231 protein-coding genes, 4 tRNA genes, 3 rRNA genes and 2 pseudogenes (1 of these 240 running past the window's edge) are annotated in these 230,686 nt (G+C 48.4%); 92 read left to right on the top strand and 148 right to left on the bottom strand.

What is annotated here, in order from left to right:
- Together RBH92_RS01465 and RBH92_RS01460 are read right to left on the bottom strand one after the other, a co-directional pair.
- Window positions 1-492, bottom strand: partial view of an ABC transporter permease gene (locus RBH92_RS01465; RefSeq protein ID WP_307932956.1) — the 5' portion only. It extends 486 nt beyond the left edge of the window; the window shows 492 of its 978 coding nt (coding positions 1-492); the start codon lies at window positions 490-492; its stop codon lies beyond the left edge, outside the window.
- 26 nt (window positions 493-518) lie between these two features.
- Complete coding sequence (locus RBH92_RS01460; RefSeq protein WP_307933908.1) at window positions 519-2,711, bottom strand: ABC transporter substrate-binding protein; 2,193 nt, start codon at window positions 2,709-2,711, stop codon at window positions 519-521.
- Between the two features lie 137 nt (window positions 2,712-2,848).
- On the opposite strand from RBH92_RS01460, the gene fabI reads away from it, so the two are divergent.
- Window positions 2,849-3,637: an enoyl-ACP reductase FabI gene (fabI, locus tag RBH92_RS01455; protein WP_307932955.1), complete on the top strand. Its 789-nt coding sequence runs from the start codon at window positions 2,849-2,851 to the stop codon at window positions 3,635-3,637.
- 30 nt (window positions 3,638-3,667) lie between these two features.
- Here fabI and RBH92_RS01450 read toward each other — a convergent pair whose 3' ends face one another.
- The 9 genes from RBH92_RS01450 to RBH92_RS01410 form a co-directional block, all read right to left on the bottom strand.
- Window positions 3,668-5,554 carry a SurA N-terminal domain-containing protein gene (locus tag RBH92_RS01450; RefSeq protein ID WP_307932954.1) on the bottom strand — a complete coding sequence of 629 codons (1,887 nt, stop codon included), beginning with the start codon at window positions 5,552-5,554 and terminating at the stop codon, window positions 3,668-3,670.
- A 59-nt stretch (window positions 5,555-5,613) separates the two neighbouring features.
- A tRNA-Asp gene (locus RBH92_RS01445) sits at window positions 5,614-5,690 on the bottom strand.
- An 18-nt stretch (window positions 5,691-5,708) separates the two neighbouring features.
- Window positions 5,709-5,784, bottom strand: a tRNA-Val gene (locus RBH92_RS01440).
- 14 nt (window positions 5,785-5,798) lie between these two features.
- Window positions 5,799-6,071: an HU family DNA-binding protein gene (locus tag RBH92_RS01435; protein ID WP_013648000.1), complete on the bottom strand. Its 273-nt coding sequence runs from the start codon at window positions 6,069-6,071 to the stop codon at window positions 5,799-5,801.
- A 228-nt stretch (window positions 6,072-6,299) separates the two neighbouring features.
- Complete coding sequence (locus RBH92_RS01430; RefSeq protein ID WP_307933907.1) at window positions 6,300-7,289, bottom strand: NAD(P)H-dependent glycerol-3-phosphate dehydrogenase; 990 nt, start codon at window positions 7,287-7,289, stop codon at window positions 6,300-6,302.
- On the bottom strand, window positions 7,286-7,735 hold the full coding sequence (locus RBH92_RS01425; protein WP_307932953.1) for an SH3 domain-containing protein: 450 nt from the start codon (window positions 7,733-7,735) through the stop codon (window positions 7,286-7,288). Before RBH92_RS01425 ends, RBH92_RS01430 begins: the two co-directional genes overlap by 4 nt.
- Window positions 7,736-7,788: 53 nt before the next feature.
- Window positions 7,789-8,232, bottom strand: a complete 444-nt coding sequence (gene secB / locus RBH92_RS01420; protein WP_292925555.1) for a protein-export chaperone SecB — start codon at window positions 8,230-8,232, stop codon at window positions 7,789-7,791.
- A 76-nt stretch (window positions 8,233-8,308) separates the two neighbouring features.
- The gene (gene grxC / locus RBH92_RS01415; RefSeq protein ID WP_292925556.1) at window positions 8,309-8,566 is read right to left on the bottom strand and encodes a glutaredoxin 3; all 258 of its coding nucleotides are present in this window, start codon (window positions 8,564-8,566) and stop codon (window positions 8,309-8,311) included.
- A gap of 8 nt (window positions 8,567-8,574) precedes the next feature.
- Window positions 8,575-9,009, bottom strand: a complete 435-nt coding sequence (locus RBH92_RS01410; RefSeq protein WP_307932952.1) for a rhodanese-like domain-containing protein — start codon at window positions 9,007-9,009, stop codon at window positions 8,575-8,577.
- A gap of 307 nt (window positions 9,010-9,316) precedes the next feature.
- On the opposite strand from RBH92_RS01410, the gene gpmA reads away from it, so the two are divergent.
- From gpmA to RBH92_RS01390, 4 genes are read left to right on the top strand one after another with little or no spacing between them, the layout of a single operon-like run.
- The gene (gene gpmA, locus RBH92_RS01405) at window positions 9,317-10,066 is read left to right on the top strand and encodes a 2,3-diphosphoglycerate-dependent phosphoglycerate mutase (RefSeq protein ID WP_307932951.1); all 750 of its coding nucleotides are present in this window, start codon (window positions 9,317-9,319) and stop codon (window positions 10,064-10,066) included.
- A gap of 19 nt (window positions 10,067-10,085) precedes the next feature.
- Window positions 10,086-11,327 (top strand): murein hydrolase activator EnvC family protein, encoded by a 1,242-nt coding sequence (locus RBH92_RS01400; protein WP_307932950.1) that lies wholly within the window; start codon window positions 10,086-10,088, stop codon window positions 11,325-11,327.
- A gap of 47 nt (window positions 11,328-11,374) precedes the next feature.
- The gene (locus RBH92_RS01395) at window positions 11,375-12,805 is read left to right on the top strand and encodes a S41 family peptidase (protein WP_307932949.1); all 1,431 of its coding nucleotides are present in this window, start codon (window positions 11,375-11,377) and stop codon (window positions 12,803-12,805) included.
- A gap of 11 nt (window positions 12,806-12,816) precedes the next feature.
- On the top strand, window positions 12,817-13,563 hold the full coding sequence (locus RBH92_RS01390; protein ID WP_307932948.1) for a HesA/MoeB/ThiF family protein: 747 nt from the start codon (window positions 12,817-12,819) through the stop codon (window positions 13,561-13,563).
- Between the two features lie 45 nt (window positions 13,564-13,608).
- Here RBH92_RS01390 and slmA read toward each other — a convergent pair whose 3' ends face one another.
- Window positions 13,609-14,223, bottom strand: coding sequence for a nucleoid occlusion factor SlmA (gene slmA / locus RBH92_RS01385; protein ID WP_307932947.1), 615 nt, complete (start codon window positions 14,221-14,223; stop codon window positions 13,609-13,611).
- A 117-nt stretch (window positions 14,224-14,340) separates the two neighbouring features.
- Between slmA and RBH92_RS01380 the strand changes: the two genes are divergently transcribed.
- From RBH92_RS01380 to lspA, 3 genes are read left to right on the top strand one after another with little or no spacing between them, the layout of a single operon-like run.
- Window positions 14,341-15,318, top strand: coding sequence for a bifunctional riboflavin kinase/FAD synthetase (locus RBH92_RS01380; protein WP_307932946.1), 978 nt, complete (start codon window positions 14,341-14,343; stop codon window positions 15,316-15,318).
- A gap of 20 nt (window positions 15,319-15,338) precedes the next feature.
- Window positions 15,339-18,140, top strand: a complete 2,802-nt coding sequence (ileS, locus tag RBH92_RS01375) for an isoleucine--tRNA ligase (protein ID WP_307932945.1) — start codon at window positions 15,339-15,341, stop codon at window positions 18,138-18,140.
- Window positions 18,141-18,173: 33 nt separating this feature from the next.
- Window positions 18,174-18,665, top strand: coding sequence for a signal peptidase II (gene lspA, locus RBH92_RS01370; RefSeq protein ID WP_307932944.1), 492 nt, complete (start codon window positions 18,174-18,176; stop codon window positions 18,663-18,665).
- Window positions 18,666-18,698: 33 nt separating this feature from the next.
- Here lspA and RBH92_RS01365 read toward each other — a convergent pair whose 3' ends face one another.
- Window positions 18,699-18,872: a hypothetical protein gene (locus RBH92_RS01365; RefSeq protein WP_292925566.1), complete on the bottom strand. Its 174-nt coding sequence runs from the start codon at window positions 18,870-18,872 to the stop codon at window positions 18,699-18,701.
- Window positions 18,873-19,226: 354 nt separating this feature from the next.
- Between RBH92_RS01365 and RBH92_RS01360 the strand changes: the two genes are divergently transcribed.
- A complete protein-coding gene (locus RBH92_RS01360; protein WP_307932943.1) occupies window positions 19,227-19,703 on the top strand; it encodes a hypothetical protein in 477 nt (158 codons plus the stop codon).
- 177 nt (window positions 19,704-19,880) lie between these two features.
- Here the strand turns inward: RBH92_RS01360 and RBH92_RS01355 are convergent, their stop codons facing one another.
- Both RBH92_RS01355 and RBH92_RS01350 read right to left on the bottom strand, forming a co-directional pair.
- Complete coding sequence (locus RBH92_RS01355; RefSeq protein ID WP_292925568.1) at window positions 19,881-20,060, bottom strand: hypothetical protein; 180 nt, start codon at window positions 20,058-20,060, stop codon at window positions 19,881-19,883.
- A gap of 86 nt (window positions 20,061-20,146) precedes the next feature.
- Window positions 20,147-21,295, bottom strand: coding sequence for a hypothetical protein (locus tag RBH92_RS01350; RefSeq protein WP_307932942.1), 1,149 nt, complete (start codon window positions 21,293-21,295; stop codon window positions 20,147-20,149).
- A gap of 419 nt (window positions 21,296-21,714) precedes the next feature.
- On the opposite strand from RBH92_RS01350, the gene glmS reads away from it, so the two are divergent.
- The gene (gene glmS, locus RBH92_RS01345; protein WP_307932941.1) at window positions 21,715-23,562 is read left to right on the top strand and encodes a glutamine--fructose-6-phosphate transaminase (isomerizing); all 1,848 of its coding nucleotides are present in this window, start codon (window positions 21,715-21,717) and stop codon (window positions 23,560-23,562) included.
- 17 nt (window positions 23,563-23,579) lie between these two features.
- On the opposite strand, the gene RBH92_RS01340 is transcribed toward glmS, so the two are convergent.
- Window positions 23,580-25,073 (bottom strand): bifunctional metallophosphatase/5'-nucleotidase, encoded by a 1,494-nt coding sequence (locus tag RBH92_RS01340; RefSeq protein ID WP_307932940.1) that lies wholly within the window; start codon window positions 25,071-25,073, stop codon window positions 23,580-23,582.
- Window positions 25,074-25,453: 380 nt separating this feature from the next.
- Between RBH92_RS01340 and RBH92_RS01335 the strand changes: the two genes are divergently transcribed.
- Together RBH92_RS01335 and RBH92_RS01330 are read left to right on the top strand one after the other, a co-directional pair.
- Window positions 25,454-27,505, top strand: coding sequence for a di-heme-cytochrome C peroxidase (locus RBH92_RS01335; protein ID WP_307932939.1), 2,052 nt, complete (start codon window positions 25,454-25,456; stop codon window positions 27,503-27,505).
- A 39-nt stretch (window positions 27,506-27,544) separates the two neighbouring features.
- Complete coding sequence (locus RBH92_RS01330; RefSeq protein ID WP_307932938.1) at window positions 27,545-28,819, top strand: cytochrome P450; 1,275 nt, start codon at window positions 27,545-27,547, stop codon at window positions 28,817-28,819.
- A gap of 159 nt (window positions 28,820-28,978) precedes the next feature.
- On the opposite strand, the gene RBH92_RS01325 is transcribed toward RBH92_RS01330, so the two are convergent.
- The gene (locus RBH92_RS01325; protein WP_292925574.1) at window positions 28,979-29,170 is read right to left on the bottom strand and encodes a hypothetical protein; all 192 of its coding nucleotides are present in this window, start codon (window positions 29,168-29,170) and stop codon (window positions 28,979-28,981) included.
- 164 nt (window positions 29,171-29,334) lie between these two features.
- Here RBH92_RS01325 and RBH92_RS01320 point away from each other — a divergent pair, with 164 nt between their 5' ends.
- Window positions 29,335-30,078 carry a Mut7-C RNAse domain-containing protein gene (locus tag RBH92_RS01320; RefSeq protein WP_307932937.1) on the top strand — a complete coding sequence of 248 codons (744 nt, stop codon included), beginning with the start codon at window positions 29,335-29,337 and terminating at the stop codon, window positions 30,076-30,078.
- 55 nt (window positions 30,079-30,133) lie between these two features.
- Here RBH92_RS01320 and RBH92_RS01315 read toward each other — a convergent pair whose 3' ends face one another.
- On the bottom strand, window positions 30,134-30,499 hold the full coding sequence (locus tag RBH92_RS01315) for a surface-adhesin E family protein (RefSeq protein WP_307932936.1): 366 nt from the start codon (window positions 30,497-30,499) through the stop codon (window positions 30,134-30,136).
- Window positions 30,500-30,888: 389 nt separating this feature from the next.
- On the opposite strand from RBH92_RS01315, the gene RBH92_RS01310 reads away from it, so the two are divergent.
- The 5 genes from RBH92_RS01310 (at window position 30,889) to RBH92_RS01290 (ending at window position 35,561) form a co-directional block, all read left to right on the top strand.
- The gene (locus RBH92_RS01310) at window positions 30,889-31,539 is read left to right on the top strand and encodes a MotA/TolQ/ExbB proton channel family protein (protein ID WP_307932935.1); all 651 of its coding nucleotides are present in this window, start codon (window positions 30,889-30,891) and stop codon (window positions 31,537-31,539) included.
- Window positions 31,526-31,927: an ExbD/TolR family protein gene (locus tag RBH92_RS01305; protein ID WP_292925578.1), complete on the top strand. Its 402-nt coding sequence runs from the start codon at window positions 31,526-31,528 to the stop codon at window positions 31,925-31,927. Before RBH92_RS01310 ends, RBH92_RS01305 begins: the two co-directional genes overlap by 14 nt.
- A gap of 9 nt (window positions 31,928-31,936) precedes the next feature.
- Window positions 31,937-32,803, top strand: a complete 867-nt coding sequence (locus RBH92_RS01300) for a hypothetical protein (protein WP_292925579.1) — start codon at window positions 31,937-31,939, stop codon at window positions 32,801-32,803.
- A gap of 131 nt (window positions 32,804-32,934) precedes the next feature.
- Complete coding sequence (locus RBH92_RS01295; protein WP_307932934.1) at window positions 32,935-34,215, top strand: cyclic di-GMP phosphodiesterase; 1,281 nt, start codon at window positions 32,935-32,937, stop codon at window positions 34,213-34,215.
- A gap of 11 nt (window positions 34,216-34,226) precedes the next feature.
- On the top strand, window positions 34,227-35,561 hold the full coding sequence (locus RBH92_RS01290; protein ID WP_307932933.1) for a putative bifunctional diguanylate cyclase/phosphodiesterase: 1,335 nt from the start codon (window positions 34,227-34,229) through the stop codon (window positions 35,559-35,561).
- Here RBH92_RS01290 and RBH92_RS01285 read toward each other — a convergent pair.
- Together RBH92_RS01285 and RBH92_RS01280 are read right to left on the bottom strand one after the other, a co-directional pair.
- Entirely contained in the window at window positions 35,528-36,037 is a 510-nt protein-coding gene (locus RBH92_RS01285; protein ID WP_307932932.1) for a hypothetical protein, read from the bottom strand. The two genes, RBH92_RS01290 and RBH92_RS01285, sit on opposite strands and share 34 nt — an antisense overlap.
- On the bottom strand, window positions 36,034-36,633 hold the full coding sequence (locus tag RBH92_RS01280; protein ID WP_307932931.1) for a glycoside hydrolase family 19 protein: 600 nt from the start codon (window positions 36,631-36,633) through the stop codon (window positions 36,034-36,036). The genes RBH92_RS01285 and RBH92_RS01280 overlap by 4 nt, the downstream gene beginning before the upstream one ends.
- A gap of 100 nt (window positions 36,634-36,733) precedes the next feature.
- Between RBH92_RS01280 and mutL the strand changes: the two genes are divergently transcribed.
- Window positions 36,734-38,527, top strand: coding sequence for a DNA mismatch repair endonuclease MutL (gene mutL / locus RBH92_RS01275; protein WP_307932930.1), 1,794 nt, complete (start codon window positions 36,734-36,736; stop codon window positions 38,525-38,527).
- A 35-nt stretch (window positions 38,528-38,562) separates the two neighbouring features.
- Here the strand turns inward: mutL and RBH92_RS01270 are convergent, their stop codons facing one another.
- Complete coding sequence (locus RBH92_RS01270; protein WP_307932929.1) at window positions 38,563-39,357, bottom strand: bestrophin-like domain; 795 nt, start codon at window positions 39,355-39,357, stop codon at window positions 38,563-38,565.
- A 200-nt stretch (window positions 39,358-39,557) separates the two neighbouring features.
- Here RBH92_RS01270 and RBH92_RS01265 point away from each other — a divergent pair, with 200 nt between their 5' ends.
- The 4 genes from RBH92_RS01265 (at window position 39,558) to RBH92_RS01250 (ending at window position 42,883) form a co-directional block, all read left to right on the top strand.
- Window positions 39,558-40,721, top strand: coding sequence for a hypothetical protein (locus RBH92_RS01265; protein ID WP_307932928.1), 1,164 nt, complete (start codon window positions 39,558-39,560; stop codon window positions 40,719-40,721).
- Between the two features lie 149 nt (window positions 40,722-40,870).
- Window positions 40,871-41,704 carry a TIGR04255 family protein gene (locus RBH92_RS01260; RefSeq protein ID WP_307932927.1) on the top strand — a complete coding sequence of 278 codons (834 nt, stop codon included), beginning with the start codon at window positions 40,871-40,873 and terminating at the stop codon, window positions 41,702-41,704.
- Entirely contained in the window at window positions 41,704-42,276 is a 573-nt protein-coding gene (locus tag RBH92_RS01255) for a hypothetical protein (protein WP_307932926.1), read from the top strand. The genes RBH92_RS01260 and RBH92_RS01255 overlap by 1 nt, the downstream gene beginning before the upstream one ends.
- The gene (locus RBH92_RS01250; RefSeq protein ID WP_307932925.1) at window positions 42,269-42,883 is read left to right on the top strand and encodes a hypothetical protein; all 615 of its coding nucleotides are present in this window, start codon (window positions 42,269-42,271) and stop codon (window positions 42,881-42,883) included. The genes RBH92_RS01255 and RBH92_RS01250 overlap by 8 nt, the downstream gene beginning before the upstream one ends.
- Window positions 42,884-43,026: 143 nt before the next feature.
- Here the strand turns inward: RBH92_RS01250 and ppsR are convergent, their stop codons facing one another.
- The 3 genes from ppsR to RBH92_RS01235 form a co-directional block, all read right to left on the bottom strand.
- Complete coding sequence (gene ppsR / locus RBH92_RS01245) at window positions 43,027-43,854, bottom strand: posphoenolpyruvate synthetase regulatory kinase/phosphorylase PpsR (RefSeq protein ID WP_307932924.1); 828 nt, start codon at window positions 43,852-43,854, stop codon at window positions 43,027-43,029.
- Entirely contained in the window at window positions 43,854-46,229 is a 2,376-nt protein-coding gene (gene ppsA, locus RBH92_RS01240) for a phosphoenolpyruvate synthase (RefSeq protein ID WP_307932923.1), read from the bottom strand. The genes ppsR and ppsA overlap by 1 nt, the downstream gene beginning before the upstream one ends.
- Window positions 46,230-46,292: 63 nt before the next feature.
- Window positions 46,293-47,246, bottom strand: coding sequence for a LysR family transcriptional regulator (locus RBH92_RS01235; protein ID WP_307932922.1), 954 nt, complete (start codon window positions 47,244-47,246; stop codon window positions 46,293-46,295).
- A gap of 170 nt (window positions 47,247-47,416) precedes the next feature.
- Between RBH92_RS01235 and RBH92_RS01230 the strand changes: the two genes are divergently transcribed.
- The 4 genes from RBH92_RS01230 to RBH92_RS01215 all read left to right on the top strand — a co-directional run bounded on the left by RBH92_RS01230 (window position 47,417) and on the right by RBH92_RS01215 (window position 51,030).
- A complete protein-coding gene (locus RBH92_RS01230; RefSeq protein WP_307932921.1) occupies window positions 47,417-48,892 on the top strand; it encodes a ribulose-bisphosphate carboxylase large subunit in 1,476 nt (491 codons plus the stop codon).
- A 20-nt stretch (window positions 48,893-48,912) separates the two neighbouring features.
- Window positions 48,913-49,347, top strand: a complete 435-nt coding sequence (locus RBH92_RS01225) for a ribulose bisphosphate carboxylase small subunit (RefSeq protein WP_307932920.1) — start codon at window positions 48,913-48,915, stop codon at window positions 49,345-49,347.
- Window positions 49,348-49,723: 376 nt separating this feature from the next.
- On the top strand, window positions 49,724-50,665 hold the full coding sequence (gene cbbX, locus RBH92_RS01220; RefSeq protein ID WP_307932919.1) for a CbbX protein: 942 nt from the start codon (window positions 49,724-49,726) through the stop codon (window positions 50,663-50,665).
- Between the two features lie 14 nt (window positions 50,666-50,679).
- A complete protein-coding gene (locus tag RBH92_RS01215) occupies window positions 50,680-51,030 on the top strand; it encodes a hypothetical protein (protein ID WP_307932918.1) in 351 nt (116 codons plus the stop codon).
- Between the two features lie 97 nt (window positions 51,031-51,127).
- Here the strand turns inward: RBH92_RS01215 and RBH92_RS01210 are convergent, their stop codons facing one another.
- The 6 genes from RBH92_RS01210 to RBH92_RS01185 form a co-directional block, all read right to left on the bottom strand.
- Window positions 51,128-52,975, bottom strand: coding sequence for a GGDEF domain-containing protein (locus tag RBH92_RS01210; protein ID WP_307932917.1), 1,848 nt, complete (start codon window positions 52,973-52,975; stop codon window positions 51,128-51,130).
- Between the two features lie 376 nt (window positions 52,976-53,351).
- Window positions 53,352-54,107, bottom strand: coding sequence for a cell division protein ZapD (zapD, locus tag RBH92_RS01205; RefSeq protein WP_307932916.1), 756 nt, complete (start codon window positions 54,105-54,107; stop codon window positions 53,352-53,354).
- A gap of 121 nt (window positions 54,108-54,228) precedes the next feature.
- Window positions 54,229-54,834: a dephospho-CoA kinase gene (gene coaE / locus RBH92_RS01200; protein ID WP_307932915.1), complete on the bottom strand. Its 606-nt coding sequence runs from the start codon at window positions 54,832-54,834 to the stop codon at window positions 54,229-54,231.
- Between the two features lie 3 nt (window positions 54,835-54,837).
- A complete protein-coding gene (locus RBH92_RS01195; RefSeq protein WP_307933906.1) occupies window positions 54,838-55,698 on the bottom strand; it encodes a prepilin peptidase in 861 nt (286 codons plus the stop codon).
- Window positions 55,699-55,743: 45 nt separating this feature from the next.
- Window positions 55,744-56,967, bottom strand: coding sequence for a type II secretion system F family protein (locus RBH92_RS01190; RefSeq protein WP_307932914.1), 1,224 nt, complete (start codon window positions 56,965-56,967; stop codon window positions 55,744-55,746).
- Between the two features lie 184 nt (window positions 56,968-57,151).
- Entirely contained in the window at window positions 57,152-58,045 is an 894-nt protein-coding gene (locus tag RBH92_RS01185) for an SDR family oxidoreductase (protein ID WP_307932913.1), read from the bottom strand.
- 44 nt (window positions 58,046-58,089) lie between these two features.
- Here RBH92_RS01185 and RBH92_RS01180 point away from each other — a divergent pair, with 44 nt between their 5' ends.
- On the top strand, window positions 58,090-59,148 hold the full coding sequence (locus RBH92_RS01180) for a CDP-6-deoxy-delta-3,4-glucoseen reductase (protein ID WP_307932912.1): 1,059 nt from the start codon (window positions 58,090-58,092) through the stop codon (window positions 59,146-59,148).
- Here RBH92_RS01180 and RBH92_RS01175 read toward each other — a convergent pair.
- The 3 genes from RBH92_RS01175 to hemC all read right to left on the bottom strand — a co-directional run bounded on the left by RBH92_RS01175 (window position 59,145) and on the right by hemC (window position 62,222).
- Complete coding sequence (locus RBH92_RS01175; protein WP_307932911.1) at window positions 59,145-60,320, bottom strand: heme biosynthesis HemY N-terminal domain-containing protein; 1,176 nt, start codon at window positions 60,318-60,320, stop codon at window positions 59,145-59,147. The two genes, RBH92_RS01180 and RBH92_RS01175, sit on opposite strands and share 4 nt — an antisense overlap.
- A 148-nt stretch (window positions 60,321-60,468) precedes the next feature.
- Window positions 60,469-61,269, bottom strand: a complete 801-nt coding sequence (locus RBH92_RS01170) for a uroporphyrinogen-III synthase (protein ID WP_307932910.1) — start codon at window positions 61,267-61,269, stop codon at window positions 60,469-60,471.
- Window positions 61,269-62,222 carry a hydroxymethylbilane synthase gene (gene hemC, locus RBH92_RS01165; protein ID WP_307932909.1) on the bottom strand — a complete coding sequence of 318 codons (954 nt, stop codon included), beginning with the start codon at window positions 62,220-62,222 and terminating at the stop codon, window positions 61,269-61,271. The genes RBH92_RS01170 and hemC overlap by 1 nt, the downstream gene beginning before the upstream one ends.
- Before the next feature lie 123 nt (window positions 62,223-62,345).
- On the opposite strand from hemC, the gene ppc reads away from it, so the two are divergent.
- The 11 genes from ppc to RBH92_RS01110 all read left to right on the top strand — a co-directional run bounded on the left by ppc (window position 62,346) and on the right by RBH92_RS01110 (window position 73,146).
- A complete protein-coding gene (gene ppc, locus RBH92_RS01160) occupies window positions 62,346-65,150 on the top strand; it encodes a phosphoenolpyruvate carboxylase (protein WP_307932908.1) in 2,805 nt (934 codons plus the stop codon).
- 57 nt (window positions 65,151-65,207) lie between these two features.
- Window positions 65,208-66,512, top strand: a complete 1,305-nt coding sequence (locus RBH92_RS01155) for a M16 family metallopeptidase (protein ID WP_307932907.1) — start codon at window positions 65,208-65,210, stop codon at window positions 66,510-66,512.
- A 10-nt stretch (window positions 66,513-66,522) separates the two neighbouring features.
- The gene (gene rsmD, locus RBH92_RS01150) at window positions 66,523-67,077 is read left to right on the top strand and encodes a 16S rRNA (guanine(966)-N(2))-methyltransferase RsmD (RefSeq protein WP_307932906.1); all 555 of its coding nucleotides are present in this window, start codon (window positions 66,523-66,525) and stop codon (window positions 67,075-67,077) included.
- Window positions 67,070-67,555 (top strand): pantetheine-phosphate adenylyltransferase, encoded by a 486-nt coding sequence (gene coaD / locus RBH92_RS01145; RefSeq protein ID WP_307932905.1) that lies wholly within the window; start codon window positions 67,070-67,072, stop codon window positions 67,553-67,555. The genes rsmD and coaD overlap by 8 nt, the downstream gene beginning before the upstream one ends.
- An 8-nt stretch (window positions 67,556-67,563) precedes the next feature.
- Window positions 67,564-67,836 (top strand): YfhL family 4Fe-4S dicluster ferredoxin, encoded by a 273-nt coding sequence (locus RBH92_RS01140; RefSeq protein WP_292925599.1) that lies wholly within the window; start codon window positions 67,564-67,566, stop codon window positions 67,834-67,836.
- A gap of 230 nt (window positions 67,837-68,066) precedes the next feature.
- Window positions 68,067-68,909, top strand: coding sequence for an HDOD domain-containing protein (locus RBH92_RS01135; RefSeq protein ID WP_307932904.1), 843 nt, complete (start codon window positions 68,067-68,069; stop codon window positions 68,907-68,909).
- Window positions 68,910-68,948: 39 nt separating this feature from the next.
- Window positions 68,949-70,199: an EAL and HDOD domain-containing protein gene (locus RBH92_RS01130; RefSeq protein ID WP_307932903.1), complete on the top strand. Its 1,251-nt coding sequence runs from the start codon at window positions 68,949-68,951 to the stop codon at window positions 70,197-70,199.
- 138 nt (window positions 70,200-70,337) lie between these two features.
- Window positions 70,338-71,381, top strand: a complete 1,044-nt coding sequence (locus RBH92_RS01125; RefSeq protein WP_307932902.1) for a type IV pilus twitching motility protein PilT — start codon at window positions 70,338-70,340, stop codon at window positions 71,379-71,381.
- Between the two features lie 38 nt (window positions 71,382-71,419).
- A complete protein-coding gene (locus tag RBH92_RS01120) occupies window positions 71,420-72,556 on the top strand; it encodes a PilT/PilU family type 4a pilus ATPase (RefSeq protein WP_307932901.1) in 1,137 nt (378 codons plus the stop codon).
- A gap of 185 nt (window positions 72,557-72,741) precedes the next feature.
- Entirely contained in the window at window positions 72,742-72,930 is a 189-nt protein-coding gene (locus RBH92_RS01115; protein ID WP_307932900.1) for a type II toxin-antitoxin system HicA family toxin, read from the top strand.
- Window positions 72,931-72,933: 3 nt separating this feature from the next.
- Window positions 72,934-73,146 (top strand): type II toxin-antitoxin system HicB family antitoxin, encoded by a 213-nt coding sequence (locus RBH92_RS01110; RefSeq protein WP_307932899.1) that lies wholly within the window; start codon window positions 72,934-72,936, stop codon window positions 73,144-73,146.
- 113 nt (window positions 73,147-73,259) lie between these two features.
- On the opposite strand, the gene RBH92_RS01105 is transcribed toward RBH92_RS01110, so the two are convergent.
- Window positions 73,260-73,715 carry a hypothetical protein gene (locus RBH92_RS01105; RefSeq protein WP_307932898.1) on the bottom strand — a complete coding sequence of 152 codons (456 nt, stop codon included), beginning with the start codon at window positions 73,713-73,715 and terminating at the stop codon, window positions 73,260-73,262.
- 80 nt (window positions 73,716-73,795) lie between these two features.
- Window positions 73,796-74,086, bottom strand: coding sequence for a nucleotidyltransferase family protein (locus RBH92_RS01100; RefSeq protein ID WP_307933905.1), 291 nt, complete (start codon window positions 74,084-74,086; stop codon window positions 73,796-73,798).
- 113 nt (window positions 74,087-74,199) lie between these two features.
- Between RBH92_RS01100 and RBH92_RS01095 the strand changes: the two genes are divergently transcribed.
- Complete coding sequence (locus RBH92_RS01095) at window positions 74,200-74,436, top strand: type II toxin-antitoxin system HicB family antitoxin (RefSeq protein ID WP_307932897.1); 237 nt, start codon at window positions 74,200-74,202, stop codon at window positions 74,434-74,436.
- Here the strand turns inward: RBH92_RS01095 and RBH92_RS01090 are convergent.
- The 8 genes from RBH92_RS01090 to recA form a co-directional block, all read right to left on the bottom strand.
- Window positions 74,417-75,436: a ParA family protein gene (locus RBH92_RS01090; RefSeq protein ID WP_307932896.1), complete on the bottom strand. Its 1,020-nt coding sequence runs from the start codon at window positions 75,434-75,436 to the stop codon at window positions 74,417-74,419. The two genes, RBH92_RS01095 and RBH92_RS01090, sit on opposite strands and share 20 nt — an antisense overlap.
- 189 nt (window positions 75,437-75,625) lie before the next feature.
- Window positions 75,626-75,799: a hypothetical protein gene (locus tag RBH92_RS01085; protein ID WP_307932895.1), complete on the bottom strand. Its 174-nt coding sequence runs from the start codon at window positions 75,797-75,799 to the stop codon at window positions 75,626-75,628.
- On the bottom strand, window positions 75,796-76,005 hold the full coding sequence (locus RBH92_RS01080; RefSeq protein WP_307932894.1) for a type II toxin-antitoxin system HicB family antitoxin: 210 nt from the start codon (window positions 76,003-76,005) through the stop codon (window positions 75,796-75,798). Before RBH92_RS01080 ends, RBH92_RS01085 begins: the two co-directional genes overlap by 4 nt.
- Window positions 75,998-76,258: a type II toxin-antitoxin system HicA family toxin gene (locus RBH92_RS01075; protein WP_307932893.1), complete on the bottom strand. Its 261-nt coding sequence runs from the start codon at window positions 76,256-76,258 to the stop codon at window positions 75,998-76,000. Before RBH92_RS01075 ends, RBH92_RS01080 begins: the two co-directional genes overlap by 8 nt.
- Window positions 76,259-76,344: 86 nt before the next feature.
- Window positions 76,345-78,942, bottom strand: a complete 2,598-nt coding sequence (alaS, locus tag RBH92_RS01070; protein WP_307932892.1) for an alanine--tRNA ligase — start codon at window positions 78,940-78,942, stop codon at window positions 76,345-76,347.
- Window positions 78,939-79,304: a hypothetical protein gene (locus tag RBH92_RS01065; RefSeq protein WP_307932891.1), complete on the bottom strand. Its 366-nt coding sequence runs from the start codon at window positions 79,302-79,304 to the stop codon at window positions 78,939-78,941. The genes alaS and RBH92_RS01065 overlap by 4 nt, the downstream gene beginning before the upstream one ends.
- Window positions 79,301-79,759, bottom strand: coding sequence for a recombination regulator RecX (gene recX / locus RBH92_RS01060; RefSeq protein WP_307932890.1), 459 nt, complete (start codon window positions 79,757-79,759; stop codon window positions 79,301-79,303). The genes RBH92_RS01065 and recX overlap by 4 nt, the downstream gene beginning before the upstream one ends.
- A gap of 5 nt (window positions 79,760-79,764) precedes the next feature.
- On the bottom strand, window positions 79,765-80,814 hold the full coding sequence (gene recA / locus RBH92_RS01055; protein WP_307932889.1) for a recombinase RecA: 1,050 nt from the start codon (window positions 80,812-80,814) through the stop codon (window positions 79,765-79,767).
- 224 nt (window positions 80,815-81,038) lie between these two features.
- On the opposite strand from recA, the gene adk reads away from it, so the two are divergent.
- The 3 genes from adk (at window position 81,039) to RBH92_RS01040 (ending at window position 85,374) form a co-directional block, all read left to right on the top strand.
- Complete coding sequence (adk, locus tag RBH92_RS01050; RefSeq protein ID WP_307933904.1) at window positions 81,039-81,692, top strand: adenylate kinase; 654 nt, start codon at window positions 81,039-81,041, stop codon at window positions 81,690-81,692.
- Between the two features lie 139 nt (window positions 81,693-81,831).
- Window positions 81,832-83,091, top strand: coding sequence for a 6-phosphofructokinase (locus tag RBH92_RS01045; RefSeq protein WP_307932888.1), 1,260 nt, complete (start codon window positions 81,832-81,834; stop codon window positions 83,089-83,091).
- A 225-nt stretch (window positions 83,092-83,316) separates the two neighbouring features.
- Complete coding sequence (locus RBH92_RS01040) at window positions 83,317-85,374, top strand: sodium-translocating pyrophosphatase (RefSeq protein ID WP_307932887.1); 2,058 nt, start codon at window positions 83,317-83,319, stop codon at window positions 85,372-85,374.
- A 155-nt stretch (window positions 85,375-85,529) separates the two neighbouring features.
- Here RBH92_RS01040 and RBH92_RS01035 read toward each other — a convergent pair whose 3' ends face one another.
- From RBH92_RS01035 to RBH92_RS01025, 3 genes are all read right to left on the bottom strand, one after another.
- Window positions 85,530-85,865: a hypothetical protein gene (locus RBH92_RS01035; protein ID WP_307932886.1), complete on the bottom strand. Its 336-nt coding sequence runs from the start codon at window positions 85,863-85,865 to the stop codon at window positions 85,530-85,532.
- Window positions 85,866-85,880: 15 nt separating this feature from the next.
- On the bottom strand, window positions 85,881-89,300 hold the full coding sequence (locus tag RBH92_RS01030; RefSeq protein ID WP_307932885.1) for a tetratricopeptide repeat protein: 3,420 nt from the start codon (window positions 89,298-89,300) through the stop codon (window positions 85,881-85,883).
- A 238-nt stretch (window positions 89,301-89,538) separates the two neighbouring features.
- Window positions 89,539-91,791 carry a CHASE2 domain-containing protein gene (locus RBH92_RS01025; RefSeq protein ID WP_307932884.1) on the bottom strand — a complete coding sequence of 751 codons (2,253 nt, stop codon included), beginning with the start codon at window positions 91,789-91,791 and terminating at the stop codon, window positions 89,539-89,541.
- Window positions 91,792-91,973: 182 nt separating this feature from the next.
- Between RBH92_RS01025 and RBH92_RS01020 the strand changes: the two genes are divergently transcribed.
- From RBH92_RS01020 to RBH92_RS00985, 8 genes are all read left to right on the top strand, one after another.
- Entirely contained in the window at window positions 91,974-92,435 is a 462-nt protein-coding gene (locus RBH92_RS01020) for a DUF4396 domain-containing protein (protein ID WP_307932883.1), read from the top strand.
- Window positions 92,436-92,444: 9 nt separating this feature from the next.
- Window positions 92,445-92,846 carry a Cu(I)-responsive transcriptional regulator gene (gene cueR / locus RBH92_RS01015; RefSeq protein ID WP_307932882.1) on the top strand — a complete coding sequence of 134 codons (402 nt, stop codon included), beginning with the start codon at window positions 92,445-92,447 and terminating at the stop codon, window positions 92,844-92,846.
- A gap of 23 nt (window positions 92,847-92,869) precedes the next feature.
- Window positions 92,870-94,474, top strand: coding sequence for a tetratricopeptide repeat protein (locus RBH92_RS01010; protein WP_307932881.1), 1,605 nt, complete (start codon window positions 92,870-92,872; stop codon window positions 94,472-94,474).
- Window positions 94,475-94,671: 197 nt separating this feature from the next.
- Complete coding sequence (gene hyoA, locus RBH92_RS01005; protein ID WP_307932880.1) at window positions 94,672-99,000, top strand: NACHT domain-containing antiphage protein HyoA; 4,329 nt, start codon at window positions 94,672-94,674, stop codon at window positions 98,998-99,000.
- Between the two features lie 118 nt (window positions 99,001-99,118).
- Entirely contained in the window at window positions 99,119-99,490 is a 372-nt protein-coding gene (locus RBH92_RS01000; protein ID WP_307932879.1) for a hypothetical protein, read from the top strand.
- A 209-nt stretch (window positions 99,491-99,699) separates the two neighbouring features.
- On the top strand, window positions 99,700-101,064 hold the full coding sequence (locus tag RBH92_RS00995) for a TolC family protein (RefSeq protein WP_307932878.1): 1,365 nt from the start codon (window positions 99,700-99,702) through the stop codon (window positions 101,062-101,064).
- Window positions 101,065-101,075: 11 nt separating this feature from the next.
- On the top strand, window positions 101,076-102,656 hold the full coding sequence (locus RBH92_RS00990) for an efflux RND transporter periplasmic adaptor subunit (RefSeq protein ID WP_307932877.1): 1,581 nt from the start codon (window positions 101,076-101,078) through the stop codon (window positions 102,654-102,656).
- A gap of 11 nt (window positions 102,657-102,667) precedes the next feature.
- The gene (locus RBH92_RS00985; RefSeq protein ID WP_307932876.1) at window positions 102,668-105,790 is read left to right on the top strand and encodes an efflux RND transporter permease subunit; all 3,123 of its coding nucleotides are present in this window, start codon (window positions 102,668-102,670) and stop codon (window positions 105,788-105,790) included.
- 69 nt (window positions 105,791-105,859) lie between these two features.
- On the opposite strand, the gene RBH92_RS00980 is transcribed toward RBH92_RS00985, so the two are convergent.
- The 4 genes and pseudogenes from RBH92_RS00980 to RBH92_RS00970 all read right to left on the bottom strand — a co-directional run bounded on the left by RBH92_RS00980 (window position 105,860) and on the right by RBH92_RS00970 (window position 107,519).
- On the bottom strand, window positions 105,860-106,477 hold the full coding sequence (locus RBH92_RS00980; protein WP_307932875.1) for a PEP-CTERM sorting domain-containing protein: 618 nt from the start codon (window positions 106,475-106,477) through the stop codon (window positions 105,860-105,862).
- Between the two features lie 15 nt (window positions 106,478-106,492).
- Window positions 106,493-106,669 (bottom strand): annotated as a pseudogene (locus RBH92_RS15010) (IS30 family transposase); the annotation flags it as partial.
- A gap of 219 nt (window positions 106,670-106,888) precedes the next feature.
- A complete protein-coding gene (locus RBH92_RS00975) occupies window positions 106,889-107,290 on the bottom strand; it encodes a type II toxin-antitoxin system VapC family toxin (RefSeq protein ID WP_307932874.1) in 402 nt (133 codons plus the stop codon).
- On the bottom strand, window positions 107,274-107,519 hold the full coding sequence (locus RBH92_RS00970; RefSeq protein WP_307932873.1) for a type II toxin-antitoxin system Phd/YefM family antitoxin: 246 nt from the start codon (window positions 107,517-107,519) through the stop codon (window positions 107,274-107,276). The genes RBH92_RS00975 and RBH92_RS00970 overlap by 17 nt, the downstream gene beginning before the upstream one ends.
- Before the next feature lie 207 nt (window positions 107,520-107,726).
- Here RBH92_RS00970 and RBH92_RS00965 point away from each other — a divergent pair, with 207 nt between their 5' ends.
- The 4 genes and pseudogenes from RBH92_RS00965 (at window position 107,727) to RBH92_RS00955 (ending at window position 110,250) form a co-directional block, all read left to right on the top strand.
- On the top strand, window positions 107,727-108,341 hold the full coding sequence (locus RBH92_RS00965) for an EamA family transporter (protein WP_307932872.1): 615 nt from the start codon (window positions 107,727-107,729) through the stop codon (window positions 108,339-108,341).
- Window positions 108,342-108,386: 45 nt separating this feature from the next.
- Window positions 108,387-108,506, top strand: a pseudogene (locus RBH92_RS14940) (hypothetical protein); the annotation flags it as partial.
- Window positions 108,507-108,966: 460 nt separating this feature from the next.
- The gene (locus tag RBH92_RS00960; RefSeq protein ID WP_307932871.1) at window positions 108,967-109,521 is read left to right on the top strand and encodes an FxDxF family PEP-CTERM protein; all 555 of its coding nucleotides are present in this window, start codon (window positions 108,967-108,969) and stop codon (window positions 109,519-109,521) included.
- Window positions 109,522-109,596: 75 nt separating this feature from the next.
- The gene (locus RBH92_RS00955; RefSeq protein ID WP_307932870.1) at window positions 109,597-110,250 is read left to right on the top strand and encodes a class I SAM-dependent methyltransferase; all 654 of its coding nucleotides are present in this window, start codon (window positions 109,597-109,599) and stop codon (window positions 110,248-110,250) included.
- Between the two features lie 75 nt (window positions 110,251-110,325).
- On the opposite strand, the gene RBH92_RS00950 is transcribed toward RBH92_RS00955, so the two are convergent.
- Window positions 110,326-111,054 carry a hypothetical protein gene (locus RBH92_RS00950; RefSeq protein ID WP_307932869.1) on the bottom strand — a complete coding sequence of 243 codons (729 nt, stop codon included), beginning with the start codon at window positions 111,052-111,054 and terminating at the stop codon, window positions 110,326-110,328.
- A gap of 342 nt (window positions 111,055-111,396) precedes the next feature.
- On the opposite strand from RBH92_RS00950, the gene RBH92_RS00945 reads away from it, so the two are divergent.
- From RBH92_RS00945 to RBH92_RS00930, 5 genes are all read left to right on the top strand, one after another.
- On the top strand, window positions 111,397-111,777 hold the full coding sequence (locus RBH92_RS00945; protein ID WP_307932868.1) for an exosortase system-associated protein, TIGR04073 family: 381 nt from the start codon (window positions 111,397-111,399) through the stop codon (window positions 111,775-111,777).
- 76 nt (window positions 111,778-111,853) lie between these two features.
- Window positions 111,854-112,960 (top strand): SMP-30/gluconolactonase/LRE family protein, encoded by a 1,107-nt coding sequence (locus tag RBH92_RS00940; RefSeq protein WP_307932867.1) that lies wholly within the window; start codon window positions 111,854-111,856, stop codon window positions 112,958-112,960.
- A 398-nt stretch (window positions 112,961-113,358) separates the two neighbouring features.
- Window positions 113,359-113,475 carry an IS66 family insertion sequence element accessory protein TnpB gene (gene tnpB / locus RBH92_RS14935; protein ID WP_374049952.1) on the top strand — a complete coding sequence of 39 codons (117 nt, stop codon included), beginning with the start codon at window positions 113,359-113,361 and terminating at the stop codon, window positions 113,473-113,475.
- 85 nt (window positions 113,476-113,560) lie between these two features.
- Window positions 113,561-113,656, top strand: a complete 96-nt coding sequence (locus RBH92_RS14930) for an IS66 family transposase (RefSeq protein WP_374049942.1) — start codon at window positions 113,561-113,563, stop codon at window positions 113,654-113,656.
- A 39-nt stretch (window positions 113,657-113,695) separates the two neighbouring features.
- Window positions 113,696-113,857: a hypothetical protein gene (locus tag RBH92_RS00930; protein ID WP_307932865.1), complete on the top strand. Its 162-nt coding sequence runs from the start codon at window positions 113,696-113,698 to the stop codon at window positions 113,855-113,857.
- A 353-nt stretch (window positions 113,858-114,210) separates the two neighbouring features.
- On the opposite strand, the gene rrf is transcribed toward RBH92_RS00930, so the two are convergent.
- The 6 genes from rrf to RBH92_RS00900 all read right to left on the bottom strand — a co-directional run bounded on the left by rrf (window position 114,211) and on the right by RBH92_RS00900 (window position 119,966).
- Window positions 114,211-114,323: ribosomal RNA gene (gene rrf, locus RBH92_RS00925) — 5S ribosomal RNA — on the bottom strand.
- A gap of 68 nt (window positions 114,324-114,391) precedes the next feature.
- Window positions 114,392-117,314: ribosomal RNA gene (locus RBH92_RS00920) — 23S ribosomal RNA — on the bottom strand.
- A 224-nt stretch (window positions 117,315-117,538) separates the two neighbouring features.
- Window positions 117,539-117,614 (bottom strand) — tRNA-Ala (locus tag RBH92_RS00915).
- An 11-nt stretch (window positions 117,615-117,625) separates the two neighbouring features.
- Window positions 117,626-117,702: transfer RNA gene (locus tag RBH92_RS00910), tRNA-Ile, on the bottom strand.
- 110 nt (window positions 117,703-117,812) lie between these two features.
- A 16S ribosomal RNA gene (locus tag RBH92_RS00905) occupies window positions 117,813-119,348 on the bottom strand.
- Together the 16S, 23S and 5S rRNA genes with 2 tRNA genes alongside form the textbook arrangement of a ribosomal RNA operon.
- Before the next feature lie 414 nt (window positions 119,349-119,762).
- The gene (locus RBH92_RS00900) at window positions 119,763-119,966 is read right to left on the bottom strand and encodes a cold-shock protein (RefSeq protein ID WP_292922015.1); all 204 of its coding nucleotides are present in this window, start codon (window positions 119,964-119,966) and stop codon (window positions 119,763-119,765) included.
- A 410-nt stretch (window positions 119,967-120,376) separates the two neighbouring features.
- On the opposite strand from RBH92_RS00900, the gene RBH92_RS00895 reads away from it, so the two are divergent.
- Window positions 120,377-121,072 (top strand): response regulator transcription factor, encoded by a 696-nt coding sequence (locus RBH92_RS00895; RefSeq protein ID WP_307932864.1) that lies wholly within the window; start codon window positions 120,377-120,379, stop codon window positions 121,070-121,072.
- A 66-nt stretch (window positions 121,073-121,138) separates the two neighbouring features.
- On the opposite strand, the gene RBH92_RS00890 is transcribed toward RBH92_RS00895, so the two are convergent.
- The 7 genes from RBH92_RS00890 to RBH92_RS00860 all read right to left on the bottom strand — a co-directional run bounded on the left by RBH92_RS00890 (window position 121,139) and on the right by RBH92_RS00860 (window position 126,485).
- A complete protein-coding gene (locus RBH92_RS00890; RefSeq protein ID WP_307932863.1) occupies window positions 121,139-121,780 on the bottom strand; it encodes an FxDxF family PEP-CTERM protein in 642 nt (213 codons plus the stop codon).
- Window positions 121,781-121,821: 41 nt separating this feature from the next.
- The gene (locus RBH92_RS00885) at window positions 121,822-122,415 is read right to left on the bottom strand and encodes a PEP-CTERM sorting domain-containing protein (RefSeq protein WP_307932862.1); all 594 of its coding nucleotides are present in this window, start codon (window positions 122,413-122,415) and stop codon (window positions 121,822-121,824) included.
- A 100-nt stretch (window positions 122,416-122,515) separates the two neighbouring features.
- Window positions 122,516-123,187, bottom strand: a complete 672-nt coding sequence (locus RBH92_RS00880) for a hypothetical protein (RefSeq protein ID WP_307932861.1) — start codon at window positions 123,185-123,187, stop codon at window positions 122,516-122,518.
- Between the two features lie 96 nt (window positions 123,188-123,283).
- A complete protein-coding gene (locus RBH92_RS00875; RefSeq protein WP_307932860.1) occupies window positions 123,284-124,792 on the bottom strand; it encodes a retron St85 family RNA-directed DNA polymerase in 1,509 nt (502 codons plus the stop codon).
- Window positions 124,789-125,358, bottom strand: coding sequence for a hypothetical protein (locus RBH92_RS00870; RefSeq protein WP_307932859.1), 570 nt, complete (start codon window positions 125,356-125,358; stop codon window positions 124,789-124,791). Before RBH92_RS00870 ends, RBH92_RS00875 begins: the two co-directional genes overlap by 4 nt.
- Window positions 125,359-125,479: 121 nt before the next feature.
- On the bottom strand, window positions 125,480-125,860 hold the full coding sequence (locus RBH92_RS00865; RefSeq protein WP_307932858.1) for a hypothetical protein: 381 nt from the start codon (window positions 125,858-125,860) through the stop codon (window positions 125,480-125,482).
- Window positions 125,861-125,918: 58 nt separating this feature from the next.
- Window positions 125,919-126,485 carry a plasmid pRiA4b ORF-3 family protein gene (locus tag RBH92_RS00860; protein ID WP_307932857.1) on the bottom strand — a complete coding sequence of 189 codons (567 nt, stop codon included), beginning with the start codon at window positions 126,483-126,485 and terminating at the stop codon, window positions 125,919-125,921.
- A 192-nt stretch (window positions 126,486-126,677) separates the two neighbouring features.
- On the opposite strand from RBH92_RS00860, the gene RBH92_RS00855 reads away from it, so the two are divergent.
- Window positions 126,678-127,403, top strand: coding sequence for an RNA methyltransferase (locus RBH92_RS00855; RefSeq protein ID WP_307932856.1), 726 nt, complete (start codon window positions 126,678-126,680; stop codon window positions 127,401-127,403).
- A gap of 11 nt (window positions 127,404-127,414) precedes the next feature.
- Here RBH92_RS00855 and argB read toward each other — a convergent pair whose 3' ends face one another.
- Window positions 127,415-128,302, bottom strand: coding sequence for an acetylglutamate kinase (argB, locus tag RBH92_RS00850; RefSeq protein WP_307932855.1), 888 nt, complete (start codon window positions 128,300-128,302; stop codon window positions 127,415-127,417).
- Window positions 128,303-128,354: 52 nt separating this feature from the next.
- A complete protein-coding gene (locus RBH92_RS00845; RefSeq protein WP_307932854.1) occupies window positions 128,355-128,858 on the bottom strand; it encodes a chemotaxis protein CheW in 504 nt (167 codons plus the stop codon).
- Window positions 128,859-128,957: 99 nt separating this feature from the next.
- On the opposite strand from RBH92_RS00845, the gene RBH92_RS00840 reads away from it, so the two are divergent.
- Together RBH92_RS00840 and RBH92_RS00835 are read left to right on the top strand one after the other, a co-directional pair.
- A complete protein-coding gene (locus tag RBH92_RS00840) occupies window positions 128,958-129,533 on the top strand; it encodes a BON domain-containing protein (protein ID WP_307932853.1) in 576 nt (191 codons plus the stop codon).
- Window positions 129,534-129,550: 17 nt separating this feature from the next.
- Window positions 129,551-130,927, top strand: a complete 1,377-nt coding sequence (locus RBH92_RS00835; RefSeq protein WP_307932852.1) for an FAD-binding oxidoreductase — start codon at window positions 129,551-129,553, stop codon at window positions 130,925-130,927.
- A gap of 67 nt (window positions 130,928-130,994) precedes the next feature.
- On the opposite strand, the gene cyoE is transcribed toward RBH92_RS00835, so the two are convergent.
- The 28 genes from cyoE to RBH92_RS00695 all read right to left on the bottom strand — a co-directional run bounded on the left by cyoE (window position 130,995) and on the right by RBH92_RS00695 (window position 153,774).
- Window positions 130,995-131,888 carry a heme o synthase gene (gene cyoE / locus RBH92_RS00830; protein ID WP_307932851.1) on the bottom strand — a complete coding sequence of 298 codons (894 nt, stop codon included), beginning with the start codon at window positions 131,886-131,888 and terminating at the stop codon, window positions 130,995-130,997.
- 57 nt (window positions 131,889-131,945) lie between these two features.
- On the bottom strand, window positions 131,946-132,431 hold the full coding sequence (locus RBH92_RS00825) for an SCO family protein (RefSeq protein ID WP_307932850.1): 486 nt from the start codon (window positions 132,429-132,431) through the stop codon (window positions 131,946-131,948).
- 61 nt (window positions 132,432-132,492) lie between these two features.
- Window positions 132,493-133,221: an SURF1 family protein gene (locus RBH92_RS00820; RefSeq protein ID WP_307932849.1), complete on the bottom strand. Its 729-nt coding sequence runs from the start codon at window positions 133,219-133,221 to the stop codon at window positions 132,493-132,495.
- Between the two features lie 96 nt (window positions 133,222-133,317).
- A complete protein-coding gene (locus RBH92_RS00815) occupies window positions 133,318-134,175 on the bottom strand; it encodes a cytochrome c oxidase subunit 3 (RefSeq protein WP_307932848.1) in 858 nt (285 codons plus the stop codon).
- A 32-nt stretch (window positions 134,176-134,207) separates the two neighbouring features.
- Window positions 134,208-134,417, bottom strand: a complete 210-nt coding sequence (locus RBH92_RS00810; RefSeq protein ID WP_292922034.1) for a DUF2970 domain-containing protein — start codon at window positions 134,415-134,417, stop codon at window positions 134,208-134,210.
- 9 nt (window positions 134,418-134,426) lie between these two features.
- On the bottom strand, window positions 134,427-134,972 hold the full coding sequence (locus RBH92_RS00805) for a cytochrome c oxidase assembly protein (protein WP_292922571.1): 546 nt from the start codon (window positions 134,970-134,972) through the stop codon (window positions 134,427-134,429).
- A 126-nt stretch (window positions 134,973-135,098) separates the two neighbouring features.
- Window positions 135,099-136,685 (bottom strand): cytochrome c oxidase subunit I, encoded by a 1,587-nt coding sequence (ctaD, locus tag RBH92_RS00800; protein WP_292922035.1) that lies wholly within the window; start codon window positions 136,683-136,685, stop codon window positions 135,099-135,101.
- A 12-nt stretch (window positions 136,686-136,697) separates the two neighbouring features.
- Complete coding sequence (gene coxB, locus RBH92_RS00795) at window positions 136,698-137,513, bottom strand: cytochrome c oxidase subunit II (protein ID WP_307932847.1); 816 nt, start codon at window positions 137,511-137,513, stop codon at window positions 136,698-136,700.
- A 647-nt stretch (window positions 137,514-138,160) separates the two neighbouring features.
- Entirely contained in the window at window positions 138,161-138,832 is a 672-nt protein-coding gene (locus RBH92_RS00790) for a Bax inhibitor-1/YccA family protein (RefSeq protein WP_307932846.1), read from the bottom strand.
- A 116-nt stretch (window positions 138,833-138,948) separates the two neighbouring features.
- The gene (locus RBH92_RS00785) at window positions 138,949-139,386 is read right to left on the bottom strand and encodes a hypothetical protein (RefSeq protein ID WP_307932845.1); all 438 of its coding nucleotides are present in this window, start codon (window positions 139,384-139,386) and stop codon (window positions 138,949-138,951) included.
- 25 nt (window positions 139,387-139,411) lie between these two features.
- Window positions 139,412-140,458, bottom strand: coding sequence for a Holliday junction branch migration DNA helicase RuvB (gene ruvB, locus RBH92_RS00780; RefSeq protein WP_307932844.1), 1,047 nt, complete (start codon window positions 140,456-140,458; stop codon window positions 139,412-139,414).
- Between the two features lie 24 nt (window positions 140,459-140,482).
- The gene (gene ruvA, locus RBH92_RS00775; RefSeq protein ID WP_307932843.1) at window positions 140,483-141,067 is read right to left on the bottom strand and encodes a Holliday junction branch migration protein RuvA; all 585 of its coding nucleotides are present in this window, start codon (window positions 141,065-141,067) and stop codon (window positions 140,483-140,485) included.
- Window positions 141,064-141,582: a crossover junction endodeoxyribonuclease RuvC gene (gene ruvC, locus RBH92_RS00770; protein ID WP_307933985.1), complete on the bottom strand. Its 519-nt coding sequence runs from the start codon at window positions 141,580-141,582 to the stop codon at window positions 141,064-141,066. Before ruvC ends, ruvA begins: the two co-directional genes overlap by 4 nt.
- 23 nt (window positions 141,583-141,605) lie before the next feature.
- Complete coding sequence (locus RBH92_RS00765; RefSeq protein ID WP_307932842.1) at window positions 141,606-142,334, bottom strand: YebC/PmpR family DNA-binding transcriptional regulator; 729 nt, start codon at window positions 142,332-142,334, stop codon at window positions 141,606-141,608.
- A 248-nt stretch (window positions 142,335-142,582) separates the two neighbouring features.
- Window positions 142,583-143,974, bottom strand: coding sequence for a bifunctional UDP-N-acetylglucosamine diphosphorylase/glucosamine-1-phosphate N-acetyltransferase GlmU (gene glmU, locus RBH92_RS00760; protein WP_307932841.1), 1,392 nt, complete (start codon window positions 143,972-143,974; stop codon window positions 142,583-142,585).
- Window positions 143,975-144,078: 104 nt separating this feature from the next.
- Entirely contained in the window at window positions 144,079-144,501 is a 423-nt protein-coding gene (locus tag RBH92_RS00755) for a F0F1 ATP synthase subunit epsilon (RefSeq protein ID WP_292922043.1), read from the bottom strand.
- Window positions 144,502-144,516: 15 nt separating this feature from the next.
- Window positions 144,517-145,896, bottom strand: coding sequence for a F0F1 ATP synthase subunit beta (gene atpD, locus RBH92_RS00750; RefSeq protein ID WP_307932840.1), 1,380 nt, complete (start codon window positions 145,894-145,896; stop codon window positions 144,517-144,519).
- A gap of 29 nt (window positions 145,897-145,925) precedes the next feature.
- Window positions 145,926-146,810: a F0F1 ATP synthase subunit gamma gene (gene atpG / locus RBH92_RS00745; protein WP_307932839.1), complete on the bottom strand. Its 885-nt coding sequence runs from the start codon at window positions 146,808-146,810 to the stop codon at window positions 145,926-145,928.
- A 2-nt stretch (window positions 146,811-146,812) separates the two neighbouring features.
- Window positions 146,813-148,354 (bottom strand): F0F1 ATP synthase subunit alpha, encoded by a 1,542-nt coding sequence (atpA, locus tag RBH92_RS00740; RefSeq protein WP_292922047.1) that lies wholly within the window; start codon window positions 148,352-148,354, stop codon window positions 146,813-146,815.
- Window positions 148,355-148,365: 11 nt separating this feature from the next.
- A complete protein-coding gene (locus RBH92_RS00735) occupies window positions 148,366-148,902 on the bottom strand; it encodes a F0F1 ATP synthase subunit delta (RefSeq protein ID WP_307932838.1) in 537 nt (178 codons plus the stop codon).
- Window positions 148,902-149,375, bottom strand: a complete 474-nt coding sequence (locus RBH92_RS00730) for a F0F1 ATP synthase subunit B (protein WP_292922049.1) — start codon at window positions 149,373-149,375, stop codon at window positions 148,902-148,904. Before RBH92_RS00730 ends, RBH92_RS00735 begins: the two co-directional genes overlap by 1 nt.
- A gap of 37 nt (window positions 149,376-149,412) precedes the next feature.
- Window positions 149,413-149,685, bottom strand: a complete 273-nt coding sequence (atpE, locus tag RBH92_RS00725) for a F0F1 ATP synthase subunit C (RefSeq protein WP_046848906.1) — start codon at window positions 149,683-149,685, stop codon at window positions 149,413-149,415.
- Between the two features lie 52 nt (window positions 149,686-149,737).
- Entirely contained in the window at window positions 149,738-150,547 is an 810-nt protein-coding gene (gene atpB / locus RBH92_RS00720; RefSeq protein ID WP_307932837.1) for a F0F1 ATP synthase subunit A, read from the bottom strand.
- 26 nt (window positions 150,548-150,573) lie between these two features.
- Entirely contained in the window at window positions 150,574-150,960 is a 387-nt protein-coding gene (locus RBH92_RS00715) for an ATP synthase subunit I (protein WP_307932836.1), read from the bottom strand.
- Window positions 150,961-151,082: 122 nt separating this feature from the next.
- Window positions 151,083-152,267, bottom strand: coding sequence for an acetyl-CoA C-acyltransferase family protein (locus tag RBH92_RS00710; protein ID WP_307932835.1), 1,185 nt, complete (start codon window positions 152,265-152,267; stop codon window positions 151,083-151,085).
- Between the two features lie 57 nt (window positions 152,268-152,324).
- Window positions 152,325-152,711: an Hpt domain-containing protein gene (locus RBH92_RS00705; RefSeq protein ID WP_307932834.1), complete on the bottom strand. Its 387-nt coding sequence runs from the start codon at window positions 152,709-152,711 to the stop codon at window positions 152,325-152,327.
- 72 nt (window positions 152,712-152,783) lie between these two features.
- Window positions 152,784-153,305, bottom strand: a complete 522-nt coding sequence (locus RBH92_RS00700) for a cytochrome P460 family protein (RefSeq protein WP_307932833.1) — start codon at window positions 153,303-153,305, stop codon at window positions 152,784-152,786.
- Window positions 153,306-153,408: 103 nt separating this feature from the next.
- Complete coding sequence (locus RBH92_RS00695) at window positions 153,409-153,774, bottom strand: DUF6164 family protein (protein WP_307932832.1); 366 nt, start codon at window positions 153,772-153,774, stop codon at window positions 153,409-153,411.
- 134 nt (window positions 153,775-153,908) lie between these two features.
- Here RBH92_RS00695 and RBH92_RS00690 point away from each other — a divergent pair, with 134 nt between their 5' ends.
- A complete protein-coding gene (locus tag RBH92_RS00690; RefSeq protein ID WP_307932831.1) occupies window positions 153,909-154,745 on the top strand; it encodes an SDR family oxidoreductase in 837 nt (278 codons plus the stop codon).
- 143 nt (window positions 154,746-154,888) lie between these two features.
- On the opposite strand, the gene RBH92_RS00685 is transcribed toward RBH92_RS00690, so the two are convergent.
- Window positions 154,889-155,380 (bottom strand): hypothetical protein, encoded by a 492-nt coding sequence (locus tag RBH92_RS00685; protein ID WP_307932830.1) that lies wholly within the window; start codon window positions 155,378-155,380, stop codon window positions 154,889-154,891.
- 33 nt (window positions 155,381-155,413) lie between these two features.
- A complete protein-coding gene (locus RBH92_RS00680; protein WP_307932829.1) occupies window positions 155,414-155,617 on the bottom strand; it encodes a DUF3460 family protein in 204 nt (67 codons plus the stop codon).
- A gap of 258 nt (window positions 155,618-155,875) precedes the next feature.
- On the opposite strand from RBH92_RS00680, the gene tsaD reads away from it, so the two are divergent.
- On the top strand, window positions 155,876-156,910 hold the full coding sequence (gene tsaD / locus RBH92_RS00675; RefSeq protein ID WP_307932828.1) for a tRNA (adenosine(37)-N6)-threonylcarbamoyltransferase complex transferase subunit TsaD: 1,035 nt from the start codon (window positions 155,876-155,878) through the stop codon (window positions 156,908-156,910).
- A gap of 2 nt (window positions 156,911-156,912) precedes the next feature.
- Here the strand turns inward: tsaD and plsY are convergent, their stop codons facing one another.
- Window positions 156,913-157,524, bottom strand: a complete 612-nt coding sequence (plsY, locus tag RBH92_RS00670) for a glycerol-3-phosphate 1-O-acyltransferase PlsY (RefSeq protein WP_307933984.1) — start codon at window positions 157,522-157,524, stop codon at window positions 156,913-156,915.
- Window positions 157,525-157,605: 81 nt separating this feature from the next.
- On the opposite strand from plsY, the gene RBH92_RS00665 reads away from it, so the two are divergent.
- From RBH92_RS00665 to RBH92_RS00650, 4 genes are all read left to right on the top strand, one after another.
- Window positions 157,606-157,968: a dihydroneopterin aldolase gene (locus RBH92_RS00665; protein WP_307932827.1), complete on the top strand. Its 363-nt coding sequence runs from the start codon at window positions 157,606-157,608 to the stop codon at window positions 157,966-157,968.
- A gap of 245 nt (window positions 157,969-158,213) precedes the next feature.
- Window positions 158,214-158,570 carry a hypothetical protein gene (locus RBH92_RS00660; RefSeq protein ID WP_307932826.1) on the top strand — a complete coding sequence of 119 codons (357 nt, stop codon included), beginning with the start codon at window positions 158,214-158,216 and terminating at the stop codon, window positions 158,568-158,570.
- A gap of 98 nt (window positions 158,571-158,668) precedes the next feature.
- Complete coding sequence (locus RBH92_RS00655; RefSeq protein ID WP_307932825.1) at window positions 158,669-159,442, top strand: complement resistance protein TraT; 774 nt, start codon at window positions 158,669-158,671, stop codon at window positions 159,440-159,442.
- A 105-nt stretch (window positions 159,443-159,547) separates the two neighbouring features.
- A complete protein-coding gene (locus RBH92_RS00650) occupies window positions 159,548-159,886 on the top strand; it encodes a hypothetical protein (protein ID WP_307932824.1) in 339 nt (112 codons plus the stop codon).
- Between the two features lie 12 nt (window positions 159,887-159,898).
- Here the strand turns inward: RBH92_RS00650 and RBH92_RS00645 are convergent, their stop codons facing one another.
- From RBH92_RS00645 to RBH92_RS00500, 30 genes are all read right to left on the bottom strand, one after another.
- Window positions 159,899-160,894, bottom strand: coding sequence for an IS30 family transposase (locus RBH92_RS00645; RefSeq protein ID WP_307932823.1), 996 nt, complete (start codon window positions 160,892-160,894; stop codon window positions 159,899-159,901).
- A gap of 210 nt (window positions 160,895-161,104) precedes the next feature.
- Window positions 161,105-162,886 (bottom strand): DUF7453 family protein, encoded by a 1,782-nt coding sequence (locus RBH92_RS00640; protein ID WP_307932822.1) that lies wholly within the window; start codon window positions 162,884-162,886, stop codon window positions 161,105-161,107.
- A gap of 45 nt (window positions 162,887-162,931) precedes the next feature.
- Window positions 162,932-163,606 carry a 7-cyano-7-deazaguanine synthase QueC gene (queC, locus tag RBH92_RS00635; protein ID WP_307932821.1) on the bottom strand — a complete coding sequence of 225 codons (675 nt, stop codon included), beginning with the start codon at window positions 163,604-163,606 and terminating at the stop codon, window positions 162,932-162,934.
- Entirely contained in the window at window positions 163,603-164,259 is a 657-nt protein-coding gene (queE, locus tag RBH92_RS00630; protein ID WP_307932820.1) for a 7-carboxy-7-deazaguanine synthase QueE, read from the bottom strand. Before queE ends, queC begins: the two co-directional genes overlap by 4 nt.
- 95 nt (window positions 164,260-164,354) lie before the next feature.
- Window positions 164,355-165,257, bottom strand: coding sequence for a tol-pal system protein YbgF (gene ybgF / locus RBH92_RS00625; RefSeq protein WP_307932819.1), 903 nt, complete (start codon window positions 165,255-165,257; stop codon window positions 164,355-164,357).
- On the bottom strand, window positions 165,257-165,778 hold the full coding sequence (gene pal, locus RBH92_RS00620) for a peptidoglycan-associated lipoprotein Pal (RefSeq protein WP_307932818.1): 522 nt from the start codon (window positions 165,776-165,778) through the stop codon (window positions 165,257-165,259). Before pal ends, ybgF begins: the two co-directional genes overlap by 1 nt.
- 27 nt (window positions 165,779-165,805) lie before the next feature.
- The gene (gene tolB / locus RBH92_RS00615; RefSeq protein WP_307932817.1) at window positions 165,806-167,104 is read right to left on the bottom strand and encodes a Tol-Pal system beta propeller repeat protein TolB; all 1,299 of its coding nucleotides are present in this window, start codon (window positions 167,102-167,104) and stop codon (window positions 165,806-165,808) included.
- 48 nt (window positions 167,105-167,152) lie between these two features.
- Complete coding sequence (tolA, locus tag RBH92_RS00610) at window positions 167,153-168,214, bottom strand: cell envelope integrity protein TolA (RefSeq protein WP_307932816.1); 1,062 nt, start codon at window positions 168,212-168,214, stop codon at window positions 167,153-167,155.
- 10 nt (window positions 168,215-168,224) lie between these two features.
- Complete coding sequence (gene tolR / locus RBH92_RS00605) at window positions 168,225-168,638, bottom strand: protein TolR (protein ID WP_307932815.1); 414 nt, start codon at window positions 168,636-168,638, stop codon at window positions 168,225-168,227.
- 18 nt (window positions 168,639-168,656) lie between these two features.
- Window positions 168,657-169,337 (bottom strand): protein TolQ, encoded by a 681-nt coding sequence (tolQ, locus tag RBH92_RS00600; protein WP_307932814.1) that lies wholly within the window; start codon window positions 169,335-169,337, stop codon window positions 168,657-168,659.
- Complete coding sequence (gene ybgC, locus RBH92_RS00595) at window positions 169,334-169,756, bottom strand: tol-pal system-associated acyl-CoA thioesterase (RefSeq protein ID WP_307932813.1); 423 nt, start codon at window positions 169,754-169,756, stop codon at window positions 169,334-169,336. Before ybgC ends, tolQ begins: the two co-directional genes overlap by 4 nt.
- Window positions 169,757-169,777: 21 nt before the next feature.
- A complete protein-coding gene (gene cysM / locus RBH92_RS00590; RefSeq protein WP_307933983.1) occupies window positions 169,778-170,668 on the bottom strand; it encodes a cysteine synthase CysM in 891 nt (296 codons plus the stop codon).
- Between the two features lie 100 nt (window positions 170,669-170,768).
- Window positions 170,769-171,059: a ComEA family DNA-binding protein gene (locus RBH92_RS00585; protein WP_307932812.1), complete on the bottom strand. Its 291-nt coding sequence runs from the start codon at window positions 171,057-171,059 to the stop codon at window positions 170,769-170,771.
- A gap of 233 nt (window positions 171,060-171,292) precedes the next feature.
- The gene (gene ftsZ, locus RBH92_RS00580) at window positions 171,293-172,450 is read right to left on the bottom strand and encodes a cell division protein FtsZ (RefSeq protein ID WP_307932811.1); all 1,158 of its coding nucleotides are present in this window, start codon (window positions 172,448-172,450) and stop codon (window positions 171,293-171,295) included.
- 77 nt (window positions 172,451-172,527) lie between these two features.
- Window positions 172,528-173,766: a cell division protein FtsA gene (gene ftsA, locus RBH92_RS00575; protein ID WP_307932810.1), complete on the bottom strand. Its 1,239-nt coding sequence runs from the start codon at window positions 173,764-173,766 to the stop codon at window positions 172,528-172,530.
- A 20-nt stretch (window positions 173,767-173,786) separates the two neighbouring features.
- Window positions 173,787-174,560, bottom strand: coding sequence for a cell division protein FtsQ/DivIB (locus tag RBH92_RS00570; RefSeq protein ID WP_307932809.1), 774 nt, complete (start codon window positions 174,558-174,560; stop codon window positions 173,787-173,789).
- Complete coding sequence (locus tag RBH92_RS00565; protein WP_307932808.1) at window positions 174,550-175,467, bottom strand: D-alanine--D-alanine ligase; 918 nt, start codon at window positions 175,465-175,467, stop codon at window positions 174,550-174,552. The genes RBH92_RS00570 and RBH92_RS00565 overlap by 11 nt, the downstream gene beginning before the upstream one ends.
- Window positions 175,467-176,417, bottom strand: a complete 951-nt coding sequence (gene murB, locus RBH92_RS00560) for a UDP-N-acetylmuramate dehydrogenase (RefSeq protein ID WP_307933982.1) — start codon at window positions 176,415-176,417, stop codon at window positions 175,467-175,469. Before murB ends, RBH92_RS00565 begins: the two co-directional genes overlap by 1 nt.
- 54 nt (window positions 176,418-176,471) lie before the next feature.
- On the bottom strand, window positions 176,472-177,893 hold the full coding sequence (gene murC, locus RBH92_RS00555; protein ID WP_307932807.1) for a UDP-N-acetylmuramate--L-alanine ligase: 1,422 nt from the start codon (window positions 177,891-177,893) through the stop codon (window positions 176,472-176,474).
- Window positions 177,883-178,974, bottom strand: coding sequence for an undecaprenyldiphospho-muramoylpentapeptide beta-N-acetylglucosaminyltransferase (gene murG / locus RBH92_RS00550; RefSeq protein WP_307932806.1), 1,092 nt, complete (start codon window positions 178,972-178,974; stop codon window positions 177,883-177,885). Before murG ends, murC begins: the two co-directional genes overlap by 11 nt.
- On the bottom strand, window positions 178,971-180,131 hold the full coding sequence (gene ftsW / locus RBH92_RS00545; protein ID WP_292922105.1) for a putative lipid II flippase FtsW: 1,161 nt from the start codon (window positions 180,129-180,131) through the stop codon (window positions 178,971-178,973). The genes murG and ftsW overlap by 4 nt, the downstream gene beginning before the upstream one ends.
- A gap of 3 nt (window positions 180,132-180,134) precedes the next feature.
- Entirely contained in the window at window positions 180,135-181,550 is a 1,416-nt protein-coding gene (gene murD / locus RBH92_RS00540; protein ID WP_307932805.1) for a UDP-N-acetylmuramoyl-L-alanine--D-glutamate ligase, read from the bottom strand.
- Between the two features lie 4 nt (window positions 181,551-181,554).
- The gene (gene mraY, locus RBH92_RS00535; protein WP_292922109.1) at window positions 181,555-182,640 is read right to left on the bottom strand and encodes a phospho-N-acetylmuramoyl-pentapeptide-transferase; all 1,086 of its coding nucleotides are present in this window, start codon (window positions 182,638-182,640) and stop codon (window positions 181,555-181,557) included.
- Complete coding sequence (locus RBH92_RS00530) at window positions 182,631-184,037, bottom strand: UDP-N-acetylmuramoyl-tripeptide--D-alanyl-D-alanine ligase (protein ID WP_307932804.1); 1,407 nt, start codon at window positions 184,035-184,037, stop codon at window positions 182,631-182,633. The genes mraY and RBH92_RS00530 overlap by 10 nt, the downstream gene beginning before the upstream one ends.
- Entirely contained in the window at window positions 184,034-185,578 is a 1,545-nt protein-coding gene (locus tag RBH92_RS00525) for a UDP-N-acetylmuramoyl-L-alanyl-D-glutamate--2,6-diaminopimelate ligase (protein ID WP_307932803.1), read from the bottom strand. The genes RBH92_RS00530 and RBH92_RS00525 overlap by 4 nt, the downstream gene beginning before the upstream one ends.
- 5 nt (window positions 185,579-185,583) lie before the next feature.
- The gene (locus RBH92_RS00520) at window positions 185,584-187,314 is read right to left on the bottom strand and encodes a peptidoglycan D,D-transpeptidase FtsI family protein (protein ID WP_307932802.1); all 1,731 of its coding nucleotides are present in this window, start codon (window positions 187,312-187,314) and stop codon (window positions 185,584-185,586) included.
- The gene (ftsL, locus tag RBH92_RS00515; RefSeq protein WP_307932801.1) at window positions 187,307-187,609 is read right to left on the bottom strand and encodes a cell division protein FtsL; all 303 of its coding nucleotides are present in this window, start codon (window positions 187,607-187,609) and stop codon (window positions 187,307-187,309) included. The genes RBH92_RS00520 and ftsL overlap by 8 nt, the downstream gene beginning before the upstream one ends.
- A 5-nt stretch (window positions 187,610-187,614) precedes the next feature.
- Window positions 187,615-188,559, bottom strand: a complete 945-nt coding sequence (gene rsmH, locus RBH92_RS00510; RefSeq protein ID WP_307932800.1) for a 16S rRNA (cytosine(1402)-N(4))-methyltransferase RsmH — start codon at window positions 188,557-188,559, stop codon at window positions 187,615-187,617.
- Window positions 188,560-188,580: 21 nt separating this feature from the next.
- Window positions 188,581-189,027 carry a division/cell wall cluster transcriptional repressor MraZ gene (gene mraZ / locus RBH92_RS00505; protein ID WP_292922120.1) on the bottom strand — a complete coding sequence of 149 codons (447 nt, stop codon included), beginning with the start codon at window positions 189,025-189,027 and terminating at the stop codon, window positions 188,581-188,583.
- Between the two features lie 9 nt (window positions 189,028-189,036).
- Window positions 189,037-189,321 (bottom strand): hypothetical protein, encoded by a 285-nt coding sequence (locus tag RBH92_RS00500; RefSeq protein ID WP_307932799.1) that lies wholly within the window; start codon window positions 189,319-189,321, stop codon window positions 189,037-189,039.
- Window positions 189,322-189,340: 19 nt separating this feature from the next.
- Between RBH92_RS00500 and RBH92_RS00495 the strand changes: the two genes are divergently transcribed.
- The 13 genes from RBH92_RS00495 (at window position 189,341) to RBH92_RS00435 (ending at window position 198,876) form a co-directional block, all read left to right on the top strand.
- The gene (locus tag RBH92_RS00495; protein ID WP_307932798.1) at window positions 189,341-189,958 is read left to right on the top strand and encodes a DNA-3-methyladenine glycosylase family protein; all 618 of its coding nucleotides are present in this window, start codon (window positions 189,341-189,343) and stop codon (window positions 189,956-189,958) included.
- A gap of 105 nt (window positions 189,959-190,063) precedes the next feature.
- Complete coding sequence (locus tag RBH92_RS00490) at window positions 190,064-190,411, top strand: addiction module antidote protein (protein WP_307932797.1); 348 nt, start codon at window positions 190,064-190,066, stop codon at window positions 190,409-190,411.
- A 143-nt stretch (window positions 190,412-190,554) separates the two neighbouring features.
- Window positions 190,555-191,199, top strand: a complete 645-nt coding sequence (locus tag RBH92_RS00485; RefSeq protein ID WP_307932796.1) for a hypothetical protein — start codon at window positions 190,555-190,557, stop codon at window positions 191,197-191,199.
- Window positions 191,192-191,671: a hypothetical protein gene (locus RBH92_RS00480; protein WP_307932795.1), complete on the top strand. Its 480-nt coding sequence runs from the start codon at window positions 191,192-191,194 to the stop codon at window positions 191,669-191,671. The genes RBH92_RS00485 and RBH92_RS00480 overlap by 8 nt, the downstream gene beginning before the upstream one ends.
- Before the next feature lie 80 nt (window positions 191,672-191,751).
- Complete coding sequence (locus tag RBH92_RS00475; protein WP_307932794.1) at window positions 191,752-192,108, top strand: Rap1a/Tai family immunity protein; 357 nt, start codon at window positions 191,752-191,754, stop codon at window positions 192,106-192,108.
- Between the two features lie 136 nt (window positions 192,109-192,244).
- Window positions 192,245-192,556: a nucleotidyltransferase family protein gene (locus RBH92_RS00470; protein ID WP_307932793.1), complete on the top strand. Its 312-nt coding sequence runs from the start codon at window positions 192,245-192,247 to the stop codon at window positions 192,554-192,556.
- A gap of 48 nt (window positions 192,557-192,604) precedes the next feature.
- Entirely contained in the window at window positions 192,605-193,762 is a 1,158-nt protein-coding gene (locus RBH92_RS00465; RefSeq protein ID WP_307932792.1) for a cysteine desulfurase family protein, read from the top strand.
- Window positions 193,763-193,834: 72 nt separating this feature from the next.
- Window positions 193,835-194,584 (top strand): phosphocholine cytidylyltransferase family protein, encoded by a 750-nt coding sequence (locus RBH92_RS00460; protein ID WP_307932791.1) that lies wholly within the window; start codon window positions 193,835-193,837, stop codon window positions 194,582-194,584.
- Window positions 194,585-194,590: 6 nt separating this feature from the next.
- On the top strand, window positions 194,591-195,046 hold the full coding sequence (locus RBH92_RS00455; RefSeq protein ID WP_307932790.1) for an HIT family protein: 456 nt from the start codon (window positions 194,591-194,593) through the stop codon (window positions 195,044-195,046).
- Window positions 195,043-196,140, top strand: coding sequence for a fatty acid desaturase family protein (locus tag RBH92_RS00450; RefSeq protein WP_307932789.1), 1,098 nt, complete (start codon window positions 195,043-195,045; stop codon window positions 196,138-196,140). Before RBH92_RS00455 ends, RBH92_RS00450 begins: the two co-directional genes overlap by 4 nt.
- Window positions 196,140-196,877: a 2,3-bisphosphoglycerate-dependent phosphoglycerate mutase gene (locus RBH92_RS00445; protein WP_307932788.1), complete on the top strand. Its 738-nt coding sequence runs from the start codon at window positions 196,140-196,142 to the stop codon at window positions 196,875-196,877. Before RBH92_RS00450 ends, RBH92_RS00445 begins: the two co-directional genes overlap by 1 nt.
- Window positions 196,878-196,893: 16 nt before the next feature.
- On the top strand, window positions 196,894-197,442 hold the full coding sequence (locus tag RBH92_RS00440; protein WP_307932787.1) for a DNA-deoxyinosine glycosylase: 549 nt from the start codon (window positions 196,894-196,896) through the stop codon (window positions 197,440-197,442).
- A gap of 402 nt (window positions 197,443-197,844) precedes the next feature.
- Complete coding sequence (locus RBH92_RS00435) at window positions 197,845-198,876, top strand: VanZ family protein (RefSeq protein ID WP_307932786.1); 1,032 nt, start codon at window positions 197,845-197,847, stop codon at window positions 198,874-198,876.
- A gap of 47 nt (window positions 198,877-198,923) precedes the next feature.
- On the opposite strand, the gene RBH92_RS00430 is transcribed toward RBH92_RS00435, so the two are convergent.
- The 4 genes from RBH92_RS00430 to RBH92_RS00415 all read right to left on the bottom strand — a co-directional run bounded on the left by RBH92_RS00430 (window position 198,924) and on the right by RBH92_RS00415 (window position 203,213).
- Entirely contained in the window at window positions 198,924-200,300 is a 1,377-nt protein-coding gene (locus tag RBH92_RS00430; protein ID WP_307933981.1) for a DUF4139 domain-containing protein, read from the bottom strand.
- A 103-nt stretch (window positions 200,301-200,403) separates the two neighbouring features.
- Window positions 200,404-200,760: a DUF3135 domain-containing protein gene (locus RBH92_RS00425; RefSeq protein WP_307932785.1), complete on the bottom strand. Its 357-nt coding sequence runs from the start codon at window positions 200,758-200,760 to the stop codon at window positions 200,404-200,406.
- 233 nt (window positions 200,761-200,993) lie between these two features.
- Complete coding sequence (locus RBH92_RS00420) at window positions 200,994-202,511, bottom strand: methyl-accepting chemotaxis protein (protein WP_307932784.1); 1,518 nt, start codon at window positions 202,509-202,511, stop codon at window positions 200,994-200,996.
- Between the two features lie 246 nt (window positions 202,512-202,757).
- Complete coding sequence (locus RBH92_RS00415) at window positions 202,758-203,213, bottom strand: YbaN family protein (protein WP_307932783.1); 456 nt, start codon at window positions 203,211-203,213, stop codon at window positions 202,758-202,760.
- 201 nt (window positions 203,214-203,414) lie between these two features.
- On the opposite strand from RBH92_RS00415, the gene RBH92_RS00410 reads away from it, so the two are divergent.
- From RBH92_RS00410 to RBH92_RS00395, 4 genes are all read left to right on the top strand, one after another.
- Window positions 203,415-203,882 (top strand): FKBP-type peptidyl-prolyl cis-trans isomerase, encoded by a 468-nt coding sequence (locus RBH92_RS00410; RefSeq protein WP_307932782.1) that lies wholly within the window; start codon window positions 203,415-203,417, stop codon window positions 203,880-203,882.
- Between the two features lie 161 nt (window positions 203,883-204,043).
- Window positions 204,044-207,241, top strand: coding sequence for a DUF748 domain-containing protein (locus RBH92_RS00405; RefSeq protein WP_307932781.1), 3,198 nt, complete (start codon window positions 204,044-204,046; stop codon window positions 207,239-207,241).
- A 50-nt stretch (window positions 207,242-207,291) separates the two neighbouring features.
- Complete coding sequence (locus RBH92_RS00400; protein ID WP_307932780.1) at window positions 207,292-207,804, top strand: DUF2141 domain-containing protein; 513 nt, start codon at window positions 207,292-207,294, stop codon at window positions 207,802-207,804.
- Between the two features lie 4 nt (window positions 207,805-207,808).
- Window positions 207,809-208,648 carry an alpha/beta hydrolase gene (locus RBH92_RS00395; protein ID WP_307932779.1) on the top strand — a complete coding sequence of 280 codons (840 nt, stop codon included), beginning with the start codon at window positions 207,809-207,811 and terminating at the stop codon, window positions 208,646-208,648.
- Between the two features lie 21 nt (window positions 208,649-208,669).
- On the opposite strand, the gene RBH92_RS00390 is transcribed toward RBH92_RS00395, so the two are convergent.
- On the bottom strand, window positions 208,670-209,224 hold the full coding sequence (locus RBH92_RS00390; protein WP_307932778.1) for a hypothetical protein: 555 nt from the start codon (window positions 209,222-209,224) through the stop codon (window positions 208,670-208,672).
- A gap of 162 nt (window positions 209,225-209,386) precedes the next feature.
- On the opposite strand from RBH92_RS00390, the gene RBH92_RS00385 reads away from it, so the two are divergent.
- From RBH92_RS00385 to RBH92_RS00370, 4 genes are all read left to right on the top strand, one after another.
- The gene (locus tag RBH92_RS00385; protein ID WP_307932777.1) at window positions 209,387-209,938 is read left to right on the top strand and encodes a CinA family protein; all 552 of its coding nucleotides are present in this window, start codon (window positions 209,387-209,389) and stop codon (window positions 209,936-209,938) included.
- 19 nt (window positions 209,939-209,957) lie between these two features.
- The gene (locus tag RBH92_RS00380) at window positions 209,958-212,774 is read left to right on the top strand and encodes a PAS domain S-box protein (protein ID WP_307932776.1); all 2,817 of its coding nucleotides are present in this window, start codon (window positions 209,958-209,960) and stop codon (window positions 212,772-212,774) included.
- Window positions 212,775-212,953: 179 nt separating this feature from the next.
- Window positions 212,954-213,403, top strand: a complete 450-nt coding sequence (locus RBH92_RS00375) for a hypothetical protein (RefSeq protein WP_307932775.1) — start codon at window positions 212,954-212,956, stop codon at window positions 213,401-213,403.
- Window positions 213,404-213,703: 300 nt separating this feature from the next.
- Window positions 213,704-215,203, top strand: a complete 1,500-nt coding sequence (locus RBH92_RS00370) for a porin (RefSeq protein WP_307932774.1) — start codon at window positions 213,704-213,706, stop codon at window positions 215,201-215,203.
- 68 nt (window positions 215,204-215,271) lie between these two features.
- On the opposite strand, the gene RBH92_RS00365 is transcribed toward RBH92_RS00370, so the two are convergent.
- The 12 genes from RBH92_RS00365 to RBH92_RS00310 all read right to left on the bottom strand — a co-directional run bounded on the left by RBH92_RS00365 (window position 215,272) and on the right by RBH92_RS00310 (window position 223,382).
- A complete protein-coding gene (locus tag RBH92_RS00365) occupies window positions 215,272-215,880 on the bottom strand; it encodes a TIGR00645 family protein (RefSeq protein ID WP_307932773.1) in 609 nt (202 codons plus the stop codon).
- A 109-nt stretch (window positions 215,881-215,989) separates the two neighbouring features.
- On the bottom strand, window positions 215,990-216,250 hold the full coding sequence (locus tag RBH92_RS00360; protein ID WP_307932772.1) for a hypothetical protein: 261 nt from the start codon (window positions 216,248-216,250) through the stop codon (window positions 215,990-215,992).
- Between the two features lie 79 nt (window positions 216,251-216,329).
- A complete protein-coding gene (locus tag RBH92_RS00355; RefSeq protein WP_307932771.1) occupies window positions 216,330-216,611 on the bottom strand; it encodes a DUF2442 domain-containing protein in 282 nt (93 codons plus the stop codon).
- A 5-nt stretch (window positions 216,612-216,616) separates the two neighbouring features.
- Window positions 216,617-216,877 (bottom strand): DUF4160 domain-containing protein, encoded by a 261-nt coding sequence (locus RBH92_RS00350; protein WP_307932770.1) that lies wholly within the window; start codon window positions 216,875-216,877, stop codon window positions 216,617-216,619.
- 91 nt (window positions 216,878-216,968) lie between these two features.
- Window positions 216,969-217,259: a HigA family addiction module antitoxin gene (locus RBH92_RS00345; RefSeq protein WP_374049941.1), complete on the bottom strand. Its 291-nt coding sequence runs from the start codon at window positions 217,257-217,259 to the stop codon at window positions 216,969-216,971.
- Window positions 217,260-217,267: 8 nt separating this feature from the next.
- Entirely contained in the window at window positions 217,268-217,546 is a 279-nt protein-coding gene (locus RBH92_RS00340; protein ID WP_307932769.1) for a type II toxin-antitoxin system RelE/ParE family toxin, read from the bottom strand.
- Window positions 217,547-217,568: 22 nt separating this feature from the next.
- The gene (locus tag RBH92_RS00335) at window positions 217,569-217,862 is read right to left on the bottom strand and encodes an REP-associated tyrosine transposase (protein ID WP_307932768.1); all 294 of its coding nucleotides are present in this window, start codon (window positions 217,860-217,862) and stop codon (window positions 217,569-217,571) included.
- A gap of 97 nt (window positions 217,863-217,959) precedes the next feature.
- Window positions 217,960-218,946: an IS110 family RNA-guided transposase gene (locus tag RBH92_RS00330; protein ID WP_307932767.1), complete on the bottom strand. Its 987-nt coding sequence runs from the start codon at window positions 218,944-218,946 to the stop codon at window positions 217,960-217,962.
- Between the two features lie 271 nt (window positions 218,947-219,217).
- Window positions 219,218-220,054, bottom strand: coding sequence for a DUF2971 domain-containing protein (locus RBH92_RS00325; RefSeq protein ID WP_307932766.1), 837 nt, complete (start codon window positions 220,052-220,054; stop codon window positions 219,218-219,220).
- 199 nt (window positions 220,055-220,253) lie between these two features.
- Window positions 220,254-221,141 (bottom strand): succinate--CoA ligase subunit alpha, encoded by an 888-nt coding sequence (gene sucD / locus RBH92_RS00320; protein WP_307932765.1) that lies wholly within the window; start codon window positions 221,139-221,141, stop codon window positions 220,254-220,256.
- Window positions 221,142-221,150: 9 nt separating this feature from the next.
- Complete coding sequence (locus tag RBH92_RS00315) at window positions 221,151-222,329, bottom strand: malate--CoA ligase subunit beta (protein ID WP_307932764.1); 1,179 nt, start codon at window positions 222,327-222,329, stop codon at window positions 221,151-221,153.
- Window positions 222,330-222,431: 102 nt separating this feature from the next.
- Window positions 222,432-223,382 carry an HpcH/HpaI aldolase/citrate lyase family protein gene (locus RBH92_RS00310; RefSeq protein ID WP_307932763.1) on the bottom strand — a complete coding sequence of 317 codons (951 nt, stop codon included), beginning with the start codon at window positions 223,380-223,382 and terminating at the stop codon, window positions 222,432-222,434.
- 131 nt (window positions 223,383-223,513) lie between these two features.
- Between RBH92_RS00310 and RBH92_RS00305 the strand changes: the two genes are divergently transcribed.
- Window positions 223,514-223,681 (top strand): hypothetical protein, encoded by a 168-nt coding sequence (locus RBH92_RS00305; RefSeq protein WP_307932762.1) that lies wholly within the window; start codon window positions 223,514-223,516, stop codon window positions 223,679-223,681.
- Window positions 223,682-224,145: 464 nt separating this feature from the next.
- Here the strand turns inward: RBH92_RS00305 and RBH92_RS00300 are convergent, their stop codons facing one another.
- The 4 genes from RBH92_RS00300 to RBH92_RS00285 form a co-directional block, all read right to left on the bottom strand.
- Window positions 224,146-224,787 (bottom strand): hypothetical protein, encoded by a 642-nt coding sequence (locus RBH92_RS00300; RefSeq protein ID WP_307932761.1) that lies wholly within the window; start codon window positions 224,785-224,787, stop codon window positions 224,146-224,148.
- Window positions 224,759-225,670 carry an RHS repeat-associated core domain-containing protein gene (locus tag RBH92_RS00295; RefSeq protein ID WP_307932760.1) on the bottom strand — a complete coding sequence of 304 codons (912 nt, stop codon included), beginning with the start codon at window positions 225,668-225,670 and terminating at the stop codon, window positions 224,759-224,761. The genes RBH92_RS00300 and RBH92_RS00295 overlap by 29 nt, the downstream gene beginning before the upstream one ends.
- Window positions 225,671-225,749: 79 nt before the next feature.
- Window positions 225,750-226,106 (bottom strand): hypothetical protein, encoded by a 357-nt coding sequence (locus RBH92_RS00290; RefSeq protein ID WP_307932759.1) that lies wholly within the window; start codon window positions 226,104-226,106, stop codon window positions 225,750-225,752.
- Window position 226,107: 1 nt separating this feature from the next.
- Window positions 226,108-229,857 carry an RHS repeat domain-containing protein gene (locus RBH92_RS00285; RefSeq protein ID WP_307932758.1) on the bottom strand — a complete coding sequence of 1,250 codons (3,750 nt, stop codon included), beginning with the start codon at window positions 229,855-229,857 and terminating at the stop codon, window positions 226,108-226,110.
- Between the last annotated feature and the right edge of the window lie 829 nt (window positions 229,858-230,686).

Here is a 230,686-nt window from a genome sequence, read left to right as displayed (position 1 = left end):
GATGATGTAAAAAAGACTGGAAATAGACATCAATGCTACACACAATATTACTCCCCAGAAATCGATATTCGTTGCACGAAAAAAGACCATGATTAGCGCAGTAGAGATGTAAACAAATAATCCAAGAATAAATACGGGTAACGCAATAGCAAGACTAGGAATCATCCGCGACTTGATCTCGCGCGCGATATCCCTTCCATCATCGGCTCTTCCAAAATCAAAAACAAACATTGCAAGTGATTTCTCGAAAAAAATTGTCTGTGTAAATTTCTGCAATCCCGCTTCGTCACTATTCAGAAGCAACGGCTTATCATAGCCCCGCTCTTTTTTCCATTTCTCAATTGCTTCGGGCGTAACATATTTAATACCCAATTGCATGCGTGCCATATCATCAGGCGTATTGACTACAAAAAAAAGGGAAAAGGTAATCAGATTGACGCCAATGAGAATCGGAACAGCATAGATGATGCGACGAATGATGTAATTAAACATTGTTAAAGAGGGCTAATCATTAACAACTAAGATGATAGCGAACGGACACCAATACTACGCTCCCGGTGCCGGAATGCTGTCACCGCCGGAAAAAGACCAATAACAATTACCGCAAAAACAAGCACTATTGGCCACAATACAGGATCATTCCATTCACTTTGCTTCTGTACTCTTTGTTTTGCATCAATTTTAAAATACTTATAATTATTATTAGATAATCTGTTGGGCTTAACATTCTGATACCAAGAATGATATAAGCCATAATCTTTAGGGTGATAGCCCCACAGCCAAGGCGCATCATAACGTAATATCTCAACCATTCGATCAATTATTTGCTGCCGATGAATCCCATTCTCTAAATTTTTCATCCGCTCAAATAAAAAATCATACTCAGAGTTACTATAGTTGGCAGCGTTCTCTCCGCTATTCGCCACTTTGCTTTGGGGGCCGTATAACAAAAACAAAAAATTCTCGGGATCCGGATAATCGGCATTCCATCCCCATTCAAAAATCTGCGCATTCCCCTTGCGGATTTTGTCTTGGAAACGATTGTAGTCAGTACTTCTAATAACCAATTGAATGTTTAATTTTTGGAATTGCTTACGCATCCAATCGAGCTTTGATCGGTCTTCAGAACTCCTCGCGGTTACATCAAAATACAGAATTAGCGGCGCGCCAGTTTTTTGATCGATTCCGTTCGGATAGCCGGCTTCAGCAAGCAATGTTTTCGCGACTTCTATTGATTTACGCCGCGGCTGATCTCTCATCCAATCATAAACGATGGTATTTATCCCTTCTTTTCCTTCGCGATACCCAGCAATGCCAGGTGATATCGGACTGTGCGCAGGGATACCACGACCATTCGCAAAAATTGAAATAAATTCTTCATAATCAACTGCGATCGAAATCGCTTGCCGAAGCTTCCTCGCGTTTTCACTTCCTTCTTTACCTTTACCTCCCACTATCGGGTCAAGCATATTAAACCCCATATAGTAGGTCGACACTGCAACTGTCGTTTCCAGCCGGATCCCTTGTTCCGTCATTGCGTCCGTAACGGTCGCTTCACCCTGGCTAACCAATTGAACAGCTTGATCAAAACTATCAGAGCCAATCCCGCTCGCATCATAATATCCTTGTAAGAATTTATTCCATCGGGGAATATTTTCTCTTTCTCGAGTGAAAACAATTTTATCGATAAAAGGCAATTTCTTACCCGCATCCGCTAACAATCCCTGTTCCTCATCTTCGGGCATTCCTTCCGTTGGATAGTATTCATCTCGAAAATTTGGATTCCTTTCCAGCACCATTCTCAGATTAGGATTGTTTTCGGTGAGCATATAAGGCCCGGTTCCGATCGGATACCAATCCAGTGTAATGTTTTTCTGAATCAGACCGCTTTGCGAAAAAAACTGATCGGCTTCCCAAGGAATTGGTGCAAAAAACGGCATCGCTAACCAATAGATAAATTGCGGATATTGGCCTTTAATTTTTACTCGATAAGTATACTTGTCAACTATCTGCACACCCCCCAATGGATATTCTTTAAGATCCAGAAATGTATCCTTTGATGGGTGATTTTGAACCACTTGCTTTAATTCTTCAGCATAATTTCTTAATTCTGCGATGTAATCCGCCATCAGCTCATAGATGGGTGAGTGCAATTTCGGATGGGCCAACCGCTTGATCTGATAAACATAATCTTCTGCTATCAATTCCCGTGTGCTGGTCTGCGGAAAATCGGATAGCTTGAATATCGAAGCCAACTCTTTCTGATTCAATCTGTGATATAAAAAATCTCCACTCGAGCTTCTTGCAAAAGCAGGATGTGGTTGATAATAAATTCCCGGCTTGATCGATATCTCATAAATGCTGTAAGCAATTTTATCAGCAGATACATCTGCCGATAAAAGCTGCCCTGTTTCATCATAGAATGTTACGATCGGCATTTCAGCAGCTGTTGCAGTGATCAGCTCGAAAGGCCTCTTCAAATAATGGTACTGTAAAGGCGGTTCGTAAATCTGCGCAGTAAATTGAATTTCATTAGAACTGTAGGATTGCACCGGATCCAGATGTTTAGGGCGTTCGGTAAAAACAGTATAAAGTATGTTTTTATCAGCATCCTCTGCTGCATAAGGGTTATTCCAATTTTGTTCACCGCAAGCAGTTAAAAGAGATGACAACACAACCAACCAACAGATCGGAATAAGTGCCTTCGTCATTGTTAAATGCTTCAAATTGTAAAAACTTTTCAATAGCATCGCATTCAAGATCTATGACTCTCCTACCCGGCGGAATTCCCCCATAACTACCCTTACGCTATAATTGATCAACTTAATCCATTTTACAAGGAAAACTCATGGGATTTCTCACGAATAAACGTGTCCTCATCACCGGACTTCTCAGTAACCGATCGATCGCCTACGGCATTGCAAAAGCCATGAAGCGCGAGGGTGCGGTGCTTGCTTTCACGTACCAAGGCGAAGAGATTCGTGACAGAGTCGAGAAATTAGCCGGTGAATTTGATAGCGATTTATTATTTCCTTGTAATGTCACCAGTGATGCGGAAATCACTGATTGTTTTAAAAGTCTTAATAAACACTGGGACAGTCTGGATTGCATTATCCACTCGATCGCCTTTGCACCGCGCGAAGCTTTAACCGGAGACTTTCTCGAGAGCATTAACCGGGAAGCTTTTCAGATCGCTCATGATATCAGCGCCTACAGCTTTTCCGCGCTTGCCAAAGCCGCCTTGCCTTTAATGCAAGGGCGGAATGGTGCGCTTTTGACATTGAGTTACCTGGGCGCTGTCCGGGTTATGCCGAACTATAACGTAATGGGTTTAGCCAAAGCGAGCCTGGAAGCCAATGTGCGCTTTATGGCTTCGAGCTTGGGTCCCAAAGGAATACGAGTCAATGCAATTTCTGCCGGACCGATCAAAACCCTGGCGGCAGCCGGTATCGGAAACTTCGGCAAGCTGTTGGGTTACACGGAAAAGGTTTCGCCGCTTCGCCGTAATGTAACCACTGATGAAGTCGGAAATGTAGCCGCTTTCTTATGCAGTGATTTAGCGAGTGGTATTACGGGTGAGATAACTTACGTTGATGCTGGTTTTAACACAGTCGCCTTCAATCTGTTCGACGAGTAGAGTCTGCGCAAAAAAAATCATAAGAAATGACTAGAAGCTATCTTGCTTGATTTTCACATCGTATCGCTTCCTGATTGCTGTTAGATAAGACGCCATTTCTTCTTGCGCAATCATTTGCTGTAGCTGTTTTGTGAAAATCTCGGACTTATCTTTATCTTTTTCTTCTAGATCGGGTACTACGACTTTGCTAATTCGTATTAAATTAAAACCGCCTTTTGGATCAATTGCTCCGGTATATGCAGGAAAATCTCTGGTCTCCGTCCGAGAAATTACCCGCATCGTTTCAACATCCAATCCGCGTGATTGCATATAAGAAATTAACTGTGGCTCGGTCCAAGTTACATCGCCCTGACCTTCCCCGCGTTGTAAACGCGCAAGCATGGCCTGACCTTCTTCAATCGCTTTTTTTTCCGCCATTTGTTTCTTGAGTTTCTCAACGATCTGGTCTTTAACTAACTCCAGCGATTGTTTCGTTGCAGGCTTATATTCAACTATCCGAGCAGCCACAAAAGTATCCGGTTGAACTTCAATCGCTTCGGTATTACGATGATTGGCAACACTATCTTCAGAGAACACGGCTGATAGTAATCTCTCATTCGAGAGAATTGACGGTTGAGCCGAATTTCTTGTGATCCAATCGCTTTGCTGAATAGTTAATTCAAATTTCTCTGCTGCAAGTTGCAGACTTTCGCCTTGCTCGTACACCATATTGCTGAAATCTTCCGCGATCTCTCCAAACACATTACTGACTGCTTCGAGCTTCAGTTTCTTTTCAATCTGTTCTCGCACATCCGCGAGACTGGGGCGAATTTCTTGCTTGATATCGGTCAGCTTAATTATGTGAAAACCGAAATCGGTTTCCACCAGATCGCTGATTTCATTGGGTTGCATCGAAAAAATCTTGTCTTCGAAAGATTTCACCATCACGCCTCGGCCAAAATATCCAAGATCCCCGCCTTGTGTTGCGGAGCCAGGGTCATCCGAATGTTCCTTTGCGATTTCTGCAAATTGATCAGGATCCTGTTTCACTTGTTCTAGAACTTTTTCGGCTTTCGCAATTACCGCTTGCCTTTCATCATCAGGCACATCTGCAGCAACACTGATCAAAATGTGACTTGCTTTCCGTTCTTCTGGCTGAATGAATTCTTCCTGATGCTCCTGAAAGAAATTGTAAATCGCATCTTCACTCACAGTTTCGTTTTTTGCCACTGCGTCCAACGACAATACCAAGTATTCGATCTTTGCGCGCTCAGGCAAAGTGAAATCAGCTTGATGCTGCTCATAGTAATTATCTACTTCCGTATCTTCCGGGGTCATAGCCGGTAAAAACTGTTCTGGTGCAATTCTTGATTGGCTGATTTCCCGTTGCACTTCGCTTAAATAGCGAACTTTTTCAACCACCGTTTTGGGTGCAAATACAATTTCGCTATAACCATCCAACAATTGTTGCAACAACAATTCTTGACGTACACGCGATTCGAATATTACCGGCGTTAGTCCTTGAGCACGCAGCAGATCTTCATATTGTTGCTTCGAAAATTTATTATCCCGTTGAAAAGCAGGTACTTCACGAATTGTTTTGACAAGCTGAGAATCAAGAACGGTAAAACCATTGTTCATTGCTTCATGTTGAAGTAGGCGCTGTTGAATCAGTCTCTCCAACACTGAGTTTTTAACTTCAAAAGTATCGAGCATCGCGCTATCAAAATTCGCGCCAAGCATAGCTCTCATTCTTTCATGATGATCGCGCAATGCTTGCTCATATTCACGCCGAGAAATCTCTTCTCCTTCTACTGTCGCGACAAAACCTTCACTTCCGTCCCGGTAAGATTCCACTCCCCAAAACAAAAAGGGCAACACTGCCAAGCCTAAAATAACTTGCACAACCCGCTTTTTACGGTTAACTAAGTCAAACACAATTAAAACCTGTGAGAGTGTAAAATACGAAAGAAGATATCAAAACCCGGAAAAAGATTTGGCGGAGTGGACGGGGCTCGAACCCGCGACCCCCGGCGTGACAGGCCGGTATTCTAACCAACTGAACTACCACTCCTCAAACCAGTAAATGGGCTGGTGGGTGCTGACGGGATCGAACCGCCGACATTCGCCTTGTAAGGGCGACGCTCTACCAGCTGAGCTAAGCACCCGATCAGAAAGTCCGCTAGTTTACTGCATCTTTGAGTGCTTTGCCAGCACTGAATTTAGGAACTTTTGCAGCTTTAATTTTTATAGCAGCGCCTGTGCGTGGATTACGGCCTGTACGAGCGGCCCTAGTACCTACTTTAAAAGTCCCAAATCCGACCAATGTGACACTTTCGTTCTTTTTGAGCGCGCCCTTTATTGCAGTTAATGCCCCATCCAATGCGCTGCCTGCGGAGGCTTTGGATATTTTAGCCGATTTTGCGATAGCTTCAATGAGTTCGGATTTGTTCATATAATTCCCCTTCTAAGTTAATGGTAATTAATTCACAAGCAAGTACTGCAGTCGCTCTTATATCAAGCTGTTAGCCCCTGGTCAAGCAAATTGAGGTTTTCCATAAGTGTTTTGCCAGTTCATACAACAAACCCAAATGCAGCCATCTTTCCAAAAAAACATTAAAGTCCTGCCAGAACATATAATTATAGAAAATAACTGAACAAGAGCCTTAAAATTTCATCAGAGTTAATAAACTTCTGATTTTTGTTCTCGATTTAGCAATACTTCAACCGCAGCGCGAGCCGAGAGACGGCCTTGCAATATGCCGCACACCGCATCGGTGATCGGCATTTCAATACCCAATCGATTACCAAGTTCCAATACCGACTGCGCCGTATGCACCCCTTCAGCAACATGTCCCAATTCATTCAGAATATCCTGCAGCGTTTTTCCTGATGCAAGCAACAACCCTACTTGCCGGTTCCGAGACAAATCACCCGTACTTGTGAGTATCAAATCGCCAACACCGGCCAATCCCATGAAGGTTTCGGCCTTCCCTCCCAGACTCAATCCCAATCGAGTCATTTCCATCAACCCACGCGTAATCAATGCAGCGCGCGCATTATGTCCAAATCCTATGCCATCAGAAATCCCGACAGCTATTGTAATTACATTCTTGACCGCCCCCCCTGTTTCAACGCCAACTACATCTTGACTTGTATAGATGCGCAATCTCGAGCTGTGCAGCTCAGCGGCAACCTTGCTAGAAAAATCACTATCATTGGAAGCCAGAGTCAAAGCGGTAGGAAGACCTTGTGCCACTTCTTCAGCAAAACTTGGCCCTGATAAAACACCGCAATTAGGCCACAATGTGGTTTCTTCCTTTACTATTTGATGAGGCAAGTAACAAGTTTCTGACTCAAATCCTTTACACCCCCAAACAACCGGCATACTGACATTATTAGCCGCAATAGCTCGTAAAGTCTCGCGTAAGCCTGCAACTGGCACAACAATTATAGTAAGGTGCGCGCAATCCAGTGCTTCGCTGAGTACTGATGTTATTTCTATTGTTTCGGGAAATGAATAACCGGGAAAGAATCTTTGATTAATGCGTTGCGTTTTCATCTCAAACGCATGAGTCGGATCTTTAGTCCACATACAAATGGAATGGCGGTTTGAGAGACAGATGGCAAGTGCAGATCCCCATGCACCCGCACCCAATACCGCTATTCTCATGAACCCCAAACCTGAGTAACTTTTACATAACCAGTTTGACCATCGATATGACGCACTTTTACCCACCCCAGCGCATCAGATTCCAACCATTCCATGACCATGTTTTCCTCCGCCTGGAATAGCAACTCAGAATTTGCATCAGCTAAGCGATGAACATTTGCAAGAGGAACCGTAACAATCACATAACGCTGTTGATTTAAGAACTTCTTTTCAATCCACGCGAGACTTCCGCTACTGTCACGGACTTTCGCCCAGCCTTCAACATCAACAACCACCTCGACCGGTAGATATCGGTCTGCTACATAGAGTTTGTCGGCTTTCAGTGAAGGAGCATCATACATTACAGCGGATTTCTCCGCGATTGAGAAAAATGCCATTTCAGCTTCGGCTGCAATTGGCAAAAATAACAAACCACAAAACAACGATGCTGCTACTTTATCTCTCATCTAGTAATAATCTTTACTGATTTAATTGACATTTAACCTATTGCAATTCCGCACTAATTTGAACTTGCTTTTGCTTCGGTTTTCTTTTGCTGATAGATTGCTTCAAAATTGACCGGATTTAAAATCACAGGGGGAAATCCAGCGCGAGTTACGATGTCCGATACCACTTCACGTAAATACGGAAAAAGAATATTCGGACATCCAATTCCCAACACAGGATCTATTTCATCATTTGGAATATTGCGAATCCTGAAAATCCCGGATTGCTGTGCTTCCACCAGAAACATTATCTTGTCTTTGATTTTAGCGGTCACCGTTACTGTCAACAACACTTCATAGAGCCCTACATCAATACCTTGGCTTTTGGTGCCAAGCTGCAAATTAATTTCAGGCGTTTCTCTTTCCAGAAATATATTGGGTGCATTGGGAATCTCTAAAGACAGATCTTTCACATAAATCTTTTCTATAACAAAAACCGGTTGCTGTTGCTCACTCATCTTCAAAATATCCTAAAGTCAAAAATTAATAGAAGTTATTCGCAATTTGCTAATACGAATAAATGCAAAACAATTTTCATGTTGCCAGCAACCCAGCCAATTCACCTTTCCGGTCAAGTTGTGTCAAATCGTCATAACCGCCCACGTGAATATCACCGATATAGATCTGTGGAACTGTACGGCGACCGGTTTTATTCATCATCTCACCGCGTTGATCGGGCTCAAGATCAATGCGAATTTTCTCAATTTCTTGCACGCCTCTCGAACGCAACAAGTTTTCTGCCATTTTGCAATAAGGGCAAAACCCAGTGGTGTACATAATTATTTTAGGCATAAATCCACTTACCTTTTAACCATCGGCAACCCTGCACGCTTCCACGCATCAATACCACCCATTAAATTAACAATCTGAGTAAAACCATTCTTTTTCAGAACAAGACTGGGGTTATTAGACCGAACGCCACCAGGGTAAATTACAACAATGGGCTTATCTTTATACTTTTCCAATTCGATCCAGCGCTCAGCCATCTTCTGCGATGGTACATGTTTTGCATGCGGTATATGACCTGCCAGATATTCACTATCATCCCGAACATCTAGTATCAGTGCATCTTTATAATTGATCAACCGTACGGCCTCACGTGCATCAATTTCCTTAATTCCGCCCTGCGTGATCATCGGAATAAGTAACAATATAGCACTGACAACCGCAGCTATTACAAAAAACAAATTTTCCAATCTTAATAAAAAATGGTCTTGAAATATTGATAATTCCATATAGCCTGCTATAACTCATTAAATTGACGATTTTAACAGAAACAGGACCGATTCGTACCCCTCTTCTTTTTACGAATTGCACCGCAAAAACGAATAACATTTTTTCTCTTCCATATACTTATTTATACAAGATTTGATATCAATCTGAGATTCCCGGCGATCAGGTACGCAACGAATCTTGTTTACCGAAAAAAATTTTCACACAAAAGAATCAGTCGGATACTGTGTTTACAGCCGAAAATATAATAAAATACTATTGCTTTTATATCTCGCAACAGTCACGCACCCCCTATTAATAAAGATCAATATGAAAAAAATCGTTCTCCTGAGGCATGGAGAAAGCACCTGGAATAAAGAAAATCGTTTCACTGGCTGGACAGATGTCGATCTAACATCACAAGGCATGAAAGAAGCTCAAGAAGCCGGGCGGCTTCTGCGTGAGCAAGGCTTCATATTCGACCTTGCTTATACATCCGTTCTTAAACGCGCCATCCGTACCTTATGGATTGTATTGGATGAAATGGATCAGATGTGGACCCCGATCCAGCATACTTGGCGATTGAACGAACGCCATTACGGCGCACTTCAAGGTCTCAACAAGGCCGAAACTGCGGCAGAATATGGCGATGAGCAGGTTCTGATCTGGCGAAGGAGTTACGATGTTAGACCACCAGCTTTGAGTGTTGATGATGAGCGCTACGCGGGTAACGATCCTCGATATAAAGGTTTAGCACCAGAGGATATTCCGTTGACGGAATGCCTCAGCGACACAGTCGCAAGATTCTTGCCTTACTGGAACTCCATTATCGCGCCACAAGTTCAATCCGGAAAAAGCATTATCATTGCAGCACATGGAAATTCACTTAGGGCATTGGTGAAATATCTGGACAATATCTCGGACGAAGAAATTCTTAATTGCAATATTCCTACGGGCATCCCATTGGTTTACGAACTGGATGACGATTTAAAACCAATCAGGAACTATTATTTGGGAGATTTGACAGCTGTTAACGAAGCAATGCAAACCGTTGCCAACCAGGGAAGATCAACCGTATAAAGCGCAGATCGGATTCCCGATGACGAATGGAAATCTTCTATATAGCAGCTTCTCATCGAGAATCAATGCGGATCGCAAATTTAGCATTCAACGGCAACAATTCTTGCAATTTCTTTTAGTACTCATATTATCTTATCCGACATCCATTTTTCCCGAAAACCATGAAAACCTGAAACTGTTGCGAGAACGCATTCAAACATTACAAAAAGAATTAAACAAGAAGGAAACCATCCGGCAAGGCGCATCGAATGCTCTGCAAGAAACCGAGCGTGCCATCAGAAATATCACACAGAGATTGCAAAAACTACTTGAAGAAGACCGGCAAGCCACCGATAGCTACAAACAATTACAATCACAGTACAAGCTTATCAAAAACGATATCGATACCGAACAGGATCAGTTAGAGAAACTGCTTTACCAACAATATATTAGTGGACATCAAACTTATCTCAAGCTGGCTCTGTACCAGCAAGATCCCAATCAATTTGCACGAAATTTATATTACTACAATCAAGTATCACAAGCTCGCTCAGAAATCCTGAATAATCTTCAAATCAATCAAGAAAAAATTGAAACTCTAATTCATATTAGCCGTCAAAAGAAAGACGAAATTACAGCCATTCAAACAGAGTACTTCAGTCAAAGAAAAAAGCTTGAACAAGAAAAAAATAAGCATCAAGTCTTAGTTGCGCAGTTAACAGATCAAATTTCGAAACAGCAGCAAGAAATAAATAAACTGAGTAATGATGAAAAACGCCTTAGTCGTTTAGTTAAAGAAATCAACAAACTAATTGTCCAGAAACAACCTGAAAATAAATTAATTAATAATAAATTACCCGATGCTGTCACAACCAATAATGTGCTTTTCTCAGCACTTAAAGGTAAATTAAATTTACCGGTACGAGGGACGATACAAAATACTTTTGGCAGTCAGCGCGCAAACAAGCAATTAACTTGGAAAGGTTTATTTATCCGATCACCGGATGGCAGTGATGTCAAAGCGATCTCAGAAGGAAAGGTTGTTTTCGCGGACTGGCTTCGAGGCTTCGGTCATTTGATCATTTTGGATCATGGCAACGGCTATATGAGTCTTTATGGCAATAATGCAACACTCCAAAAAAGAATCGGTGATACGATTCGGGGCGGAGATACGATAGCAACTGTTGGAAATAGCGGTGGTAATCCAGATTCAGGTCTATATTTTGAACTTCGTCATAAAGGTAAGCCGTTTGACCCATTGACGTGGATCAAAATAGAATGAGTTCGATGTTTTTTTTACATAAATTTGATCAGTGCGGAGATAGCATAATGAGTAACATAATCAAAAAAACTAGTTTAATTCTGATCGGCGTAATCGCTGGAATGATGCTAAGTTTGAATTTTTCCGCTATCGCCAAGAAAGATAATTTCGAAGCAATTCACCCGTTGCCGATCGAGGAGCTACGAACATTCGCTCAAGTATTTGGACGAATAAAGAGCGACTATGTAGAAACTGTCGAAGACAAAAAACTGATCACCGAAGCCATTAACGGCATGCTGGTTGGACTTGACCCTCATTCTTCTTATCTCGATAAAGACGAATACAAGGAACTGCAAATCGGCACTCAAGGCGAGTTTGGTGGTTTGGGCATCCAAGTTACGATGGAAGACGGGGTCGTCAAGGTTATCTCTCCCATTGAAGACACACCAGCATTCCGGGCTGGTATTAAGACCGGAGATTTAATCGTAAAGCTTGACGATACTGTCGTGAAAGGCATGTCTCTCAATGAAGCGATCAAGTTGATGCGAGGCAAACCCAAAACATCCATCAAAATTACGATTGTTCGTGAAGGCGAATCAGAGCCGCTGGTCTTTAATCTGGTTCGGGACATCATCAAGATACAGAGTGTCAAATCAAAAATGATTGAACCAGGGTATGCTTATATCCGCATCACACAGTTTCAAGAACAAACCGGTGAAAATCTTGCTACAGCCATCAAAACGCTTTTTGCTGAGAACAGTGGCAGTATGAAAGGATTAATACTCGATCTTCGTAACGACCCTGGAGGATTATTGAATGGCGCTGTCGCTGTCTCCGCGGCTTTCCTGCCGGAAAACTCCCTAGTTGTATATACGGAAGGACGCAGTGCCGATGCAAAAATGAAATTGCATGCTAACCCTGAGTACTATTTGCGAGGACCTGACGAAGATTACTTAAAAGGACTCCCGGCAGAAGTAAAAACGGTTCCGATGATTACTCTTGTAAATGGCGGATCCGCATCGGCCTCAGAAATCGTTGCTGGCGCCTTGCAAGATCATAAAAGATCCATTGTTATGGGTTCGCAAACTTTTGGTAAAGGATCCGTCCAAACCATATTGCCGCTTGGGAACAATACGGCAATAAAACTTACAACAGCCAGATACTACACACCTAACGGACAATCCATTCAGGCACAAGGCATCACGCCTGACATTCTCGATGAAACGGGAAATAACGATGAGCAACGGCTCCGCGAAGCGGATTTGAACCGCCATCTCTCCAATGGCAAAAAAACAGAGAAAAAATCGGCTCTGGAATCCAATAAAGCAGAACCAAAACCTGCTAGCGAGAAAAAAGAGAAAAAGAATAAAGACAAGAAAAATAAAGCGCCTATCGAGTTTGGCTCTGAAGATGATCTCTTGCTGAAACAAGCCATGAATTACTTTAAAGGCATTGTGATACCCCCTGGAAAAACGAGTAATACCAAAACAGAAAGCTGATTTCCTGGATTGTGAATGATCATCAGCTGCTTCGCTATAGCCGTCACATCCTGCTCCCCGAGATTGATATCGAGGGGCAGGAAAAACTTTGTCAATCACGAGTCTTGATTATTGGCGCAGGTGGGCTAGGTTCCCCTGCGCTCATGTACCTAGCTGCTAGCGGTGTTGGTAATTTAATAATTTGTGATGGCGATCAAGTAGATTTAACCAATCTGCAACGCCAAATTATTCATGATAATCATTCGATCGGCTTAGCCAAAACGCTATCAGCGAAAAAAGCACTCGCCAAAATTAATCCGGAAATTAATATCACGGCTATTCAGGAAAAAGCCGATGCCACAAAATTGCTGCATTTAACCGCAGAAGCCGATGTAGTTCTTGATGCATCCGATAACTTCGCGACACGCTCTCTTATTAATCAGGCATGTGTTGCTCATAAAAAACCTTTGATTTCTGGTGCAGTTGTGCGTTTTGAAGGTCAAGTGAGCGTTTTTGATTTAAGCCAAACCGATAGTCCTTGTTATCATTGCTTATATCCAATGGAGGGAGAGCAAGAAGACATGCCATGTGCAATTATGGGGGTATTTTCTCCCATTACCGGCATTATCGGCTGCGTTCAGGCTGCCGAAACAATAAAAACTTTGTTGAATATCGGCGATAGTCTTAACGGACGGCTGTTGTTACTTGACGGCCTGACGATGAATTGGCGTGAAGCAAAAGTAAACAAAGATCCAGAATGCCCGGTATGCCAAATGTAGCCTTCAACAACAGCCACCTCCCATAAGCCATCGATCCAAATCATATCATTCGATACTGGCCGGTAACAAAACCAAACGCTGAATTTCCCAACCGGCTAAAGGGCTACGATTGAATTCGCTTTTAACAAACTGATGCCAGCAACCAACCACGAAACACATAAGCAAATTAGCATAGGCTGCTGCATCAATCCGCTCGCTTATTTTCCCTTCACTGATGGCAAATCGCAATGCCTGCTTAAGCGTTGCTTCCAAACGATCATGTAATTGATTAATTCGTATTTGCAAATGTTCATTCTCGTTAACCAATACATCACCGATCAAAATACGCGTCATTCCTGGATTCTTCTGCGAAAAACCCATTAACAACAGTAATAAATTTTCAATTTGCTTAACACCAGAGCTTTCCTCCTGCTGGATTTTGTTAACCAATACAAACAGAGTCTTTTCGATAAACTCGATCAACGCTCCGAACATTTCCGATTTACTCGGGAAACAACGATAAACCGAAGACTCCGATATCTCCAGCCGCTCCGCTAATGCGGCAACTGTAATTTTCATTCTATGGGGGTATTCCAACATTTCTGCCAGAGTTTGCAAGATCTGATCTTTTCTATCAGACGATTTTTGTAAATGATTGGAACGCTGCGATTTATTAACCATACGAAATAAAGAACATCAATCAATTATAAAGCTTAATGTAGCACACAATAACCCTGCGTGAACCTAGACCTATTCGCATTAATCAAGATAAAATCAACATTTTTGGGATCCTTGTTCATGCATATATGGCGAAAAACGTCGTCACGTGTTAAAACGCCTGTCGCGCTGACAATTGGTAATTTTGATGGTGTGCATAAGGGGCATCAAGCAATGCTCAAACGCTTACAAGAAAGCGCCAAAATGCTCGGACTGCCTGCTTGCGTAATGACCTTCGAACCCCACCCTCGCGAGTTTTTCTCCCCCGATCAAGCGCCAACTCGCTTAACGGGTGTCCGGGAAAAATTACAATGCCTTATTCAAGCAAATGTCGATCGTGTATACATTTGCCGCTTCGATTACGAGTTTGCAAAAATACCCCCGGAACAATTTATCACGCGGATCCTCAACAAAGAGCTAAATGTGCGCTGGTTACTTGTTGGCGATGATTTTCGTTTTGGTGCACGCCGGGCCGGTGATATAACCATGCTGCAAACTCATTCGGCTGCAAACGGCTATACAGTCGAAATAATGCCAAATATAACTGTCGATGATACTCGTGTTTCCAGCACAGTTATCCGCCAAGCATTGGCAAATGGAGATTTGGCAGCAGCGGGTAATTTTTTGGGCCGGCCTTTTAGCATGAGCGGACGGATTATCGATGGTGATAAACTCGGTAAGAAAATCGGTTTTCCGACTGCCAATATTCAATTAAAACATAACCGTCCAGTATTATCGGGTATCTTTGCTGTTTCAGCCCGGGGTGCCATTCCATCATCTCCCATGACACCACTACCCGGGGTTGCCAGTCTCGGTGTACGGCCAACCACCCATCAGAATGGCAGCTATGTCTTGGAAGTACATTTGTTTGATTTTAACCAGGAAATATACGGACAACGGCTGCAAGTTGATTTCTTGCACAAACTGCGCGATGAACAAAAATTTTCCGATATCAACGCGCTTATTCTGCAAATCGAGAAAGATATTGTGCAAACAAAAAATTATTTCATGACAAAAACCAATGCGCACAATTACAGTAGTATCTGCATTGCACACTAACCCATTAATCTTAAAATTCCATGACCGATTATAAGAATACGTTGAATTTACTCGACACCCCATTTCCGATGCGGGGCAATCTCGCCAGCCGGGAACCCGCGATGCTGAAGGCCTGGCAAGAAAAAAATCTTTACCAAAAGATCCGTACCGCATGCAAATCCCGTCCAAAATTCATCTTGCATGACGGACCTCCCTACGCTAACGGAGACATCCATATCGGTCATGCCGTTAACAAAATCCTTAAAGACATTATCATTAAAAGCAAAACATTGTCGGGATACGACGCACCTTATATCCCAGGTTGGGATTGCCATGGATTACCGATTGAGCATCAGATTGAAAAAAAACACGGCAAGAATCTGCCTGCTGACAAAGTTCGTGAACTATGCCGCGCCTTCGCACTTCAACAAGTTGAACGCCAGAAAGCCGACTTTATACGGTTGGGCGTACTAGGAGATTGGGAGAATCCCTATCTCACCATGAATTTCAAAACAGAGGCCGGTATCATTCGGGCCCTTGGAAAAATTTATCAAAACGGCTTTTTATATCAAGGACAAAAACCGGTCAATTGGTGTATTGACTGCGGTTCCGCACTGGCAGAGGCGGAAGTCGAGTATGAAAATAAAACTTCACCAGCCATTGATGTTGGCTTTACCGTACAAGCGGAATTCCACGAATTACTCAGCAATGCTTTTGGCATCAACATTCCTGCCGAAACTCAAACTTTTGCCATCATCTGGACCACTACGCCGTGGACTCTTCCAGCAAACCAAGCAGTCTGTGTTCATCCGGAATTCGATTACGTATTGGTGCAAACATCTCGCGGCTTGCTGGTACTTGCCAGCGAACTGCTTCAGGCTTGCCTGGAACGTTACGACCTCGCTGGCGTCGCATTGGCTAGCTGCAAAGGTCAAGCCTTAGAACATTTACCTCTGCAGCACCCATTTGAAGCGCGTACTGTAAAAATTATCTGTGGCAAACATGTGACGCTGGACGCCGGCACCGGTCTAGTCCATACAGCACCCGCGCATGGCTTGGACGACTATTTTGTCGGTCAACATTATGGTTTACCGAGTGAGAGCCCAGTCGACGGCAGCGGCAAATTTATTGCCGATACACCTTTGGTAGGCGGTCTCTCGGTATGGAAAGCAAACGACGTCGTCATTGATACCCTCACTACCAGTTCTCACTTATTTTGTCATAAAAAAATCGATCACAGCTACCCTCATTGCTGGCGTCACAAAACCCCCATTATTTTTCGTGCAACACCGCAATGGTTTATAGGCATGAATCTCCACAAATTACCCGATTCTTCCGATCGGAAAAAAAGCTTGCGCGAATTGGCAATGCAAGCAGTCAATAACACCGATTTCTATCCCAGTTGGGGAAGATCTCGCTTGGAAGCAATGATCAAGAACCGCCCGGATTGGTGCATTTCGCGGCAGCGGAATTGGGGGGTTCCAATGACTTTTTTTGTGCATAAAGAAACCCATGCACCCCACCCGCGTTCCTATGAATTGTTGGAATTGGTTGCGCAAAAAGTCGAACAACAGGGCATAGAAGCTTGGTTCTCATTGGATGTTGGAGAGTTGCTCGGAGAGGAAGTCAAGAATTACATGAAATCAACCGACACCTTGGATGTCTGGTTCGACTCCGGTACTACGCACGACACCGTCGTTAAGACAAGCGAGCAGCTTGATTTTCCAGCAGACCTTTACCTGGAAGGCTCCGATCAACATCGCGGCTGGTTCCAGTCTTCACTATTAACCAGTTGCTCGATTGACGGCCTAGCACCCTACCGCGCATTACTTACGCACGGTTTTGTAGTAGATGGGCAAGGCCATAAAATGAGCAAGTCAAAGGGAAATGTCATCTCGCCACAGAGAATAATGGATACTTCCGGTGCCGATATTTTGCGATTATGGGTAGCTTCAACTGACTATTCTGGCGAGCTTTCGATTTCAGAAGAAATTCTGAAACGGGTCGTTGAAAGCTACCGGCGTATCCGCAATACATTACGCTTCTTACTCGCTAACTTGGCCGATTTCGATCCGAAAATTGACTCAGTCGCCGTTACTGATTGTTTGGAAATCGATCGCTATATGCTATCGTTTACCGAAACATTTCAAAAAGAACTGATCGAAGCCTATGAACGTTACGAGTTTCATCAAGTTGTTCACCAGCTGCACAATTTTTGCTCGGAAGATTTAGGCGGTTTCTATTTGGATATTCTTAAAGACCGTCTTTATACATCAGCAACCAAAGGCCTCCCGCGCCGTTCCGCACAAACCGTGCTGCACCATATCGCCCACAGTCTGGTACGGTTATTTGCGCCGATTCTGAGTTTCACTTCCGAAGAAGTGTGGGAATATCTGGCTAAAGATCCCAGTGATAGCGTTTTATTGCACCAGTGGCATACTTTTCCTGATCAACCGGAAACGGAAATATTGCAACAGCGCTGGGCAAAAATACGGATGTTACGCTCGCAAGTTCTAAAAAAACTGGAAGAATCCCGTGCACAAGGTGAAATCGGATCATCGCTCGCTGCGACAGTCGAAATACGGGCCAACCGCGAAGATTTTCTCTTACTTAGCGAACTGGAAGAGGATTTACGCTTTGTATTGATCGTTTCCGAAGTCAATCTGAAACAGGTTGATAACCCACTCCAGGAAGGCATCACGATAACATCCAATATCCATAAAAAATGCGAGCGTTGCTGGCATTATCGCGAGGATGTGGGACAACATGCAGAACATCCTACTTTGTGCACACGTTGTGTCACCAATCTTTATGGCACTGGTGAACAGCGCCATTATGCGTAACGCCAACCACAGATTAATAATGGAATTTTTCCTATGAAGCTATACATTAGTTTAAGTATTGCAGCGCTCATTCTAACTCTGGATCTTGCCAGTAAATACTGGGTTGAGTCTGCACTAGAATTCGGACAAATAATCCCGGTTACCGGTTTTTTCAACTTGGTATTGACCTACAATCCGGGTGCGGCATTCAGCTTCCTGAGCGATCAATCAGGATGGCAACGTTGGTTTCTGAGCGGTATTGCTGGAACAGCTGTTCTACTAATCGTTTTTTTTCTTAATAAATACAAGCATGAGCAGTTATTTTGCTTATCATTAAGCTTAGTTCTTGGAGGAGCATCTGGAAATTTATACGATCGCATTACACTGGGACACGTCGTCGATTTTCTGGATTTCTACATTGGCAGTTATCACTGGCCAGCTTTTAATATTGCCGACTCAGCCATTTTTGTCGGCGCTGTCCTTATGATTTATGAAAGTTTCCGTAATAAAAAAGAGCCAGAAAGCGCTACAGGAAAACCTGAATAATGCTGTTAAATCCGAATATTATCATCCAGATCCTCATTTCTTCGATTTCTTTTCCTTAGTAATCGGGTTTTGTAACGTATAACCATGCTCTTTCATTTTATAACCGCCATAAGCGCCTGCACCCACTGCCACCAAAGTCCAGCAGCCCGATAACAGCGGCAGTATCATCACGAAAGCAATCGCGCTTACTATCTGTTTTCTTTTCATTCCAGTTCCCATTAAAAATTAAGAAAGTGCTGAATCATTCGCCGGGCAAGATAAAGCGCAAGACATGTAATGCACAAAAAATTAGACACATCAAGGTGATAAGTTAATTTTCGAACACCAACTACCATAGCGGATCGCAAAAAAACCAGATCGCTTTCATTCGTCTCTGCGCCAACGCAATTGCATTCCGCTCGACTGCAAAATGCGTTAGAAAACCTCGCTACCGGCACGCCCATCTCAAAGAAAGCAGCATTATATCAATCCCATTCAATTGGATAATGATTCCCTTGTATATTGACTCGGTAAATCTAATAAATAAAAATGCTGTTTTTCTAATTTTAGTTAAACCGTAACATGGAACCATCACTCCAAGCCGTTGCTTTTCAAGCCGCAATCGGCTTCGTAATTGCGGCGGCAACTTCTTGGTTCACGATAAGGCTATCTCTCTCCAAGTTCCGCAAAGAACAGCTCTGGGAAAAGAAGGCGTTGGCTTATGAACGAGTGATCGACGCCATCCACAAGGCAAAAAAGTTTTCTTCAGAACATCTCGATGCGCAATATAGCGGGCGCGACCTACCCGATGAGCATAGCGAAGAACCGCACAAACTGGCAAATGAAGCTAAAGACGAGATCAGCCGCGCTGCGGATATTGGAGGTTTTATCCTTTCGGCTCAAGCGCTAGAGATCATCAGAGAGTACGAACGGCAAAGCAGAGACACAAAACACATTGGATCTTGGTACGAGGCCCTCGAATATGACTACGGAATCACCGATCATTGCCTCAAGTCATTCATTGCCGAAGCAAAACGCGACATCAGCGAAGTGACCTAACCGCCGCTTGAGGTGATCTGTATCGGTAAGGTACGAACTGCGTCTTGAACTTCCCGTCACAATTATTAGAGCAAATACAGTCTCTGCTCAAACAAAAATCCATCACACGACCGTTGGCAGAATCATTAAAGGAAGCGGCAGGACAGCGATATCAAAATGCCCCACCTTCTACTGCTGTTACTTGGCTGATTTCTTTTCCTTCTCCTTAGTAACCGGGTTCTGCAAGGTATAACCTTCTTCTTTCATTTTATAACCACCGTAGGCGCCTGCGCCTGCTGCCGCAATCGTCCAGCACCCCGATAGCAATGGTAATACCACAACAAAAGTAGCTGCAATTAACAGTCGTCTGGTTCCCATGATTACCCCCTCACAAAAACGATTAATAATCTTACCCGTTTTTTAAGACTGCAAATCATCGTATAAAGTTACAAACAATCGCGATATCAGGAAGGCCGGGGGGGTACCTTAATCCATTCTCCCGAGCATTGTTTCACATAGGGATAATAGCCCTCCGGATTCCGGCAATAATACCAATAGGCTTGTTTCTGAACCGGGGCCGGGACAGGTCTCAAATTATCGTTGCGCTGTACGAAAGTCGGCGCCCTTACAGGTGAAGCAACCAGTGGCCCTGAAATAACTGGAGAAGCGGCAAGCAATGCAGGATAACCCCCTAACGGATAGTAAGGTTCGAAATAACGGCTTGGACCAAAACCTACGTAGTTGCTATACATTCCTACTCCGCGCCAGCCACTGTAAAAACCAAAACCAGGAAAAGGTACGCCGAATCCATAATATCCAAAAGGCGCAAAGGGACTGTAATAACCAAATGGCCCAAATCCCAAACCCAGACCTAACCCTAAGCCGAATCCTAAACCAAATCCATCATGATGGTGATGTCCCCAACCATGATGATGCCCATGTCCATCCTGATTATCCTGCACATTATTTTGATCAACATTGACATTATTATTTATGACAGTCCCATCTGGAGATACGCTTTGATCGTTAGTACTATCTTGGGTAGGTTGTTCTTCGGTATTTGCAGATGCAGCATCCCCCGCGACTGTCGATTCATCAGTTACAGCCGATTCACTTGCTGGTGCAATATCTGCCGTAGGCTCGGCAAGCTCTTTCTGGAGCGGCTCTTGAGCAGATTCATCACTTCCCGATATCGAATTATCACCCTGAGCCGGATCACTTTCCGTAGAAAGATCATTGGATTGGTCAATTCCATCAACCTGCTCGAACTCATTAAACTGTGATGGATCATCGGCCGCTCCGAAATCATCCGGTTGTTCAAAATCGTTATCCTGATAAAAAGCATCGCCTTGGTCATAACCACTCTGGTCAGAGTAATCATAATCAGAATACCCTCCCCCATCGTAACTATCGCCATAATCACCGTTAAAGTCGGATTCATAGCCACCAAAATCTCCGCCGAAGTCTCCAGCATCGAATCCACCACCATCAAAACCGCCTCCATCAAAACCACCGCCGTCAAAACCTCCACCGTCACCTTCCGCCACTGCGTGGTTTGTCAAAAATAACCCGCAGAGCACAGCGGCCAAACATGCTAACTTGAACTTTTTCATGTCAACCTCAGTATAAAAATTGCAGTCCCCAATCATCCGGATTTCTATTGACAGCTACAGTTGCCACATAATCGTCTCTCAATAAGAACCACGCCATCTTTGCGATAATGTTAAGAAAAAAACTCTGAACGAATACTGAATAATATACTGCGATTGATTTGGTAAAATAGGATTCAGTATTCGTTTCTCAATATTGTTTTCTGCAATCTTTTCCGGAATTCATCTTGTTTACTGCTCAATACCCAAAATATTTCCTAACTATTCAAAGCACATGTGTGATTTCTTTCAATTTAATAATTTCCCTCAGTCTTTTTCAATGAAACTGAATGATACATGCAACATTGATCGGATAATTAAGCAGCGTATTGAAATATAATGGTTATTGTGACTATTGATCGAACTAAGGAGAAAATTCTTATATGTGTGGAATTATTGGCGCAATCGCTAAAGCAAATGTAGTTCCGGTTCTGCTGGAAGGCTTGCAACGTCTCGAATACCGGGGCTACGATTCCGCCGGGCTTGTATTTACCGATTACGGTTTAAAAAGATTACGCACCGCTGGTCGGGTCAATCAACTCTGTAAGCTAGTGGAACAGGAGAAAGCACAAGGATTTTCTGGTATTGCCCACACACGATGGGCTACGCACGGAAAACCCTCTGAGCAAAACGCGCACCCACATTTTTCAGGGGGTGAATCTCGTATAGCTGTTGTGCATAATGGGATCATAGAGAATCATGAAAGCATTCGCACTTTCCTTAAGAATCATGGTTATCATTTTTCGTCAGAAACCGATTCCGAAGTAATCGCACATCTTATTGCTTTTAAGCTGATAGAAATACACGATTTCTTTAAAGCAGTCTGCTTATCGGTTGCGGAATTGCAAGGGGCTTATGCCATCGCAGTTATGGAGGAAGCATATCCAGAACGCATCATCGTTGCACGCCATGGCGCGCCATTAATCCTTGGAATCGGAAAAAACGGCAATTATGTCGCGTCGGACGTATCTGCGTTGCTGCAAGTAACACGCAATGTAATTTATCTTGAAGAAGGCGATATCGCCGAAATCAGCAATCACAGTTTCCATATTGTAAATTGCCTGAACAATCAATTTGGAGAGCCGGTGAACCGCGCCGTCCATGAGTCGCGCCTATCCAAGGAAGAATTCGGGTTAGGCTCATACGCGCACTACATGCAAAAAGAAATTTTTGAGCAACCTAGCGCGGTCGCAAATACCTTGGAAATGGTATCGAGCACCCGGTCCATCACACCGAATTTATTCGGCAGCGACGCGGAAACAATTTTTCATAATACCCGGCAAATTTTGATATTAGCGTGCGGCACCAGTTATCACGCCGGATTAGTCGCTCGATATTGGCTGGAAAAAGTCGCCGGGATGCCCTGCACTGTAGAAATCGCCAGCGAATATCGCTACCGCAATCCGGTTGCGGATCCAGCAACGCTGGTCGTTGCCATCTCGCAATCCGGTGAAACCGCCGACACATTGGCTGCCCTCGACTATGCCAAAAAACTCGGTCACACCTATAGCCTGGCAATATGCAACGTACCGGAAAGCGCATTGATCCGCCAAGCCGACTTACGTTTCCTGACCCGGGCCGGGCCGGAAATCGGTGTGGCATCGACCAAAGCATTTACTACCCAACTTGCCTCGCTATTGTTGCTCACCGTTACGCTGGCAAAAATGCGGCATAAACTGTCCGCTGCCGAAGAACACCAATTAATCATGACCATGCGGCATTTACCCAAAGCTCTGCAGCAAGCACTAAAAGTAGAACCGGAAGTCAAGCATTGGGCACAGAGCTTTGCGCAGAAACGTCACGCGCTTTTTCTAGGGCGCGGCGTGCATTATCCGATCGCAATGGAAGGCGCGCTCAAGCTCAAAGAGATTTCGTATATCCATGCCGAAGCTTATGCAGCCGGGGAACTCAAACACGGACCGCTCGCATTGGTCGACAATGAGATACCGGTGGTCGCCATCGCGCCGAATAATCAATTGCTCGGCAAACTAAAATCGAACTTGCAGGAAGTACAGGCACGCGGCGGCGAATTGTATGTATTTGCAGATGCGGATTCGCAAATTACACCCAGCGATCATCTTCATGTCATCCGTTTGACCGAATATGCCGGGCTGCTGAGCCCGATTCTGCATACCATCCCGTTACAATTACTGGCGTACCATGTTGCCCTCGTAAAAGGCACGGATGTCGATAAACCCAGAAATCTGGCCAAAGCGGTGACAGTTGAATAAATGAATCGCGAAAAATTTCAATGACTTTTAAGCTGTTCAATCACCAACTGGCGAATATCGGTATTGTTCCCGGCATTTACAATTACAAAATCTGGTGTTCCCGGTTTCAGGTAATCCAGTCCGTGTTCTCTCCCGGAAGCAAGAAAATCGTTAATGGCGAGCCGGTAAGTTTTCTTCGGATCCAGTGCAGTATCATTGATTTCCCATGCGCCACCCACCCGCCGGGTATTGGCGGACTGCAGAAAATCGCCGGAGCCGGTATTGGCAATACCCTGATTCAATACCTTCAGCAGTAACTCACCTTTAATCTCGGCCAGTTGGACTTTTCCGCCGAACGGCAGCACGCGGATGATATCGTAGACGGTGATTTGTCCTGGAGGCAACACGTCATCGATGCGGATCGAACCGCTGTTATAGAGTGACAGATCGGCTTCCGGATATGGTCGCAGCAAGCTTTTTGCGATCAATTCGGTCAGGTTGGTTTTGCGGGTACGCACGTTCGATTCCAGTCCATCCAAGGCTTCCGAAGTATTCGTGATCACAGCCTCGGGTTCAAAACCTTGTTGCCGGAATGCATCAAAAGCGATAGCCATCCATTTATCGACTACAATCTTCACAGCAACATCTTCCGCCAAACTGCCGCTGATCGGCACAAACGTGGGTTTGACTTCGGTTTTGCCGGTTTGTGGATCAAAGTGAAGATCGACGACGTAAACGGAACGAACGTTGGCGTCCCCCTTCAACAATGGCGTGAAATTACCGCGCCAGTTTTGATAATTGACGTGTTCATGTCCGCCAAGCAGCAACCCGATTTGTGGAAATTTCTCCAGCAATTCAACGTCATCGTCGATGGCTTGGTGCGTTAACGCAATAATGAAATCCGTCTGACCGCCGAGTTGCGCAATCTGTTCGTTAGCCGCTGTCAGCGGATCGGAATAACGGACATATCCCGATTGATTAGCTGGCAGTGTCAATCCAAACATGCCAATTCTGAAAGTTTTCCCGCTTTTTTTATCGACGACAGGAATCACCAGATGTTGTTTCACACTCGTATAAGGCTGGCCATCGGCAGCAAACACATTGCTGGAAATCCATGTAAATTGGGTCTCTAGCAAACGCTGGTTGAATTGCTGTTCTTTGAGATCGAATTCATGATTGCCAAAAGTCGCGTAATCGAGCGCAAAGTGATTCAGCACATCGACCATCTGCCGTCCAGCCAACTGCTCGCCTTGATACTGCGCCGTACCGATCGCCGAGGGACTGAACAGATCGCCGCCCAATGTCGTGATGGTATTCGGATTCCGCGCCAGTAATTGCTTGCGTAGTGTCGCAACCCGGGCGATACCGCCTTCCTTGCCGCCGCTGACCGGTGTAATCTCGTAAATATCGTTAAAATGCAAAATGGTGACATGGATCCTGCCATCATCAATATGCGCCGGAGATGTCGCAACGCAGGCTGTCAATACAGCAACAAGAATTACAGATAACCAGCCGGCAAAAATTTTTCTCATGGCAATTTTCAATCCCTATTGAATTTTGAGTATCCATCAATCACTGAACTATTATTGAATGATCCGGATTTTTATTCCAGTGATCGTTCTATATAACTGTCACTTTCTATGGCGGCATCCGGTCTATTTCGCCGGGTATGCGAGTTTTGCTGTCATCCATAGCGATTTCTGAATATAATCCAAGGCTGATGCTGCTTATAGAGGATAATACATTCCATCAAAATTATAAGTTACAGGCGGGTCTCAAGTAAGGATAATCCAGAAGCAAGTAATGATTGGAACTGAAAAATAGCCTCAGGCAAAACTTCTTCACTGTCATGCCTCTATTTCAGGTTCCGGCCATACCAGTTCAACAAATTCTAGTTAAAAGGGGAATCAACGTGGAACAGTCATTTGTATCGTCATATCAGCGGTTTCTATCTTTTATTTCAGCTTTGCTTCTATTATTCGGAATATCTTCCTGTTCACTTATTCCGGAAACCGACCCTGATCGTGGCGCAACCACGGTCCAACAAGATCCGTTCGGCGACAGTTATACAACTGTCAAATATCTGGATCAAGGCTGGGATATTTCTGACAGTCTATGGTTTTATACCACAACCCAAGGATCCAACCTGATGCCTTATGATTTCTTCATGGTATTGGAAAAACCGGGAGAATCCGAGCTGTTCCGTTCCAACGAGAACATGAATGCCTATCGCTACCTGCCGCAAAAAGCCACATCCTACAATCCGGATGCATTACCGGTCGGTTGGGTCAAGGACGATTATAAAGGACAGCAATACGTAGGCCTCACCTGCGCAGCTTGCCATACCGGCCAGGTAAACTATAACGGTGTCGGTATCCGGATCGATGGCGGCCCAGCCAACGCCGATATGGAAGAAATCATGATCGGTCTCTCAAAAGCGCTGAAATACACACGCGAAAATGAGGAAGCGAAAGCCCGGTTTGTCAAAAATGTGCTGGCGCGCGGTAATTACAAGTCCGAGACCGAAGTGCTCGGTGATCTGGCGAAATACGAACAGCGTCTCACCAACTACACCATCATCAACCGCAGCCCAACCCCTTATGGCTATGCCCGGTTGGATGCATTTGGACGCATTTACAACCGGGTTCTTGAGCATCTCATCAACGAAAGAGAGTTGCGAGAGCTGCTGCGCGATCGCAAGATCATGCGCGACAAAGGCATGAGCGACGAAGAACTCGATCAAATCATGGCCGATCTGGACAAGATTCCTACCGGTGATCAACGCGACCGGATGGTGGAACGCTTGACTCAAAATCTTACAAAATGGCAGCTGGGAAGGTTACGGAAAGCAATCTATAACCCAGCCGATGCGCCTGTCAGCTATCCGTTCTTATGGGATATTCCGCAACACGATTATGTACAATGGAACGGTCTGGCAGCCAACGCCGGACTAGGTCCGGTCGGACGGAATACCGGTGAGGTAATCGGTGTGTTCGGCACGTTGGATTGGAATGAAGAGAAGGGAATGACGATTTCCACTTTGATCGGCGGACAAAATACCCGCACTAAGATCAGTTTCGATTCTTCCGTGAACGTCCACAATCTGCGCGAGATCGAATCGCACTTGCAAAAACTGCAATCCCCTAAATGGCCGGAAGATATTCTCGGCCCGATTGACCATCAACGCGCGTCGCGCGGTCAATCGTTATTCAACGAATACTGCGCCAGCTGCCACGCCAACATCGTGCGTGATGACCCGGATCGCCGGGTAATTGCCATCATGTCCAGAGTCAGCGATATCGGGACGGATCCGGTCATGGCCGAGAACAGTTTCAACCGTACCGGTTATTCCGGCATCTTGCGCAACCAATATGTCGATGTCGGTGTGGGCAGCATTTTATTGGATCAAAAAGCGCCGGTTGCAGCGTTGTTGACTAAAGCAACGTTGAATGTGGTCGCCACACCGGACCCCGACAAATTGTTCTTCCAGCGCTGGGGGGATTGGATTGTGGATATTGGAAAGGCATTCTTTCACAATGAAATCAAGTCATCGATCAAGCATGGCAACTACGATCCGGATACCACGGCAAAACCGCTGGCTTCGCTGAATGCTTATAAAGCACGGTCATTGAACGGCATTTGGGCAACGGCGCCTTATCTTCATAACGGTTCCGTCCCGACTCTGTATGATCTGTTATTACCCAAAAAACAAGAAGGCGATCCGGAAGACGGCGAATACCGCCCGGATCAATTTGAAGTGGGTTCGAGAGAATTCGATCCCGGCAAAGTAGGCCTTAAAAGCAGCGGATACGAAGGCTTCACTTTCGATACCAGTTTGAAAGGCAATAGTAACGCAGGTCACGAATATACCACCGGCAAAACGGCGCAACTCAACGGAAAAATTCTGAAACCGCTCTCCAAGGAAGAGCGGCTGGATTTACTGGAATATCTGAAGACTCTTTAATTGCAATGATTGGTCATGAATTAAACAGGGAGGAATAAAATGAGTACAAGTTATCTTGAACGGTATGACGCAGCCCCCGATACAGAGAAATTTCCATTGGTGCGCCGATGGATGGATACCGAACCGTTACCTTTCTTCAAAGAATTGCGCGAAAAACGTCCGATTTTAGTAACACCGGATTGCACGCTGGTGACCCGGTTTGACGATGTCAGGGAAATTTTGAAAATGTATAAGGTTTTTACCGTCAAACCTTATGTTCCAAAAATGGATAACTACTTAATGGCGCATGATGACGATGCATTGCATACGCGGGAAAAGTCACTCATGCAATTCATGCTCAATCGAGATGACCTGCCGAAAGTACGCAACATGGTTGCGGATATCGCCCGTGGCATTCTCGGTAAAGCCAACGGCCAAATCGAGATCGTGAACAGCTTTTGCCGCATGGTTCCAGCCACGCTGGTACAGGACTATTTCGGTCTAACCGGCGCTAACCGGGAAGACCTGATCGAGTGGTCCTACTGGAACCAATACGATACCTTTCACAACCATCCGTTCGATTTGGTGCCTCCGGAATTGTCACAGCGTATCATTGATCGCCATAACGAAACCTCCAAAAAACTGGGTGAGTACATCACCATGCTGATTGCAAAACGTTTTCTTGCAGTCAAGGCGGAAAAACTCACTTTTTCGACTATCATACGGTTACGGGACGACATCGTAACCAGAATGTTACGGACCAGCTTCGCCAAAGAATTGGATTTTGACATCAAGCGCTTGGGTGTCAATGCCGGCGGTCTGCTGATCGGTGCGATTGAAACCACTTCGCAAGCAGTTGCCCAAATATTGCAGTATCTGTTTCAACATCCGCAATGGCTGGAAGCCGCAAAAACAGCGGCACAAAAAGAAGATACGGCGGATTTCGATGGTATCGTTTGGGAAGCGCTGCGGTTCTCACCGATCACCCCTTATTTATTCCGCACGACCGCAAGCGACTATACCGCGGCTAAAGGAACAAATTATGAAACAGTGCTGCGTACCGGAACCTATGTGTTGCCGGTGACATTATCGGCAATGTTCGACGAACGGGCATTTGAGTCACCGGATGAATTCATCCCGCAACGCAATTGGTACAACTATTTCCATTTTGGATTCGGAAACCACGAATGCTTGGGACGTTATGTCGGGATGGTGATGATTCCCGAAATGGTTCGCCAAGTATTGTTACAGAAAAATATCGAAGCGAAAGGGAATATTGATTATAAGGCCGGCCCCTTCCCGGAAGCCTATCAATTATCCTGGACAACACAATAACGCTTATTCGGGAAACCGGGGTTCTAAAATACAGAAGCCTTGAAGTTGCTGCTTTCTTTTGATCAGCTGCTTAACTGCGGATAGTAATAAAATTCAGTGTTCCATAGAAAAAATTGTATGCAATTTAAACTATCGAACACTGATTATTTCTTCTAACGATCAGTAGTTAGATTTGTCCTCGGTCGAACGAGCTTTTCCGCCACCTTCCTGATCACCCGCAGGAATTTGGTGGAATGGTTGAATAGTTTTACCATACGCATCCGGATCAGGGGATTCAGGCGCTGTTGGCTTACCACCGCACGCAACTAAAACCAAAACTGCTGATACTGCCAATAGATATGTAATTTTCATTTCAAAACCTTCTCTTTTTGTTAATCATTTAATTCACTGCTACGACAGTAGGGAGATTACCGGGTAAGACAGGTTGAAACTTTGATCTTAATCAAATTACCCCAACCTCGGCTTTAAATACAGCCGCTATTGTCTATACCACTTTTTCATGGACATGGTATTCGGTGGCTCAGATCGGAATACATTTTCATCAATCATTAAATGATTTCCTTGTTCCGGAACTTCGTGACAAGGAAATCCATCAGCGTTTTTCTCGCAAAGCTTCGATCAAGGATATGATTGAATCCTTTAACGTGCCGCATACCGAAGTTGCGTTGATTCTGGTTAATGGACAGGCTGTGGATTTTGACTATCTTGTGCACGATACCGATCATATCGAGGTTTATCCAACCCTTGAAAAGTGCCCGGTTTCAACGCGGTTACGCCTTCGCCCCGAATTACCGCATCCGCTTACATTTGTGGCCGACACCAATCTCGGCAAGCTGGCGCGTTATCTTAGATTGCTAGGTTTTGACTGTCTCTACCGGAATGATTTTGACGACAACGCGATCGCTGAAATCTCACATGACCAACAGCGCATGCTGCTGACGCGGGATCGATTGCTATTACAACGCAAGATCATCATTTTCGGTTATTTTGTTAGAGCGGATATCCCGAAGATACAGATACACGAAGTTTTGAAAAAATTTGATCTGTATCCGGCGATCAAACCTCTGACACGCTGCACCCGTTGCAATGGTCATTTAGCAAAAATCGCCAAACAACAAATTGACCACCGTTTGCAGCCACTCACGAAAAAATACTACGATAAATTCTTAACTTGTCAGGACTGCGGACAAATTTACTGGCAGGGAAGCCACCACTCGCGCATACAAGTGATGATTAATGAATTCATCAAAACTGATTAGTCATTATCTTCATAGCAATAAATGATTGCTCCCCGCCGGTGGCAGGAAAGGGCTTTCAATCATCACAAACGGTCTCTTCGATATGCCGGAACATTGAACTGGCAGAGAAACTAAACCAATTACCCGAATCAGTGCGGTGCGCACCGATCACATCACCGGTCGCATCCCGGTCGGGATAAAGCAACATCGTGATCGAGCGGGCCTGGTGGCGCTGACAGTCAAATTCATACTGTGTTTTGACCGCACGGAAACCACCCTTTTGCATTTCTTCATAACTGGATAATACCCAGATTTTCCGGAGCGGTCCGTCCTTAAATATCGTGCCCGGATCAAAATAATGTGTCTCGCTATTTTTTGCCGCAATATCCACTTTGATCCATTCCGCGTGCACAGGACTGACAATCAATAGCAGTATTAACATTGATAAGCAATTCTTCATTTTTGACAAATAATCTGGTTGTTTTAATTGTTTCATCCGCCCGCACTCTCAAGTAAGAAGTCATTCAGGCGCGCTTCGTGTCTTTCTGCAACAATGCCATAATAGTGCGCCATTTTGCCATTAAATAGTTTTAACTGCAGGCGTTTTTCCACTATTCTTATCATCCGTTCGATTAGATCCAACCAGTGACTTAATGCGAAAAATTCTCTCGAATTATCACGGTCATAGATCTGTTATGAATTTTAAAATTTCTGATATAACAATTTTTGTGAAAAATACTGCACTGCATTGGGTTTGCGGTGCTCTTCTCATGAATTCTCAAAGGTACTGGTTACATAAAAATTATGGATAGTCTTAATCTGGAGTTGAACATGATGGAAGAACTAAATCAGGCCTGGATAATGTTGAAGCTTGGCGGAATCATCATCATTCCGCTGGTTTTATTGGGCATAATCGCAGTAGCGATTATGCTTGAAAAGGCATTTATCTATTGGCGGTATGCCCGGCTTTCCAGCGATTTGCTCAATCTGGTGGAAACCTATGGCTTCAAATGGAACGACCTGGAAAAAATTCTTTCCGGACTAGATAGCCGTCATTATTACAAGCGGTTCTTTGAAGTTGTCATTTCCAATCGCCACCAACCCGCTTGGTGGACGGAATCGCGCGCCGCCGATGAAGCGCAAATTATTGAAGAATCGCTTGCGCGCCGGCTCTGGGCGCTGGAAACCATCGTCACTGCCGCACCGCTGTTGGGTCTGGTGGGAACCGTGATCGGCATGATGCGGGCATTCCAGGTAATCGGCAGCGAAGGCCTGGTCAATCCGACGGCGGTTACTGGCGGCGTTGCGGAAGCATTGATTGCAACCGTCGTCGGACTGGCCATTGCGCTGGTAGCATTGTTCGGTTTCAATTATTTTTCCCGTTTGCAGTCGCTGACCATGGATGAAATGGAACGATTAGGCACTCGGCTGATCGACAACATCCGTCTGGATCAACAGGACAATCTCGATGAAACTGCGTAAAACCCGATCGGTCCAGAAAGGCAAGATCGAGATCATCCCGATGATCGACGTAATGTTTTTCTTGCTGGCGACATTCATGCTGGCTTCGTTATCGATGCAAAACCTGGATTCATTGCAAGTTGATCTGCCTGAAGGACAAGCGGAAAAACTGAGCGCGGAAAAGCCGGTCACGCTGACATTAACCAAAGACAGCAAAATCTTTATCAATCAGACGGCCGTCACACTCGATACGCTCGCCAGCACGCTAAAACCACTGCTTGCGGACTCCAAGCAAAAATTGATCGTCTCCGCGGATACCGAAGCGCCACAAGGAATCGTGGTACAAGCCATGCTGCGTGCCCGCACTGCCGGCGCGCAGCATTTCTTGATCGCCGTTAGGCACAAATAGCGGAAATACATGGCAAGCTCACGATCGAGAGAAATTCGCCTGTGGTGGCCATTGCCGCTGGCTGCGCTCATCTGGCTGCTGATCGTCTGGGCTTTGGGTTTCTTTTTATCGCTGCCGGAAGTTGACATTGAGACACCGCCGCCCATCGCGGCAAGTTTCATCGATTTGCACGAAGATGAAAACGCCTCCAGTTCCATGCCGGCTGCCGCCCCCAGTCCGCCACCGCCGCAACCGGAAAAACCCAAAGCTGTGGAAGAACCCAAGCCAGCAACAAAACCGCTACCCCAGCCCGCGCCAGCGCCGTCTTCGCGGCCGCAGCCAAAACCCAAAGCCGCCGAGCAGCCTAAACTCAAGACACCCATACCGGCAAAAGAAGTTGCCAAATCCGCTCCCTCCACACAAGCGCCAGCCGATGCGCCGGCTGATCTATCCGAATATATTAAATCCCGCCGCCAAGCGGCAGGAATTTTCGACAACCCGGAAACAGCCGCCGCTAGTAGCGCCGCAAAACAACCTTCTGCGGACGAAATCCGCATGGCCAATATCCGGCGGAATCTGCAAACCTCCGGTACCAGCGGCATCTTTCAGATCCTGCGCATAGGCCCCCGCACCGCCGAATTCTCGTTCCGCGCCTGGACAACGGGACAAAGCAACCCGCGCTTACAAATGATTCAAGTCACCGCCGGGCCGGAGGGCGATATCGAACGCGCCATCATCCGCCGCATGATCCAATTGATCCGGGAATATTACAAGGAAGATTTCAACTGGGAATCGCACCGTTTGCATCGCGTGGTTGTGCTTTCGGCACGAGAAAAAGATACCGCGGCACTGGAAGATTTTTTGATGCGTGAGTTCTTTATCAACCCCGTGCGATAAAAATCTTTTAAGGTTCTTTTCTACGCGTCGTATTTATAGCTATATTTTGTTTTAACAGTCCTTTGGACTCGTCTGAAAAACAACGGTTTGTTTATAACTTATTCATTCCAACTATCATTCAACGGCCTGCAATGATCAACAATTCAAGCATAGAAATCCCTATCCTGGATTTAAAAGTGGGCATGTATGTCAGCCAATTGGATCGCCCTTGGCTGGATACACCTTTCCCGCTGCAGGGTGTGCTGATGCGGACAGAGAAAGATATTGCAGCCCTAAAGAAAATTTGCCAGTTTGTCTTTGTCGATATTGAGCGCAGCGAACCTTTCGTAGTACAAAAGCATTTGCCTTTCGCCGTCTTTAACCAAGCCACATCATCGGCAAACCAGAATAAATCCAGTAATAGCGAGAAACTATTGCAACTGGATCCATTGCTGCAACGCGTGAAGACATACGACGATTTCCGCACTGCTGAACAGGAAATACCTGCTGCCACGAAAGCATACGATTTCACGCTCGCTTTGCTGAATGACATTACAAACAATATCGAGCGCGGCATTAAATTTGATATACACGCCGCGCATGAAGTCGTGGATACACTATGCGAAAGCGTTATCCGGAATCCTGATGCAGCACTCCTGCTTGCTCAGCTAAAATCAACCGGGAAGGAACTATACGACAGCGCAGTCAAAACTTCGGTGCATATGCTCGCATTCGGCCGGCACTTGGGCCTTCCACGCCGGGAATTGTCAGTGCTTGGGTTAGGCGGATTACTGATGGATATCGGCAAGCAACGCTTACCTAAGGAAATTCAAACCAAAAGAAGCATGTATCTTAAACCCGAGGAACGAAAATTGATGAAACAGCACATCGCGTACAGTCAAGAAATCGTGACTCAGTTATGCAATGTCTCGGATGAAGTCATCAAGATCGTTACCCAGCATCACGAACGGGAAAATGGTAATGGTTATCCGCTGAACTTATACGCCAATCAGATTCATCCCTATGGCCGTATGGCCGCAGTCGTTGATAGTTATGAAGAATTGATCTGGGGCCAGTCCGGCATGCCTGGCTTGAGACCATTCGAGGCGATCAAGGAACTCAAGGGAAATGCGCAAAATGGCCTCAATTTTGCATTGGTAGAACAATTCGCCCATTGCATCAGTATTTTTCCGGTTGGCTGCTTAGTCGAACTCAACACCGGAGAAGTTGCGATTGTACTCTCGCAAAACCGGACTCAACGTTTCTTGCCGCGCATTATGGTCATTTGCGATGCAAAGAAAAAACCTTATGATAATCCCGCTACGGTTGACTTAAAAAAATTCGACCTAAGTCCGGTGGGAGTTCCCTATAAAATTATCAACGACTTACCCCAAGGCGCTTATGGGATCGATCCGAAGAGATTCTATCTGTAGCCCCTTTCATCATGCCAATTCTAAGTTATCCAAATTTTTTACAAGCGGCTGAGCGCAAGTTATCGGATTCCGGCAACACCTGCGGAAATCATGCCGTTCTGACCATTAATCTCGGACGGCTTGCCGAACTGGACGGAATACTGGGCTATGCAGCCGTCGATCAAATCATACAGACAATCGCCACGCAGCTTGCAGACGCGCTTAATCCGGAAGATCTGACCGGTATCACCGGACGTCATCAAGTCAGTTGCTTATTGGTCAATTTACTGGCCCATGCCCATGCCGTATTGGCCGCTCATAAGATTACCAGAATTCTAAACTCGCCGTTTCCGCTTGGAAGGCAAAATATCCTGTTGAACCCGTGCATCGGGGTGGCATATGGTTGTGATAAAAATAGCACAATTGATCTCATGATGCGCAACGCCAGCCTTGCCATGCAACAAGCATTGCAAGAAAAAGAATTGATTAAGCTTTTTGTGGAGAACCCGGAAGATGCCTATCTGACCCAGCTCCATCTCTGGTCTGACTTGAACGAAGCAATCGAAACAAGCGCCCTGCATTTACAATTTCAACCGCAATTCTCCGTTGCCAGCGGCAAAATCGAATCGACGGAAGCGCTGTTGCGTTGGACGCATCCACACCATGGACCGATTAGGCCGGATAAACTGATTCAGGTCGCGGAAGGCTCGATACTGATGCCCAAGCTCACGCAATGGGTTTTACATACCGCATTACGCGAGTGTTCAACTTACCGCAAAGCAGGGATTGATGCGGGAGTGTCCATCAATTTTTCCGCTGACGATCTGCGCGAACCGGACATCATCGACTTGACCGCGCAAGCGCTCAATATCTGGAATATTCCTTCCGATCGCATTACCGTTGAAGTCACGGAGACCGCTGTGATGGATACCAACCGGAATATTCTTGACACGCTCAACCATCTGAAAGACATGGGGTTAAAACTTTCCATGGATGATTTCGGCACCGGTTATTCCTCGATGTCGCGCATGCTGGAGCTGCCGCTGGACGAGGTTAAAATCGATATGATTTTCGTGAGGCAAATGACAACGCACCCCAAGCACGAAAGAATTGTCGATTCCATCATTAACCTCGCACATCAGTTGAACTTAACCGTCGTTGCGGAAGGCGTGGAAGATATCGATACCTTCAGGCGATTGACCGAACTCGGCTGCGATGTGATTCAAGGATACTTGATCGGCAAGCCGATGCCGCTCACAGACTTCATCAAAACCGTCAGCCAGCAATCCTTCGAATTTCTTCAACCGGCATTGTCTGAAGCCGGAGATAGCGATCAGTCGATACCGGGAATCATGAATTCACGCTGATCGGGCAACAAGCCAGCATCAGAAAAGAGAGCATCGCTTAATTTTGAAACCGGAATATCCCGGCATTCGTGATAGGCCATCAATCGGCCGCTTTTTTCCACCGCCACCCCGTCTTTCGGCCCCCAGCCCTTGCCAATCGCGGAGTAGACAATGTAGTGATATGGTTCGCTGATAAATCTCAGATAACCGCCACCACCGCCGGAAAACATCAATGACCGGGCTTGCACGAATTGGTTTACTGGCGCCGATTGCGGCAATGCTGGCAGGTTTAACTCAATTCTGCCTGGTTGTCCGAATCGATATTGCAAATAGCCATTATCCGCAGAAAGATCTTTCGACGCGCAGACCGAAACCGTTTTCTTACCCAATGAGCACGAAAAAATGATTTGCTCGTGCGGCTGGCAATGCGACCCCGCCGCCCATCCATGAATGGGGATCAAACCCAGCAACCCGGCGGCATACGCGAATGCTTTCAAGCCAATAACGCGTAATACTTTTTGAAATGGCTGATCCGGTCATCCAACCCCAGCGTGCCGCCATTCACTTTCTTGGTGATTTTTGTCACGACATCATCGCTCGCGCCTTGATCGGCCAATTCATTGAGTGCGCGAGTGTTCCAAAACCATGCGGCGGACAACAGCGGGTATTTGGTTTTGACCCAATCCGGGTTAGTCACCACATCATCGCCAATCGCTTTGGCAAACGCATCGTAGTTATCTTTTCCGGTCAGTTGAATGTAACCCCGTCCGCGGTATTTATAGCCTTCTTTGCTGGCTTCGTCACCGTTACCCATGCGATTGGCGTATACCCGCGAAGCGATCTTTTCCGGTTGACGGGCATAACCATTCGCCAGATCACCGGGAAAATATTTGGAAAATACCTTCTTCAATCCATCAGCGGAATAATTCAGATTTTCTTCCAAGGCTTTGAACTCCGCGCTTTCATGCGCGCATTGCGCGAGAAAGTGGGCCAGGCGCAGCGGTGAATCGATGCCGAATTTGGCGGCACAATCGGGAATTTGAGCCAGCACGGCATCGGGAACCTGCGATTTCAGCTTATCAATCGATAACATTTTCACTCCCCAGATTGTTGACAGTTGAATGATCGTCCAACGTACAATGAACGCGTTGTCCTTCCGCATTATAATCACAAATTTTAAGTCACAGTTTTTTATGCCGCCGATCAAACCGCTTCCCGAATTACTGATCAACCAAATCGCTGCCGGTGAGGTGGTCGAACGTCCTGCGGCGGCACTCAAGGAAATTCTGGAAAACAGCATCGACGCTGGCGCCAAAAAAATCACCGTGCAACTGCAACAAGGCGGGATCAAGCAAATTCGCGTCGCGGATGACGGCGCGGGTATCGCCAAGGACGAATTGCTGCTGGCGCTAACGCGTCATAGCACCAGCAAAATCAGCACGCTGGAAGACCTGCACAAAATCACCAGCCTGGGCTTTCGCGGCGAAGCGCTGGCCAGCATTGCCGCCGTAGCCCGATTGACGCTCACCAGTCAGCAGCAGGAACAAGAACACGCCTGGCAAATCCACGCCGAAGGTTCTACTGCCTCCCAGCCCGCTCCGGCAGCATTGACGCAAGGCACGATTGTGGACGTCAACGACTTGTACTTCAATATTCCGGCCCGGCGCAAATTCCTGAAATCCGAAACCACCGAATTTGCGCATTGCGACGAAACTTTCAAGCGCATCGCGCTCTCGCAAGGCGGCATTGAATTCATGTTGCAGCACAACGGCAAGATACGCCGCCACCTCCGTGCCGCCAGCATGCCGCAACGGATCGCCGCGATTCTGGGAGACGATTTCGGCCAAGCAGGCACGCTGGTGGATGAACAATCTACCGGCATGCGTCTGACCGGCATGGTCGCGCTGCCAGCTTTTGCCAGATCTTCACGCGACATGCAGTATTTTTTTGTCAACAACCGTTTCGTCAGCGACAAGCTGATTTCGCATGCGCTGCGCGAAGCTTATCGCGATGTGCTGCATCTGGAACGGCATCCGGCGTTTGTGTTGTTTCTTGAGATTGATCCGGAAAGCGTCGATGTCAACGTGCACCCGAGCAAAACCGAAGTCCGTTTCCGCGAAGCGCGCGCATTGCATCAGTTCATTTTTCATGCCATCCATAAAGCGTTGGCAGCGCCTCACCGAGAGCAACCGGTTCAAACTAATGAACCTGCACTCACCGCGCGGCCATTTTCCAAGTACCCGCAAGCCAGCGTTGCAGATACCGGCAAGGTGTCACAACCGGCCAGTTTTTACGGCACTTTGTTCGGTACAGCGCCGCCTCTCCCCGCAGCGCCAAGAAATCCGCCAATTGCCGCAGCAACCGTAACAGCCGCTCAACCAGTCTCAAACGAAGAAAAAGACGACTACCCGCTTGGTTTTGCCCTGGGGCAATTACATGGCATCTATATCCTGGCGCAAAATGCCCGCGGGCTGGTGGTGGTCGACATGCATGCCGCGCACGAACGCATTCTGTACGAGCAATTGAAACAAGCGCTCGACCGGCACGAAATTGCAATGCAGCCGCTGCTGATTCCGGCAGTATTTCATGCCGACAATTTGGAAGTTGCCGTAACCGAAGAAAATCAAAACACGTTAACACAACTCGGATTCGACATTGCTATCCTGTCACCCAACACGCTAGCGGTCCGCGCCGTGCCAGCAACCTTGAAAAATGCCGATATTGCCCAGCTCGCGCGCGATCTGCTACAAGAAATCCGTGAATTCGGCGCCAGCCAGATCCTCACAGCCAAACGCAACGAAATCCTCGCCACCATGGCATGCCACGGTGCAGTACGCGCTAACCGTCAGTTAACACTCGAAGAAATGAACGCGTTGCTGCGCGACATGGAACAAACCGAACGCGCCGGTCAATGCAATCACGGACGGCCAACTTGGTTTGAAACCAGCCTGGCCGAGCTGGATAAATTGTTCATGCGCGGGAAATAGCCGGTTTCGCTGATAGAATTCCGGCAAATCCGGAATCATTCGGCTTTCCGGTTCATGCTCTCACGCAGTTCGATCAGAATCTGATCCGCCGCATCCACGCGGATCACGCCAAACCGTGGATACTCGATGTCGACGATGACATACACCGCAATCGCCGTCATTGTGGCAAACACCATCGGATGCACCCAGCGGTGCGACGGATTCCTGGCTGTGCCATAACCGGCAATGAATGAACAGCCGTAGGCAAACACAAACAGCAGCACAAAAATGATTTTGGGCGGGTGCATCATCATTGCCATCTTGCGCGTCGTGGTAATGTCGATCATCGCGTTCAGCGCCGGAAGCACCACCACGCAAGCAGATGGAACGGTTTGCGTGCGACACGCTGCCACTGCCTGCGTCCAGATCGTATTCTGCAGCACCATGCTGTTATTCCATTCGTGCTGTGCCGCTTCAACGTCCGGAAGTCTTTTGTAGTATTTCAAACGAGAATCGGTATAACGGCGGAACAATGCCTGCAGCTCGGCGCGTGCATCCGCATCGACGATATCCAAACGCAAATATGCGGTACCAATGGCGTTGGTCTCTTCGGCGATCAAATGACGACGGTCGTCAAATCTTGACGCAGCACCGGAGAACGTAAACGCGATTAACAATCCGAACAGCGCAAAAATAGCGGCTTCAATCGTACCGGCACTCGGCTTGCCGTCTGTTTCCGCATCTTTGTTAAAGTGCTTGAATCCGAGTCTCCTGCCCATTACATAAAACAGCAACATGCCGAGAAACAGACTGATTCCGACGACGATGGGAATAAACGTAAAATTCATCATGCATGCTTCCTGTATGAAAATGAACGGTTCCGGAGAATTCCCGGCAATGCGGTTTACGGAATTTTACAAAATTTATCCGTTGCTTATTGCCAATTCTACGAAGATACGATAAAAACCTTGGCAAGCCCGTTGAAATTGGACGGCTAATCGCTTCACCGGATTGTTTGACTCACCGTGGACAATAAGAAAGGATCAAGACGATGAATGACCATAAAACGCCCGACAAGACCAAGCAGCCCAATCCAGCCGGTAACCTGTTCGACCCCCTGATAACGCTTTTACCGAAAATCGTCCGCCAGCAATGGTTTTGGTTTCTGGCGTATGGCTTTAATCTGGTGTACTTTGCCATCGCCCTGTTTCGCGCCAACCAGGAATCGGATGCATTCACCATTCCGATTTTGCCGGGTGTCATTTTCACCTGCATCATTTTCGTGCAAATTTTCGCTGATCCCATCGCTTATATCCCGGCTGAAGGAATTACACCGGAGGAAAAGGAAACACTGGAAAAGCAACGGTCGCATCAGCGTTATAAATGGATGATCTTTGCTTATAGCTTCATGCTGCTGTCGCTGCTGCTGACTTTTTATCCATTTATCAATGAATTCAAAAATAAACCCATAGAAACGCTGCGTGATCAACCGATCGCCGTTTTCATCGGCTGTTCGCTCGACAATAAAGACAAGCATTTAAGCTGTTTCAAACCCAGGCTCAATACAAAGGGCGAGCAACAACCGCCGGAAAAAGTGGTCGGCACCTGGGTGATCAACATCGGCGGTTATATTAACCATTGCGACGAAGAAGAAGAGCAAGGAAAGAAAAAAGCAACGGCCTGCCAGGTCAGCGATGAACATATCGCCACCAAACATCAACCGCGCCTGACGCAATACGAATTCCGCGAGCACCTGATTTTTCAGATCGTGCAATTCATCTCCGCTCCTTTCCTGGCGATTCTGGCCTATTACTTGATCGAACCGAGCAATCTGACCAACTCGGTGGCGCTGGCATTCGTCGCCGGATTCGCCTCGGAAACCATCTTGCTGATGGTACGCTCGGTCGCCAATAAAATTTCTCCCGCAAGCGCCGAAGGACCCCAATACGGTGCGATTGCCGGGGTAATAGCATTCAAGAACTTCACTCCGCTGAAAACCGAGGTTTTCCTATCCGAATCGCCGCAAATTCATACGATAGCCGACGATCAAGGATTCTTCATGCTCAGCAACGTCCCGGTCGGCGAACACAGCATCAGCATCAAATACACCACCCAGGCGGACGGTAAAACCCTTGAACAGATCAAAAAAGACACAGTGAAAATCGAACGGTCGCAGGCGATTGTTAAGAAGAATGTGGTGGTTGAAGAAAAGTAAACATTCAAAGGCTCTAAACTAGCAAAAACAATCTGTTAGTCTAGAGCCATATAAATTATCTCAATACATGGGTTCTGTTTCAATTTTAGTAATTGATACTTTCAATATAGAATTAGTACATTATCAAATTTTGATATTCAATATTACTTATGAATGAACAAGGCTTTGAACCTATTCATGACGCCCATGCAATTGAACAGGTCGCTATTATCGTAGAATTTAATCGTTTGCTTGATGATTTATCACTAATGGAAGCTTATAAACTTTCAGAAAAATTTAAAGATGATTTGCCAGGAAAAGTAGAAATGGCAAAGCAGGGATTGAGCATTCCTATTGAAAAACAAGGCGCCGTAACACATCATCCCCCTATTAGTATGGGAATTGGCTTAAGAAGGGTAGCGCCTGATGGAACTGTCGTAGATGAACTACGTATAGAAAGATCATCAATAACTTTTATAACAACCAGTTATACAAGGTGGGAGAAAATTTGGGGAAAAGCCAGTTTATATTTTAAGGAATTATTACCAACATACCTATCTAATGACGGTAACCTGATCGCAATAGGTTTGAATTATTCTGATAAATTTGTCTGGAAAGGCATTCCTGATGAATGCAATCCTAAATTTTTAATTCGAGAGGATTCAAAATATATCTGTAATCATATTTTCGGAACAAAAGAACTATGGCACAGCCATACAGGGGTATTTATCCGAGCTGATGATCATACAAAAAGATTATTAAATGTTAATATTGATTATATTGATGATATAAAACCTGAAGGACAAAAAAAAATCGTATCAATTGCTATCACTGTTACCGATCAATTCAATCAACCATCTTATATACCGTTAGATAACACTGAAAATCCATTTTCAATAATCGAAAACCATCTGAATGATATCCATGATTTTAGTAAATCTGTACTAAGTGAGTTGATTGTTGAAAAAATGTGCCGACGAATTGCTTTAAACGAAGAAATATAATGGCTATTACAAGTACAGCAAAAACTACTCATTTTGTTTGGGGACTATTGACGACTTCAATAGCAATTCCAACTATGAACAGCTTGCCGTCATCATCAGAACAATTTGCTTCATATTCGATAAGAACATACACTGATCGTGCATTTACTACCGAAATAAGGCCTAAAACGTCTGGTGTAACTACGCAAAGCCATGATTTAAATTTAAATGAATACACAAGATCAACCACTGATTATGAAAAAATTATTGGTGAAATCAGATCTTGGATATTATTTGAAAACGGCTGGGATGGTGAAGGAGCTCGCCAACCATCAGAAAATTCAATCAAAGATGCCGTTAGTTTTATGCATCTAATTAGAGAATCAGTCGAGCTTCCAGAACCAATGCTTCATGCTAATGGAAATGTTTCGCTTTACTGGAACGACAAAGGTTTTTATGCAGACCTAGAATTTCTTGGCAATGAGCGCATCGCATATTTTATTAAAACCAAAAATGATGATAGGCATAAAGGAACGCTTTCATTTAACTCAATAGAAGTTCCTGCTGTACTATCAATCCTTATCGGTGTTTAAAAATCTAATCAAAAAGTTTTTTGGCAAGAAAGCTGAGTGTGATTGCCAAAAACTCAACCTAAATACAACAAAGAAAGAGGATAGAGTTGCACTGATTTATGAGGCTGCACCTGATTGTGGCTGCGAATCCAAAAAAACAAGCAAGTTTTCGCCTTATCCAATTGCTAATGAAGAATTGATTGCTAGATTTGTTTTTTCTCCAATACACATAAATAAAAAGAATGGAAAAATTAAACCAAGTATCATCAGTCATATTTTTAATCGCGGTTGCTCAATACAGCGTGAAAAGATAGCCTCAAATGATGAATTAAGCAGATTTGTATCAGATTTTCTTGCAAACGATCCTAAAAAGGAACGATCTTGGAATAGAGTTCTAATCGCTACATGCAACAATCTAAGGAGCATAACAATTGATAATCAAAAGGCTCTGTGTTTATACGACACAGCCGAAGAGCACAATCCGGCACACGGAGAAATATGCCTTAGTCGAGAAATACCAGAGGCTAATCACGCAGAACTTCGTTTTGAAATTATGAAAGTATTTTCTGAATGCCAACCAAATGATTACCGAGGTGGAAAAATATACAACAGCGAACTATCCCAATAGGCCTGCACCATCCGGGATCCTGCTGAAATTTACCACCCTAGATCTGAAATAGTATCTAAAAAATGGGAAGGTTCTTAGGAGAATCACTTCATAGAAACATTCCTAAGATCACTCAAAATCCCAATTTCCAGATTCACATCACCTCACCCATACAACTGCCGTTTCAATCCGCAACGATCCAGAATGATCGCACTGATTTCCTCGATGGAAATGCGCGTGGTATCGAGATGCGGGATATCGAACCGGTTAAACAACGCTTCCTGCCACTGGATTTCCTGCTGGCATTGACTCAGCGAGGCGTATTGGCTATCCGGGCGGCGTTGCTGGCGGATGAAATGCAGTTGCGCCGGGGTTAGCGTCAAGCCGAACAGTTTGTGTTTAACCGGTTCGAGCACCGCTGGAAGCTGCTGCACGCCCATGTCGTCCGGCGTCAACGGGTAATTCGCCGCAGCGATGCCGTACTGCAATCCTAAATATAGGCAGGTCGGCGTTTTACCGGAACGCGACACGCCGGTCAGGATAATGTCGGCTTGCGCGAAATGCTTGGGATTGACGCCGTCGTCATGCGCCAGCACATAATTAATCGCGTCGATCCGCTTGAAATACGCCAGGCTGTCCTGCAAGCCGTGCGAACGTCCGGCTTTACGCGCGGATGGCTGACGCAATTCTTCCTCGACCGGATGGGTAAACGCTTCGAAAAAATCGTAAACACGGCAATTGCCTTGTTTAATCACATCGAGTATTTCCGCTTGCTGCAACGTGCTGAACACCAGCGGCCGGGATCCGTCACGTTCCGCAGCTTGATTGATCTGCAACAATACTGTCTTGGCCTTATCGAGATCGTCCAGAAACGGCACGTTGACGGCATCCCAGGCGATACCGTCGAACTGGGTCAATAAGCTGTGACCCAGCGTTTCTGCGGTAATGCCGGTGCGGTCGGATAAGTAAAAAACCGTGCGTTTTTGCGTCATCAGCGCTTGCTCAAGCGACCAATATCCAGCCAGGTTTGCACCACCGTATCGGGATTCAGCGACAGGCTGCTGATGCCTTGCTCGTACAGCCAGGCGGCAAAATCCGGATAATCGGACGGCCCTTGCCCGCAAATACCGATATATTTACCTTGCTTGCGACATGCATCAATGGCCATTTTCAACAGTTTCTTTACCGCCGGGTTACGCTCGTCGAACACCTGCGACACCAGCGCGGAATCGCGGTCGACGCCGAGCGTGAGCTGGGTCATATCGTTCGAGCCGATGGAGAAGCCGTCGAAGTACTGCAAGAATTCCTCCGCCAGCACCGCATTCGATGGAATTTCGCACATCATGATCACGCGCAAGCCGTTCTCGCCGCGTTTCAATCCTTGCACCGCCAGCAACGCCGTTACTTGCGCGGCTTCTTCCAGCGTGCGGCAAAACGGGATCATAATCTCGACGTTGGTCAATCCCATTGCATCGCGCACATTACGCAACGCCCGGCATTCGAGTTCAAAACAATCGCGGAAATCGGGCGACACATAGCGCGAAGCGCCGCGGAAACCGATCATCGGGTTTTCTTCATGCGGCTCGTAGCGGTTTCCCGCCAGCAAGTTGGCGTATTCATTAGATTTAAAATCGGAGGTGCGCACAATCACCGGGTGCGGATAAAACGCCGCCGCCAGCGTGGCGATGCCCTCGGTCAATTTGTCGACATAAAAGCTCACCGGATTTGCATAACCGGCTATGCGATTCGTGATTTCCTGCTGCAAATCGCTTGGCAAACGCTCAAATTCAAGCAACGCCTTGGGATGAATGCCGATCATGTTGTTGATAACGAATTCCAGCCGCGCCAGCCCTACGCCTTGATTGGGCAAGCGCGCAAACGAGAAAGCGTGCGACGGATTGCCGACGTTCATCATGATTTTCAGCGGTAAATCCGGCAACTCGCCGGAATCCGCGACACTATGCTCGAATGGCAGCAAGCCGTCGTAAACCAGGCCGGTATCCCCATCGGCGCAGGAAACCGTGACCGGCGCGCCGTCTTTGATCGACGCCGTAGCATCGCCGCAGCCGACCACCGCCGGAATACCCATTTCGCGCGCGATGATCGCCGCGTGGCAGGTTCGTCCGCCGCGGTTGGTGACAATCGCCGAGGCGCGTTTCATGATCGGCTCCCAATCCGGATCGGTCATATCGGTGACCAACACATCGCCCGGTTGTACCAAGTGCATTTGACCGGCTCCGGCGATCAAGCGAGCGGTACCTTGCCCGATTTTGCTGCCGATGGCGCGGCCTTCCGCCACAACGCTGCCGCTGCCGGTCAGCTTGAACCGCTCCAGCACCGCTGCAGCACGGCTTTCGACAGTTTCCGGACGCGCCTGCACAATGTACAGTTGCCCATCCTGACCATCCAATGCCCACTCGATATCCATCGGGCGGCCGTAGTGCTGCTCGATGATCATCGCCTGACGCGCCAGCGCCTCAACTTGCGCATCCGTCAGCGAGAAACGATTGCGCCGGGCGGGTTCGACTTCACGGGTCAACGTGAATGCATTGCCGCTGCTCTGTTTGTCCGCATACACCATTTCGATCGCTTTGCTGCCCAACCGCCGCGACAGGATCGCGGGCTTTCCGGCCGCGAGTCCGCGTTTGTATACATAAAACTCGTCGGGATTGACGGTTCCTTGCACGATGGTTTCACCCAATCCATACGCCGATGTGATGAAAATCGCGTCGCGGAAGCCGGATTCGGTATCGAGTGTGAACATCACCCCGCTGGCGCCGAGATCGCTGCGTACCATTTTCTGGATACCGGCGGACAGATACACTTTTTCATGCGGGAAATTTTGGTGCACGCGATAAGCAATGGCGCGATCGTTATACAGCGAAGCGAACACCGTTTTGACCGCCGCTAGAATGTGCGGCAAGCCTTGCACGTTCAGCAATGTTTCCTGCTGCCCGGCAAACGAGGCATCGGCCAAGTCCTCGGCGGTCGCGGACGAACGCACCGCAAACGAAATATCACCGCCGCTATCGGCGGCGAGTTTCTCGTACGCCTGTGCGATTGCAGCCTGAATGGCATCCGGCATGACGGCATCGAGCACCCAGCCGCGGATCGCTTTACCGGCGGCCGTCAGAGCATTGATGTCATCGACATTCAATCCAGCCAGCAAACCGTTGATACGTTCCACCAATCCGTTAGCCTGTAGAAACTCGCGGTACGCCAACGTCGTCGTGGCAAAACCGTTCGGCACGTTGACGCCGGCCTGAGACAAGCGGCTGATCATTTCCCCCAGCGAAGCATTTTTGCCGCCGACCGAAGCGACATCGCGCATGTTTAACTGATCAAACCAGGCGATATATTGAGTCATCGCACCCCCCTATTTCAATATGTTAAATTAATTACAATTCGGCAAATCATCGGATTGAATCGTTTAACCGTTTTTTAGTAACGGACAATGCCCGGAAATGGCATGACGGCAAGACAAATCTTCGAGATAATCATCAGCATGCCTTAAGTATTCCAAAAATGCTTGCGCCACAACCGATAACTGCTTGCCCGAGGGGTACGCAAAATACCAGTGCCGTTCAATCGGAAAACCTTCAACATTCAATTCCGCCAGTTGTCCCATCGGGCCATCCAATGCCAGCGTATGCCGCGACAACACTGCAATTCCCAAGCGCCCCACGAGCGCCTGTTTGATCGCTTCATTGCTGCCCAATTCCATGCGGACTTTCAGTTTCTTGTTATGGTCGTTGAAAAAACGCTCAGTGGCCATGCGCGTTCCGGAACCCGGCTCGCGCATGATAAAAGATTCTTCGCAAATCCGATCGATACTGATGTTCTTTTGATCGGCCAGCGGATGATCCGCAGCCGCCAGCACGACCAATAGATTATCCAGAAAAACTTCGGAAACGGCATCAATTGATTCCGGAACCTGCCCCAGAATAAACAGATCATCCTGATTACCGGTCAAACGCTCCAAAACTCGCTCGCGATTAGTGACTTTTAAGGAAACATCAATGCCCGGATACTGCTGGCAAAACGTGCCTAACAGCCGCGGCGTGAAGTATTTCGCGGTCGTCACCACCGCCAGCCGCAACTTTCCCGATTTCAAACCTTTCATGTTCGAAACGGCCATCTCGAAGCGCGAGAAGTGTTCAAAAATCCCTTGGCAAGTCTGATACAACTCTTTTCCAGCTTCAGTCAGATAAATCTTTTTCCCGACCTGTTCAAAAAGCGGCAAACCAATATCATCGGTCAGTTTCTTGATTTGCATCGACACTGTCGGTTGCGTCAGAAATAACTCTTCAGCCGCACGTGTAAAGCTATTTAAACGCGCAATCGCTTCAAAAACCTCCAGTTGCCGGATAGTGCTATGGCGCATCGCAGCCTCCTCATTTCTTAACAATAGGTTTTAATCTATCGATATCATTTAAACAATTTATTTTTATTTATGGTTCAAAAATTCTACACTATTTTTGACCCGCTGGTAAAAACCTCCTGACTCAAACCATCTACCGTGCGGGTTCATTTCACAACTATATGGAGATCATTATGGCTTCAGAAACCATCAAAGAAGGCAAAGAACGCTACAAATCCGGCGTCATCCCCTATAAAAAAATGGGCTACTGGGAACCGGACTATATTCCCAAAGATACCGATGTCATCGCATTGTTCCGGATTACGCCGCAGGCCGGCGTCGAACCGGAAGAAGCAGCGGCAGCCGTCGCCGGTGAATCTTCGACCGCGACTTGGACAGTGGTGTGGACCGATCGCTTGACCGCATGCGAACTGTATCGCGCCAAGGCCTACCGGGTTGATCCAGTCCCCAATACCGGTCCGGGTACCAAAACCGATCAGCAGTATTTCGCCTATATCGCCTACGATCTGGATTTGTTTGAAGAAGGATCGATCGCCAACTTAACCGCTTCGATCATTGGCAATGTATTCGGTTTTAAAGCGGTTAAAGCGTTGCGTCTGGAAGACATGCGTATTCCGGTTGCCTACCTCAAAACTTTTCAAGGACCGGCTACTGGTATTGTGGTCGAACGGGAGCGTCTGGATAAATTTGGCCGGCCATTGCTTGGCGCCACCACCAAGCCGAAGTTGGGATTATCGGGACGTAACTACGGCCGGGTAGTCTACGAGGGCTTGAAAGGCGGTCTCGATTTTATGAAAGACGATGAAAACATCAATTCTCAGCCTTTCATGCACTGGCGTGATCGTTTCCTGTATTGCATGGAAGCAGTGAATAAAGCATCTGCGGCCACGGGTGAAGTCAAAGGGCACTATCTGAATGTTACCGCTGGAACTATGGAAGATATGTATGAACGCGCCGAATTCGCCAAATCGCTCGGTTCGGTCATTGTCATGATAGACCTGGTAGTCGGCTACACCGCCATTCAATCGATGGCGAAATGGGCGCGTAGGAACGACATGATATTGCATCTGCATCGTGCGGGTAATTCGACCTATTCACGCCAGAAAAATCACGGCATGAATTTCCGTGTGATTTGTAAGTGGATGCGGATGGCCGGAGTAGATCACATTCATGCAGGTACCGTTGTAGGCAAGCTCGAAGGCGATCCGCTGATGATCAAGGGTTTTTACGACACCTTGCGCGAAACACGTACTGAAAAAAGCCTGGAGCATGGATTGTTCTTTGATCAAGACTGGGCATCATTGAATAAATGTATGCCGGTTGCTTCGGGTGGTATTCATGCCGGTCAGATGCATCAGTTGATCGATTATCTCGGCGAAGATGTGATACTGCAGTTCGGTGGCGGTACCATTGGCCACCCTCAAGGCATCCAGGCTGGCGCAGTAGCAAATCGTGTAGCACTTGAAGCTATGATTTTGGCGCGCAATGAGGGCCGGGATTACGTAAAAGAAGGCCCGCAAATTCTTGCAGATGCTGCGAAATGGTGCACGCCGCTCAAACAAGCATTGGATACGTGGAAAGATATCACCTTTAACTACGACTCCACGGATACCGCTGACTTTGTGCCTTCCACAACTGCAAATGTTTAATCTTTTCAGGAGAAGCAATTATGATGACCAATCAAGGTAATATAGTTACACAGGGGCAATTTTCTTTCCTGCCCCCGCTGACCGACAAGCAAATCTCGGCACAGCTCAAGTATGCGCTGAAAAATGGCTGGGCAATCGGCATCGAATATACCGATGATCCGCATCCGCGCAATACCTACTGGGAAATGTATGGCAATCCCATGTTCGACTTGAAAGATCCCGCGGGAATCCTGCTCGAAATTAACAATTGCCGCAAAACATTTCCTAACCATTATATCCGCGTAACGGCTTTCAATTCGACCCGCGGCGTTGAAAGCCCGACGATGTCATACATCGTTAACCGGCCGGATAAAGAACCCGGTTTCGGTTTGGTTCGCCAGGAAACGGCTGGCAGACATGTCCAATACGCTATTCACTCGTATGCAACAGACAAACCTGAAGGAGAACGTTACTAAAAATAAATACCCTTCTCTTTTTGTGCGCAGTCGCATTAAAACAGGCTGTCGGAAAATGTATTCGAGCCAGCTAAGGCTAAACCGGTATTCTGCGCTTGTTTTTATCGCCGCGAGGCGGCGTGACCGTTTTTCAAGCTTGTCAAGAGAAGGGTATGAAAATTGCTATCCGCTGACCAGTGAATAGCAAAACCGATCATTCTTCTTGCAGGAGAATAACAAAGATGTATCGCAAATTAAATAAACTCGACAAGGCTGAAAATATCTCAGTCGACATGAAGGCTGAGTTCCATCGATCAATCGACAGTTTCAAGTTAAATTTATTTTGGTTACTTAAAAAAATACTCAGAATCTAATCACCGGGTTCAAAGGATCTATCATGGTTAAGCAATCTGAAAATCTAAAAGTGCAAGCGCTCGAACAATCAGTCGATCTGGATGCGGAATTTCGACAATCGAATATACATGAAGTATTGGATAAACTGGATCGTGAATTGATCGGGTTAAAACCGGTGAAAACCCGTATTCATGAAATAGCCGCTTTGCTGCTCGTGGATCGTGTCCGCAAACAACTTGGATTATCCGCAGGCGCTCCGAGCTTGCACATGTGCTTCACGGGCAATCCGGGTACCGGCAAAACAACCGTTGCATCGCGCATGTCGGAAATTTTGCATCGCTTGGGCTATGTCCGGGAAGGTCATCTGGTTTCAGTCACGCGAGATGATTTGGTGGGTCAATACATCGGACACACAGCTCCGAAAACCAAAGAAGTGATCAAACGCGCCATGGGCGGTGTGCTATTTATCGACGAAGCTTACTACCTTTACAAGCCGGAAAATGAGCGCGACTACGGCGCCGAGTCCATCGAAATCCTGCTGCAAACGATGGAGAACAATCGCGATGATCTGGTGGTCATTTTGGCGGGATACAAGGACCGGATGGATAAATTCTTCCAGAGTAATCCGGGCATGCGTTCGCGTATCGCTCATCACGTTGATTTTCCTGATTACGGCGCCGATGAATTGGTTGCAATCGCCAAGCTAATGCTGGCGGCACAAAATTACCGGTTTAGCCCTGATGGCGAAGAAGCGTTTATCGAATATATCCAGTTGCGAATGACCCAGGAATATTTCGCGAACGCCCGTTCAGTCAGGAACGCTCTGGATCGAGCGCGTTTGCGGCAAGCCAACCGGTTATTTTCAGGCGGGAAGAAATCTCTGACCAGCGTTGATTTGATGACGATCGAGGCAGAAGATATTCGAGCCAGCCGGGTTTTTATTGAAGGAAAAAAAGATACTCAAGCAACTCGTAGCAACACATAAGGGAATCGAGTGAATTGGATGATACATTATCTCACCCGCTGCGTATTTATCCCAAGCAAATTGATGCTTTCTGCTATAACCGGGGACGCCTTGCCCTGCTGCGATTAGGCTGTCCGCTACGCGTCCCCTTGCAGCAGCATCGCGGCTTGGAAGTCATATTGGATAAGGCCGAATGGCTATGTGTCGATAGCACTGCGGGAGATCAGCCGGTGATGGCTTGGCGCAAATTTAAAATTCGTGGAAGAAACAACTTGCACCAACCGATTGCGTGTGAGTTATGGGTATATCATAGTTGCGCTGGATTAGTAATGGGATCCGCTTTGGATGATTTAGAGAAAACCCTAGAAAAAATGTGGCTTGTCTGAACCCGGAATTATCCAGGCTTTTTCCGGTTGGACCGTAGTGACAGCTTCTGACTGAATTCCGGCTATCAAAAGCGTAATGCCGATAATAAGTTTACGATTATTCGGCGGCAACAATTTGGTTCTTGCCGCTACTCTTGGCTCGATATAAAGCTTCGTCGGCACGTTTAAACAAACTTTCCTGCGATTCACCGGGTTGATATTGCGCGACACCGGCGCTGAACGTAATCAACAATCGATTGTTGCCATGCAAGAAAAATTTCTTGGTTAAGTACCGTTTTATTCTTGCAATCGTTGATATCGCTTCTTTTAGCGCGGAATTCGGAAGCAAAATTGCGAACTCCTCGCCGCCATAACGTGATATTACATCTTCCCGCCGTAATGTTTCCTTAACTGCTTCTACCAGATATACCAGCGCATCATCACCAACTTGATGTCCATGGGTATCGTTTAATTGCTTGAAATTATCAATATCCAGCAGGGCGAAACAGAGAAGTCCTTGAGTATGGCTTAAGTAGGTCACTTCACGTCGAAAGGCATTATCGAATCCACGCCGATTCAACGCACCGGTGAGATGATCTTCCTGTACCTGCTCACTCATTTCCTGTAACTGTGCTTCAAGCTGAGTAATCTGACTTTGCGCAGCGTTCATTTCAGTTTGTGCAACTAATAAATCGCTACGATGTGTCAATACACTCTTTTGCACTTTCTGAGTTTCCAGCATAATCTCTGCAAGCAACTGATTAAGTCCCTTGATATCCTTGGTTTGCTTGATTTTATCTGAATAATACTCCAACTTATCGTAATACCCACCCGTTGCATCCGACAATTCTTCAAGATTCGAAATCAAGGAAGCAACCATTTTCTGCATGGTCTCCCTGGTTTCGCTCAGATTTTGCTTGATACGAAGTTGTCGCTGAACTATTTTTTCCAGCAAGGCCTCTGCTTGAGAAATCACCTGCATATCCAGCGAACCGGACATCGCTTTCTTTAATTTGGTCAGTTGCGATTTAATCCACCGATCTTCCGAAAGCAATTCTCCTGTACTGTCCATTAGTAGATTTAATAACTTAAGCAAGCCTTGCTGTACTAAATCATTACTATTTTCATCTGTCTCGCACTTACTGCAGAATTCCTGGAAGTCCGCTATGAATTTTTCCATCGCTAGCTTATTCTGCACTCCTAATACTTGGCGAGCCAACCGCTTCGCTTCACCAGCCAGAACTTCATCCTGAATTTGGTTTGCAATAATGCGTTCAAGCACTTGCGCCATTAATCCTAGTAGTTGACCGACATATCCACTGATATCATATTCTTTCTTTAGGATATCTTCTTTATCGCATGATCCTTGAAATTGTTGGCCGACAAACTTCTCTTGCGATGGAATTTCCTCGGTTGTTTCGGCTTGTTCGTTGGATCCTGTAGAAATCTTCCATGACTGAATCAACGCAACGAAATTGGCATGCAATAGCTCCGAGTTATCTGAAAATTCGTTAAGTACTTTTTCTATGGATTTTCTTTTCTTAGCGACAAGGGAAACATTGTTGGAATTATTGGTTTCATTCATTAAATATCCAATAATTTCCGCCCAACTAACAGTAGCTTTATTTTTGGTAGTAACCGGGAGTGTTGCAACATCCGTATCCAAATTTTCTGCTGTCAGAAATTTCAGTAGTGCAGATTTAAATTTTAACCAACTTTTCTCGGTAACCGCTTGTTCCAAATTATTTGCACAATTAAGTAATGGTGTTGTATGACGCGGAAATTCCTTCGCTAATTCAGAAAGCATTTTTGCTGTCGAAACTGAAATTTGATGATCCGGATTTCCCGCAATTTGATCGTATAGCTTGTGATAGCTGTCCGGTGTAGGTGGAATCTTAAGTATCGCAAGCTGCTTCAATGTCTCGCGTGCGATGACAGAGGGATTTGCATTCATGTCTTGACTCATACCGATCTCATAGAAGCTGTACATCCAGTTATTGGGCTATCCAATAAAAAACACAAATTAATTGAATGCTTATCAGTTAAGCTCATCATTTTTTGAAAATGCGTTGTTCAAATAGAATAAAAATAGCAGCAAAGCAGATTACCTCTTATCAATTCTTAGATCTCATCAAACATATCAAATTTATTGACTCGAGCCGGGATCGATCCCTCGCTGCTACTCAGATCTTTTACTAGGAATTATGAACTCCTGTTACGGAACAATGCGAGATTCTCTTTATACCGGAACGCTGTGAAAGTGAAACTCAACACCCTAACTATCTATGAGGAAGATGATATGGAAAAAGCAGCTGAATTTAGAGCAGATAAGATGAATGTTATCAAAGATTACAAAAAGTCAGTTCAAATGTAACGTCACCTTCATAAACTCTGCTCTTTTGCCCGGACTGGGTCGGAATGAAACGAATATTTAAAGCATATTTATTAGCGCTAATTTCTGGTACGCAGGGCAGCTGATCGCTCAGGTTGATCCTCAGCATATGCGCAGAATATTCTGATCCGGCTTGCTGGAAAATCCCCTGATTTGCTATGACTTGAAGCGTTCTACCACTCTTTCTTAAGAGGTGAAGAACGATTCCAAATGCATTTCGAATAGGCAAGAACGGCGTCAACCACTCGCTAAAATCTTGATGCCGCAGGGCAGGATCCAAGTTAAGCCAGTAATGATAGGACGGTAAGTCGAAAACACAGCAACCGCCAGGTATTCCCATACGCTGTTTGATCGCCATTAACCATTCGTTCTCACGCAAATGCTCACCAACCTTCCCAGGAAAAACCAGCATTTCACGAAAAGTAGTTTTTATGTCTGCCAGTATGCCATCCAGCACCGCTTCAGAAACCTCCGGGTTTTTCCTCAGCATTTCCAGAATTTGCTTTTGCCGTTCTAATTCTTGCAGCAGATCCGATTTAATATCGGCACGACTGGTAATCTCGAGTACTTCAAATAATGCAACCAATGAAGCATGATGCTCTGTAGCAGTATCCTTGCTAGAAAAGAAATCTATTCTATTAAATAAATCTTCAAGTCTAAGAAGTGTACGGATGCGCTCATTAAGCGGGTGTTCGTAACAAATCACAATAACAATACATCCAAAGAAGAAAAAAGGAATGACTAAGTCTTAATTTAGTTTCGACAAAAGATTATTTCACAAAAAGAAATTTTTCCCAAAAAGTTTCTCATCGAACAGCTTTGAAATTCTACAAATTACCACTCATAATCATATATTTACCATGCACCCGAGCAACTTGGATTTTTAAGGACTCAATATCCTGATCGTTATATATGACATCATCAGCCCTCTGCAACCGGTCCTTCCTAGTAATTTGTGTTGCCATAACTGCTTTAACGAATTGCTCAGAAAGCTGACTTCTCTCCATGGTACGTGAAATCTGCTGCTGTTCCTCGCAATCAATAACAAGAATACGATCAATCAAATCATCATAATCTTTAGTTTCCAGTAACAATGGGATAACGACGACGATATAAGGTGATTGTGCTTTTTTCACAAGCTGAACAACTTCACTGAGAATCAGCGGATGAAGAATCTTTTCAAGCTTTACCTTCGATTTAACGTCCGAAAAAACTAAGTTACGCATTTTTTTTCTATCCAGCGAACCATTATCCGCAAGAAAAGCATTCCCAAATGTTTCTCTTATTTGATCAATAGCTTGACCGCCAGGTTGAGTTAATTGCCTGGCAATAACATCTGTATCAATGACATCAATGCCTAGTTCAGAAAAAAATCCACTTGCACTTGATTTCCCGCAACCGATTCCACCGGTTAAACCAACGACAAAAGTCATGAGTTAAAACAAACCAAGATAACGATGGGTTAGTTCTTCACCCCAAAATAAAGCTATTAGAGCGCCGCCAACCAGATAAGGACCAAAAGGTATTGGAATATTTTTTTGTAGCTTAGCCGCAATTATCAGTCCAATACCAACTAAAGCTCCTACAAGGGATGAAAAAATAATCACTACTGGGAGCATACTCCAGCCTAACCATGCACCGATCGCGGATAGCAATTTGAAATCGCCATACCCCATACCTTCTTTACCCGTTAGAAGCTTGAAACACCAATAAATTGACCACAACGATAAATAACCGGCAACAGCTCCAATAATTGAGGATTGAGAATCCGTAAAAACATCGTTCAAATTGATCAATAATCCCAACCAAAGCAACGGTAGCGTTATATCATCTGGCAGCAATTGTGTGTTTATATCAATAACCGCCAGAACAATAAGTGCCCACACAAAAATTAATACTGCAGCGGTAATAATGCCATAACCAAAATGCCAGGCAACGACACCACTCAGTACAGCCGTAACGGCTTCAACGAGCGGGTAACGCAAAGGAATCCGTTCATGGCATTGCGAACAACGTCCTCGCAGCACAAGATAACTGATAATCGGGATATTTTCCCATACGGATATTTTATGTCCGCACTCGGGACAGGCAGATCGTGGAGAAATTAGATTAAACGCTGGCTGTTTTTCGAACGCCTCGCCTCGCAGTTCCGCACATTGTTCAGACCAATTTCTTCGCATCATTTCCGGCAAGCGGTATATGACAACATTTAAAAAACTTCCAACCAGCAATCCTAGTATTGAGGCTGCCATGATAAAAATTCCTGGCTCCTCCTGCAGCATAGTTTGATAGGCCATGGTCATTTGCAAATGAATTTAGTTGGATTATTAGCTATCTGAGCTTTAACTAACGACAGAACCCATCTTGAAAATGGGTAAATACATGGCGACCACCATACCGCCGATCAATGTTCCCAAAACAACCATAATCATTGGTTCCATCAAACTTGAAAGTGCGGCAACCGCATCATCCACTTCCGCTTCGTAGAAATCGGCGATTTTACCCAACATCGAATCCAGCGACCCCGCCTCCTCACCAATGGCCACCATTTGGATGACCATGCTTGGAAAGACATTAACACCAGCCATCGAAGCCATCAAGCTATTACCAGTACTGACCTCTAGCTGAATGCTCTTGGTTGCTTCATAATAAACATAATTTCCAGCCGCGCCAGCGACGGAATCTAATGAATCAACTAATGGAACCCCCGCTGCGAACATTGTTGAAAGTGTACGAGACCAACGTGCAATAGTAGCTTTACGGATGACCTCTCCAAAAATCGGCAGTTTTAACATGAAACGATCCATAATACGTTGCATCGGAACCGATCTCTTCCATGCATACAGGAATCCATAGACTCCGCCGCCAACAATCCCAAAAATGGCCCACCAATAATCCACAAAAAAATCAGAGACTGTCATGACTAGAAGTGTCGGAGCCGGCAACTCGGCACCGAAACCTTCAAACAAATCTTTAAAAGCCGGAATCACAAAAATCATTATCACGGCAGTAATGATAAAAGCCACTGCGATGATTGAAATCGGATAGAAAAGCGCGGATTTAATTTTTCCCTTGATCGCCTGAATTTTTTCTTTATAGGTTGCTAGCCGATCTAAAATACTATCGAGTATCCCTGCGGCCTCGCCCGCTCCAACAAGGTTACAATAGAGCGCATCAAAGTAAAGTGGATATTTTCGAAATGCATCCGTCAAGTTACTACCTGTTTCCACATCTGTTTTTATATCAATCAATAACCTACTTACAGCGCGGTTGGTATGTCCTCTGGCAACGATATCGAAAGCTTGTAATAACGGCACGCCGGACTTCATCATGGTTGCCAATTGACGCGTAAAGAGCGTAATGTCTTTATCGGTGATCTTACCGCCGGACTGGGTTTTCTTTATTTTTGTTACTTTTATTCCTTGCCGGCGCAATGTCGCAGTCACAACGACAGTTCCAGCAGCCCGCATTTCTCCTTTTAGTTGTTTCCCTGTTTTATCTTTACCTTCCCACGAATAATTAATTTCTTTCAGTTTCTTTTCTGATTGTGCAATTAGGGTCGCCATAAATATAACTCCTTAAAACCCGGGAATCCATAGAATCAACTGAACCCCAAACAGGCAAAACTAACTTCGCTCAAACTTGAAGAAATCGCTGATGGTTATTCAAAGTTGTCCCGGGTTAACGGCACAGTTTAAAGTCTTACTGAGAAAAAAATCGAAAGGAAACTATGCTTGCATCCATAATCTGCTAATTACCTCGCGATGCAGCTTTAATGCCTTCGCCCACAGTCGGGTACACAAATTTAACGTGTAATTCTTTTTTTATCCGAAGATTATTGAGAATCCTTGATTCGTTCATGAAAGATAGCATCGCAGGAGAAATCTGTTGCTGTGCTTGATTGCGAGTAATACGAGGAGGTCGAGGCAATCCGAAATGATCAGCGACCAGATCAAAATATTGCCCCATCCTAAGCTGTGAATCATCACTCGCATGATAGACCCGATGGGGTTTTCCATGATAGATGGCAGCACAAATAATTCGAGCGAGGTCATCCGCATGAATATGATTCGTAAAACTATCCTCGACATCGATAAGTGCCGGATGTCCCTCTCGCAAACGACTCAAGGGCAATCGGTTCTCTGCATAAATACCCGGCACGCGTAAAATTGATACACTCACATGTTCCCGCTGCCCCCAGCGGCGTATCTGTTTTTCAGCATCGACTCTACGAATCGCACGTTCATTTACAGGTCGAGTTGGATATGTTTCATCGATTAAGGCGCCATGGCAGTCACCATACACCCCGCTGGTACTGATATAGATAAGCCGTTGTGGTAAAATCCGATAAAGGTTTTTGTGTGATCCGCTCAATGCGGATAGTAAATGCGCCGTTCTGCGGTCTTGTAATCCATATCCAGGCGGCGGAGCTAAATGCAAAACTATTTGCACAATTCCGGCAAGTTTTTTTAGAGTCTTCGGAAAATCGAGATCTCCATAAATTGGGATAATGCCGTGTGATCGCAAGCGATCAATGCTTTTCGCATTACGATACAAGCCAAGCACCCGGTATTTATCTTTTAATAATGGTGCTGTTCTCAGAGCAACATCACCACAACCAACAATTAATAGCGTTTTTTTCATAAAAATAATTTTTCTTATTTACAATCAATATTAATTAGCGCTCAATGTCGCATCAAATCATCATCCAACCTAGCGGACAGGTGTTATCTGCAGAACCTGGTGAAACCATTCTTGAAGCAGCACTCCGTGAAGGTTTTGCACTACCTTACGGTTGCCGGAATGGATCTTGCGGAGTTTGTAAGGGAAAAATCATCCAAGGAAAAGTCGATTATGGTCACCATAGCGATGAAGCTTTGACAGCAGATGAAAAGAAATCAGGCAGCGCCTTATTCTGTTGCGCCGTTCCACTATCCGACTTGATCATTGAATGCCATGAAATCGACGCTACCAAAGGCATACAAATTAAGACATTGCCGTGCCGTGTGCAAAAACTCGAACTTGTCGCCCCGGATGTAATGGTTATTTCTCTCAAACTTCCCGCGAATCAACGATTGCAATTCCTAGCGGGCCAATACATCGACATCCTTCTCAAAGATGGTAAACGCCGCAGCTTCTCTCTAGCCAACCCGCCTCATGACGATGAGTTATTACAATTACACGCGCGCAACTATCCAGGCGGAGCTTTTACTGAGTACGTTTTTAGCCACATGAAGGTTAAAGACATACTTCGGTTTACCGGCCCTCTCGGATCATTCTTTTTGCGCGAAGCTGCCGATGAAAAAGCTACCTCGATCATTTTCCTGGCAAGCGGTACTGGATTTGCGCCGATCAAAAGCATTCTTGAACATGTTTTTCACCATGAGAATCATCGGAATCACAAGCGCAAAATGATCCTTTATTGGGGTGCTCGTACCAAGGCCGATTTATATTTAGCCGATCTAGCCGCTAGCTGGCAGCAACACGAGAACTTTTCATTTGTTCCGGTATTATCGGAGCCATCAGTTACCGACAACTGGAAAGGAAGAACTGGTTTAGTGCACGAAGCGGTCATGCAAGACTTCGAGACTTTAGCGATGCAACAAGTGTATGCTTGTGGCGCGCCCGCAATGGTTAAAGCCGCTTATCAAGACTTCGTCAGCTATCGCAATTTACCAAAAGATGCTTTCTTCTCCGATGTATTCACACCTTCAACCAGCAATCCTTCCGTTGTGCAAAAAACTTAGCTTAAATGCTCCAAAGTCAATTCAAGCCCTTTGTTATAGTGACTCATTGCCAGCTCATGCTTACCCAACTTCTCGTGCAACTGGGCCAACGCAAAATGCGCTTTATGTCCCGACTCAACCGATAAGCTGGCTTCCAAATAATTCTGCGCCTTGCCCCACAGCTCACAATGCGTACATAATTTACCCAAAGTCAATAATAGTTGCGCATTATTAGGCTGGGATCTCAGCCAAACCTCAGCACACTCAATTTGTCTGTGCACGTGATAATCCAAACATTCCGAATACAGTGCTATCAATTCGTCGTCCCAGGTCATGGGAACGTTTTGCTCAATAATATGATGCGCCATGGTACAGTTTCCTAGCGAAACATAAGCACGAACTGCCGCGACAGAAATTTTGCTATCCATTTTCTCAATCGGAGAGATACTTTGCCAATACTGGTTCAATGACTGTAAATCAGTAGCCCTGCTGCGGATATTTTCTATTTGCGCCTCGTGCTTAATCTTTTTTACGAGCGCTTTATTGGTCGAAACACGCTTTGCAAGAATCTCAGCCAGTTCAATCACGGCATCCCAATTGCCCGCTTGTTTCTGCGCCTCCAATTCCAATTGTAAAACAGCGGTTGATTGCAATCCTCCTTCAGAATACAGAGAATGCAAAGTATTTAAGGCATCTTGATACCGTCCCTCATCCAACAGAAACTCTGTTTTGGCTGCAAGGCACAGCGATTTCTCCTCAGGCGCTTCCGCCAGTGCCGCTTTGAGATATTGATCACGCTCTGTTGCCGCGCCCAATACCTGCGCTGACCGGGCAGCAATCACTGCACCGAGTGCTTTGGCAATCGATGAGTCTGCTAGCTTCGACGCAATTGCAGCATTTTTTTGTGCTTTAATAAAATCACCGTCAAAATAAGCTTTCAATCCCGAAAGTAACATTTCGTCCGTTTTTTTATGCCGATGCCGTTCGCTGAACTGAAATATCCCGAGAATCAGCCGGACAAGAATGTAAAATACAAAAAAGGCTACGATAGCGCCAATAACGAAGTGATCAAGCGACAGTTCAATTTGATAGGGCGGCATTTCGAGCAAAGCTCGCCCGGTCAGATCCTTAGCAGCTAAAGTAACAGCTACAGCGGCAGCAAAAAGCGCCAATAGCCAGAGTATCAGTTTCATATATTCCCCTCATTGCAGTAGAGTCGATCATTGTTAATGTTGAACTACAGATTGCAAAATTACATAAATACCAAAAACAAGTGCAAACGACCAATCCCGATATTTTGGTTACGCATTCTTATTAGTCTGAATGCTTTTTTATGCCACATTATGCGGTGTTATTTTCAGCCGGTTGAAAATATGTCCGGATACTTTCCATGACTCCGGCATCGCCAGGCGACGGCGCTATAACAATTTTTTCCAACCCCAATTGTTTAGCTGCTTGCGCAATTCGTTCATGCGTTGTAATTACCGGTGTTACTTTCAGTAATTGTTGGCCAAGCTCCCCTATTATGTCAAATAAATTATGAAGCCCTTCACTGCTGGTAACAACCACCGCATGAAGCTGGCCTTGCGACCAGACCGATAGCAATGATGTGGTATCAATCATAGGTTTCTTGCGGACATAACATTCGGCATATTCAACAGCTGCGCCACGTTGCTTGAGTGTATCCCCCAACAATTGGCGCCCGCCAAGGCCACGGAAAATAACAACACGCTTACCCGCCATCTCATCAAACTCTTTGCATTCGAGCAGAGCTTCGCTATCAAACTTATCTTTGGGGATCAAAACGTCGCCGATACCGTATTGCATCAAGCTATCTGCAGTACCTTTGCCGACTGCGGCTATTCTCAAGTGAGAAGGCAAGATAGATCGTGCGGTTATTAACGGCATCGCTTTGTTAACCGCATTGGGACTGACGAATATCGCCCAATCGAATTCATTCAGCCGGTCGATTATTTCGTATAACGGAGACAAATCAGCGACATCCGCTATTTCCAATGTCGGAAGCACGATTGGATTGCCGCCTAATGAACGAATACTTGCCGCGAGAGCGGTCGACTGATGCAATGGCCGGGTCACCAGTATATTCAGTCCGGCGAGTTGTTTATTATCCGAAAATGTCATTACCATCCATCTGCCGGCACTAAAGCGGCTAGAATCTCATCGGCGCCATCCGCAATCAATTTCTGAGCCAACTGCTGCCCCATTGTAATGCCCGTTTCCGGCTCTCCCGCCAAAGCACCAGTAACCATGCGCTGACCGTCCGGTTGCGCAACAAAGCCGCGCAATTGAAGCGAGCCCTCGATAATTTCGGCAAAAGCACCCAAGGGCACCTGGCAACTGCCTCCCAGCACACGGCTCATGGAACGCTCGGCCTCGACGCAATAGGCTGTTTCCTGGTGATGAAGCGGTTGCAACAGCTCAACCAAATCGGTGCGATCCGCCCGGCACTCGATCCCCAGCGCGCCTTGTCCGACTGCCGGCAAACTTTGCTCAGGGTGCAGCAACGCGGTAATGCGATCAGAGAGTTCAAGGCGTTTCAAACCAGCCGCTGCCAATATAATTGCCGAGTATTGCGCTTCATCCAGCTTGCGTAACCGGGTTTGCACGTTGCCGCGTAATGGTTGCACTTGAAGATGAGGAAAACGCGCACGCAATTGGCTTTCACGCCGCAGGCTCGAAGTTCCGACAACACTGCCGTGCGGCAATGCATCCAAAGAAGCGTAACGATTCGAAACAAACGCATCGCGCGGATCTTCCCGTTCTGTAATCGCGGCCAGCTGAAAACCTTCAGGCACATTCATGGGCATGTCTTTCATGGAATGCACCGCGATATCTGCGCGGCCATCTTCCAAAGCTTGCTCAAGCTCCTTGATAAACAAGCCTTTTCCGCCAATCTTTGATAACGATTGATCAAGTATCTGATCCCCGCGCGTTGTCATACCAAGTATGCTGATTTCAGTTTGCGGGTATAATTCGCCTAAACGCTTCTGGATATGTTTGGCTTGCCACATTGCAAGCAGACTTTCCCGGGAAGCAATGACAATTTTCCGGGGTATTGATAGTAAATTGGGCATTACGATATAAGATGAAAAAAATTCAAGAAATTCCTAATGGAGATAATTTTAGCATGGCTGGTGCTCACTTGGCTTGCAGCAAGTATACGCCGGGTTCATTTTTAACCGTGGAAGTGTCATGAAATGGAAGCTGCTGATTCAGGAAAAAATAGTGTGAGTGATAACGTATCAGACGACAAAGATCTACCCTTGCGCGAAGATATCCGTTTTCTTGGGCGCATGCTGGGTGACACATTGCGCGAACAAGATGGGGATAATGCTTTTGAGTTAGTCGAGAATATCCGTCAAACCGCGATCCGTTTTCACCGTGATCAGGATCCCGTTGCGCGCCAAGAATTGGATACGCTGCTGAAGCGTTTAAGCGATGACGACTCATTGCCGGTTGTGCGCGCATTCAGTTATTTTTCGCTGCTTTCGAATATCGCTGAAGATGTTCATCATAACCGGCGCCGGCGCGCGCACCTGCGCGCCGGATCGCCGCTTCAGGAAGGCAGTTTGACACTGGCGCTTGAACGCGTGTTGTCCAGCAACAACAATGCGCCGTCTATCCTTTTTGATTTCTTTAAGAAAGCGGTTGTTTCACCGGTTCTAACAGCGCATCCGACAGAAGTGCAGCGCCGGAGTATATTGGATTGCCAGCTGACCATTGAGCGGCTGTTAAGAGAACGGGCGCGAACGGAGCTGACACCCAACGAATTACGTCATAATGAAGAAAACTTACGTGCGACCATCGAGATTCTGTGGCAAACACGCATGCTACGGCCAAGCCGGCTGTCGGTTAACGATGAAATCGAGAACGGCTTGGCTTTTTACAGTTATACGTTCTTATCCGAAATTCCTTATATTTATGCAAAAATCGAGGATTTTCTTGAACGCCGCCTGAATCAGAAAGATATTCCTGCGGTTACCTCTTTCCTTCGGATCGGCAGTTGGATTGGCGGCGATCGCGACGGCAATCCATTTGTCACGCACGATGTGATGGTACGGGCTGTTGAGCGCCAATCATCGGTTGCGTTGGCTTATTACATAGATACGACGCAAAAAATCGGCCGCTCAATGAGCTTAACCGAACAATTGGTAAGCGTCAGCGATGACGTCAAGCAATTGGTGGCCAGCGCGCCTGATATTCCCAACCGGTCTGATGAGCCCTATCGCCGGATCTTTCTCAGTATCGCTGCACGCCTGGTTGCAACCGCGCAACAATTCGGACACCAAGTATTGCAACTGAGTACCGCTGAAAAGCGGGAACCGTATCCCGATTGTGCAGAATTTCTGCACGATCTCGATATCATCATCGCATCGCTGAAACAGCACAAATCCGCCTGGATCGCCCGGGGAGCGCTACGCAATTTGCGGCGCGCCGCTGACGTGTTCGGATTTCATTTGACCCCGCTGGATATGCGGCAGCACAGCAAGATCCACGAGCAAGTGGTCAGCGAATTATACGAACATCACACCGGCACAAGCGGTTACGCGCAACTGGATGAAACCCGGCGCATCGAGTGGCTGTTGCATGAAATCAGCCAACCCCGCCCGACACTGCCGTCATACGACGGCTTTTCCGAACTGGCGCAATCGGAATTATCCATTCTGCACTGCGCAGCCGACATTCACCGGCGATTTGGACGCGCTGCACTGCCGAATTACATTATTTCCATGACAACCAACATTATCAATGTCCTGGAAGTTGCTTATTTGCTGCAGCAGGTCGGCCTATTACAAAGCGGCGAAACTCCACAATTACACCTTAATATCATTCCATTGTTCGAAACCATCTCGGACTTGCGCAACTGCAACAAAATCATAGATCAGTTATTCTCATTGCCTTATTACCGCAAACTGCTGAATTCGCGCGGTAATGTACAGGAAGTAATGCTCGGCTACTCAGACAGCAACAAAGACGGCGGTTTTATCACCTCGAACTGGGAAATTTATAAAGCGGAAATCGAGCTTACAAAAATTTTTGCCAAGCACCGGATTGAATTGCGATTGTTTCACGGTCGTGGCGGCACCGTAGGCCGTGGCGGCGGGCCAAGTTACCAAAGTATCCTGGCGCAACCGCCCGGCAGCGTAAACGGCCAAATACGCCTGACCGAACAAGGTGAAGTCATCAGCAGCAAATACGCGGAACCCGAAATCGGACGGCGCAATCTGGAAACCCTGGTGGCGGCAACGATAGAGGCGACATTACTGAGCCATGACTCACTCGGCGCGAATTCGGATCGCTATTATCCCGTCATGGAAAAGCTGGCATCCGCGTCTTTCGCGGCTTACCGGAATCTTGTCTATGAAACACCGGGATTCAAGCAATTCTTTCTGGAATCGACGCCAATCCGGGAAATGTCGGGTTTGCATATCGGCAGCCGCCCGCCCTCACGAAAAAACTCCGATGCCATCGAAGATCTCCGAGCAATTCCTTGGGTATTCAGCTGGAGTCTTAGCCGGATGATGCTGCCAGGGTGGTACGGCTTTGGCCATGCGGTGGAAGCATTTGTAATGCAGCCGGGAGAATCCGGTCATAACGGACTGATGTTGTTACAGGAAATGTACCGGGAATGGCCGTTCATGCAAACGCTATTGTCGAACATGGATATGGTGCTCGCCAAAACGGATATGGGTATTGCTTCCCGCTATGCCGAATTAGTCGAGGATGAAGCATTGCGCCAGCAGATTTTCAAACGGATTCAGGAGGAACGTGACAGAAGCCAGAAGTGGTTGTTCGCGATCACCGGCCATACGGAATTACTGCAAGATAACCCGACACTGGCGCGCAGCATCCGGAACAGAACACCTTACATCGATCCGCTGAATCATTTGCAGGTGGAATTGCTGCGCCGGTACCGCTCCGGAGAAGATAGCGACGAAGTCAAACGTTCCATCCATCTGACGATCAATGGCGTCACAGCGGGGCTTCGCAATAGCGGTTAAGTGAAACCCGGGTTTCAATAATATTTGCGCTTAATAAGCGCACTTAAGGAGATTTTAGTGCAAGTCAAGCAATTCCTCTTCGCCCTATTGATTATTTTCCTCTCGCCCTGCGCATTGGCTTCGTTATCGATTCAATACTGGGAAACATCCAGCGGCGCACGGGTGTATTTCGTGGAAAATCGTGATCTGCCGATTTTGGACGTCAGTGTCGAATTCGCTGCGGGCAGCAGCATGGACACACCCGGTAAATCCGGGCGCGCCAATCTCGTGCAGCATTTGCTAAGTCTGGGAGCCGGCGGATTATCGGAAGATCAGATTGCCACCACGCTTGCAGATGTCGGCGCTCAGCTAAAAAGCCAATTCGACCGGGATCGCGCCGGTGTCTCATTGCGGGCGCTCAGCAGCATCAAAGAACGGACGCAAGCACTGGACGTATTCGCACGCATTATCCAGCAACCTGAATTTCCCAAAGACATCGTGACGCGCGAAAAAACGCGAATTATTGCCAGCATCAAGGAATCAAGCACCAAGCCGGACTATATCGGCGATCGTGAACTGATGAAAATGTTATACGGGCAGCACCCTTACGGACTCAATGAAGCGGGTGAAATCGAAACGCTTAGCCGCTTGCAGCGGGAAGATCTGATCGCATTTTACCGTTCCCATTACGTTGCAAAGAACGCGATCATCGCGATGATCGGTGATGTAACCCGGCAAGAAGCGGTTGCTATTGCAGAGCGATTAACCGAGAAACTGCCCGCTAAAGATGCGGAAACAACGATCTCCGCTGTAGCCATCCCGCCGGCTGGCGTTAAGCGGATACCGCATCCGGCAGCCCAAAGCCACATCCAACTGGCCTATCCGGGACTACGACGGAATGATCCCGACTACTTTCCGTTGTTGGTTGGAAATCATATTTTAGGAGGCGGGGGGTTTGTTTCCCGTCTGATGGAGGAAGTCCGGCAGCAACGCGGTTTGGCTTATAGCGTTTACAGTTTCTTTTCTCCTTATCAAGAACAAGGACCTTTCTTAGTCGGCCTGCAAACTAAAAAAGAACAATCCGAGGATGCGTTCGCGCTGGTACAGCAGGTATTGAAGAATTTTGTCGAGAACGGCCCGACCGAAGAGGAGTTAGTAGCTGCAAAGCAAAATATCATCGGCGGCTTTCCATTGCGCATCGACAGCAACAACAAAATATTAGGATTCCTATCGGTGATCGGCTTTTATCAACTGCCGCTGACGTTTTTAACGGATTATCTGGTGGCCGTTGAAGCAGTAACTATCGAGCAAATCCGGCAGGCCTTTCAGCGCAGAATTCAACCGGACGGCATGGTCGCCGTCATCGTTGGCGCGATGGAATAGTTCGTTTGCGATGTCGCCACCCCGGGGGAAAATCCGCATTATCGGCGGCCAGTGGCGCAGCAGGCTGTTAACTTTTCCTGAGCGTCCGGATCTGAGACCCACTGCCAACCGGATTCGTGAAACGGTTTTTAATTGGCTTGGTCAGGATTTAAGTGACCTGACTTGCCTAGATCTGTTTGCAGGCAGCGGCGCATTAGGCTTTGAAGCCGCATCCCGGGGCGCTGCATTGGTCGTCATGGTGGATAAGGATGCCAAAAATATTCAAGCATTGCAGGAAAACAAGGAAAAATTGCAAGCCGGTCAGGTGGAACTGGTAATGATGGACGCATTCAAGTTTCTAAATTCCGATACCCGTACATTCGATGTCATTTTTCTTGACCCGCCTTACCGCGCAGAATTAACTGACCAAATCATGCCTTTACTGCCACCGCATCTCAAGCAGAACGGACTCGTTTACACCGAAGCCAATCGCGACTGGGTTACGGATCAGCAATGGCGCGCTTTTCGGAGTGCCAAAGCAGGATCGGTTCATTACAAACTGATGGAGTATGTTAATCATGGATAAAGCCATTTATCCCGGGACATTTGATCCGATTACACGAGGTCACGAAGATCTTGTCCGGCGAGCATCGCGACTGTTTGACCAAGTCGTGGTAGCGGTGGCAGTCAGCAGCAGCAAGAAGCCTTTTTTCACATTGGAAGAACGAGTGGCGATGGCGCAGCAAGTGCTATCCGACTGCGCTAATGTTAAAATCCTGGCTTTTTCCGGTTTGTTGATGAATTTTCTGCAACAACAAGATGCACGGATTATTCTGCGCGGCTTGCGCGCCGCTTCGGATTTTGAATATGAATTTCAAATGGCGGGCATGAACCGCAGCATGTATCCGGATGTTGAAACGTTATTTATGACGCCATCCGAGCAATATATGTTTATTTCCGCAACGATAGTCCGTGAGATCGCTTCTTTAGGCGGTCATGCGGATGCTTTTGTGCATCCGCTGGTGGCACAAAAGCTGCGTGACAAAATAACCCGATCTTTTTAAATGTAATCATGGCATTAATCATTACTGACGAATGTATCAACTGCGATGTCTGCGAACCCGAGTGTCCGAACGGCGCTATTTCGCAAGGCGAAGAAATTTACCAGATCAATCCGGACTCATGCACCGAATGCGTCGGGCACTACGACGTACCGCAATGCGTGGAAGTCTGTCCGGTTGATTGCATCATAACCAACCCCGACAAAATAGAAAGCAAGGAACAACTCCACGCAAAATATCTCGGGCTGATTTCCGGCAAGTCCGCAGAAAACAAAGCCAAGTAGCACGGCCCCGGCCTTTCTTTTTGAAATCCGGTCATTTTCACCGTTTAATCCGCAACATCATTCCTAACCGCTTGCATTAATCTAATGCAGGAATAATCCTGCCTCGCAGATTGATCATTCCCTTCATAATTTTGATAGATCAAACCGGAGCTTATTGTCTCAAAAAGCAATAACGCAATCCCTCTATCAAACCTGATGAAGCGTTAATTAATTCACTTTGTTTAATTCAAATGGATCCACAAACGATAGTCGCGAACGTTCGCTCAATCTTTTCTTTACCCGACGTGATCATACGCGTCAACGAGCTGATCGACTCAGGCGAAGCAACCAATTCCGAATTGGAACGTGTGATTTCCAGCGATCCCGCATTGACGGCAAAATTACTGAAGTTCGCCAATAGCTCTTATTTCGGCTTCTCCGGGAAAGTAGAAAATATTTCAAAAGCCATTTCCATCATTGGTCATAAAGAATTGCGCAACATCGTCATCGCCACTTCCGTGACTTCCGCCTTCAAGGGAATTTCCACCGAACTGGTCGACATGGATGCCTTCTGGAATCATAGTATTACTTGCGGCGTGACAGCGCGGTTACTCTCGTCCAGCGTTGCCGGCCGGGAACGATTCTTTATTGCCGGCTTGTTGCATGCCGTTGGGCGATTGGTGCTTTTTAATCAATATCCGAAAGAGTCCGTTGAAGTGCTGAGTTACATGAATAAGGGAGAAGACGCGGTTGCGGCGGCTGAACGTAAGATTTTCGGTTTCACCCAGGCGCAGCTCGGTGCGGAGCTTCTAAAACAATGGAAATTACCGCCCAATATCTGGAAATTGGTCGAATGCCAATGTAATTCCCCGAAAGACAAAGAATTTGAATACGATGCAAAAACACTGTGCGCCGCCATCTATATCGCCATGTCGATCAGCCCTTGCACCAATCAGCAAGTCACCCTGGATAAAACCATATCCGATCGGGCCTTCGCGTTATGGAGCGATCTGGGACTCACCGCTGAGATTGTTGAATCGCTGATGACGGTCGCCAAATTGCAGGTGACCGAAATCATGAATGTCATACGCTAGGAATAAAAATCAGGGAAAACAGGCAACACTGGAGAACTTATGAAGGAAGTTTATCTTGGCAGGCTGCCGATTCTTGACTGCAAGCAAAAATTGGTTGCTTATGAGCTTTTGTTCCGCGCCAATCCCGATAACGCTGTCCTCGTGTCAGACAATTCCGCCGCTTCCGCCAATGTGATCATTGATACCTACGGCCAGTTAGGTATCGAAAACGTCATTGGAAAACGGCGCGGCTTTATCAAGGTCGATACCGAGATGCTCATGCATGATGCCATCTGCATGCTCCCGAATAAACATGTCGTTTTCGAAATCTTAAGAAACATCGAAATCACCGACGAACTGATCGACCGTTGTACCTTCCTGAAACATAAAGGCTATCAACTGGCGCTTTCCAATGTGGTGGACATTGATAGCCGTCTGGACCGGCTCATGCCGCTGATCAATGTCGTGAAGGTAAACGTTGCTGCCTTGAGTCAGGAAAAACTCACTGATCTGATAAAAACATTGCGACGCTGGCCGGTACTATTGTTAGCGGAAAAAGTGGAAAGCCTGGAAATCGCCAAGCAGTGCATCGCGTTAAATTTTCAGATGCTGCAAGGCTTCTATTTTGCGCAACCGGAAATTATTTCAGGAAAGCGCGTCGACCCTTCCAAATTATCGCTGTTAAAACTATTGTTGCTGGTCGTGCGCGACAGCGAAGTCGGCGAAATCGAAAACGAACTCAAATATCAGCCCGGCCTGAGCTATAACCTGTTGCGCATGGTCAATTCCGCCGCGAGCGGCCTGCCCAGCACGATCAATTCGATCAAGCGAGCGATCATGATTATCGGCCGCAAGCAATTGCAGCGCTGGGTGCAAATATTGCTCTACGCCGCAAAACAACGAGATGGCAGCACTTCGGATGCGCTCATGCAAGTGGCGACAGTCCGCGGTAAATTGCTCGAATCGATCGCAAAAGCCGATCGCCCGCACGACAAAAATCACCAAGACCGGGCTTTCATGGTCGGAATTCTCTCATTATTGGACACCTTGCTCGGCATGGAAATGTCCGAGCTGGTCGGAACGCTCAGCATCCAGAAAGACATGAGCGAAGCACTGGTTTCCCGGCGCGGATACCTGGGGCGGCAGCTGGCACTGATCGAAGCTTATGAAAAAGGCGAAATCGAAATTGTCACTGCCATGTTGGCTGACTTCGGTTTTCTCAGTCTGAACGATTTCACCGCAATGGAACTGGAAGCGACCACTTGGGCGAATCGAATCAGTGACACTCTAAATCAAACATCCAAAACATAATCTTCGTTGATCCGCTTCGCTTAATTTTTAGCGTTTCGTACCGTTGACGGCTGAGTCATTCAGTTCCAACCGTTTAATCAGGACCCACAGCTTTCCAAACATGTCATTTAATAATGACTAGCCATAAGAGGTATCACGATGAATATTGTAGAGTTGCTCGCATTCGTAGTTAAAAACAACGCTTCGGATCTTCACCTATCCGCCGGCATGCCGCCGATGATCCGCGTGCACGGCGATATCCGCCGCATCAACTTACCGGAAATGGATCACAAGGAAGTGCATGCGATGGTGTACGACATCATGAACGACAGCCAGCGCAAATTTTACGAAGAAAACCTGGAATGCGACTTCTCCTTTGCCATCCCCAATCTGGCGCGTTTCCGTGTCAATGCTTTCAATACCCAGCGTGGCGCGGCAGCGGTGATGCGGACGATTCCTTCGAAAGTTCTTAGCCTGGAAGACTTAAGAGCACCGAAAATATTCGCCGAGATCGCCAAACAACCACGCGGCGTGGTCTTGGTCACCGGCCCGACCGGTTCGGGTAAATCGACCACGCTGGCGGCGATGATCAACGACATCAACGAAAATGAATACGGCCATATCCTGACGCTGGAAGATCCGATCGAATTCGTGCACGAAAGCAAAAAGTGCCTGATCAACCAACGCGAAGTCGGCCGGGATACGCACAGTTTCTCCAATGCTCTGCGCTCCGCGCTGCGGGAAGACCCGGACATCATTCTGGTCGGTGAGATGCGCGATCTGGAAACCATCCGTTTGGCGATGACGGCGGCTGAAACCGGTCACTTGGTTTTCGGCACATTGCATACCAGCTCGGCCGCTAAAACGATTGATCGTGTCATCGACGTATTCCCGGCGGAAGAAAAAGAAATGATCCGGGCGATGCTGTCGGAATCGCTACGTGCGGTTATTTCGCAGGCTCTGCTCAAAACCAAGGATGGCAAAGGCCGGGTTGCGGCGCACGAAATCATGATCGGTACCCCGGCAATCCGCAATCTGATCCGTGAAGGTAAAGTCGCACAAATGTATTCCGCGATTCAAACCGGGCAGAACGCCGGGATGCAAACGCTGGATCAGAATTTGAATGATCTGGTTAAACGCAATCTCATTTCCGTCGCCGACGCCAGAGCGCAAGCCGTCAACAAAGACAATTTCAGAATCTAATCACACCATCCGGGAAATCCGGAATTAAGGAGCACGCAATGGATAAAGACCAAGCCGCCAAATTCATGTCCGATCTGCTGCGCTTGATGCTCAGTAAAAAAGCCTCAGATCTGTTCATCACCGCTGGTTTCCCGCCAGCGATGAAAATCGATGGAAAAATGACCCCGGTATCCCAGCAATCGCTATCGCTGCAGCATACCGAAATGCTCACCAAATCGATCATGAACGACAAGCAAGCGGCGGAATTCGATGCCACCAAAGAATGCAACTTTGCGATCAACCCAACCGGTATCGGGCGTTTCCGTGTCAATGCATTCGTGCAGCAACAGCGTGTCGGCATGGTATTGCGGACGATTACCACCAAAATCCCTGACTTCGACGATTTGGGTTTGCCGCAAGTCTTGAAAGAAGTTGTGATGAGCAAACGCGGCCTGGTGATTTTTGTCGGCGGCACCGGTTCGGGAAAATCGACCTCGATGGCGGCATTGATCGGACATCGCAATAAAAACAGCTACGGCCATATCATCACCATCGAGGATCCGGTGGAATATGTGCATGAACATATCAACTGCGTCATCACCCAGCGTGAAGTCGGTGTCGATACCGAATCGTGGGAAGCGGCGCTGAAAAATACCCTGCGGCAAGCACCGGACGTCATCCTGATCGGTGAAATCCGCGACCGCGAAACCATGGAACATGCGATTGCCTTCGCCGAAACCGGCCATTTGTGCATGGGCACATTGCACGCCAACAGCGCCAATCAAGCGCTCGACCGGATCATCAATTTCTTCCCGGAAGAACGCCGCCCGCAATTGCTGATGGATTTGTCACTGAATTTACGCTCCATCGTGGCGCAACGTTTAATTCCACTGAAAGACGCCAAAGGACGCGCCGCCGCCATTGAGGTTATGCTCAACTCGCCGCTGATCGCAGACTTGATCTTCAAAGGCCACGTGCACGAAATCAAGGACATCATGCGCAAATCCAAGGAATTGGGCATGCAAACCTTCGACATGGCGCTGTTCGAACTATATGAAGCTGGAAAAATCAGCTACGAAGACGCGCTGCGCAACGCCGACTCAGTAAACGAACTGCGTCTGAAAATCAAACTGGAAAGCAACGAAGCCAAATCGCAGGATCTCAATTCTGGCATTGCGCATTTGGAAATCACGTAATAATCCAATCCCGCCACTTCGTCCGACCGATTAACCGGGCACTCCGATGTGGCCTCAATAAGCAACCTCGTGACAAGAACACGGGAAATCACCGCGTAAGACAGAAGCCTGACAAGGGTTTCCGCCTTACAGGCTTATTTTTGTGAAAACTCCATTTTTTTATTGCAACCTGATATCGTATCGGCATGAAAGTCAACGAAGTTTTAAATATCCTGAAACAGGATGGCTGGTATCTTGCCACTACGCGCGGAAGTCATCGTCAATTCAAACACTCCGTAAAAAGCGGCCGCGTAACCGTATCCGGTAAACCCGGAGATGATTTGGCACCCGGCACTTTAAACAGCATACTGAAGCAAGCAAAACTCAAGGAGTAAATCATGCGTTATGCAATCGTTGTTGAAAAAGCAGGAAATAACTATTCGGCTTACGTCCCGGATTTACCGGGGTGCGTTGCAACCGGATCGACCATTGAAGAAACGGAGCGGGAAATTCGCGAAGCTATCGAACTTCATATCGAAGGAATGATGGAAGACGGTTTACCCATACCACAGCCAACCAGCATCGTTCAATACATCGAAGTTCCTGCATGATTGGATTTCACAACGCATCAGTTTGATACCGTACGTGACCCCAAAGAAATTACTTCTTTTTTTACCAAAGCAACTGCAGAGCGGAAGCCCGCTAGGTTATTCCGCTTTATGGGTTATTTATTCACAGTACAGCGATTCTCGATATCCGCCACGACGGCATCGGCGTAACTGAGGTCTGACTTCACGATGGCGCCAAAGTAGGGGTGCCGGTAGAGATCGGTAAAATCGCGCATGAGATCGCACCAATCTTCCAGCACAACGAACTCGTTGCTCCTGAGATGGTACGAACTGATGCGCGGCTCAAGGAATGCCAGCGCCCATTGATTGACGCGCTCAATATCCGCGGGACTGAAATCCTGCGTATCGTTACGCTTGGCCCGGGCGACCAGGTCCGCCAGTTCTTGATCCGATGCAACCGCCAGATGCGCTTGACTCACTAATCCCGCGAGGGATAGCTGATGCGCAATCTGGATCGCCTCGCGGTTTTGTTGCAGTTCCAATACCACCAGCACCATGCCCGCTACCACGGCAAGATTGGTGACAATAGTGATCAGCCGTTCAAGTTTCATTGGTATTCTTGATTGTTATTTTGCAGCCAGTCTTTTCGTATAAACCAATCCTGTCATCCCGATAAAACCACCATTCGCGTTCAGACATCAATCGCTTCTCTTTCAATAAACGGTTTTAATTCAGGGCGCAATGCTTTCTCAGTAACCAAATTGACCGGACGCCCTAATTGATCTTCCAGCAAAAATTGCACACCGAAATATTTTTTTGAAGTCGCCGGTCCGTCAAAAGCGACCACAATATCGATATCGCTATTTTCTCCCGCTTCATCGCGCGCGGTAGAACCGAACAGAACCAAGCGTGTTACGCCGAAACGTTCGATCAAATGAGGCTTGAGTGTGCGTAAAGTATCGAGAACTTGCTGGCGAGTCATCACGCTGTTTCATCAGAGGTTGGCATTATCGGAATGCCGCTATGCTACCGTATCGCCAGCAAAATTTGCGAAATAACAGCATACTAAAGCAATCAAAACTCAAGGAATAGATCATGCGTTATGCAATCGTTGTAGAAAAAGCAGGGATTAACTATTCGGCTTATGTTCCGAATTTACCGGGGTGCATTGCAACCGGATCGACCATTGAAGAAACGGAACGGGATATTCGCGAAGCCATTGGGCTGCATATCGAAGGAATGATGGAAGATGGTTTACCCATACCGCAACCAACCACCATCGTTCAATACATTGAGGTTCCCGCCTTACGGGTTACAGCTTACAAACAATAGAATCAACAGCGTTGATACAGTTTTGTTTATAGCTCTCTTGTACTTGAACACGCTGAGAGCCAACGGTTAATTTTCCACTGGGTTGAGCGTAAAAAGGGCATCCTCTAGCAAAAGCAACGACACCAGTAGTTTGAAAATCACGGATATCAACTATTCCTTCTTCAACACTGTGAAATGTAAAAATATCAGGATTGGAGTGAATTAAATTAGATACATCTTGCTCAATGGATCGCAATACTGCTGCATACGCAGATGCAGATCCCATATATTGAGTTATTCGATTTTTAGCTACTAGATGTACTTTTGGTAGCAAACGATTTGCAGAATGCAATTTAGTAGCAAAAGCATACTTAGAATAGATATCTGAGGGTAATTTCAGTCCATACACTAGAGAGAATGCATTCTGAATTGCTCTTCGAGAAGAATCATCAGCCATAACTGGGATTATGAGGCGGTTTGCAGAAGAAATAGCGATTTGTGTATAAATAGAAAAACTGGGATTAGCATCAAAGAAAACTACATCATATTCACCTTCTACTTGATCAAGTGCGTCTTTAAGCCAATCAATAATTTCAATCCATGTATCAGTACCAGGAATTTGGGTATTAGCTAAGGTATTTATTGCATTAGCTTGTAACTCCAATAGTGGATCCCCAGCAAGCAGGTCTATATTCTCAGGAATATTTCTATTGTAATCAACAGGTCTAGTAAAAAAATCGCGGATTGAGAATGTCGGCGAAGTAAATGGAGCAGGAAGTCTTAATTGAAAGTACCCACCAATGCTGCAACGAGGTGTTAAGCCTTGTCTTTCTAGTAAAGTGCGACTGCCATCGTTGTCTAGCCCACCTAATAACAGCTCGGATAGATTAGCTTGGGGACATACATCAATTGCAAGTATCCGTTTGTCGGGATTTTTGTCTGCATATCGACAGATTGTCTGAAATGCTAAGCTGGTTTTTCCCGTACCACCCTTGTTATTCCAAAATACATAACTCAACATAAGTTTTTCCTCTAGCAATAGTCATTTTCAGACATATTAGTGTCTTATAATGACTATGTCAAGTCCATATTTGACTTTCTGTAAAAAACAGAATCAATAATAAAAAAGTAATGCTAAAAGGCAAAGAACTTAATAATAATGTAGCTCAAGACTAGACCCCGAATCGAAAATGTTGTGAATGAATCAAGTTCACGTCGCGAATTTTCTCTCAATCCACCCTTTCACTCCCCCAAGTGCCTCTGACAACCGCGCCGGTTGGGTTCCTCCCGCTTGCGCCAAATCCGGCCGTTTGCCGCCGAATTGCTGGGCAACGAAGTTAACCAGTTCGTCGATGTTGACTTGTCGTTTTAACAGCCCCATCATGCGAACATTAGCCTGCCTTTAGGCTCCGGGATCGCTCTGCCCAATTCGCGAGCGGTTTCTATCCATTGTTCGATGACGGTTTTTACATTGGCAACGGCTAGTTCGTAGGTTTCCCCATCTGCCATGCAACCGGGTAATTCCGGAACTTCGGCGATGAAAGCATGATCGTCTTCGCTCCAGTAAATGATTAATTCGTATTTAATCAATGTCGTATTCTCCCATGCGATATTTCGTCAATAAAATTCTAACCTGTTTGACTTGATACGGCTTCGCTTTACTGTATTTCGGTTGCAGATTAATAATTTCTTCAATGTTTTGGCGAGTAAAAATGTGATGGCTTCCTTTTATTCGCTCAGTGAACCCTAATCGGATCAATAATTGGCAAAGTTCGGAAAATGCGATGTCGGCATCATCACTGCCCGTCAGAATTTTCATTCTGAGTTTTGAATACTTTCCCATTTTAATTATCCAAATTTAGCTGACTATCACAACGATTACGATGCGGAACCAGGTCTTAAACCGGGATTATTGCGATGAATCGGAGGTTACTGCACGACTTTCGTTTCAACCCACCCTTTTACACCTTGAAGCGCATCAGTCAATTGCTCCGGTTGTGTACCCCCCGCCTGCGCCATATCCGGCCGTCCGCCGCCTTTGCCGCCGACTTGTTGCGCGACGAAGTTGACCAATTCCCCGGCTTTAACTTTGCCAGTGAGGTCGGCGCTGACCCCGGCGATCAACGTGACTTTGCCGTCAGCTACCGTGCTGAGCACAATCGCGCAGGATTTAAGTGTGTCTTTCAGTTGATCGAGCGTTTCGCGCAGGGTTTTGGCGTCGGCGTTTTCCAGGTTGGCTGCGAGTACTTTAACGCCGTTGACATCCTGCGCTTGCGACGCGAGGTCGGCGCCTTGCGAACTGGCCATTTTGGTTTTCAGACGCGCCAGTTCTTTTTCGGTTTGCCGCACGTTATCGATGATCTGGGCGATTTTTTGCGTGACTTCCTGCGGGTTGGCTTTGAGCGTGTGCGCGATTTCGAGTAGTTGCGCTTCGCGTTGCTGCACGTAATCGATGGCGCCTTTTCCGGTCACTGCTTCGACGCGGCGGATACCGGCGGCGACGCCGGATTCGGCAACGATTTTGAACAAGCCTATTTGCCCGACTTGCGGTACGTGCGTGCCGCCGCATAATTCGGTGGAGAATTCGCCCATGCCGATGACGCGCACCACGTCCGTGTATTTTTCGCCGAACAATGCCATTGCGCCGCGCTTGATCGCGTCATCGTATTTCATCGAGGCCGCCTCCACCACCCAATTGTTGCGGATTTGTTCGTTGACCAGACGTTCGGTTTCACGGATTTCATCGGTGCTCATCGGCGCGTTGTGCGAGAAATCGAAGCGCAGCCGGTTGGGATCGACCAGCGAGCCTTTTTGCGTGACATGCGTACCGAGTACTTTGCGTAACGCCGCGTGCAGCAGGTGCGTCGCGGAGTGGTTGTTGGCGGTGCTGATGCGGGTTTGCGGATTGACCCGGGCTTGCACGCTGTCCCTTATGACCAAGCGGCCGCTGCGCAATAGTCCCTTGTGTCCGAATACCCCGGCCTGGATTTTTTGCGTGTCGGTGACTTCAAAGGTGCCGTTGGCGGCGAGCAATTCGCCACAATCGCCAACCTGACCGCCGGATTCGGCATAGAACGGCGTTTGATCGAGCACCACCACGGCTTCGTCACCGGCTTCGACGAAATCGACCGCGCTGCCTTGTTTGTAGATCGCCAATACCTGCCCTTCGTGCTGCAACGTATCGTAACCGTAGAACGTGGTTTGGCTGCCTTTGTAGTCGAGCCCTTCCTGCATCGCGAATTTGTTCGCGGCGCGTGCTTGTTCGCGTTGACGCGCCATGGCTTGTTCAAACCCGTCATGGTCAACGGTGATGCCACGCTCGCGGGCAATGTCGGCGGTTAAATCAATCGGGAAGCCGAACGTATCGTACAGCCGGAATGCAGTTTCACCGTCGAGTACTTTGATTTTCTGGCTGAGCGCGTTTTCCAGAATTTGCATACCGTTTTCCAGCGTTTCGGCGAAGCGCTCTTCTTCTTGCAGCAACACCGCGGCGACGCGCGCTTTAGCGGCGGTCAGTTCCGGATACGCTTGCCCCATCACTTGGCTCAAATCTTCCACCAGTTGATGAAAGAATGGCTGCTTCTGTCCGAGCTTATAGCCGTGACGGATCGCGCGGCGGATGATACGGCGCAGCACGTAACCGCGGCCTTCGCTGCCGGGAATAACACCATCGGTGATCAGGAACGAACAGGCGCGGATATGATCGGCGATTACTTTGAGCGAATTGTCGGCGAGATTGCTGGTGCCGGTCGCACGCGCCGCTGCTTTGATCAGGCTTTGGAACAAGTCGATGTCGTAATTGCTGTGCACATGCTGCATCACCGCGGAAATACGCTCCAGCCCCATGCCGGTATCGACCGATGGTTTCGGCAGCGGATGCAGTACGCCGTCGCTATCGCGGTTGTATTGCATGAATACCAGGTTCCAGATTTCGATGTAACGGTCACCATCGGCGTCAGGAGAACCGGGCGGACCGCCTGCCACATCCGGACCGTGGTCGTAGAAAATCTCGGAACAGGGGCCGCACGGGCCGGTATCGCCCATCTGCCAAAAATTATCCATGGTCGCGATGCGCACCACGCGCGCCGGTTCGACACCGACTTCATTCAGCCAAATATCCGCGGCTTCGTCGTCTTCCGCGTAAACCGTCACCCATAATTTCTCACGCGGAATATTGAGCGTGCCGGTTAGAAAATCCCAGGCAAACAAAATGGCGTTGCGCTTGAAATAATCGCCGAAACTGAAATTTCCCAGCATTTCAAAGAAAGTATGATGCCGTGCGGTGTAACCGACGTTTTCCAGGTCGTTGTGTTTGCCGCCGGCGCGAACGCAACGCTGCGAACTGGCGGCGCGCACGTAAGGGCGTTTGTCCTGACCGAGGAACACGTCCTTGAATTGCACCATGCCGGCGTTGGTGAATAATAAGGTCGGGTCGTTGCCGGGCACGAGCGGGCTGGAGGCTACGATGGTATGGCCGTGCGATTCAAAAAATTCCAGAAATTTTTGTCGTATTTCGCTGCTTTTCATAATTTTTGTATCTGTTCGTATCGTTCAAGTTCGGTAACGGTCAAGCCAACCGCTTCGCCTTTGACGATGGCCAGGCTTTTAACGACCGCGCGGATGGTGATTTCTTCGTTCATGTTGGGCAGATCGGCCTCGGTCAATACCGTAATCTCGCCGCTGCTGTCTTCCAGCACATAAGCTTTGAAGTTGATCAGCGGCAAGCGTGTTGGACTTTTGGGAATGCCGCGCAATGTGACTTCCTTGCCGTCATAATTGACCGGCGCGGAAATGATCGCGTTGATCGGGGTTACCGTATCGGCACTGACCGGCATGCCGGTCATTGTGCATATCAGCATCAGCAGGATAAGTACAAAACGGAACCTCATGGATTCTCCTCGCTCGCTTGGGTCAGTACTTGTTGAATTGTCTCCATCGAGAAACCTCTATTCATCATGAATCGTATTTGTTTAGCGCGTTCTTCACGGGTGGCGGGCGGATGATCGAATTTTTTGCGCCAAACTTGCAGCGCCGTTTCCAGTTCGGTTTCTTTAAGGCTGGGCAAAACGGTATGAATCAAGCCGTCGGCCACACCTTTGGACTTGAGTTCGTGCACGATGCGCTGACTGCCGAACCGGGAACGCCGCGTTCGCGCGACTTGCTCGGCCATGCGCGCTTCGCTCAAGTATCCTTGCTGCTCCAGTTGATCCAGCACCGCCGCCAGTTCTGCGGGTTCGCGAGCATCCCGGCCGGCCGACAGCTTTTGCGCCAGTTCCCGGCGTGAATACTCGCGCTTGGCCAGATAGCGAAGCGCGCGGAGTTCAATCGGAGAACGGCCGTCCATTGAGATTAATTTTCTTTGTCACTTTTATCTTTAACGTTTTTTTCCTTGACCGGCTTGGCTTGATCGGCAATACCGACGATCGCGCGGATTTTTTGCTCGATCTCTTGCGCCATTTCCTTATGCTCTTTCAGATACGTCCGCACATTGTCCTTGCCTTGCCCGATTTTTTCGCCTTTGTACGCGTACCAGGCGCCGGATTTATCGATCAGTTTATGCTGCACACCCAATTCGATGATCTCACTTTCGCGCGAAATGCCTTCGCCGTACAAAATATCGAAATCGGCTTGCTTGAACGGCGGCGCGACTTTGTTTTTAACCACTTTGACGCGGGTTTCATTGCCGATGGTTTCTTCGCCGTCCTTGATCGAACCGGTGCGGCGGATATCCAGACGCACGGAAGCATAGAATTTCAACGCGTTACCGCCGGTCGTGGTTTCGGGGTTGCCGAACATCACGCCGATTTTCATGCGGATCTGGTTGATGAATATCACCATGGTATTGCTGCGCTTGATATTGGCAGTCAATTTGCGCAATGCTTGCGACATCAGCCGCGCTTGCAGGCCCATTTGCGGGTCGCCCATGTCGCCTTCGATTTCGGCGCGCGGCGTCAATGCGGCCACCGAGTCGATCACGATGATATCGACCGAACCGGAACGCACGAGCATGTCGGCGATCTCCAAAGCTTGTTCACCGTTATCCGGTTGTGAAATCAGCAATTCCTGAACATTGACGCCGATTTTCTGCGCATATTGCGGATCCAGCGCATGCTCCGCGTCGATAAACGCGGCGGTGCCGCCTATTTTTTGCATCTCAGCGATGACTTGCAAAGTCAGCGTGGTTTTACCGGAGGATTCCGGGCCGTAGATTTCGATGATTCGCCCGCGCGGCAATCCGCCCACGCCCAATGCGATATCCAATCCCAATGAACCGGTAGAAACGACTTGTATATCGTAGGCGACATCATTCGCGCCGAGCCGCATGATGGAACCTTTACCGAATTGTTTCTCGATTTGCGCCAATGCCGCGTCTAACGCTTTGCTTCTGTTATCGTCCATGCTGAATCGAATCCTATATGAAGAGTCGGGAAATTATCGCATAACCGTATCCGGTCTATCTAACTTGTTTTATATCTTTGTATAATTGCGGAAAAGAATATCATAGTAAAAAACTCGAGAATCAATCGCGCGTGCGCTATAATTGCGCGGATTTATGCAGCGGCAGATAGCGGCTCGCGCTGTCCCGGTTTTCAGCAATCATTGGTAATACAGGGAGAACAATCATTCGCGTCATTTTGTTAGGAGGCCCTGGCGCCGGAAAAGGCACGCAGGCCAATTATATTAAGGAACATTTCGGCGTACCGCAAATTTCCACCGGCGATATGCTGCGTGCAGCGGTTAAAGCAGGAAACGAACTCGGCTTAATGGCAAAAAAAATCATGGACGCCGGCGGACTGGTTTCGGACGACATCATTATCAATCTGGTCAAGGAGCGCATTACGCAACCGGATTGCGCAAAAGGGTTTTTATTCGATGGATTCCCGCGGACGATCCCGCAAGCCGATGCGATGAAAGCGGCGGGGGTACGGATCGATTTCGTGGTTGAAATCGATGTTTCGGATGCCGAGATCGTCAAGCGGATGTCCGGCCGCAGAGTGCACCCGGCTTCCGGCAGAACCTATCATGTGGATTTTAATCCGCCGAAAAATAATAATGTCGATGATATAACGGGCGAACCGCTGATCCAGCGCGATGATGACAAGGAAGAAACCGTCAGAAAGCGGCTTGAGGTTTATCATCAGCAAACGAAGCCACTGGTTGATTACTATTCCGCGTGGTCGAGAAATGGAGAAACCGGCGCGCCTCGTTATATAAAAATCGCCGGTATCGGCACGGTTGAGGACATCCGCGACCAGATTCTCACGTCACTAAAATAAGCTTAATTAACTGATTTATCATTAATACCAACAATTTAAAACTCAGATTGCGAATCATCGCAATCTGAGTTTTTGTCCGTACGAATTTTTAGAATTTTTTTGCAGTTTACGATTTGATTTGACCGTTCAGGAGAAAATTATGGCAACTAAAAATGCATTTTATGCACAATCCGGTGGCGTTACCGCGGTAATTAACGCATCGGCTGCAGGAGTACTGGAAACCGCGCGTCAGCATGCCGATAAAATCGGTACCGTCTATGCAGGGCGCAACGGCATCATCGGCGCGCTAACCGAAGATCTGATCGACACCAGCGCAGAATCGGCGGCAGCGATCGCGGCGCTGCGCCATACCCCGTCCGGCGCATTCGGTTCTTGCCGTTACAAGCTCAAAAGCCTTGAGCAAAACCGCCGGGAATATGAACGCCTGATCGAAATTTTCAAGGCGCACAATATCGGTTATTTCTTCTACAACGGCGGCGGTGACTCCGCAGACACCTGTCTGAAAGTATCCCAACTGTCGAGTACATTGGGCTACCCTTTGCAGGCAATTCATGTACCCAAGACCGTTGATAACGATTTGCCGATTACCGATTGCTGTCCCGGTTTTGGTTCAGTCGCCAAGTACATTGCCGTCTCTACACGCGAAGCAAGCTTCGATGTGGCGAGCATGGCTAAAACCTCCACCAAGGTGTTTGTTCTGGAAGTCATGGGACGTCACGCAGGGTGGATTGCGGCGGCTGGCGGCTTGGCATCCAGCCCGGATTGCGAGATCCCGATCGTGATCTTGTTCCCGGAAGTGACATTCGACAAAGAAAAATTCCTCGCGAAGGTTGATCGCTATGTCAAGGAATACGGTTATTGTTCGGTAGTCGTTTCAGAAGGCGTAAAAGGCGCGGATGGCAACTTCCTGTCGGATCAAGGATTGCGGGATGCGTTCGGGCATGCGCAATTGGGCGGCGTCGCACCGGTAGTCGCCAACATCGTCAAGGATGGATTGGGATTGAAATATCACTGGGGTGTCGCGGATTATCTGCAACGCGCCGCGCGCCATATTGCGTCCAAAACCGATGTCGATCAAGCCTATGCAATGGGTAAGGCCGCCGTCGAATACGCTGTCGCGGGACATAATTCGGTCATGCCGACGATCGTGCGGGAATCCAATGCGCCTTATAAATGGTCGGTTGGCATGGCACAGCTCTCGAATGTCGCAAATGTCGAAAAAATGATGCCGGCAGAATATATTAGCGAAGATGGTTTCGGTATCAGCCAGTCTTGCCGCGAATACCTGGCGCCTCTGATCGAAGGCGAAGATTATCCGCCATACAAAAATGGTTTACCGGATTACGTGCGTCTGAAAAATGTCGCAGTGCCGAAAAAACTGAGTGAATTCAAAATTTAAATATTATAAAAATGATCATTGTTTGAGTGTTGCAAGGAAGCCAAACAAGCTGAATCCAATCCTCTAACAATCTAAATTTCATAAATATTTGATGCATTCAGTGAACAAGAACGGATAAAATACACCCTGATTTTAATCTGAAAACAAGTGGTTGATCATGTGAAATTAATGAGGCCAAGATTTCACATCTCTTTTTTTATGGTCTGATTTTAATTGGAGTTCTTTATGGCTAGTGGTTTAGTTATCGCAATTATTAGCGCGATTGTAGCCCTCGTATTCAGCGGTATATGGATTAAGGGCATTTTTGATCAATCTACCGGCAATCAGCGGATGCAAGAAATTGCAAAAGCGATTCAGGAAGGCGCTTCCGCCTATCTTAAGCGCCAATATATGACGATTGGAATGGTGGGCGCCATTCTGTTTTTCGCGCTTTGGCTGGCATTAGGCTGGGACACGGCGGTTGGCTTCGCCCTGGGTGCGATCCTTTCCGGTGCCGCCGGTTTCCTGGGAATGACCGTGTCGGTTCAGTCAAATGTGCGTACTGCGCAGGCAGCGAGTGTCGGATTGAATGAAGCGCTTGCGATTGCTTTCCGGGGCGGCGCGGTGACCGGCATGTTGGTTGTCGGATTAGGTCTGCTCGGTGTAGCTGGCTACTGCGCTGTATTATTTAACGGATCAGACCCCGATCTCGCGGTGAGCGACATCATCAAGCCGTTGATCGGTTTTGCGTTCGGCGGATCGCTGATCTCCATCTTCGCGCGTTTGGGTGGCGGTATTTTCACCAAAGGCGCGGACGTTGGCGCGGATCTGGTCGGTAAAGTAGAAGCCGGCATTCCGGAAGACGATCCTCGCAACCCGGCGGTAATTGCGGATAACGTGGGTGATAACGTTGGCGACTGCGCAGGTATGGCCGCCGACTTGTTTGAAACCTACGCCGTCACCATCATCGCTACGATGATCCTGGGCGCATTGTTATTCACGGCAAACGCTGTTGACGCCGTGATTTATCCGTTGATGTTGGGCGCAGTATCGATCGTCGCGTCGATTATCGGCTGTTATTACGTCAAAATGCGCGATGGCGGCAAAATCATGAATGCGCTTTATCGCGGATTGGCAGTGGCGGGCGGTATTGCGTTATTGGCGTATCTTCCTGTGACAGTTTGGTTCATGAGCGGCATGTCGTTGGATCTCGACGGCACCGAAGTCGCGGGCGGCATGCTGGTCATGCGCGTGTTTCTGGCAGCTGCGCTTGGTTTGGTGTTGACCGGATTGATGGTTGTCATCACTGAGTACTATACTTCCACCGACTTCCCGCCGGTTCAACACGTTGCCGAAGCGTCAACCACCGGTCATGCAACCAACATCATTGCAGGTCTTGGCGTTTCTATGCGCGCAACTGCCGCACCGGTTCTGGCGGTTTGTATCACCATCTTGCTGGCATATGCGCTGGCCGGTTTGTACGGTATCGCTATCGCGGCCACCTCGATGTTGTCGATGACCGGTATCATCGTTGCATTGGATGCGTATGGCCCGATTACCGATAACGCCGGTGGTATCGCCGAAATGTCGGAAATGCCAGATTCGGTTCGTGCAATCACCGATCCGCTGGATGCCGTCGGTAACACCACCAAAGCGGTCACCAAAGGCTATGCCATCGGTTCCGCAGGTTTGGCGGCGCTGGTACTGTTTGCGGACTACACGCACGCATTGGAACATGCCGGTTTTGAATTGTCGTTTGATTTGTCCAATCACATGGTCATCATCGGTCTGTTCATCGGCGGTATGATTCCTTACTTGTTCGGCGCGATGTCGATGGAAGCGGTCGGACGCGCAGCAGGTTCCGTGGTAATCGAAGTACGCCGTCAATTCAAAGAAATTCCGGGAATTATGAATGGCACAGCTAAGCCGGATTATTCCCGCGCAGTGGATATGCTCACTAAAGCAGCTATCAAGGAAATGATGATACCTTCATTGCTGCCGGTTTTGATTCCGCTGCTGGTAGGCGTGATTCTGGGACCGCAAGCATTGGGCGGTGTATTAATGGGGTCGATCGTAACCGGCTTATTCGTTGCAATCTCGATGACAACCGGTGGCGGTGCTTGGGATAACGCTAAAAAACATATTGAAGATGGACATTTTGGCGGCAAAGGCAGCGAAGCTCACAAAGCATCGGTAACCGGCGATACCGTCGGTGATCCTTACAAAGACACCGCTGGTCCGGCAATCAATCCATTGATTAAAATTATCAATATCGTGGCATTGCTGATTATTCCATTGCTGTAGATCGATTGTTTTAAGCGGTAAAAAAAAAGCACATCAGTTCTCTGATGTGCTTTTTTTATGATATCGCTGCGCTCTAATTACGGCCTGAAAAGCAAAATTCCCGGATCCGACTCATACGAATTTTTTCAGACAAGTTCTTAATTGCTGAGAAAGACTTACCAGCAATAGGTAACCGATGCACCGCCAATGATAACGGTTTTGCAAGGGCGCGTACTCGTAACCGGAGGGGTTCCGAGGCCGCCTGCCGGATTGAGTGGCGCAGCGGCAGCCGCTACCGACGGCTCAGCATGTTCGACGATGCTGATGGTCTGAACCCCTGTAGTTGTGGTTGTAAGCGGACGTGCGACCGCCTGGTCGCTGTCATTTACACCCGCTCCTTTCAGTTGATGGACTTTACCGGTTTTGTCGATACACAACATCACAACGACATCGCCGATACCTGCAGTTTTTAGGGCGTCTATTGCGGCGGCTGGAATAGATGGTTTAGACATTTCAAAACTCCTTAATTAATAGTTTAAAGTAAGACGTACAAAGAACGTACGGGTCGGAATGAAACGGGAAGAGGTATTCATTTCATTAAACTGGAAGTTATAGCTGCGATAGTAGAATTGCTCATCACTGAGATTTCTTCCTTCAAAACTCAGAATTCCTCTGCGATTGGGTAATCGATAGCCCAGCGCTGTATCCAGCAGCACAAAATCGCTATTGCCGCCCCTAAATTGGGACTCAGCTTCCGGCAAGCGTTTCAAGCTCTGCTGCAAATAGGTCGCACCAACTTTGCCGAAGAAACCGTTCGGATGAAAATAATTGATCGTCAGCGGTGCGCTGAGCGAATGAATTTCATAAGGCTTGTTGTGATCGTTCACATTAATCGCTGCGCGATCATACTGCTCGTATTGAAATTCCCCGTTAACCGCCCAGTGCGCATGCGGCAACCAGTACAGATACGAACGGTAGAGCCTTTCCTGTTGCTGTTCATCGGCAAATTGCCTGAAATCACGATTGAGGTAAGGAACTTTCAAATCACGATCTGAAACTTCCATGCCGGCGTACAAATTCTTACTGAGCGCAGCATCCAGTCCTGCTCCCATGCGCCTCGATCGTGTGCCGTTCAAATCATCAAACATCTGATTAAATCCGGCTACCTGTGTCGGTTCCAGCGTCTGATTCGCGATTAGCGCCGACTTCACCGATTCGAACCAAGCCAGCCGCAATCGAACCGCAGGCGTGAGGTCCCATTGCAATCCGAACTTCGGATTCACCGCATCAAAATTCTGATTGACAGCATCTCTGAAAGCATCGTAACTCACACCCAAGGTTGCATTGATATTCTGAAAATAATTCAGATTTGAATAAAAATAAGCATTTTCCCGCTCCCGGGAGAAATTTGTTGTATTTGAGGAACATAGAACGCCATTACATAGATGCTTGGCATCAATTTGATAAGCGCCAGCTCCCGTAACTAGATTGATATATTTATCTCGATGAATATATTGCCCTTCCAATTGATAGCCTTGGTCTTTTAAACTACTCCGAGTAGTCAAGAAAGAAGGATCTAACGGAAAAACTTGATTCTCGCGGCGATCCAGGTAAATACCGGAAATCAGAAAATCCTGCTTGGAAGAAAGCGAATAGCGGATACCGCCACGGGCGGAATCCTGATCAAGCTGCCTTCGATCGCGCGAAAAAAACGACGGATTAAAATCGAGCAGCAAATCGCCATGATCGGAGTTACGCCGGCGAAACTCGGCCTGGACATTCAATTTCGGGGTTAATGCATACTGCACGAAGGCATTGTAGATATTATGCTTCTGATCATTATTGGAACGGAATCCATCGGATTGAAAGTGATACTGACCCAGGCTGACCGAAGCTTTGTCATAAACCGCCGAAAGCGTCGCTTCATTGCCAAACGTGCTGTTACTGCCGACAACCCCGGAAGCAACCAGTTGCGGCTTATTGCGCTCCATGAGTGGCGCGAATTCGTTAAAACCCGCTCTGGTCGGACCAGTATTGTTAATAATATTTAGATCCGCAACTGCCAAGTGCGGTTGTACCGGATTCACGTTGATGGGTTGCAACAACTGCGCTTGCAGCAATTCGCTGACACGCGCCACTTCATGGCGCGGAATATTCGCATACGCATCCGACAAAAAACGATGCGAGGAATGATTCGCCGGATCGATACTCAGCGATTTGGCGGTTTCCACCAATGCGCGTTTCTCGAATCCCAGATTATCGTAGATCCTCGCCAGGCTTGAACCGCGCGCCGCTTCATCCTGATCCAGCAAGAATTTTGAGCGGTACACCGCACGGTTGTGATTGAGTTCGATGGATTTCTGCAAATCCATCAAAGCCTCGACGGGTCTGTTTTGGGTTTGTTTTTGGATGGCATCATAAAACCATGGCGTGGGATCCTGCGGGTCTTTTTCCTTGGCTAGGTCAAACTGTGTGCCCGCAAGCGGATAGCGTTTTTCCTCAAAATAGGCTTTTCCCAGATAGCTACGTATCAAAGAATTGGCCGGATCCAAACTGGCCGCTATCTCCAGTTCAACACGCCCGGCTTCGATTTCACCTTCACGGATCAGCGCCAGCCCCATCCCCAGCCTCGGCATCGGATCCGCTTGATCCAAAGCGATTGCTTGCAGAAATTCAGCCTTGGCTTGCTTTGTGCGTACCTGCAACAACTGTGAAAAACCCAGTACTGTCTTTGTTCTGGCAATACCGGGATTCAGGCTGACCGCTCGCTGCGCGGTCTCCAGCGCCCGATCCAAATCCCCCTGCGACATTTGCAGTTTGGCTAACCTCGCCCATGCCAGCGCATTGTCCGGGTCGATTGCAATGGCTTGCTGAGCGCTTTCCAGCGCATCTTCGATTTTAAAATGCGCCTGCTGCGCATAAGAAAGCGCCAGTTTCGCAGCCGGAGAATTCCTGTCCAAAGCGGCGGCGCGCGTGGCAAGTTGCAATGCCTGATCTTTGTTATTCTGAACCACTGCAATCATCGCCAATAAGGCATGTGCCTCACTATTATCCGGCTGAACGCGGCGTATTTCACCAATCGCCGCACCGGCTTCGCCGGCCTGGCCGACTGCCAATAACAGTCCGGCCCGGTATAAATGAAGATTGACGGTAAAATCGGTTGTTGCAATGTTTTCGAGTATCGACAGCGCTTCGAAGGTTTTGCTCTGCCGATAAAGCTCGACTGACTGGCGCAATTCCGGATGCAACGCCAATTCATCCGTCAATCGAGCCAGTTGATAATCGATGACCACCGGATAATGCAATGCCCATTGCACCGCATCGGTCGGATTGATGGTCGTTACGCGCTGCGGCGCCGTATTGCGCGTGGCAATCGCGGCCTGGTGATCTTCAAGCACCAAGCTGCCTTGGTCATTGCTGGCGGTAACTTTTCCTTCGTAAATTACCAGCCGCGTGCTGGTCTCGTCGACACCGACAAAAAATTCGGTTCCATCGACACCTGCATTGACAAACGGCGTTCTCACTTTAAACGGCTTCGGCGTGCGCGTGATGATATGTATCGCCCCTGAAAATAATTCCATTAGCGAACCGGCTTTTTCCTGACCCTCCGGTTTGGAAAAAGTCATGCTGGTTTTCTGATCCAATCTCAGCACGCTCGCGTTGCTTAGCAAAAAGGCCGCGCGGCTATGCGTCCGGGCGCGAACGCTATCGCCCGGGCAGATAGCGGTATGAAGCGTCATCGCTTGCCAAGTTGTGCTGGAAGCACGACGCAATTCGATGATTCCCTGAATTGAAATGATTTCTGCCACTGCCGGTTCACAAGCCTCTCCAGCATAAGATTCATCGGCACCCGCCAGAAGTATGACGGACAAACAAACAACAGTCAGTATGCGCGCCAGAAAACTCCGGTAACTTGAGTTAGGATTAATTCTCTGGCTCGTTCTCATTATTGTTATTCTTCCAGATCTGAAGTACGTTGTGATGCGTGGCCCTCGGCCCAAAGGAAAGTGCTTCTATAAAGCCCCTCTTCAGGCGGAATCTGAATTATACGAGAGAAATAACCTTGGCACTAGCTTGGATATTTAATCTTTTGATAATAATCAAACTAACCCGAATTTTAGGCGGAAATATATTAGCGGCCTGTGACAAAACTCACACAAAATGCTTCAACGCGAATCAGCCGCATCATTTGTTGCTGATGCGCATGACCGGATCCCACGGGCCGGTTGGAACAGCCGATTGATATTGCTGGCAAGCAACCAGGAAAAAACGGGCCGGGCCGTCCTCCGGCATGACATCCAGAATCTCATTAAAAATTTCGCAGGCTTCACTCCATTGCTGGCGTTGATAGGCATTTAAGGCGCGGCTGAAATTTTCACATAACCATAATTGCCGCTCACTGGCTGAACCGCTGTGTGTCATTAACTCAAACAGATTAACCGGCGTGGATTTTCCGGTTAAGAGAAAATCTCCGAGTGGACGGGCCAGGAATTCATTCAATCCCGTGATCACTTCGCTGGACACCAGAATGCGCGTGCCTAAATATTTGTTGACGCCCTGGATACGGTTGGTGGTGTTGACGATATCGCCGATCGCACGATATTCGTAATGATGAAGCGCACCGATATTCCCTAACAACATCTCACCAAAATGCAATCCGATGCGCGTCGGCAACGGTTGATGAGTGCCGGCATGATTAAAACTGTCAATCGCCGCGGCAATATCCAAACAAGCATGACAAGCTTCTTTTCTCAAATCGGTTTTCGCGGAAGTCTTTGACCAGATTGCCAGCATCGCGTCTCCAACCACATCGGAAACGATGCCCTGATGCCGCCTGACCGGTTCAAACAATGCCGCGTAATAATCGTTCATCAATTGCGCCAGTTGCTGCGGCTCGAGCTTTTCCGCAAGCGCGGTATACTTCTCCGCATCGGTGGCGAGGCAAGCGCCGTAAACCAACTGATTGGAAAATGCCATGGCCCCCGCATTCTTGACGATATCGTTGACGACTCGCTCCGGCAAGAAATACCCGAATGCCTCTTTGAGTTGCTGGCGATCCAGCTTGGCTTCGTAGTATTTCAGCAGTATCGCGCCAAAAAACGCTGCCGGTATCTGCAAACCCAGCGGAATCACCAACGGCAGCCAAATGCTGGCATCTTTAAAGTAATAAAACGCACCGCCTGCGTAAAGAAAAATTAACACCGCGCAGGCCATCGCCACGCCTGGTTTGTGCCGGATCAAAAAAATAACGCCCAATCCAAAACCGAAAACAAATAACAGTCCCAGGCTTCCGATCCGGGAGAGCGGCCTGACCGGTTTATTTTCCAGCAAATTGGCCAATGCCGTTGCCGCAATCTCGACGCCGCTGATGTAGAGTCCGTTCGGATTCGAGAAAACCGTATGGTAATCATCCCGGACCACGTCTTGCTCCGGTTGATTGGCAGCCGAAAAACCGACAAATACCACCTTATCCTTAAAATCTCCGTCCGTTATACCGGCGCCACTGAGGCTACCTTGTAATGCCTGATAATACGGAATGGTTTTGATGCTGCGCGGCGGGCCGTAAAAATTCAGGTAGCGCGTATCCTCTCCTGCGTAGAGATTGATCAGCGCCTGGATCATGTGCTTGTCATCCGGATTTAAGCGGGTATCGCGATGCAACTCCGCTTGCAACTGCGCCGCCAATTGCGGACGGTGATTAAAAAGATCGTGCAAAGAAAAAATGAGATCCTCAATATCCATTGCTGTCTCATCTCCGGCAGGCAAAGCGGCTGCATGCGCCGGATCGACATTCCGCAACAGCCGGATCAAATCATCGTAAACCGGTAATGCAATAATCTGGAACACCACGGCTGGAATCGTCGGAATATCTCCAGCATCCGTTTTAAACACCCAATAATGATTGACCCGTTCGGATTTGGGTAAAGGAAACGGCGCATGGGCTCTGATCGCTTGCGCAACCGCCGGCAGTAGTTGAATCGGCCCTTCTTTGGTAATCCGGTGTTCATCGAGCGCCTGCGAATCGGCATAAAACGCGCTGTCGTCATGCACCAGACGCTCCACCAGCACAATATTGCCGGCTTTTTCCATACTGGCAATCAGCCGCTCATCGTGCGCGACGATATCGCCCGGCTTATCGAAAATAAGATCGAACACAATGATGCGGGCGCCGGCTTGGGTTAATCGTTCGATCAATTGCGCATGCAAATCGCGCGGCCACGATCGCGGTGTCAGCGGCAAATCCAGCTTGGCGGCGGAATATTGATCAATGGCGACAACCATGATTTTCTCCGGCGCCGTCACCGCACCGCGTAAGTGAAACAGCCAGTACAATCCAAATTTTTCTTCCAGCCAATGACCTGCCGGAGAGACATGAATCAACATGCCCATCAAACCGATGATTACGCCCAGACAGAGGTGTTTAAACCAAATGGCCATAAATTGCTGTTTCTTTCTATTGGATTGGAAGCACAAATCAGCATCAAACCGTAACTTTACCATTGTCTGCGGTTTTCTTTACCGGACAACATTTTTTCCGGCATCCGCAACAACCGCTTGACCTTCCCACGGTAGCAAGCTTCATGATGAAAACTCCTTTAACTTTTTTCCAGGAGTCAAACATGCCCAATCATTCATATCATCAAGACCCATCGCTCAATGAGATAGCAGCAATCGCTACCCTGCACTGTTTATCGGGTTGCGCCATCGGCGAAGTTGCGGGCATGGTAATCGGCACTGCGCTGGGTTGGAGCAATACCGAAACTATCGTGCTAGCAGTTTTACTCGCCTTTTTCTCCGGCTATGCGCTTACAATGTTACCAATTCTACGCGGCGGCTACCCGCTTCGAGCCGCGATGAAAATTGCACTCGCCGCGGATACGGCTTCGATCACGATCATGGAAATTGTCGACAATCTTGTCATGCTGATGGTACCGGGCGCGATGGCTGCGCCGCTTGATTCGTGGCTGTTCTGGAGCAGTTTGTTCGCTGCGCTAATAATCGCCGGTATCGCCGCTTTTCCGCTTAACCGTTGGCTGATTGCGCGTGGTCGCGGACATGCGCTGGCAAACTGTCATCATTGAGAGGACGAAATGAACATTGGACAAGCAGCAAGCGCTTCCGGCGTATCAGTCAAAATGATCCGCCACTACGAAGCGATCGGATTGATTCCGAAAATATCGCGCACATTAGCCGGTTACAGGCATTATCAGGCGCGCGACATACATTTGTTGCGTTTCATACGCCGGGCGCGGGATGCCGGATTCAGTACGGCGCAAATCAAAAAATTGCTATCGCTATGGCAGGACCAGCAACGGCCGGCACGCGAAGTGAAACAACTGGCGGCAGCGCATTTGGCTGATTTGCGAACGCGCATCACCGAACTGGAATCGATTGCACAGGCATTAACGCAATTAGTCGCGCATTGCCACGGCGATGAACGCCCGCAATGTCCAATACTTGATAATCTGGCTGGTGACGACACCGGCCGCTGATCCCTATAATTTGGAGATTGACTATGACATCACTGACACGCTTTTTTATTTCCGCAAGCTTGCTGTTACTGACTGGAATGGCTCTTGCCGATGGTGATCATCACCATGCGGGTGGCTTCGATCAGGAAAAACTCGGTAAAGTTAATTTTACGGTTTCCTGCACGCCCGCTGCACAAACACAATTCAACCAGGCCGTAGCGATGCTGCATTCGTTCTGGTACGACGAAGCCGAAAGAACCTTCCGCCAGGTCACCGTTACCGATCCTCAATGCGCCATGGGCTATTGGGGCATTGCCATGAGTCTTTACCAGCAATTGTGGGCCACAACCCCGAGTCCTGGCGAATTACAGCAAGGGCGGGACGCCATCCAGCAAGCACAGTCATTAAATGTTCAAACCGCGCGTGAAAAAGCCTATCTGGAAGCTGCCGCAACATTGTATCCGGCGAACGCCAGCAACGATTACAGCGCCCGGAAACTGGCGTATGAGCAAGCGATGCAGCGCATCGTCGCAGAATTTCCGGACGATCACGAAGCGGCGGTGTTTTATGCGCTGGCGCTGATTTCAAATGCTTCGCCGAATGACAAAACCTTTGCCAGGCAAAAACAAGCGCTGCAGTTGCTGCAGCGTATCTTGAAGGACGAACCGCAACACCCCGGTGTCGCGCACTACATCATCCACAGCAGCGATTACCCGGAACTGGCGGAACTCGGACTCGATGCCGCCCGGGGGTATACGAAAATCGCCCCCGCCGTGCCGCATGCCCTGCACATGCCGTCGCATATCTTTATCCGCCTCGGCCAATGGCCGGATGCAGCGCAATCCAATTGGGTGGCGTACCAGACCGCACAAGAACACGCCCGGTTGCACGCTTCGGATAATCACTGGGATCAGCGCTTTCATTTCATGGACTATCTGTTGTACGCATATTTACAAATGGCTGAAACCGAGAAAGCCCGGCAGATTGTGCATCAACTGCAAACCATTCATAACGCGCAACCGCAAAATACTACGGTTGCCTATGCCTATGCCGCTATTCCGGCACGCTTCGCGGTCGAGCGCGGTGACTGGTACGAGGCGGCAAAACTGAGCATCCAGCCAGCGGATTTCCCGTGGCAACGATTCGGCTGGTGCGAAGCGATCATTCATTTTGCCAAGGGTGTCGGTGCCGCCAGAACCGGCAACCTCGCCGACGCCAAAAGCAGCTTGAAACGCCTGGAAACCTTGCGCGACAGTGACCGCTCCGCTGATAAAAACTACACCGCCGATCAAATCGAAATTCAGCGCTTGGCGGTTGCCGCCTGGATCGCGGCTGCCGAGAATCGGCCCGCAGAAGCATTGCGAATGATGCGCGCATCCGCCGATCTGGAAGACTCGACCGAGAAAGACAACGTCACCCCCGGCGCCATCATTCCTGCACGGGAGTTGCTCGGCGAATTGCTGCTGACGCTGAACCAGCCTGCCGCCGCACTGAAGGAACTGGAAGCCTCGCTGCAGCGCACTCCGAACCGCCGCAATGCGCTGTATCGCGCAGCCCAAGCGGCGAGAGAAACCGGTAACGAGTTAAAAATAATTCGCTATGAACAGCACTATCAGCAATTGCCGACATTCAATCAACCATATCGATAAGCATATAATTTTTATGATCCTTCTCAGATAATCTGAGATTTCTGGTCAGAAAAACTTATTCTTATTATTTGAACGAACAACAGCTATAAGAGTAACGATCCATACTTTCATAAAAAACAAGATTTTCAATAAAATCACAAATAATTAAAATACAATGCAACCCTATCGAGTATGAAAAATGTGATTCCTGACCTCTCATGACAAATGATTTTGTAGAGCTAAAGAGGACTTTTCATGATCTGCAGAAAGAGGCCAATGAAAACGATGATACAGATTTCAGTCAATGGTTTCCTACCGATAAGCACTTACGCTGGCCAGAACTGATTAAAGAGTACCGCGTAATAATTTTGTCCGAAGCCGGTTCGGGCAAAACAACCGAAATCCGCAATATCACTCGCTCGCTTAGAAATGAAGGAAAGCCAGCTTTTTTTCTTCGCCTGGAGCATATTCCTGCAAATTTTGAAGATTCTTTTGAAGAAGGAACTTACAAAGAATTCATTGAGTGGTCAGCATCTGGTTACGAAGGATGGCTTTTTTTGGATTCAGTGGACGAAGCACGTCTTCGGAACCCTAGTGACTTTGAACTTGCGATTCGTATATTAAGTAATAAAATCAGTACGGCAAAAGATCGCACACATATTGTCATAACCGGTCGAACAACAGCATGGCGGCCTAGAACCGATCTCAATCATTGCAACGATTGCTTTCCATATACACCAATTGCTACATCGGAGCGCAATCCACAAACCCATAATAATGAACCGGAAGAAGCGACCCAACCTGATGGAAGCGTACTAACCAAAACTGATTCGAAGAAAGAAAATGATTCATTTTTCATAATTGTTGCACTTGATGATCTCGCACGCGATCAGATCGCGGTGTTTGTCAAAGCAAGAGGGGTAGCGGATAGCAAAGCTTTTCTCGACGCGGTAGAACGCGCGGATGCCTGGTCTTTTACGACACGCCCCCAAGATTTGGAAGAATTAACCGGATTTTGGCTAGATCATAACCAGATTGGAAGCCGTCTCGAGATCATGCAAAACAGCATCGAACGTAGATTGACTGAGCATGACCAAAATCGAGCCGATGTTCGCCCACTTCAGGCGGAGCGTGCCCGTCAGGGAGCCAGGTTATTGGCAGCTGCTGCGACACTGACGCGTGAGTCGGCAATCAAAATCCCCGGCGGTAGCGCTAATTGCAAAGGAATCGATGTTCGATCCGTACTGCCGGATTGGGATAGCATGGATCAATCGGTGCTGCTGTCATTACCGATTTTCGATGAAGCGATTTATGGTACGGTGCGTTTCCACCATCGTTCGGTGCGCGAGTACTTAACCGCCGAGTGGTTTACCGGATTACTAAAGCGTGAAACATCGCGGCGAAATATTGAAGCATTAATCTTTCGCAATCAGTACGGCTTGGATATTATCGCGCCCACGCTGCGTCCTATCTTGCCTTGGTTGATTCATTGGGATGAAAAGATCAGAGATCGTGTTCGCAAGTTGGCACCGGAAATTCTCTTTGAGGGAGGCGATCCAAGTCAGTTACCTTTGGAAGTGCGCAGGAGCGTACTGCACGATGTTTGCAAACAAATGGGCAGCAATACAATGGGACATACCATGCGAGACGAAGCAGCAGTGCAGCGATTTGCGAATCCTGATCTGACCGATGACGTGCTGGCATTGCTCCGTGAGTATGTGGATAACGACGACCTGAAGGCATTCCTGCTTCGAATGGTATGGATCGGACAGCTTAAAGGTGCGCGGCAGGAAGTTATGGAAGCCGCACTCAATCCTCATACTGAACGTTACACTCGCATGGTGGCATTCAGGGCCATCAAGGCCATTGGTTCCAGCGAAGATCGAGAACGTGTTTATCAAAACTTTCTAACCGAGGCACCAAAACTTAACCGCGAGTGGTTAGCTGAGCTTATTGAAATTATAAATCCGACAGAGCAAACACTGATTTGGCTATTGGCGTGTTTGGAGAAGATCGAACCGACGGAAAATCCCATCGCGGATAATTTGCTTTACAACTTATCCGCATTCGTTAAAGCTGCCGATATTAATCTGCTCCCTCAATTTGTCGCTGGCTTAAGCAGATTGCTTGACCTTCCACCACTAATCGAGCGGCGGTTTTGCGAAGTATCCGAGCAATTTCAGTGGCTGATAGCACCGGCGTGCAAAGCTGCTGAACGATTGATTTTGACCCATCATCACGCATCACTCGAATCCGACGTACTCGAAATTCTGTATAAATATTCTTCGGTGCTTCGATATGAGACCAATCATCTTTACGGCGTCAAGGAAGAGTTTTCAAAACTGATTCCTGCATGGAAGGAGTTGAATAGCGCGTTATTTTGGTACGAAGTGCAAAAGTCTAGAGCTGCTAGAGACAAACGTAATGGGGAACGATTGACCGAATTTTATCAAGTTCCATTCCGGCCGTTCTGGCGATTCGAGGAAAGTGATTTTGAGTATATTGCCGAAGAAATCTCCAATCAAACGCTTCTTGATAATCGATTGATTGCCCTGTCATTAGCCTTTGATCTGTACAAAAAGGCAGGTCGGCCAGCTGTCTGGCGCAGGCAACTGAAAAAACTGGTTGCTAACAGTAAGGAGCTATCCGAGCGCCTTAGTTCTTATTTAAAGCCTCCTGCACAAGATTTAATTTATCGACGCATGAAACAGGAAGAGTCGAAATGGAAAAGGGAATCTCAAGCCCACCAGAAACGACAGGAAAAATACCATGCAGACTGGAAGAAATACTTTAACGAAAAACTTGACGAAGCTTCAGCTGCACACCGTGAGAATCCTGGGATTCTGACAAATGATTTGCTTTATCTCTTCGATCAAACCCGGAAAAAGAAAAACTTAGCGGGTCGTTGGACAGAATATAACTGGCAAACGTTGATACCAGAGTATGGAGAAAAAGTTGCACGCTTCTATAGAGATGGTGTTGTTTCCCTATGGCGGCATCACAAACCGAAATTACGATCAGAAGGTGCGTCATGCAACGAAACACCCTATTCCGTCATTATTGGTTTGGTTGGCCTTGAAATCGAAGCTCATGAAACCGAAGATTGGCCTAGGCACTTGAATCCCGATGAAATTGAGAACGCTTGCAGATATGCAACCTTTGAGTTGAATGGTTTTCCGGTTTGGTTTCCTCGGCTTTTCGAAACATACCCGCAGCTTGTAATCGATTTTCTCATGCAAGAAATCCGCTATGAATTATCGATAGAAACATCTGAAACCGAAACGCACTACATCATCAGCGATCTGAGCTGGACGGGGCAATGGGCTTGGGATCAAATCGCACCGGATCTATATGAACTGTTGAACAGAGTGGAACCGAAGAATCTGGCTAACTTGGATAAACTGCTCAAGATTATTCAAGGCTCGACATTGGCGGATAAACAGATTGAAGCGTTAGCATCCCGTAAATGCGACATTTTGGCAGAGTGGGATCATGTGGCTCGCTGGTTTGCTGTATGGATGGGTGTTGCGCCCGATGAGGCAATTACAGTGCTTATTGCTCGAATTGAATCGATGTCTGATACAGAGAAACAAACTTTGTTTGCGATGATTTTTGTGACGCACCTTTTAGGTGGGCGCAGAACTAATAACTCAGCTGTGCGACAAGAATTTAAGACGCCAAAGCACCTGAAATCACTTTACTGGTTAATGCATGAGTATATTCGCCGTGAAGACGACATCGATCGCACTGGTAAAGGTGTTTATTCGCCAGAGTTGCGTGATGACGCGCAGGATGCACGAGACAATCTATTCAAATTGCTGAATCAGATTCCCGGCAAGGAATCATTCTTGGCGCTGATGGAGATTGCCGAGGCGCATCCAAACGAAAAATCCCGGCAGTGGATAATGCTTCAGGCAAAAACAAAAGCCGAGCAAGAGGGTGATATTGAAACCTGGTTACCGAAGCAAGTTAAAGACTTTAACGATAAACTGGAACGCACGCCCCGTAATCACAACGAATTGCACGAACTCGCTGTTTTGCGGTTCCTCGATCTCAAGGATGATTTGGAACACGGTGATAGCAGTATTGCCAGTACCCTGCAAAAGATTACACTCGAACCTGAGATGCGTAAGTTCATTGGTCGAGAATTGCGCAAGGAGGCATTGGGGCGCTATGACATTACACAGGAAGAGGAATTGGCCGATGCTAAAAGGATTGACCTGAGATTTCAGGGAATGGGCTTCGATGGCCCTATTCCTGTTGAACTTAAGCTCGCAGATAATTGGACTGGGCCGGATTTATTTGAACGACTTGAAAATCAGCTTTGCGGTGATTACTTGCGCGATAATCGATCTAATCGGGGCATTTTTGTTCTCGTGTATCGAGGTAAAAAAGAACATTGGGAAATGCCTGACAGCGCAAAACGGCTAGATTTTTTAGGATTGGTTGTAGCACTTCAAAAATATTGGCAGCATATTTCTCCGAAATTCCTTGGAGTTGATGACATAACGGTCATTGGAATTGATTTAACTAAAAGATCAAATTAGTTCATCTTTTGGCGGATTCAACTCTGAAATGCAATTTTTGTAAGGATGTTTTCGGGCGGGCTGGAACCATTGCGATAAATTTTCTTTGTAATATCCGTGGATTGTTTATAATAAAAAAATGAAAGCACATAACTACAAATGGCTATTGGTCTTTTTCATGCTATGGTTCCCGGTGCAGGGTGCCGTGGCGGCCATTTTGTCGGTATGTGTGCAAGAAACCAAATTCGATCATCCGCGTGCCGCCATCGACAACTCGCATCACCACGATGGCTGCCACAAGCAAGCGGCTGAGAATACAACCGATCATTGGCTTGATAGTCTGCCGTGCGATGATACTTCTTGTAATGCCTACAGCAGCACGCCGATTGTTTCCAGCACCGCGCCGCCGGTAACTGCTCATGCGATTTCCGCAATTACTCCCTATGAATCCGGCTTCACTTCCTTTGTACCGGATCAACCGCAACACCCTCCTCTGATCGTTTCCCTGTAACAGCTCGCCGGTCGTTCAGGCGAAAGAAAAACGAGTTAATTCGCATTCATTCCGTGCATTCTTTATGTCACGGAAAATGCAGCGCAGCGATGATCACTGGTTTTGGTGCATCATTGGCAGAATCGATCAAATGATGGTCAGGAGGCAAACATGTTCCTTCCAATTAAGGATAAACATCAGCAATTGCAAAATTTCACTGGGTGGTTGCGATGAACCGCACCGCGATGCTGTTTTTATTGTGGATTGCTACCACAGCGATCGCGCAAGTGCAAGCCCAAGAGCAAAACAACCTACCCGACGGCAAGGGTTCCCGCGTTTTTTCACCGTTGATCACGGAGGCCACGGATGCCGCTTTGGTGGTGCATGATGTGCCGTTGATGTCGGATCTGATCGCGGAAACCTTGGCAAACAATCCTGAAATCCGCGCGGCAGCGCAGGAGCGTGAAGCCGCACAGCAGCGCATCGCCCCGGCGGGCGCACTGGATGACCCGCAAGTCGAGATCGGGGTATTGTATATGCCGATTGCCGCATCGCCGTTCCGTACCGAGGATATGACGATGAAAATGATCGGCTTGGCGCAAACATTGCCTTTTCCGGGCAAGCGCGATTTGCGCGAAGCGGTTGCCGAAAAGGACGCAGAAGCGATCGAATTCGGTTACCAGGAAACCGTCAATCGCATCGTGCACGACCTCAAAACCGCGTATTTCGATTCTGGGTTAACGCTAGAACTGATCAAGCTGGTCGAGAAAAACAAGCAAACGCTCGAGCATTTCTTACGCATCGCGGAACAGCGTTATCAAGTCGGGCAAGGCAGCCAGGCGGATGTATTAAAAGCGCAAACACAAGTATCGCGCATGACGGACCGGTTGATCGACCTCGGACGCGAACAGCGCATATTCGAATCGAATTTGCTGCGTGCGCTGGGACGCGGTTTCGGCAGCCAAGCGCCGGTGCCGTTGCAGGTACAGCTTTATCACGAACCGGCGCTGAAATTCGAGGCGCTGTATCAAGCTGCTTTGATTCAACGTCCGCGTTTGCTGGCGCTGGCAAGTCTGATCGCGCGCAGCGACAAGGTACTGGAGCTGGCGAAGAAAGATTATTACCCCGACTTCACGCCACGGGTGATGTACGGACAGCGTGACAGCCGCTTGGACGGCACCGGGCGCGCCGATGAAGTCAGTTTCACCGTGACCATGAATCTGCCAGTTTGGCGCAAGAGCAAACTCGAACCGCGCGTTTCCGAAGCGCTGGCGCTGCGCGATCAGGCAATAAGCCTGCACCAAGCACAAATCAACGAAATTGCCGCGACGTTGCGGCAACAATTGGCAATCGCCGAGCAAAGCTATAAATCAGCGCAACTGTATCAATCGACCATCCTGCCGCAAGCGCGGCTGACCGTCGAATCGTCGCTGGCGGCTTACAAAGTCAACCGCGTCGACTTCCTGACCTTGCTCGATAATCAAATGACTGTGTTCGATTACGAAACCAGTTTGGTCACCGCAGTCGCCACCTACCACAAATCGCTGGCCGAAATCGAACTGCTGGTCGGCAAGCGTCACGACAAGCACCGGTAAGGGAGATCATCATGAAATCAACAGCTAAAATTTTGCTGACAGTTTCAACCATGGCAGCCTTGCTGTCTGCCGGTTATTGGCTGGGCAGCACGCAATCCCAAAATGCCGCAAACGGTGTTGCCGAGGACACGGGGAAAAACAGAAAAATTTTGTATTACCGCAATCCGATGGGATTGCCGGATACATCGCCGGTGCCGAAAAAAGACCCGATGGGCATGGATTATCTGCCGGTTTACGAAGGCGAGGAACAACCATCCGGCGATCCCGGCTGGGTAAGTATCAGTCCCGATAAAGTGCAAAAACTCGGAGTACGCACCGAGTCTACGGCGATGCGCGAACTGATGCGCACGGTGCGCGCGGTGGCGACAGTGCAAACCGACGAGCGCCAGCAATTCACGCTGGTGACGAAGTTCGAAGGCTGGATACAGCGGCTGTATGTCAATACCACCGGCCAGGCGGTGAAAAAGGGCGATGCGTTGATGGATGTTTACAGCCCCGACTTGATTACCGCGCAGCAGGAATATCTGATTGCACTGAAAGGCCTGCAATCGACCGCCGACGGTACGCCCGACGTGCGCCAGGCGATGCAGCGCCTGGTGGAAAGCGCGTTGCAGCGGCTGCGCAACCTGGATATCGCGGAAACCGAGATACGCCGCCTGCAACGCGAAGGTCAGGTGCAGCAATACTTGACGCTGCGCTCCAAAGCCGACGGCGTGGTGCTGGAAAAGATGGCTGTCGAAGGCCAACGCTTCATGCCCGGCGATACCTTGTATCAGATCGCCGATTTGTCGCAGGTGTGGCTGCTGGCCGATGTGTTCGAGCAGGATCTGGGCATGATCCACAACGGACAATCGGCGACGGTGCGCGTCGACGCCTATCCCGGTAACGTGTTCAACGGCGAAGTGGCATTCATTTATCCGTCGATCACGCCTGAGACACGCACTGCGGTAGTGCGCATCGTATTACCCAACCCAAATGGTTTGTTGAAACCGGCGATGTACGCGCGCGTCGAATTTGCCTCCTCGCATAGCAAGGACAAGGTGCTGACGGTGCCGGATTCCGCCGTACTCGATACCGGCACCCGGCGCGTGGTACTGGTCGAACGCGGCGCTGGCCTGTTTGAACCGCGCACCGTCAAACTCGGCTTTCATGCCGACGGCTACGCCGAAGTGCTGGGCGGATTACGTCTCGGCGAAGCGGTCGTGATCAAGGCGAATTTCCTGATCGACGCGGAAAGCAATTTCAAAGGCGCGCTCAGCGGCTTCGGCCACGGCAGTTTTGAGGCGGTAGCTCACGAACACGATGCTGCCGGATCGCACGCCGGTGAGTCTGCCCGCGCCACGCATCGCGGCGAAGGCGTGATCCGCGCACTGGATTTCGCGCATGGCGTGGTTACATTGGCGCACGAACCGATTGCCAGCTTGAACTGGCCGGCGATGACGATGGATTTCCGCGTGTTCGAGCCGTCACTGTTGCCAGCATTCAAGCCGGGGCAACACATCGTTTTTGAGATGGCGGAAGAATCCGCCGGCGAATTCGTGCTGGTGCATATCGAAGCCGCCGAAGCGCATCACGATCATTCAGCCCATTGAGCGAGGGAATCATGCTGAAAACAATTATTGCATGGTCGATCCGGCATGTGTTTCTGGTGCTGCTCGGCACAGCTTTTATCGTCGGCTGGGGGGGTTATTCGCTATGGAAAATGCCGGTCGATGCGATTCCCGATCTGTCCGACGTGCAAGTCATCATTTATACCGAATACCCCGGCCAGGCGCCGCAAGTGGTCGAAGATCAGGTCACTTATCCGTTGACCACGGCGATGCTCGCGGTACCGCGCGCCAAAGTGGTGCGCGGCTTGTCGGCATTCGGCGTGTCGTTCATTTATGTCATTTTCGAGGACGGCACCGATATTTATTGGGCGCGTTCGCGCGTGCTCGAATACCTGAGCTTCGCCGCCAACCAGTTGCCGCGCGACGTGCGCCCGGCGCTCGGTCCTGACGCCACCGGCGTCGGTTGGATTTATCAGTACGTGGTGCAAGGCAAAGAGCGCACGCTCGACGAGTTGCGCGCGTTGCAGGATTGGTTCTTGCGCTATCAACTCACCACCACCGAAGGCGTATCGGAAATCGCCAGCGTCGGCGGTTTCGTCAAGACTTACCAAATCACCGTCGATCCGCGCCGTCTGCAAGCCTACAACATTCCGCTGAAACGCATCACCGAGGTTATCGCAGAGAGCAACCGCGACGTCGGCGGGCGCGTGATCGAGTTGACCGAAACCGAATATATGGTGCGCGGGCGCGGCTATTTGCGCGGCATCGCCGATCTGGAAAACCTGGTGGTCAACGCGCATCAAGGCATGCCGGTGTTGCTGCGCGACGTTGCCCGGGTCGAATTGGCCCCGAGCGAGCGGCGCGGCATTACCGAACTGAACGGCGAAGGCGAGGCGGTTTCCGGCATTGCGGTGGCGCGCTACGGCGAAAACGCGCTGGAAGTGATTCACAATCTCGAGCAGAAACTCGAGCAAATCCGCACCGGCTTGCCGGACAATGTGTCGTTGGAACCGGTGTACAACCGCTCGGAACTGATTCATCGCGCCATCGAAACGCTGCGCGAAGTGTTCATCGAGCAAATCGTCATTATCGCGCTGGTGTGCGCAATTTTTCTGATGCATGCGCGCAGTGCCCTGGTCGCGATCATCATGCTGCCGATCGGCGTATTGATTGCGTTCATCGCGATGACGTATCTGGGCATCAATTCGAATATCATGAGCCTGGCCGGTATCGCGCTGGCAATTGCGGAAATGACCGACGCCGCGATCGTGATGGTGGAAAACGCACACAAGCATCTGGCGCGCGCCGGGCCCGGGGAATCGCGCGTTCGCGCAGTGATCGCTTCATGCCAAGAAGTCGGGCCGTCGCTGTTTTTCAGCCTGCTGATCATCACCGTGTCGTTTCTGCCGGTATTCGCGCTGGAAGCGCAGGAAGGCCGCATGTTCCAGCCGCTCGCGTATACCAAAACCTTTGCCATGGCAGGCGCGGCGTTATTGTCGATTACTCTGGTGCCGGTATTGATCTTGCTGCTGATCCGAGGGCGCATTCCGCGCGAGGAAGATAACCTGCTCGGACGCATCATGATCCGCAGTTATAAACCGTTGGTCGGCTGGGTGTTGCGCTGGAAAAAATCGATTGTGGTGATCGCGCTCGGCGTACTGGCCGCAACGGTTTATCCGGCGATGCGGCTGGGCAGCGAATTCATGCCAACCTTGAACGAAGGCACTTTGCTGTACATGCCCGTGACCCTGCCCGGTATTTCCGTGACCAAAGCGGCGGAAACCATGCAAACGCAAAATAAAATTATCATGAGCTTTCCCGAAGTCGCGTCGGTGTTCGGCAAAGCAGGCCGCGCCGATACCGCCACCGACCCAGCGCCGTTGGAGATGACCGAAACCATCATCAACTTGAAACCGGAAAGCGCTTGGCGACCCGGCATGAACATCGACAAACTGATCGCCGAACTCGACCAGGCGTTGCAAATCCCCGGTGTCGCGAACGCCTGGACCATGCCGATCAAAAACCGCATCGACATGCTCGCGACCGGCATCCGCACACCGGTCGGCATCAAAGTGTTCGGCAACGATTTGAACCAGATCGAAGCCATCGCCAAGCAGATCGAAGCGGTGGTCAAAACCGTGCCCGGCACCACCAGCGCGTATGCGGAGCGTATCACCGGCGGCTATTACCTCGATATCGAACCGGACCGCATGGCGCTGGCGCGTTACGGCCTGACCGTCGGCGATCTGCTCGACGTGGTGTCGATCGCACTCGGCGGCGAAGTGATCACCACCACAGTGGAAGGCCGCGAGCGTTTCGACGTCGCCATCCGCTATCCGCGCGAACTGCGCAGCGATCCGCAAGCCATTGCAACGCAAGTGCTGGTGCCCGCGATGGGCGGCACCATGATTCCGCTCGGGCAGCTCGCCGCTGTCAAGCTGATGCAGGGTCCGCCCAGCATCCGCACCGAAAACGCATTGTTGTCGGCGTATATCTTCATCGACATCCGTGACCGCGACATCGGCGGCTACATCGCCGATGCGCAACAGATGGTGCGCGAGCAAGTGCAATTTCCGCAAGGCTATTACGCCACCTGGAGCGGGCAGTTCGAATACATGCAACGCGCTACCGAGAAACTCAAAATCGTCGTGCCGCTGACCGTGTCGCTGGTGTTTTTGCTGGTGTATTTGAATTTTGGCCGCCTGACCGAAACGCTGATCGTGATGCTGTCGATACCGTTCTCGCTGGTCGGAGGCATTTGGTTGATGTATTGGCTAGACTACAACTTGAGCATTGCCGCGGTGGTCGGCTTCATCGGCCTGATCGGCATCGCCGCCGAATCCGGCATGGTGATGCTGGCGTTCATCGACCAGTCGCTGACCACCATCGCGCGGCAACGCAAAGCGATGGCCGAACAAATAGCGTTATCGGACTTGTACGACGCCGTGATTCAAGGCGCCGTATACCGCATCCGCCCGGTGATGATGACCATCGCCGGCAGCGTCATCGGCCTGCTGCCGGTCATGCTCAGCACCGGCACCGGCTCCGAAATCATGCGCCGCATTGCCGCCCCCATGGTCGGCGGCATGGTCTCGGCGACGATCCTGACGCTGATCATTTTCCCGGCGGTGTATGCAGTGGTGAAGGGGACGGCACTGCGGCGAAACAGCGGGTAGGGTGCCATTAAGCGCAGCGCAATGCACCATACGGTTACAACATGCACCGAAAAAACCTATTCTGATGGCTCAACTCCTTATTCTTCGGAAAACCGCGACCCCCACCAATCCCAACCCAGCCAGCAGCATCACGTAAGTTTGCGGCTCCGGTATTAATGCAACGTCGCCGGTTTGCACTGGCCATACTGTATAATGAGCATTATCCTGATCATTTATAAGCATAACGAAGTCTAGCATATAACCATTAGCGTACGCCGGAATGTACGTACCGTAAAGAATCCCAGAAACCGTAACCGAGAAGTCCTCGTATCCATCAGGAGCGCTGGACGGGCCATGAGAAATCCAGTTAACCCCCCATGCCCATGAATATTCATCTATAGGAGATGCAGGGATATAAGGGGGACATCCTCCTCCAGTAGGATAAGAGCAGTCAGAGTAATTGTTTGTAAAATTATAGAATTCCGGGCGATCTGGGATTCTCCAACCATCAATGCCGTCGATGACAAGATCTGATACGAAAGCTATCTGTTCTTTGATCGATCTTGCGGCAGCGGGAGTGGCCCAGGTTAAATTACTTTCCGTGTCGTAATAGGCTTTTCCGTCTAATCGTGGCTCAAGCGTGGCGTTAGCCGATGCTGACGCTAGTAATACGGCAATAGCCGCAGCTCGTAGTGTTTTTCTTATCATTTTTTAGCTCCTTTTTTATTGGCGGGGGCAATTTCGAAGTGCAATACCTAACGGTGATTTGGTGTATCGCATCGTCTTTCCGAAGAATATCTCAAATGGGGTTCTGAATCCAAGCACTTTGCGTAGTCAATAGTTGAGTCTATCCACCGCCCATTGCACTTGTTCCTTGGCAACTTCAATCAGCCCCATCCCCTAGAGGAAATGCTGGCGCACCCCGGTAGGATGCGCCGACCGCAAGGAGGCGCATCAATCATATCTTATAGACATCCTTAGTTTGCACCCCAATGCTTTAACAAAATTGCCAATGGTATCGAATTGCAAATTGCCGTCAGATCTCTGCCGGAAATTCTGATGTTGATCCGTTTGTCCGAAGTGAAAAAATAACGCTCCTCTCTCCTGCGCTCGCACCCTTCACCAAATGCAGCGTAATCCGGGCACGGTATGCAGTTTTTCATCGGCGCTAATGAGCAGTGCTTGGTGAGCGATGGCGGTTGCGGCGATCAGCCGGTCGCCCGGGTCTCCGTGAACGATGACACCGCTTTCGGCCAATCCGGCAATCGCGGGAGTCAGCGGAAGGATGTGAAGCCCCTGTGACAGGATAATGTCTTCCATATATGAAACGGATGTGTGCTGCGGTGGCAAAATCAATCTGTTTTTCCGGAACAACACGGCTATTTCCCACAAGCTGATCGCGGCGCAAGCCAATCTCCCGCTATTCCTGGCGGCGATTAGGGATTCTTGCGCGGGTAACGTTAAGCGGTCCGGGCGATCCGCCCAGAATAACAGGACATGCGTGTCACAGATTGTCAGCATCGCTTGCCCATTCTTCATTCAAGGACGCAAGTATATCGCCAGCAATCACCGTGCCGCGCAGCGCATCCAGGCGCTTAAGCGCCGCATCGCGTTCGCTTTCCCGGAGATCGGGCACAATCCGGGCAATGGCTTTTCCATGCACGGTGATGACAACTTCTTCTCCCCCCTGTACCTGCTTAAGGTATTCCGGCAAGTGTTGGCGTAATTCCGTGATGTTGATCGATGTCATTGCAGGCCTCATAAATGTACATTATTTCTGTACAGTATAAAGTTTTGCTGCAAACTTGCAACCGGCATTTATGAAACGGTGTAACCAATCTCCGTTAGGCGTTGCACTTAAAATTGAATGATCTGCGCTACATCGGTCATGAGTTATGATGCGGCACATGATGATTTATGATCCTGGAAATTTAATTTACTTTAAGCACAGAAAATAATGCATCTGCAACATATCGCACTGGCCATCGTAGTGGCGGTGATCTGGGGATTCAATTTCGTGATGATTAAAGCGGGGCTTGACGAGCTTCCGCCGGTTCTGTTGTGCGCGCTGCGTTTCTTTTTTACTGCGTTTCCGGCAATTTTTTTCGTTCGGCCGCCTGCCGTCGCTTTCCGGCAAGTGATCGCTTTCGGATTCGTCATGTTCGCATTGCAATTCACTTTGCTGTTCTTCGGCATGGCTGCCGGCGCAACGGCCGGGCTGGCTTCGCTATTGTTGCAGGTGCAGGTGTTTTTTACGATGCTGCTGGCGGTATTATTCCTGGATGAAAAACCGTCGGGCTGGCAAATCACGGGTACGATCGTTTCATTCAGTGGTATTGCTCTGGTCGCTGCCAATATTGGGGAAGACATCTCGGTATTGGGTATGGTTCTGATCATTGCAGCCGCCGCTTCGTGGGGAATCGGCAATCTGATGTCGAAACGGCTGGGGCAAATTAACATGCTGGCGCTCGTGGCTTGGGGAAGTTTCGTCGCGTGGCCGCCGCTGTTGCTGCTATCGTTTGTCACTGAGCAAAGCGCCTGGAATCTTGAAAACCTATCCGGGCTTTCGTAGATTTCAGTTACGTCGGTTGGATACAACGCTTATCCGGTCACGCTGTTGGGGTTTGCGGCGTGGCACTGGCTATTGAGACGTTATCCCGCCACGACCGTGGCGCCATTCTCGCTTCTGGTGCCGGTGTTCGGATTCGCAAGCTCCGCGCTGGTTATGGATGAACCCATTTATCTCTGGAAAATCGGCGCCGCAGCTTTAATAATCGCTGGTTTGTGCATTAACTTGATGGCCAATCGCTTCGCTACCGCATCCCGATGACTGGTGGAATAACAGCAACACGCGTGTTTCTCCTGTTGCTCCCCAGTTTTTCATTGCGATATTCAGGTTACGGTTTGAATGATTTTCCCGAAACCGCAGCCGATTCCTTATCGATCCCGTCCGTGAAGCATGACACGCAAAACCGCTGCCAGGCTTATGAGATGGAGCTGCTTTACTGCTGCAAGTTAACAGAATTACTAGTTGTTTTATAGTAGCTTTCTCCAAAGCTTTTAGTACGAATTCAACACAACCTTACCATAGGCAATCAAAAGACAACGCTTTAGTATGCACAACCTAGAAATGACGAAAGTTATTTTTAAGAACACAACGCAAGCAGTTCATTTAATGACAACTCTAGGAGAAGATAATGCTACAAAACCTCAAACTGAAACTAGTCGCTGCAGCCGTTCTACTGTTTAGCTCAACCGCATTTGCCGGTTTTGGTAACTTTCCAGGAGACGGATCTGTTGGAAATCCATACGAATTGGGCAACATCGGTTCAACCCCGACAACATTGTCAGCATTGTTGATTGGCGCCACCGGAAACTCGTTTGAAGAATATGCCAATTTCACAATTCCTACCTTTTCATCCACCACAGGTTCTGCTTCAACTCTGTTTCTGTCGCTGGGTGGTTTTGTAGTTAACGATATCAACAATTTTGCAGTTGAAGTGTGGAATAGCACGCATCCAAACGGTACAACTTTGATCGCAACCTTTACCGATGATGGCTTAACCCATTCACTCGGCGATCTTCTTCCTGGTCAATATCATTTGGATATTAGCGGTACTTTCGGTGCCAACTTAGGTCAATATTCCGTTTCACTGCAAGCATTACCGGTACCGGAACCTGAAACCTATGCTATGTTACTGGCCGGCTTGGGATTGGTTGGTTTCTCTGCACGCAAACGAAAATTAGCTTAATTAGCACGTATCATCTAAACTGAAGCCACGAGGAGTTCTCCTCGTGGCTTTTTCATTTACACTGCTTACAACCTTTTGAATAGACAACCTCATTTCATTCCGGCATTTCATTTTCATTGGCTGACCCGCTGGTACGATCCCATGATGCGGTGGTTATTTCCCGAACTCCGGATTAGATCGGCATTGGTTACGCAAGCACGGATCCGGTCTGGTCAGCCGGTACTGGACATCGGTTGCGGCACTGGCACACTGACATTACTGATCAAGCAAACCGAACCTGAAGCAGTTGTCTGCGGATTGGATGCCGATCCGGAGATTTTGCGGATTGCCCAAGAAAAATCCGATCGAAACGAAAAGCCTATTCTGTTGCAACAAGGAACGGCAACGTGCTTGCCTTATGCCAACGAAACTTTCGACCACGTGTTTTCAAGCTTACTGATGCACCATTTGACCCGGGTGGATAAACAACAAGCGCTAAAAGAGATATTTCGCGTGCTCAAGCCTGGTGGTGAATTGCACATCGCCGATTTTGGCGAGCCGCACGATGTTACGATGTGGCTTCTTTCCCGGGGAATGCGGTGGTTCGAAGAGATCAACGATCATGTACTGGGTTTACTGCCGGTTTTCGCCGAAAAAGCCGGATTTCATTCAGTACAGGAAACCGCTTATTACCGGACTATCTTCGGAGCAGTTGTAATCATGCGCGCCTGCAAACCTGGTAGCGCATGATCCCAATATCCCTGACAATTGATCCTGACGAATACAGCACTTGCTAATGCATTGTATATTCAGCACGATCGTTGCTTAACGCAACCACAATTGCCTGATTTCCAGCAATAATTCGCCTAACTGCCGGGAACGTACCGGCTTGTGCGCTTTATGATGTTGTTCATATTGCACGAAATTCTTGTCCATTGTCAAAAAGCGAATGCCGGCATCCGCTACGCCCTGCCGTAATTTCTCCAGCGCGGGATCGCTGCAGTTATGGGATTCATCCTGTCCTGTAAGCAATCGAACCACTGTTTCTATTGCCGCCAAATCGACTCGTTTGGTTTGTGCGGCAATCACCGCAAGTGATTTCCATAAGGCGTTATGCCGGTCATGTAAATGCATGAGCGGTGCATCGAGTGTACCATGGAGCATGGCGCTGATCTTGCTGAGCCATGCGGGTGACGGCACATTCATTTGAAATGCTTTCATCGGTTCATGCGCAATATGCGCCCCGAATTCGTTGCCATGCTGAATCTCGGCGAGTGCGATAACCGCTAATCCACGCGCCAAATCAAAATTCGGCAAGATATTGCTCAAAGGCGTATCACCTTGCGTATAAAGATCAACTAGCAGATCCGCCAACGGTGGCGATGAAGACCATAATGCTTGCGCCAGTTGCGCACTCGGTTGCGGGCCGCGCAAAGTACGCCAATGCGTTTCGCAAAGTTTCACCAATTCGCCCTGCATCGGGTGATTATTCGATCGTGGTATGCGCCTGACCAGTTCTTCGGCTTCTGTTTTGATGAGGGTTAGACTGACCATGATTTACTCATTCCTTACGAAGGTGCTATATAAGAATCAAGCTATTAATCTTGTTGTGTGATTCCGGATGGGTATCACCGCGTAATCATTCGGCTGTGTATTCCATTCATCAGGCTTAAAAATAAGGTAGCATTGCCAATGGCGCAGTTGATTTTATGGGTACTGCAGCAACGCGAAATATGCTGCGCAAAGCAATCAGCAAAATAATTTGTGCTTGCGGTGATCGCTGAAAAGAACGGATCGAATTCTGTTCATATTGAACGGCACTATAGCACTATTTGTAACACGCTAATTAATCGTGTCATTACTTTAACCGAAGTAACAAATAACAGGAGATTTTTGATGAATGTGATGACTAGGTTTGTTTTTTTGATAACTTCACCATTTCTCTTCTCATGCATTGCTTTGGCGGATATTGAAACAACCCCGAACTCGCATTTTGATAAGTCCAGGTTGAAACTCAGCAGTGGTTTCGCCAACATTGCCACGGGTTGGATGGAATTTCCTAAAAATATCAACATTGTGGGGCAACAAGAAAATACGCTGGCGCCCGGCATGGCTGCTTTCAGTCTCGGTGTGCTTCAGGGTGGTTGGTATACGATCAATCGCATGGGGTGCGGGATATTTGATTTGCTAACTTTCATGATTCCAACAAATCCTTCGGTTGATCCGGCTTTTGTTTGGGATGATTTTTCACGTGAATCAAAATTCATGGGATATTGATTATTCAGTGAATGAATGCACGTATTTTTAGAAATCAATTTTTGCGGACTATCTTTTTAATGCTCTGCACGCTCTCATGAAAGTATCAACATCGCTATTGATTGCAGCTACATTCTGTATCAGTGCTTATTTCTGTTTCTGGCCTGTTCCGATAGAGCCTGTAAGCTGGAAGGCACCCTCCGCTCCGGGTTACACCGGAGTACATACTCGAAATGAGCGATTATCCGGCTTAAAATTTATTTCACTTGAAGGTGAAGAAGGTCCGGAGCATGTGGCATTGTCTAGTGACGGTATGCTCTACACCGCTGTAGCGAGTGGTAAAATTCTGCGCATGAGCCCTGATGGAAATGCGCTAGAAGTATTCGCAAATACCAGAGGCCGGGTATTGGGGTTCGATTTTGATGCCGCCGGTAACTTGATTGCGGCTGATGCAATGCGCGGCGTGCTGAAAATTACCCCAGATCGAAAGATCAGCATGCTTGTTGACCATGTCGATGACGACCTCATTCGCTACCCCAACAGCATTGCCGTTGCGCGAAACGGCAAAATTTATATAACAGATTCTTCCATTCGCTTTGCTCCATCACAAACGGGTGGAACCTTTGAGGCGAGTTTGCTGGATATTGTTGAGCAATCGGCCAGCGGTCGTGTACTGGAATATGATCCGGTAAATAATCAAGTGAGAATCGTCGCCAAAGGATTAAGTTTCGCCAATGGCATAGCGCTTTCACACGACGAGCAGTCATTATTCGTTAATGAAACCGGACGTTACCGGGTTTGGAAAATCGCAATAGCAGCTGAAAATCTTGATGTGACACTCAATTCAGCGCAAGCCATCATTCTTCTTGATAATTTACCGGGATATCCTGACAACCTAATGCGCGGCCAAGAAGGAAAAATCTGGCTAGGCTTTGCCAAACCGCGTAACTCAATTATCGATTTCATGAGTGACAAGCCCTTTTTAAGAAAGTTAGTGCTGCGTTTTCCGCGAATGTTTTGGCCTATTCCTGAAGCCTATGGTCACGTCATAGCATTCACGGAAAACGGAAACATCGTTTCAGACATGCAAGATCCAAGCGGTCAATACCCCGAAACCACTGCACTCACAGAAATTAGTGATCGATTCTTTATTCAGAGTTTGCATGCTAATAATTTAGGTTGGATGAATAAGCCAAGTGATTGAATGGGATCTAATCGATAACATGGCACCTCCAGCACACATCTCCCTATTGCTAATAGTTAAAAAATCACCTCCGGTAAAACCGGGGACTGATTGGATAAGTGCCTTAAAGGCGCTCTAAACCATGAGCCGCGTAACGCGCTAAATATTGGTCGTAGCGTTCATCCTCATGTTCTTAGTTGCGGATAAACGCCTAACTATTCCTTCATCAGCCCGATCATCGAAAAAAAGTAAGCCTCCACCACATTAACGCTCTGACACACCATCGCTATCTTCAAACCTTTCACAAGGAGGAACAATGTCATCTCAGAAGTACGGCAAACCGGCGGATACGCTTCGTCTCCACGGAAGGAGCAATCATGTGTTGAAACTCTGCCATCGACGGTATCGCCGGGTTGTCGGTGTTGGTGGAGCAGGCTTTGCAGCGATCACCTTGCGCGGGTTCAGCGTTTGTGTTTTGCAACCGCACAGGCAATCACATTCGAGTTAGATCATCTAAACCTCACGCCGGAAGCTAAAACCGAGATATCAAATCTGATTTAATCACTGCTCGCGCGAGCACAAAACGAGCGCAAGCTGCTGAAAGCGAAAACTAGGCGGTTGGTGCTGAAACTGGCGCATCTGCGCCGCATTCGCTACGGTGCGAAGAGCGAAGCACTGTCGCGGGCGCAGCAGTTAAGCTTGTTCGAAGAAGACTGACAAACCGATGTTTCGGCGATTGAAGCGGAATTCGAGTAGATGCCGCTGTATCGCATCGCACAAATCGTCGCGCAGGAAGATGTCACGCTATCGCTTTTTCCACCTTCTGGCGGAATGAGTTGGACACGTCGGCGTGGCGCTGTAACCGCTGGCCGGCCAATTTTGTACTTATTGGCAAGGACGTGTGCTGCACGCCGATGAAACCCCGGTGGCGCAACTGATCCCGGCAGCGGAAAAAAATAGTGCGCCTACCTGTGGGCGTATCCAGCAACGATTTTGAGCCGGAAACTACGGCGGCTACAAATCGCTATTTACCGTCGCTGACAAACTCGCTGTCTGTGGGCTATAATAACCGAATTGATGAATTGCTACCGCTTGCAACGGAAACTATTGTAGTGCGGTTGAAGGAATACAGTCGTCCAAGAGCAGCTCCGATACTACCGTAGCTTGTCTGTCAAGCTTTTTACAAAAGTTGCATTTCAATGTTAAGTCTGCTTAATAAATAAAAAACCCTTTCATAAAAAAATTATGAAAGGGTTTTTTATTTATTAAGTGCCTGGCGGTAACCTACTTTCACATGCGTATGCACACTATCATCGGCGCAACTTCGTTTCACGGTTCTGTTCGGTATGGGAAGAGGTGGGTCCAAAGTGCTATGGCCGCCAAGCGTAAAAAACGGAAAATAAAATAGAGTTAGATAAAAAATTATTATAACTTAATAAAATTTATAGTTATAGGATCAAGCCTCACGGTCAATTAGTATCGGTTAGCTTAACATATTACTATGCTTCCACACCCGACCTATCAACGTCGTAGTCTTCGACGAACCTTTAGGAGGGTTTAACCCTCGGGAAGTCTCATCTTGTGGTAAGTTTCCCGCTTAGATGCTTTCAGCGGTTATCTCGTCCGCACTTAGCTACCCGGCGATACGACTGGCGTCATAACCGGTACACCAGAGGTGCGTCCACTCCGGTCCTCTCGTACTAGGAGCAGGTCCACTCAAACTTCCAACGCCCACGGCAGATAGGGACCAAACTGTCTCACGACGTTTTAAACCCAGCTCACGTACCACTTTAAATGGCGAACAGCCATACCCTTGGGACCGGCTACAGCCCCAGGATGTGATGAGCCGACATCGAGGTGCCAAACTCCCCCGTCGATATGAACTCTTGGGAGGAATCAGCCTGTTATCCCCGGCGTACCTTTTATCCGTTGAGCGATGGCCCTTCCATACAGAACCACCGGATCACTATGACCTGCTTTCGCACCTGCTCGACTTGTCAGTCTCGCAGTTAAGCACGCTTTTGCCATTGCACTATTAGCACGATTTCCGACCGTACCTAGCGTACCTTCGTACTCCTCCGTTACAATTTGGGAGGAGACCGCCCCAGTCAAACTGCCTACCATACACGGTCCCCAATCCAGATAATGGATCTAGGTTAGAACCCCAACAACATTAGGGTGGTATTTCAAGGTTGGCTCCATAGATTCTGGCGAATCTACTTCAAAGCCTCCCACCTATCCTACACAAATGTTATCAAAGTCCAATGTAAAGCTACAGTAAAGGTGCACGGGGTCTTTCCGTCTAGCCGCGGGGAGATTGCATCTTCACAAACACTTCAACTTCGCTGAGTCCCAGGAGGAGACAGTGTGGCCATCGTTACGCCATTCGTGCAGGTCGGAACTTACCCGACAAGGAATTTCGCTACCTTAGGACCGTTATAGTTACGGCCGCCGTTTACCGGGGCTTCAATCAAGAGCTCTCACCCCATCATTTAACCTTCCGGCACCGGGCAGGCGTCACACTCTATACGTCCACTTACGTGTTTGCAGAGTGCTGTGTTTTTATTAAACAGTCGCAGCCACCTATTTTTTGCAACCTTTTTCTGCTTCACGCGCAAGGCGCTACACATACCAAAGGCACACCTTCTCCCGAAGTTACGGTGTCATTTTGCCGAGTTCCTTCTCCTGAGTTCTCTCAAGCGCCTTAGAATTCTCATCCTACCCACCTGTGTCGGTTTTCGGTACGGTCTTCATTTAACTGAAGCTTAGCGGATTTTCCTGGAAGCATGGTATTACTCACTTGGCACTCCGAGGAGTGTTTCGTTATCACATCTCGATTTAGCCGCCCGGATTTTCCTAAGCAGCATATCTACTTGCTTAAACCGGGACATCCAACACCCGGCTGAGCTAACCTTCTTCGTCCCCGCATCGCATTAAATAAAGGTACTGGAATTTTAACCAGTTTCCCATCAGCTACGCATTTCTGCCTCACCTTAGGGGCCGACTCACCCTGCGCCGATTAGCGTTGCACAGGAAACCTTGGGTTTTCGGCGAGGGAGTCTTTCACTCCCTTTATCGCTACTCATGTCAGCATTCGCACTTCCGATACCTCCAGCAGCCTTTACAAGCCACCTTCGCAGGCTTACGGAACGCTCTCCTACCATCTACATTACTGTAAATCCCTAGCTTCGGTGTATAGTTTAAGCCCCGTTACATCTTCCGCGCAGGACGACTCGATCAGTGAGCTATTACGCTTTCTTTAAAGGGTGGCTGCTTCTAAGCCAACCTCCTGACTGTCTATGCCTTCCCACTTCGTTTACCACTTAACTATATCTTGGGGACCTTAGCTGAGGGTCTGGGTTGTTTCCCTTTTGACACCGGACGTTAGCACCCGATGTCTGTCTCCCATGCTCGCACTCTTTGGTATTCGGAGTTTGCAATGGTTTGGTAAGTCGCGATGACCCCCTAGCCATAACAGTGCTCTACCCCCAAAGGTGATACATGAGGCACTACCTAAATAGTTTTCGGAGAGAACCAGCTATTTCCAGATTTGTTTAGCCTTTCACCCCTATTCACAGCTCATCCCCTAGTTTTTCAACACTAGTGGGTTCGGACCTTCACGAGGTGTTACCCTCGCTTCATCCTGGCCATGAATAGCTCATCTGGTTTCGGGTCTACACCCAGCAACTTGCGCCCTATTAAGACTCGCTTTCGCTACGCTTCCCCTACTCGGTTAAGCTTGCTACTGAATGTAAGTCGCTGACCCATTATACAAAAGGTACGCAGTCACTCTTTCGAGCTCCCACTGTTTGTATGCAAGCGGTTTCAGGATCTATTTCACTCCCCTTCCGGGGTTCTTTTCGCCTTTCCCTCACGGTACTGGTTCACTATCGGTCGATTACGAGTATTTAGCCTTGGAGGATGGTCCCCCCGTCTTCAAGCAAGATTTCTCGTGTCCCGCTCTACTTTTCTCAATCCTAGTTCCACATTTGAATTTTCACCTACAGGACTATCACCTACTATGGTTTAACTTTCCAGAAAATTCGATTAATTCAAATGCTAAATATTGATGGCTACTCCCATTTCGCTCGCCGCTACTTTGGGAATCTCTGTTGATTTCTTTTCCTCTGGTTACTTAGATGTTTCAGTTCACCAGGTTCGCCACGCTTAATCTATATATTCAATTAAGGTTGATTCTTGCCTAATAAGCTCTCGCACTCCGCAAAAACCAATTAGACAAGAGTCAGGTTTCCCCATTCGGACATCTCCGGATCAAAGTTTGCTTGCCAACTCCCCGAAGCTTTTCGCAGGCTTCCACGTCCTTCATCGCCTGTAATCGCCAAGGCATCCACCACTTGCACTTATTTACTTGATCCTATAACTTTAAAAATTATTAACGTTATAGTTATTACTACATTTTATTGCTTTTCATATCTTTATTTTATAAAGACACAATCTAACCCTTAACTTTCATTATTTAAATGAGAGTTTTTATTTTCCATATTTTTAAAGAACAAAAAAACACAATTTTTATAGACACAGCCGCTAGTTGCTTTTACAAATCCACCTATTTATTATTTTATAATCGCAATAAAACATTGGTGGAGGTGAACGGGATCGAACCGATGACCCCCTGCTTGCAAAGCAGGTGCTCTCCCAGCTGAGCTACACCCCCTTCTATGCCGATGGTGGGTCTGGGTGGACTTGAACCACCGACCCCACGCTTATCAAGCGTGTGCTCTAACCAGCTGAGCTACAGACCCAAATAGCTTAAGCACCATTTACATGGAATACACATTAGCAAAATCATGGTTCTTAGCTCTGTCTATATAACAATCGATAGGTTGTGAATACTTGATTCAGCCATTTCTTGAAAGGAGGTGATCCAGCCGCAGGTTCCCCTACGGCTACCTTGTTACGACTTCACCCCAGTCATGAACCTCACCGTGGCAAGCGCCCTCCTTGCGGTTAGACTACCTGCTTCTGGTGAAGCCCACTCCCATGGTGTGACGGGCGGTGTGTACAAGACCCGGGAACGTATTCACCGCGACATGCTGATCCGCGATTACTAGCGATTCCGACTTCACGGAGTCGAGTTGCAGACTCCGATCCGGACTACGACGCGCTTTATGAGATTAGCTCCCTCTCGCGAGTTGGCAACCCTCTGTACGCGCCATTGTATTACGTGTGAAGCCCTACCCATAAGGGCCATGAGGACTTGACGTCATCCCCACCTTCCTCCGGTTTATCACCGGCAGTCTCATTAAAGTGCCCAACTAAATGGTAGCAATTAATGACAAGGGTTGCGCTCGTTGCGGGACTTAACCCAACATCTCACGACACGAGCTGACGACAGCCATGCAGCACCTGTGTTGCAGCTCCCTTTCGGGCACTTTCTCATCTCTGTGAAATTCTGCACATGTCAAGGGTAGGTAAGGTTTTTCGCGTTGCATCGAATTAATCCACATAATCCACCGCTTGTGCGGGTCCCCGTCAATTCCTTTGAGTTTTAATCTTGCGACCGTACTCCCCAGGCGGTCAACTTCACGCGTTAGCTACGTTACCAAATCTATTAAGATCCGACAACTAGTTGACATAGTTTAGGGCGTGGACTACCAGGGTATCTAATCCTGTTTGCTCCCCACGCTTTCGTGCCTGAGCGTCAGTGTTAACCCAGGGGGTTGCCTTCGCCATCGATGTTCTTCCACATCTCTACGCATTTCACTGCTACACATGGAATTCCACCCCCCTCTGCCACACTCTAGTCTTGTAGTTTCAAACGCAATTCCCAGGTTAAGCCCGGGGATTTCACATCTGACTTACAAAACCGCCTGCGCACCCTTTACGCCCAATAATTCCGATTAACGCTTGCACCCTACGTATTACCGCGGCTGCTGGCACGTAGTTAGCCGGTGCTTCTTCTGTTGATACTGTCATGAATTGCAAGTATTAGTCACAATTTTTTCTTCTCAACTGAAAGAGCTTTACAACCCGAAGGCCTTCTTCACTCACGCGGCATTGCTGGATCAGGCTTTCGCCCATTGTCCAAAATTCCCCACTGCTGCCTCCCGTAGGAGTCTGGGCCGTGTCTCAGTCCCAGTGTGGCTGGCCATCCTCTCAGACCAACTACTGATCGTCGCCTTGGTAGGCCATTACCCCACCAACTAGCTAATCAGACATCGGCCGCTCCAAAAGCATGAGGTCTTTCGATCCCCCACTTTTCTCCTCAGAGATTATGCGGTATTAGCGCATCTTTCGATGCGTTATCCCCCACTTTAGGACACGTTCCGATGCATTACTCACCCGTTCGCCACTCGCCACCAAACCGAAGTTTGTGCTGCCGTTCGACTTGCATGTGTAAAGCATGCCGCCAGCGTTCAATCTGAGCCAGGATCAAACTCTTAAGTTTAATTCTGGTAAAACTCTCGCTAGACGTTGATTTTGATTAATTTACCAATTTCTACATTCTTGCGAATACTTAAATTTTTAGGCTTTTTGCCTTTTAGCTTCTCAAGTATTCACACCTATCGATTGTATTTTTTTAAAGAACATCGCTACGTTTTTTGTTGCTCATGCAGCGAGAAGCGGAATTATACAGACTCTAAAGTATCGGTCAAGACTTTTTTTTAAATTTTGCGAAATATTTGAAAATAGATGGTGACCAACGCGATTAATCTTTCAATGAAACAATCATTGATTCAAGTTGACGATGCGGTTATGTTCTGAATATCAATCAGATAGCGCTTACGCTCTATCCCTTCTCATCCCCCGCGTCAGCGGGGGTCTTTCTTGTGATCAGTATTTCGCACCACAACCTATTTGCCTATTGCGGCATGATGTTTGCAGCCTGCTTCCCTTTTGGTCCTGTAGTAACGTCGAAGGTCACGCGCTGTGCTTCGCGTAATGATTTATAACCACCACTATTGATTGCAGAGAAATGAGCAAATATATCTTCGCCGCCATCATCCGGAGTAATAAAACCAAAACCTTTCGAATCATTGAACCATTTTACTGTGCCTGTTGCCATAGATTTCCTTAATAATTAAATAAAAAACAACGTCCACGGCAAGCCGTGGCGGTCATCGAATATCAAGGAAAAAAGGTCAACCATTAGCATCGCATTTAACAGCTTGAATCCAAAAGACCCAGATAAGATACACGATTACTAATAAAATTCAATCATTTAATAGTGATCAATGACAAATACTCCCTAGATATCAGATAGATCATTGATTGCAACTGAATAAATTTCTATAAGCCTGCATCTATTCAGACCCTCTATATTTGCAGAGAGAGCACCTTTTAGCATTCAAGAAATATTCTGATTACCCGATTACAAAACTAAAAGTTTGTTTACCTTGCATTGAATCCAAGAAAACACCAGTTTTTACAATACATTGCTTCAAAATTTATTTGTTGTCATAAATACTGATATCTATGCGATTAGGAATACTTGAAGACGAACCCACTCAAATAGCCATCTATGAGCTACTATTTTCCCACGCGCACTACCAATGTGAGATTTTTGAATCAATAGCCGCGTTTCTTCAAGCGCTGAAAGAACAAAAATTCGATTTGCTGGTGCTGGATTGGATGCTCCCCGACGGCACAGCGGAAGAAGTACTTAAATGGATTCGCGGAAACTACAATTGGCATATTCCGATCATTTGCGTGACATCGCGCGATAGTGAAGCGGACGTTGTGCATGTTCTGCATATGGGGGCTGACGATTATTTCGTAAAATCGACCCGGCACTTTGAATTACTCGCCAGAATCGAATCACTGACACGCCGCAATCGTGAAAAACAATCATCTGTCGCTCATTTCGGACCCTATGCAATCGACTACGACAACCAAGAAATCACTGTAGCAGGAAAAAACACCGGACTGACGCAAAAAGAATTCTCACTCGCAAACTACCTTTTTCAGAATCAAAACAAACTCCTGTCGAGAATTCACTTACTCGAGAAAATCTGGGGATTGTCGGCTGAAATTGATACTCGCACAGTTGATACACATATTAGCCGTCTCCGTAACAAACTTCAGTTCACCCCGCAAAGTCAATGGGATATCGTCACCATTTACGGTTACGGCTACCGGCTGCAAAACGCCAAAGTAGCGGAATTTGCATAAACTCGCGACAACCGTAAACAAAAACGGGAGCCTAGGCTCCCGTTTCACATTAGAAAATACTTGTAACTAGGCTGTCATTGCTTTTCTTCGGCGTACTGCAAAACCAAGCAAACCAAGACCCGCCAACAGCATTGCATAGGTTTCAGGCTCCGGAACCGGCGCGGCATTAAACTCCACTTCGCTGAGGAAAACCCAAGAATTACTTCTGGTGATCGACACCACTAGATCGTTACCGCTAAACGATAAACCATCCGCTACGAAAGCAAATGGCGAGGAGCCAAGCGGATCGGTAATTGGAAAGGTTGTGCCATCTACCGTCACGCTCGCCGGCGAACTGACACCCCCCGAACCATTGGAATCATCAAAATGAAACGTCACAGAGGTGATATTCACTGGCGTATTCCAATGAAACGTGATCACCGGATCGATGGTCCAGCCGACATAAGGACCGTTGCCCACCGGCGCTTCGGTAATAAACCAGTTTTCCGTCGCGATGATGCCATCGGTCAAATCACCACGTCCGCCCGACAAAGCCGCATTGTCACAAGTTACGCAACCGCTGCCATTATAGGTTTCATCCCAGTAGTTATAACTGCCGGTATTGCCGTTCAGCATGTCGTAGCTGTCCGGCGCAACACCCGCATAAGCACTGCTTGCTGCACCGAAAAATGCCAGCATTGATAAATTTGCAATAATTTTAGTTTTCATCGATCGATCTCCATTGATACAAATGTTATGAAAGAAATATGTTATGCGTGAAGCGATCTTTTACGATTTACAACAAAACCGAGCAAACCAAGGCCCGCCAACAGCATCGCATAAGTTTCAGGTTCCGGAACGGCTGTCACAGTCGCTAAAATACTTCCCATGTTATCGCCGTTATTACTGTCGAAATAAAATAGATTCAGCGTATTCTCAAGCGCAATGCCGGTATAGGCAGTACCGATTGCGAAATAGTTACCGCCGCTTCCCCACTGCCCTACCAATGTTCCAAACGGTGCTGACAAACCGCCCAAATTCAGCAAACCAAAGTTACTACCGATCAAGGTTCCAACCGGAACACCCGGATCGTCACCATTGGTATCCGGAGCACCCGTTGCAAATAATGACCCCGTCAAGCCATCGGCATTGGACCAGCGCGGCAACGCACCTGCGCTCCATAAATCTAGCGGATCAACGGAAACCGAAAATGAATTGCCCGCGATGACCGATACCGAAGCCCCGCTACCGCCGCCGGTCGAATTTTCCAACGCTTTCACTTCAACGACAGCTGTAGCCGCTAATGCCTGTTGCATTGGCGTTGCGATTAAAACCGCAGCTAAAAATCCCATCCATTGTTTCATCTCTCCCCCCTTTATGTTCTTTCTTGATAATTTTCAAAAATACAGCAAAAAAATTTCCAAGAACATAGGAATCGCCGACTCTTTTTTTAGGACATCTGTCCTAGCCAGCAGATCCCGCATGCTGCATGATCACATCCCGCGTTCTCGCCGGTTCAAATACCACGTCAAAGCACCACTGCCCGAAACCGCCTTGCTCGTTAACCGTCTTGATCCAAACTACCATCGCTGCACGCTTCATCCTGTTGCGCTCATCGTCGACGCCTTTCACTTCCAGCACCAGCGTTTTGCCGTTATCGAGCCGGATCAAATAATCCGGCACGAAATTACGTGAAGAACCATTCCACAAATAACGGATGACAAAATCCAGATGGTCGTTCTTGGCCCACACCACCACTTGCGGGACTTTTTCGCACAAATCCGCTACTGCTTTCTCCCACGTACTGTCGTACACCACATGGCTGATCTGCGACCGCACCGTCGCCTGGCATGGCTTGGTGGTCAACCACGAGCGCATGCGGGATGTGGAACCGATCGGCTGCAATTCATCGAACACGGCTTCGAGCTTCTCGGTATTTTGCAACCGGACAAACCGGTTCACATGCCCGACCACGGTATCCATATTCAGCGCAAATAAAATCTGCTGACGCATCGGGTCTTGATGCCACACGCTGGGAATATGCAATTTGTCGCTACGGAGAAATTGCTCGACGATGCGGATCAACTGCACCGCCAAAAACTGCTTATCGCCGCCGAAACTGTCGGCGTTTTGCAAAAACAACTTTCGTGCCGCGCGGAAGATCAGGTTTTGGAAGAAAGATCTCTACAAACCATAACTACATAGATAGCTGATATTTTTCAAGAAATAATTTTATATCAGAGAACTCGAATTATTTCTTGCTACCGTTTTGAGTTTATTGATTACCATTCTATACCTCTGTAGATGTCTACTACCTTTTATTGCATTAAACGATGACAGATAGCTATAGTACCCACGTAACTCACTTATTCTTTCGATATAACTCTCTGGATTTTTATTGACTCTATGGAAAATTGCTCTGATTTTCCGTTGAAATTCACGAGGAGGTTGTATTTTTTCATTTACAACCAATCCTGTGACACGTTGGCTGGAGTGAGAAGTTGCAATTCTCGATTTATTTTCATTTAATTTTAAGCCGTAGCGTAAAAGAAGAGTTCTGCATTCAGAAATTACCGATTCTATAGCTGAACGAGAACTTCCACTTATAGTGATATCATCAGCATATCTCGAATACTCCAAGCCAGCTTCACGCGATATTTTTGTTAATGAATTATCAAATTCATACAGAAAAGCATTTGAGATGGTAGGGCTGGTTGGTGCACCTTGTGGCAACTTTCCATTAAGTGTTACCAAGTGAGCGACGACTCTCGACAGCCTTTCGCCTATTTCATTCTTTTTGAGTAGTTGAGAAACATGATCCGTTTTAATGCTTCCAAAAAAATCTTCAATATCAATATTCGCCACAAATTCCTTTCTGACATGCTTCTCTGCATTAGTAATTATTGATTTTTTAACCAGATATGCGTGGCAAGAATCATGAATTTTTAAATGATACAAAATATATGACTTAATCCAGTATTGAACTGTTTTTAGGAAAAAGCGTGGTGATGCTATTTGACGTTTCCCCCCACCTTTCTTGCTAATATCAAAAAATCTGTAATGATTTCCGGGCTTGTGAATAAACGATGTTAATAGTCGTGGAGAAATGCCAATCGCAAGCGCTAGCTGTGACAAACTCATATCTCGTTCAAGTGGAGAATCTGAGCTTGCTTCTTGAAGTAATCTAAGATTTGGAAAAGAACAATATCTGAAGCGATAAGAAGGAATGTCGGAAGTTTGAGAATCAAGGCCAACTCTAGAATTCAGTTGCTCAACGACTCGCGGCCAGTAAATTCTGGGGCTGTGACGAGTCGACGTTAGTCGCGAAGGCGCAGAGCCAGAATTTACTGGCCGCGTGCCTTCTTGTAAAATTGTGCTACTTTCTGAAGATGGCGAATCGCCATCCAAATCTTGTTTCGCTACTTCCGACCTTTTAAGGCTAGCATCATATAACTCTCTGAGCAAGGTAAGCCTGGCTTTATCGCGAAGTTTTCGTAATTTCCAATCCATTCTTGGATTTGCCATTGAGGTCAAAGAAAAAAGACGATATTCCTTATTTAATATAATTACATAACGCAATCTTAACCACTCAGAGAATATCTGATTAAGCATTTCTTCATCTGGCCATTGCTTAATATCGGGATAAATTAGACGGAGAAATTCGATAACTTCAAAAGGTGTCGCAGGTTGGATTACTCCCAATCCGTAGAACAAAAGTTGATTGTTAAATTTGACGCTCATGAGCTTTCTTTTTTTCCTTTAGGATCTGTAAACCAAACATTCCGCCTTGTTCGAAGGCGACCTATTATTGGCTGTGTATCAAAATTAGAAAAATTCCCATGTATCAATTTTCCAAAGTTTTCTATTGCTTTTGCTGGCCCTTCATTTAGGTAAGAAAAATCATTCTTATATTTTTCATCTAAAATCAATATAAAATCTGTGTGGCGTGCATTTTCCCTTACATGATGATACGAGAATAATCCAAGCTCACAAAACGACCCAACACTTGATGCTATCAAAAGTACTGAATTACTGTAATTACTGATAAATTCCAACTCATTTTCATGCGCCATTCCTGCGTAGCGCGTCCTAAGATCTTCAAGTCCATCATCCTCTCCTAATACAACCTCAAAATCCTCTCCTTCAAGTTCAGTCTTAAGTCGTAATCTCAATTTGGCTGCATCATCTTCGTCAGCTCTATCCAATGTCGGTCCACAAAGAAAAACAATATATTTTTTCTTTTCAAATGCCTTTTCAAGATCTTTCCCAAATTGCTTTATAGAATCTTTAATTTCTTTCTTTTCCATTTTTTTAAGGTATAGAGCTATGAATCAGAGATTTGTTGTTATTCATAGAATCACTCTCATATACAAGCACATAATTACATTATTAGCATCCAAACTGCCTCTTAAGAATTCATCCACTTACTTAAATTACACCGGACGCGAGTGCCTCGTCGATCAGGTTTTCAATGGGGATGCGCTGGCTGTCGAATTGCAGCGCCGGGTCGATATGCGGATCGTATTGCCACACGGTTTTGCCTTCCACGCCGTCGGAATGCGTGTCGACCATGCCGACATGCGGATTGTTGGTGCGTTTGTCGCCGTGGCGGTAGCTGAGCACTTCGGCGGCTTGCTGGCCGGTGGTTGCACGCCCGGTTACGGTTTTTGCCGCCGGTGCCTTCTTCGCAGCCGGTGTGCTTGGTGATGACAACTGCGGTTCAAGACCGAATTCATTATCCGGCAGTATTTCCTGCCGTGATTCCCGGTTGCCGCTAGGAGGGTTGGTTTTGTTATCGTTTGTTGTCATCGCGGGATTCTTTGTCAAAGAAACATTGATTCAAGTGCCGGCCTGGTGTTATCACGCATCAGTTTTGCAGCAAATTATTCGCTTCCGCCAAATCAAAATGCTCGGGGTCGAACGATTCGCCGAGCCATTCCAATATCTCGGCATGTTCCGGATGATCGGGATCGGCAATCGCTTCGAGGAACATCTCATACCCTGGCGTTCCGCCGACATCTTCCGGTGGACAGGCGCGACTTCCCTTGAGGCACGCCGATAATTTGGTTTTGGTATCAAACGGCAGGATTTTTTCCAGCACGATGTCATGATCCCAGCCGTCGCCGAAGTCGTAGGTATAACGCAGTTTGTCTTTCTCCTGTTTCAACACCTGATCGATGCGGAATTTGGATTCATCGTGAATATCCGACGGAAAATCTTCGTCCGGCACACCGTAGCATTCTTTACCTTTCACAAACTCATGCAAATGCGAATCGGTCCAGCCCATCACGATTTGCACCACAAGATGCAAGTCCGCCAGGCTGTCGGTGCTGGCAATCAGGAACCGGCGCCATACCGGCGGGCGGATGCCGTTCAATGTAACCTTGAATTGATAAATTGAACGCAAAGATTTGGTTGTTGCTGGTTTCGCCATTAATAACTCCAAAATAAGTAATCGTATAACCGCTTCTTCAGAATACCGCGCAAATGCATGGCTGCTGCCCACCGGGTCATTAGTCGCATTATAACTTTGAATGATCAATCTGACCTCGCGGACGTCATGTACCGGATTCCTTCCTCTGTTAAAATCACCCGCTTTGTTTCTCGACACTCACCTGCTTGTATTATGAATAGCCCTTGCCCGCTCGACCATATCCGCATTGTACTCAGCCATACCAGCCATCCCGGTAACATCGGCGCGGCGGCGCGGGCGATGAAAACGATGGGACTCAGCTCGCTGTATTTGATTAATCCGGAGTCGTTTCCGGATAGAGAAGCGGATGCCCGCGCGGTCAGAGCGCGCGATATTCTGGAAAAAATTAAGGTATGCGCCGAGCTGGATGAGGCATTGGATAATACCGTGCTGAGTGCTGCGATCACCGCGCGGTCACGCGATCTTTCGCCCGATGTGTTTGATGCGCGGCAGGGCGCGCGGGAATTATTGCGTTACGCACGGCATCAACCGGTTGCTTTGCTGTTTGGCGCGGAAACCTCCGGGCTGACGACCGCGGAGGTCAGTAAGTGCCAGATGATTATCCATATTCCCGCAAATCCGGAATTCACGTCGCTGAACCTGGCCAGCGCGGTGCAAGTTATGGCGTATGAGCTGCGCATGGCGCTGCTGGAAAATGACGCACCTGCCGCCCCGGTTGAATCACCGGCCAATTTTAATGATCTGGAATTATTCTATGCGCATCTGGAGCAGGCGATGATTGCCAGCGATTACCTAGTTCCGGAGAGACCCAAATTGCTGATGCAGCGTATCCGCCGCCTGTTCTCAAAGGCGCGGCTGGAGAAAGAGGAAGTGCAAATTCTGCGCGGGATTTTAACGGCACTGGGTAAGCGCTGGTAACACCGGTGCTGTCAATTTTCCTTGATCAGGGTACCGACCCCTTGATCGGTCAAAATTTCCAGCAACAGGGCGTGTTCGACTCGCCCGTCGATGATATGGCACGACTTGACGCCTTTCTTGACCGCATCCAAAGCCGAACCAATCTTCGGCAGCATGCCGCCAGAAATCGTGCCGTCGGCAAACAGTTCGTCGACGCGTTGCGCAGTCAGACCGGTCAATAGTTTGCCGTCCTTGTCCATGACACCGGGAATGTTCGACAGCAAAATCAATTTTTCCGCTTGCAGAATTTCCGCCAGCTTGCCGGCGACCAGGTCGGCGTTGATGTTGTAGGCTTCGCCTTCGCTGCCGACGCCAATCGGCGCAATCACCGGAATGAAGTCTTGAGTATCAAGTAATGCGATCAGCGCCGGATCGATCGATTCGATCTCGCCGACTTGGCCGATGTTGATCCACTTGCCCGCGGTTTCGCGATCCGGCATCAACATTTTTTTGGCGCGGATAAACGCGCCGTCTTTGCCGGTTAGCCCGACCGCCTTGCCGCCGTGGCGATTGATCAGATTGACGATGTCCTTGTTGACCGAGCCGCCCAGCACCATTTCGACGACATTCATGGTTTCCGCATCGGTGACGCGCATGCCTTGAATGAATTCGCCCTGCTTGCCGACGCGCTTGAGCATGTCGTCGATCTGCGGCCCGCCGCCATGCACCACCACCGGGTTCATACCGACCAGTTTCAGCAGCACGACATCGCGCGCGAATCCGTGCTTGAGGTTTTCTTCCACCATGGCGTTGCCGCCGTATTTGATGACGATGGTTTTACCGTGAAAACGTTGAATGTAAGGCAATGCCTCCGCCAGAATCTTGGCTTTTTCTTTTGCAGCGATCGAAGATATCGACATAATTTAAAGTTGTAATTTTGATGTTAGCGGGTTGTAAAAAAATGCGTGTCATTCACCGGGCAATCTGCAGAAATTTATCGTCACGAATCAACGCATATAAACTGAGCGCTTTCCAGATCCGCCCTTCGGCATCTTGATAGTGCGCCCGGATCCCGGCGGGTAGTTTCTTTTTGGGCGATTTGACTTGAGTGAATTCCGATAGCTTGCGGATTCCGAGCATACTATGCACGGCAAAGCCGCCATAAACTTTGTTGTCGGTGAATGACAACAACACCCGCGATTTCAAATTGAACGGCACCGGTTTATCGCCGAGATACACACCCAGGTCGGTAATACCGTAAAGGTTGCCGCGCACGTTGGCCAATCCAAGAAACCAGGGCTGCGTCAACGGAACATGCGCAAGCTTCGGCATGACGATGACTTCGCTGACTTCCGTCATCGGAATCAAATAGCGTTCTTCTCCCGCTGTCACACCGATGACCGCTGATTCATCGGCGTACGTATCGGCACTGTGTTCTTGTCCGCTTTGCGCGGCATCCGTTTCTTTTGCGCTCATGATGTTTAATCGCAGATAACGCCGCCAATTGTTTATTCGTGATCGCGTTATTTTACTGTATTATCGCCCTTGAATTTTGAATTCTATGGAGTCCTGCAAATGAAATCTCTCAATAGGAATGGGTTGTTACTGCTACTCTGCCTGCCATTACTGTCGGGCTGCCCGATGTATTCTCTGAGCACTGCACCCGGTTCGGGTTCGTATATTGCTGAAGACCGCAGAACCAGCGGCATTTTCATTGAGGATGAAGGCATTGAGCTTAAAAGCGCACGGCGTATCCATCAACAATTCAGCGATAGCGTGCATGTCAATGTTACCAGTTATAACCGCGTGGTTCTGTTAACCGGAGAGGCATCGTCGGAAGAACTCAAGCAAAACATCGAACGCGTAGTCATGGGCGTCGATAACGTGCGGCGCATTCACAACGAAATCGCCGTCGCTTCGATGACATCGCTGGCTTCGCGCAGTAACGACGTATTGCTGACATCCAAAGTAAAAGCGCGGTTTCTTGCCGAGCGGAAATTTCATGTTAGCCATGTAAAAATCGTGTCTGAAAATAGCGTTGTATATTTGATGGGTATCGTGAAGCGTCAAGAAGCCGATCATGCCGCAAAAATTGCCAGCTCCACTTCCGGCGTGCGTAAGGTGGTGAAAGTATTCGAATATATGGATTAACTTGCGCTGTTTTTGCGATGTTGCCTGCGGAACTGATCACGCAAATAGGGCAAATCTTCCCGCCTGAGCGGTTCTATACCGATCCGGTGGATTGTTACGCGTACGCCTACGACAACAGCCGCAAGATTTTTCCGCCGGATGCGGTGCTGTTTCCAACCTCAGCCGATGAAATCCGGCAAATTCTAGGGTTGTGCAACCAATTCCAGGTGCCATTAATTCCTCGCGGCAGAGGAACAGGCACGGCGGGCGGCAGCTTGCCTGAATTCGGCGGCATCGCATTGTCGTTGGAACGCATGACCCGAATATTAGTGGTTGATCCTGCAAATCGCGTCATCGTCGCGCAGCCTGGCGCCTTGAATCAATCGGTTCAAGACGCTGCCAAACCGCACGGTTTTTTTTGGCCGCCGGACCCATCGAGTGCGGCTTTCTCCACCATCGGCGGCAATATTGCGACGGGAGCCGGTGGCCCGCATGCTGTTAAATATGGCACCACGCGCGAGCATGTCTTGGGTTTAAAAGCGATCACTGGCGCTGGGGAGGTTATTACAACCGGGTGTTATACCACCAAAGGAGTGGTCGGTTATGATCTCACTCGCTTATTGATAGGCTCCGAAGGCACGCTGGCGGTGATCACGGAAGCCACGTTGAAATTAACCGCATTGCCTAATGCCGTTACCGGCATTACCGCGCATTATCGCGATCTTTCCAGTTGCACTGCTGCGATTGTTAAAATTATGACCCTGCCGCAATTGCCCAGCGCTCTTGAGTTTCTCGATGCCGGATCGCTTAATTTGATTCGTGGCCGTTACCCCGACATGCTTCCGGCTGATACACATGCAATGCTGATGATCGAAGTCGATGGTTCTGGTCGTGATATGGCTGAATCGGTCGCGGCCATCTTAGCTGCCTGTCAATCTGAGCATTTAATTTTTGCAGGAGAGGTCGACAACATAGCGGCGCTGTGGAAAGCTCGTAAAGCCCTGTCACCATTACTCCGCGAAATCGCCCCGAAGAAAATCAATGAAGATGTCGTGGTGCCGGTTGATACTTTGCCGCAATTCTTGGCAGGATTAACGCAATTAAGCAATCAGTACCGATTGCACAATGTTAATTTCGGCCATGCTGGCAATGGCAATATCCATGTTAATTTGCTAATCAACCCGGATAACCCAGAAGAAGTGGCGCGCGCTGAACAGTGCTTGGATGAAGTTTTCAACTTGGTGATTAATCTACGCGGAACCTTGTCAGGTGAACATGGGGTCGGCAGTGAAAAGCGCGCTTTTGTGACCAAGGAAATTGATGCATCGACGCTGAATCTGATGCGTGCTATCAAACGGGTGTTTGACCCCAATAATATTCTTAATCCGGGAAAATTGTTTCCTGCTACGGACTGAATTTAAATCACGCCTCGAAATAAAAAAGCGCCTGCAGGCGCTTTTTTAATTAATGAATCAGTTCGTTTTAGAAATGGAAATAATGATCAACAAGCAAAGCAACGAACAGCAATGCCAAGTACAGAATTGAATAGCGAAAAGCTTCACGCGCTAATTTATCGCTGTAATTGCGATAAATTTCGATGGCATAGTATAGGAAAATGCTATTCAGTATCAAGGTGCTCCCTAAATAAATCAAGCCGCTCATTTGAGTAACGTATGGAAGAATCGTTACGGCGCACAGAATGAATGTGTAGAGCAATACATGCAATTTGGTAAATTGATCGCCGTGCGTTACTGGCAACATCGGCATACCGATAGAAGCGTATTCGTTTTTACGATACAACGCCAGCGCCCAAAAATGAGGCGGCGTCCATGCAAAGATAATCAAGAATAACAATAAAGCATCGCTTGCAATCTCACCGGTAACCGCGGTCCAGCCCAACACCGGAGGCATCGCGCCAGATGCGCCACCAATTACGATATTTTGTGGCGTCAGTGGTTTTAAAATCACGGTATAGATAATCGCATATCCGACAAACGTTCCTAACGTCAGCCACATAGTCAGTTCATTGACCCAGTAATACAAAATGAACAAGCCCAAACCACCTACGATTGACAGAAAAAATAATGTTTCCGGAACGCTGACTTTTCCTTGCGGTAGCGGTCTTCCTTTTGTTCTCGCCATTACTACATCCAACTTGTGCTCGACCAGACAGTTTAATGCGGCGGCGGCACCGGCTACCAAAGCAATACCTGTCGTTGCCAGTATTAGGGTATCTAATGGTACTGCCCCGGGTACTGCCAAAAACATGCCAATTACGGCAGTGAAAACAATCAGCGATACCACGCGGGGCTTGGTCAATCGATAGAATTGATTAATTCGCGATGCCGTCTCTTGCCATGTCAAACTGGAAGCCATTTTTTTGATCTCCTTATTCAGACTACTAATGTTTTAATTACTATATTTTAATCGGTCTTAATGCTCTATTTGCGATACGTGAAGCAAGCGTTTCAAGTCATGCCCCATTTTGGTACCGTCGACATTCTCAGGAAAGCGCATCATCAAATTGCCTATTGGATCAACCAAGTAGATGTGCTTTGTTTGCGATTCCTTGGTTTCAATTAATTCGAGTAACTCGCTATCTTTAGCGCTAACAAAATATGTTCCTTCATATTCTTTTAATAATTCCTCACTGAGTTTAGTGTCATCGTTTATTAACCAAAGCCGTTCTATCCGGTGCTTTTCTTTGCCCTGCACCATTCTGACTTGTCTCATGAGGTATAGTTTTTTCTTACACGCTTCATCGCATTGCTCAGCGGAATCTATCGTGACTAATATCCACTTTCCATGTAAATCTTTAATCCGAAATATGGTATTGTCTATTTGATTTGTGCCTTTACCGGTCAGTTTAACGATCGGTATTAAATCACCATAATTTTTGCTCTCAGGCCGATATTCCATAAAATACAGCACATATGAAATAAAAACTGGTGAGCACATCAGAATCAACAGAAGAATAAATTTACGTCTGTTGCTTTTCTTTATTTCTGCGTTTGACATTCAATACTATAAAAATAATTATTGTGGTAGCTGCGAGTGAAAACCACTGCACCGCATAGCCTATATTTTTTGTTGCACCTGATTCAGGTTTATGCCAATCCTTTATCAACCCATCGTCTTCTTTACTTTTCTGTAAAATCAACAGGGGTTGCAGCGTAAGATCCAATGCTTGTTGATATTTTTCCAGTGACAAGCTGTTCCAAACCTGTTTATCAGCTTGCTTATCTGATAATTCAAATGTTTTGATATTTGGCGAAACAACGGTTCCAGCTATGCGCACCTCGCCTTTGATATCTTTAACTGGAGGTAATACCGATCTATCGTAGCCTGTCGCCACCCACCCTCTATTTACTGCCACATGAAGAGAGCTGTTAGCAATTCTCAGCGGGGTAATGATGTGATAACCCGCTCTTCCTTGATAAGTTTTATTGTCAAGGTAAATTGTCTTTTCATTAACAAATTCACCTTGTACTTCAACATCCCGATATTCAAAATCAGCTAACTTTACGAGTGTTGAAGGTAACAAGACTGCAGGTTGCTTTGCAAATTGTTCAAGCTGGTCATATTGTGATTGCTTTTCGTCCGCTCTCGATAATTGCCACAATCCGAGATTCGAAAAAACGGCAATCGCAACTAAGGTTAAAATGACAGACCATAACCTAGGTTCAAACTGGTACCCCAGAATATTCATTCATCAATGCTACCGTAAAAACAGATTCCAGCTTTTTCACCATTTCATGCAATCAGTGCAAAAGCTGGAATCATTATGCAAAGCTGAAGTAATTCGTCACATCAGATAGACGAATACGAACAATCCCAGCCATACAACGTCAACAAAGTGCCAATACCAAGCCACCCCTTCAAACCCGAAATGATGCTCAGGCGTAAAATGGCCAGACGCACAACGGAAATAGATAACGATCAACATAATCGTTCCAATTGTCACGTGAAAACCATGGAAACCTGTCAACATGAAGAATGTTGCGCCGTACGCACCAGTCGTTAATTTCAGATTTAAATCTTGATATGCATGAACGTATTCGTATGCTTGACAAGCAATGAACGTTGCGCCTAAAGCGATCGTTGCCAACATCCAGAGTTTTATGCCATCTCGTCTGTTTTCTTTCAATCTCCAATGTGCGATTGTCAATGTCACACCGGATGTTAACAGTAACATCGTGTTAAATGCTGGCAATCCCCATGCACCCATTGGCGTGAATGGATCATAATCACCAGGTCCAGTTGTTGGCCATTTACCATCATACGCTGACCAAAAGCTGTTTCCCAAAACGGTGCTTTCTTCTGCTAACCATGGTATCGAGAGATTGCGCATGTAAAATAATGCACCAAAAAAAGCACAGAAGAACATTACCTCTGTAAAAATAAACCAGCTCATCCCCCAACGGAAGGATTTATCAACTTGCTCTCCGTATTTTCCGCCTTCACTTTCTCTTGCAACGGTTCCAAACCATCCGAACAGCATATAGATCAGTATTGAAAATCCAATTGCTAACAGCCAGTAGCCCGTTTCTATTTTATTCATGGTCAATGCAGCACCAGATCCCATGAACAAAATTGCTGTCGATCCGATGATCGGATATGACGATGGAGCTGGGACATAATAGTGTCCTGATTCTTGACTCATTCTTCTCTCCTCTTACTTATGATTTTTAATTTCTAACTTACAACCAATCTGACAATCAGCATTACACCAAATACAAACAGTATTGCGCCAATGATTCCACCTATAATGACTTGAGCCGGTGTTAACGTTGCTGCATCATGCTCAAGATCGCTTTTTTTTCGAATCCCCATGAACGCAAACAACACGGCTTTTGCAATTTGCACGATACTTGCTTTTGCCGGCTTGTTCGTTTGCTCGTTCAAAATACTTCCTTATTTTTTAATAACATTCACACCTTCTGGCAACTCAAAGAAAGTGTACGAAATCGTAACAGTATTAATATCATCAGGGAGTCCTGGATCGATTACAAACTGCACTGGCATCTGTCTTGTTTCATTTGGCTTAAGCACTTGTTTAGTAAAACAGAAACATTCAAATTTTTTTAAATATTTCTCCAGATAACGAGGACTATAGCTGGGTATCGCTTGTCCAGCTATTTCGCGATCTGAATTATTTGTAATTTCGTACATCACATTTATCGGCTCACCGGGATGGATTCGAGCACTAGTTTGCAAAGGTTTGAAACTCCAAGGTAATCCCCTTGTATTGGCATCAAACTCAATCGCTAACCATCGGCTTTCATCCACCCAGTTATCCTTGCTGAGTACATCCGGTTTTAACAGATTATTAATACCGGTAACTTCACAAAACTTTTCATAGAACGGCACCAAGGCATAGCCAAATGCGAACATAATCAATGTGAAAATCAACAACTTTTTCAGCATCAACACATTTGCTTTTGTACTAGTAGTTGTCATTCCCATTGTTTGATAATTACCGTTAAATATAACGCAAGCACTGTGATCAACAGAAACACCGCTGTTTTAAGTTTCTTACGCTTTAAATCTGTTTCCTGTGACATACGAGTTCCTATCTGCTTTTATTTACTTAACAATAGGTGGCTTTTCAAAGCTATGGTAAGGCGCAGGTGTTGGCAAATGCGTCCATTCCAAAGTTGTTGCACCATCCCATGGCATTTGAGGCGCTTTTTCACCACTACGAATACAATTGATCATAATGTAGAGGAAAAGAAGCTGAGTTAATCCAAACCCAAATGCACCGATACTTGAAATCATATTGAAATCAGCAAATTGCAGATTATAGTCAGGAATTCTGCGTGGCATACCCGCTAACCCCAAGAAATGCTGCACAAAGAATGTCAAATTAAAGAAGAACATTGACAACCAGAAATGCCATTTACCAAGAGTTTCGTTGTACATACGGCCTGTCCATTTCGGTATCCAGTAGTAAGCACCCGCAAACAATGCAAACAAAGAACCAGAAACCAGAACATAGTGGAAGTGCGCAATAACGTAATACGTATCTTGTACTTGAATATCAATCGGTACAATTGCACAAATCACACCGCTGAAACCGCCGATTACGAACAAGAAAATAAAACCGATAGAAAACAGCATTGGCGTCTCAAAAGACATCGAGCCGCGCCACATCGTAGCTGTCCAGTTAAACACTTTCACACCTGTTGGCACGGCAATCAACATGGTTGCGTACATAAAGAACAACTGACCAACTGTCGGCATACCTGCAGTAAACATGTGATGCGCCCAAACAACACACGACAGAATCGCGATTGATGCTGTTGCATAAACCATCGATGAATATCCAAACAATGGTTTACGTGAGAATGTTGGAATCACTTCAGACACAATACCGAAAGAAGGCAGAATCATGATATACACTTCCGGGTGTCCAAAGAACCAAAATATGTGTTGAAACATTACCGGATCACCACCGCCCGCTGCATTGAAGAAGCTTGTTCCAAAATGACGATCGGTTAACAACATGGTTACAACACCTGCTAGAACTGGCATTACGAGCACCAGCAAATACGCAGTAATCAACCATGTCCAAACAAACATTGGCATTTTCATTAACGTCATGCCAGGCGCACGCATGTTCAGAATGGTTGTGATGATGTTGATCGAACCCATGATTGATGATGCACCCAAGATATGCACTGAGAAAATCATCAGATCAACACCCAAACCACCTTGCGTTGACAGCGGCGGATAGAATGTCCAACCACCTGCTGCCGCACCACCGGGAACAAAGAATGAGCTCACCAATAACGTTGCAGCTACAGGTAATAACCAAAAACTCCAGTTATTCATCCGCGCAAACGCCATATCTGGCGCACCGATCATCAGCGGCACTTGCCAGTTAGCAAAACCAACAAATGCAGGCATGATGGCGCCAAACACCATTATCAAACCATGCAGCGTTGTAAATTGATTAAACAACTCCGGCTCAAGAATCTGAATACCGGGCTGAAATAGCTCGGCACGGATTCCCATCGCCAAGGTTCCACCGACCAAAAACATTGCAAAACTGAACCACAAATACATCGTTCCGATGTCTTTATGATTAGTTGTTGTAATCCAGCGCATAATCCCGCTTGGATGATGGTCATCATGCTCGTGACCGTGTGCGTCACCATGTACTGCTGCCATATTTATCTCCTTTTACTTATTTTCTACATGCATTGATGTTTTAACCGCAGATGATTGAGCTGCAACCCACTTGCTATACTCACCCGCTTCCATCACTTCCACCACAATCGGCATATATCCATGATCTTTGCCGCACAACTCCGCACATTGCCCACGATAAATACCTGGTTTGTCTGCAGTGAACCAAGTATCACGTATAAAACCAGGGATCGCATCTTGCTTAATGCCCAGCGCAGGAACCCACCACGCATGGAGCACATCATTTGCCGTTAAAATAACCCGCACTTTTTTACCGACAGGCACAACTACATGGTTATCCACTTCCAGCAGGTAATTTTCCCCTTTCGGTGCTTTGTTTTCAATTTGCGCGCGAGGCGTAGTCAATTTGCTAAAGAAACTAATGCCCTCTCCTTCACCTTGCAAATAATCATAACCCCACATCCACTGATATCCAGTTGCCTTGATGGTTATATCAGGACTTGAAGTATCTTTCATGGCGATGACGGTTTTTGTCGCCGGCCACGCCATTACGACAAGAATAAGACAAGGTATTACCGTCCAAACAATCTCAACGGCAGTACTATGATGAAAATTTGCTGCTTTATAACCAAGAGACTTACGGTGTTTGAGCACTGAATAAAACATAACACCAAAAACACCAATAAAAATAACCAAACATATCCACATAAGCCAGATATGCATATCATAAATATCTTTCGCTATGACACTCTGGGGCTCGGGCAAATTATACTTGGACCCTACCGCCATACTTGAGTACAAAGCGAGAGCGGATACCCCCGCCAGGGTTGCTGCTGATTTACTTCTCATATTTCCCCCCCACATGATTACTAATTTTACAGATTTCAGGTACGACTTATAACGCTACAACCTGAACGCTTATCCTGTTCAGCCATCTCACGGAAGTCATACGCCAGAATCCTGTTTCGTTAAAACCACACCATGATTGACGATAATTTCATTTCCTTGGCCGAATTTCCTTTTTATCCGCAACTTAGATTTTATTAGTTATAGAACACTTCTACATGCTAATTAATCGAAGGGAAATTCTAGCATGCCGCAGTTACTCAAACAAGGGAAAATCATGATTTTTATAGCAATATTCCCATGTTTATAAAATGGTATTGTCATAAATGAATTTGAAAGACCGGTTATTATTCTGATTCCAACTCCATAAATATCCGATTCAAACCAACTTAATTAATAGCAGGATAAACAAAATTACCGCGGAAATCGGAATTATGAAACTCATCCAGTCAGATGATGATCCCTTTGGGCTATTTTTTATCATCTGACGCGCTGACGGAAGAAGAATAACGATAAAGGCTATTAACGCCAGAGCCGAAACAATCTGCATCCAATCCATTTTAATTCACCTCGTCAAACTATTTGTTAACGGGAAAAAACAAAACCCCGGTCAAACCGGGGTTTTGTTTGATGACAACTTAAACTAATCATTAATCATCATTATTCATAATGCCTAAAATTTGTAGCAAGCTAATGAAGATATTGAAAATTGTCATGTATAAACCGATCGTAGCCAATACATAATTGGTTTCACCGCCGTGTATGATGCGACTTGTATCGTAAAGAATAAAACCGCTCATTATCATGATCACCACAGCCGATATCATCAACGACATTGCCGGTATTTGAAGAAAAATATTGGCTAACGCCGCTAAAAGTACCAACAAAAAACCTACCATCAAAAAACCGCCTAAAAAGCTGAAATCTTTTTTGGTAGCTAACGCATAAGCAGACAAGCCCGTGAAAATAACACCTGTACCACCTAACGATAAAGTGATGATATTGCCACCATTCGGTAATGAAGCATACATGGTCAGCACCGGCCCCAAGCCAAATCCTAGAAGACCTGTAATCAGGAAAACAATGCCGATTCCAAATGATGAATTAGCAAAGCGCGGCAATACAAACATCGCAATGATCATACCGCCGATAACTGAAATCAAATATGTCATGGGTGGCATTTTCAGCGCCATTGACACCGCAGCAGTGAAGCCACTAAACAGCAGAGTCATAGCCAACAACATATAGGTATTACGTAATACTTTATTGATAGCTAGTGCCGATGATGGGCTTTGTGCTACTGATGAAAAATTTTGGTTCATTTTGAAATAGCCTCCATATAAAAAAACATGCTAATCTAGCGGCAAATAAGACTACTATATCTCTGATATAGTTCAAGTCATAATATCATGGATTTTGTTGTCATTTATTTCATTGACTACTTTTCTGCTTTTGCCAAAGCAAAACTATAGACAAGGAAGTATCCCCCTCGTTCGACTAAAGTGATATTCAAACTCACCGGTCCAGAATCAAAAGTTGCATCACCGGAATAATTAATGCGTTTTTCACCAATCAACGAAAATGCACTCATCGTTCTGGAAAAATTAAGCTCATCCAAAGAATGAAGTCGACCAAAACTTCGATAGTGCTCCATCAATTTATCAAATTCTTCATCGTTGATGGTTTGCTTGGTTTCTGGGGCCAGATGATGTAAAAAAACCGGTTTTTCCCAGCTGGAGATTTCAATAAGAATCTGCTTGATGGCGGGTTCGGCACTTTTACTGTAATAATCTTTCTCACGGCTGGTATAAAAAAACAACATGATAGCCATGGTTAATAATACGGCGACTACAAAACGCAGTGTATGAACTTGCATAGACTAATGACTCACTGTTGAGAGGTTATTGACGATCGCTTTCGCAAAGATTACCGGCAGCCTCAGCGGTTGGAACCATGAAACCAAAATGCTGAAATGCTGCTGCTGTCGCTACACGACCTCTCGATGTACGTTTCAAAAACCCCAACTGAATCAGATAGGGTTCCAATACATCTTCAATCGTATCTCGTTCCTCTCCGATAGCTGCGGCAAGATTATCTACTCCCACGGGGCCACCTTCGAATTTCTCTAAAACTGCCAGCAGAAGTTTCCGATCCATCACGTCCAGTCCAATCGCATCGACATCCAACATTCTTAAGGCTGCATCTGCCAACTCACGAGAAATTTGTCCATCCGCTTTAACTTCCACATAATCGCGAACCCTGCGTAACAAGCGATTTACGATTCGCGGCGTCCCGCGAGAGCGTCGCGCGATCTCAAATGCACCGTCGGTTGAAATTTTGACATTCATCAGCCCAGCTGATCGCATAACAATCTTGCAAAGTTCTTCGGCAGTATAAAATTCCAATCGAGATACAATCCCAAATCGGTCTCGAAGCGGGTTTGTAAGCATCCCCGCCCGGGTCGTAGCCCCCACCAGCGTGAAAGATGGCAGATCCAGCTTAACGGATCGTGCCGCAGGCCCTTCGCCTATCATGATATCCAATTGATAGTCTTCCAGCGCTGGATAAAGAATTTCCTCCACCATTGGCGAAAGGCGATGAATTTCATCAATAAACAATACATCGTTAGGTTCGAGATTAGTCAACAAAGCCGCCAGATCGCCAGGGCGCTCCAAAACCGGACCAGATGTTTGCCGTAAGTTAACCCCCATCTCTTTCGAGATAATATGTGCAAGTGTGGTTTTGCCGAGTCCTGGCGGACCAAACAGCAATACATGATCGAGTGCTTCATGGCGTTTTTTTGCAGCATCGATAAAGATCTGCAACTGTTCTCGAATTTTTTCTTGCCCGATATATTCTTGCAGTTGCTTTGGACGAAGCGCACGTTCAAGCACTTCTTCATGCGAGGACGAGGGCAGGGCGGTAATTAGCCGATCAACTTCAATCATATCTAAATCCCCGTAGAATAAATGCTACCTTTCCTTTGAGAGTAATTGCAGTGCCTGACGAATCCCATCGGTTAATGATATTTCCGGTGAAATTTGATTGACGGCCCAATTTGCTTCTCGATCATTGTAACCCAGTGATAACAATGCATTCAGCATATCACTACCATTCCTTGATGCTGACTGCGCGGCACCAACCCCGATCACCTTGGAATCAAGTTTATCGCGTAATTCCAGTAATAGTCGTTCAGCAGTTTTTTTTCCTATCCCTGGAATTTTTGTTAAGCACGCGCTATCTTGAGCGCCAACAGCTTGATAGAAATCCTGCACGCTTAATCCGGATAGCAGAGCGAGTGCGGTTCTAGCCCCAATACCGGATACTTTTATCAATTGCCGGAAAACTTGCCGTTCCGGCTCCGTTGCAAAACCAAATAATAAATGCATATCCTCACGGATCGACAAATGTGTATAAAGCGTTACCTCCATCCCATTCGCGGGCAGATCATAATAAGTACTCATTGGAACATCAATCTCATAGCCAATACCATGCACGTCCAACAGCACCTGCGGCGGACGTTTCTCAATCAATATTCCTGTCAGCCGTCCTATCAAACTAACCGCCCCCGCTTCATGCGAAACCCTGCCGTTGAAATCTTACCTAAACCCAGTCCTCCATGCGCATGACATACCGCACAAGCCAACGCATCAGCCGCATCGGAACTCGGGTGGGCCGGAAGATTCAGTAACCGCACTATCATTTGCTGCACCTGGTCTTTGCTTGCATGCCCTTTCCCAACAACTGCTTGTTTGATTTGTAAGGCAGTATATTCGGCTACCTTTAAATTATTCGCCACAGCCGCACAAATAGCTGCGCCACGCGCTTGTCCCAGCAAAAGCGTAGACTTAGGATTTATATTGACAAAGACTTGCTCGATAGCGACGTGATCGGGTTGATACTGTTCAATCACATCACGGACATTTTCTAATATTTCTTTTAATCTCGACGGTAGATCACCTTCCGATGTTTTAACACTTCCGCTACAAACATAAGTCAATTGACCGCCATTTTTCTCGATCACTCCAAAACCGGTGATACGCAAACCTGGATCTATACCGAGAATACGAATTTTTTCACCTATCGTAAAGACAATTAATCCTGATTAATCATTGCAGTAGTATAAACATCCTGAACATCGTCAAGATTCTCTAATGCATCCAAAAGCTTTTGCATTTTTACTGCATCGTCACCGGTTAACACCACTTCGGTACTTGGCTTCATTGTCACTTCGGCGTGTTCGGCTTTGAATCCCGTTTTCTCCAGCGCTTGTTTCACATTGATAAAATCATAAGGCGCAGTAATAACTTCTATACTGCCGTCATCATTGCTAATCACATCTTCAGCACCACCATCGAGTGCTGCGTCAATGAGCTGCTCTTCATTGGTTCCTGGAGCAAAAATTAGTTGGCCGCAATGTTTGAAAAGAAAACTAACCGAACCATCGGTCCCTAGATTGCCACTGTATTTGGTAAAAGCATGGCGAACATCGGCAACCGTACGGACACGATTATCCGTCATGCAATCGACCATTACTGCAGCACCGCCGATGCCATAACCTTCATACCGGATCTCTTCGTAATCGACCCCTTCAAGTGCTCCGCTGCCACGTTTAATCGCTCGCTCGATATTATCTTTGGGCATATTCTGATCATAGGCTTTATCAACCGCCAACCGCAACCGAGGATTGCTTTCGGGATCAGCACCGCCCATTCTTGCAGCCACCGTTATCTCCTTGATAAGCCGGGTAAACACTTTGCCGCGTTTGGCATCTTGCGCTGCTTTCTTGTGTTTGATGTTAGCCCATTTACTATGACCAGCCATTACTTAGTTTCCTTATATTATTGATTGCGCAATCACATTGCACTCAGATATGAATATTCTCATTTATTGTTTAAGTATTTGATTACAAGCATTATCCAATCTGACGCGATGCGCAGATTCAAATAATCAGCATTTTGATTAGCAGTCGATCCCTATTATCAAATTTTAGGAAGCGTTTTATCTACTTTTTTTGTCATCTTACCCATAAATAAAAACACTGTATATTTGAATACTTCGGGCACTATGCATTATTTATTTTTTTCGGGACGCTTCCAGTTCGAGATACTGACTTGCTTTGACCTCGACAACGTTAGCTGATTTTCCGGTGTTTCTTTGGTAATTGTAGACCCGGCACCGATTGTTGAACCCCTTGCAATCTTTACCGGTGCAATTAGCTGTGTATCAGAACCAATAAATACATCGTCTTCAATTACTGTGCGATATTTGTTAACACCATCGTAGTTACAAGTTATTGTTCCAGCACCAATATTAACATTTTGACCGACCGTTGAGTCTCCAATATAACTTAGATGATTGGCTTTGCTCAATCGTCCAATTTGACTATTTTTTACTTCAACAAAATTCCCTATATGCACTTGGCTATCCAGTTTTGACCCTGGGCGAATTCTCGCGTATGGGCCAATTTTGCATGCTTCTCCAATCTCTGCATCTTCGATCAAACAAAAAGGTTGAATAATTGCGCCAGCAGCGATCTTGACATTCCTTAAAACACAGTGCGCACCAACCTGAACCGAATCTCCAAGAATCACGGAGCCTTCAAAAATACAATTAATATCAATTGAAACATCTGAACCGCATTGTAGCTCTCCACGAATATCAATTCGCGCTGGATCCAGCAGCCTCGCTCCCTTTTCCATTAAATTGAATGCATAATTCGTCTGATAAATGCGTTCAAGCTCAACGAGTTGCGATTTGCTGTTAACCCCCAAAACCTCCCATTTTTTCTCAGCTTCGAACGATTTAATTTCGAGTCCAGCTTTAACCGCCAAATCTATAATGTCTGTCAGATAATATTCTTGCTGCAAATTATTATTTTTTAGCTGCGGAAGCCAAGAATGCAAAAGAGTATTCGGTACCAGCATAATGCCTGTATTTATCTCATTAATATCTTGCTGTTCCTGTGTAGCATCTTTTTGTTCAACGATCGCCGTGATTTTTGAAGTAACCGGATCTCGAACAATTCTTCCGTAACCGAATGGGTCAGCAAATTTAGCTGTAAGGATCGTCAAATACTCGCTCGCTGATACATGAATCAACTTATGCAAAGTATCTTGGCTAATCAAAGGAACATCGCCATACAACACTAATGTAATCCCATCCACATCCAAATGAGGTAATGCTTGTAGCAGCGCATGCCCAGTACCTAGTTGCTGAGCTTGATTAACCCAAGTGATTTCTGCAGCTGTTAACGACTGTTTGACCTGTGCGGCGCCGTGACCGATGACAATACAAATTTTTTCTGGTTTTAGCGACTGCGCTGTGTCAACAACATGCCGAATCAAAGAACGACCAGCAACTTCGTGCAAAACTTTTGGCAACGCCGAGTGCATTCGTTTTCCCGCACCAGCTGCAAGTACGACGACATAAATTTTTGTAGCAGTCTCTAGCAGCTTGCTCATCGCCATTGTTACATTTAAAAGAAATGTATCTATTCTATAATCACACGCAAATGATAGAAACAAAAAAGGCGACTTAAGTCGCCTTTTTTGTTAAAAAAATATTCTTAATGCCTGCGTTTTCTTAACTTGTCGATTGCCGCTAACTGTGCCATAGCTTCTATCAATTCCGCCTGTGCTTTAGCATAATCCAACTCAGATTCCCGATTCTTCATCGCTTCTTCAGCTGCTCGTTTCGCTTCGATCGCTTTAGCTTCATCCAGATCGTGGCTTCTAACCGCTGTATCTGCAAGAATAGTTACTACATCAGGTTGAACTTCGAGCACACCTCCAGAAACATACACCAATTCTTCATCTTTTAACTGTGCTTTGATACGAACCATGCCTGAGTTTATTCTTGTCAATAGTGGCGTATGCCGCGGATAAATACCCACTTCGCCCATTTGAGCAGGTGCCACCAGAAATTCCACTGGTCCGGAATAAATTGATTCCTCGGCGCTTACGATATCCAGATGAAATACAGTTCCCATTACATCACTCGAAAATTATTGAAGTGTTTTAGCTTTCTCGACTGCTTCTTCGATACTGCCAACCATATAAAAAGCTTGTTCAGGTAAATCATCGTATTCACCTTCCACAATGCCTTTAAAACCTTTAATCGTATCTTTCAATGATACATATTTGCCTGGTGATCCAGTAAATACTTCCGCAACGTTAAACGGCTGCGATAAGAAGCGTTGAATTTTCCGTGCTCTACTAACCGCTAGCTTATCTTCGGCAGACAACTCATCCATGCCCAAAATCGCGATGATATCGCGTAATTCTTTATAGCGTTGCAAAGTTTGCTGTACAGACCGTGCGGTATTGTAATGTTCTTCTCCGACCACTTGGGGATCTAATTGCCGAGACGTCGAATCAAGCGGATCAACCGCAGGATAAATACCTAATGAAGCAATATCCCGTGATAACACCACCGTTGCATCCAAGTGACCAAAAGTCGTTGCGGGTGATGGATCCGTCAAATCGTCTGCTGGCACATATACCGCTTGTATCGAGGTGATCGAGCCAGTTTTGGTTGATGTAATCCGTTCTTGTAAACGCCCCATCTCTTCCGCCAAAGTCGGTTGATATCCTACGGCTGAAGGCATACGTCCCAACAAAGCCGATACTTCTGTTCCCGCCAGGGTATAGCGATAGATATTATCGACGAAAAACAATACATCCCGGCCTTCATCGCGAAATGCTTCAGCCATCGTTAATCCGGTTAAAGCTACACGCAAGCGATTGCCAGGCGGTTCATTCATTTGACCGTAAACCAATGCAACTTTATCAAGAACTTTTGACTCTCTCATTTCATGATAAAAATCATTACCCTCGCGAGTGCGCTCTCCAACACCTGCAAATACCGAATAACCACTATGCTCAATCGCAATATTGCGGATTAATTCCATCATATTGACGGTTTTACCAACGCCGGCACCGCCAAATAAACCAACTTTACCACCTTTAGCAAACGGACAGATCAAATCGATCACCTTGATACCGGTTTCTAATAGTTCGGTAGAGGCGGCGAGTTCATCAAATGCTGGCGCTTCCCGATGTATTGACATTTGTTGATCAGCACCGATATCACCCATCTCGTCGATAGGGCGCCCCAAAACATCCATGATACGTCCAAGTGTCTTAGCACCCACTGGTACTGAAATTTGTTTACCAGAATTCTTAACTATCATCCCACGACGCAAACCATCGGAAGAACCGAGTGCGATTGTTCTTACCACTCCATCACCTAACTGCTGTTGCACTTCTAGTGTAAGTTCTGATCCTTCCATTATCAATGCATCGTAGACTTTCGGAAGAGATTCCCGCGGAAACTCCACATCAATTACCGCACCAATGCACTGTACAATTTTTCCTTGGCTCATTGTTGTTCCCTAAACTAATACAAAAATTTTTAAACGGCTGCAGCGCCCCCGACGATTTCGGACAATTCTTTTGTAATTGCTGCTTGTCGAGACTTGTTATAAATTAATGTCAACTCATCTATGACATTTCCTGCATTATCAGATGCTGCTTTCATTGCCACCATTCGAGCCGATTGCTCAGATGCCATGTTCTCAGCTACAGCTTGATAGATCAGAGCCTCAACATAGCGCACCATAACATCATCAATCACCGGCTTCGCCTCAGGTTCATAAATGTAATCCCACGCTGTTTTTACTTTCTCACCAGATGATTCAGAACCCTGTATTCGTTCATCCGTCAATGGAAGCAGTTGTTCCATGATCGGTTCTTGCTTCATTGTATTGATAAAACGGTTATAAAAAATAAATACACGATCGAAGCGATCCTGCGTATACCCATCTAGCACCACTTTTACCGCTCCAATGAGTTTCTCTATATCTGGCGTATCTCCGAGTGCGACAACTTGTGAAATTACATTTGCACCTATCCGGCTCATAAACCCCAAGCCTTTATTGCCGATGCAGCTTACTTCTACTTGTTCGCCTTCTGCTTGCCAACGCTTCATCTGATTCACAGCTTTACGCAGTATATTGGTGTTCAAACCACCGCACAGGCCTTTGTCTGATGTAACGATAATTACGCCAATCCGTTTAACCGTATCACGTTCTATCAAGAAAGGATGGCGATATTCGGTATTAGCTCGACTCATATGAGCTGCGACATCCCGAATTTTTTCGCCATAAGGCCGTGCTTTTTTCATACGATCTTGAGCTTTACGCATTTTCGATGCCGCCACCATTTCCATAGCGCGCGTAATCTTTTGCGTATTTTTAACGCTCTTTATCTTGTTTCGTATCTCTCTGCTACCAGCCATTGCTAATATGTTCCACTTTGCTTAAATTCTTGAATTGCTGATGCTAAAGCTTTATCAGTTTCGGCATCCAGCTCTTTGCTTTGCTCAATCTTGTCTAAGATTGCACCGTGCTGAGCCCGAATATAGCTCTTCAAAGCAGCTTCAAATGCCAAAGCACGATTCACTTCTACATCATCATAATAACCATTATTGATGGCATACAATGTCAGTGCCATTTCCGATACGCTGAGCGTAGCATATTGAGGTTGCTTCATAAGTTCTGTAGCCATTTTTCCGCGCTCAAGCTGCTTTCGGGTCGCTTCGTCAAGATCCGATGCAAATTGAGCAAATGCCGCAAGCTCACGATACTGCGCTAGTGCTAACCGAATGCCACCGCCAAGTTTCTTAATAACTTTCGTCTGCGCCGCACCGCCTACACGTGATACAGAAACACCCGCGTTAATCGCGGGGCGAATACCCGCATTAAACAAATCTGTTTCAAGAAAAATTTGCCCGTCAGTAATCGAAATAACATTTGTTGGAACGAATGCTGTTACGTCACCCGCTTGCGTTTCGATGATCGGCAAAGCCGTCAGTGAACCCGTTCTTCCTTTTATCTGCCCATTTGTTTCTTTCTCGACATAGGCCGCACTGACTCTAGCAGCCCTTTCAAGCAAGCGTGAGTGAAGATAAAACACATCCCCCGGGTAAGCTTCCCGACCAGGCGGACGTCTCAGCAATAGTGAGATTTGGCGATATGCCCAAGCCTGCTTTGTCAAGTCATCATATATAATCAGCGCATCCTGCCCTCTATCCCGGAAATACTCGCCCATGGTACAACCCGAATAAGGCGCGATAAATTGCATTGCTGCAGATTCCGAAGCAGTTGCAGCAACCACAATCGTGTACGCCATTGCTCCGCGCTCTTCTAATTTACGAACCACATTTGCAATTGAAGATGCTTTCTGACCAACAGCAACATAGATACACATCATGTTCTGACCTTTTTGATTCAAGATCGCATCAATTGCCACCGCGGTTTTACCCGTTTGCCGGTCACCAATGATTAATTCCCTTTGCCCGCGGCCCACAGGCACCATCGAATCTACAGACTTCAATCCGGTTTGCACCGGTTGATCAACAGACTGTCTCCAGATAACACCCGGGGCAATTTTTTCTATGGGTTCAGATCGCGCAGCCGTAATTGGTCCTTTACCATCGATCGGTTGTCCCAGAGCGTTCACAACTCTACCCAACAGGCCTTCACCTACCGGAACTTCAAGAATACGTCCTGTACATTTAGCAGTATCGCCTTCCCGAATATGCTCGTACGCACCTAAAATAACTGCACCCACAGAATCTCTTTCCAGATTCAGTGCCAATCCATAGGTGTTATTCGGAAACTCCAGCATTTCGCCCTGCATCACATCCGATAAACCGTGAATGCGAACAATCCCGTCTGTTACGGAAACAATGGTACCTTGCGTACGGACTTCTGCCGTATCTGTTAGTCCTTCTATCCTTTTCTTAATCAATTCACTGATTTCGGATGGATTTAACTGCATTTTATTAACTCCTAGCTTTTAAGGGCAATGGTCATTGCTTCAAGTTTTCCACGTACAGAAGCATCGAAAATTTCATCACCTATTTCAACCTTCACACCACCAATTATTTCGGGATCCACACTCACTTGAGCCTCAACCTTGCGATTGAATTTTTTCTCTAAATCAGTTACCAATTTATCCAGCTGCCCGCCTTCCAGTTTAAAAGCTGTAATGATCTTCGCTTCCAATACGCCTTCGTGCTGTGCTTTTAGTTGCTCAAATAATTCCATCACTTGGGGCATCACATGCACTCGCTTGTTCTCAACCATTAGCTTGATAAAATTGCGAGCTTCCCGCGTAAATTTTTTTCCGCCAATTTCAAGGATTAGCTCACTCAATTGTATTGCTGACACCAATGGATTTCCTACCAGCAACTTGATCTGATCATCTTGAGCTATTTCGGCGGCAATCTGCAATATCTTAGACCACTGAGACAGGTCCTTACTTTCTAAGGCAAGCCTAAAAACTGCTTCTGCGTAAGGTCTGGCAACTGTAATTGCTTCTGCCATTATTTTAGATCATCCCGTATCGTATTAAGTAACTCTGCATGTGCATTTGCATCTATCTCGCGCCGCAAAATCTTTGCTGCTCCTGCAAGCGCGATATCCGCAACTTGTTGTCTCAACACTTCTTTTGCACTGAACATCTCATGCTCAATTTCCGCTTTTGCGCCTGCAACAATCCGATCGCCTTCCTCTTTTGCAGCTTTTTTGGCTTCTTCAATAAGCTCTGAAGCACGCTTCTCAGCTTGAACTATTATTTCCGATGCCTTTTGTTTCGCTTCTTTTAATACATCGGACGAACGTTGACTCGCTAACTCCAGCTCATGGCGTCCGCGCTCTCCCGCGGCCAATCCATCTGCAATTGTTTTTTGTCTTTCCTCAATCGCACGCAACAATGGCGGCCATACATATTTAACAGTGAACCAAATAAAAACGGAGAAGGCTACCGCCTGAGAAATTAAAGTAAAGTTAATATTCATGACAAGCCTATAAACTCAGATTGAAACAATGAAACTTTTACTGAATCACTGCTAATAATGGATTACCAAATGCAAACAGCATCGCCAAACCTACAGCAATAATGAAAGACGCGTCAGTCAGACCTAGCAATAAAAACACCTTGCCTTGCAAAGTTGGAATCATCTCCGGCTGGCGAGCTGCACCTTCAAGGAAACGGCTACACATAACACCCACACCGATACAAGCCCCAGCCGCACCAAGCCCGATCATCAAACCAATACCAATTCCAGTATATGCTTGAATCATTGCTAAAAACTGCAAATTCTCCATTTTAATTTCCTTCTATAAAGATTAATGAAATACAACAAAAAAACTTTAGATTTTAATGAGACTCATGCGCCATTGAGATATAAACCACTGTCAGCATCATAAAGATAAAGGCCTGCAAAGTCACAATCAGAATGTGGAAAATCGCCCAGCCAGCACCCAGAATTGCCCCAAAGATAGTACCTGACACACCCGTTGCCGCCCACATTCCCAACAGCAAAAATATAATTTCACCGGCATAAATATTTCCAAATAACCGCAATGAATGTGAAAGTGGCTTGGATACGTATTCAATAAAATTGAATAGCAAATTTAATATCCACAGCAATGGACTCTTTCCGAATGGCGTACAGAAAAGCTCATGCATCCACCCGCCGATCCCTTTTACTTTTACATTGAAGAAAAGCATCAAAAACCAAACTGACAATGCTAGAGCAAAGGTTGTATTGACATCGGTCGTCGGCACAATTTTCCAATTATGCATACCAAAAACATTTTCAGTAATCCATGCCATAATATCGATTGGCAAAATATCCATGGCATTCATCATCAGCACCCACACGAATATAGTTAGTGCCATGGGTGCCACCAACGCATGCCGATTACCATGGAAGGTGTTCTTCACCTCATTATCAATAAACTCAACAGCCAATTCGACGAATGCCTGGGTTTTTGAGGGAACTCCCGGAGTCGCTTTACGCACAACCAGCCATATAAAACCAAAGCTAATGACGCCAAGGATTATGGAAGTAACCAATGTATCAACATGAAGTACCCAGAATGAACCTTCACTTACTTTCGCTGTTAAATAGGTTAGGTGATGATCAATGTATGATGTTGGAGTAAGTTCTGTTTCGGATGCCATGTACTGCCTATTTCGCTATGAAGAATTTATCTTATTTTTGACTTTGTATCATCTGCAATCAAAAGCGCCAAACTATAAATCAGAACAATCAGTATAAAAGTTCCAATAAATACAAATGCATTAACGCTTTCGTAGCATTTAAAAACAACCCACAAAAAACCGATCGTCAAGATTATTTTGACAGCTTCTGCTCTCAACGCCGTTCTGAGTGCTGCACCCGCCGTAAAACCGCTATGCTGGGACACCATTACTGCGTATGCTGCAGTCGTAATTACGCTTATCAGTCCACCAAGCAGCGCTGAAATTCCGCCATGCAAATCCGTCATAATCCAGAAAACTGACGCTGCAATTAACGTGACCAACAACTGAATGCGAAGGACAATTTTAAGTGGTCTATTCTTAATCCAAGACATGCTTTCCACCTGCCTTCGGAACAGACAGCATAACTGCACTTAAAAAAACCGCAACTATAGTCTAATAATGCTATGCAGTCAACGTAGAATTCCTTTAGAAACCTTTTGTACCGCGCCGCAAATTAAATTTCGAGTTTTTCAAATATGGCTGCAATCCCCTGGCCGCCGCCAATACACATGGTTACCAGCGCATAACGTCCATCAATACGGTGCAGCTCATAAATCGCTTTGATCGCAAGAATCGAACCTGTCGCGCCTATGGGATGGCCTAATGCCACGGCACCGCCGTTAGGGTTTGTTTTTTCAGGATTAAAATGCAATTCTTTTGCTACTGCACATGCTTGAACCGCAAAAGCTTCGTTGGATTCAATAACATCCATATCTGAAATTTTAAGCCTCGCTCGCCGCAGCGCATTCTGCACAGCGGGCACCGGCCCCATGCCCATGAACTTCGGATCCACACCGGCATGACCATAGGCAATCAACCGCGCCATCGGTTTTAATTTCCGCTTCAATGCCGCGCCCTTTTCCATCAATACCAAAGCAGCAGCACAATCGTTAATACCTGAGGCATTCCCTGCGGTGACCGTCCCCTCCCGTTGGAAAGCGGGTCTTAATTTAGCGAGATCATCAATATTCGCGCCTTCTCGAGGATGCTCATCCGTATCAAAGACGATTGTTCCTTTGCGATTTGAAATTTCGATTGGCAAAATTTGCGCCTTAAAATAACCATTCTTGATCGCCCGCACCGCGCGGCGATGGCTTTCAACGGCATAGGTATCCTGCTCCTGCCGTCCGATTTGCCATTTCGATGCGATATTCTCAGCGGTAATACCCATGTGCACACGATCGAAAGGATCCGTCAGCGCACCTACCATCATATCGACAGTACCACCATCATTCATGCGTTGCCCCCAGCGCAATGCCGGCAACAAATAACCGCCGCGGCTCATGGATTCAGCGCCGCCAGCCACCGCCACATCGGTATCCTGCAGCAGGATGGTTTGCGTCGCAGAGATAATCGCCTGCAACCCGCTACCGCATAGCCGGTTCACGTTCAGCGCCGGAACATGCTGCGGCAACCCGCCTTGAATAGCAGCCACACGAGCCAGATACATATCGCGCGCTTCCGTATGAATAACATGACCGAACACCAGATGCCCGACTTCCGTTACATCCACCTGGGCACGACGGATTACTTCACCGACTACTTGAGCCGCCAAGTCAACGGGAGCGATATCTTTCAGCGAACCGCCGTAATCGCCGATTGCCGTTCGCACGCCACTTAATATGACAACTTCTCGCATGATTTCATAAGGCTTCAAATTCTTTTTGCCATTTCAACAACAAGCTCAATCACTTTCTCATAAATTCTGCTGTAATTGTTGCAATGCTTTCATCACTAACCGGAATTCATACTGCAATCTCGATAACAAACTCACCATGTCATTGTTTTGCGCATGACTATCGGATTCTTCCAGCAACCGGCAAATTTCGAAAAGTTTTTCAGCACCCACATTGGCTGCGCTTGATCGCAATGAGTGCGCCGTACGGACAAGCCCAGCGTGATCTCCTGCTTGAATGGCTGCTTCGATTTTAATGACAAACTCGGGCGCAGATACTAAAAAAATACCGATTAATTTTTTTAGTATCCCGGCGCTACCCGCCGGATCCAGCTGGCGTAACGCATCCAATTTATCCAGGTTGATAACAGCAGTCACCGCCACCCGATTTTCAGGATCAGAGTCCATGCTGTAATGACGCTATTCGTTGCATGATCGGCGGATAACCGGAGCTACCCGCCAAATTCGTTCAGCAGTTGATTATTTCTTCACAAAATCAACTAATTTCTGGTAAGTAAATAAGAAATCCTGCGCTTGCAAAGGTGTATGACATTGAACGCAATTCAGTTCGTTGCTTTTCACGCTGCCATCCGGATTGTAGAGCGCAAAACCCCAATCACCCGTACGGTTTTCTTTCGGGAAAGAAGCATCCCAGTCGTTCCTGTTTTCCATCACAGCAACGGCTGCCAATGAATCTATTTCAAACAGACCATCGCTACCGGGAATCGGCTTGCCTTCCGCGTCTTTTTTCGGGGTATAAATCTCCATCACCACAACAGCGCCCGATCCGCCATGCTTGCCTTGTTGATAGCCGGATATAGTCGCTTCATTGGCATAAAGCTTAGCCAGTTGCGTCTGGTTTGCACGGTTCATCGTGGCATACAGAGTAAACGTTTTGTCGTAATCTTTCGGAAATTTAACGTGCTCGGGATCTCCTCCCGCCTGAACCAGCAATGGAGTAAAAGCTAATACCGAAATCATTGTCTTAATTGCATTTTTCATGTTTTTTCTCCTGAATAGTATTAAAGGTTGCGAGGTAAAACAGATTTTCGACAGATATCATACCGCATAAAACAGTAAAAATTGTTGACTTGATAAAAGTTGTCTATGCTGCCAGATCCAGCACTAATTTCGCCGATAAATACAGAACCATCACCGCCAGCGCCAAGTGAACCATAAAACTAACCGGTTTCTCGCTCACCGCGCCCAGAAATGTTTGATGCTTACCTTCACGCTTCAATCGCTCATACTCCGCCCGCTTCCGTAAGGTACGTTCATGCTGATAAACATCGATCAATGCCCGAGCCCTGTCGAACTGGTTTTCATCTTCCAACCAGATCGCCGCTATCGACACCCCCCAATTGCCCGCCGATGTTTCATAAAAATCAATCGCGTTTTTGATCAGCAACTCACGTACATCGTTTGCTTCGTCGTCAGGAACACTGTTTAAGCGGAATAAAATTTTTGCCATGAACCCTCTTCGGTTGTGTTATTTTCTAAAAAAGCAAAGCCGCAATAGCGGCGGATGCTGGCTTTGCAGCAGGATCGATCTCAAACAGCCAGCAATCTTCTCATTAAAAATTATACCGTTAACTGATTACATAAATGACAAAAACCATATTGATTACTGGCTGCTCCAGCGGCATCGGCTATTGCGCCGCAAAAGGGCTGCGTGAACGAGGCTATCGGGTATTTGCCACTGCAAGAAAGCGCGATAGTGTCGAATCGTTGCTTGCCGAAGGCTTCGAAAGCTTCCGGCTGGACTTAAACGACTCCAATTCGATCCATTTTGCATTTGAAGAAACGCTGCGGCGCACCGGCGGGGAACTCTACGCGCTGTTCAATAATGGCGCATTCGGCTTGCCCGGCGCAGTTGAAGATTTGCATCGCGACGCGTTGCGCGCACAATTTGAAACCAATGTTTTCGGCTGGCAGGAATTAACCAATCTAGCGATCCCCGTAATGCGCAAACAAGGTTACGGGCGAATCATCCAGAACAGCTCAGTGCTGGGTTTTGTCGCATTACCGTTCCGTGGTGCGTACAACGCTTCCAAATACGCTATCGAAGGGCTGAGCGACACGCTACGGCTTGAATTGCGCGGCAGCAATGTGCATGTCAGCTTGATCGAACCCGGTCCGATTGCCAGCAAATTCCGCGCCAATGCGGTTGAAGCGCTGGCAAAGTATATCGACATCGAGAATAGCTTCCACCGCGAAAAATACCAAGGCGTATTGGCCCGGTTGAACAAACCCGGACCCGCCGTGCCGTTCACCTTACCGCCCGAAGCGGTGCTGAAACGTGTTATTCATGCACTCGAAGCCGAAAATCCAAAGCCGCGCTACTACGTCACGGTCCCGACTTATCTGTTCGGTTTTCTTAAACGTATTCTTAGCACGCGCGCATTGGATATGTTGCTGGCAAAATCCGGTGACAGTAACTAAGGAAGCGCTGATTAATTCAACGAACGTGATGAAGGGCGAGGCGCACGGAACGCAACAACCGAGACCTATCAATCTGATAGGCGAGGGAGTGAGTACCGCGCAACGAAGCAATTCGCTCGTGCAGTCAATTAATCAGCGCTTCCCTAAGGTTTGGCAGTAGAAGCCGCACACGACTGCAACATTTTCCAAGCGATTTGCCCGAAAAACGCATCGCCTCTGAGAGATGCTTGCACGGTGCGGTTATCGGTTTGCTGCAACAGCAACGCAAACGCGTATGCCGTTTGATCGTTCTTGCTGCGTTGATCGGCTGTTTGCACTTCCGCAGCCGGGTTGCCATAAATCAGAACGGCATCGGGATTGGAAGGTGCGTACGTGGCAATAGCACCGCGTAAATAACGCGTATCGTAAGCATGAATTTCCGACGCGTGAATATCCGGAAATTGCCGGTTTCTGAATTGCAGCGGCCGCAAGAACGACCGGCCGTCCGATTGCAATTTGATAACCACGCATTCCGCCAATCCTGCATGGTCACCGGTGAAATTTTCTTCGAAGCGCTGTGCATTTTGCTGCGTACCCGGAAAATGAGCGCATGCCGTCAGCAATCCTGCAACCGATAAGATGATTAAAAACTTCATGGTCAATAGCTGATTAATTGCCCGCGTAAAAGATTAATCAGTGTTTCCCCAACCGCCAAAATATACATACGGTTTCATCGGCTCGGCCGATTCTTCGAAGCGCTTTTTTTCTTCTCGATTCTGCTCTCGATCCCACCAGCGGCTGCGCGCTTCTATGCGTTTTTCTTGAACATGCGGATTTTTTTCCAAAAATTCCCGCATGAATTTGGTGTGATCCGATTCGTAACTGTAATCCATGATGATCTCCTGCACAGAAATTACAAAAAGCGCACTTTAGCACAGCTCGTTTGTTCGATACAGCCTTATGGATGCTTCGCTACCCCTTAACCGTTCACGCCGGTGGTAAAATACCGGCATGACGGTTCAAAAATACTATAGGGAAGTGCGGATTAATTCGCTGAGCAAAATGATAGGCGAGCTTCTAAGCACCACCCAACGCGGCCAATCGCTTGCGCAGGTAATCGATTCGCGTTTTCATAGCTTTTCACCATTGCCATGCTAGTACTAGGCATCGAAACTTCCTGCGATGAAACCGGTATCGCGCTGTACGACACTGAACGCGGACTGCTCAGCCATACGCTCTATTCGCAAGTGGCGATGCACCGAGAATACGGCGGCGTAGTGCCGGAGCTGGCGTCGCGCGACCATATCCGCCGCGTGCTGCCGCTGATCACGCAAGCGCTGGCTGCCGCCAATTGCGAATTGCGCCAGGTCGACGCCATCGCCTATACGCAAGGCCCGGGGCTGGCCGGCGCATTGCTGGTCGGCGCCAGCATCAGCGCCGCAATGAGTTTTGCATTAAACATTCCGGCGCTCGGCATCCATCATTTGGAAGGTCATTTGCTGTCGCCGCTGCTGTCGACTCCGGCGCCGGTTTTTCCATTCATCGCGCTGCTGGTGTCCGGCGGCCATACGCAATTGATGCAAGTCGATGCTGTCGGCCACTATCGATTGCTCGGTGAAACGGTAGACGATGCCGCCGGTGAAGCCTTCGACAAAACCGCCAAATTATTGGGACTCGGTTACCCTGGTGGCGCGGCGTTATCGCAGCTCGCCCGGCAAGGCCGCCCGGGGCAATTCAAACTGCCGCGACCGATGATCAACAGCGGTGATCTGAATTTCAGTTTCAGCGGACTGAAAACCGCGGTGCTGACCTTGCTCAACAAGCAGGCAATCGACGATCAAATCCGCGCCGACATCGCGCTGGCGTTCCAAGACGCGGTGGTGGAAGTGTTAACCGGAAAATCGCTGGCAGCGTTGACGCAAAGCGGACTGAAACAATTAGTGGTGGCAGGCGGCGTCGGTGCGAACGAACAATTGCGCCGGAATCTGAGCCGGAAAGCCTCAGCCCAAGGCACCACGGTATTTTATCCGGAGCTGGAATTCTGCACCGACAACGGCGCCATGATCGCCTTCGCCGGCGCCATGCGGCTGCAAGCAATGCCGGAATCCGCTCGGCAACCGGCGCGAGGCTTCAATGTACGTGCGCGCTGGAATTTGGAGATGCTCGAAACACCGAAACCTGATTGAGATTATTCCGGGGATTTTTTCTCGCCGATGCGCCCTTCCTTGCCCGTCAGCAGATTGACGATGTTCGATTGATGGCGCCAGATCAGCAGCAACGACATCGCCGAAACCGCCAGGGTGTTGACTTCAAAACCGAGCAAGCCGATGCTGTACAACGGCGTGAGCGCTGCCGCAACCAGCGCCGACAGCGACGAAATGCGCCAGACGAATGCCACCAGCAGCCAAGTTACCATCGCCAACAGCCCGAGCCACAGATTCAACCCAAGCAGCACGCCGACCGCGGTCGCAACGCCTTTGCCGCCTTGAAAGCGTAAAAATACCGAGAACACATGACCGAGAAACACCGCCAGCGCTGCTATGGCAACCGCTTCCTCGCCCAACCCCCACTGCGGCGCGTAAGATTGCGCCAGAAACACCGCCAGCCAGCCTTTCCCGGCATCGCCAAGCAACGTCAGCACCGCCGCGGCTTTTTTGCCGCTGCGCAATACGTTGGTCGCACCGGGATTTTTCGAACCATACGTGCGCGGATCGGGCAGTTGAAACACCCAGCTTGAAATCATCGCAAACGGTACGGAACCGAGCAAATAAGCCAACCCAGCAAACAGCAGCAATGTCATATCGTCAAACCCGCCTGGAGAAAATAGATTAGAATCGCGTATCACTCACGCAAGACTGCCCATTTTACCGCCGAATCACTGATGGATATTATTTTTCTGCACGACTTCAAAGCCAAAACGCTGATCGGCGTGTACCCGTGGGAGCGCATCGTGCCGCAAACCATCCGCATCGACCTGGAAATCGCTTTACCGACCAGCCGCGCCTGCCAGACCGACAACATCGACGACGCACTTGATTATGCATTGATCGTCGGCCGCATCAACGAGATTCTGACGAACCAGCATTTTTCCTTATTGGAAGCGCTGGCCGAACACATCGCACACACCATTTTGACCGAGTTTCATTCGCCGTGGGTCAAAGTCAGCGTCGCCAAGCTTGGCATCCTCCGTGGCGTCAAACGGCTCGGCGTGCGCATCGAACGTAGCAGCATAAACAAACAATAGCGTTTTTCACGCAGACATCTTCAGATCGATTGGAATCGATGCAATACTTACCGGCGCAAAATGTCGAGGCGTCATCATGAACAATTAATTCGTGTAACAGTCTGAGGAACAAGGTTGGCGGGCTGTTGGTGTTGTCAGAACAGCACGATAACCGGGAAACTCAGCTATTTCGCAACCGGAAAATTTACAACCATTTACCTGATAGTTGATAATAGCTTTCAACGTTCATGATACGGAGGTATACCATGCGCACCGTTCCAACCATTTTCTTTGCTGCATTTGCAATTTTGATGGTCAATATTGCAGTAGCAGAACAAGATGCCAGCGAGATACAGCGGCAGTTCAACGCCGAAACCGTCAACAAACGCTTCAGCGTGCCGACCGATGCGGCTTTGAACTCAGCACTCAAGGAAGCCACGCAACGCGGCATGCCATCGGCAAGAACGCAACGGTTCACGCCGGGATGCGTCGGCTTGGGTTGCGGCGGTCTTGGTGGTTACGGTAATTTCGGTTACGGCAGTTACTTCGGCGGCTACGCGCGGCCCTATTACGGCGGTCTATACGGCGTCTCCAGCTATGTACCGTACTATTACGGCTGGTAACGAACCAAGTAATTGAGTTACACGCTTAATTTGCAGCAACAGCAGCCGATGAAATGCGGCGGTTTTTATTTTCAACATTTATCCATTCGGGAGGTGAAATGCGGTACGTCAGCAACAAGAGTGTTTGGGCACTTACAGGAACTTTGATTGTTTCCTTGATCTTGAGTGGCTGCGCGGCGGTTCATACGTCGATTGCCAAAAAAGATTTGGACGTGCAAACCAAAATGAGCGATACCATTTTCCTGGATCCCGTTGAGCCGGATCAGCGAACGATTTATATCAACGTTCGCAACACCTCCGATAAAACCAACTTCGATATCACCGCGACCGTTGCCAGAGCGCTGGAAGCGCGCGGTTACCGCATTCTCAACAATCCGAAAGAGGCGCATTATTGGTTACAAGTCAATGTGCTGAGCGTCGACAAAGCCAGTCCGACCGCTGCTGAAGCTGCATTGCGAGCTGGTTATGGCGGCATGGGCAGTGCCGCGCTGGGTGCCGCGGTGGGCACCGCGACCGGTGCTGCGATCGATGGCTGGAGTGGCGCCGGAATCGGCGGATTGGCCGGTGCTGCGGCATTCGGTTTGGCCAGTACACTCGCCGATGCTGCAGTGAAGGATGTGACATTCATGGCCATTACCGATGTTGAAATTGCTGAGCGGGTCGAGGATGGCGTAATTGTGCGTGAAGACCGGCAGCAAGACGCGAAGCAAGGTATCGGCGGCGCCAGACGGCAATCGTCGACCAAAGTCAGCGAAATGAATAAATACCGAACCCGTGTCGTCAGCACTGCCAACAAAGCTAATTTGCAGTACGAGGAGGCGGCACCTGAACTGACCAACGGCTTGGCGCGCTCGATTTCCGGATTGTTCTAGCCCTCCCGGAGCCATCCCACTGCGTATCCGGTTGCCTGGCGATGCTACAACCGCCTCGCAGCCGGTTAGAATCTTCAAAATGCTTTCCATCAATCAGGAGATAAGATGCAACGACAATTAATTCCGGCAGCAATGGCTTTAGTTTTATCTTGCACCATGACTGTTGCGCACGCCCAAAAAAACCAGCCTGCCGACAGCCGCGAAGCCGTTAACCGCATGGCGAAAGAACTTGGACTCAGCGAAGCACAGCGCAATCAGGTCGAGACCATTTTAAACGCCGAGCGGAAAAAGGTGGAAGCAGTGTTTAATGAAGAAAAGAACAAACTTCAGCGAATCCAGGAACAAACCCGCATCAGCCTGCAAGCGGTGTTGACGCCCGAGCAAATGGAAAAACTCGAAAACAAGATGCGCCAGCAAAATAGTAAGAACAACGCTCAAAAATAATAAATCGCGGATTCAACTTCGAAGTGCAACACCTAACGGTGGCTTGGTATAGCGCACCGTCTTTCCGAAGAACACCTCAAACGGGGTTCTGAATCCAAGCACCTTGCGCGGTCGATGGTTGAGTCTATCCACCGCCCATTGTACTTGTTCCTGGGTCACCTTAATCAATTCCATTCCCTTGGGGAAATACTGCCGCAGCAGCCCATTGCTGTTCTCGTTCAAGCCGCGCTCCCATGAATGATAAGGATGAGCGAAGTAGATATCCACATTGAGTTTCGCAGCAATGGTTTCATGCTCCGCAAATTCTTTCCCGTTGTCGAATGTCATGGTGTGGCACTTGCGTTTATGGGGGCGCAGCAATCGCGTTACCGCCGCCGTTACGCCCGATGCATGTTTGCCGGGCACTTGGGCTGCCAGAATGTAGCGCGACTTCCTCTCGGCCAGCGTAACCAATGCGCCTTGATGGTTCTTGCCGATTACGGTGTCGCCCTCCCAGTCGCCTATGCGGTTCTTCTGATCCACGATCCCCGGACGCTCATCAATGCCGATCCGGTTCTTGATCGTGCCCCGGCGCTCTTGACCGCTCGCATAACGCTTCCTGCGGGGCTTCTGGCAACGCAAATGCCGCCACAGGTCGCCACCTCGACGCTTGTCTGCATATATGTGCAAGTAGATCGTCTCGTGACTGATCTGCAACACACTTTCCAAAGCAAGTCGACGGGACACTTGCTCCGGACTCATGTCCAGCCGAACCAATCGCTCAACTTCCGTCCAGTCCGACATTGATAAACGCTGGGCGTTGGCGCATTGTTTTCGGCACTCGTTCCGTAATTCCTGCGCCTGCTTGGGATACCAGTCACGCCGACCCTTGTTCCGCCTGAATTCCCGCGAAATCGTCGACTTGCTCACGCCCACTGCATCCGCTATTCGCGATTGGTTCAAACCCGCCTTCTTCAAGCCGGAAATCTGGTATCGTTGCTCGCTGGTGAGCTGCTTGTAGTGCTTCATCTGTGCTCCTTCTACTTGGTCGTTTAAGAAGCTCCGATACTACCGCAGCTTGCTTCCTAAACTTCCTTACAAAAGTTGCACTTCAATTTTGAATCCACCAATCTTAAAATGCCGCGCACTTATTACTGTATTGATTTATACACAAAATTTTTCCGCTGAGAAAGATAATGGATTTTTTATTAACTTTCTCAGCGGATCATGGAAGATTACTTACAAACCAGTTGCTTTTCCCTCCAGAAATCGAAGCGTATTTTCAATAGTATCGATGCGCTGCGGACCGGGACCAAACACATCCCCTAACACAAATACTTCCCCATTCTTGATACCGATATAAGTTTTAGTGTCTGGATAATGACGATAGACGAATCCTTCTAGCAATTGATCGTCCACGTTGGGAGGCGAAAAATATTGTGGAAATAATTGCTCGGCCAAATTGAATATTTTTTGCTCTTTGCTATCGTCGGTAATCAGGAAAATATCATCACTGCGGCGGCGGTGAAGTGATCCTAAAAAAATGATATCGCCATTATCACTTAGCCAATTACGTTTAGAACTCAGCCCGGTTGGAAATCCACCAGTGATAATTCGTTCTAATGTCTGCTCTTCCCCATTTACAGTTACTTTCATTCCTTCTTGAGCCACCAATCTAGTCCGCCCGTCCGGTTCACCGCGCCATATTGCAGGAACTTCTCCTCCGCCCGATACCGTCTCCGCAATTCCAGAAAAGAAATATTGTCCGTTCTGATTGATTTCCAAAGTTGAAAATACTCCATTGAATATCCAATCGGATCCGAAACCAGGCGGTTGTTCGTTTTCGAAAGCAATAACCCCAAGCTGGGAAATCTCTGTATCGCCAAGACTTGTAAAAGGCAAAGTTTCTCTGGGTTTTCCAGTCAATAATGCAGATCCGCCACTTGTACTAGCGATAGGTACAATGGCTAAGTTGTTGTTTGAGAAATCGTAGCCTGTCATATCAGATAATCCCACAATAGCATCACTTCGTTTATCCGCTAATATTTCACCACCAAATACGAGTGGATTAACCCGATGCAAGTCATCCATGACCCAAACACCATCTTTACTCTGGGAATTATCCGACATACTTGCAGAAAAAAACACGCTACCGTGATCATTAATAGTCGGGTTTCCAAAACCGGAAAAATGGATGCCCGGCATTCCGGGAACAGGATCATTTTCTGCCAATAAGGTTTTTATCACGCCATCACGCCCTTTAAAAAGACCAAATCGAATCGGACAAATCCCATCTTCCGCATATAGCTCAGCTAAGAAAACAAATTCGCCCGATTGATTTATAGACACATGGTTCATTTCCACTCGGTCATAAATACAACCTGCCACCGGCGAAGGAATCGGCTGCAAACCCAGATTATTCTTAAACCAAATTTTATGATCACCTGTAGGCGCAACTTTAGCAACTATTACCATCCCTGCATCCGAAAATGCAAAATCAACTATGTCTCCAATAGTTTCTCCGTCAGAAAGTCCTGGAGCCGGATCACCCGTTTTCATTACCCCATAATTTTTTCCATCAACATGCTCAACTAAACCTTTTGCATATTCAGTATCGCTTATCTTAAAGCTTGCCAAAAAGCCTACTGATCCTGAATGAGTTAATTTAAGCCAAGACTGATGATAGAAATCTCCAAAAAGTACATGCGCAGGAAAACCAGCAATTGAATCATTTTGCTTAATAACCAAGCGCAATTGTCCCGGCAATCCTGTCCAGATCGCATTTGTTTCATCACTTACTCCACTACTACTTTCCTGATCAAATGCTGCAACCCCCGTAAAAGCGATATGTCCAGAAGGGCTAATTTCATGATTATACAAACTTATATATACATATCTTTCTGGAAACCCCGCTGCGGGGCGACCCAGCCCAGCAATCAAATGAATAGCTGCCCCTAATTGCATAGCAAATGAGATAAGCGATAAAAACAGCAATGTCCCGAAGAAATACTTCAAATTCATTTTTTCTCCTTTAACCTTACAAGAAACACACATGAATGCAAAAACTTAAGCAAAATAGCTTACAGGATCTATCTTTCCCATCGCGGCAAATCCCGCCTTACGAATCCGGCAGGAATCGCACACACCGCACGCACGTCCCGCTTCATTCGCTTGATAGCACGACACGGTCAAACTGTAATCGACACCCAAAGCCAACCCGGTTTGAATGATGTCTTTTTTGGATAAATGCATCAGCGGCGTGTGAATCGTTAGCTTCTTGCCTTCAATCCCCGCTTTAGTCGCCAGATTCGCCATCTGTTCGAATGCTTGAATATATTCCGGACGGCAGTCGGGATAGCCGGAATAGTCAACCGCATTCACCCCGGCAAAAATATCCTGGCTTTCCAGCGTTTCCGCCCACGCCAGCGACAGCGACAGCATGATCGTATTCCTTGCAGGCACGTAAGTTATTGGAATTTCTGTTTTCTCTCCGGCTATTGGGATTTCAATTGCTTGATCGGTCAGCGCCGACCCGCCGAATGCGGTCAAGTCGAGTTTGATGATTTGATGCCGGTGAGCGCCGAGCGATTGCGCAACCTTTTGCGCAGCCGCCAGTTCCGACCGGTGCCGCTGCCCGTAATCGACGCTCAATGCATAACATTGATAACCTTGGTCGCGCGCAATCGCCAGAACTGTTGCGGAATCCAGTCCGCCGGAGAGCAACACTACGGCTTTCTTCATCGTCCCGGCCCCTCGCCCCATAGCAGTTTGTGCAATTGCAATTGCATCCGCACCGGCAATTGATCGCGCAAAATCCAGTCCGCCAGTGTTGCGGGACTCAGACTGCCGTGAACCGGTGAAAACAGGATCGGGCATTTTTGCGGTAATTGCTTGTTCTGAATGATTTCACAAGCCCAGCGATAGTCGCTTTCATCGCAAATCACGAATTTGATTTCATCGTGCTGCGTCAAGCAGTCGAGATTGCGCCAATTATTTTTGGAAACTTCGCCCGAGCCGGGTGTTTTGATATCCATGATCTTCGATACCCTCGCGTCTACTTGGGATAAATCCAGCGCGCCGCTGGTTTCGAGCGATACCGAATAGTGCGCATCACAAAGAGTTGCCAGTAAAGTTAAACAGGCTTTTTGCGCCAAAGGCTCGCCGCCGGTCACGGTGACGTAGCGGGTGTTGTAACGCGCAACTTGTTGCAAGATCGCGCTGACCGTCATCGTTTCACCGCCGCTAAAAGCATACGCGGTATCGCAGTAACCGCAACGCAGCGGGCAGCCGGTGAGGCGGACAAATACCGTCGGCAACCCTACCCGGCTGGTTTCGCCTTGCAACGAAAAGAAAATCTCGGTGATGCGCAAGGTTGCGGTTTCTAACGCTTGCATTCTGTATGTGCTATTGACTAAAGAAAAAAGCGGACTGTACTACGTTGTGGCGGCTACAGCAATTGACTGCTACGGCGGATTACGGCGGGGTAAAGTTACTTGAGGTTGGCCAGGCGTTGTTTGGCTTTTTTTCCGGCTTCGCTATTAGGGTATTTTGCCAGGATATTTTCCAGAGTTTGCCGGCTTGCCTTGCTATCACCCATTTGGTTTTGACTGGTGGCAATATTCAGCAGGGCATCCGGCACTTTGTTGCTATCCGGATACTGGGCAATCAGTTTCTGTTGCGCCGCAATCGCAAGCTGATAATCGCGCAACGCGTAGTGGGCGTTACCGATCCAATAGGCAGCGGCTGGCGCCAAATTTGATTGCGGGTAACTCTGCAGAAAGTTTTCGAATTGCGCGATGGCATCCACATAGTCACCGCCTTTGAAGCGGTCATAAGCAGCCTGATAAGCACCATTCTCCGCAGGACCCGCAGGCATTAGCGCTTTCGCCGGAACACTCGCCGAACCGGCAGCCGCTGATGATTCGATTTCCTCGTGCGCCGGTTCAGCAGTAGCGGCACTTGCAGCGGGTGCCGCTACTGGTTCCTGAATCGAAGGTGCAACCGCAGCATGGCTTTCGTTATGCATTCCCGGCTGATCCGGTAACGAAGAGCGCGGTTTCCCGGACGGCTGCTCAATCTGGCGCAGCCGGTTGTCCAGATCGATATAAAAATCGCGCTGGCGTTTTTGCAGCAACGCATTGTCATTACTGAGCATTTCGACCTGGCCGTTGAGTTTCCCCAGTTCCTGATTGAGCGTTTCAACTTGCGCGTACAGTTCAAGTAAAGCTTGGCTGTTGAGTGCCTGCTCCATCTTGGCAATACGCGCTTCCATTTCACTGACTTGTTTGCGCAGCGCATTGATCTGTTCGCGCGCTTCGTTGTCGCCGAACAGCGATGCATAAGCAGCATGGCTGCTCAGCAGCAATACAAGAAGGAAAGCGCGTATCAGCATTATTCACCCCGATACAGAATATCGGTGCGGCGGTTCTGACTCCAAGCTGATTCACCATGACCCAAAGCACGCGGTTTTTCTTCGCCGAGGCTGACGGCTTCGATCTGAGAATCTCTGGCGCCCGCCAATGTCATCATGTTTCTTACGCTATCGGCGCGGCGCTGACCCAATGCCAGGTTGTATTCACGGCTGCCGCGATCATCAGTGTTGCCTTGCAGGATGACGCTGGCGTCGGGATTGTCGCGCAGGAATCTGGCGTGCGACAGCACCAGTTCGCGATATTCGCTTTTGACGGTATAGCTGTCATAGTCATAATAAACACTGCGTTGATACAAAATACTATTGGGATCATTCAGCTGGCTGAAATAGCCGGGTCTACCGGATCCGGATCCCATCAAATCGCTACCGCTCATCCCGTCACTATACCCGGAGTCCGCGTTTAATTCTTCATCCGGCTGTGTTGTTTGGCTGGCACAGCCTGCTAACAGCACAATCAGTGTAATTCCCAATATTTTTTTCATTTAATTCTCCTGTTGATTAATAAAATACTACTTCCACTTCGGTAGAGGACCCCAAGCCGGTTCGCGGATATCGCCCGTTTGAACAGTGAGATGCTGCCTGGTTTGCCCGTCTCTGGAAACCGCCGATAATATACCATGCCCGTTTATCTCGGTCGCATACAGAATCATCTTGCCGTTCGGCGCGAAGCTGGGCGATTCATCAAACCGGGAATTGGTCAGTATCTGCACTTGACGGGAACCAATCTCCTGTACCGCCACATTGAATTGGTTATTATGCCGGTGAATAAACGTAAAGCTCTTGCCATCCTGGCTATAGTCTGGGCTGACATTGTAACTGCCCTCAAAAGTCATCCGCTCGGCATTACTGGATTCCGATCCCGTTACCGCCATGCGGTAAATTTGCGGACTGCCGCCGCGATCGGATGTGAATAAAATGTACCGTCCATCCGGCGAGAAATTCGGCTCGGTATCGATTCCCGAACTTCTGCTCAACCGCTGCAACCCGCTGCCGTCCACGTTCACCAGAAAAATTTGCGAGCCGCCTTGATTGGTCAGCACCACGGCCAGTCGTTTTCCGTCCGGCGACCACGCCGGAGCGCTGTTACTACCTTTAAAGCTGGCCACCGCTCTGCGCTCGCGCGTCGCCAGTGTTTGTACATAAACGACCGGCTTTTTGTTCTCAAAGGAAACGTACGCCAGTTGACTACCGTCCGGCGACCAGGCCGGGGAAATGATGGGCTCGGTATATTCGATAATCGATTGCGCGTTATAACCATCCGAATCGGCAACCTGCAGTGCATATCTTTCGCCGCGCTTCAATACATAGGCGATGCGGGTGCTGAACACTCCGACATCACCGGTTAGCGCTTCATAAATGACATCCGCGATACGATGCGCCGCCGCGCGCAATTGCGTAGCCGGAACGGTAAGCGCCAATCCCGTCAACTGCGCTTTCTTGGCGACATCCATCACGCGAAACTGAATCTCCACTTGCCCGGAAGACAACTGCGTCACCCGTCCGATAACCAGCGCATTGGCGCCGCGTTCGGCCCAATCCGAATAAACCACTTCGACCGGCGCATGGGGCGACGATCCAGCCGGATCGATCAACCGGAACAACCCGGTGCGTTGCAAATCGGCGCTAATCACCGGCGTAAGGTTTTGCGGCAGCGCGTTTTCATCGGCAAAAGGCACAATCGCGACCGGAATCCGCGAAGCCCCGCCGCCGAAAATCTCGATGTTCAGTTGTGCAAAGGACGGCAGCGAAAATAACCAGAATAAAACAATCCAGATGCCGCGATGTGATTTGAAACGATAGTTTGACATAGTGATTAACTAATTAATAATGCAAAAATTACCAATGGATTATAACAATCATTCACGATAATGCACTGTAATATTCAGATTGCGGAATTCGTTAAACAGCGCCGGATCGGGCGGTAGCGGCAAAGGTTTGGACAAATGAATGGCGCGTTCCACCGCACTGTCAAAAACCGCGTGTCCGCTGCTCTTGCTAAGCCGAACGTCCAAAATATCTCCCCCCGGCAGCAACGTCACGTTGAACTCCACCACGGGATTCCCTGGCAAATCAGGCGGCATGACGATTCTGCTTTTGATCTTGGCAAGAATCAGAGCTTTATATTTTGAAATTTCATTGGTCACTTGATTCCTTGCCGCAGCTTGCTGTGCAGCGCGTTGTGCTTCAGCATCCCGCTGCGCTTTGGCCTCCTGCTCACGTTGCCGTTGCGCGGCTTGCTCTCTTTCTTTCTGGAGTTGCAACTCTTTTTGCCGTGCGGCTTCCTTTTGCTTTTCGAGTTCCCGCTGCTTCTCTAGCGCTTTTTGTTTCTCCAGCTCCTTTTGCCGGGCTAATTCTTTTTGCTTCTCCAGTTCTTTCTGTTTTTCCAGCTCTTTCTTTTTCTCGAGTTCTTTCTGCTTCTCGATTTCTTTTAAATGTTCCTGCTCTTTAATCTTTTCCTGTTCTTTCTTCTTCTGCTCTTCCGGGTCCGGTTTCTCTTTCATCGCAATATCCGGCTTCTTGACCGGTGGTGTTACGGCTGCTTTTTGCGCTACCGGCTTGGGTGGTTCCGCTTTAACCGGCTCCGGCTTCGGTGGTTCCGGTTTGGGTGGCTCAGGCTTAGGAGGCTCTGGTTTGGGCGGCTCCGGCTTAGGAGGCTCCGGTTTCGGTGGTTCAGGCTTTGGCGGCACTGGCTGCGGCTCCGGTGGTTTTGGCGGAGGCTGGGTTTTCACCGGTTCTTGTATCGGTTTAGGTAATTCCGTCCAGATTTCGACCATCATGCCTTCCGGCGGGTGGTCTTTCCAATGCAACCCAAAAACCAATAATGCGACAAACAATAAATGAACCAGCCCTGCCAGCACACCTGCCGTTAGCGACTTGGGTTCTGCATGAGGGGTATTCCTTTGCACACTCACAGTCATTACAAATTCATTATTTTTGTTGTGCCAGCAAGCCTACTTTCGACACTTGATTTTGTTGCAGAATGTCCATCACCTTAATAACTTCTTCGTAGCGCACGTTTTTATCCGCAGCAATTACAACCGGCTGATCGGCATTTTGCGCTTGTTTTTGTTTAATCGCGTTGATCAATTGCACCCGGTCGACTGGCTGTTCCGTAGCGGATACAGCCCGGTCACGTAATGTGAGACTGCCATCCGCTTTGATGATCACCTCCAGCGGGGCCGCCGGTGTCGCCAGCGATTTTCCGATCTGCGGCAACTCGATTTGCCCATGATTGATCATGGGCGCAGTTACCATGAAAATAATCAATAACACCAGCATCACGTCAATGTAGGGGACCACATTGATTTCATTCATTAATCTATGTTTGGCTCGACGTGTCATAATCCACTCTCAATCCGGTTATTCGGCCGCACGCCGTTGCAATACATTGGATAGCTCTTCCATGAAACTTTCAAACCGGGTCGCCAATTGATCGGTGCTGCTGGCATAGCGATTGTAGGCAACCACCGCCGGAATCGCGGCAAACAACCCCATGGCTGTGGCGATCAAAGCTTCGGCAATGCCCGGCGCAACATGGGCAATCGTTGCTTGCGTCACGCTCGACAAACTGCGGAATGAATTCATGATTCCCCATACGGTACCTAACAAGCCGATGTAGGGGCTTACGGATCCCACCGTGGCGAGAAACGATAAATGCGATTCCAGATAATCCATCTCGCGTTGATAGGTTGCCCGCATGGCTCTGCGCGTGCTCTCCATCACCGCTTCCAGATCCGATCCGGTCGGATGTTTGGTAAATTCTCCGAAACCGGCTGCAAAAATACGCTCCAGGCAGCCTGACTGATAGCGCGAACTGGTAATGCGCTGATGGAAAGCATTCAAATCGACACCACGCCAGAAAATATCCTCGAAATCATCGGTTTTCTTTATTTCACTGCGGATAACGAATAATTTTCTGAAAATGTACCACCATGAAAAAAATGAAATCATTACCAAAATCAGCATCACCAGTTGCACCAACACACTAGCGCTCGTGATCAGATGAAGAAATGACATATCTTGCGTAACTGTTGTACTCATGCGGAATTCCTAATTTTTTCACGTAATGGCGCAGGTATGCTCACTGGCTTGAGCGTTTCCGCGCCGACACATACCACATGTATTGTGGCACTCACTAACTTGACATGATTGCAAATTATTTCTTGCAATAACGTAATACGACTTCTACCTATTTCGTTCACCGTCACCGTCACATTCAACAAGTCATCCAGCACGGCCGGCTTGAAATACACAACATCGATCGACCTCACCATGAATAATGCTTTGTGATCTGCAGTCAACGAATTCACATTAAACCCAAGCGCCCGCAGCCATTCATACCGCGCGCGTTCCATAAAATTCAGATAGCAGGTATGGTAAACAACCCCACCCGCATCGGTATCTTGGTAATAAACCCGTACCGGAAATGAAAAATCAATTTTAGGTATCGCGCTATCCATGAACACAGTTATCCGGCCGCTTTATTCCGATGCAAAAACATTGGTAGACAAATAGCGGTCGCCGCGATCGCAAACAATAAACACAATAACCGCATTCTCTACTTGCGCAGATAACCGCAATGCGGCAGCTAACGCCCCGCCTGATGATATCCCGGCAAAAATCCCTTCTTCCCGTGCCATGCGCCGCGTCATTTCTTCCGCTTCCGGTTGCGATACATAAATCATTTCATCCACGCGGGATGCATCGAAAATTTTCGGCAAATACGCCGGTGACCATTTTCGAATCCCTGGAATCTGCGCGCCTTCCTCCGGCTGCACGCCGATCACTTTGATCTGCTTCGCCTGCTCTTTAAAAAAACTGGAACACCCCATGATGGTGCCGGTCGTTCCCATGCTGCTCACGAAATGCGTGAGGGTTCCACCGGTATCCCGCCAAATTTCCGGGGCCGTGCCTTGATAATGCGCCAGCGGATTATCGGGATTGGCAAATTGGTCGAGAATATATCCCTGTCCTTCATCGCGCATTTTTTCCGCGATATCGCGGGCTTGTTCCATTCCTCCGGATTTTGGTGTCAGGATGATTTTTGCGCCATAGGCACTCATCGATTGCCGCCTTTCGATGCTGAGATTCTCCGGCATGACGAGCACCATCCGGTAGCCCATCATCGCCGCCGCCATGGCCAGCGCAATGCCGGTATTGCCGCTGGTCGCTTCGATCAAGGTATCACCCGGGCGGATTTCACCGCGCTGCTGCGCATGCGAAATCATCGATAATGCCGGGCGGTCTTTCACCGATCCTGCCGGATTATTTCCTTCAAGCTTGGCAAGCACCACGTTGCTCGTTACACCAGGGAGATGTTTCAGCCTGACTAAAGGGGTATTTCCTACAAAATTCTCAATCGTTTTATGCATGCGTATCAGATTGCCGTCTTGTTTCATTTCTTGCGTTTAAATAAAAAACCCCCTCTGAACAATGTCAGAGGGGGTTTTATGATTTGTTATATCAAAACCGCTACTTCTTCTCAGGAGCCTCTGCGCTTTGTTCCGCTGCAACTGTAACCGTAACCGCATCGCGTATTTGCTTGATAATGCCAGGTCCCACGCCGGCTACCTTGGCTAAATCATCTACCGAAGTAAAAGCGCCATTTTTCTCACGGTACTCTACGATCGCTTTTGCTTTTGCAGGACCGATCCCTTGCAAGCTTTCCAGTTCCGCTTGTGTTGCCGTATTCAGATTGACCGCTGCAAATGCTGTACCAGTGAACAGGAATAGCAGAGTTACAAAAATAAATAATTGCTTCATGGCATCTCCTTTATCAAAAACAAATACTGATGAACGGGATCACGCACTTCAGTTTTTGTATATTAAAAAATACTTGCTCACATTTTTTCATGAGCGCAAGCCGGGATGATATCGGATGCCGCAGAAATTAATTTAGTAACTCACCTCAATAATTTTTATATTCAAATAGATATATGCCTGCGTGAGCCCTGCTAAATATCCTTAGCAGGGCAAAAATATTCCATCCATTCTAATTAATCAGCTTGTCTTCTTAAAAAAGCGGGAATGTCCATTGGATCAACGCCTGACTGGCGCATTGCCGCCACAGTGGCATTACTTCTCCGGCCGGTTCTCATGACTGCAGGCTCTTCCGTAGAGAAAATTGAATCCCGGTCATCGGTTCCAGTACGGGTATGAACAACCGTCAATGGCGAGCTTTGACCTTGGTTCTGACTTGCGACGCTGCCCAGCCCTGTAGCAACCAAAGTCACGCGCAAATTATCAGCCATATCTTCATCAATCACGGTACCGACAATAATCGTTGCATCTTCGGCGGATAGATCTTTAATGGTGTTCATCACTTCATGCACTTCACGCATCTTGAGTGATTGGCTCGCGGTAATATTCACCAAAATACCGCGCGCGCCAGTCAAAGAAATATCTTCCAGCAGCGGACTTGAAACCGCGCGTTCTGCCGCGACACGAGCACGATCAACTCCCATGGCGACCGCGGAACCCATCATTGCCATGCCCATTTCGGACATAACGGTTTTCACATCGGCAAAATCCACATTCACCAAGCCCGGACAATTAATTACTTCCGCGATGCCAGCAACGGCGCCATAAAGCACATCGTTAGCCGCTTTGAAAGCATCCAGCATCGAAATATCATTGCCTAAGACCATCATCAGCTTGTCGTTAGGAATTACAATCAGCGAATCGACATGTTGCGCCAGCGACTCCATTCCCGTTTTTGCGGCTATCAAACGTTTTCCTTCAAATGCAAACGGTTTGCTGACAACGGCAACAGTCAATATCCCCATTTCCTTGGCCACTTGCGCAACAACCGGCGCGGCTCCGGTGCCTGTACCCCCGCCCATGCCGGCGGTGATGAAAAGCATGTCAGCGCCCTGAATCAATTCAGCAATCCGGTCACGATCTTCCAGCGCGGCTTCACGTCCGATTTCAGGGTTGGCTCCCGCGCCTAACCCTTTGGTAATGCCTGTGCCGAGTTGCAATACCGTTGGCGCTTTATTACTTTTCAATGCTTGGGCATCAGTGTTCATGCTGATAAACTCAACGCCTTGCATGCCGTTCTGAATCATATGATCCACCGCATTGCTGCCGCATCCACCAACGCCGACGACTTTGATGACTGCTTCTTGAGTTTCGTTATTCATGATTTCGAACATATTGTTTCTCCTTTAGTACATTGAAATTAAAGCCGCTTGACTACCAATATTACTCATTAATACCCGTAACTTTCCCTTTAAAAATTCTTTTGGAACCACCCTTTCATCCTGGAAAAAATCTGCTTCGCAGAACCTCCTTGTAACCTTGAACCGTGATGATGCTGCAACTGCTCGATACCCGCTAAAATTAAACCGATTCCTGTTGAATATCGCGGGGTGTGGATCACTTCCTTCAAGTTGCCGTGATAATTCGGCAAACCCAGCCTTACCGGCATATGGAAGATTTCTTCGCCCAGCTCCACCATACCGCGTAACGAAGCGGATCCACCGGTTATCACGATCCCGGAAGACAGCAATTCTTCAAATCCGCTGCGGCGCAATTCCGCTTGCACCATGCAATAAAGCTCTTCCGCTCGCGGCTCGATGACTTCCGCCAAAGTTTGTTTGGAGAGCTGGCGGGATCCGCGGTTGCCGACGTCCGGAACTTCGACCATCTCATGCGTATCGGCGAGGCTTCTGAGCGCGCAGCCATAGCGGCATTTGATATCTTCCGCACTTTTCGTAGGGGTGCGTAACGCCATGGCAATATCATTGGTAATTTGATCGCCGGCGATCGGGATCACCGCCGTATGCCGGATGGCACCATGCGTAAATACCGCGATATCGGTCGTTCCGCCACCGATATCCACCAAACAGACACCTAAATCTTTCTCATCATCGGATAACACAGCCATCGCGGACGCGAGCGGCTGCAAAATTAAGTCACGCACCTCCAACCCGCAGCGGTGAACGCACTTCACGATGTTTTGCGCCGCGGAAACAGCACCGGTGACGATATGCACTTTCACTTCCAGCCGTATACCGCTCATCCCTACCGGTTCCCGCACATCTTCCTGGCCATCGATGATGAATTCCTGGTTGAGAACGTGCAATATTTGCTGGTCGGCGGGAATATTGACTGCCTTCGCCGCTTCCATGACCCGCTCAACATCTTTCTCGGTAACTTCCTTATCCTTGATGGGCACCATGCCATTTGAGTTAAAACCCCTGATATGGCTGCCGGCTATTCCGGTATACACTTCCTGAATCTTGCAATCCGCCATTAATTCCGCCTCTTCCAGCGCTCGCTGAATGGCATTCACGGTTGTCTCGATATTGGCCACAACGCCTTTCTTTAATCCGCGCGACGGATGACTGCCCAGGCCTATCACTTCAAAACCGCCTTCCGGTACGACTTCCGCAACAATGGCGACAATTTTTGATGTGCCGATATCCAGCCCGACAATCAAATTCCTATTTTCTCTAGCCTTATTCATCTAGTCCCATCTCCCTGGTCTCACGTCTCTCTCCTGGCATCGGATTTACGCGGTACGTGTGGCGCCGCATCCGGCGTGCGAATCGCAAAACCGTTTGGATAACGCAAATCGACATATGCTAGTGGCCCTTGCTGATTTAACAAAGCAATACTGTGATTGAATATTGAAACATAGCGGATCAATCGTTCTTCCGTTTCATCGCGCCCCAATTCCAGGACTGTTCCGGTATCCAATTGAATACGCCAGGCATAGCGTGGTGTCAGGATCAGCTCGGCAATTTTTTGCTGCAGCGGTGCTAGAATTTGGTTGAAACGCTGATATTGCCGCGTTACCTCGTGCGCACTCGCTTCATTGGGTCCTGTAAAAACCGGCAAATCCATCTCAGCGCTAACCCGGAACACCTCGCCATAAGTGTTGACCAAAGCATGACTTCCCCAATAAGCCAGCGCACGATGTTCTTCCAGCGTCACATTCAATCCATGGGGCCATTCCCTATTTACTTTCGCCTCTCGCACCCACGGCAATTTTACAAAAGCTTCGCGCACTGCGGTTAAATTTACCGAAATAAAATTTCCGTCAATCTCAGTTTTCACGAGCTGCTCAATTTGTTCATTGGTAACATTCTGTAAAACCATGTTTTTTGTTTCACCACGAACAACATTGATGCTAATTTCCTTGATTGGAAAAAAAGGCGGCCTTATCAACTGCAAGCCGATGGCATACAACACGGCTATCGCAACCATACCGAACAGTATCTTAGACAAAAAATTCAATGCATTAGGATTATTCCACATGCGCAAGATCCAATATTTTCACAACCAATTCTTCAAAGGAAATTCCCGCAGCCTTTGCAGCCATCGGCACCAAGCTATGGCCGGTCATTCCCGGCGAAGTATTGGCTTCGAGAAAGTAGAACTGACCGGACGGCGTTAAAATCAAATCAACCCTGCCCCAGCCCCGGCAACCCAAGACTCTATAAGCTTGTAACGCTTGCTTCTGAATGGCTTCCTCCACGTCACCCGGCAATCCGCTGGGACAAAAATAGCGGGTTTCATTGGAGAAATACTTCGCTTCATAGTCATAAAGATCACCGGCTATCTCGATTCTGACCAGCGGCAAAGGCATATCCCCCAGCACCGCCACCGTTAATTCCTGACCGGCAATAAATTCTTCCGCCAGCACCAGAGAATCGTGTTCTGCCGCTAAATGATAGGCGGCTTCCAAATCCTTGCTGTCGAACACTTTACTCAAGCCTATCGTGGATCCTTCACGTGCCGGTTTGACGATTAGCGGTAGCCCCAGTGCTTCTGCAACCGCAGCAAAATCGCTATCGGCCTGCAGCAGGGCATATCGCGGGGAGAGAATCCCAGCGGCTTGCCAAATCAATTTAGTGCGCCATTTATCCATCGCCAAAGCACTCGCCATCACGCCGCTGCCGGTATACGGCAATCTGATCCATTCAAGCACGCCCTGCACCGTTCCATCTTCGCCAAAACGTCCGTGCAGCGTAATGAAAGCCCTTTTAAAACCTTGCTGCATCAACATTTCCAATCCCTGACTGGCTGGATCGAACGGATAAGCATCCACTCCGCTGCGTCGCAACGCAGCAAGCACCGCCTCTCCGCTTTGCAACGATATCTCCCGTTCCGCGGATCGTCCGCCTAACAACACCGCAACTTTGCCGAAATCATGCGCTGTCACTATGCCAACCTCCTCGGCTCACCGATAATTCTGACCTCCGGGATCAAGTCGACCGCCATCGCTTTCTTTACCTTGCGTTGCACCATCATCATCAGCGCCTCAATATCCGCTGCGGTGGCATGACCGGTATTTACAATAAAATTGGCATGCTTCGGCGATACCATGGCGCCGCCCAAATGACACCCTTTTAAACCGCAAGCTTCGATCAGCCGCGCAGCAAAATCCCCTGGCGGATTGCGAAAAACCGAACCGGCATTCGGTCGATTCAATGGCTGACTACTCACACGTTGCGACAGCAGCTGCTTAATTTTCTGCCGGGATTCCGCCTGATTCCCCGATGACAGCCTGAAAAAACCGCCGGCAAACCATTCTGCCGGGACTGTTGCCGATTGGTGTTGCAGTTTCACGCTTCGATAACCGGTCTCGTAATCCGTCGCGTGACGGACCAAAATTTGGCCGCTGCGATCGATGACTTTCACCCGTTCTACAAATTGCCAGGTTTCAGACCCATAGCACCCGGCGTTCATCGCCAAGGCGCCGCCGATCGTCCCCGGGATTCCGGCTAAAAATTCGGCGCCTGCCAAATCGTGCTGAGCGGAAAACCGCGCAACCTTGGCGCAAGCCACGCCGGCGCCCACATAAACCAATCCGCCGGATTCATTTTTTTCGATCAACTGCAAATCGTTCAATCGCGCGTGCAAAGCAATCACGATGCCGTGCAACCCTCCATCCCTGACCAGCAAATTGCTGCCCAAGCCGATAACATATACCGCTTGTTGCGGGAATGCCCGGAGAACATTGGCGAAATCGTCCAGATCCGCCGGCATGTAATAGCGATCCGCAATACCCCCCGCGCGCCAGGTGACATGGCTTCGCATCGGCTCATTGATGCGCATCTCGCCACGCAGCGGTACTGCGCCAGCTTCACCGGCTGTTTGATCCATCGGCATCATGATCGGTCTCGGAACGGACAACATTGCAGTCATTTCTCATTAAGCCCCGTTTTAATCCCCATTAACAACCGTCAGCTTACTACCTGTTTGCGCTATCTGCGGCGCCACTCGCGCCACCGAACCGGCGCCCATCACCAATACCACATCGCCATCCTGAACCACACCCAGAACGGCATCCGCCAAATCATCGACCTCTTCGATATAAATCGGCTCCACCTTGCCCTGTATCCGGATTGCCCGCGCCAGTGATTTACTATCCGCCGCGACAATCGGTTCTTCCCCCGCCGGATACACTTCGGTAAGCAGCAAAAGATCGGCCTGCGACAATACCCGCGTGAAATCCTCAAATACATCGCGCGTTCGCGTGTAACGATGCGGCTGAAAAACAACCACTAACCGCCTGCCCGGAAATGCGCCGCGCGCCGCTTTAATGGTCGCATCCATTTCTGCCGGGTGATGACCATAATCATCAATCAATGAAAAACTTTTATGCGCGGACAAGCGGATGTTTCCAAATTGCTGGAATCGCCGCTCCACTCCCTTGAATTCCGCCAGTGCCTTGACGATCGCAGCATCCGGCACGCAGATTTCGTTGGCAACGGCGATGGCTGCCAATGCATTCTGAATGTTGTGAAGTCCGGGTAAATTGAGCGTGATATCCAAATAACGGGCCGATCCGTTAACACCGATCACCGCGGTAAATTTCATTTGATGATGCTTATGCGTAATGTTGATCGCGCGGACCTGTGCGGTTTCCGATAGCCCATAGGTTGTAATCGGTTTGGTTATCGCCGGCATCACTTCGCGAACATTGGCGTCGTCCACGCAAATCACGGCCATTCCGTAAAAAGGCAAATGCTGGACGAATTCCACAAAGGTCTGTTTGAGCCGGTTGAAATCGTGTCCGTAGGTTTCCATATGATCCGCATCAATATTGGTCACAACCGCCAGAACCGGCTGCAAATACAAAAATGATGCGTCGGATTCATCGGCCTCGACCACGATGAATTCGCCGCTGCCGAGCTGGGCGTGACATCCCGCGGCTTCCAGCTTTCCTCCGATGACAAACGTCGGATCCATACCGGCTTCCGCCAATATGCTGGCAATCAAGCTGGTTGTCGTGGTTTTGCCGTGAGTTCCGGCAACGGCGATACCGCTGCGCAACCGCAATAGCTCGGCCAGCATCATGGCACGCGGCACGACCGGAATATTTTTGTTTTTTGCCGCGATCACTTCCGGATTGTCCGGCTTGACCGCTGTGGAAGTCACCACCACGTCGGCGCCGGCGATCTGTCCGCTGGCATGACCGCTATATACTTGAATTCCGAGCTTTGATAAGCGTTGCGTAACTTGGTTGCTGATCAAATCCGAACCGCTGACTTGAAATCCCAGGTTCACAAACACCTCGGCAATCCCGCTCATGCCCGCGCCGCCAATACCTACAAAATGTATGTGTTTAACTTTATGCTTCATGCAGCGCTCCACTTAATTCGATACAGGCTTGCGCGACGACCCGGGTGGCCTCCGGTTTTGCCAGACTGCGCGCGGCCTTTGCCATCTCGAGTAATTTTTCCCGTGTTAAATTCATCAACAAATCCGCGAGCTTTTGCGCATTTAATTCCGCTTGCGGCAAAAGCACCGCGGCTCCCCGGCTGGAAAGAAACCGCGCATTCGCGGTTTGATGATCGTCCACCGCATGCGGATAGGGTATCAGTATGCTGGCGGCACCGGCTGCGCTTAGTTCGGCAACTGTCAGCGCACCGGCGCGGCACACCACCAAATCCGATGCAGCATAGCATTTGGCCATATCTTCGATAAACGCCAGGACTTCCGCTTGCAGATGCAAATCGACATAGCGCTTGTTAACCGTTTCCCAATGAGCGGCGCCCGTCTGGTGCACCACGATAGGACGCAAATTTTCTGGAATCAGCTTAAGTGCTTGCGGAACTGTGTCATTCAGGATTTGCGCGCCCAGACTGCCCCCCACGACCAGCACGTGAAGTTTTCCTTGCCGTTCCCGGTAACGCTGTTCCGGCGCATCGATTTGCGCGATCTCGGCGCGCACGGGATTTCCCGACCACACGGCGCTGACCTTTCCGGACTGCAAAGCATCGGGGAATCCGAGAAAAACTCTTTCCGCCAGTTTCGCCAGAATTTTATTGGTTAACCCGGGGATCGAATTTTGCTCGTGGATAACCAGCGGTTTATTCAGCAGCGAAGACATCATGCCACCCGGGAACGCCGGATAACCGCCCATTCCCAACACAACATCGGGTTTAACCCGCTGGATGATGCGCAGACTCTGCAAAAATGCCCTGAGCAAACGCCACGGCAATAAAGCCCATGTCAGCAACCGCTTGCCGCGCAATCCCGAGAAACTGATCACCTCCGTCTGATAACCTCTTTGCGGCACCAGCCTCAGCTCCATGCCCGCCTCCGTTCCCAGCCACACCACACGCCAGCCGGCTTGCCGCAGATAATCGGCTACCGCCAAACCCGGAAACACATGCCCGCCGGTTCCGCCCGCCATGATCAGGATGGTACGCGTGTTCATACGTTCAGCCCCCGCAAGCGCTGCCGGTTTTCCCAATCGATCCGCAACAGCACTGCCAGTGCGAGACAAATCGCGGTAATGCTGCTGCCGCCAAAACTCAGCAGCGGTAATGTCAGTCCTTTGGTCGGCAAAACCCCCATATTAACGCCCATATTGATCAGCGCCTGCACGCCAATCCAGATACCGATTCCTTGCGCCACCAGCGCAGAAAAAGGATTCCCCAGCTTGGCCGCCAAACGCCCGATGACGAAGGCACGGGTTATGAGCCAAATAAAGAGCACAATCACGGTGGCTACGCCCACAAAACCGAGCTCTTCGGCAAGCACCGAAAGCAAGAAATCGGTATGCGCCTCCGGCAAATAGAATAATTTCTCGACACTGCCGCCCAAGCCTACGCCGAGCCATTCGCCGCGGCCAAACGCGATCAGCGCATGACTCAATTGATAGCCTTTACCATACGGATCCGCCCACGGATCCATAAATGCGATCACCCGGTTCAACCGGTACGGCGAACTCAAAATCAACTCGTAGAGACCGATCGCCAATATACTGATCAGCGCGATAAAGATTTTCAGACTGACACCACCGAGAAACAGGATCGACATCGCCAGCGCCGTTACCACAAAGAACGCGCCGAAATCCGGCTCCAGCAGCAATAAAGCGCCAACGACCGATAACACCACGGTAATTGGCAAGAAGCCCTTGAAGAATGAATTAAGATCGACCACCTTACGGTTCACGTAATCCGCCGCATACAACACCATGCAGAATTTCATATACTCGGATGGCTGGATATTGACTACGTATAGTGAAATCCAGCGCTGACTGCCGTTGACTTCATGACCGATCCCGGGAATGAGAACCAGCACCAGCATCAACAAGCAGATCATCAGCAAATAAGTCACATATTTTTGCCATACCTGCATGGGCACCTGAAAAGCGATCAATCCCAGCAGCAAGCCGACGCCGAGATACGCGCTATGCCGCAACAGGTAATGACCGGCGCGATCGGCGCCGAATTGCGCTTCGGCAATCGCGATCGAGGCAGAGTAAATCATCACCAAGCCGATACTTAACAGCAACAATGCCGACCAGACCAGCGCCTGATCATAATCACTCATGACTCTCGGTTTTTGGCTATTCGCTTGATATATCATGGCTTAGTGCTTCTTCTGTCCAAAACTGAAAAACTTGTTCTCGATATCCTTGACCGCCGCCACGAAAACTTCCGCGCGATGGATATAATTTCTGAACATATCGAAACTGGCGCATGCCGGCGAAAGCAGCACCACGTCGCCCGCTTGCGCCAACAAGAAGCTTTTTTGCATCGCCTCTTCCATCGTAGCCGCGAAATGCAACGGCACTCCGCAATCTTTTAATTCATTGGCGATAATTCCGGCATCACGGCCTATCAGCACGACCGCTCTGGCGTTATTGGCAACGGCATCCCGCATCAACGAGAAATCCTGTCCCTTGCCATCTCCGCCGGCGATTAAAATGACATTCTTTCTCATGCCATTCAGGGCTGCTATCGTTGCACCCACGTTAGTGCTCTTGGAATCATCAAAGAAAGTCACGCCATTGAACGCGGCAACCTTTTCCATCCGGTGCGGCAGGCCGCGAAATTCGCGCAAAGCCGCCAACAAGGGCGCCATCGGAAGCGCCAAGGCGCGGCAGATCGCCAACGCAGCCAAAGCGTTGGCGGCATTATGCAAGCCATTGACGACGAGCTCGCTGGTTTTCATCAATGGCCGGCCTCCCTCCATCAACCATAAATCGTCACCGTTGTGCAGCATGCCGAAATCCGATTGCACGGACGCGCTATCCACCCCGAAGGTTACGTGCTTCCGCTGTGCTAATGCCATGCCTTTAACCACCGGATCGTCACGGTTTAATATTTGTATGCCAGCATCTTCTTGTTCATGCAAAAAAATTCTTGCTTTGGCCGCGATGTAATCTTGCATCGCGGCATAGCGATCCAGATGATCTTCGCTCAAATTCAGCACGGCAGCGACGTCAGCATTCAGATTATGCGTGGTTTCCAATTGGAAGCTGGACACTTCCAGCACCCAAGCTTGCGGCCAATCACCGGCGTCGATCCGTTTCATGAGCGCATCCAATACGGCTGGGCCGATATTTCCGGCCACTTCGACATTCCAGCCCGATTTTCTCAACATCGCGCCCACCATCGACGTTACCGTGGTTTTGCCGTTTGATCCGGTAATCGCCAGCACTTTCGGTTTCGGTAAACCCGATTGTTCCAGCGCCCATGAGAACAGCACCATATCGCCAACCACCGGTATGCCCTGTTTTACCGCTTGCTGAACGCAAGGATCCGCAACCGACACACCCGGACTGATCGCGATCATTTCAATATCGTCCAACATAGCGCTCTCAAATTTACCGGTAAAGACTCTCACGTCCGGGTGCTTTTCCCTTACCTCCCGCAATGCCGGGGGCTGCTGACGGCTATCGGCAACGCGCACGTCCGCGCCTTGCCTTATCAGCCATTTCACCATGGATAAGCCCGTTTCACCCATTCCAAGCACCAAGATTTTTTTACCGCTTACATTCATCGGTTCATCTTAATTTCAACGTCGATAGACCTATCAATACCAAAATAATGGTAATAATCCAGAATCGCACGACCACCTGATTCTCTTTCCAGCCTTTCAATTCAAAATGATGATGCAGCGGCGCCATGCGGAAAATGCGCCGTCCCAGCAACTTGAATGATGCAACCTGCAACATCACCGATAGCGCTTCCACTACAAATACGCCGCCCATGATCACCAGCACGATTTCCTGGCGCACAATGACCGTCACCACCCCCAATGCGGCGCCCAACGCCAGCGCGCCGACATCGCCCATGAACACTTCCGCGGGATACGCGTTGAACCATAGGAATGCCAGTCCTGCGCCAGCCATTGCGCCGCAAAATACCGATAATTCCCCGGCGTTCGGGATATAAGGAATCCCTAGATACTTGGCAAAAACGACGTGACCGGTGACATAGGCAAAAACCGCCAGCGCGCTGCTGATCATGACCGTCGGCATGATCGCCAAGCCATCCAGGCCATCAGTCAGGTTCACGGCGTTGCTGGTGCCGACAATGACAAAATAAGTCAACACGACAAACCCGATCGTCCCCAGTGAAATCGCCACTTCCTTGAAAAAGGGCACGATCATATCGGTTTGTTCCGGTAACTCGGCGGTGGAAACCAGATAACTCGCCACCGCAACGGCAATCACCGATTGCCAGAAGAATTTTGATTTGGCCGAGAGGCCTTTCGGATTGCGATGCACCACTTTGCGATAATCGTCGATCCAGCCGATCACGCCAAAACCCAAGGTGGTTAACAGCACCACCCAGATATACCGATTGCCCAAATCCGACCAGAGCAAAGTGGTCATAACGATCGACATCAGGATCAACGCGCCGCCCATGGTCGGCGTGCCCATTTTAACCAAATGCGTTTGCGGACCGTCGTCGCGCACGGATTGTCCGATCTTGTAGGCGGTCAGTTTACGTATCATATACGGACCGATAATGAACGAAATCACCAGCGCGGTTAAAGTCGCCATAACCGTTCGCAAAGTGATATAACTAAACACATTGAATGCCCGTATATCCTGCGCCAGCCATTGCGATAACGTCAGCAGCATGGCAGCTCCTCGGGTTGCTCCAGCTGTTTAACCACCCGTTCCATGTGCATAAAACGCGAACCTTTCACCAGCAAAGTCACATCCTCCGCCAGCAAATGCTCGGTAACGCCCAACAATTCGTCGACCGACTCGAAATGCCGCGCGCCCTGACCGAATTCTTCCGCGGCGTAGGCGCTCAATTCGCCCAAAGTCAGCAATTGATCCAGCCCGGCGTTGCGCGCATCGCGGCCGATAGTGCGGTGCAAGTCAATCGCCGAATGGCCGAGTTCTCCCATATCGCCCAGCACCAGTATTTTCCTGCCTTTCGCGGCGGCCAATACCGCCAATGCCGCTCTCACCGAATCCGGATTGGCGTTATAGGTATCATCAATCAGCAGCGCATGATGCAAACCGCATTTTTTCTGCAAGCGCCCCTGAACCCCTCGGAACGACTCCAGTCCTGCGGCAATCGCTTCGTTCGATACGCCGATTGCATAAGTTGCGGCGGCAGCTGCTAATGCATTGTAGATATTGTGTTTTCCCAATGCGTGAAGTTTTATGCCGACGGCCCCTGCGGGTAACTGAAATAGGATCTGCTGATCTTCCTGCCCGGTTTGCAGCTGCGTTCTCACTTGCGCATGCGCCTGCAAGCCAAAGCCGATGACCTGACGATCACCGGCCAGCTCACGCCAGAGCGTTGCATAGGAATCATCGGCATTGATGACTGCTATCCCTTGCGGGCCCAGTCCCTTGAAAATTTCTCCCTTGGCGCGCGCAACGGCCTCTATGGAGCCGAGACCTTCGATATGCGCTGCCCCGGCATTGGTAATCACCGCGAGATCGGGTTTGGCCAATTGCGTCAGATAGGCAATTTCACCAACGTGATTCATACCCATTTCAATCACCGCATAGCGGTGGTGATGCCGCATTCGCAACAACATTTGCGGCACGCCGATATCGTTATTCAGATTACCCTCGGTTGCCAGCACGCCTTGATCCCGGCCGGCGAGCAAGGGTGATTCCGCTGCCGTCGCTTTGCGTAATATGGCTGCGATCATTTCTTTGGTGGTGGTTTTTCCATTACTGCCGGTAACACCGATCACAGGCATCACAAAACGGCTCCGCCATTGCGCCGCCAAATGCCCTAAACCCAGCCGCGTATCCGCCACGCGGATCAATGGAAAATCCTGCGGCAAACCGGCATCATCCCCGGCTGCCAGCGGAACCATCGCGGCAATCGCGCCTTTTAGTCTGGCGCTTTGCACGAAGCGGCTGCCGTCAAATTTTTCGCCGGTTAATGCCACGAAGAGCTCGCCTGCCGCAACTGTGCGGCTATCGGTACTCACACCCCTGAATAGCACATCCGGACCGCTCCATCCGGCTTGCAAGATTGCCGCAGCTTCTTGGACCGTCATCATGGCTGCACCCGTGCCTTTTCGGCCAAATCTTTTAATACTTGCTGCACCACATCCGCATCACTAAATGGAATTTTCTTGCCTTTGATTTCCTGAAATTTTTCATGCCCTTTGCCCGCTATCAGGATGATGTCGCCTTTGCGCGCATTAGCGATGGCTTGATAGATTGCCAGCGATCGCTCAACCTCGATCTGGTAATTCGTTTTGGCGGTGCCGGCAACCATATCCTTGATAATCTCTATCGGGTCTTCCGAGCGCGGATTGTCGCTGGTAAAAATCACCTCATCCGCCAGCCGGGTTGCAACGTCTCCGATCAACGCGCGTTTTCCCCGGTCACGGTCGCCGCCGCAGCCGACCACGCTGAACAACCTTCCTGGTTTTGTCATATCGCTCGTTTGGTTCATTGTCCGCAATAATTCCCGCAAGGTGCACAGTACTTTCTCCAGTGCATCGGGGGTATGCGCGTAATCCACGATGACAATCGGCTGGTCAACCCCACCGTATTTCTCCATCCGTCCTGGTATGGGTTGCACAGATTGAAGCGCCCGGACCGCATCCGGCAATCGAACTCCGCTTGCCAGCAGCGCAGCAGCGGCTGCGAGCAAGTTGGATGCATTGAATTTACCCAGCAAACCGGCTTTTAAATGTTCGTGATTATCCTCAAATTCGATATCAAACTCCAGACCGTCGATATCAAATTTTAGATTCGAACCATAAACCATGCTGAATGAACCGGGATAGCGCTTTTCCGGGTAATAAAAACCGTAACCCAGTATTTTTGTGGATTTGCCGGTAATCTGCCGCGACAGCTCAACACCCAGCACATCGTCCATATTGATGACCGCATATTTCAATCCCGGCCAGAAAAACAAACGCGCTTTGGCCGCGGCATAAGCATTCATATCCTGATGATAGTCCAGATGATCGCGCGACAAATTGGTCAGCACCGCGACGGATATGACTGTGCCATTGATTCGTCCTTGCACCAAACCATGCGAAGAAACTTCCATCACCGCAGCTTGCGCCCCTTGCTCGACAAATTTTGCCAAAGAGCGCTGCAATACGGTCGCATCAGGCGTGGTATTTTCCGTCATATCCAGATTACCGCAAAATCCGCTGCCCAGCGTTCCAAGCACGGCGGTCTTTTTCCCCAAGCTTGACATCGCTTGCGCGTACCAATGACTGCAAGAGGTTTTACCGTTCGTTCCGGTAATGCCGGTTATCCATAATTTTTCCGACGGATACCCATGCACGTGACTGGCGATCAATCCGGCATTTGTCTTTAATTCCTCGATCGCCAGCGATGGAATGTGCCAATTGGGATTCCAGGAAAAATTTTGCGGATCCCAAAGAACGGCATTGGCACCTGCCATAATCGCTTGCGGAATGAATTTGCGGCCGTCGGTCGTTTCACCCGCATAGGCCAGGAATGTATCTCCCGGTTTTACCAGCCTGCTGTCGGCGACCAGGTTCCTGATAACGATCCCCAATTCATCGATCCGCCGGGGATCAAACATTTTCGGTGTGTTTCGATTAGCCGTCATTACGCTCATCCTTCGTCACCTATTTCCGGGGTTGCGGTAAAAGTGATGACATTGTTGGCGGGCGCATCGGGCGGTATATTCAAAATACGCAACGCGCTTGACATCACTTTGTTGAAAACCGGCGCCGCGACAGCCCCGCCGAAATATTTTCCTGCGGAAGGCTCGTCGATCATCACCGCAATGATCAGGCGCGGATTCGATACCGGGGCAAAGCCTACAAAAGTTGAGATATAGCGTTTATTGGCGTAATTGCCGTCGACCAGTTTATGCGCCGTTCCGGTTTTACCGGCGACGCGATAGCCGCTGATTTGCGCCAATGGCGCGGTACCGCCGGGTTTGGTCGCCATTTCCAGCATCTCGCTCATGGCCATCGCGGTATCGCGTGAAATCACGCGCTGCCCCATGACCGGCATGTTCTGTTTTAATAGCGAAACCGGTTTCAATTCGCCGCCGCTGGTGAAAATCGTATAGGCGCGCGCCAATTGCAGCAGGCTGGTTGAAATGCCGTGACCGTAAGACATGGTGGCCTGCTCGATCGGGCGCCATTTGTTATACGGCCGCAAAATGCCGCTCGCTTCGCCGGGAAAACCGGAATTGGTCAATGCGCCGAAACCCGAGCGGTTGAACATTTCCCACATGGTCTGCGGTTCCAGCGACAACGCGATTTTGGCGGTGCCGACATTGCTCGATTGCTGAATGATTTGCGCAACCGTCAGATCGCCTTTGTTGCTGACATCGCGTATGGTTTTTCTGCCGACTTGCCACATCCCCGGCGCTGTTTGAAAAACGGTATTCGAGTTAACCTTGCCGACCTCCATGGCAATCGCCACGGTAAAAGGCTTCAGCGTCGAACCAGGCTCGAAGGTATCAATCAGCGCCCGGTTGCGCAGCCTTTCATTGGTGATCGACGACCGCCGGTTCGGGTTATACGCCGGTAAATTGGTCAAGGCCAGAATCTCGCCGGTTTGCGCGTCCAGCACCACGATGCTGCCGGCTTTGGCGCGATTTTCCAGGACGGCGTTTTTCAATTCCGCATGCGCGCGGTACTGAACTCTACGGTCGATCGACAGCACCAGATCCTGACCGGGTTTAGGCGGACGGATATTTTCCACATCTTCGATGATCTGTCCTTTATTGTCCTTCAATACCCGGCGGCGGCCCAGCTCACCCGCCAGTAAATCCTGCCAGCCGCGTTCGACGCCCTCCTGGCCTTCGTCATTGATGTCGGTAAATCCCAAAACATGCGCCGCAAATTCACTTTCCGGGTAATAGCGCTTGGATTCGTACAGCAAATGGATGCCGCGAACCTTCAGTTTCATGATTTTCTCAGCGGTGTCCGGCACGATGTGCCGCTTGAGATAGACAAAACGTCTGTTTTCTTTATTGATCAGCGTATTGACTTCAGAGATTTCCATCTCCAGCAAACGCGCCAAATGCTTTAATTTCTCCGGATCGATTTCGATCATTTTCGGATCGGCATAAATCGAAGCGACCGGGGAACTGATCGCCAATATGTGGCCATTGCGGTCGGTAATCATGCCTCGGTCCGCATTCATGTCCACCACCCGGCTGTAACGCGATTCCCCTTTCTTCTGCAAAAAATCGTGATGCATGCCCTGGAGATACGCCGCGCGCACCGCCAGACTGATGAGACCGAGCGCCAGCAGGCCGAATAACAAGATCGAACGCCATGCCGTCAGCTTGACTTGCGGTATCGCGGTTTTAATCTTAATCATGATGCGCCCCTGCTTTTGAACGATCTTCGGCGGCGTTAATCGATACAATTTGGATATTCGAAGCTGGCGGCACCACCATCTTCAAGTGCTCTTTCGCAATTTGTTCGATACGCCCATGCATAATTAATGTGCTCTGCTCCAGCTGCAACCGGCCCCATTCAACTTCCAGTTTCTGTTCGATTTCCTTTTCTTTCTCCAACGCCATGAATAATTTGCGCACGGTATGCTGCGAGGTCACCACGCCCAGAGCGCATACAATCGATACCAGCACGAAGAAAATATTCAGCTTGAACATTCCGGTCATCCGTTCACTTGAATTTTTTCCGCCACACGCATCACCGCACTCCTCGCTCGCACATTTTCCGCCACCTCATCCGCGCCCGGCTGGATCGCCCGGCCAATCACCCGCAATGTCTGCCGGCTAAATTTCTTCAATTCCGCTTCGCGCATCGGCACACCTCTAGGCAATTCGTCCGCGTTCGCCGCTTTCCGCATAAACTGTTTCACCATCCGGTCTTCCAGCGAATGAAAGCTGATCACCACCAACCGCCCGCCCGGCTTCAGCATGTCCACGCACTGCGGCAACACTTGCGCCAACTCATCAAGCTCCCGGTTCAGATAAATCCTTATGGCCTGGAACGTGCGTGTCGCCGGGTGCTTGCCATGTTCGCGCTCCCGCTGCCGGGATCGCACCGTTGCCGCCACGATGCTGGCCAACTGCCCCGTCGTTGCAATCGGTTGTTGCGCTCCGGCCGCCACAATCGCTCGCGCAATCGGTCTTGCAAACCGTTCTTCGCCAAACTCGCGGATCACTTGCGCCAACTCCGCTTCGCTCACCGTTGCCAGCCACTCCGCCGCTGTTTGCCCGGCCGATGTATCCATGCGCATATCGAGCGGTCCGCTATCCCGGAAACTAAAACCGCGCGAAACCTCCTCTAACTGCGGCGACGACACCCCCAAATCCAGCAATACCCCATCAACCTGCGCGACACCCAATGTCTTTACGATCTGCTGCATTTGCGAGAAACTGCCGTGCCGGATACAAAAGCGCGGATCCGCTATCGCCTGCGCCGCTTCGACTGCAGCCGGATCCCTATCCAGCGCGATCAACCGGCCATGCTCGCCTAAGCGCGACAGGATCAGGCGGCTATGTCCGCCGCGGCCAAATGTCGCATCGACGTACGCGCCATCCGGCTTGATCGCCAAGGCATCGACGGCTTCGCGCAACAACACCGGCTTATGCATCTGCCGCTTTTGCCGCGCCGCTTACAGCGAAAATCCGTTCAGCTCCGGCGGCATATCGCCGCTCTTGAGCGCCAATGCCATTTCAAGCTGCACGCCCCATTGGGCCGCATCCCACAATTCAAACTTATTGCCTTGACCCACCAGCACCACATCCTTGGATAAACCGGCAAATTCACGCAGCGGCGGCGACACCAAAATGCGTCCGGCGCCGTCCATCTCGACATCGCAGGCATTACCCATCAACAACCGCTGTAAATTGCGGATTACCGGATCAAAACTGGAAAGACTATTGAGTTTTTGTTCTATCGGTTCCCAGGCTGGCTGGGGATAAATCAGTAAACACCTGGACGGATCCACCGTCACGATCAAGTGCCCAGAGCAAGAAGACACCAGCTCGCCACGGTATCTTGCGGGTATCGCAAGCCGACCTTTTGCATCCAGACTGAGCTGCGTGACGCCACGAAACATGCTGTCTCCTCATATTACGGAAAATTCATCGAGGCCCACCAAATTTTCCCACATTCTCCCACTAACTCCCACTTTAATCAAAAAATCAGCATCCGTCAAGCAAGAAATTGGGTTTTTATAGTTATCTGACAAAGACTTAAAGCAGGCGCGGCTTGCCACGGAAAGGGCAGCAAAATATTCAAAAAAATAAGGTAGATAGAAGAAAAACCGGAAGCTGGTTATCAATTGGGCAATGGAAATGGCGGCGGCGGGATTGTGCTCGCAGGTAAAAAAATGCACACTGCGCGGTTTCAATTTCCCACTTCAACCCCAAATGACACCGGCTTATTGGACGCAAGCAACCCGAGAATTGGCGGCGCGCGATGCGGTGATGCGGCAATTGATCGAGCAATTCGCCGATGCCTCATTGGAATCGCGCGGCTGCGCATTCACCACGCTGGCGCGTTCCATCGTCGGCCAGCAAATCTCGGTCAAAGCCGCCGAAAGCGTGTGGCAACGGGTCATCGCCACGATTCCCGCAATCACTCCGCACAACATTGCCGCAGCCGAGCGGGAATTACTGCGATCGTGCGGATTGTCCGCGAGAAAAGTCATCTACCTGCACGATTTATCGCGGCACTTTCGCGAAGGGGATTTGAATGAAACAGCATGGGAGGATCTGGACGATGAAAGCATCATCAAACAACTGGTTCAAGTCAAAGGCATCGGCCGCTGGACCGCAGAAATGTTCCTGATTTTCCACCTGCACCGCCCGGACGTGCTGCCGCTCGACGACATCGGCCTGCAACGCGCAATCAGCCTGCATTACTTCGATAAACAAGCCGTCGACAAAAACACCCTGATCAAAACCGCCAGACCGTGGCAACCGTGGCGCTCGGTCGCCACGTGGTACTTATGGCGCAGCTTGGATCCGCTGCCGGTGGCGTATTGAGATTTTGAGTTTTTGTTCAATTGACGCATGCCAATCATGAAGTTACACTCAACCAGGTAGCCTCAAAATCGCTTTACGCCTGACGCGTGATTTATAGGAATACCAATGACCGATAGCAAACTGCATACGACACCATTCGATGTTGCCGAACATCTGAGAACCCCGGAAGAAATGGCCGCCTATCTCGAAGCATGCTTTGAAGAAGCCGGTGACGACGCCGCCTTCATCGCTCGGGCATTGGGCAATATCGCGCGCGCAAAAGGCATGTCGCAAATAGCCCGTGATTCCGGTTTATCGCGCGAAAGCCTGTACAAAGCCCTTTCAGGAGAACGCAATCCCAGCTTTGACACGATTCTTAAGGTTATTCATGCGTTGGGCATCAAACTTCACGCAACGGCAGCACCTGCACTGGATCAACAGACCGCTTCTGAAGTTAATGGACAATCTTATTAATAAGAAAATGATTATTTGCAGATATTTTGCTTTTTTAGCTATCTTTCTGATTCTGGTTATGCATCTTAGGCAACCGTATGTCACACGTATCGCTTGAAGAACTGTTCCGACAGAGCGTCACATTTCCAGGCCCAAGCTTACGAATGGCCGGACTCCAAGAAGTTCGCGAAGCAATCGAAGAACAACTCGTACACATTAAGGGCCAGCATGCAATCTGCCTGTACGCGCGCCTCAAACGCGAAGCTCGCATGATGGCCGACGAGGATATCGAATACGAACAACATCAGTTAAAAAACTTAGTGGATGAACTATTTCCGAAAGTCCTTCGCGGGGGCTTCATCGTATCGCTCTGGTCCGTATTTGAGTCATGTGTTAAGGATCTCGCCGAATACACTCGCCGCGAAAAAAAGCTACCTTTTAGTCTTCAAGAGCTACGCGCCGGGAACTTCCTCAATCAGATGGATTTATTCTTTTCAAGAACACTGAACTTGACCGTATTTCCCGACAAGGACCTCCGTACCCGCCTTGACGAGATCATGAATTTTCGGCACGCGTTAGCTCACCACGATGGCAGTGTCGACAAGCTTCCAAATTCTCTCCATTGCAAGAGCGAATCCGAATACAAAAGCAAGGGACTATTCGTATACAGAGACCTTCACCATAGTTACGCAGTACCGTCAGCTGAGTACTCGAAAGAAAGCCTCGATAGCGTTAAGAAATTTCTTGAACACTTTTCAGATCAGGTCTATGTTGCTCTACACCCCATACCACTGGAAGACAATGCATAACACTGCAAAAACAGAAACACACAAACAGTTGACGAATCCGGCTGCTTGTATCCTCGTTACCTTCGACATTAGGCATCGCATAAATCGCACTTTCTTATTCTTCTCGTTATTGGCGCCGGTAGTTTGTGATGCCGGCCCATTAGAGTATGTTTGTACGATCAAACAAGAACTTTCCGTGACCAACGATGGAAATCTAAAGTCATATGAAAATCCTATCGAGGTCGGAAATACATTTGGTATCGATCGAAGAACAGGAAAAATAATTGGCCGCCCCCTCAGTAATTCGACAGCAAGAGAGGTAAAAATAATTACCCAAGGTGACAGTTCTCGGAACTTTGAAGTGCTGTCTGCTTCTTCACCGACCGGCAAGGCGACGACCGATCTCGTGATTGTCCATGAATGGCAAAAAGATCACGAAAAGGCGTTTATCGGTTTATCATCCGGCACAGTCTACTCGGGCACATGCAAATAGCAGCACCCACAAGCGCTACGAGACGGACTCGCTACATCGGTGCTCAAGCTTTTCGTTAGCCCCTTATTGGAGACTTCATCATGCGTACCCTAGCTTTGGTTTTAGCCCTATCATTTCCCCTCAGCGCGTTCGGTTACGACCGTGCTGAGGAAATCTATTCGAACTGCAGTGCCAATCCGGGTGCTGGCGTTCAGGAAGCGATGAAAAGCCTCCATTGTTCTGGCTACCTCACCGGGATAGTGGATGGTATTCTCATAATGCAAAGTATGAAACCAGATCAAAGGCAATTCATTTGCCCGCCGAGTGAAATTTCCGGCGAACAAACACTCAAGGCCGTCACTCGTTGGTTACAGCAAAATCCAACAGTCGCAGACATTTCAGCTCGCGCGGCTGTCCTCAAGGCACTCGTAGCCACCTATCCGTGCCAACAGCGATAGGCGATCTCGATTTTCTCTCGTACCATAGGGCTAATTTGGCAAGTGAGAAAGCAAAAGCGTGTTTGTCGCTGATGGGCGATTTTATTCGCGATGCCACTGCGCTTTGTCAGTCGCTCAGCAAGCAGGCAGCGCGGTAATGCAAGCTCTTGATGTTACGCCGGATCAGCGCAAAATCCTGCTCGATCTGCTGAATGATTATCTGCCGGGCGTGACGGTTTGGGCTTACGGTTCGCGCATCAAAGGAACGGCGCGCCCGCAATCCGATTTGGATTTGGCGGTTTTTGCATCCGCGGAGCACAAGCGGTCTGTCGCCGCATTGAAAGAAGCGTTGGAAGAAAGTCAGCTGCCGTTCCGGGTCGATCTATTCGTCTGGGATGAAATTCCAGCGCAGTTTCGCGACAATATTCAGCAGGCGCATGTGGTTTTGGTCAGCTCGCGTTCGTCATAATGCGCCCTTAGCATACATTCTTTTATCGATTAACCACTCACGAGAGTTATGGAAACAACCTACTTCGACCACAACGCCACCACCCGCGTCGACGATGCGGTTCTTGAAGCCATGCTGCCGTATTTTCAGCAGCAATTCGGCAATGCATCCAGCCGTCATAGTTATGGCATCCAAGCGCGGCGGGCGATCGATAAGGCGCGCAAGCAAGTGGCGGAGGCTGTCGGGGTGCAGCCGGTGCAGGTGATTTTTACCAGCGGCGGTTCGGAGGCGAATAATTTGTTCATTCGCGGCGCGGTGGATAGCTTGAAGCCGGGCAATCTGTTCATCAGCGCGATCGAGCATCCGTGCGTGCTGAAACCGGCGCAAGCGATTGCGCGGCGCGGTTGCGACGCCTGGACAGTGCATCAACTAACGATCAATCCAGATGGGCAAGTCGATGTGGCCGCTGCCGAAACCGCAATGCAAGCGGCTAAACCAGGGGTGGTATCGGTGATGCTGGCGAATAACGAAACCGGCGTGATTCAGGATGTGGCCGCGATTGCCGGGCTGGCGCGTTCACAGGGTGGATACGTGCATACCGACGCGGTGCAGGGGCTGGGCAAGATCCCGCTGGATTTTGCCGCGCTCAACGTCCATGCGATGACGTTGTCGGCGCACAAGATTTACGGCCCGAAAGGCGCGGCGGCGTTGATCGTCGATAAACGCTTGCTGTTGAGACCATTGATTTACGGTGGCGGGCACGAGAATGGCTTGCGTTCCGGCACCGAGAACGTGCCGGCCATCGTCGGCTTCGGCGTGGCGTGCGAATTGGCAGTCACGCGCCTGACGGAAACCGCACAGCATACCGCCCGGCTACGCGGGCAGCTTGAAGCCGGATTGACCGGCATGGGCGCTACGATTTTCGGCGGACAGGCGGCGCGCATTCCGAATACCTGTTATTTCGCGCTGCCGGATATCGAGGGCGATACGCTGGTGGTGAAGCTCGACAAAGCCGGTTTTGCCGTTGCAGCCGGAGCGGCTTGTTCCAGCGTCAATCCGGGTCAAAGCCATGTGCTGAGTGCGATGGGTGTCGACCCGATGCTGGCGCGCTGCGCGGTGCGCGTGAGCCTGGGCCGTGACAACACACTTCAACAAGTGGATGGCTTTTTGCGTGCGATACAACGCATCGTTGCCGAATTGCGGCAAATTGGCAGCATTTCGCTTTAAAAACGCATCGCGGCGATCAAACTTCGCTACAATGCCGAATTGATAAAAACGCATCAATTCATCGACCCAGTCATGACCATTCCAACTGCGAAACCGATCAAAGCCATCATTCTCAGCGCCGGACAAGGGCGGCGGCTGCTGCCGCTGACCGAGAACACACCCAAATGCCTGCTGCCGGTCGCCGATAGACCGGTGCTGGCGTGGCAAATTGACGCCTTACTTGCCGCCGGGATCGACAACATTACCGTCATTACCGGCTTCCAGGTGGGATTGATCGAAGAGCTGTTACAACAACAGTATGCAGAATATCCCGGCATCAAAATCCTGTTCAATCCTTTTTACGAAGTCGCGGATAATCTCGCAAGCTGCTGGATTGCGCGTGGCGAAATGGGTAGCGATTTTTTGATCCTGAATGGCGATACCGTGATCGAACCGGCTTTGCTGAGCAAAGTCTTGAATTCGCCCCCGGCGCCGATTACACTCAGCGTGGATTTCAAGACCAGCTACGACGCCGACGATATGAAAGTACAACTGGATACCGCTGGCTGGGTGCAACAAGTCAGTAAAATCGTGCCACCGCATCAAGTCAATGCAGAATCGATCGGCTTGATTTATTTTCGCGGTGACGGTGTGCGGCTGTTCCGGCAAGCGGTTGAAGAAGCGTTGCGCCACCCGGCGGAATTGAAGTCATGGTATCTGTCGATCATCGACCGGCTGGCCAAAGATCATCGAGTCAATTCCTGTCCGATCAACGGATTGCGCTGGTGCGAGATCGACTTCATTGAAGACTTGTCGCGCGCCGGCATCATTTTCAGTCAATAATTTCGTATGACGCAACACGCGATCCCATCAGAATTCAACGCCACGATGCGCAAATTCGGCGCGCCGCAGACGATCATCCGCTCGTATCAATATTGGTCGGTACTGCTGCGTCCGGCGCAAGCGACATTGGGCGCGTTAGTATTGGCCGCGCACGAACCGGCCACGGCATTTGCACAGCTAAGCCCGGCGAGCTTCGCCGAATTGCACGGCGTCACACGCGACATCGAAGCAGCCCTGACCCAAGCATTCCACTACGACAAAATCAACTACTTGATGCTGATGATGGTCGATCCCGATGTGCATTTCCATGTGCTGCCGCGTTACGCGCAGCTAAAAACCTTTGCCGGCCTCGAATTTACCGATGCCGGTTGGCCGGCAGCGCCGAATCTGGGGCACGTCAATGCCACCGACGCGGCAATCAATCAGCAAATCATCGAACACCTGCAGTCTTGCTGGCCATGAGCGATACCGGACAACCGGCTGCAACCGGAGAAAACAAGCCTTACGTCAAGGAATTCCCGCTGCGGGAAGCACATCACCTGGTACGCGATTTGATGACACCGAATCCGTGGATTTACTGGAGCGATTTTCTGTTTCATATCACGCTCGGCTGGGCAGCATTTTTTACGGCGCTGTTTTCCCCGCTGTTTTCGTTATGGCAATTGGGCGGTTTTGTGGTCGCAGTCTTGGCCTTATACCGCTCCGCGATTTTCGTGCACGAGCTGGCGCATTTGAAAAAAGGCACATTCCGCAATTTCCGCCTGGTGTGGAACATCATCTGCGGCGTGCCATTCATGATTCCGTCGTTTACCTACGACGGTGTGCACAACGATCACCACAAGCCGGATGTTTACGGTACCACTGCCGACGGCGAATATCTGCCGTTCGCCACGCGCAAACCGGCAGAAATGGTGATTTACGTATTGCTGTCGTTTTTGATTCCGATTGCATTGGCGGCCCGTTTCGTACTGTTGACGCCAGTTTCGTATCTGATTCCGCCGTTGCGCAAAATCGTGTGGGAACGCGCGTCGTCGCTGACCATCGATCCCACCTACCGGCGCGCGCCGGATGCGATCCGCAACGATCTCAACTGGCAACAGCAAGAACTCGGCGCCTTCATATTCGGCGCCAGCGCCATCGCACTGGTCTGGTTCGGTGTATTCCCGGTGTCAGTGCTGGTATTGTGGTACCTGATCGCGGTATCGGTATTCATTCTGAATTCACTGCGCACGTTGGCAGCGCATGCTTACCGCAATCCGGGCGACCGCAAAATGACGTTGCCGGAACAATACCTCGATTCAGTCAATATTCCCGGCAATATCCTGGTCACGCCGTTATGGGCGCCGGTCGGATTGCGTTATCACGCCACCCACCATCTGTTCATGAGCATGCCGTACCATAATCTGGGCCGGGCACAACGCCGCTTGGTCACCCGGCTGACCGACAACTCACAATACATCAAAACCCTCCGCAGCGGTCTTTGGCCGGCACTTAAACAAATTTGGCGGGAATCCTCGGAAGCCGCCGCGAAAGCTTCACAGCAGCAAAACGGCTGATGCGGCAAGCGCTTGCAGCAACTGATAATGTGCAATCCTTAACGACCAAGCTGGTATTGCTGCGGCACGGGCAAAGCATCTGGAACCGCGACAAAATCTTCACCGGCTGGAGCGATGTCGCCTTGAGTCCGAAAGGCGAACAGGAAGCCAGGCGAGCCGCTTTGCTACTGCAACAAGCGGGATTCACTTTTGATCTGTGCTTTACTTCGATGTTGCAACGTGCCACTACAACTGCGCATATCGTGCTGGAAACCATGCAGCTCGACATTCCGGTTATACAAAACTGGCGGCTGAACGAACGCCATTACGGCGCATTGGAGGGGATGGCGCGCTGGCCGGCCATTAAGCAATTCGGCGTCTGGCCGATTCTCGGTTGCCAAATCAAATTTGACGCCATGCCGCCAGTGTTGCACCGCGACGATATCAGATATCCCGGTCATCAGCGATTGTACCACGGCATCGACCCGGCGCTGCTGCCGGCTGGCGAGAGCATGCAGCAAACACGCGCGCGCCTTGCGCCCTATTGGCTCGATACCATTTTGCCGGAAATCCGGCACGGCAAGCGTATTCTAATCGTTTCCCACCGCAATACTTTACGGGTGCTGCAGATGCTGCTGGATCAGCTGACGCCGCTGCAAGTGATGAAGCAAAAACTCGCCACCGGACGGCCCCTGGTCTATGAATTGAATCATCAAGGCCAGGCATTGCGGCATTATTATGCCGATCAATTGACTTGATCGGATTTGACCTCGTATGCCGGTGATTCATAGCTTTCCCCCGGTTGCGGGAAGCAATGTCAGAATTCTGATTCTTGGCAGCATGCCGGGCGAAGCTTCACTGACCGCCAGCCAATATTATGCTCACCCGCGCAATGCGTTCTGGCCGATCATGGCGCCGTTGCTGCAAATCCAATCCGATGCACCGTATCACCAAAAATTAGCCGCGCTCCGATCGTCTCCCTTTGCACTCTGGGATGTGCTGAAATCCTGCAAGCGAACCGGCAGCCTTGATTCCAGCATCGAAGCCGACACCCAAAAAATCAATGATTTTCAGACATTATTTACCCAACACCCGGCCATCACGCATATCTTCTTTAATGGCGGAAAAGCCGAAGCCTGCTTCATGCGTTATGTTCTGCATCAATATGATTGTGGATCACTGCAATTGACCCGCTTGCCATCGACCAGCCCGGCGAATGCCCGGTTGCCGTTTGAAGACAAGGCTGAAATCTGGCATGAAGCCATTAACCGGGCGTTGGCATCCGATGCTCTGATCGCGGAAACACAAAGCGGGAATACTTGACGTCCGAGCATGGAATACGTTTAACTAACACCTGCAATGAAATAAACTTCTAAGGAAACACTGATTAATTCACTATACGAGCGAATCACTTCGTTGCGCGGCACTCGCTTCCTCGCCTATCTTGTTGATATATCTCGATTGCTGCGTTCCGCGCGCCTCGTGCTTCATCTCGTTCGTCGAATTAATCAGAGCTTCCCTAACAAAATACAAGGGGAATTCGCAAAATGAAAAAACTCGTCATTATTGCTTTTGTCATATTTGCAGCCGGATACGTGGCGCTGATGATTCAATATTTTTAATACGGCTTTTTACATCAAAAGGGCATATAAACGCATCGCATGTTAACAAAAAACCTGCATGACCGGCGCCGCCAATCTAGCAGGGGGTTTTTCGCGCGGATATATGCCCCTGTTTAACATCAACTGCCTGCTGTTTGTCTTCCTGGCCTTGGCGACCCTGGTATTGCATTCTCAAATCCATCAGTATGAGCCGATCGGACCCGATATCCGGAACGGCAACTGGAAATACCACCCGGCGCACGGCAATCACGCCGAAATCTCCGGCAATATCCTCACCATTTATTCCGGCGACGCAAAAGCTGGCATCAGCGTGCAGCACGATTTATTTCCAGTCAAACCCGGCGTCATGATTCTGGTATCCGCCGAGGTTAAATGCATCCATGTCATTCCAGGCAAACAATCTTGGAATAAAGCCAGAATTTTGCTGGCACAAAATGACGGAATAACGGATCGCTGGGAATTGCCGCACACCGTTGTCCAATTGTCGGGCGACAAGGACTGGAAAACTTATCGAACGGCGTTTCCAATTGCCAGTGATACGCGATCGATCAGCCTGTATGCGCAATTAAGTCAAGCAACCGGACTTATGAAAATCAAAAATGTGCAGGTTTTCCCGGTACTGGAAAATGAAGTTTACCCGGTGGTAAAAAAAGCAGTCTTAACTGCATGGGGCTTTTTTTTCTTACTTCTGGCCGGTTCACTGCTTTTCACTCGCGAGCAAACCATAATTCTTCGCGTGCTGTTGCTGACCGCTTTGATTTCCATACTGGCAGGCACAACGCTCCCCAACGATATCAAGATTGCATTATTGGACGGAATCAGCACGCTGATCAATGCGGAAAGCGAAGCTTTCAAAGCAGCGATCCCGTGGGATTTGGATAAAGCCGGCCATGTATTTTTCTTTTTTCTATTAGGGTTGATACTTCGTGTGATGATGGCAAACGGATCAACCTTTCAAATCATAGCTGTCATTCTGATGCTGGCGGCTGGCACCGAAATAACGCAGCTTTATATTGAAGGGCGAACACCGCTGCCGAGCGATTTTTACATTGACGCCGCAGGCGCTGCCGCCGGTATCGCTTTGGCGGCTTTCCTGGGATTCATCGGGAAAAAGGTTGTTACTGCCGGAAAATAAGCCGAAACGATTTTATCTTGCTACATTTTCCTAGCGGAAAGCGTTACTCAAAACTTCACCCGCACACGATATTTGAGTGTGGACGAAGCTTCGGCCGGCACAGTCACTTTCCATTCTGCGGTATTGCTCACCGGTTTATGGTGGGAATGGCTTTCTTCCAGTATTTTCCAGTCACCTGGGATCGGTTCTTGCACAATCACTTCCACCGCCTCTTTCTTGGCATTCTTGATCACAATTTCATACGCGCTTTCAAATTGATTAACATTGTTACCTATGTTCAAACTTTTGAAATCAATTTGTTTTTTTGCAGCCGTGACATCAAATGAGTAACCTAGTTTTAGACGCACCGTCTCATTTTTGGGCGTGTGATCAATGTTGTCTTCGCCGACAAATTGCGCGTTGCCGGATTGATCGCGTTTGTATACCCGGATTGTGCCCTTGGGTAATGGTATACCCAACCGGTCCGCTTGTTTATTGTCGAATAATACAATCACACTCGCTTTATTTTTCTGCCCCAGATCGCCATGCCCGGAGAAATAATAATAATCACTGCCGGCCAGAATAAGCTCCTTGCGAACCGGGATATCTGACGCATTCAACAACGCAACTTGCTTGGTTTGGTTTTCGTGAATGGTTGTCAATCTGTCCAAGCTGTATAAGTGATATTCCATCAACGGCTCTTGGGCCATTGATGGTGCTGCCGCATCCATCGCACCTTTCGCATACATCGCCAGCGGCCTTGCAACTTCATTTTGCACCCGGTTAACATCGCCAGCCACCAATTGCACTTTTGCATTGGCATAGCTGGCGCCGCTGGTATTAACCAACGTGACCCAGCCGGATAGATCCATCTGCTCATCGCGATCGTTCAATTCCGCGACGTAATCCGCTTTCCAAGATAAACCGCCGGTCAAATAACTGAGTTCGAGTTTTTGCGCGGATTGACCGGTAATAGTACCCTGCATGACTAACGTGGGACGATCCCGCAAATTGCCGGGCACATTCTCGAAGGTGATCCTACCCGGTGTCCCGGTTTCGATGCGATCGGCGAATTTAAGCACCACCCCTTCATTGACAGCCAATACCGTAGCGCTTTCTTTAGTTTCCACGCCGGTAGCCGGATTAACTCTCATCACAGACACCGTCTTTCCTGCATATTTATTGAGAAGGCTCTGCGGCGTCAGCAAGTCAAAATTGAAATTCTGTTCCAAGACCGTGAGACCGGTTGGATCAACGATGCTCCGAAGCAGCGCGGTTTCCGGCCGGATCAACGCGCTGACATCGCGCCAGGCCAAATTAAATTCGCCATTGGCGATATCAATATGGCGAAAATCTTTTACCAGCGCCAAGTCATTGTTATAAATAGTGACAGCCACCGATTTCTGATCTTTCAGAGTGCTTAACAACTCATTGGAATCGGCCATCGCGCTTGCGAAAGCGTAAACCCATGCACAACCGATGGTGATAAAAACCTTACTAATCTGGCGATGGTTTCGGATTATTTTCACGGGCAACGGCTTGCCTATCTTATTTGTCAGGCTTAGGACGCTCGAAAGATAAAACTTTTGCGGTTGGCGCATTTTCAAGCGTTTTAAGGATTTCTTTAGGCTCTTGGAGTACTTTCAGTAATCCGTTTTCTCCAAGAACATTGGCCCACATTTTCTGGGATATTTGTAAACAGGCAGCCATCGGATTATTCGCTTGCTTGCGAATTTGATCGACTTGCCACTGCAAACCGTTCATGCGCTGTTTTAAATGCGACGGCGCCTGAGCTATCAATTCATCAATCATCTGCTGCCGCATGGCTTCGAATTTCTCTGGTTCGTGCTGGGCCAGCTGCGACCACTGATCAAAGTCAAAATCTGGAGCTTTTTCTTCTTCCATAGAATTTAATTAGCAGCTCATCCTTAACGAACATGCTTGCTTTTGATTGGTGATACTCGCTGAAATTAATCGATAAAACCAGTAAAAACTTTAATACCGGAATACCCAAGTTGCCGGGCTTATCCGATAAAAGCCCAAACAGCCGATGCGTTATTATATGCGAAAAATAAAAAAGCCGGAGTCAGTGCTAAATGATATCCGGCTTTTTCAATTGAAACAGCTCTGTTGAATCGTTATTTGAATTGATCCGCCAAGCCGGAGAGCATTTTAACTTTCTCAGTCATCGCCCGGCTTGAGGTCGATAATTTTTCCACCAATTGACCGTTATGCTGGGTAACTTCGTCAATCTGCGAAATCGCTTGATTGATTTGTTCGATTCCGTTGGCTTGTTCCATGGATGATTGAGTAATTTCACCCACGATATCGGAAATTTTCTTGACGCTGTTGGTAATCATTTTTAATGATTCAGCGGATTGATTGACGAGCTGCGTACCACCTTCCACCTTAGCCACGCTATCGTTAATAAGATCTTTGATCTGTTTCGCGGACTCTGCACTACGCCCCGCCAAAGTACGCACTTCGTTGGCAACGACTGCAAATCCCCGTCCTTGCTCTCCGGCTCGTGCCGCTTCTACAGCCGCATTGAGTGCTAATAAATTGGTCTGGAAAGCAATCTCATCGATGACATTGGTAATATCGGCAATTTTCTTGCTGCTTTCGTTAATTTGCGACATTGCCTGAATCGTGCTGGAAACCACATCACCGCTTTTCTCAGCTTGGTTGCGCGCTTCCATAACTAACACATTGGCTTGTTTCGCGTTTTCAGCATTCTGTTGAACGGTTGAGGTGATTTCTTCCATGCTGGAAGCGGTTTCTTCCAAACTGGATGCTTGGTTTTCCGTGCGACCAGACAAATCAACGCTACCTGTAGCAATATCATCCGCAGCATTTTCCAGAACAACCGATGATTCTTTCACCCGGCCAATTGCGGTACGGAGTTTTGCGCCTTGAAATATTTGCGCATATTCTAATTGTCCCAGTTCATCGGTGCGTCCGCTATAAATGAAGCGTGCCACCGGATCGTTAGCGATTTTCTCAGATTTCGCAGCTAGTGCCCGAAGCGGACTCAGCAGCTGGTGAATCACTGCAAAACTGATCATGCCGCCTGTTGCAAAGCCGATTAACGCAAAAAGCAATGAAATCTGTTGCGCCACTGCCAGTCCGGTAAACAGCAACGCAAAAACACCCGTCACTGCCAACACAATTTTGGCCGTAATTCCCATCGGAAATCGAGAAAGCTTTACCGCATCTAATTTGGAACGCTTTTTATCTTCTGGAGATTTTTTGGACATGATCTTCGCATACAAAGCTTCCGCACGATCAACCCAAACTTTTTCCGGTTTAACCCGGACCGATTGGTAACCGATGATTTTACCGTCTTCATATTGCGGGCTGGCAAAGGCATCGACCCAATAATGATCACCGCTTTTATGGCGGTTTTTGACCATCCCCATCCACGGATTTCCCGCTTTAAGCGCTTCCCACAGCATTGCATAGGCTTCCGGCGGTACATCAGGGTGACGGATGATATTGTGATTTTTATTCTCGAGCTCTTCCCAAGTGAAACCGCTCATTCGGATGAAATCTTCGTTCACCGATGTGAGCGCACCTTTCATATTGGTTGTCGAAATGATCACACAATCGTTATTCATCCCCATATCGCGCTGGGTAACGGGTTCATTAATTCTCATAGCATATTCTCACTCTAATGGACAAGAAAGGTAGGTTTTTTCTTACGACAAAAACTTCAACAACTTTAGTTCTTTGCTATGTTAAAAGAGAGAAAAATAATGAATGTACGGAATAACAGGAAGAAACGAGCTTATTCAATCGACACACATCCGAGAATCAGCAATGGATTCCCGGTTTAGCTTCCAAGAAACTAAGCAGAAAATTTCCGCTAAAAATGATTACATGTTTGTAGGAATAATGTCAGATCAGCTTCCAGAAGCTCTTTCGGGTATACGCTTTACATAAAAAGCCAAAACACTGCCGATTACGACTAGCATCACTTTCTGCCAAAGTTCCGGAACAATCAGAATGGAACTACCGAATGAAATTGCCATCAATAAATACGCCCAGCGCTTAACGCGCGCTGGAATACTGTGATAAAGCTGCCATTCACGAATAATTGGCCCGGCGATGCGATTTTCCAGCAATTTCCGGTGAAAGCGTTCCGATCCTCGCGCAAAACAGGCAGCCGCTAATAAAACAAAAGGAGTGGTCGGCAATACCGGCAAGATGGCGCCCAATACCGCCAGGAATAAAGCCAAAAATCCCGCGCCCAAATATAACAACCGGACGAATGGCGATTCATGCAAGCACAACAAGTCCGCCGATTGCAAATCTTCGGCCAGTTGCACATTCTGATTTGAATCACTCGGCTCAGTCATACGCATTTGCAATGGATCAGTTTCATGAATGATTTGAAAAAGGAGCATGAATTATTGCCAGTTAGACAATATAAATCAAGCACTATCAGCACACGATATCGCCTGAAAACTAACCCTGAAAAAGAAGCGGCGTTACCGGCTATAATATTGAAGCGCTATTCATCCATATTAACCAGATTTATTTTTATTGTTGAGGACACTATGAAGAAGACAAAAACATTGTTGAATTTTATGATCATCCTGCTTGCTTTGGCGATACCCCAAGCGGCCTTCTCTTATAAGGACTCAGCCAGCAACAGCGCGGACGATCCCGCATTTCAAAAAATTGACACCAAAGTCGGTACCGGAGAAGAAGCGGAAATCGGTAAAACCGTCAATGTGCACTATACCGGCTGGCTATATGATGAGGATGCTCCAAACAAGAAAGGCCCCAAATTTGACAGCTCGCATGATCGCAAAGAACATTTCTCATTCATGCTGGGCGCCGGACGGGTGATCAAAGGCTGGGATAAAGGCGTTCAAGGTATGAAAGTCGGCGGACAGCGCACATTGATCATCCCGCCATCGATGGCCTATGGTTCACGTGGCGCGGGCAATATCATTCCACCGGATGCCACGTTGATTTTTGAAGTGGAGCTCATCGGTTTAAAATCCGGCGCGTATCACTAGCCTTGGTCTGAAGATTCCTTCGCCCAGCGGATGAATCTTCGGTAAAGCGATCCCCATTGTCACTAACCTGATCGCTGCACAGTAACGGAGCATTCACCATCGCTTGCTGATTACACCGGCATCCAAATTGATCAACCCGCCGCAGAAATTGAGGGAGTTCCATGATGACTTCAAGCGGACAGCAGCTTCAACATAAACGGCTTCGCCGCCTCGCCATCGGTCTTGGCATCGTCAGCGCGCTGATTGCGCTGCTGGCCGCGCTCGGCGTGTTCTGGTTACCCGGTTTTACCAAATCGCAACTGGAAACACGCTTGACCGAGATGCTCCAGCGGCCGGTTAGCATCGCCGCACTGGAACTCAAGCTGCATACGCTCGAGTTGATTATTCACGATTTCCAAATCAACGACCGCGCGTCTTCTCCGGAAACACCCGCTCCGCTGCTATCATTCCGGAAACTGCATGTTGACTTGAGCATTGAATCGCTTAAGTACCGCGCTCCTGTTGTTTCTGCAATAACACTCACAAATCCGCAAATACGCTTAATCCGCGAAGCCAATGGGCAATTCAATATTACCGATTTGCTGGAAAAATTTACCAAAACCGGCGATGAAACTACCGAAACCAGCGAACAAGCCAATCAATTTTCTGTCAGCAACATCAGCATTCACGATGGGCGCATCGAGTTGATCGATCGCAGCAAAAACAGCGAACATGTCGTTTCGGAAATAAACTTGAATATCCCTGCCGTCGCTCGCTTGAATGGCGCCGAAACCGGCTGGATAGAGCCGCAATTCAATGCCAAGATCAATGCCGCACCGGTTTCACTGACCGGTAAATTACAACCCTTTACCGCAAAACAAGAAGTAACACTGGATTTAAAATTCAATGCGATCGACATCGCGCATTTCAAGCCTTACTTATCGCTGCCGCAAGGCGTACAACTGCTGACCGGCTACTATGACGGCGCGTTGACCTTCAATATCAATCAACAACCCGATCAAGCGCCAAAGTATCTGCTCAACGGCACCACCACACTACGGCAACTCACTTTCAGTAATAACGCGGTGGCAACCCCGTATCAAGCCGGAATGCAGAAACTCGAAATCGCTTTCGCAAAAACCGATCTTACGGGAGCAACACCATTCCGCGTCCGGTTAAACAGCCATCAAATCGCCTTGACCCGTCAAGGCGACAATGAACCGGCACTGGCGCTGGGCAAGTTAAGCATCAATAACCTCGGCATCCATGCAAATAAACAACGTATTACATTGGGCGACATTGTGCTGGATGACTTCAAAGCTTCATTCCGGCGCGATGCGCAAGGCGCGATCGATATTGCCAAGCTATTCAGCCCCGATACCGGAACCGGACCAGAAGCCAAAGTTACCGTTGCAGCAGCATCACCATCACGCATCCCGATACCATTACGCAAGCCTTCCCCTGGCTCAAGCAGCGCGATAACCGCCAAGAATCAGCCTGCTGCACCAGCCACTGCCAGTGCTCAGGCAACATCGAGCAACAAACCTTGGACACCGCAGATTAAAAGCATTCAGCTTAACAACGCCGCACTCCGCTTCGAAGATCTTTCACTGGCCAAAGTCACACCGATGATTATCGATTCGTTGAACGTAAGCCTCGAAAACATCGACCCGGAAGGTGCAAATCCGCTCAATCTCGCTTTGCAAGGACAAGTCAATCAGCATGGCAGCATTAAAGCCAACGGTTCTCTCGCATGGTCGCCGCTGGCCGCCGATTTGTCGCTCGATCTCAATTCCGTGGATATTGTGTCCTTGCAAGGCTGGCTAGGCGATCAATTGACCGCATTATTAACGAGCGGGGATGTTTCCTTTAGCGGAAATGTTAAAGCCGGTGGAAATCCGTTGAAAATTGAGATCAAGGGTCAAAGCAAACTGGCCAATTTCAATCTGATTGATAGCCAAAAAGCACACGATCTGCTGCATTGGAAAAAACTGGATATCGCCCAGCTCGATTTTGTCAGCGATCCCCTTCGCGTCAATATCGGCGCTATTCATCTGGGTGATTTCTATGCGCGCATGACCATCCTGCCGGACGGCACCCTCAACCTGAAACAAATTTTCCGCCAGGAACAGAAAGCGCCGGGCAACGTGGCGGGCGCTACTGCCGCAAGCACTCCACCAGCCAGCGCCAAAAATGAAGCACCGATTCATATCGATAAAATTTTTCTGCAAAATGGCAGTATCAAATTTAACGATCGCTTCATCAAACCGAATTACCATGCCAACCTGACCGCGCTTGCTGGCCAAATCGGCCCGCTATATCCGGGCAAATCCGGCAAAATCGATATTCGCGGCATGGTCAGTAAAACCGCGCCATTGCAAATCAGCGGCGCGATTGATCCGTTCAGCGCCGAACTGCTGCTGGATATCGTTGCGCAAGTGAAGGACATCGATCTGCCGCCGTTGAGTCCCTATTCGGCAAAGTATATCGGTTATGCGATCGAAAAAGGCAAACTGTCCGCGGACGTAAATTACCAGGTCGAGAACGGTGCGTTGACCGCCGATAACAAAATCTTTCTGGATCAATTCACCCTCGGCGAAAAAATCGACAACGAAGCCGGCGGATCGCTTCCGATCAGCCTGGCAATCGCACTATTGAAAAACCGCCGCGGTGAGATCGACATTCACCTGCCGCTCAAAGGATCGATCAATGACCCCGATTTCAATCTCGGGGACATTATTTTTCAGGCATTGATCAATCTGATTACCAAAGCGATCACTTCGCCGTTCTCGCTGCTCGGTTCGGTCATGGGAGGTGGCGAAGAGCTTTCGGAAATCCCGTTCACACCTGGTTTCGCCACCATTGATGAAGCATCCATGCAACGGCTGCAAGCCCTGTCTGACGTGTTAAAAGACCGGCCATCGCTGCAACTGGAAATTTCCGGCCATTTCGATCCGGTAAACGATCATGAAGGACTAAAACAAGCCATTCTGCAGAACACCATTAAAGCGCATAAATTGGCGGACGATGCCAAGAAGGGCATTGCCGGCGGCACCATCGCGCAACTGGCACTAACACCGGAAGACTATAATAAGTACCTTGAAATCGCTTACAAAAAAGAAGACTTCGAGAAACCCAAAAACGCCATCGGTCTGGCAAAATCCCTGCCCAGTGCTGAAATGGAACAATTGATGCTGGCGCATATCACCATCCATGACAACGATCTGCAAGTTTTGGCGGAAAATCGCGCCATCGCTGCAAGGGACTGGCTCATTGAGAACGGCGGGGTCAGCGGCGACCGGATTTTTGTCGTCGGCAGCCACGAGGATACCGGCAGCGAACAGCATCCGGGTAGCCGGGTCGAGTTTATATTGAAGTGAAGCTGTGTTTTCCAGTCACTCGCTATTGAATGAATATTTGTCAGTGAATTATGAACTATCGATTCTTTTGGAAACCGCTATCTTGGATCTTATCCATTAGCCTATTTATAGTTTTTCCGGCGCATTCCCATGCCGCCGAACCTGTCGCCATCAAACCGCATGAGCAACCGGATGCTTGTAACCCCGATATTCCGCAAATCCGTGTAACCGTGAACGGCGTGAAATCGGGCGGCGTGCTCAATGTCGAGTTGTACCACGACCCGGATTATTTTTTGTTTAAAAAAGGACGATCACGGAAAGTCCGCACCCCGGCCATCAAAGGACAACAAAAAGTCTGCATGAACCTGATCCAATCCGGTACCTACGCCGTGGCGGCCTACCAGGATATCGACGGCAACCGTAAATTAAGAAAACAATGGAATCAGCTCCCGCTCGAGCCGTTCGGTTTATCGAACAATCCCGTGCAGCGCTTCGGTTTTCCCCGATTCAGCGATTCGGCTTTCACTACCGGCCGCTTGGGCGCGGATATCGCAATCGATCTGAAACAACCGGTTGATCCCTGATGCCATGCGCATGCTCAGCAATTTTCTGATTATCCTGCTGGCCGCTTATTTATTCCTGGTACTACTGGTGTATTGGGTGCAGTCTTATCTGGTCTACTTTCCGGACAAACAGCTCAGCAATACGCCCGGCGTATTCGGATTGGAATACACTTCGATCAGCATCCCAACCAGCGATGGCGAAACCTTGCATGGCTGGTGGGTACCGGTGGCTGACTCCAAAGGAACGGTGCTGCTGTTCCACGGCAACGCCGGCAATATTTCTCATCGTATCAACTACCTGACGATGTTTAGCAAGCTCGGCTACAACACCTTATTACTCGATTATCGCGGCTACGGTCAAAGCAGCGGCAAACCGTCGGAATCCGGCACCTATCTGGACGCGCAAGCGGCCTGGCGGTATTTGACTGAAACCAAAGGCATTGCGCCGGAACACATCGTTTTATTCGGTGAATCGCTCGGCGGCGCGGTAGCCGCCTGGCTGGCGGTCAAGGAAAAGCCGGGGTTGCTGGTGCTGGCTTCGGCATTTACTTCCATCCCGGAACTGGCGGCGGAATTTTATCCTTTTTTACCGGTGCGCTGGATCAGCCATTTTGAATACAATACGTTACAAGCCTTGCAAGCAGTCCATTGCCCGGTTTTTATCGCGCATAGCCCGCAAGATGATATCGTGCCGTTTCATCATGGCCAGCGGCTGTTTCAAGCCGCTCAAGAACCCAAGCAGTTCCTGGAGCTGGAAGGCAGTCACAACACCGGCTTTATTTTCATGCAACCGGTATGGAAAAAAACATTGGGCGCGTTTATGAATCGTCATTTGACTAACCAATCAAAATTCATCGTTGATTGATTCACACCACACCTGATCGCATCAATCCTTCCGGTGGCCGCGGTCGTGATCTTTCTTGCCATGGCTGTCCTTGTCGCGATTTTTATCTTTTCCGCGTCCCGGATGACCATCGTCATCGCCTCTACCGCCGTTCTGCGGATGCCGGTGTGATTCGTTGTAACGTTCACGGTAGCGATCGGAATCACGCTCGTCATAATGACGGTGCGAATCGATCGTCTGTCCTCGCGGATGCGCATGCTGGCTTTGATAATGCGGTAAGTAAACATCGTTGTACCAATTTTGCTGCACAAAATAGACCGGCTGATAACAAGCATTATAGCGATGACAATATTTGTTCCAGCGCTTGGCATGACCCGGCGGCACATACAAATAAACCGGCTGCTGTTGTAAAACGCCCGCAGGCGGTATCGCCACTACAGGATTCGGATAAATCAACCGCGGTACCGGATAATGACCGCCGAGCGTGATTTGACCATAAAACCCGGGTTGACCGATGCTGATAGTCACTCCGACATCACTCGCCAACGCCGGTAATGAAATAACTGTAATCAGTGCCGCCAATGACAATGTTCGCATGCCAAACCTCTCTTATGACGAAAATAATGGATTAATTGAAACCGCCCGTGTATTGCTCCTGGTAATAGTACTGTACTCGAGCGCGACAATCAGCAAAAAAATGACCGCGTCAAAACGATGCGATTCCCCTATAATTCTTTTGCCTTGATTGCAAGCAATTTAATGCAAACGCATTCGGGGCATTTTACTTGGAGTCACAAAATTTCTGGCCCTAATCAAACCATTTACGATTTGGCGGTTAAAACCGGACAAAACCTCGCCGCTCATGGCTGGATGCTGGTAACGGCCGAGTCTTGCACCGGCGGCTGGACCGGACAGGCAATCACCGCGATCCCCGGCAGTTCGGCTTGGTATGAACGCGGCTTCATCACCTACAGCAACGCTTCGAAACACGAAATGCTCGGCGTGCAACAAAGTACGCTGGATCGATATGGCGCGGTTTCGCCGCAAACCGCAACGGAAATGGCAGCGGGTGCGCTTAACCGGAGCCGCGCCCACATCAGCGTAGCCATCACCGGCATTGCCGGGCCGGATGGCGGCACGGCCGGAAAACCGGTCGGGATGGTATGCTTCGGCTGGGCGCACAGAAACGGCCTGGCGCGGCAGGAAACACATTATTTCAACGGAAATCGCGAAGCCATCCGCGGCCAGGCGGTTATCATCGCATTGCAAGGCATCTTGAATCTGATCGATGAAACCCCGTTGACGGCCTGATGCGCATAACCATTATCCGATGAAAAACCTTGTTTCTCTACTCAAAAGACACGATGTCTTTTTCTCGCTGCTGCTGATCAGTATTTTCCTGGTCGCGACGGGAATCTATGCCGACCGTTTGCATTCCCGCTATAGCCAGCGTGAGTTGCACAGTTCGATGCTATCCCGGTTGAGCCTGTTGCGCGCCAATCTCGAAGGAAAAATCACCAGCAATGCGCAGTTAGTCCAGGGATTGGTCGCTTCCATTTCCGTGGAGCCGGATCTATCACAGGAAAAATTTGCCGGCCTGGCGCGGCATCTGTTTAACGAACAATCGCAACTGCGCAATATCGGCGCCGCACCTGATCTCGTTATTCGTTATATGTATCCGATCCAGGGCAATGAAGCGGCGATCGGTCTTGATTTCCGGAAACATCCGGAGCAACTCGATGCGGTGTTACAGGCGCGCCGCAGCGGCGGCCTGGTGCTGGCCGGCCCGCTTGACCTGGTACAAGGAGGACTCGGTTTGATCGCGCGCATCCCGGTATTTACGGATGACCCTGAAACCGGCAACCCGGCATTCTGGGGCGTAATTTCCGCAGTCATCGACATTGACCGGCTGTATCAAGCCAGCGGTTTGCCGGATTTCACCCGGGAATTCGATATCGCCATACGCGGTAAGGACGGATTGGGCAAGAACGGCGCGGTGTTTTTCGGCACCGCGCAAATTTTCGAGCAGCAGCCGCTATTGCTGGATATCACCTTGCCAACGGGTTCGTGGCAAATGGCGGCGATTCCGAAAGGCGGATGGTCTGCTGCAAACGGTGAACAACTTTTCTTCCGCTTAGGATTGGCTGTGACCGGCGTGCTGTTCCTGCTGCCCTTGATCGTCATCGGTAAATTTCACCAAAAGCGGCTGGCAAGCGAAGCCCGCCTGAATGCGCTGTTCGAGATGTCGCCGGTCGGGATTGCCCTCAACGACTACCGCAGCGGGAAATTTCTCGAGGTCAATGACGCCTTGCTGGCGCCGACCGGCTATACCCGAGCGGAATTGTTGAAAATGACTTATTGGGATATAACACCCGATGCGTATCTTCCGGATGAAAAAGCGCAACTGAGCGCCTTGGATTTGAAAGGGTATTTCGGCGATTACAAAAAGGAATATATCCGCAAGGATGGCAGCCGCTATCCGGTAAAACTCAACGGCGTCGTTATCTACGATGCTTCCGGGCGCAAACTCATCTGGTCGATCGTCGAAGACATTACGATCAGCACACAAGCCGAACGCGCTGTACTTGAAAGCAAGAAAAAATATCAGCAACTGGTCGAGGATATTGGCGACAAATTCGTCATTTACAGCCACAAAGCGCATACCGGCGTGTTGACTTATGTAACCGGCGGCATGGAAAAAATCTTCGGATTGAATAACACCGAAGTGATTGGCAAGTCCTGGGACAATCTGATCAACTGGCTGCCCGATTCGCGCGAGCAAGCCTATGGCGTGGTAAGTGACATGATTGCGGGAAAAATTGATTTCTTCCAGTTTGAAATGACATTCATCCACCCCAATGGCCTTGAACGAACGATTCTCGCATCCTGCCATCCTGCAACCGACGAGGAGGGCGATATCGTTATTGAGGGTATCGTCGAAGACATCACGGAACGTAAGACCACCGAACACGCGCTGATTACCGCGCGGCAAGAAGCCGAGCGCGCCAATAAAGCCAAATCCGAATTTCTTTCGCGCATGAGTCATGAACTGCGCACCCCGATGAATGCCATTCTGGGTTTCAGCCAGTTACTGGAAATGGAAAAGCTCGATGCATTGCATTTGAAATATATCAAGGAAATCAAAAATGCCGGCGTTCATTTGCTGGCGTTGATCGACGATGTGCTCGATCTGGCCAAAATCGAATCGGGGCGGATCGACTTGAAACTGGAGGCGGTTGCGCTGGCGCCGCTGCTGGAAGAATGCATGGCGCTCACCGGACTGCAAGCCGCCAAGCAAGCGATTGTGATAACGCATGCGGATTGCGCTGGCACCGTGTTGCGCGCAGACCGCATCCGCCTCAAGCAAGTGTTGGTTAATCTACTGTCCAACGCCATCAAATACAACCGCGCGGGCGGTAAAGCGCATATCGGCTGCAGCAATTCAGACCGCCCCGGTTTCGTCCAAATACGCATCACCGACACCGGCAAGGGGATCGCCGCGGATAAACTGGCCGAGCTTTTTCAACCGTTCAACCGTCTCGATGCCGCTTATTCGGGAATCGACGGCACCGGTATCGGGCTTTACTTGACGCGTCAGCTGGTGGAATCCATGCATGGCCGGATCGGCGTCGACAGCAAACCGGATCAAGGCAGTACCTTCTGGTTTGAGCTGCCGGTTGATTCTCTGCCCAGTCACGCCGCAGCGTCGGCCGGTTTGCCCCCAGCGGCGCCATTGCCGTCGCCGCGCAACAAACAAGTGATCGTTTACGTGGAAGACAATGCAGCTAATGTCGAATTGATCAAGCAGATCATGATCCATCGCCCGCAAACCCGGCTGCTGACCGCACTCACGCCGGATGACGGGCTGGAACTGATCCGGCAGCACCACCCGGATCTGATATTGCTGGATATCAATTTGCCCGGCATGAGCGGCTTCGAAGTATTGAATCGCATCCGGCAACTGCCGGCATGCGCCGCCACGCCGGTTATCGCGGTGACCGCCAGAGCCATGCCGGATGATGTCGAAACCGGCCTGAAAGCGGGTTTTTCCGCTTATCTGACCAAGCCTCTCGATATCGAACAGTTTCTGAAAACCATCGATGGCTTCGATCAACTTCGAAGCAACGCTAAGGGAAATACTGATTAATTTGCCGGGCAAGACGACCGCTCAGCGCAACGGATCGCTTATGCAGGCAATTGACCGGTATTTCCCTAACAATTCAAGGGTTAAGGGTTTCCCTTAGAAAAAAACCAGAGTTTCCCCAATATTAATCCTTCACCCGCTTCGTTATGATGCACACCATGATCAATTTGGAGTCATCCATCATGAACAGAAAACTATCTATCTACCTCGCTATTGTACCCATCCTTTTGGTATTGATCGGTTGCGCGCAAGTCGGCCCGGTCAATCCGCAAGATGTTGCCGCCAAAAATGCGAAAACCCATCAAGAGCATAATAGCTTGGCTTCGTACTACGATAACGTGGCTAAAGAAATGGATAGCAAAGCGACACAGAATAAAGCGTTGCTCAAAGACTACGAAGGACACAGCGAATATTATGGCAGACGCGGACAGGATTTCCATTCGCATGCAACCGCGAATCTTCGTCATTATGAGCAAGAAGCGCAAGATGCGCTGAGAAAAGCGGAATTCCATCGCAAAGTCGCAGCGGAATTATTAAAACGCGAGCTCGCTCAGCCATCTGAAACAACCGATCCGGCGGCTGCGCGCGAAGTTAAAGTAAAACTGAAATCAGATTCCGACAATTTGAATTAATTAACGGATAAAATAGCCTATCGATTATGATGTGACGATATAGCGTAGCTAAGCGCAACCTTTAGGAAATTCCATTCCCCTTGCTGTTCCGGTTTGAATAAAGCCGGAAGCGGGGGAATGGAATTTTTGCGTATGCCGGAACCTGACAATATTTATCAAGAAATGATGCGAACGTTTAACAGGCCGTTGAAAAACGTTTTTGAGGCAGCCGATATAAGGCGAAAGCACCCGAAAAATCGCAGTTTATGCGTAATAAATGAGCATTTTGAACCTGTTTTTAGCACCGTAGCGGCAACGCAGATGGCTTTTCAACGGTCTGCCAGGGAAGCGCTGATTAATTCAACGAACGTGATGAAGGGCGAGGCGCACGGAACGCAACAACCGAGAGCTATCAATCTGATAGGCGAGGGAATGAGTACCGCGCAACGAAGCAATTCGCTCGTGCAGTCAATTAATCAGCGCTTCCCTAAACTGCTGGCTGCTGTCGCAAGCAGTGCCTTACTTTATGTTTTTTTTCCAGGAACTACCCAAGCCGCCGATCCGTTACAAAATTTTATCAAGCAAAGCCGTCTGGAATTGGGCGGCTGGGTTAATGGCGGCGCAACCTTCAATCCAAGCCAATCGGGCGGATACAACGGCCCGGTGATTTTTGCCGATCAGGCGAACCGCTTTCAATTGAACCAATTCAACCTGTTTTTACGCCGCTCGGTCGTATCCGAAGGAAAAACATGGGATTTCGGCGGACGCTTCGACTTCATGTTCGGAACCGATGCCATTTTCACGCAAGCCTTTGGCGTGCCGGCCTTTGATGTCAATACCGGCGAACCGATGAAAAGAAGCAACTGGGATTTGGATTTGTGCTGCAACTCCTCGAAAACCTACGGTATTGCACTACCGCAAGCATATTTAGAGACCTACGTGCCGGTCGGTAACGGACTGAATGTCAAGCTTGGGCATTTCTACACCCCGACAGGCTTTGAAACCGTTCCCGCGCCGGATAATTTCTTCTATACCCGCGCCTACACCTTGAACGTCGGCGAACCTTTCACGCACACCGGCATGCTGGCTAATTACACCATCAATAAAAACTGGGAAATTCTGGGCGGACCGCTCACCGGCAGCGCCAACGGCGGCTGGGATGGCGGCTGGGACAAGCAATTGGGGAACTGGTCCGGACTCGCCGGTTTTACTTGGAAAAGCGACAGCAGAACCACCACGTTTCATTTTTCCGGAACCTACGGGCAGGTATCCAGCCGCAGCGATGAAATCTGGGCGTTCTACAACGTCGTGCTGCAGCACAAAATCACTCCGAAAACCTTACTGGTATTACACCATGTTTATGGCGAAGCAAGCGGGATACTGCTGAACAACCTTAAATACACCAATGTGGTTCAGGATGCCGAATGGATGAGCGCCATTGCGCACTTGTACTACGATATCACCGACAATCTGGCAATCGGTGCGCGCGCCGAATGGTATCGCGATCAAGACGGCTTCCGCAATCCGTCGCCGTTCCGGATTGCCGCCGCCACCAACATGGTCAACGGCACCGCGGTAAGTTACGCTGGCAATCTGAGCAGAGTCACCATCACCCCCGCCGACTATTATGATTTCACTGTCGGTTTAAATTGGAAAGCCGCTAAATCGCTAGGACTTAAAGCCCCGCTGTTGCAGAAATTACGCGTCCGCCCCAATATCCGCTACGACCGGGTCGATGCTTACCGCGCTGAAGCCTACCGGCCTTTCGCCGGCCACAAAGACCAGATTTTGTTTTCGCTGGATTTTGTGCTGCCGTTCTGATTTCGCATCAAGCAGTTCGTTTTAGACGGCTTCGAGACAACGCCGCAACTAGGCGCATGGTGCCCCTGTCACGCCTCCGGATGCCGGTCGACCTGCGAAATAAGGCGGTCGCAATAAGCAATCGCAATCGCGGAAAGTAGAAATGCAAGATGAATGCCGGTTTGCGCGATTAATGTTTTTTCATCGTAAGCGGCCGCATTAATAAATGTTTTCAGCAAATGAATCGACGAAATACCGATGATCGCGGTCGCCAGTTTTACTTTCAATACCGACGCATTGACGTGTGACAACCATTCCGGCTGATCCGGATGACCTTCCAGGTTCATGCGTGAAACAAAGGTTTCATACCCGCCGATGATCACCATAATCAGCAGATTCGAAATCATCACCACATCGATCAACCCGAGCACCACCAGCATAATGGCGGTTTCGGTCAGCTTCTCGGGCCTGTCTGCGCCTTTAATCGTCACCGTATCGAGAATATGCTGCAATGCGCTTTGATTGCCCAGCACCGCGCCGATCAAATCCGACAGCTCAACCCAGAAGTGAAACACATATACACACTGCGCCAATACCAGCCCAAAATACAAGGGCAGTTGCAGCCAGCGGGTCAGAAACAGAAAATAAGCGATCGAAGGAATGCGTCTGGAAGGCGTGGAATGATTGTTTTGCTGCATATTATTCATGGTTCAAAAAGTACGGAAGGTTAACATAGCGGCGGATAAAAACGAAATCCGGCGTTCCCGGGCGACAGATAGGCCGGATGCAGCCGGCCGATCAACTGACTCAACTGTTTTCCCGCTTCTGTTGCCACTTCAGCGTCCCGTAGGCGCCCAGATAAGTGCCGATGAACGCGGCTGCAACGTACGCATGGTTTTCGACATAACTGGTAATGGTAAATGCATTGGCAAGTATCAGCACCGCCGACCAAAACGCCGCAGCATGCGGGTTTTTATTACTGAGGTTAATGAAATACAGCGTGCCGCAAACGTTGGCAAATCCCATGGATAGGGCAACCAAGCAAAAGGTAGAAACCGAAAAATCCATATCATTGCCCGATAATCAGGCCGCTTGCCATTTCATGCCTTATTATAATTCGGCGCAATAACAATTGCGCGTTGCCATGCTACCTTGAAACGCCGATCTCCAATTGAGGCTTAAGCCTATAATCAGGGCACAGTTTTTGATAAAGAAACTCCGGTGCAAAATCGGCTCCGTTGGACCAAACGAGCGTTTCGAGTTCGTTATGCAATACAAAATCCGCGAATCGCAACTTATCCTTCAATGGCTCGAACATTTCCCCCCACAATTCGCTTTCCAAATCGACTTCACCTTCAACGCCATCAGCAAATTTGAGCCAGATGCGGTAGTCGCGCTGATATTTTGCTTCTCGTAATTTTGGTAGCATGATGATCACTCCAACGGTTCAATTGGTTTCAATGCTTTTCTTGCTCGCGCGAGATTCCAATCTTCTGTAAGTTCTGTCCTATGATATTCGCGCCACTCTTGTACCAAACCCAAAACCCGTGGCGGCAAACGGCCTTCGACGATTTCACCGCTATCAATCGCGATCGCCGCAACATGATCACCATATTTGGCATGAAAATGCGGCGGTGCGTGATCGTTGTAATACATCGCGATGATAATTCCCAGGAATCGGCTTATCTCAGGCAAAGTACTTCTCCTTAGGCTTTTGTGTATTCATAACTACCCGGACAGGTTCAGTGATTGATGCGCCTCCTTGCGGTCGGCACATCCTACCGGGCTACACAACGTGAACAAGCTTCTCTACTTTCAACTCACCCAGATTCTGTTCGGCAGCCCACAAATCATATTGCATTTGCTGATTGAGCCAGCTTTCCGCTGAAGTATCGAACGCCTTTGCCAATCGCAATGCCATTTCAGGACTGATACCGGATCGGCCATTTAATAAAGCCGATAAGGTTTTGCGGCTGACACCCAAGGCTTTCGCCGCATCGGTTACGGAAAGTCCAAGCGGTTCCAGACATAATTCTTTGATAACTTCCCCAGGATGGGGTGGATTGTGCATTTTCATAATTTCACTCAATGATAATCTTCATAGTTAACAGCTATTGCGTCTTTTCCGTCGAACTCGAATGTAATTCTCCAATTTCCGCTGACACTGACCGACCAGGTTTCCTTCCTTTTTCCTGTCAATTTGTGCAATCGCAATCCCGGCAAATCCATATCCTGAGGAGAAGTGGATGCATGCAGCCGCGACAAAATCAATTGAATCCGGCGCTCATGCGCGACCAGAATGCCCGATCTTATTCCTTTCAGAAAATAATGCTCCAATCCAGAATGGCGGAAACTTTTGATCATAATCTTAATGTAACCGATCAGGTTACATGTTACAACTGGTTTGCTGAGTTCGCGATTCCGTATCTGATCCCATGCCTGGTTTCCACCGGGTTGAAAAATCCGCATCGGCCTGCGGCAACGTCCAGATACAGTGTAAGTGATCCGGCAAAATAACGACGGCATCCATGCGAAAAGGGTGGCGTTGCTTGGTATATTCAAATGCGCTACGCAGCAAATCGATTTGCTCGACCAATAAGCGGCTGGTCTTGCGTTCGGCAAGATTGACCGTAAAAAACCAGGAACCTCCAGGAATATACGCACGCCGGTATTCTGTCATTTCGTTTGTTTTCCTGTTTTAAAACGTTTTTTGATTGATGCGCCTCCTTACAGTCGGCACATCCTACCAGCCCTAATTGTAGATACCGTCTTTCAAGTCAAGCAATTTTTGGATAATTTGGGTGATAAGGTTGTTGTGATTTTATAACGCCGAAGCACAAGTGCACCAGCTTACGCATAGCAGCTCCGATAGCGGACATTTTGGATTTGCCTCTGGCGAGTAACCGTTCATAAAGTGCCTTGACGTGCGGATTGTATTGTGTGGCGATCACTGCCGCCATGTATAGCACGGCGCGTACTCGCGCCGGGCCCGCCTTTGACAATCGGGCCCGGCCCAGCACCGTGCTTCCAGACTGCCGTTTTACGGGCACTAAACCCAAATAAGCTGCCACTTGTTCGGCAGATTCGAAACGGTTGCCGTGCATGATCGCCAGGAGGTTATTTCCCACTCGCTCACCTACTGCCGGAATACTGGTCAGCAGAACCATATCCCGCTTCAGACCGGGATGCCTGTCGATGTGATCGTCTATCGCTTGTTGCAGCCGTTTCAATTCTGCTTCAAGAAAGGCGATAGATTGAGCGATAGACTGGACAATCAGTTCAGGCGTCTCGATAGCTTCGCTCTTTTCTTGCCGGTTCAATTCTCGGCGCAAATCATCCGCCACCGCATTACGCCGGGCTAGTAGTGCTTGTAATGCACGGACTTCCACCGATGGCGGCTGCCATGCCGCAGGCTTGAGCAGCGCTCCATATTTCGCCAGTACAACACTATCCACACCATCCGTCTTAGTGCGTATCCCCAAGCCTCGACCAAAATCTTTAACTTGTGCCGGATTGATGATCGAAACCATTACCCCAGCATCTACTAAAGCCAAAGCAGCTTGCTCGTGATATACGCCAGTGGCATCCATTACCACGTGCAGTTGCGCAGCCGACACACCTTGTTTGGCCGTCCACTCCAACAATGCGCTCACGCCTGCTTTAGTATTGGGAATGACCTTGGATTTACGTTTATCACCTGCTTCGTTAAGTAAAAGGCAACAATCCAATTTTGCCTTGGCAATATCCATACCGAGATAAAACATGATGTTCTCCTGTTACAATATTTACCAACCTCGCCCACTTGCCTTGTGCATGCAGGGTTTATCCCTTGGCTACCGTTCAGTGTCTGTGCTGGCGTGGAAGATGAGAAGGAAGGCTTGATCTACAGAACAAGGTCTTGCCTTAAGGGTGGACACAAGCTGCCTCCAACTCGGGTAGTGGTAGCTAACCACTACGAAAAGAAAGATACAAGGTTGGGCTGACAAAGGAAGCCCAACATTCATTGTTTTCCATGAAGCGATACCTTTGTTACCGCTAGTTGATGTTGGGCTTTCTTCGGCAGCCCAACCTACCTCGCTGACTTACCTTGCTGTCAATTTTTACCTCTTCGATATTAAGTGAAAAGTTTATATTGCACGGAGATGAATAATATAGCTTGATCGGATAAGTTCGGTTTTTAATCCATCCAAGCACTGTCTCTTTGTCCGATAGTGAGATTTGTGCACCAAGGATTACACCCTTTAATGCCTCTGGTGGAAATTTATAAACACCCGCTCCTTTCGTATAGTGAATAAGTCGCCATTCTTGCTCATACATCCAATGATCCGCCTTGGAAAGCAGTGCGGCTTCCATCATTTCGCCTTCATTTTGACGAAACGGATTGATCCTGGGGCGTTCTGAAAGGTATTTGACCTGACAAGCATTTTTGAAAAACTCAGAAGAACTATCGAATTCCAGACATATTCCACGATGAGAATCTGCATAGTGTGACCACATCAAAATATCATCTTTTACGCTCGAAAAACACAGAACCCCTATTTCCTCAGTAATTCGTTTTGTATGCAGCTGTTGAACCCGTTTGTATACTTCTGGACCGCTTTCCCAATCTTTGAGCATTGATACTACACTTTGGTGTCGCTGCTCACAATTGAGATCCGGACTGTATTTCTGATGCAAATTATCGCAGTACTGCTCTTTTTCTTTATCCGAAGCTTCAAACAGAAAACTTGGGCGACAATCAAATGGATCATTAAAAGTTGAGGGTTTGGAAAAATAGAGTTCACTGTGACAGATAATTTTCTCTACATACACAGCAGCTTCACCACTTAAGCTTCTATATCTATAAAAATGTGAAGGATAGTTGCACATCATGACGTAAAGAACTCAACCATACGTAGCTAAATAACACAAATAATCTTCATCATATTAACTTGATATTGCGATTGTAGAAAATAAATCGTTAATAGTCAGTAGATTTAATCTGTCGATGAGCTTTGCGATGGATGCCGTGCAAAACAAAAAACCCGACAACTTACGCTGTCGGGTTTTTAAATTTTAATAACAACCGCGATTACAACTTCGCCAACACTTCCGCGACCGTTTGTCCCATCAGCGACGGGGTTGGGCAAATAGTAACGCCGAGTTCTTTCAGCATCGCGACCTTTTCGGCGGCGCTTTCTCCGGCGGAGGAGATGATCGCGCCGGCGTGACCCATGCGGCGGCCTTCGGGGGCGGTGAGTCCGGCGATGTAAGCCACTAGCGGTTTGCTCATGTTTTCCTTGGCGAATTTACCGGCCTCGACTTCTTGCGGGCCGCCGATTTCGCCGATCATGAGCGCTACTTTGGTTTCCGGGTCTTGTTCGAGCCGTTCCAGAATGTCGCGATGCGAGCTGCCGGGGATCGGGTCGCCGCCGATGCCGACTGAGGTGGAAATGCCGATGCCGAGGGCGCGCATCTGGTCGGCGGCTTCATAACCCAATGTACCGGAGCGGCCAACCACGCCGATATTGCCGCGGATGTAGATGTGACCCGGCATAATGCCGAGCATGGCGCGGCCCGGGCTGATGGTTCCGGCGCAGTTCGGACCAGTCAGCAGCATGCGCTCTTCTTTCGGAAAACGGCGCAGGAAATTCTTCACCGTCATCATGTCTTGCGTCGGGATACCGTCGGTGATCGAGACACAGTATTTGATGCTGGCATCGGCGGCTTCCATGATCGAATCCGCAGCAAATGCGGGCGGCACAAACACGATGCTGGCTTCCGCGCCGGCTTGCTCGACCGCTTCCTTAACCGTGTTGAATACCGGCAAGCCGAGATGCGTTTGTCCGCCTTTACCCGGCGTGACACCGCCGACCACGTTGGAGCCGTAGTCGATCATTTCCTGCGCGTGAAAAGTACCGATTCTGCCGGTAAATCCTTGAACAATAATGCGTGTTTTTTCGTCAATTAATATCGCCACTTTGGACTCCTAGGCTTTTGCGACGACTTCGTTGCGGGCGCGGACAACTTTTTCCGCGGCTTCCGCTAACGTTTCGGCGGTGATGATCGGCAGGCCGCTGTTCGCAATGATGCGGCGGCCTTCTTCCACGTTGGTGCCCGACAAGCGAACCACCAGCGGCACTTTCATATCGATGTTTTTGACCGCTTGCACCACGCCTTCGGCGATCCAGTCGCAACGGTTGATCCCGGCGAAGATATTCACCAGCATCGCTTTGACGCCGGAATCGGCAAGTACCAGGCGGAACGCTTTTTCGGTGCGCTCGGCGGATGCGCCGCCGCCGACATCGAGGAAGTTAGCGGGTTCGCCACCAGCCAGTTTGATCATGTCCATCGTCGCCATCGCCAGGCCTGCGCCATTGATCATGCAACCGATGTCGCCATCCAGACCGACGTAGCTTAATCCGGCTTCCGCTGCGGCAACTTCACGGTGATCGACTTGCGTGTTGTCGCGCAATTCGGCGATGCGGTGACGGCGGAACAGCGCGTTCTCGTCGAACACCATTTTCGCATCCAGCGCGATGATATCGTTATTCGCGGTAATCACCAGCGGGTTGATTTCCAGAATGTTGGCATCGAGATCGCGCAACGCGCGGTAACAGCCTTTGATGGTTTTCACCGCGTGATTCAGTTGCGCCGGGTCGATACCCAAGGCAAACGCCATCTTGCGCGCCTGAAAATCCTGCAATCCGACCGCCGGTTCGACGTAGATTTTGATGATCGCTTCGGGATTGGTCACGGCCAGTTTTTCGATTTCCATGCCGCCTTGCGCCGAGCCGATCATGATGACGCGCTCGCTGACGCGGTCGATCATGAATGACAGATACATTTCCTTGGCAATGTTGGTGCCTGCCTCGATATAAAGCCGGGAACAGACTTTGCCCGCCGGGCCGGTTTGATGCGTCACCAGTTTTTTGCCGAGCAAGCTCTCGGCGGCTTGTTCGACTTCCGCGTGGGTTTTGCAGACTTTGATACCGCCCGCTTTACCGCGCGCGCCGGAATGGATCTGCGCTTTGACAACCCATACGTCGCCCTCTATCTCCCTGGCGCGCTGCACGGCCTCCACCACGCTATAGGCCAAACCGCCTTCCGCGATCTTGACGCCGTACTCCGCCAAAATTTCCTTCGCTTGATATTCGTGAATATTCAATTCAATTTCCCCAATAATCGCAATTACTGCGTTAATTTAATCATTACATTTACTGCGTCATAAAGATAAAGGCCGCTCAACGCGGCCTTTAGTCATTAATCGTTAACCGTTTTTAGCGGCTATCGCATCGGCGATTTTCACCACGTTATTGGCCATTCTTTCCGAAGCGGCATCGATCAAGCGGCCATCGAGCGCGGCGGCGCCTTTGCCTTGCGCGGCGGCTTCCTTGAGCGCGGCCAGAATGCGCTTGGCTTTTTCGATTTCGCGCTCCGGCGGCGTAAACACGTCGTTCGCCAATGGAATCTGCGTTGGATGGATCGCCCATTTGCCTTCGCAACCCAATGCTGCGGCACGCTTGGCCGCCAGCACGTAACCGTCGGGATCCTTAATGTCGCCGAACGGCCCGTCGATCGGACGTAAACCGTACGCGCGGCAAGCCACGATCATGCGGCTGATGGCGAAATGCCATTGATCGCCGGGATAATCCGGGTTCAAGCCGCCGATATTGGTGGTTCTGGCGCGATTGCTGGCGGCATAGTCGGCCACGCCGAAATGCAGCGCTTCCAGTCGTCCCATCGCGCCGTTGCGCGCGATGTCTTCCACATTGGCCATGCCAAGCGCGGTTTCGATCAAGGCTTCCAGACCGATGCGGTTTTTCAATCCTTGCTGCATTTCAAGCTGGGTAACCATCGCTTGTACCATGTAGACATCCGCATACACACCGGCTTTCGGGATCAGCAAGGTATCGATTTTGCTTCCGGCTTGTTCGACCAGATCGACCACGTCGCGCACCATGTATTGCGTATCCAGGCCGTTGATGCGCACCGAAACGGTAATGCCGTGGCCTCTCCAATCCAGATCGTTGAGCGCTTGGATGACATTTTTACGCGCCTGGATTTTATCGTCCGGCGCAACGGCGTCTTCCAGATCGAGAAAAACGAAATCGACACCGCTATTCAGCGCTTTTTCAAACATGCCGGGACTGGAACCTGGAACCGCCAGTTCGCAGCGCTGTACTCGCTGAATCTTTGTTTCATAAAGCGTGTGACTCATTTTTCCTCCAGAATTAATAAATTTTTAAATGAAAAGGCCCATCAAAACAACTTGCCGGACACATGACTTGTCTTTGCAGCATCATTTCACCGGGTTCGCGCTCAAAAGCAAAATAGGAAAGGAAACATACGGTGGTTCGTGATTTAACAACGCAGGCAATTGTGAAGAGAGAATGGATTGATGTTCTTATGCTTCTTTTTAAAGGCTATTTATTCAGCGGATTATATCCATTCTGCGGGAATATATCTACTGAGTCAGCCCTGCTGAATACTGGATGGGGAAGCGAGGATGGTATTTGAAGAGTTGAGCGTGGCAATCATGCAAGAAAAAACCGCATGTTCAACCGCAAATTCTTGATGATGCAACGCCCCTGGATGGCGCAAGCTTATTCAGACTAATTACTATGGTGCAAATCCGCGAAAATGCCAAATTATCAGCATCGTACTCAGCTCGATGAGCCACCGTTGACCAATGATCAATATAACTACAGCACCCAGCCGCAATAGAAATCTATCTGGATTTTCTTTGATTATCATGGTGCTGACGACGATATGCGGCAAAACAAGAATGCTCAGCAGCAGCAAATAATTTGAATAGCCGATATGCCAAAAAAATCTTTCAACCAAGATGGTGCTTAAACCAATAAACATACTTACTGCGAATAAAGCAAATGGCTTTTTTGGAACTCTCATGGGCTAAAAGAGGTTTTGCATCACTTGGCATTGTTAGCCCTAGAAGACACTAGCTTATCTGGACTACTTACTTACATTAATGACTTCAATATCTCTAAAGTTTTATTCATTTCTTCATAATTATTTTTTTGGGACTCAGAGGCTCGCTTTGTAAAAATCCAGTCAGCCATGCTATCAATTCTATCTTTATAAAACTGATGCAGCGCTTTTACTGATACCCGTGGTATTGGAGGATCCAAAATCCACCATTTTTCTTGATCGCGAATAAACTGGAGTTTTACAACATCTTGTTTCAAATCATCAGTAATTATTTTTCTTCCAGGTAACCCACTACCCATACTTTTTGCTATCCGGTCAAAAATAACTGTTACAACTGCGGTATTTTTTTCAACTAAAATATTTGTGATTTTAAATGATTTAACAACAAAAATTGGATCCGCCTCAAATGCAATAACTTTTCCAAGTAATTCAGGATCTTTTCTACTCTCTTCTTTTCGTCGACTTGTTGTATATTTTGCAATATCCATTCGTATATCTGGATCACCCTCGAAGTCAGCGTAGCAAAATTTTTCCGCAACAATCCTTACAGCATCAACTTCAACTCCATTGAGCGATTTAGCCCAGATACTGTGATTGAATGATACACAGCATACAATAGCTAAAAGTATGGATATTATATGCTTCCTACTTAATATTATTGATTGGTTTGTCATATCGATACCATGTTACTGGCCTCATTGATTTTTCCCACCAAATTATCTGAGCAGCACCAAATGGCACCCCTGGTCTGCGAGCAGACCAGGAATCATATCTAGCATCTGCTTTAGGATCGAAAATTAATACATGACCATTCCATTGTCCTACGTCACCCGGCTGAGGCTTATTATTAGGGGCAGGCTTAAAACGCGGGTTATCCGGAAACATTTTAGAATTTGAATATTCATAGGGATAACCTGCCTCCTCATAGATTTTCCAAATAGACCCAGAACAATCAGCTCTATCTCGACTTGACCTTGCACCACCATTTTCATAATAAGGTACTCCTGACCAAGTTCTAGCAACTTCAGTAATCCGTTGCCCTTCCTCAAACGAAATTAGTTCCAAACCCAGTAGATCAAAATTCAAAACTGGATTCCCACCCACATACCCCCAAACATTCATCCCTGCCGCCAACCCGATCGGGTCTGGTGAGAGGTATCTTCCGGTCTCCGGTTCATAATAGCGGAAATAGTTGTAATGCAGGCCGGTTTCCTTGTCGAAATACTGCCCGGGGAAACGGGGGTGGTATTCAAACAGTTGACCGTTGCCGTCCGGGTCTTCGTTAGGCAAGTTCGCACCAAAGGCGTGGGTGTTGTCCCAGCGCCAGACGATGGTGTTGGTCTGATCCACGATCACTCTGGGAGTGTTGAGATGGTCGGCATGGATGTAGCTCACCTGTATTTCACTGGTAGCGGTGGGTTTCGTGATTACGCCGACCGGAATGTTATTCAGCCATATGGTTTCTTGCCGCACCAGCCAATCATCGGTTGGCGTGGTTGTTGATGCGTTATCCCGGTATTCCCCGATCAATTGTCTGTTGGAATCGTAGAAGAACAAAAACCTCGGACTCAACGAGCCATTACTCAACGAGCCATTTTTGATGATGCGTTGATCCTGGATGGCGCAAGCTTATCTGCTACTTGCTCTTAAGAATTTCGTTCAGCTCTTGCTTAATAAATACAGCACAAGCCTTTAACTTATCTGTATATTTAGTCTCAATCCTTTCATCATCATCCAGATAACCAACTAGATATTCATTTGAATCACTAGAACAAAAGTACCAGCCCACGCACCTTTTATCTTCAGAATAATCTAACCAATCTGTAACCACATCGGGATATGAGAGTATTTCCTCATATAAATCTTGCTCAGAAATTAATTTGGAAATATTCGCATAACCAGTACGTTGCAAGAGATCATGCATCGATACCGTTTGCTGCAGAGAAAACTCGCGTGGAAGAGTTATAAGTTTGTATAAAATATCTACCGTCATATCATTTCACTAACTTTGTTCCATCTCTGTTGAGCCTAAATCCCTTTTCCATTAGATAATCCAACTCACTGCGAAATGCTCCCGTTACATCATTAATATTCTTAACCGGATTTGATAAAACAATGTCATCCCCGCGCTTTATCACTCGATCTAAGAATTTTTTATTTGCTGCCCACTGCTCAGCCTTACTCATTTTATTCCACACATCAGCTGGAATACTAAAACGCCTTGCTCCCAATTCGTTCGCTATCCTAATGTAATCTGGATTCTTTCCTAATACCACTACCGTCTTTGAGCTAATGCCATGGACTCTAATCCCAAGACCCAACCCAGTAGCTCCAGGTATAAATAAACCCAATGTATTGGCTTTTAGTGAAGCAATGTCCACCGATGTATCACAACCTCGGATTTTATTGTACGCATAGGAAGCAATATCAAATGCAATCAGTCCGAGATCAACAATTGCATCGGGTAACAGGCCATCCGAATCAACAAAACTCAACGGACTCTGCCCCACATACCCCCAAACATTCATCCCGCCCGCCAACCCGATCGGATCGGGTGAAATATATCTTCCCGTCTCCGGTTCATAATAGCGGAAATAGTTGTAGTGCAGGCCGGTTTCCTTGTCAAAATACTGCCCGGGGAAACGGGGGTGGTATTCAAATAATTGGCCATTGCTGTCCGGGTCTTCGTCAGGGAAGTTAGCGCCGAACGCGTGGGTGTTCTCCCAGCGCCAGATAATGGTGTTAGTCTGATCCACGATCACCCGCGGGGTGTTGAGGTGGTCGGCATGGATGTAGTGCACTTGTATTTCACTGGTAGCGGTGGGTTTCGTGATTACGCCGACCGGAATGTTATTCAGCCATATGGTTTCTTGCCGCACCAGCCAATCGTCGGTTGGTGTAGCCGTCGATGCATTGTCCCGGTATTCCCCGATCAATTGTCCGTTTGGATCGTAGAAGAATAAAAACCTCGGACTCAACGGACCGTTTTTGATGATACGCTGATCCAGCGCGTTATATTTGTAAGTGTGTGTCTTGCCGCCTTTGACCGTAGTCGCGAGTTTACCGGCGGCGTTCCAGGTAAAGGTCGCAGTACCGTCGCTCAGCGGATGACCGGCGGCATTGTAGCTGTAGTTCTTCGCAACCGGTCCGGCCACGTTCGTCAGACGGTTGCTGGCGGCGGCGATGGTGTACGGATAGCTGGTTCCACCGAATTGCGCTTGGGTGCGGTTGCTGTTGGCATCGTAGCCCCACAGCTTGAAGCCGTTATTGTCCGACTGGCTGATCAAGCGGTCGAGCGCGTCGTAATCGTAGCTGCGGTTATGCAGCGGATTGGTATCGGTTGTTTGCGTGATGCGGCTGGCAGGATCGTAAGTCAGCGTGCGCGTGTCGTTGCCCACCGGATGGGTGCTGAGCCGCCCATCCAAGTCAAAGCTGCGTATGTAGGCTTGCCCGTTGCCCCATACCCAGCTCTTGGCTTCGCCAAACGGATGATAGCTGATGTTGTTGAGCAGCACAGCGCCATTAACGCGGATCTCGTTCGGGCGGCCGTCGGCGCCATAGCTGGTGGTGATCTGCGCGCCGGACGGATACGTAGTTTGGCCGATGCGGCCAAAGCTGTCGTATTGGTAACTCAATGTTTGAATGTAATTGATGGTATTGCCGGCCCTACCGCTCGGAATTTTGGCAGTCTGCGTTTTGGTGAGCAACCGGCCGTGCGCATCGTAGCTGAAACCGGTGGAACCGGATTCATCGGTCATGCCGGTCAGCCGCCCGATACTGTTCGCACCGGTATCGTAACTCCAGGTCAGCGCAATAGTGGCAGGTACACCGGCCACCGTGGTGTGGGTGCGCTTGGTCGGACGGTTCAATGCATCCCAGGTATAGGACTGCTTGACACCTCGCGCGTCGGTGACGGTTTTGAGATTACCGGCGGAATCGTAGGTGTACGTGGTCGTGCCGCGGTCGGCTGAGACTTCTTGCAGCAAATCACCGAAACCGTTGTAGCTATAAGTGGTGGCGATATTTCCCGGGTCGGTCAGTTGCGTGATCTGATCGAGCCCATTGTATGCTTGCCGGGTGAAGCCGTTCGCCGGATCGGTGATTTCTTTCAGCCGGTTGCGTGCGTCGAATTGGAAATTGACCGCGTGCAGCAGCGGGTTGGCGATTTGCTTGATGTTGCCTTGCGCGTCGTATTGGTACTGTGTGGTCTGGCTTTGCGCGCCGATATCTTTCCACAGCCGGTTCAGCGCATCGTATTCGCGCTGTTGGGTTCTGGCCAGGTTATTACCGGCATCGAATAATTCTTCTCGGATACGATTGCCCATCGCATCCAGCGTGTATTGAATGCGGTTACCCGAGTTATCGGCAATGCCTGTCAGGCGATGCGCAGCATCGTAGGTATAGCTCAAGAAACTGCCGTCCGGGAAGGTGATTTTCTTAAGCTGCCCGGCGTTGTCATACTGATACTGGGTGATTTCCGTGCCAGTCGTGCGGGATAACAACCGCTGCCGGGCGTCGTAGGTTAAAACCGTGGTCAAGCCGTTCGGATCGATGATTTCTTCGGGCTGGCCGTGAGCGTTATAGCGGGTGATTTGCGTGACGTGACCCAAGGCGTTGGTGACACTGGCGACTTGTCCGCGGCAACCCAAATGGCCGCCGCTGCAGGCGGCATCCGGTGCGTAATATTGGGTAATAGTGATATCGGCGACATCGGTGCGCGGACCGTCGTCGGTTTTTTGCAGAATGACGCCGGGAATACTGGCGTGATACAGATAATCCGTCGTCCAGGTACGCGTGGCGTTGGTTGCGGTGTCTTTGATTTGTTGCTGCGTGACGTTGCCGTGCGCGTCATACACATAACTGGTTTCACGCCCGGCTTCGGTGATTCTGACCGGCAGACGGTAGTTGGCATGCCATTCGGTGAGAATCTTGCGCTCGCTGCTGCTGGCGGCTGGTGTATAACCCAATAAATCGCCCGGGCAGTTGCTGGCACTGCTCACGCCTTCAACTCGGGCGATTTCGAGGTTTCTGCTCAGGTCGTAGGCATAGCAAGTCTTATTGCCGTTGAAGTCCGCCCGGCTGATCGCATTGCCGTTGACATCGTAGCTGATGTGGCTCGATGCGGCGCCGCAACCGGAACCGGCCGGTTGCGATTGGCCGGTGCTTTTGGCGACACCCAAAATGGTTTGAAAATTATGCGTGTATTGGCTGCCCAGGGGATCGGTGACAAGCGTGTGACTGTGGTCGCCGCTATAACCCAGCACATACCGCTCCACTCCGCCTGCGTGCTCGGTTACCACCGCACGGCCTTGCGCATCGTAGGTATAAGTCGCAAAGCGCATTCCGTTCTCATCGGTGATGCCGGTCAGCGCATTCGGAAGATTCGCGCCACTGGTGTAAGCCGGTTCGTTGTAGTGATAACTGCGAACCTTGCCGTCGGGGTAAGTCACCGAAATTAGGTTGCCGTTGCTTTCGTAAGCATACTGATAAACACCGCCCGCCGGATCGATCAGGGTTGAGAAATTCCCATAAGCATCATGAGTAAATTGTAATTTATTCCCAAAACTATCAACAATACTTGCGAGTCCACCACTTGGGTTATATGTCAGATTATGAACAATCCCACTGCGATCTTCGATCGAGATGAGTTTTCCATAAGCATCATATTTTTCTGTTCTGTCGAAGAATTTGTCTGTATAAGTCCAACCTATTCGTTGATTGCTAGAGTTAATATGCTCAATCAATGAATCATCAATATCACCATCTCCACGCCACTCTCCAGTAAATTGATCTCTATAAAATAAGAGAGCACCTTTGCCACGATATACTCGCGCACTAGTGGGGATCTGCTGACCATCTAACACTATGAATTTATAGTATGAATGCCGCCAAGTTATACCTGATCTTTTCTTGTCGTTATGTTGATAGAACAATTGAAAATCTATCGGAAAGTTACTGTTAGCAGTGCGGTAAATAGGTACAGTAAGTTCTTTTCGACCCAGTCCTATATAAACCGGATTGGGAGTTCTATCTCCACATTCTTTCGGTTTAGCTAGATCTTTCTCTCCGTCTGGCTCAAAGGATACTGAACAAGCAATAAAACCATATCGATCAACATTATGAGCATCTTTAATACTATACCCGACTGAATTATTAGGGCAAATGCCTTGCTTTGATGCGACATGCCAACCACAGTAACCAGGCTCATAGGTTCGGCAAAATCTATAGCCCCAGATCCACTCATCGTAACCCGTTGAATAAGGATATTTTTCTATCGGATGGCAAAACCAAGCGCCGCCGTGATCTGTGCATGTCTCACGTCTTAATGATTCAAGTGCTTGTTGATAATATGGGTAATATAAAAATGGATAGCCAGCAATATTCAACTCAAATTGATACTCTGACATTCCTCGAGTATCTAGGCTATTTCGTGCCCACACAAACTTTATAGGCGGTTGAATTCGTGTACCTTCCGGTATAGAAATGTCTGCCATAACCGTTGAGCTGCCAACAGCAATTAATAACAATACCCATAATTTAACCAGATATTGTTTCCACCAAGAAGAATGACTA

Origin of the sequence: Nitrosomonas sp. sh817, assembly GCF_030908545.1 — a bacterium.
In the GTDB taxonomy this organism is placed as follows: Bacteria; Pseudomonadota; Gammaproteobacteria; order Burkholderiales; family Nitrosomonadaceae; genus Nitrosomonas.
Note: the sequence above shows the minus strand (reverse complement) of the source record. Positions and strands in the feature narration are given on the sequence as shown.

Excerpts from the sequence above, each read along its gene's own strand:
- RBH92_RS00480 (WP_307932795.1), top strand. The coding sequence starts at position 191,192 with ATGCATAACACTGCAAAAACAGAAACACACAAACAGTTGACGAATCCG.
- cbbX (WP_307932919.1), top strand. The coding sequence starts at position 49,724 with ATGGTTAAGCAATCTGAAAATCTAAAAGTGCAAGCGCTCGAACAATCA.
- grxC (WP_292925556.1), bottom strand. The coding sequence starts at position 8,566 with ATGCCTAAAATAATTATGTACACCACTGGGTTTTGCCCTTATTGCAAA.
- RBH92_RS00425 (WP_307932785.1), bottom strand. The coding sequence starts at position 200,760 with ATGGAAGAAGAAAAAGCTCCAGATTTTGACTTTGATCAGTGGTCGCAG.
- mraY (WP_292922109.1), bottom strand. The coding sequence starts at position 182,640 with ATGCTGCTGACGTTATCGCAATGGCTGGCGCAGGATATACGGGCATTC.
- RBH92_RS01350 (WP_307932942.1), bottom strand. The coding sequence starts at position 21,295 with ATGAAAAAGTTCAAGTTAGCATGTTTGGCCGCTGTGCTCTGCGGGTTA.
- RBH92_RS00340 (WP_307932769.1), bottom strand. The coding sequence starts at position 217,546 with ATGATCAAAAGTTTCCGCCATTCTGGATTGGAGCATTATTTTCTGAAA.
- RBH92_RS00980 (WP_307932875.1), bottom strand. The coding sequence starts at position 106,477 with ATGATAAGAAAAACACTACGAGCTGCGGCTATTGCCGTATTACTAGCG.
- RBH92_RS01295 (WP_307932934.1), top strand. The coding sequence starts at position 32,935 with ATGATCAACAATTCAAGCATAGAAATCCCTATCCTGGATTTAAAAGTG.
- RBH92_RS00390 (WP_307932778.1), bottom strand. The coding sequence starts at position 209,224 with ATGCGAACATTGTCATTGGCGGCACTGATTACAGTTATTTCATTACCG.
- RBH92_RS00695 (WP_307932832.1), bottom strand. The coding sequence starts at position 153,774 with ATGGCAAAAATTTTATTCCGCTTAAACAGTGTTCCTGACGACGAAGCA.
- RBH92_RS00860 (WP_307932857.1), bottom strand. The coding sequence starts at position 126,485 with ATGGCGAAACCAGCAACAACCAAATCTTTGCGTTCAATTTATCAATTC.
- RBH92_RS00730 (WP_292922049.1), bottom strand. The coding sequence starts at position 149,375 with ATGAATATTAACTTTACTTTAATTTCTCAGGCGGTAGCCTTCTCCGTT.
- atpA (WP_292922047.1), bottom strand. The coding sequence starts at position 148,354 with ATGCAGTTAAATCCATCCGAAATCAGTGAATTGATTAAGAAAAGGATA.
- rsmD (WP_307932906.1), top strand. The coding sequence starts at position 66,523 with ATGTCGCCACCCCGGGGGAAAATCCGCATTATCGGCGGCCAGTGGCGC.
- RBH92_RS01300 (WP_292925579.1), top strand. The coding sequence starts at position 31,937 with ATGGCAAGCTCACGATCGAGAGAAATTCGCCTGTGGTGGCCATTGCCG.
- RBH92_RS00765 (WP_307932842.1), bottom strand. The coding sequence starts at position 142,334 with ATGGCTGGTCATAGTAAATGGGCTAACATCAAACACAAGAAAGCAGCG.
- RBH92_RS01000 (WP_307932879.1), top strand. The coding sequence starts at position 99,119 with ATGAAAGCACATAACTACAAATGGCTATTGGTCTTTTTCATGCTATGG.
- RBH92_RS00485 (WP_307932796.1), top strand. The coding sequence starts at position 190,555 with ATGGCCGGACTCCAAGAAGTTCGCGAAGCAATCGAAGAACAACTCGTA.
- RBH92_RS00400 (WP_307932780.1), top strand. The coding sequence starts at position 207,292 with ATGAACTATCGATTCTTTTGGAAACCGCTATCTTGGATCTTATCCATT.
- ruvB (WP_307932844.1), bottom strand. The coding sequence starts at position 140,458 with ATGATTGAAGTTGATCGGCTAATTACCGCCCTGCCCTCGTCCTCGCAT.
- RBH92_RS00420 (WP_307932784.1), bottom strand. The coding sequence starts at position 202,511 with ATGAGAATTAATGAACCCGTTACCCAGCGCGATATGGGGATGAATAAC.
- RBH92_RS00660 (WP_307932826.1), top strand. The coding sequence starts at position 158,214 with ATGCGCACCGTTCCAACCATTTTCTTTGCTGCATTTGCAATTTTGATG.
- RBH92_RS00330 (WP_307932767.1), bottom strand. The coding sequence starts at position 218,946 with ATGTTTTATCTCGGTATGGATATTGCCAAGGCAAAATTGGATTGTTGC.
- RBH92_RS01100 (WP_307933905.1), bottom strand. The coding sequence starts at position 74,086 with ATGACTCGCCAGCAAGTTCTCGATACTTTACGCACACTCAAGCCTCAT.
- RBH92_RS01120 (WP_307932901.1), top strand. The coding sequence starts at position 71,420 with ATGGATAAAGACCAAGCCGCCAAATTCATGTCCGATCTGCTGCGCTTG.
- RBH92_RS00435 (WP_307932786.1), top strand. The coding sequence starts at position 197,845 with ATGCCCCTGTTTAACATCAACTGCCTGCTGTTTGTCTTCCTGGCCTTG.
- ftsL (WP_307932801.1), bottom strand. The coding sequence starts at position 187,609 with ATGTTCAAGCTGAATATTTTCTTCGTGCTGGTATCGATTGTATGCGCT.
- RBH92_RS01290 (WP_307932933.1), top strand. The coding sequence starts at position 34,227 with ATGCCAATTCTAAGTTATCCAAATTTTTTACAAGCGGCTGAGCGCAAG.
- RBH92_RS01010 (WP_307932881.1), top strand. The coding sequence starts at position 92,870 with ATGACATCACTGACACGCTTTTTTATTTCCGCAAGCTTGCTGTTACTG.
- RBH92_RS01305 (WP_292925578.1), top strand. The coding sequence starts at position 31,526 with ATGAAACTGCGTAAAACCCGATCGGTCCAGAAAGGCAAGATCGAGATC.
- RBH92_RS00940 (WP_307932867.1), top strand. The coding sequence starts at position 111,854 with ATGAAAGTATCAACATCGCTATTGATTGCAGCTACATTCTGTATCAGT.
- ppsA (WP_307932923.1), bottom strand. The coding sequence starts at position 46,229 with ATGACTCAATATATCGCCTGGTTTGATCAGTTAAACATGCGCGATGTC.
- RBH92_RS00930 (WP_307932865.1), top strand. The coding sequence starts at position 113,696 with ATGCCGCTGTATCGCATCGCACAAATCGTCGCGCAGGAAGATGTCACG.
- RBH92_RS00680 (WP_307932829.1), bottom strand. The coding sequence starts at position 155,617 with ATGGATTACAGTTACGAATCGGATCACACCAAATTCATGCGGGAATTT.
- RBH92_RS01035 (WP_307932886.1), bottom strand. The coding sequence starts at position 85,865 with ATGTCTAAACCATCTATTCCAGCCGCCGCAATAGACGCCCTAAAAACT.
- RBH92_RS01190 (WP_307932914.1), bottom strand. The coding sequence starts at position 56,967 with ATGGCGACCCTAATTGCACAATCAGAAAAGAAACTGAAAGAAATTAAT.
- RBH92_RS01260 (WP_307932927.1), top strand. The coding sequence starts at position 40,871 with ATGAATGAACAAGGCTTTGAACCTATTCATGACGCCCATGCAATTGAA.
- RBH92_RS00450 (WP_307932789.1), top strand. The coding sequence starts at position 195,043 with ATGAGCGATACCGGACAACCGGCTGCAACCGGAGAAAACAAGCCTTAC.
- ppsR (WP_307932924.1), bottom strand. The coding sequence starts at position 43,854 with ATGACGCAAAAACGCACGGTTTTTTACTTATCCGACCGCACCGGCATT.
- RBH92_RS00865 (WP_307932858.1), bottom strand. The coding sequence starts at position 125,860 with ATGACAACAAACGATAACAAAACCAACCCTCCTAGCGGCAACCGGGAA.
- RBH92_RS00820 (WP_307932849.1), bottom strand. The coding sequence starts at position 133,221 with ATGAATATTCTGGGGTACCAGTTTGAACCTAGGTTATGGTCTGTCATT.
- RBH92_RS01195 (WP_307933906.1), bottom strand. The coding sequence starts at position 55,698 with ATGGCCTATCAAACTATGCTGCAGGAGGAGCCAGGAATTTTTATCATG.
- coaE (WP_307932915.1), bottom strand. The coding sequence starts at position 54,834 with ATGACTTTTGTCGTTGGTTTAACCGGTGGAATCGGTTGCGGGAAATCA.
- murG (WP_307932806.1), bottom strand. The coding sequence starts at position 178,974 with ATGAACACGCGTACCATCCTGATCATGGCGGGCGGAACCGGCGGGCAT.
- RBH92_RS00375 (WP_307932775.1), top strand. The coding sequence starts at position 212,954 with ATGAACAGAAAACTATCTATCTACCTCGCTATTGTACCCATCCTTTTG.
- RBH92_RS01045 (WP_307932888.1), top strand. The coding sequence starts at position 81,832 with ATGGCAACTAAAAATGCATTTTATGCACAATCCGGTGGCGTTACCGCG.
- RBH92_RS01255 (WP_307932926.1), top strand. The coding sequence starts at position 41,704 with ATGGCTATTACAAGTACAGCAAAAACTACTCATTTTGTTTGGGGACTA.
- RBH92_RS01340 (WP_307932940.1), bottom strand. The coding sequence starts at position 25,073 with ATGAGAAAAATTTTTGCCGGCTGGTTATCTGTAATTCTTGTTGCTGTA.
- mutL (WP_307932930.1), top strand. The coding sequence starts at position 36,734 with ATGCCGCCGATCAAACCGCTTCCCGAATTACTGATCAACCAAATCGCT.
- lspA (WP_307932944.1), top strand. The coding sequence starts at position 18,174 with ATGAAGCTATACATTAGTTTAAGTATTGCAGCGCTCATTCTAACTCTG.
- tolR (WP_307932815.1), bottom strand. The coding sequence starts at position 168,638 with ATGACACGTCGAGCCAAACATAGATTAATGAATGAAATCAATGTGGTC.
- RBH92_RS00665 (WP_307932827.1), top strand. The coding sequence starts at position 157,606 with ATGGATATTATTTTTCTGCACGACTTCAAAGCCAAAACGCTGATCGGC.
- RBH92_RS00355 (WP_307932771.1), bottom strand. The coding sequence starts at position 216,611 with ATGCTACCAAAATTACGAGAAGCAAAATATCAGCGCGACTACCGCATC.
- queE (WP_307932820.1), bottom strand. The coding sequence starts at position 164,259 with ATGCAAGCGTTAGAAACCGCAACCTTGCGCATCACCGAGATTTTCTTT.
- RBH92_RS00995 (WP_307932878.1), top strand. The coding sequence starts at position 99,700 with ATGAACCGCACCGCGATGCTGTTTTTATTGTGGATTGCTACCACAGCG.
- RBH92_RS00870 (WP_307932859.1), bottom strand. The coding sequence starts at position 125,358 with ATGGAAAAGAAAGAAATTAAAGATTCTATAAAGCAATTTGGGAAAGAT.
- RBH92_RS01135 (WP_307932904.1), top strand. The coding sequence starts at position 68,067 with ATGGATCCACAAACGATAGTCGCGAACGTTCGCTCAATCTTTTCTTTA.
- RBH92_RS01090 (WP_307932896.1), bottom strand. The coding sequence starts at position 75,436 with ATGTTGAGTTATGTATTTTGGAATAACAAGGGTGGTACGGGAAAAACC.
- glmS (WP_307932941.1), top strand. The coding sequence starts at position 21,715 with ATGTGTGGAATTATTGGCGCAATCGCTAAAGCAAATGTAGTTCCGGTT.
- RBH92_RS01230 (WP_307932921.1), top strand. The coding sequence starts at position 47,417 with ATGGCTTCAGAAACCATCAAAGAAGGCAAAGAACGCTACAAATCCGGC.
- RBH92_RS01460 (WP_307933908.1), bottom strand. The coding sequence starts at position 2,711 with ATGACGAAGGCACTTATTCCGATCTGTTGGTTGGTTGTGTTGTCATCT.
- RBH92_RS01360 (WP_307932943.1), top strand. The coding sequence starts at position 19,227 with ATGGAACCATCACTCCAAGCCGTTGCTTTTCAAGCCGCAATCGGCTTC.
- RBH92_RS01095 (WP_307932897.1), top strand. The coding sequence starts at position 74,200 with ATGCGTTATGCAATCGTTGTAGAAAAAGCAGGGATTAACTATTCGGCT.
- plsY (WP_307933984.1), bottom strand. The coding sequence starts at position 157,524 with ATGACATTGCTGCTGTTTGCTGGGTTGGCTTATTTGCTCGGTTCCGTA.
- RBH92_RS00335 (WP_307932768.1), bottom strand. The coding sequence starts at position 217,862 with ATGACAGAATACCGGCGTGCGTATATTCCTGGAGGTTCCTGGTTTTTT.
- RBH92_RS00655 (WP_307932825.1), top strand. The coding sequence starts at position 158,669 with ATGCGGTACGTCAGCAACAAGAGTGTTTGGGCACTTACAGGAACTTTG.
- RBH92_RS00525 (WP_307932803.1), bottom strand. The coding sequence starts at position 185,578 with ATGACGGCTAATCGAAACACACCGAAAATGTTTGATCCCCGGCGGATC.
- ileS (WP_307932945.1), top strand. The coding sequence starts at position 15,339 with ATGACCGATTATAAGAATACGTTGAATTTACTCGACACCCCATTTCCG.
- argB (WP_307932855.1), bottom strand. The coding sequence starts at position 128,302 with ATGTCGATATCTTCGATCGCTGCAAAAGAAAAAGCCAAGATTCTGGCG.
- RBH92_RS00370 (WP_307932774.1), top strand. The coding sequence starts at position 213,704 with ATGGCTTTTCAACGGTCTGCCAGGGAAGCGCTGATTAATTCAACGAAC.
- RBH92_RS01410 (WP_307932952.1), bottom strand. The coding sequence starts at position 9,009 with ATGGAATTATCAATATTTCAAGACCATTTTTTATTAAGATTGGAAAAT.
- RBH92_RS01425 (WP_307932953.1), bottom strand. The coding sequence starts at position 7,735 with ATGAGAGATAAAGTAGCAGCATCGTTGTTTTGTGGTTTGTTATTTTTG.
- RBH92_RS00985 (WP_307932876.1), top strand. The coding sequence starts at position 102,668 with ATGCTGAAAACAATTATTGCATGGTCGATCCGGCATGTGTTTCTGGTG.
- RBH92_RS00945 (WP_307932868.1), top strand. The coding sequence starts at position 111,397 with ATGAATGTGATGACTAGGTTTGTTTTTTTGATAACTTCACCATTTCTC.
- RBH92_RS00465 (WP_307932792.1), top strand. The coding sequence starts at position 192,605 with ATGGAAACAACCTACTTCGACCACAACGCCACCACCCGCGTCGACGAT.
- RBH92_RS00530 (WP_307932804.1), bottom strand. The coding sequence starts at position 184,037 with ATGATGACGGTCCAAGAAGCTGCGGCAATCTTGCAAGCCGGATGGAGC.
- RBH92_RS00570 (WP_307932809.1), bottom strand. The coding sequence starts at position 174,560 with ATGTGGAATAATCCTAATGCATTGAATTTTTTGTCTAAGATACTGTTC.
- RBH92_RS00470 (WP_307932793.1), top strand. The coding sequence starts at position 192,245 with ATGCAAGCTCTTGATGTTACGCCGGATCAGCGCAAAATCCTGCTCGAT.
- ftsA (WP_307932810.1), bottom strand. The coding sequence starts at position 173,766 with ATGAATAAGGCTAGAGAAAATAGGAATTTGATTGTCGGGCTGGATATC.
- RBH92_RS00755 (WP_292922043.1), bottom strand. The coding sequence starts at position 144,501 with ATGGGAACTGTATTTCATCTGGATATCGTAAGCGCCGAGGAATCAATT.
- RBH92_RS00490 (WP_307932797.1), top strand. The coding sequence starts at position 190,064 with ATGACCGATAGCAAACTGCATACGACACCATTCGATGTTGCCGAACAT.
- RBH92_RS00430 (WP_307933981.1), bottom strand. The coding sequence starts at position 200,300 with ATGGCCGATTCCAATGAGTTGTTAAGCACTCTGAAAGATCAGAAATCG.
- RBH92_RS01025 (WP_307932884.1), bottom strand. The coding sequence starts at position 91,791 with ATGGCCATTTGGTTTAAACACCTCTGTCTGGGCGTAATCATCGGTTTG.
- hyoA (WP_307932880.1), top strand. The coding sequence starts at position 94,672 with ATGACAAATGATTTTGTAGAGCTAAAGAGGACTTTTCATGATCTGCAG.
- RBH92_RS01395 (WP_307932949.1), top strand. The coding sequence starts at position 11,375 with ATGAGTAACATAATCAAAAAAACTAGTTTAATTCTGATCGGCGTAATC.
- RBH92_RS01085 (WP_307932895.1), bottom strand. The coding sequence starts at position 75,799 with ATGATGGGGCTGTTAAAACGACAAGTCAACATCGACGAACTGGTTAAC.
- RBH92_RS01310 (WP_307932935.1), top strand. The coding sequence starts at position 30,889 with ATGATGGAAGAACTAAATCAGGCCTGGATAATGTTGAAGCTTGGCGGA.
- RBH92_RS00950 (WP_307932869.1), bottom strand. The coding sequence starts at position 111,054 with ATGGTCAGTCTAACCCTCATCAAAACAGAAGCCGAAGAACTGGTCAGG.
- atpG (WP_307932839.1), bottom strand. The coding sequence starts at position 146,810 with ATGGCTGGTAGCAGAGAGATACGAAACAAGATAAAGAGCGTTAAAAAT.
- murC (WP_307932807.1), bottom strand. The coding sequence starts at position 177,893 with ATGAAGCATAAAGTTAAACACATACATTTTGTAGGTATTGGCGGCGCG.
- RBH92_RS00645 (WP_307932823.1), bottom strand. The coding sequence starts at position 160,894 with ATGAAGCACTACAAGCAGCTCACCAGCGAGCAACGATACCAGATTTCC.
- cysM (WP_307933983.1), bottom strand. The coding sequence starts at position 170,668 with ATGCATAAAACGATTGAGAATTTTGTAGGAAATACCCCTTTAGTCAGG.
- RBH92_RS00495 (WP_307932798.1), top strand. The coding sequence starts at position 189,341 with ATGACACCGGCTTATTGGACGCAAGCAACCCGAGAATTGGCGGCGCGC.
- RBH92_RS00700 (WP_307932833.1), bottom strand. The coding sequence starts at position 153,305 with ATGAAAAATGCAATTAAGACAATGATTTCGGTATTAGCTTTTACTCCA.
- RBH92_RS00690 (WP_307932831.1), top strand. The coding sequence starts at position 153,909 with ATGACAAAAACCATATTGATTACTGGCTGCTCCAGCGGCATCGGCTAT.
- tolQ (WP_307932814.1), bottom strand. The coding sequence starts at position 169,337 with ATGAGTACAACAGTTACGCAAGATATGTCATTTCTTCATCTGATCACG.
- RBH92_RS00855 (WP_307932856.1), top strand. The coding sequence starts at position 126,678 with ATGAATAGCCCTTGCCCGCTCGACCATATCCGCATTGTACTCAGCCAT.
- queC (WP_307932821.1), bottom strand. The coding sequence starts at position 163,606 with ATGAAGAAAGCCGTAGTGTTGCTCTCCGGCGGACTGGATTCCGCAACA.
- RBH92_RS01185 (WP_307932913.1), bottom strand. The coding sequence starts at position 58,045 with ATGAAAAAAACGCTATTAATTGTTGGTTGTGGTGATGTTGCTCTGAGA.
- RBH92_RS00960 (WP_307932871.1), top strand. The coding sequence starts at position 108,967 with ATGCTACAAAACCTCAAACTGAAACTAGTCGCTGCAGCCGTTCTACTG.
- RBH92_RS00840 (WP_307932853.1), top strand. The coding sequence starts at position 128,958 with ATGAAATCTCTCAATAGGAATGGGTTGTTACTGCTACTCTGCCTGCCA.
- RBH92_RS01330 (WP_307932938.1), top strand. The coding sequence starts at position 27,545 with ATGAGTACAAGTTATCTTGAACGGTATGACGCAGCCCCCGATACAGAG.
- RBH92_RS01435 (WP_013648000.1), bottom strand. The coding sequence starts at position 6,071 with ATGAACAAATCCGAACTCATTGAAGCTATCGCAAAATCGGCTAAAATA.
- RBH92_RS00845 (WP_307932854.1), bottom strand. The coding sequence starts at position 128,858 with ATGAGCGCAAAAGAAACGGATGCCGCGCAAAGCGGACAAGAACACAGT.
- recA (WP_307932889.1), bottom strand. The coding sequence starts at position 80,814 with ATGGACGATAACAGAAGCAAAGCGTTAGACGCGGCATTGGCGCAAATC.
- RBH92_RS00405 (WP_307932781.1), top strand. The coding sequence starts at position 204,044 with ATGATGACTTCAAGCGGACAGCAGCTTCAACATAAACGGCTTCGCCGC.
- RBH92_RS01125 (WP_307932902.1), top strand. The coding sequence starts at position 70,338 with ATGAATATTGTAGAGTTGCTCGCATTCGTAGTTAAAAACAACGCTTCG.
- RBH92_RS01270 (WP_307932929.1), bottom strand. The coding sequence starts at position 39,357 with ATGATGAATTTTACGTTTATTCCCATCGTCGTCGGAATCAGTCTGTTT.
- glmU (WP_307932841.1), bottom strand. The coding sequence starts at position 143,974 with ATGAGCAAGCTGCTAGAGACTGCTACAAAAATTTATGTCGTCGTACTT.
- alaS (WP_307932892.1), bottom strand. The coding sequence starts at position 78,942 with ATGAAAAGCAGCGAAATACGACAAAAATTTCTGGAATTTTTTGAATCG.
- RBH92_RS00360 (WP_307932772.1), bottom strand. The coding sequence starts at position 216,250 with ATGGATTTTTCGGTTTCTACCTTTTGCTTGGTTGCCCTATCCATGGGA.
- recX (WP_307932890.1), bottom strand. The coding sequence starts at position 79,759 with ATGGACGGCCGTTCTCCGATTGAACTCCGCGCGCTTCGCTATCTGGCC.
- RBH92_RS01325 (WP_292925574.1), bottom strand. The coding sequence starts at position 29,170 with ATGAAAATTACATATCTATTGGCAGTATCAGCAGTTTTGGTTTTAGTT.
- RBH92_RS00815 (WP_307932848.1), bottom strand. The coding sequence starts at position 134,175 with ATGAGTCAAGAATCAGGACACTATTATGTCCCAGCTCCATCGTCATAT.
- atpE (WP_046848906.1), bottom strand. The coding sequence starts at position 149,685 with ATGGAGAATTTGCAGTTTTTAGCAATGATTCAAGCATATACTGGAATT.
- RBH92_RS00325 (WP_307932766.1), bottom strand. The coding sequence starts at position 220,054 with ATGATGTGCAACTATCCTTCACATTTTTATAGATATAGAAGCTTAAGT.
- RBH92_RS00790 (WP_307932846.1), bottom strand. The coding sequence starts at position 138,832 with ATGAACCAAAATTTTTCATCAGTAGCACAAAGCCCATCATCGGCACTA.
- RBH92_RS01115 (WP_307932900.1), top strand. The coding sequence starts at position 72,742 with ATGAAAGTCAACGAAGTTTTAAATATCCTGAAACAGGATGGCTGGTAT.
- RBH92_RS00640 (WP_307932822.1), bottom strand. The coding sequence starts at position 162,886 with ATGAATTTGAAGTATTTCTTCGGGACATTGCTGTTTTTATCGCTTATC.
- tolA (WP_307932816.1), bottom strand. The coding sequence starts at position 168,214 with ATGACTGTGAGTGTGCAAAGGAATACCCCTCATGCAGAACCCAAGTCG.
- cueR (WP_307932882.1), top strand. The coding sequence starts at position 92,445 with ATGAACATTGGACAAGCAGCAAGCGCTTCCGGCGTATCAGTCAAAATG.
- murD (WP_307932805.1), bottom strand. The coding sequence starts at position 181,550 with ATGAATGTAAGCGGTAAAAAAATCTTGGTGCTTGGAATGGGTGAAACG.
- RBH92_RS00890 (WP_307932863.1), bottom strand. The coding sequence starts at position 121,780 with ATGAAAACTAAAATTATTGCAAATTTATCAATGCTGGCATTTTTCGGT.
- RBH92_RS00900 (WP_292922015.1), bottom strand. The coding sequence starts at position 119,966 with ATGGCAACAGGCACAGTAAAATGGTTCAATGATTCGAAAGGTTTTGGT.
- RBH92_RS00365 (WP_307932773.1), bottom strand. The coding sequence starts at position 215,880 with ATGCAGCAAAACAATCATTCCACGCCTTCCAGACGCATTCCTTCGATC.
- RBH92_RS01380 (WP_307932946.1), top strand. The coding sequence starts at position 14,341 with ATGCATATATGGCGAAAAACGTCGTCACGTGTTAAAACGCCTGTCGCG.
- RBH92_RS00380 (WP_307932776.1), top strand. The coding sequence starts at position 209,958 with ATGAAAAACCTTGTTTCTCTACTCAAAAGACACGATGTCTTTTTCTCG.
- secB (WP_292925555.1), bottom strand. The coding sequence starts at position 8,232 with ATGAGTGAGCAACAGCAACCGGTTTTTGTTATAGAAAAGATTTATGTG.
- RBH92_RS01355 (WP_292925568.1), bottom strand. The coding sequence starts at position 20,060 with ATGGGAACCAGACGACTGTTAATTGCAGCTACTTTTGTTGTGGTATTA.
- RBH92_RS01170 (WP_307932910.1), bottom strand. The coding sequence starts at position 61,269 with ATGACATTTTCGGATAATAAACAACTCGCCGGACTGAATATACTGGTG.
- RBH92_RS00395 (WP_307932779.1), top strand. The coding sequence starts at position 207,809 with ATGCGCATGCTCAGCAATTTTCTGATTATCCTGCTGGCCGCTTATTTA.
- ybgF (WP_307932819.1), bottom strand. The coding sequence starts at position 165,257 with ATGCTGATACGCGCTTTCCTTCTTGTATTGCTGCTGAGCAGCCATGCT.
- RBH92_RS01175 (WP_307932911.1), bottom strand. The coding sequence starts at position 60,320 with ATGAAACTGATACTCTGGCTATTGGCGCTTTTTGCTGCCGCTGTAGCT.
- RBH92_RS01040 (WP_307932887.1), top strand. The coding sequence starts at position 83,317 with ATGGCTAGTGGTTTAGTTATCGCAATTATTAGCGCGATTGTAGCCCTC.
- RBH92_RS01430 (WP_307933907.1), bottom strand. The coding sequence starts at position 7,289 with ATGAGAATAGCGGTATTGGGTGCGGGTGCATGGGGATCTGCACTTGCC.
- mraZ (WP_292922120.1), bottom strand. The coding sequence starts at position 189,027 with ATGTTTCGTGGCGTCACGCAGCTCAGTCTGGATGCAAAAGGTCGGCTT.
- coxB (WP_307932847.1), bottom strand. The coding sequence starts at position 137,513 with ATGAGAAGTAAATCAGCAGCAACCCTGGCGGGGGTATCCGCTCTCGCT.
- tsaD (WP_307932828.1), top strand. The coding sequence starts at position 155,876 with ATGCTAGTACTAGGCATCGAAACTTCCTGCGATGAAACCGGTATCGCG.
- RBH92_RS00835 (WP_307932852.1), top strand. The coding sequence starts at position 129,551 with ATGTTGCCTGCGGAACTGATCACGCAAATAGGGCAAATCTTCCCGCCT.
- RBH92_RS00875 (WP_307932860.1), bottom strand. The coding sequence starts at position 124,792 with ATGAGCGTCAAATTTAACAATCAACTTTTGTTCTACGGATTGGGAGTA.
- RBH92_RS00585 (WP_307932812.1), bottom strand. The coding sequence starts at position 171,059 with ATGAAGCAATTATTTATTTTTGTAACTCTGCTATTCCTGTTCACTGGT.
- RBH92_RS00975 (WP_307932874.1), bottom strand. The coding sequence starts at position 107,290 with ATGCTGACAATCTGTGACACGCATGTCCTGTTATTCTGGGCGGATCGC.
- gpmA (WP_307932951.1), top strand. The coding sequence starts at position 9,317 with ATGAAAAAAATCGTTCTCCTGAGGCATGGAGAAAGCACCTGGAATAAA.
- RBH92_RS00825 (WP_307932850.1), bottom strand. The coding sequence starts at position 132,431 with ATGGAATATCGGCCTGAGAGCAAAAATTATGGTGATTTAATACCGATC.
- RBH92_RS00385 (WP_307932777.1), top strand. The coding sequence starts at position 209,387 with ATGCAAACGCATTCGGGGCATTTTACTTGGAGTCACAAAATTTCTGGC.
- RBH92_RS01180 (WP_307932912.1), top strand. The coding sequence starts at position 58,090 with ATGTCGCATCAAATCATCATCCAACCTAGCGGACAGGTGTTATCTGCA.
- hemC (WP_307932909.1), bottom strand. The coding sequence starts at position 62,222 with ATGCCCAATTTACTATCAATACCCCGGAAAATTGTCATTGCTTCCCGG.
- RBH92_RS00415 (WP_307932783.1), bottom strand. The coding sequence starts at position 203,213 with ATGACTGAGCCGAGTGATTCAAATCAGAATGTGCAACTGGCCGAAGAT.
- RBH92_RS00735 (WP_307932838.1), bottom strand. The coding sequence starts at position 148,902 with ATGGCAGAAGCAATTACAGTTGCCAGACCTTACGCAGAAGCAGTTTTT.
- RBH92_RS00715 (WP_307932836.1), bottom strand. The coding sequence starts at position 150,960 with ATGTCTTGGATTAAGAATAGACCACTTAAAATTGTCCTTCGCATTCAG.
- RBH92_RS01265 (WP_307932928.1), top strand. The coding sequence starts at position 39,558 with ATGAATGACCATAAAACGCCCGACAAGACCAAGCAGCCCAATCCAGCC.
- RBH92_RS00805 (WP_292922571.1), bottom strand. The coding sequence starts at position 134,972 with ATGACAACTACTAGTACAAAAGCAAATGTGTTGATGCTGAAAAAGTTG.
- RBH92_RS01315 (WP_307932936.1), bottom strand. The coding sequence starts at position 30,499 with ATGTTAATACTGCTATTGATTGTCAGTCCTGTGCACGCGGAATGGATC.
- RBH92_RS00345 (WP_374049941.1), bottom strand. The coding sequence starts at position 217,259 with ATGAAAATGCACAATCCACCCCATCCTGGGGAAGTTATCAAAGAATTA.
- RBH92_RS00705 (WP_307932834.1), bottom strand. The coding sequence starts at position 152,711 with ATGGACTCTGATCCTGAAAATCGGGTGGCGGTGACTGCTGTTATCAAC.
- RBH92_RS00895 (WP_307932864.1), top strand. The coding sequence starts at position 120,377 with ATGCGATTAGGAATACTTGAAGACGAACCCACTCAAATAGCCATCTAT.
- RBH92_RS00455 (WP_307932790.1), top strand. The coding sequence starts at position 194,591 with ATGACGCAACACGCGATCCCATCAGAATTCAACGCCACGATGCGCAAA.
- cyoE (WP_307932851.1), bottom strand. The coding sequence starts at position 131,888 with ATGGCTTCCAGTTTGACATGGCAAGAGACGGCATCGCGAATTAATCAA.
- RBH92_RS01110 (WP_307932899.1), top strand. The coding sequence starts at position 72,934 with ATGCGTTATGCAATCGTTGTTGAAAAAGCAGGAAATAACTATTCGGCT.
- tolB (WP_307932817.1), bottom strand. The coding sequence starts at position 167,104 with ATGTCAAACTATCGTTTCAAATCACATCGCGGCATCTGGATTGTTTTA.
- RBH92_RS01020 (WP_307932883.1), top strand. The coding sequence starts at position 91,974 with ATGCCCAATCATTCATATCATCAAGACCCATCGCTCAATGAGATAGCA.
- RBH92_RS00650 (WP_307932824.1), top strand. The coding sequence starts at position 159,548 with ATGCAACGACAATTAATTCCGGCAGCAATGGCTTTAGTTTTATCTTGC.
- RBH92_RS01065 (WP_307932891.1), bottom strand. The coding sequence starts at position 79,304 with ATGAGGTTCCGTTTTGTACTTATCCTGCTGATGCTGATATGCACAATG.
- RBH92_RS00520 (WP_307932802.1), bottom strand. The coding sequence starts at position 187,314 with ATGATTAAGATTAAAACCGCGATACCGCAAGTCAAGCTGACGGCATGG.
- ybgC (WP_307932813.1), bottom strand. The coding sequence starts at position 169,756 with ATGGATAGCGCGATACCTAAAATTGATTTTTCATTTCCGGTACGGGTT.
- RBH92_RS01130 (WP_307932903.1), top strand. The coding sequence starts at position 68,949 with ATGAAGGAAGTTTATCTTGGCAGGCTGCCGATTCTTGACTGCAAGCAA.
- murB (WP_307933982.1), bottom strand. The coding sequence starts at position 176,417 with ATGCCGATGGATCAAACAGCCGGTGAAGCTGGCGCAGTACCGCTGCGT.
- RBH92_RS00990 (WP_307932877.1), top strand. The coding sequence starts at position 101,076 with ATGAAATCAACAGCTAAAATTTTGCTGACAGTTTCAACCATGGCAGCC.
- atpD (WP_307932840.1), bottom strand. The coding sequence starts at position 145,896 with ATGAGCCAAGGAAAAATTGTACAGTGCATTGGTGCGGTAATTGATGTG.
- RBH92_RS00445 (WP_307932788.1), top strand. The coding sequence starts at position 196,140 with ATGCGGCAAGCGCTTGCAGCAACTGATAATGTGCAATCCTTAACGACC.
- RBH92_RS00785 (WP_307932845.1), bottom strand. The coding sequence starts at position 139,386 with ATGCAAGTTCATACACTGCGTTTTGTAGTCGCCGTATTATTAACCATG.
- RBH92_RS00475 (WP_307932794.1), top strand. The coding sequence starts at position 191,752 with ATGCGTACCCTAGCTTTGGTTTTAGCCCTATCATTTCCCCTCAGCGCG.
- RBH92_RS01400 (WP_307932950.1), top strand. The coding sequence starts at position 10,086 with ATGACGAATGGAAATCTTCTATATAGCAGCTTCTCATCGAGAATCAAT.
- ppc (WP_307932908.1), top strand. The coding sequence starts at position 62,346 with ATGGAAGCTGCTGATTCAGGAAAAAATAGTGTGAGTGATAACGTATCA.
- RBH92_RS01210 (WP_307932917.1), bottom strand. The coding sequence starts at position 52,975 with ATGAGTCAAGACATGAATGCAAATCCCTCTGTCATCGCACGCGAGACA.
- RBH92_RS00685 (WP_307932830.1), bottom strand. The coding sequence starts at position 155,380 with ATGAAGTTTTTAATCATCTTATCGGTTGCAGGATTGCTGACGGCATGC.
- RBH92_RS01225 (WP_307932920.1), top strand. The coding sequence starts at position 48,913 with ATGATGACCAATCAAGGTAATATAGTTACACAGGGGCAATTTTCTTTC.
- RBH92_RS00310 (WP_307932763.1), bottom strand. The coding sequence starts at position 223,382 with ATGAGTCACACGCTTTATGAAACAAAGATTCAGCGAGTACAGCGCTGC.
- RBH92_RS00885 (WP_307932862.1), bottom strand. The coding sequence starts at position 122,415 with ATGAAACAATGGATGGGATTTTTAGCTGCGGTTTTAATCGCAACGCCA.
- RBH92_RS00970 (WP_307932873.1), bottom strand. The coding sequence starts at position 107,519 with ATGACATCGATCAACATCACGGAATTACGCCAACACTTGCCGGAATAC.
- RBH92_RS01075 (WP_307932893.1), bottom strand. The coding sequence starts at position 76,258 with ATGGGAAAGTATTCAAAACTCAGAATGAAAATTCTGACGGGCAGTGAT.
- RBH92_RS00440 (WP_307932787.1), top strand. The coding sequence starts at position 196,894 with ATGCCGGTGATTCATAGCTTTCCCCCGGTTGCGGGAAGCAATGTCAGA.
- RBH92_RS01235 (WP_307932922.1), bottom strand. The coding sequence starts at position 47,246 with ATGCGCCATAGCACTATCCGGCAACTGGAGGTTTTTGAAGCGATTGCG.
- RBH92_RS01365 (WP_292925566.1), bottom strand. The coding sequence starts at position 18,872 with ATGAAAAGAAAACAGATAGTAAGCGCGATTGCTTTCGTGATGATACTG.
- ftsZ (WP_307932811.1), bottom strand. The coding sequence starts at position 172,450 with ATGTTCGAAATCATGAATAACGAAACTCAAGAAGCAGTCATCAAAGTC.
- RBH92_RS00290 (WP_307932759.1), bottom strand. The coding sequence starts at position 226,106 with ATGACGGTAGATATTTTATACAAACTTATAACTCTTCCACGCGAGTTT.
- RBH92_RS00460 (WP_307932791.1), top strand. The coding sequence starts at position 193,835 with ATGACCATTCCAACTGCGAAACCGATCAAAGCCATCATTCTCAGCGCC.
- RBH92_RS01105 (WP_307932898.1), bottom strand. The coding sequence starts at position 73,715 with ATGAAACTTGAACGGCTGATCACTATTGTCACCAATCTTGCCGTGGTA.
- RBH92_RS00965 (WP_307932872.1), top strand. The coding sequence starts at position 107,727 with ATGCATCTGCAACATATCGCACTGGCCATCGTAGTGGCGGTGATCTGG.
- atpB (WP_307932837.1), bottom strand. The coding sequence starts at position 150,547 with ATGGCATCCGAAACAGAACTTACTCCAACATCATACATTGATCATCAC.
- ctaD (WP_292922035.1), bottom strand. The coding sequence starts at position 136,685 with ATGGCAGCAGTACATGGTGACGCACACGGTCACGAGCATGATGACCAT.
- slmA (WP_307932947.1), bottom strand. The coding sequence starts at position 14,223 with ATGGTTAATAAATCGCAGCGTTCCAATCATTTACAAAAATCGTCTGAT.
- pal (WP_307932818.1), bottom strand. The coding sequence starts at position 165,778 with ATGAAAAAAATATTGGGAATTACACTGATTGTGCTGTTAGCAGGCTGT.
- RBH92_RS00300 (WP_307932761.1), bottom strand. The coding sequence starts at position 224,787 with ATGACAAACCAATCAATAATATTAAGTAGGAAGCATATAATATCCATA.
- RBH92_RS00710 (WP_307932835.1), bottom strand. The coding sequence starts at position 152,267 with ATGCGAGAAGTTGTCATATTAAGTGGCGTGCGAACGGCAATCGGCGAT.
- coaD (WP_307932905.1), top strand. The coding sequence starts at position 67,070 with ATGGATAAAGCCATTTATCCCGGGACATTTGATCCGATTACACGAGGT.
- RBH92_RS01140 (WP_292925599.1), top strand. The coding sequence starts at position 67,564 with ATGGCATTAATCATTACTGACGAATGTATCAACTGCGATGTCTGCGAA.
- RBH92_RS01280 (WP_307932931.1), bottom strand. The coding sequence starts at position 36,633 with ATGTTATCGATTGATAAGCTGAAATCGCAGGTTCCCGATGCCGTGCTG.
- ftsW (WP_292922105.1), bottom strand. The coding sequence starts at position 180,131 with ATGATATATCAAGCGAATAGCCAAAAACCGAGAGTCATGAGTGATTAT.
- RBH92_RS01030 (WP_307932885.1), bottom strand. The coding sequence starts at position 89,300 with ATGAGAACGAGCCAGAGAATTAATCCTAACTCAAGTTACCGGAGTTTT.
- fabI (WP_307932955.1), top strand. The coding sequence starts at position 2,849 with ATGGGATTTCTCACGAATAAACGTGTCCTCATCACCGGACTTCTCAGT.
- rsmH (WP_307932800.1), bottom strand. The coding sequence starts at position 188,559 with ATGCATAAGCCGGTGTTGTTGCGCGAAGCCGTCGATGCCTTGGCGATC.
- RBH92_RS00410 (WP_307932782.1), top strand. The coding sequence starts at position 203,415 with ATGAAGAAGACAAAAACATTGTTGAATTTTATGATCATCCTGCTTGCT.